This window comes from Pseudomonas sp. LB3P58, assembly GCF_054897895.1.
Map to the genome: position 1 here is coordinate 6,300,850 of NZ_JBUBVE010000001.1, position 230,686 is coordinate 6,531,535.

At 59.3% G+C, this 230,686-nt stretch carries 202 protein-coding genes, 2 tRNA genes and 4 pseudogenes (2 of these 208 running past the window's edge); 105 read left to right on the top strand and 103 right to left on the bottom strand.

Going from position 1 to position 230,686, the window contains the following annotated elements; translation table 11 throughout:
• Positions 1–134: the end of a 3-hydroxyacyl-CoA dehydrogenase gene (locus ACYZTZ_RS29355; RefSeq protein WP_462000452.1), read on the top strand. It extends 1,093 nt beyond the left edge of the window; 134 of the gene's 1,227 nt are visible here — the last part of the coding sequence; its start codon lies off the left edge, out of view; the stop codon is at positions 132–134.
• A 36-nt stretch (positions 135–170) separates the two neighbouring features.
• Positions 171–590 carry an acyl-CoA thioesterase gene (locus ACYZTZ_RS29360; RefSeq protein ID WP_403139267.1) on the top strand — a complete coding sequence of 140 codons (420 nt, stop codon included), beginning with the start codon at positions 171–173 and terminating at the stop codon, positions 588–590.
• Between the two features lie 69 nt (positions 591–659).
• On the opposite strand, the gene ACYZTZ_RS29365 is transcribed toward ACYZTZ_RS29360, so the two are convergent.
• The 4 genes from ACYZTZ_RS29365 to ACYZTZ_RS29380 form a co-directional block, all read right to left on the bottom strand.
• Positions 660–1,145, bottom strand: coding sequence for a glycine zipper domain-containing protein (locus ACYZTZ_RS29365; protein WP_462000453.1), 486 nt, complete (start codon positions 1,143–1,145; stop codon positions 660–662).
• Between the two features lie 248 nt (positions 1,146–1,393).
• Positions 1,394–3,742: an FdhF/YdeP family oxidoreductase gene (locus tag ACYZTZ_RS29370; RefSeq protein WP_462000454.1), complete on the bottom strand. Its 2,349-nt coding sequence runs from the start codon at positions 3,740–3,742 to the stop codon at positions 1,394–1,396.
• Positions 3,739–4,578 carry a formate dehydrogenase accessory sulfurtransferase FdhD gene (gene fdhD / locus ACYZTZ_RS29375; RefSeq protein WP_046045514.1) on the bottom strand — a complete coding sequence of 280 codons (840 nt, stop codon included), beginning with the start codon at positions 4,576–4,578 and terminating at the stop codon, positions 3,739–3,741. The genes ACYZTZ_RS29370 and fdhD overlap by 4 nt, the downstream gene beginning before the upstream one ends.
• A gap of 95 nt (positions 4,579–4,673) precedes the next feature.
• Positions 4,674–5,561 (bottom strand): LysR family transcriptional regulator, encoded by an 888-nt coding sequence (locus ACYZTZ_RS29380; RefSeq protein ID WP_462000455.1) that lies wholly within the window; start codon positions 5,559–5,561, stop codon positions 4,674–4,676.
• A gap of 136 nt (positions 5,562–5,697) precedes the next feature.
• Between ACYZTZ_RS29380 and lysM the strand changes: the two genes are divergently transcribed.
• The gene (lysM, locus tag ACYZTZ_RS29385) at positions 5,698–6,138 is read left to right on the top strand and encodes a peptidoglycan-binding protein LysM (protein ID WP_046045516.1); all 441 of its coding nucleotides are present in this window, start codon (positions 5,698–5,700) and stop codon (positions 6,136–6,138) included.
• A 120-nt stretch (positions 6,139–6,258) separates the two neighbouring features.
• Here lysM and yrfG read toward each other — a convergent pair whose 3' ends face one another.
• Positions 6,259–6,921 (bottom strand): GMP/IMP nucleotidase, encoded by a 663-nt coding sequence (gene yrfG, locus ACYZTZ_RS29390; protein ID WP_056745572.1) that lies wholly within the window; start codon positions 6,919–6,921, stop codon positions 6,259–6,261.
• Positions 6,922–7,010: 89 nt separating this feature from the next.
• Between yrfG and nudE the strand changes: the two genes are divergently transcribed.
• Both nudE and cysQ read left to right on the top strand, forming a co-directional pair.
• Entirely contained in the window at positions 7,011–7,577 is a 567-nt protein-coding gene (nudE, locus tag ACYZTZ_RS29395) for an ADP compounds hydrolase NudE (RefSeq protein WP_033058385.1), read from the top strand.
• Positions 7,574–8,401 (top strand): 3'(2'),5'-bisphosphate nucleotidase CysQ, encoded by an 828-nt coding sequence (gene cysQ, locus ACYZTZ_RS29400; protein WP_462000456.1) that lies wholly within the window; start codon positions 7,574–7,576, stop codon positions 8,399–8,401. The genes nudE and cysQ overlap by 4 nt, the downstream gene beginning before the upstream one ends.
• 208 nt (positions 8,402–8,609) lie before the next feature.
• Here cysQ and ACYZTZ_RS29405 read toward each other — a convergent pair whose 3' ends face one another.
• The 4 genes from ACYZTZ_RS29405 to rfbC form a co-directional block, all read right to left on the bottom strand.
• A complete protein-coding gene (locus ACYZTZ_RS29405) occupies positions 8,610–9,065 on the bottom strand; it encodes a YiiD C-terminal domain-containing protein (RefSeq protein ID WP_462000457.1) in 456 nt (151 codons plus the stop codon).
• 40 nt (positions 9,066–9,105) lie between these two features.
• Positions 9,106–10,497, bottom strand: coding sequence for a sigma-54-dependent transcriptional regulator (locus tag ACYZTZ_RS29410; RefSeq protein ID WP_462000458.1), 1,392 nt, complete (start codon positions 10,495–10,497; stop codon positions 9,106–9,108).
• A complete protein-coding gene (locus tag ACYZTZ_RS29415; RefSeq protein ID WP_462000459.1) occupies positions 10,494–12,302 on the bottom strand; it encodes a sensor histidine kinase in 1,809 nt (602 codons plus the stop codon). The genes ACYZTZ_RS29410 and ACYZTZ_RS29415 overlap by 4 nt, the downstream gene beginning before the upstream one ends.
• Positions 12,303–12,408: 106 nt before the next feature.
• On the bottom strand, positions 12,409–12,954 hold the full coding sequence (gene rfbC, locus ACYZTZ_RS29420; protein ID WP_462000460.1) for a dTDP-4-dehydrorhamnose 3,5-epimerase: 546 nt from the start codon (positions 12,952–12,954) through the stop codon (positions 12,409–12,411).
• 423 nt (positions 12,955–13,377) lie between these two features.
• On the opposite strand from rfbC, the gene ACYZTZ_RS29425 reads away from it, so the two are divergent.
• From ACYZTZ_RS29425 to ACYZTZ_RS29440, 4 genes are all read left to right on the top strand, one after another.
• Positions 13,378–16,290 carry an aminotransferase gene (locus ACYZTZ_RS29425; RefSeq protein ID WP_462000461.1) on the top strand — a complete coding sequence of 971 codons (2,913 nt, stop codon included), beginning with the start codon at positions 13,378–13,380 and terminating at the stop codon, positions 16,288–16,290.
• Positions 16,291–16,593: 303 nt separating this feature from the next.
• The gene (gene aguB / locus ACYZTZ_RS29430; RefSeq protein WP_046045523.1) at positions 16,594–17,472 is read left to right on the top strand and encodes an N-carbamoylputrescine amidase; all 879 of its coding nucleotides are present in this window, start codon (positions 16,594–16,596) and stop codon (positions 17,470–17,472) included.
• A 5-nt stretch (positions 17,473–17,477) separates the two neighbouring features.
• Complete coding sequence (aguA, locus tag ACYZTZ_RS29435; protein WP_462000462.1) at positions 17,478–18,584, top strand: agmatine deiminase; 1,107 nt, start codon at positions 17,478–17,480, stop codon at positions 18,582–18,584.
• Positions 18,585–18,829: 245 nt separating this feature from the next.
• Complete coding sequence (locus ACYZTZ_RS29440; RefSeq protein WP_462000463.1) at positions 18,830–19,042, top strand: hypothetical protein; 213 nt, start codon at positions 18,830–18,832, stop codon at positions 19,040–19,042.
• 130 nt (positions 19,043–19,172) lie between these two features.
• Here ACYZTZ_RS29440 and ACYZTZ_RS29445 read toward each other — a convergent pair whose 3' ends face one another.
• Positions 19,173–21,263 carry a TonB-dependent receptor gene (locus ACYZTZ_RS29445; RefSeq protein ID WP_462000464.1) on the bottom strand — a complete coding sequence of 697 codons (2,091 nt, stop codon included), beginning with the start codon at positions 21,261–21,263 and terminating at the stop codon, positions 19,173–19,175.
• Positions 21,264–21,517: 254 nt separating this feature from the next.
• Here ACYZTZ_RS29445 and ACYZTZ_RS29450 point away from each other — a divergent pair, with 254 nt between their 5' ends.
• Together ACYZTZ_RS29450 and ACYZTZ_RS29455 are read left to right on the top strand one after the other, a co-directional pair.
• Positions 21,518–22,189 (top strand): DsbA family protein, encoded by a 672-nt coding sequence (locus ACYZTZ_RS29450; RefSeq protein WP_462000465.1) that lies wholly within the window; start codon positions 21,518–21,520, stop codon positions 22,187–22,189.
• A 251-nt stretch (positions 22,190–22,440) separates the two neighbouring features.
• Positions 22,441–23,724 carry an OprD family porin gene (locus tag ACYZTZ_RS29455; protein WP_462000466.1) on the top strand — a complete coding sequence of 428 codons (1,284 nt, stop codon included), beginning with the start codon at positions 22,441–22,443 and terminating at the stop codon, positions 23,722–23,724.
• 296 nt (positions 23,725–24,020) lie between these two features.
• On the opposite strand, the gene ACYZTZ_RS29460 is transcribed toward ACYZTZ_RS29455, so the two are convergent.
• Positions 24,021–25,043 (bottom strand): IS110 family RNA-guided transposase, encoded by a 1,023-nt coding sequence (locus tag ACYZTZ_RS29460; RefSeq protein WP_462000707.1) that lies wholly within the window; start codon positions 25,041–25,043, stop codon positions 24,021–24,023.
• Positions 25,044–25,301: 258 nt separating this feature from the next.
• Between ACYZTZ_RS29460 and ACYZTZ_RS29465 the strand changes: the two genes are divergently transcribed.
• From ACYZTZ_RS29465 to ACYZTZ_RS29495, 7 genes are all read left to right on the top strand, one after another.
• Positions 25,302–25,595, top strand: coding sequence for a type II toxin-antitoxin system RelB/DinJ family antitoxin (locus ACYZTZ_RS29465; RefSeq protein ID WP_462000467.1), 294 nt, complete (start codon positions 25,302–25,304; stop codon positions 25,593–25,595).
• Between the two features lie 406 nt (positions 25,596–26,001).
• A complete protein-coding gene (locus ACYZTZ_RS29470; protein ID WP_056745540.1) occupies positions 26,002–27,015 on the top strand; it encodes a 2-keto-3-deoxygluconate permease in 1,014 nt (337 codons plus the stop codon).
• Entirely contained in the window at positions 27,012–28,292 is a 1,281-nt protein-coding gene (locus ACYZTZ_RS29475; protein WP_462000468.1) for a four-carbon acid sugar kinase family protein, read from the top strand. The genes ACYZTZ_RS29470 and ACYZTZ_RS29475 overlap by 4 nt, the downstream gene beginning before the upstream one ends.
• Before the next feature lie 5 nt (positions 28,293–28,297).
• Entirely contained in the window at positions 28,298–29,299 is a 1,002-nt protein-coding gene (pdxA, locus tag ACYZTZ_RS29480; RefSeq protein WP_462000726.1) for a 4-hydroxythreonine-4-phosphate dehydrogenase PdxA, read from the top strand.
• A 55-nt stretch (positions 29,300–29,354) separates the two neighbouring features.
• The gene (locus ACYZTZ_RS29485) at positions 29,355–30,134 is read left to right on the top strand and encodes a DeoR/GlpR family DNA-binding transcription regulator (protein ID WP_056745536.1); all 780 of its coding nucleotides are present in this window, start codon (positions 29,355–29,357) and stop codon (positions 30,132–30,134) included.
• An 87-nt stretch (positions 30,135–30,221) separates the two neighbouring features.
• Positions 30,222–30,632, top strand: coding sequence for an MbcA/ParS/Xre antitoxin family protein (locus ACYZTZ_RS29490; protein ID WP_462000469.1), 411 nt, complete (start codon positions 30,222–30,224; stop codon positions 30,630–30,632).
• Positions 30,632–31,309, top strand: a complete 678-nt coding sequence (locus ACYZTZ_RS29495) for an RES family NAD+ phosphorylase (protein WP_462000470.1) — start codon at positions 30,632–30,634, stop codon at positions 31,307–31,309. The genes ACYZTZ_RS29490 and ACYZTZ_RS29495 overlap by 1 nt, the downstream gene beginning before the upstream one ends.
• Before the next feature lie 55 nt (positions 31,310–31,364).
• Here ACYZTZ_RS29495 and ACYZTZ_RS29500 read toward each other — a convergent pair whose 3' ends face one another.
• The gene (locus tag ACYZTZ_RS29500; protein ID WP_223433239.1) at positions 31,365–31,658 is read right to left on the bottom strand and encodes a DUF3077 domain-containing protein; all 294 of its coding nucleotides are present in this window, start codon (positions 31,656–31,658) and stop codon (positions 31,365–31,367) included.
• A gap of 325 nt (positions 31,659–31,983) precedes the next feature.
• Between ACYZTZ_RS29500 and ACYZTZ_RS29505 the strand changes: the two genes are divergently transcribed.
• Positions 31,984–32,169: a hypothetical protein gene (locus tag ACYZTZ_RS29505; protein ID WP_462000471.1), complete on the top strand. Its 186-nt coding sequence runs from the start codon at positions 31,984–31,986 to the stop codon at positions 32,167–32,169.
• Between the two features lie 53 nt (positions 32,170–32,222).
• Here ACYZTZ_RS29505 and ACYZTZ_RS29510 read toward each other — a convergent pair whose 3' ends face one another.
• Positions 32,223–32,546, bottom strand: coding sequence for a helix-turn-helix domain-containing protein (locus ACYZTZ_RS29510; protein WP_462000472.1), 324 nt, complete (start codon positions 32,544–32,546; stop codon positions 32,223–32,225).
• 220 nt (positions 32,547–32,766) lie between these two features.
• Between ACYZTZ_RS29510 and ACYZTZ_RS29515 the strand changes: the two genes are divergently transcribed.
• The 5 genes from ACYZTZ_RS29515 to ACYZTZ_RS29535 all read left to right on the top strand — a co-directional run bounded on the left by ACYZTZ_RS29515 (position 32,767) and on the right by ACYZTZ_RS29535 (position 36,753).
• On the top strand, positions 32,767–32,988 hold the full coding sequence (locus tag ACYZTZ_RS29515; protein WP_150778859.1) for a tautomerase family protein: 222 nt from the start codon (positions 32,767–32,769) through the stop codon (positions 32,986–32,988).
• Positions 32,985–33,641, top strand: a complete 657-nt coding sequence (locus ACYZTZ_RS29520) for a DsbA family oxidoreductase (protein WP_462000473.1) — start codon at positions 32,985–32,987, stop codon at positions 33,639–33,641. The genes ACYZTZ_RS29515 and ACYZTZ_RS29520 overlap by 4 nt, the downstream gene beginning before the upstream one ends.
• Before the next feature lie 43 nt (positions 33,642–33,684).
• Positions 33,685–34,395, top strand: a complete 711-nt coding sequence (locus ACYZTZ_RS29525; protein ID WP_462000474.1) for an SDR family NAD(P)-dependent oxidoreductase — start codon at positions 33,685–33,687, stop codon at positions 34,393–34,395.
• Positions 34,396–34,457: 62 nt separating this feature from the next.
• Positions 34,458–35,300 (top strand): oxidoreductase, encoded by an 843-nt coding sequence (locus ACYZTZ_RS29530; protein WP_462000727.1) that lies wholly within the window; start codon positions 34,458–34,460, stop codon positions 35,298–35,300.
• Between the two features lie 799 nt (positions 35,301–36,099).
• A complete protein-coding gene (locus ACYZTZ_RS29535; protein WP_462000475.1) occupies positions 36,100–36,753 on the top strand; it encodes an MmcB family DNA repair protein in 654 nt (217 codons plus the stop codon).
• Positions 36,754–36,761: 8 nt separating this feature from the next.
• On the opposite strand, the gene ACYZTZ_RS29540 is transcribed toward ACYZTZ_RS29535, so the two are convergent.
• From ACYZTZ_RS29540 to ACYZTZ_RS29600, 13 genes are all read right to left on the bottom strand, one after another.
• Positions 36,762–37,889, bottom strand: coding sequence for a beta family protein (locus tag ACYZTZ_RS29540; protein WP_462000476.1), 1,128 nt, complete (start codon positions 37,887–37,889; stop codon positions 36,762–36,764).
• 3 nt (positions 37,890–37,892) lie between these two features.
• Positions 37,893–38,387 carry an ImmA/IrrE family metallo-endopeptidase gene (locus ACYZTZ_RS29545; protein ID WP_157225376.1) on the bottom strand — a complete coding sequence of 165 codons (495 nt, stop codon included), beginning with the start codon at positions 38,385–38,387 and terminating at the stop codon, positions 37,893–37,895.
• Positions 38,384–39,040 (bottom strand): hypothetical protein, encoded by a 657-nt coding sequence (locus ACYZTZ_RS29550; protein ID WP_462000477.1) that lies wholly within the window; start codon positions 39,038–39,040, stop codon positions 38,384–38,386. The genes ACYZTZ_RS29545 and ACYZTZ_RS29550 overlap by 4 nt, the downstream gene beginning before the upstream one ends.
• Positions 39,041–39,976: 936 nt before the next feature.
• Complete coding sequence (locus tag ACYZTZ_RS29555) at positions 39,977–40,300, bottom strand: hypothetical protein (protein WP_462000478.1); 324 nt, start codon at positions 40,298–40,300, stop codon at positions 39,977–39,979.
• Positions 40,297–41,274 (bottom strand): integrase domain-containing protein, encoded by a 978-nt coding sequence (locus ACYZTZ_RS29560; RefSeq protein ID WP_462000479.1) that lies wholly within the window; start codon positions 41,272–41,274, stop codon positions 40,297–40,299. The genes ACYZTZ_RS29555 and ACYZTZ_RS29560 overlap by 4 nt, the downstream gene beginning before the upstream one ends.
• 912 nt (positions 41,275–42,186) lie before the next feature.
• Positions 42,187–43,509, bottom strand: a complete 1,323-nt coding sequence (locus tag ACYZTZ_RS29565; protein ID WP_462000480.1) for a tyrosine-type recombinase/integrase — start codon at positions 43,507–43,509, stop codon at positions 42,187–42,189.
• A gap of 172 nt (positions 43,510–43,681) precedes the next feature.
• Positions 43,682–43,757, bottom strand: a tRNA-Thr gene (locus ACYZTZ_RS29570).
• Between the two features lie 130 nt (positions 43,758–43,887).
• A complete protein-coding gene (locus tag ACYZTZ_RS29575) occupies positions 43,888–45,129 on the bottom strand; it encodes a nucleoside deaminase (protein WP_462000481.1) in 1,242 nt (413 codons plus the stop codon).
• A 302-nt stretch (positions 45,130–45,431) separates the two neighbouring features.
• Complete coding sequence (locus ACYZTZ_RS29580; protein ID WP_462000482.1) at positions 45,432–46,661, bottom strand: methyltransferase; 1,230 nt, start codon at positions 46,659–46,661, stop codon at positions 45,432–45,434.
• The gene (locus ACYZTZ_RS29585) at positions 46,642–47,331 is read right to left on the bottom strand and encodes an ABC transporter permease (RefSeq protein WP_046045543.1); all 690 of its coding nucleotides are present in this window, start codon (positions 47,329–47,331) and stop codon (positions 46,642–46,644) included. Before ACYZTZ_RS29585 ends, ACYZTZ_RS29580 begins: the two co-directional genes overlap by 20 nt.
• Positions 47,328–48,023: an ABC transporter permease gene (locus ACYZTZ_RS29590; RefSeq protein ID WP_415772764.1), complete on the bottom strand. Its 696-nt coding sequence runs from the start codon at positions 48,021–48,023 to the stop codon at positions 47,328–47,330. The genes ACYZTZ_RS29585 and ACYZTZ_RS29590 overlap by 4 nt, the downstream gene beginning before the upstream one ends.
• 78 nt (positions 48,024–48,101) lie before the next feature.
• A complete protein-coding gene (locus ACYZTZ_RS29595; RefSeq protein ID WP_046045545.1) occupies positions 48,102–48,848 on the bottom strand; it encodes an ABC transporter substrate-binding protein in 747 nt (248 codons plus the stop codon).
• A gap of 13 nt (positions 48,849–48,861) precedes the next feature.
• On the bottom strand, positions 48,862–49,635 hold the full coding sequence (locus ACYZTZ_RS29600; protein WP_007897462.1) for an ABC transporter ATP-binding protein: 774 nt from the start codon (positions 49,633–49,635) through the stop codon (positions 48,862–48,864).
• A gap of 563 nt (positions 49,636–50,198) precedes the next feature.
• Between ACYZTZ_RS29600 and gabP the strand changes: the two genes are divergently transcribed.
• The gene (gene gabP, locus ACYZTZ_RS29605; protein ID WP_282481138.1) at positions 50,199–51,590 is read left to right on the top strand and encodes a GABA permease; all 1,392 of its coding nucleotides are present in this window, start codon (positions 50,199–50,201) and stop codon (positions 51,588–51,590) included.
• 72 nt (positions 51,591–51,662) lie between these two features.
• On the opposite strand, the gene ACYZTZ_RS29610 is transcribed toward gabP, so the two are convergent.
• From ACYZTZ_RS29610 to ACYZTZ_RS29625, 4 genes are all read right to left on the bottom strand, one after another.
• Positions 51,663–52,115, bottom strand: a complete 453-nt coding sequence (locus tag ACYZTZ_RS29610) for a hypothetical protein (RefSeq protein WP_462000483.1) — start codon at positions 52,113–52,115, stop codon at positions 51,663–51,665.
• A 5-nt stretch (positions 52,116–52,120) separates the two neighbouring features.
• Complete coding sequence (locus tag ACYZTZ_RS29615) at positions 52,121–52,537, bottom strand: hypothetical protein (protein ID WP_150656786.1); 417 nt, start codon at positions 52,535–52,537, stop codon at positions 52,121–52,123.
• Positions 52,538–52,573: 36 nt separating this feature from the next.
• Positions 52,574–53,548: an alpha/beta hydrolase family protein gene (locus ACYZTZ_RS29620; RefSeq protein ID WP_462000484.1), complete on the bottom strand. Its 975-nt coding sequence runs from the start codon at positions 53,546–53,548 to the stop codon at positions 52,574–52,576.
• 69 nt (positions 53,549–53,617) lie between these two features.
• Entirely contained in the window at positions 53,618–54,676 is a 1,059-nt protein-coding gene (locus ACYZTZ_RS29625) for a PDDEXK nuclease domain-containing protein (protein ID WP_462000728.1), read from the bottom strand.
• A 262-nt stretch (positions 54,677–54,938) separates the two neighbouring features.
• Here ACYZTZ_RS29625 and ACYZTZ_RS29630 point away from each other — a divergent pair, with 262 nt between their 5' ends.
• Positions 54,939–55,388: a carboxypeptidase regulatory-like domain-containing protein gene (locus tag ACYZTZ_RS29630; protein WP_462000485.1), complete on the top strand. Its 450-nt coding sequence runs from the start codon at positions 54,939–54,941 to the stop codon at positions 55,386–55,388.
• 78 nt (positions 55,389–55,466) lie between these two features.
• Here ACYZTZ_RS29630 and ACYZTZ_RS29635 read toward each other — a convergent pair.
• From ACYZTZ_RS29635 to ACYZTZ_RS29655, 5 genes are all read right to left on the bottom strand, one after another.
• Positions 55,467–55,542: transfer RNA gene (locus ACYZTZ_RS29635), tRNA-Phe, on the bottom strand.
• Between the two features lie 103 nt (positions 55,543–55,645).
• Entirely contained in the window at positions 55,646–55,918 is a 273-nt protein-coding gene (locus ACYZTZ_RS29640) for an oxidative damage protection protein (protein WP_008149405.1), read from the bottom strand.
• The gene (gene mutY, locus ACYZTZ_RS29645; RefSeq protein WP_046045553.1) at positions 55,915–56,982 is read right to left on the bottom strand and encodes an A/G-specific adenine glycosylase; all 1,068 of its coding nucleotides are present in this window, start codon (positions 56,980–56,982) and stop codon (positions 55,915–55,917) included. The genes ACYZTZ_RS29640 and mutY overlap by 4 nt, the downstream gene beginning before the upstream one ends.
• The gene (locus ACYZTZ_RS29650) at positions 56,979–59,204 is read right to left on the bottom strand and encodes an AsmA family protein (protein WP_462000486.1); all 2,226 of its coding nucleotides are present in this window, start codon (positions 59,202–59,204) and stop codon (positions 56,979–56,981) included. Before ACYZTZ_RS29650 ends, mutY begins: the two co-directional genes overlap by 4 nt.
• Before the next feature lie 78 nt (positions 59,205–59,282).
• Positions 59,283–59,687 (bottom strand): acetyl-CoA sensor PanZ family protein, encoded by a 405-nt coding sequence (locus ACYZTZ_RS29655; protein WP_462000487.1) that lies wholly within the window; start codon positions 59,685–59,687, stop codon positions 59,283–59,285.
• A gap of 220 nt (positions 59,688–59,907) precedes the next feature.
• Here ACYZTZ_RS29655 and ACYZTZ_RS29660 point away from each other — a divergent pair, with 220 nt between their 5' ends.
• The 7 genes from ACYZTZ_RS29660 to ACYZTZ_RS29690 all read left to right on the top strand — a co-directional run bounded on the left by ACYZTZ_RS29660 (position 59,908) and on the right by ACYZTZ_RS29690 (position 65,724).
• Entirely contained in the window at positions 59,908–61,572 is a 1,665-nt protein-coding gene (locus tag ACYZTZ_RS29660; protein ID WP_462000488.1) for an OFA family MFS transporter, read from the top strand.
• 268 nt (positions 61,573–61,840) lie between these two features.
• Entirely contained in the window at positions 61,841–62,434 is a 594-nt protein-coding gene (hisB, locus tag ACYZTZ_RS29665) for an imidazoleglycerol-phosphate dehydratase HisB (RefSeq protein ID WP_003218037.1), read from the top strand.
• Positions 62,434–63,072: an imidazole glycerol phosphate synthase subunit HisH gene (gene hisH, locus ACYZTZ_RS29670; protein ID WP_462000489.1), complete on the top strand. Its 639-nt coding sequence runs from the start codon at positions 62,434–62,436 to the stop codon at positions 63,070–63,072. The genes hisB and hisH overlap by 1 nt, the downstream gene beginning before the upstream one ends.
• Positions 63,073–63,330 (top strand): DUF2164 domain-containing protein, encoded by a 258-nt coding sequence (locus ACYZTZ_RS29675; RefSeq protein WP_008024930.1) that lies wholly within the window; start codon positions 63,073–63,075, stop codon positions 63,328–63,330.
• 42 nt (positions 63,331–63,372) lie between these two features.
• On the top strand, positions 63,373–64,110 hold the full coding sequence (hisA, locus tag ACYZTZ_RS29680) for a 1-(5-phosphoribosyl)-5-[(5-phosphoribosylamino)methylideneamino]imidazole-4-carboxamide isomerase (RefSeq protein WP_033058290.1): 738 nt from the start codon (positions 63,373–63,375) through the stop codon (positions 64,108–64,110).
• A 9-nt stretch (positions 64,111–64,119) separates the two neighbouring features.
• On the top strand, positions 64,120–64,890 hold the full coding sequence (gene hisF / locus ACYZTZ_RS29685; protein ID WP_007897430.1) for an imidazole glycerol phosphate synthase subunit HisF: 771 nt from the start codon (positions 64,120–64,122) through the stop codon (positions 64,888–64,890).
• 78 nt (positions 64,891–64,968) lie between these two features.
• On the top strand, positions 64,969–65,724 hold the full coding sequence (locus ACYZTZ_RS29690; RefSeq protein ID WP_462000490.1) for a substrate-binding periplasmic protein: 756 nt from the start codon (positions 64,969–64,971) through the stop codon (positions 65,722–65,724).
• A gap of 3 nt (positions 65,725–65,727) precedes the next feature.
• On the opposite strand, the gene ACYZTZ_RS29695 is transcribed toward ACYZTZ_RS29690, so the two are convergent.
• The 5 genes from ACYZTZ_RS29695 to gpmI form a co-directional block, all read right to left on the bottom strand.
• Entirely contained in the window at positions 65,728–66,966 is a 1,239-nt protein-coding gene (locus ACYZTZ_RS29695; protein WP_462000491.1) for a trypsin-like serine peptidase, read from the bottom strand.
• Between the two features lie 104 nt (positions 66,967–67,070).
• On the bottom strand, positions 67,071–67,853 hold the full coding sequence (locus tag ACYZTZ_RS29700; protein WP_462000492.1) for a divergent polysaccharide deacetylase family protein: 783 nt from the start codon (positions 67,851–67,853) through the stop codon (positions 67,071–67,073).
• Between the two features lies 1 nt (position 67,854).
• Complete coding sequence (locus ACYZTZ_RS29705) at positions 67,855–69,174, bottom strand: S41 family peptidase (protein WP_056745477.1); 1,320 nt, start codon at positions 69,172–69,174, stop codon at positions 67,855–67,857.
• A 31-nt stretch (positions 69,175–69,205) separates the two neighbouring features.
• Positions 69,206–70,504, bottom strand: coding sequence for a murein hydrolase activator EnvC family protein (locus ACYZTZ_RS29710; RefSeq protein WP_462000493.1), 1,299 nt, complete (start codon positions 70,502–70,504; stop codon positions 69,206–69,208).
• Positions 70,505–70,757: 253 nt separating this feature from the next.
• A complete protein-coding gene (gene gpmI / locus ACYZTZ_RS29715) occupies positions 70,758–72,287 on the bottom strand; it encodes a 2,3-bisphosphoglycerate-independent phosphoglycerate mutase (protein WP_462000494.1) in 1,530 nt (509 codons plus the stop codon).
• A 153-nt stretch (positions 72,288–72,440) separates the two neighbouring features.
• On the opposite strand from gpmI, the gene ACYZTZ_RS29720 reads away from it, so the two are divergent.
• From ACYZTZ_RS29720 to secB, 3 genes are read left to right on the top strand one after another with little or no spacing between them, the layout of a single operon-like run.
• The gene (locus ACYZTZ_RS29720) at positions 72,441–72,854 is read left to right on the top strand and encodes a rhodanese-like domain-containing protein (RefSeq protein WP_033058272.1); all 414 of its coding nucleotides are present in this window, start codon (positions 72,441–72,443) and stop codon (positions 72,852–72,854) included.
• Between the two features lies 1 nt (position 72,855).
• Positions 72,856–73,110, top strand: coding sequence for a glutaredoxin 3 (grxC, locus tag ACYZTZ_RS29725; protein ID WP_008149430.1), 255 nt, complete (start codon positions 72,856–72,858; stop codon positions 73,108–73,110).
• A 41-nt stretch (positions 73,111–73,151) separates the two neighbouring features.
• The gene (gene secB / locus ACYZTZ_RS29730; RefSeq protein WP_007949026.1) at positions 73,152–73,637 is read left to right on the top strand and encodes a protein-export chaperone SecB; all 486 of its coding nucleotides are present in this window, start codon (positions 73,152–73,154) and stop codon (positions 73,635–73,637) included.
• A 131-nt stretch (positions 73,638–73,768) separates the two neighbouring features.
• Here the strand turns inward: secB and ACYZTZ_RS29735 are convergent, their stop codons facing one another.
• Positions 73,769–74,224 (bottom strand): tRNA (cytidine(34)-2'-O)-methyltransferase, encoded by a 456-nt coding sequence (locus ACYZTZ_RS29735; RefSeq protein ID WP_007949025.1) that lies wholly within the window; start codon positions 74,222–74,224, stop codon positions 73,769–73,771.
• Here ACYZTZ_RS29735 and ACYZTZ_RS29740 point away from each other — a divergent pair.
• Positions 74,223–74,663: a hypothetical protein gene (locus tag ACYZTZ_RS29740; RefSeq protein ID WP_462000495.1), complete on the top strand. Its 441-nt coding sequence runs from the start codon at positions 74,223–74,225 to the stop codon at positions 74,661–74,663. The genes ACYZTZ_RS29735 and ACYZTZ_RS29740 overlap by 2 nt on opposite strands.
• 651 nt (positions 74,664–75,314) lie before the next feature.
• Here the strand turns inward: ACYZTZ_RS29740 and ntrC are convergent.
• The 5 genes from ntrC to glnA form a co-directional block, all read right to left on the bottom strand.
• Positions 75,315–76,751, bottom strand: a complete 1,437-nt coding sequence (ntrC, locus tag ACYZTZ_RS29745) for a nitrogen regulation protein NR(I) (RefSeq protein ID WP_008149434.1) — start codon at positions 76,749–76,751, stop codon at positions 75,315–75,317.
• A complete protein-coding gene (gene glnL, locus ACYZTZ_RS29750; protein ID WP_008149435.1) occupies positions 76,748–77,833 on the bottom strand; it encodes a nitrogen regulation protein NR(II) in 1,086 nt (361 codons plus the stop codon). Before glnL ends, ntrC begins: the two co-directional genes overlap by 4 nt.
• 230 nt (positions 77,834–78,063) lie before the next feature.
• Positions 78,064–78,684 carry a DUF4124 domain-containing protein gene (locus ACYZTZ_RS29755; RefSeq protein ID WP_462000496.1) on the bottom strand — a complete coding sequence of 207 codons (621 nt, stop codon included), beginning with the start codon at positions 78,682–78,684 and terminating at the stop codon, positions 78,064–78,066.
• On the bottom strand, positions 78,681–79,190 hold the full coding sequence (locus tag ACYZTZ_RS29760; protein WP_056741243.1) for a DUF4124 domain-containing protein: 510 nt from the start codon (positions 79,188–79,190) through the stop codon (positions 78,681–78,683). Before ACYZTZ_RS29760 ends, ACYZTZ_RS29755 begins: the two co-directional genes overlap by 4 nt.
• A 298-nt stretch (positions 79,191–79,488) precedes the next feature.
• Positions 79,489–80,895, bottom strand: coding sequence for a glutamate--ammonia ligase (gene glnA, locus ACYZTZ_RS29765; RefSeq protein ID WP_008149440.1), 1,407 nt, complete (start codon positions 80,893–80,895; stop codon positions 79,489–79,491).
• Between the two features lie 330 nt (positions 80,896–81,225).
• On the opposite strand from glnA, the gene thiI reads away from it, so the two are divergent.
• Positions 81,226–82,680: a tRNA uracil 4-sulfurtransferase ThiI gene (gene thiI / locus ACYZTZ_RS29770; protein WP_462000497.1), complete on the top strand. Its 1,455-nt coding sequence runs from the start codon at positions 81,226–81,228 to the stop codon at positions 82,678–82,680.
• Positions 82,681–82,819: 139 nt separating this feature from the next.
• The gene (gene typA / locus ACYZTZ_RS29775; RefSeq protein ID WP_046045570.1) at positions 82,820–84,640 is read left to right on the top strand and encodes a translational GTPase TypA; all 1,821 of its coding nucleotides are present in this window, start codon (positions 82,820–82,822) and stop codon (positions 84,638–84,640) included.
• Between the two features lie 132 nt (positions 84,641–84,772).
• On the opposite strand, the gene ACYZTZ_RS29780 is transcribed toward typA, so the two are convergent.
• Positions 84,773–85,216, bottom strand: a complete 444-nt coding sequence (locus tag ACYZTZ_RS29780; protein ID WP_462000498.1) for a YkgJ family cysteine cluster protein — start codon at positions 85,214–85,216, stop codon at positions 84,773–84,775.
• Between the two features lie 255 nt (positions 85,217–85,471).
• On the opposite strand from ACYZTZ_RS29780, the gene ACYZTZ_RS29785 reads away from it, so the two are divergent.
• The 5 genes from ACYZTZ_RS29785 to ACYZTZ_RS29805 all read left to right on the top strand — a co-directional run bounded on the left by ACYZTZ_RS29785 (position 85,472) and on the right by ACYZTZ_RS29805 (position 94,957).
• On the top strand, positions 85,472–87,922 hold the full coding sequence (locus tag ACYZTZ_RS29785; protein ID WP_462000499.1) for a glycogen/starch/alpha-glucan phosphorylase: 2,451 nt from the start codon (positions 85,472–85,474) through the stop codon (positions 87,920–87,922).
• A 288-nt stretch (positions 87,923–88,210) separates the two neighbouring features.
• Positions 88,211–91,810, top strand: a complete 3,600-nt coding sequence (locus ACYZTZ_RS29790; protein ID WP_462000500.1) for a DUF2339 domain-containing protein — start codon at positions 88,211–88,213, stop codon at positions 91,808–91,810.
• Complete coding sequence (locus ACYZTZ_RS29795) at positions 91,807–93,180, top strand: DUF3999 domain-containing protein (protein WP_462000501.1); 1,374 nt, start codon at positions 91,807–91,809, stop codon at positions 93,178–93,180. Before ACYZTZ_RS29790 ends, ACYZTZ_RS29795 begins: the two co-directional genes overlap by 4 nt.
• A 160-nt stretch (positions 93,181–93,340) precedes the next feature.
• Positions 93,341–94,351, top strand: a complete 1,011-nt coding sequence (locus ACYZTZ_RS29800; protein ID WP_056741101.1) for a class 1 fructose-bisphosphatase — start codon at positions 93,341–93,343, stop codon at positions 94,349–94,351.
• A 3-nt stretch (positions 94,352–94,354) separates the two neighbouring features.
• Positions 94,355–94,957 carry a DUF924 family protein gene (locus tag ACYZTZ_RS29805; RefSeq protein WP_462000502.1) on the top strand — a complete coding sequence of 201 codons (603 nt, stop codon included), beginning with the start codon at positions 94,355–94,357 and terminating at the stop codon, positions 94,955–94,957.
• 194 nt (positions 94,958–95,151) lie between these two features.
• Here the strand turns inward: ACYZTZ_RS29805 and ACYZTZ_RS29810 are convergent, their stop codons facing one another.
• Positions 95,152–97,044 (bottom strand): methyl-accepting chemotaxis protein, encoded by a 1,893-nt coding sequence (locus ACYZTZ_RS29810; RefSeq protein WP_462000503.1) that lies wholly within the window; start codon positions 97,042–97,044, stop codon positions 95,152–95,154.
• Between the two features lie 284 nt (positions 97,045–97,328).
• Between ACYZTZ_RS29810 and ACYZTZ_RS29815 the strand changes: the two genes are divergently transcribed.
• The 3 genes from ACYZTZ_RS29815 (at position 97,329) to ACYZTZ_RS29825 (ending at position 99,559) form a co-directional block, all read left to right on the top strand.
• Entirely contained in the window at positions 97,329–97,583 is a 255-nt protein-coding gene (locus ACYZTZ_RS29815) for a lipoprotein (RefSeq protein WP_033055306.1), read from the top strand.
• A 31-nt stretch (positions 97,584–97,614) separates the two neighbouring features.
• Positions 97,615–98,184, top strand: a complete 570-nt coding sequence (locus tag ACYZTZ_RS29820; RefSeq protein ID WP_462000504.1) for a lipocalin family protein — start codon at positions 97,615–97,617, stop codon at positions 98,182–98,184.
• Positions 98,185–98,389: 205 nt separating this feature from the next.
• Positions 98,390–99,559, top strand: coding sequence for an IS4 family transposase (locus tag ACYZTZ_RS29825; RefSeq protein ID WP_461998629.1), 1,170 nt, complete (start codon positions 98,390–98,392; stop codon positions 99,557–99,559).
• A gap of 55 nt (positions 99,560–99,614) precedes the next feature.
• Here ACYZTZ_RS29825 and ACYZTZ_RS29830 read toward each other — a convergent pair whose 3' ends face one another.
• Positions 99,615–100,979, bottom strand: a complete 1,365-nt coding sequence (locus tag ACYZTZ_RS29830) for a formimidoylglutamate deiminase (RefSeq protein WP_462000505.1) — start codon at positions 100,977–100,979, stop codon at positions 99,615–99,617.
• A 200-nt stretch (positions 100,980–101,179) separates the two neighbouring features.
• On the opposite strand from ACYZTZ_RS29830, the gene hutC reads away from it, so the two are divergent.
• From hutC to ACYZTZ_RS29935, 21 genes are all read left to right on the top strand, one after another.
• Positions 101,180–101,848 (top strand): histidine utilization repressor, encoded by a 669-nt coding sequence (hutC, locus tag ACYZTZ_RS29835; protein WP_236713266.1) that lies wholly within the window; start codon positions 101,180–101,182, stop codon positions 101,846–101,848.
• Positions 101,845–102,414, top strand: a complete 570-nt coding sequence (locus ACYZTZ_RS29840) for a HutD/Ves family protein (RefSeq protein WP_462000506.1) — start codon at positions 101,845–101,847, stop codon at positions 102,412–102,414. The genes hutC and ACYZTZ_RS29840 overlap by 4 nt, the downstream gene beginning before the upstream one ends.
• 469 nt (positions 102,415–102,883) lie before the next feature.
• Entirely contained in the window at positions 102,884–104,572 is a 1,689-nt protein-coding gene (gene hutU, locus ACYZTZ_RS29845; RefSeq protein WP_462000507.1) for a urocanate hydratase, read from the top strand.
• A gap of 161 nt (positions 104,573–104,733) precedes the next feature.
• Complete coding sequence (locus ACYZTZ_RS29850) at positions 104,734–106,206, top strand: purine-cytosine permease family protein (RefSeq protein WP_462000508.1); 1,473 nt, start codon at positions 104,734–104,736, stop codon at positions 106,204–106,206.
• Between the two features lie 69 nt (positions 106,207–106,275).
• Positions 106,276–107,244 carry an ABC transporter substrate-binding protein gene (locus ACYZTZ_RS29855; protein ID WP_046045583.1) on the top strand — a complete coding sequence of 323 codons (969 nt, stop codon included), beginning with the start codon at positions 106,276–106,278 and terminating at the stop codon, positions 107,242–107,244.
• 70 nt (positions 107,245–107,314) lie between these two features.
• On the top strand, positions 107,315–108,166 hold the full coding sequence (locus ACYZTZ_RS29860; protein ID WP_462000509.1) for an ABC transporter permease: 852 nt from the start codon (positions 107,315–107,317) through the stop codon (positions 108,164–108,166).
• The gene (locus ACYZTZ_RS29865) at positions 108,163–108,993 is read left to right on the top strand and encodes a quaternary amine ABC transporter ATP-binding protein (protein WP_462000510.1); all 831 of its coding nucleotides are present in this window, start codon (positions 108,163–108,165) and stop codon (positions 108,991–108,993) included. The genes ACYZTZ_RS29860 and ACYZTZ_RS29865 overlap by 4 nt, the downstream gene beginning before the upstream one ends.
• Positions 108,994–109,144: 151 nt before the next feature.
• The gene (gene hutH, locus ACYZTZ_RS29870) at positions 109,145–110,668 is read left to right on the top strand and encodes a histidine ammonia-lyase (RefSeq protein WP_056741119.1); all 1,524 of its coding nucleotides are present in this window, start codon (positions 109,145–109,147) and stop codon (positions 110,666–110,668) included.
• 130 nt (positions 110,669–110,798) lie between these two features.
• Positions 110,799–112,331 carry a histidine ammonia-lyase gene (gene hutH, locus ACYZTZ_RS29875; protein WP_462000511.1) on the top strand — a complete coding sequence of 511 codons (1,533 nt, stop codon included), beginning with the start codon at positions 110,799–110,801 and terminating at the stop codon, positions 112,329–112,331.
• A gap of 158 nt (positions 112,332–112,489) precedes the next feature.
• Positions 112,490–113,899 (top strand): amino acid permease, encoded by a 1,410-nt coding sequence (locus tag ACYZTZ_RS29880; RefSeq protein WP_462000512.1) that lies wholly within the window; start codon positions 112,490–112,492, stop codon positions 113,897–113,899.
• 17 nt (positions 113,900–113,916) lie between these two features.
• On the top strand, positions 113,917–115,122 hold the full coding sequence (gene hutI, locus ACYZTZ_RS29885; protein ID WP_462000513.1) for an imidazolonepropionase: 1,206 nt from the start codon (positions 113,917–113,919) through the stop codon (positions 115,120–115,122).
• A 10-nt stretch (positions 115,123–115,132) separates the two neighbouring features.
• Positions 115,133–115,936: an N-formylglutamate deformylase gene (gene hutG, locus ACYZTZ_RS29890; protein WP_462000514.1), complete on the top strand. Its 804-nt coding sequence runs from the start codon at positions 115,133–115,135 to the stop codon at positions 115,934–115,936.
• Positions 115,937–116,187: 251 nt separating this feature from the next.
• On the top strand, positions 116,188–117,138 hold the full coding sequence (locus ACYZTZ_RS29895) for a choline ABC transporter substrate-binding protein (RefSeq protein ID WP_462000515.1): 951 nt from the start codon (positions 116,188–116,190) through the stop codon (positions 117,136–117,138).
• Positions 117,135–118,055: an alpha/beta hydrolase gene (locus ACYZTZ_RS29900; RefSeq protein WP_462000516.1), complete on the top strand. Its 921-nt coding sequence runs from the start codon at positions 117,135–117,137 to the stop codon at positions 118,053–118,055. The genes ACYZTZ_RS29895 and ACYZTZ_RS29900 overlap by 4 nt, the downstream gene beginning before the upstream one ends.
• Positions 118,056–118,168: 113 nt before the next feature.
• Positions 118,169–119,140, top strand: coding sequence for a prolyl aminopeptidase (gene pip / locus ACYZTZ_RS29905; RefSeq protein ID WP_056741134.1), 972 nt, complete (start codon positions 118,169–118,171; stop codon positions 119,138–119,140).
• A complete protein-coding gene (gene dtd, locus ACYZTZ_RS29910; RefSeq protein ID WP_008149496.1) occupies positions 119,137–119,574 on the top strand; it encodes a D-aminoacyl-tRNA deacylase in 438 nt (145 codons plus the stop codon). The genes pip and dtd overlap by 4 nt, the downstream gene beginning before the upstream one ends.
• A 321-nt stretch (positions 119,575–119,895) precedes the next feature.
• Positions 119,896–121,740 carry a glucan biosynthesis protein G gene (locus ACYZTZ_RS29915; RefSeq protein WP_046045593.1) on the top strand — a complete coding sequence of 615 codons (1,845 nt, stop codon included), beginning with the start codon at positions 119,896–119,898 and terminating at the stop codon, positions 121,738–121,740.
• The gene (mdoH, locus tag ACYZTZ_RS29920; RefSeq protein WP_462000517.1) at positions 121,733–124,303 is read left to right on the top strand and encodes a glucans biosynthesis glucosyltransferase MdoH; all 2,571 of its coding nucleotides are present in this window, start codon (positions 121,733–121,735) and stop codon (positions 124,301–124,303) included. The genes ACYZTZ_RS29915 and mdoH overlap by 8 nt, the downstream gene beginning before the upstream one ends.
• A gap of 405 nt (positions 124,304–124,708) precedes the next feature.
• Positions 124,709–125,506: a transporter substrate-binding domain-containing protein gene (locus ACYZTZ_RS29925; protein ID WP_462000518.1), complete on the top strand. Its 798-nt coding sequence runs from the start codon at positions 124,709–124,711 to the stop codon at positions 125,504–125,506.
• Between the two features lie 162 nt (positions 125,507–125,668).
• Positions 125,669–126,628: an amino acid ABC transporter permease gene (locus ACYZTZ_RS29930; RefSeq protein WP_462000519.1), complete on the top strand. Its 960-nt coding sequence runs from the start codon at positions 125,669–125,671 to the stop codon at positions 126,626–126,628.
• Positions 126,621–127,355 carry an amino acid ABC transporter ATP-binding protein gene (locus ACYZTZ_RS29935; RefSeq protein ID WP_046045596.1) on the top strand — a complete coding sequence of 245 codons (735 nt, stop codon included), beginning with the start codon at positions 126,621–126,623 and terminating at the stop codon, positions 127,353–127,355. The genes ACYZTZ_RS29930 and ACYZTZ_RS29935 overlap by 8 nt, the downstream gene beginning before the upstream one ends.
• Positions 127,356–127,512: 157 nt before the next feature.
• Here the strand turns inward: ACYZTZ_RS29935 and ACYZTZ_RS29940 are convergent, their stop codons facing one another.
• The 11 genes and pseudogenes from ACYZTZ_RS29940 to ubiE all read right to left on the bottom strand — a co-directional run bounded on the left by ACYZTZ_RS29940 (position 127,513) and on the right by ubiE (position 135,552).
• Positions 127,513–128,385 carry a methyl-accepting chemotaxis protein gene (locus tag ACYZTZ_RS29940; RefSeq protein WP_375154712.1) on the bottom strand — a complete coding sequence of 291 codons (873 nt, stop codon included), beginning with the start codon at positions 128,383–128,385 and terminating at the stop codon, positions 127,513–127,515.
• Positions 128,371–129,450: pseudogene (locus ACYZTZ_RS29945) on the bottom strand (methyl-accepting chemotaxis protein); the annotation flags it as partial. The pseudogene ACYZTZ_RS29945 and the gene ACYZTZ_RS29940, both read right to left, overlap by 15 nt.
• A 51-nt stretch (positions 129,451–129,501) precedes the next feature.
• The gene (locus ACYZTZ_RS29950; protein WP_046045598.1) at positions 129,502–130,209 is read right to left on the bottom strand and encodes a 16S rRNA (uracil(1498)-N(3))-methyltransferase; all 708 of its coding nucleotides are present in this window, start codon (positions 130,207–130,209) and stop codon (positions 129,502–129,504) included.
• Positions 130,206–131,000: a twin-arginine translocase subunit TatC gene (gene tatC / locus ACYZTZ_RS29955; RefSeq protein WP_462000520.1), complete on the bottom strand. Its 795-nt coding sequence runs from the start codon at positions 130,998–131,000 to the stop codon at positions 130,206–130,208. The genes ACYZTZ_RS29950 and tatC overlap by 4 nt, the downstream gene beginning before the upstream one ends.
• On the bottom strand, positions 130,997–131,446 hold the full coding sequence (gene tatB / locus ACYZTZ_RS29960; RefSeq protein ID WP_056741145.1) for a Sec-independent protein translocase protein TatB: 450 nt from the start codon (positions 131,444–131,446) through the stop codon (positions 130,997–130,999). Before tatB ends, tatC begins: the two co-directional genes overlap by 4 nt.
• 10 nt (positions 131,447–131,456) lie before the next feature.
• Positions 131,457–131,726: a twin-arginine translocase TatA/TatE family subunit gene (locus ACYZTZ_RS29965; protein WP_046045601.1), complete on the bottom strand. Its 270-nt coding sequence runs from the start codon at positions 131,724–131,726 to the stop codon at positions 131,457–131,459.
• Positions 131,727–131,751: 25 nt separating this feature from the next.
• Positions 131,752–132,084 carry a phosphoribosyl-ATP diphosphatase gene (locus ACYZTZ_RS29970; protein WP_008047820.1) on the bottom strand — a complete coding sequence of 111 codons (333 nt, stop codon included), beginning with the start codon at positions 132,082–132,084 and terminating at the stop codon, positions 131,752–131,754.
• Positions 132,077–132,478: a phosphoribosyl-AMP cyclohydrolase gene (gene hisI / locus ACYZTZ_RS29975; protein ID WP_008149521.1), complete on the bottom strand. Its 402-nt coding sequence runs from the start codon at positions 132,476–132,478 to the stop codon at positions 132,077–132,079. Before hisI ends, ACYZTZ_RS29970 begins: the two co-directional genes overlap by 8 nt.
• A 79-nt stretch (positions 132,479–132,557) precedes the next feature.
• Positions 132,558–134,162, bottom strand: coding sequence for a ubiquinone biosynthesis regulatory protein kinase UbiB (gene ubiB / locus ACYZTZ_RS29980; protein ID WP_046045602.1), 1,605 nt, complete (start codon positions 134,160–134,162; stop codon positions 132,558–132,560).
• Positions 134,159–134,782, bottom strand: a complete 624-nt coding sequence (locus ACYZTZ_RS29985; RefSeq protein WP_111449382.1) for a ubiquinone biosynthesis accessory factor UbiJ — start codon at positions 134,780–134,782, stop codon at positions 134,159–134,161. Before ACYZTZ_RS29985 ends, ubiB begins: the two co-directional genes overlap by 4 nt.
• Positions 134,782–135,552 carry a bifunctional demethylmenaquinone methyltransferase/2-methoxy-6-polyprenyl-1,4-benzoquinol methylase UbiE gene (ubiE, locus tag ACYZTZ_RS29990; RefSeq protein WP_007948968.1) on the bottom strand — a complete coding sequence of 257 codons (771 nt, stop codon included), beginning with the start codon at positions 135,550–135,552 and terminating at the stop codon, positions 134,782–134,784. The genes ACYZTZ_RS29985 and ubiE overlap by 1 nt, the downstream gene beginning before the upstream one ends.
• Before the next feature lie 155 nt (positions 135,553–135,707).
• Between ubiE and ACYZTZ_RS29995 the strand changes: the two genes are divergently transcribed.
• From ACYZTZ_RS29995 to ACYZTZ_RS30005, 3 genes are all read left to right on the top strand, one after another.
• Complete coding sequence (locus ACYZTZ_RS29995; protein WP_056741153.1) at positions 135,708–135,983, top strand: polyhydroxyalkanoic acid system family protein; 276 nt, start codon at positions 135,708–135,710, stop codon at positions 135,981–135,983.
• A gap of 224 nt (positions 135,984–136,207) precedes the next feature.
• The gene (locus tag ACYZTZ_RS30000; protein WP_056741155.1) at positions 136,208–136,630 is read left to right on the top strand and encodes a phasin family protein; all 423 of its coding nucleotides are present in this window, start codon (positions 136,208–136,210) and stop codon (positions 136,628–136,630) included.
• 10 nt (positions 136,631–136,640) lie between these two features.
• Positions 136,641–137,462, top strand: coding sequence for a phasin family protein (locus ACYZTZ_RS30005; protein WP_462000521.1), 822 nt, complete (start codon positions 136,641–136,643; stop codon positions 137,460–137,462).
• Between the two features lie 267 nt (positions 137,463–137,729).
• Here the strand turns inward: ACYZTZ_RS30005 and ACYZTZ_RS30010 are convergent, their stop codons facing one another.
• The 10 genes from ACYZTZ_RS30010 to ACYZTZ_RS30055 form a co-directional block, all read right to left on the bottom strand.
• Entirely contained in the window at positions 137,730–138,350 is a 621-nt protein-coding gene (locus ACYZTZ_RS30010; RefSeq protein ID WP_033055348.1) for a TetR/AcrR family transcriptional regulator, read from the bottom strand.
• A 27-nt stretch (positions 138,351–138,377) separates the two neighbouring features.
• The gene (gene phaC / locus ACYZTZ_RS30015) at positions 138,378–140,060 is read right to left on the bottom strand and encodes a class II poly(R)-hydroxyalkanoic acid synthase (RefSeq protein WP_462000522.1); all 1,683 of its coding nucleotides are present in this window, start codon (positions 140,058–140,060) and stop codon (positions 138,378–138,380) included.
• Positions 140,061–140,189: 129 nt separating this feature from the next.
• Entirely contained in the window at positions 140,190–141,044 is an 855-nt protein-coding gene (gene phaZ / locus ACYZTZ_RS30020; protein WP_046052139.1) for a poly(3-hydroxyalkanoate) depolymerase, read from the bottom strand.
• Between the two features lie 138 nt (positions 141,045–141,182).
• Entirely contained in the window at positions 141,183–142,862 is a 1,680-nt protein-coding gene (gene phaC / locus ACYZTZ_RS30025; RefSeq protein ID WP_150656730.1) for a class II poly(R)-hydroxyalkanoic acid synthase, read from the bottom strand.
• 257 nt (positions 142,863–143,119) lie between these two features.
• Complete coding sequence (locus ACYZTZ_RS30030) at positions 143,120–143,497, bottom strand: gamma-butyrobetaine hydroxylase family protein (RefSeq protein WP_008149540.1); 378 nt, start codon at positions 143,495–143,497, stop codon at positions 143,120–143,122.
• Positions 143,498–143,625: 128 nt separating this feature from the next.
• Positions 143,626–144,966, bottom strand: a complete 1,341-nt coding sequence (hslU, locus tag ACYZTZ_RS30035; protein WP_462000523.1) for an ATP-dependent protease ATPase subunit HslU — start codon at positions 144,964–144,966, stop codon at positions 143,626–143,628.
• 55 nt (positions 144,967–145,021) lie between these two features.
• The gene (hslV, locus tag ACYZTZ_RS30040; RefSeq protein WP_007899242.1) at positions 145,022–145,552 is read right to left on the bottom strand and encodes an ATP-dependent protease subunit HslV; all 531 of its coding nucleotides are present in this window, start codon (positions 145,550–145,552) and stop codon (positions 145,022–145,024) included.
• 230 nt (positions 145,553–145,782) lie between these two features.
• Complete coding sequence (locus ACYZTZ_RS30045; protein ID WP_056741169.1) at positions 145,783–146,487, bottom strand: SPOR domain-containing protein; 705 nt, start codon at positions 146,485–146,487, stop codon at positions 145,783–145,785.
• 1 nt (position 146,488) lies between these two features.
• Positions 146,489–148,225 carry an arginine--tRNA ligase gene (gene argS, locus ACYZTZ_RS30050; RefSeq protein ID WP_462000524.1) on the bottom strand — a complete coding sequence of 579 codons (1,737 nt, stop codon included), beginning with the start codon at positions 148,223–148,225 and terminating at the stop codon, positions 146,489–146,491.
• A 238-nt stretch (positions 148,226–148,463) separates the two neighbouring features.
• On the bottom strand, positions 148,464–150,683 hold the full coding sequence (locus ACYZTZ_RS30055) for a primosomal protein N' (protein ID WP_462000525.1): 2,220 nt from the start codon (positions 150,681–150,683) through the stop codon (positions 148,464–148,466).
• 170 nt (positions 150,684–150,853) lie between these two features.
• Here ACYZTZ_RS30055 and rpmE point away from each other — a divergent pair, with 170 nt between their 5' ends.
• From rpmE to ACYZTZ_RS30070, 3 genes are all read left to right on the top strand, one after another.
• Positions 150,854–151,084, top strand: a complete 231-nt coding sequence (gene rpmE / locus ACYZTZ_RS30060) for a 50S ribosomal protein L31 (protein ID WP_008080648.1) — start codon at positions 150,854–150,856, stop codon at positions 151,082–151,084.
• A 14-nt stretch (positions 151,085–151,098) separates the two neighbouring features.
• Positions 151,099–151,899 carry a thermonuclease family protein gene (locus ACYZTZ_RS30065; RefSeq protein ID WP_462000526.1) on the top strand — a complete coding sequence of 267 codons (801 nt, stop codon included), beginning with the start codon at positions 151,099–151,101 and terminating at the stop codon, positions 151,897–151,899.
• A 183-nt stretch (positions 151,900–152,082) separates the two neighbouring features.
• The gene (locus ACYZTZ_RS30070; protein ID WP_046045614.1) at positions 152,083–153,351 is read left to right on the top strand and encodes a malic enzyme-like NAD(P)-binding protein; all 1,269 of its coding nucleotides are present in this window, start codon (positions 152,083–152,085) and stop codon (positions 153,349–153,351) included.
• Positions 153,352–153,616: 265 nt separating this feature from the next.
• Here the strand turns inward: ACYZTZ_RS30070 and ACYZTZ_RS30075 are convergent, their stop codons facing one another.
• The gene (locus tag ACYZTZ_RS30075) at positions 153,617–156,058 is read right to left on the bottom strand and encodes a penicillin-binding protein 1A (RefSeq protein ID WP_462000729.1); all 2,442 of its coding nucleotides are present in this window, start codon (positions 156,056–156,058) and stop codon (positions 153,617–153,619) included.
• A 218-nt stretch (positions 156,059–156,276) separates the two neighbouring features.
• Here ACYZTZ_RS30075 and ACYZTZ_RS30080 point away from each other — a divergent pair, with 218 nt between their 5' ends.
• The 11 genes from ACYZTZ_RS30080 (at position 156,277) to hemE (ending at position 172,100) form a co-directional block, all read left to right on the top strand.
• The gene (locus tag ACYZTZ_RS30080; protein ID WP_462000527.1) at positions 156,277–157,341 is read left to right on the top strand and encodes a pilus assembly protein PilM; all 1,065 of its coding nucleotides are present in this window, start codon (positions 156,277–156,279) and stop codon (positions 157,339–157,341) included.
• A complete protein-coding gene (locus tag ACYZTZ_RS30085) occupies positions 157,341–157,907 on the top strand; it encodes a PilN domain-containing protein (protein WP_462000528.1) in 567 nt (188 codons plus the stop codon). Before ACYZTZ_RS30080 ends, ACYZTZ_RS30085 begins: the two co-directional genes overlap by 1 nt.
• A complete protein-coding gene (pilO, locus tag ACYZTZ_RS30090; protein ID WP_462000529.1) occupies positions 157,904–158,527 on the top strand; it encodes a type 4a pilus biogenesis protein PilO in 624 nt (207 codons plus the stop codon). The genes ACYZTZ_RS30085 and pilO overlap by 4 nt, the downstream gene beginning before the upstream one ends.
• A complete protein-coding gene (locus tag ACYZTZ_RS30095; protein ID WP_462000530.1) occupies positions 158,524–159,051 on the top strand; it encodes a pilus assembly protein PilP in 528 nt (175 codons plus the stop codon). The genes pilO and ACYZTZ_RS30095 overlap by 4 nt, the downstream gene beginning before the upstream one ends.
• A gap of 13 nt (positions 159,052–159,064) precedes the next feature.
• Positions 159,065–161,152, top strand: a complete 2,088-nt coding sequence (pilQ, locus tag ACYZTZ_RS30100; RefSeq protein ID WP_462000531.1) for a type IV pilus secretin PilQ — start codon at positions 159,065–159,067, stop codon at positions 161,150–161,152.
• Between the two features lie 4 nt (positions 161,153–161,156).
• A complete protein-coding gene (aroK, locus tag ACYZTZ_RS30105; protein WP_010464421.1) occupies positions 161,157–161,675 on the top strand; it encodes a shikimate kinase AroK in 519 nt (172 codons plus the stop codon).
• 151 nt (positions 161,676–161,826) lie between these two features.
• A complete protein-coding gene (gene aroB, locus ACYZTZ_RS30110) occupies positions 161,827–162,927 on the top strand; it encodes a 3-dehydroquinate synthase (protein WP_462000532.1) in 1,101 nt (366 codons plus the stop codon).
• Positions 162,928–162,937: 10 nt separating this feature from the next.
• Positions 162,938–164,533, top strand: coding sequence for an AAA family ATPase (locus tag ACYZTZ_RS30115; protein ID WP_462000533.1), 1,596 nt, complete (start codon positions 162,938–162,940; stop codon positions 164,531–164,533).
• 350 nt (positions 164,534–164,883) lie between these two features.
• The gene (gltB, locus tag ACYZTZ_RS30120; RefSeq protein WP_462000534.1) at positions 164,884–169,329 is read left to right on the top strand and encodes a glutamate synthase large subunit; all 4,446 of its coding nucleotides are present in this window, start codon (positions 164,884–164,886) and stop codon (positions 169,327–169,329) included.
• A gap of 33 nt (positions 169,330–169,362) precedes the next feature.
• Positions 169,363–170,781 carry an FAD-dependent oxidoreductase gene (locus ACYZTZ_RS30125; RefSeq protein WP_008149580.1) on the top strand — a complete coding sequence of 473 codons (1,419 nt, stop codon included), beginning with the start codon at positions 169,363–169,365 and terminating at the stop codon, positions 170,779–170,781.
• Positions 170,782–171,032: 251 nt separating this feature from the next.
• A complete protein-coding gene (hemE, locus tag ACYZTZ_RS30130) occupies positions 171,033–172,100 on the top strand; it encodes a uroporphyrinogen decarboxylase (RefSeq protein WP_046045624.1) in 1,068 nt (355 codons plus the stop codon).
• Between the two features lie 147 nt (positions 172,101–172,247).
• Here the strand turns inward: hemE and ACYZTZ_RS30135 are convergent, their stop codons facing one another.
• Entirely contained in the window at positions 172,248–173,474 is a 1,227-nt protein-coding gene (locus ACYZTZ_RS30135) for an MFS transporter (protein WP_462000730.1), read from the bottom strand.
• Positions 173,475–173,640: 166 nt separating this feature from the next.
• Between ACYZTZ_RS30135 and ACYZTZ_RS30140 the strand changes: the two genes are divergently transcribed.
• From ACYZTZ_RS30140 to ACYZTZ_RS30155, 4 genes and pseudogenes are all read left to right on the top strand, one after another.
• Positions 173,641–174,543, top strand: a complete 903-nt coding sequence (locus ACYZTZ_RS30140) for a LysR family transcriptional regulator (RefSeq protein ID WP_462000535.1) — start codon at positions 173,641–173,643, stop codon at positions 174,541–174,543.
• 505 nt (positions 174,544–175,048) lie between these two features.
• The gene (locus ACYZTZ_RS30145) at positions 175,049–175,315 is read left to right on the top strand and encodes a DUF6124 family protein (RefSeq protein ID WP_415758246.1); all 267 of its coding nucleotides are present in this window, start codon (positions 175,049–175,051) and stop codon (positions 175,313–175,315) included.
• 30 nt (positions 175,316–175,345) lie between these two features.
• A pseudogene (locus tag ACYZTZ_RS30150) lies at positions 175,346–175,522 on the top strand (addiction module antidote protein); the annotation flags it as partial.
• Between the two features lie 219 nt (positions 175,523–175,741).
• Positions 175,742–176,185 carry a DUF2846 domain-containing protein gene (locus ACYZTZ_RS30155; RefSeq protein ID WP_415758245.1) on the top strand — a complete coding sequence of 148 codons (444 nt, stop codon included), beginning with the start codon at positions 175,742–175,744 and terminating at the stop codon, positions 176,183–176,185.
• A 42-nt stretch (positions 176,186–176,227) separates the two neighbouring features.
• On the opposite strand, the gene ACYZTZ_RS30160 is transcribed toward ACYZTZ_RS30155, so the two are convergent.
• The 21 genes from ACYZTZ_RS30160 to ACYZTZ_RS30260 all read right to left on the bottom strand — a co-directional run bounded on the left by ACYZTZ_RS30160 (position 176,228) and on the right by ACYZTZ_RS30260 (position 195,054).
• Complete coding sequence (locus tag ACYZTZ_RS30160) at positions 176,228–176,665, bottom strand: excinuclease (RefSeq protein WP_462000536.1); 438 nt, start codon at positions 176,663–176,665, stop codon at positions 176,228–176,230.
• 163 nt (positions 176,666–176,828) lie between these two features.
• Positions 176,829–178,055, bottom strand: a complete 1,227-nt coding sequence (locus ACYZTZ_RS30165) for a beta-ketoacyl-ACP synthase (protein ID WP_462000537.1) — start codon at positions 178,053–178,055, stop codon at positions 176,829–176,831.
• The gene (fabG, locus tag ACYZTZ_RS30170; RefSeq protein WP_046045628.1) at positions 178,055–178,783 is read right to left on the bottom strand and encodes a 3-oxoacyl-ACP reductase FabG; all 729 of its coding nucleotides are present in this window, start codon (positions 178,781–178,783) and stop codon (positions 178,055–178,057) included. The genes ACYZTZ_RS30165 and fabG overlap by 1 nt, the downstream gene beginning before the upstream one ends.
• Positions 178,780–179,241 carry a hotdog family protein gene (locus ACYZTZ_RS30175; RefSeq protein ID WP_008149597.1) on the bottom strand — a complete coding sequence of 154 codons (462 nt, stop codon included), beginning with the start codon at positions 179,239–179,241 and terminating at the stop codon, positions 178,780–178,782. Before ACYZTZ_RS30175 ends, fabG begins: the two co-directional genes overlap by 4 nt.
• Positions 179,238–180,434, bottom strand: a complete 1,197-nt coding sequence (locus ACYZTZ_RS30180) for a beta-ketoacyl-[acyl-carrier-protein] synthase family protein (protein ID WP_462000538.1) — start codon at positions 180,432–180,434, stop codon at positions 179,238–179,240. Before ACYZTZ_RS30180 ends, ACYZTZ_RS30175 begins: the two co-directional genes overlap by 4 nt.
• Complete coding sequence (locus tag ACYZTZ_RS30185; protein ID WP_056741245.1) at positions 180,431–180,913, bottom strand: hypothetical protein; 483 nt, start codon at positions 180,911–180,913, stop codon at positions 180,431–180,433. Before ACYZTZ_RS30185 ends, ACYZTZ_RS30180 begins: the two co-directional genes overlap by 4 nt.
• 122 nt (positions 180,914–181,035) lie before the next feature.
• Positions 181,036–181,761 carry a class I SAM-dependent methyltransferase gene (locus ACYZTZ_RS30190; RefSeq protein ID WP_056741210.1) on the bottom strand — a complete coding sequence of 242 codons (726 nt, stop codon included), beginning with the start codon at positions 181,759–181,761 and terminating at the stop codon, positions 181,036–181,038.
• The gene (locus ACYZTZ_RS30195) at positions 181,758–183,005 is read right to left on the bottom strand and encodes an NAD(P)/FAD-dependent oxidoreductase (RefSeq protein ID WP_462000539.1); all 1,248 of its coding nucleotides are present in this window, start codon (positions 183,003–183,005) and stop codon (positions 181,758–181,760) included. The genes ACYZTZ_RS30190 and ACYZTZ_RS30195 overlap by 4 nt, the downstream gene beginning before the upstream one ends.
• Complete coding sequence (locus ACYZTZ_RS30200) at positions 182,992–184,152, bottom strand: cation:proton antiporter (protein WP_462000540.1); 1,161 nt, start codon at positions 184,150–184,152, stop codon at positions 182,992–182,994. Before ACYZTZ_RS30200 ends, ACYZTZ_RS30195 begins: the two co-directional genes overlap by 14 nt.
• A complete protein-coding gene (locus tag ACYZTZ_RS30205) occupies positions 184,149–186,488 on the bottom strand; it encodes an MMPL family transporter (RefSeq protein WP_462000541.1) in 2,340 nt (779 codons plus the stop codon). Before ACYZTZ_RS30205 ends, ACYZTZ_RS30200 begins: the two co-directional genes overlap by 4 nt.
• The gene (locus ACYZTZ_RS30210; protein ID WP_462000542.1) at positions 186,472–187,074 is read right to left on the bottom strand and encodes an outer membrane lipoprotein carrier protein LolA; all 603 of its coding nucleotides are present in this window, start codon (positions 187,072–187,074) and stop codon (positions 186,472–186,474) included. The genes ACYZTZ_RS30205 and ACYZTZ_RS30210 overlap by 17 nt, the downstream gene beginning before the upstream one ends.
• The gene (locus tag ACYZTZ_RS30215) at positions 187,071–187,496 is read right to left on the bottom strand and encodes an acyl-CoA thioesterase (protein ID WP_033055401.1); all 426 of its coding nucleotides are present in this window, start codon (positions 187,494–187,496) and stop codon (positions 187,071–187,073) included. The genes ACYZTZ_RS30210 and ACYZTZ_RS30215 overlap by 4 nt, the downstream gene beginning before the upstream one ends.
• Positions 187,489–189,033 (bottom strand): HAL/PAL/TAL family ammonia-lyase, encoded by a 1,545-nt coding sequence (locus ACYZTZ_RS30220; RefSeq protein ID WP_283189705.1) that lies wholly within the window; start codon positions 189,031–189,033, stop codon positions 187,489–187,491. Before ACYZTZ_RS30220 ends, ACYZTZ_RS30215 begins: the two co-directional genes overlap by 8 nt.
• Positions 189,014–189,955, bottom strand: coding sequence for an LpxL/LpxP family acyltransferase (locus ACYZTZ_RS30225; RefSeq protein ID WP_462000543.1), 942 nt, complete (start codon positions 189,953–189,955; stop codon positions 189,014–189,016). The genes ACYZTZ_RS30220 and ACYZTZ_RS30225 overlap by 20 nt, the downstream gene beginning before the upstream one ends.
• The gene (locus ACYZTZ_RS30230) at positions 189,952–190,686 is read right to left on the bottom strand and encodes a glycosyltransferase family 2 protein (protein WP_462000544.1); all 735 of its coding nucleotides are present in this window, start codon (positions 190,684–190,686) and stop codon (positions 189,952–189,954) included. Before ACYZTZ_RS30230 ends, ACYZTZ_RS30225 begins: the two co-directional genes overlap by 4 nt.
• Positions 190,687–190,817: 131 nt before the next feature.
• The gene (locus ACYZTZ_RS30235; protein WP_462000545.1) at positions 190,818–192,500 is read right to left on the bottom strand and encodes an AMP-binding protein; all 1,683 of its coding nucleotides are present in this window, start codon (positions 192,498–192,500) and stop codon (positions 190,818–190,820) included.
• Positions 192,497–193,042, bottom strand: a complete 546-nt coding sequence (locus tag ACYZTZ_RS30240) for a COG4648 family protein (protein ID WP_056741225.1) — start codon at positions 193,040–193,042, stop codon at positions 192,497–192,499. The genes ACYZTZ_RS30235 and ACYZTZ_RS30240 overlap by 4 nt, the downstream gene beginning before the upstream one ends.
• Entirely contained in the window at positions 193,039–193,293 is a 255-nt protein-coding gene (locus ACYZTZ_RS30245) for an acyl carrier protein (RefSeq protein ID WP_007992314.1), read from the bottom strand. The genes ACYZTZ_RS30240 and ACYZTZ_RS30245 overlap by 4 nt, the downstream gene beginning before the upstream one ends.
• Before the next feature lie 9 nt (positions 193,294–193,302).
• Positions 193,303–193,563: a phosphopantetheine-binding protein gene (locus tag ACYZTZ_RS30250; protein ID WP_008149626.1), complete on the bottom strand. Its 261-nt coding sequence runs from the start codon at positions 193,561–193,563 to the stop codon at positions 193,303–193,305.
• Positions 193,544–194,353, bottom strand: coding sequence for a lysophospholipid acyltransferase family protein (locus tag ACYZTZ_RS30255; protein WP_056741227.1), 810 nt, complete (start codon positions 194,351–194,353; stop codon positions 193,544–193,546). Before ACYZTZ_RS30255 ends, ACYZTZ_RS30250 begins: the two co-directional genes overlap by 20 nt.
• The gene (locus ACYZTZ_RS30260) at positions 194,329–195,054 is read right to left on the bottom strand and encodes a beta-ketoacyl synthase chain length factor (RefSeq protein WP_462000546.1); all 726 of its coding nucleotides are present in this window, start codon (positions 195,052–195,054) and stop codon (positions 194,329–194,331) included. The genes ACYZTZ_RS30255 and ACYZTZ_RS30260 overlap by 25 nt, the downstream gene beginning before the upstream one ends.
• Before the next feature lie 332 nt (positions 195,055–195,386).
• Between ACYZTZ_RS30260 and ACYZTZ_RS30265 the strand changes: the two genes are divergently transcribed.
• The gene (locus ACYZTZ_RS30265) at positions 195,387–196,157 is read left to right on the top strand and encodes a ParA family protein (RefSeq protein WP_462000547.1); all 771 of its coding nucleotides are present in this window, start codon (positions 195,387–195,389) and stop codon (positions 196,155–196,157) included.
• Positions 196,158–196,191: 34 nt separating this feature from the next.
• Here the strand turns inward: ACYZTZ_RS30265 and trxC are convergent, their stop codons facing one another.
• Positions 196,192–196,626 carry a thioredoxin TrxC gene (gene trxC, locus ACYZTZ_RS30270; protein ID WP_462000548.1) on the bottom strand — a complete coding sequence of 145 codons (435 nt, stop codon included), beginning with the start codon at positions 196,624–196,626 and terminating at the stop codon, positions 196,192–196,194.
• A 270-nt stretch (positions 196,627–196,896) separates the two neighbouring features.
• Here trxC and mazE point away from each other — a divergent pair, with 270 nt between their 5' ends.
• Both mazE and mazF read left to right on the top strand, forming a co-directional pair.
• Entirely contained in the window at positions 196,897–197,166 is a 270-nt protein-coding gene (gene mazE / locus ACYZTZ_RS30275; protein ID WP_095127471.1) for a type II toxin-antitoxin system antitoxin MazE, read from the top strand.
• Positions 197,166–197,528, top strand: coding sequence for a type II toxin-antitoxin system toxin MazF (mazF, locus tag ACYZTZ_RS30280; protein WP_462000549.1), 363 nt, complete (start codon positions 197,166–197,168; stop codon positions 197,526–197,528). Before mazE ends, mazF begins: the two co-directional genes overlap by 1 nt.
• 6 nt (positions 197,529–197,534) lie before the next feature.
• Here the strand turns inward: mazF and selO are convergent, their stop codons facing one another.
• The 5 genes and pseudogenes from selO to ACYZTZ_RS30305 all read right to left on the bottom strand — a co-directional run.
• Positions 197,535–198,998, bottom strand: coding sequence for a protein adenylyltransferase SelO (selO, locus tag ACYZTZ_RS30285; protein WP_462000550.1), 1,464 nt, complete (start codon positions 198,996–198,998; stop codon positions 197,535–197,537).
• A 48-nt stretch (positions 198,999–199,046) separates the two neighbouring features.
• Complete coding sequence (gene mscK, locus ACYZTZ_RS30290; protein ID WP_462000551.1) at positions 199,047–202,397, bottom strand: mechanosensitive channel MscK; 3,351 nt, start codon at positions 202,395–202,397, stop codon at positions 199,047–199,049.
• Between the two features lie 34 nt (positions 202,398–202,431).
• Entirely contained in the window at positions 202,432–204,174 is a 1,743-nt protein-coding gene (locus ACYZTZ_RS30295; RefSeq protein WP_462000552.1) for a potassium/proton antiporter, read from the bottom strand.
• A 343-nt stretch (positions 204,175–204,517) separates the two neighbouring features.
• Complete coding sequence (locus ACYZTZ_RS30300; protein WP_371925560.1) at positions 204,518–205,390, bottom strand: methyl-accepting chemotaxis protein; 873 nt, start codon at positions 205,388–205,390, stop codon at positions 204,518–204,520.
• A pseudogene (locus tag ACYZTZ_RS30305) lies at positions 205,373–206,143 on the bottom strand (MCP four helix bundle domain-containing protein); the annotation flags it as partial. The pseudogene ACYZTZ_RS30305 and the gene ACYZTZ_RS30300, both read right to left, overlap by 18 nt.
• A 275-nt stretch (positions 206,144–206,418) precedes the next feature.
• Here ACYZTZ_RS30305 and ACYZTZ_RS30310 point away from each other — a divergent pair.
• The 4 genes and pseudogenes from ACYZTZ_RS30310 to ACYZTZ_RS30325 all read left to right on the top strand — a co-directional run bounded on the left by ACYZTZ_RS30310 (position 206,419) and on the right by ACYZTZ_RS30325 (position 208,983).
• Positions 206,419–206,649: a hypothetical protein gene (locus tag ACYZTZ_RS30310; RefSeq protein WP_008149645.1), complete on the top strand. Its 231-nt coding sequence runs from the start codon at positions 206,419–206,421 to the stop codon at positions 206,647–206,649.
• Positions 206,646–206,948 carry a cell division protein ZapA gene (locus ACYZTZ_RS30315; protein WP_008149648.1) on the top strand — a complete coding sequence of 101 codons (303 nt, stop codon included), beginning with the start codon at positions 206,646–206,648 and terminating at the stop codon, positions 206,946–206,948. The genes ACYZTZ_RS30310 and ACYZTZ_RS30315 overlap by 4 nt, the downstream gene beginning before the upstream one ends.
• 145 nt (positions 206,949–207,093) lie before the next feature.
• Positions 207,094–208,116 (top strand): annotated as a pseudogene (locus ACYZTZ_RS30320) (HAMP domain-containing protein); the annotation flags it as partial.
• A 135-nt stretch (positions 208,117–208,251) separates the two neighbouring features.
• Positions 208,252–208,983 carry a methyl-accepting chemotaxis protein gene (locus ACYZTZ_RS30325; protein ID WP_462000731.1) on the top strand — a complete coding sequence of 244 codons (732 nt, stop codon included), beginning with the start codon at positions 208,252–208,254 and terminating at the stop codon, positions 208,981–208,983.
• 114 nt (positions 208,984–209,097) lie between these two features.
• Here the strand turns inward: ACYZTZ_RS30325 and ACYZTZ_RS30330 are convergent, their stop codons facing one another.
• Positions 209,098–210,900, bottom strand: a complete 1,803-nt coding sequence (locus ACYZTZ_RS30330; protein ID WP_462000553.1) for an acyl-CoA dehydrogenase — start codon at positions 210,898–210,900, stop codon at positions 209,098–209,100.
• A gap of 261 nt (positions 210,901–211,161) precedes the next feature.
• Positions 211,162–215,115 (bottom strand): trifunctional transcriptional regulator/proline dehydrogenase/L-glutamate gamma-semialdehyde dehydrogenase, encoded by a 3,954-nt coding sequence (putA, locus tag ACYZTZ_RS30335; protein WP_462000554.1) that lies wholly within the window; start codon positions 215,113–215,115, stop codon positions 211,162–211,164.
• 464 nt (positions 215,116–215,579) lie between these two features.
• Between putA and putP the strand changes: the two genes are divergently transcribed.
• The 9 genes from putP (at position 215,580) to ACYZTZ_RS30380 (ending at position 228,546) form a co-directional block, all read left to right on the top strand.
• Positions 215,580–217,064 carry a sodium/proline symporter PutP gene (gene putP / locus ACYZTZ_RS30340; RefSeq protein WP_074873014.1) on the top strand — a complete coding sequence of 495 codons (1,485 nt, stop codon included), beginning with the start codon at positions 215,580–215,582 and terminating at the stop codon, positions 217,062–217,064.
• Positions 217,065–217,442: 378 nt separating this feature from the next.
• Positions 217,443–219,461, top strand: coding sequence for a type VI secretion system Vgr family protein (locus ACYZTZ_RS30345; protein ID WP_462000555.1), 2,019 nt, complete (start codon positions 217,443–217,445; stop codon positions 219,459–219,461).
• The gene (locus ACYZTZ_RS30350; protein ID WP_462000556.1) at positions 219,451–220,188 is read left to right on the top strand and encodes a DUF4123 domain-containing protein; all 738 of its coding nucleotides are present in this window, start codon (positions 219,451–219,453) and stop codon (positions 220,186–220,188) included. The genes ACYZTZ_RS30345 and ACYZTZ_RS30350 overlap by 11 nt, the downstream gene beginning before the upstream one ends.
• On the top strand, positions 220,188–224,849 hold the full coding sequence (locus ACYZTZ_RS30355; protein ID WP_462000557.1) for an RHS repeat-associated core domain-containing protein: 4,662 nt from the start codon (positions 220,188–220,190) through the stop codon (positions 224,847–224,849). The genes ACYZTZ_RS30350 and ACYZTZ_RS30355 overlap by 1 nt, the downstream gene beginning before the upstream one ends.
• The gene (locus tag ACYZTZ_RS30360) at positions 224,839–225,135 is read left to right on the top strand and encodes a contact-dependent growth inhibition system immunity protein (RefSeq protein WP_462000558.1); all 297 of its coding nucleotides are present in this window, start codon (positions 224,839–224,841) and stop codon (positions 225,133–225,135) included. The genes ACYZTZ_RS30355 and ACYZTZ_RS30360 overlap by 11 nt, the downstream gene beginning before the upstream one ends.
• Positions 225,136–225,583: 448 nt before the next feature.
• Complete coding sequence (locus ACYZTZ_RS30365) at positions 225,584–225,781, top strand: hypothetical protein (protein ID WP_462000559.1); 198 nt, start codon at positions 225,584–225,586, stop codon at positions 225,779–225,781.
• On the top strand, positions 225,781–226,197 hold the full coding sequence (locus ACYZTZ_RS30370) for a hypothetical protein (protein WP_462000560.1): 417 nt from the start codon (positions 225,781–225,783) through the stop codon (positions 226,195–226,197). The genes ACYZTZ_RS30365 and ACYZTZ_RS30370 overlap by 1 nt, the downstream gene beginning before the upstream one ends.
• An 895-nt stretch (positions 226,198–227,092) precedes the next feature.
• Positions 227,093–227,416, top strand: coding sequence for a hypothetical protein (locus tag ACYZTZ_RS30375; RefSeq protein ID WP_462000561.1), 324 nt, complete (start codon positions 227,093–227,095; stop codon positions 227,414–227,416).
• Positions 227,417–227,709: 293 nt separating this feature from the next.
• Positions 227,710–228,546: a 23S rRNA (adenine(2030)-N(6))-methyltransferase RlmJ gene (locus ACYZTZ_RS30380; RefSeq protein WP_462000562.1), complete on the top strand. Its 837-nt coding sequence runs from the start codon at positions 227,710–227,712 to the stop codon at positions 228,544–228,546.
• A 125-nt stretch (positions 228,547–228,671) separates the two neighbouring features.
• Here ACYZTZ_RS30380 and msrA read toward each other — a convergent pair whose 3' ends face one another.
• Both msrA and ACYZTZ_RS30390 read right to left on the bottom strand, forming a co-directional pair.
• On the bottom strand, positions 228,672–229,319 hold the full coding sequence (gene msrA / locus ACYZTZ_RS30385; protein WP_415758213.1) for a peptide-methionine (S)-S-oxide reductase MsrA: 648 nt from the start codon (positions 229,317–229,319) through the stop codon (positions 228,672–228,674).
• A gap of 182 nt (positions 229,320–229,501) precedes the next feature.
• Positions 229,502–230,686, bottom strand: partial view of a putative bifunctional diguanylate cyclase/phosphodiesterase gene (locus ACYZTZ_RS30390; protein ID WP_462000563.1) — the 3' portion only. It continues 1,509 nt past the right edge of the window; the window shows 1,185 of its 2,694 coding nt (coding positions 1,510–2,694); its start codon lies beyond the right edge, outside the window; its stop codon occupies positions 229,502–229,504.

Consider the following 230,686-nt stretch of genomic DNA (forward strand, 5'->3'; position numbering starts at 1 on the left):
GGGCGGACCTGCAAGGGCTGGCGGATATTCACCAGCGGTTGCTGGCGCTTGAGACGAAGCAGGGTGATCAGTGGAAGCCAGCGCGGTTAATTGGGGAGCTGGCGGCGGTGGGTAAAGGGTTTGCGGATCGGTAGACTTCACCTGTTCGAACGATCCTCAAGGCGAGACCCATGAATCAACGCACCGACTACCCCCACTTCCAACCCATCACCACCCGCTGGCACGACAACGACGCCTATGGTCACGTCAACAACGTCACCTACTACAGCTTCTTCGACACGGCAGTGAACACCTACCTGATCGAAGTCGGCGATCTGGATATCCATGATGGCGAAGTAGTTGGCTTTGTGGTGAGTTCGGCCTGCGATTACTTTGCTTCCATTGCCTTCCCTGACCGGATAGAAATCGGTTTGCGAGTGGGCAAGTTGGGCAACAGCTCGGTGCAATACGAGCTGGCAGTGTTCAAGGCCGGGGAAGACGAAGCCTGCGCGGCGGGGCGCTTCGTGCATGTGTTTGTGGATCGTGCGTCGAATCAGCCGGTGGCGATTCCTGCCGGGTTGCGCGGGGCGCTGGAGCGGTTGGTGGTGTGACGGGCAAAAAAAATCGCAGCCCTTGGGCTGCGATTTTTTGATGCATCGGCAAGCGAGGCGATTCAAGCCTCAGTCGCGATAGCGATGGTGATGCTTGCGATGCCCGTAATGGTGGCCGCGATCATGGCGGCCTCCACGGTAGTAGCGACGATCATCATCGCCACCACGATAGGAACGGCGATCATCGTCGTCGTTGCTCGAGTTGCCCATGTAGTTACCCAGCGCGCCACCGGCGCCGCCGCCTGCTGCGGAGCCGATCAGGCTGCCGGTGGTGCCGCCCATGCTGCGGCCGACCACGTTACCGCCTGCTGCGCCCAACGCACCGCCGATGGCGGCTTGGCCACGGCTGTGTTTGTCGGCGCCGACGGCGCTACCACCCGCGCCGCCCAGGGCCGCGCCAATGGTGGAACCTGTACTGCCGCCTAATGACTGACCGACGACCGAGCCCAGAACCCCGCCCAATGCGCCGCCCACACCAGCTTCGGTGGTGCCGCCAGCAGAAGCGAAGCCACTGACCAGGCCAAGGGACAACAAGAGAATCGAGGAGAACTTCATTTGAGAAACCTCAAGGGGATGACGGCGCGATCCTGAGGCTGTGTCATGGTTGTGACAATCGAAATCCGACGAGTAACACGACTTGAGCACATTTCTATAAGTTACTGTTTTTTAGCCGGAACTTAAGTGTTTTTCGCCGGTCTTTAGCTACTTCGGATAGGCTGTTTTCATGCAAAACGGCCTTTTTTGTGGACGTTTGGAAAGTGTTCGCAATGATCGCTCCACGCAGAGCGTGGGAACGATCAGGGTCAGGCCGACTTGGCCATGATGAGCTGGGTCTCACTCGCCGCTTCCAGCCGGATCGCCACAAACTTCGACGTCGGTGTATGGCTGCCATCCCCGGTGCTTTCCAGCGGCACCAGCGGATTCACTTCCGGGTAGTAAGCCGCCGCTTGCCCGGCAGGGATATCAAACGCCAGCAGCGTGAAGCCCTTCACCCGACGCTCACGGCCATCATCCCAGATCGAAACGATGTCAGCCTTCTGCCCCGGCTTGAACCCCAGGCGAATGATGTCGGCTTCGTTGACGAACAACACATCACGCTGACCTTTCACGCCGCGATAGCGGTCATCAAGCCCATAAATCGTGGTGTTGTACTGATCGTGAGAGCGCATCGACTGCATGATCAGGTCCGGCAACACACCGGTGGCGCGAGTGCGTTCGTGCACCAGATCTTTAGGCAGGATGTTCGCACGAAAATTGGCGCGACCCGACGCGGTATTCCAGCGGCGCGCACCGGCGCTGTTGCCGAGGTAGAACCCGCCCGGGTTCTGGATCTTCTCGTTGAAGTCCTTGAAACCCGCAATGGTGTCGGCGATCAGGTCGCGGATGCGCCGGTAATCGGCCACCAGCCAGTTCCAGTCCACCGGTGTGCTGCCCAGGGTCGCGGCGGCGATGCCGGCAATGATCGACGGCTCAGAGCGCATCTGGTTCGACAGCGGCTGCAACTGGCCGTTGGAGGCGTGAACCATGCTGAACGAGTCTTCGACGGTCACCGCTTGCGGGCCTTCGGTCTGGATGTCGATGTCGGTGCGGCCCAGGCACGGCAGGATCAACGCGTCTTTACCGTGCGCCAAATGGCTGCGGTTGAGCTTGGTGCTGATTTGCACGGTCAGGTCGCAGTTGCTCAGGGCCTGGAAGGTCCGTGAGCTGTCCGGGGTGGCTTGGGCAAAGTTGCCGCCCAGACCGATAAAGACTTTCGCGCGGCCGTCGGCCATGGCGTGGATCGCCTCGACCACGTTGTGACCGTTTTCACGCGGTACCTTGAACTTGAAGCGACGCTCCAGGGAATCGAGGAACGCCACCGGCGGACGCTCGTTGATGCCCATGGTCCGGTCACCCTGCACGTTACTGTGGCCGCGCACCGGGCACAGACCGGCACCGGGCCGGCCGATGTTGCCGCGCAGCAACATCAGGTTGGCGATTTCCTGGATGGTCGCCACCGAATGGCGGTGCTGTGTGATGCCCATCGCCCAGCACATGATCACGTTCTTGCCTTTGGCGTACATCCGCGCCGCTTGCTCGATTTCAACCAGCGTCAGTCCGGATTGTTCGACGATCTGCTCCCACGAGGTGTCGTCGACGATGCCTAGGTATTCCAGCACGTTGACACTGTGTTCATTGAGGAAGTCGTGGTCGAATACGGCAGGCTCACCCGCCTTCTGTGCGTCACGCTCCCACTGCAGCAGGAACTTGGCCATGCCGCGCATGATCGCCATGTCGCCGCCCAATGCCGGACGGAAATACGCGGTGTTGGTCGGCTTGTCGCCGTTGGTGAGCATTTCGATCGCGTGTTGCGGGTGCTGGAAGCGCTCCAGGCCGCGCTCCTTCAAAGGGTTGATGCATACCACCTGAGCGCCGCGTTTCACCGCTTCGCGCAGCGGTTCGAGCATCCGTGGGTGGTTGGTGCCAGGGTTCTGACCCCAGACAAAAATCGCGTCGGCATGTTCGAAGTCGTCGAAGGTGACGGTGCCTTTGCCGACGCCGACACTTTGCGCCATGGCCACACCGCTGGCCTCGTGGCACATGTTCGAGCAATCGGGGAAGTTATTGGTGCCATAGGCACGCACGAACAATTGATACAGGTACGCCGCTTCGTTGCTGGCGCGGCCCGAGGTGTAGAACTCGGCCTGATCCGGGCTCGACAGGCCCTGCAAATGTTTGGCGATCAAGGAGAACGCAGCTTCCCAGCTGATCGGCTTGTAGCGATCGGTTTCGGCGTCATAGCTTAATGGCTCGGTCAGACGGCCCTGATACTCCAGCCAATAGTCACTTTGTTCCAGCAATGAACTGACGCTGTGCTTGGCGAAAAACGCACCATCGACACGGCGTTTGGTCGCTTCCCAGTTCACTGCTTTGGCTCCGTTCTCGCAGAACGCCACCATGCCGGCCTCATTGGAATCGCCCCAGGCGCAGCCGGGGCAGTCGAACCCGCCGTTCTTGTTGGTCTTGAGCATCATGCGCAAGTTTTTCAGCGCGTTGTCGCTGGTCAGCCAGGCACGGGCAACGCTGGCCAGCGCGCCCCAGCCACCGGCCGGGCCTTTGTAGGGCTTGTAGCGGGGGACGGGTTTCTGATCGGCTTGACGATGTTGACTCACGCTTGGTTCTCCGTCGCAGGGCTGTAGACCCGCGGCGCACTTTTCTGCGGCAGGTGGATGAGATTGAGGTTGTGGCGTCGGGCCCATTGCACGGCAAGGCCCGTGGGCGACGACAGGCTGACCAGGGTCTGGATACCTGCGCGCAACACTTTCTGGATCAATTCGAGACTGCAACGGCTGGTGACAATCACCAGCCCGCCGGTGGTCGGGATCTTCTGACGGATCAGTCCGCCAATCAGCTTGTCGAGGGCGTTGTGTCGGCCGATGTCTTCGCGGCCCAGCAGCAATTGGCCCTGACTGTTCATGAACACGGCGGCGTGCACCGCGCCGGAGTACTGGCCAAGAGGTTGGAACGCACCGATGCGCTGACGCAAACCATCGAGCCATTCGGCGGGCGGCAAGGGTGCTCCGGGCAACACCTTGAGGTCTGGCAATGCCTGTTCCACCGCTTCCACACCGCAGAGCCCGCAACCGCTGGTGCCAGCCATTTGCCGACGCTGTTGCTTGAGGTTCCAGAAGGCGCGGTTGGCGATGGTCACTTGCGCGTATTGCGCTGAACCCGAGCCGCTGAGTTGCAGGTCATAGATATCGCAGGCGTCTTCGATGATGCCGCTGCCAAGGCTGAAACCGACGATGAAGTCTTCGAGGTCCGTTGGCGTCACGAGCATCACAGCCTGACTGATGCCGTTATAGGCGATCGCCAACGCGACTTCTTCGGCCAGCGCGGTGCTGGCTGATTCGGTGTCTTGAAGGTCGCAGTAACTGTAAGTCTGGCTTGCGGCGGGCGCTGGCGTTTCAAGGGCTGGCGCCGCGCAGGCAGGGCGCTTGGCGTTCATGGGGTTATCACCGACGGTTTAGGCTGCTTTAAGCCTAGGCGCGTCAACTTGTCGCGTCTAATCGCTAATACTGATCTGCCGATAGATGGCGTCGATCAAGAGCTCGGCAGCGATTGCTGAAGAATCGCGAAACAGGCTTCCGCGAGCGCCGAACGCGGGGCGCTACGACGCATGATCAGCCCCAGCCGGGCGAGGGTTTGAGCATTTTCGATGGGGTGCAGGCGCAAATGATCGGTGAGTTTTTCCAGGCCTCCGTCCAGCGGCATCACGGCGCAGCAGAATCCGCCGTGCACTGCTTGTAACAATTGGTGGACGGCATCGGTTTGCAGCAACGGCTGCGGGGTGAGGCCGCGACTGTGGAAGTTGTGGTCGATGGACTGCCGAAAATGCATACCGCTGGTGAGCATGCCCAGCGGCAGTTCGATCAGCGATTCCCAACTCAGCGGCGCCTCACCGAAACTGAAGAAGCGCTGATCGTAGAGCAGGCCCATGCGGGTTTCGCTGAACGCCAGGGAATCGAAGCGTTCGCCGTCCAGTCGCTCCAGGTACGACACACCGAGGTCCAGGCGATTGTTTGCCAGTTGTTCGAGGATCTGTTCAGAACTCAGGGCCGAGAGTTCAAAGCGCAGGTTCGGGTGTTCGGCGTGCAGGCGTTGCATCAATGGCAGTGGATCGAAGCTCGACAGCGGCACCACGCCCAGACGCAACGTACCGACCAGACTGCCGCGACAGGCAGCCGCCTCGGCCTGCAAGCCGTCGTAGGCCGCCAGCACGGTGCGCGCCCACGCCAGCACCCGTTCACCCGGTGCGGTGAAACCTTCGAAGCGCTGCCCGCGATTGACCAGCGGCAGCTCGAGTTCTTCTTCGAGGCTGCGTAGGCGCATGGACAGGGTCGGCTGGGTGATGTGACAACGCGCAGCGGCCTGGCCGAAATGCCGGGTCTCGTCGAGGGCGATGAGGAATTTCAGTTGCTTGATGTCCATCTTCGCTCCAGGGCGCGGGAAGGTTCGGATTCTAGCGCTTGGGGGGAAGCGGCGTCATTGGTCGGGTTGGAACCGCAAGTGACAGCCTTGGTCTAGGCTTTTGCGTCTGGAACCCAAAACCCAAGGAGAGCGCACCATGAGTATTTTTAGCTTTGTGAAAGAAGCAGGCGAAAAACTTATCGATCTGCTGACGCCAGGCAACGCCAATGCCAGCGAGCAGTTGAAGGAACATATCAGCAAGGTCGGCCTGGGTAACCCGAATGTGCAGGCGACGGTGGATGGCGACAAGGTCATCGTGACCGGCGAAGTCGGCAGTCAGGAAGAGAAGGAAAAAATCCTGCTGGCGGTGGGCAATATTGCCGGTGTCGGTAGTGTGGATGACCAGATCACCGTGACCGGGCCGGTGGTTGTGGCCGCGAAGTTTGTAACGGTCGTGAAGGGCGACACCCTCAGCGCGATTTCCTTGCGCGTGTATGGCGATGCCAACAAATATCAAAAAATCTTTGAGGCCAATAAACCGATGCTCAAGGACGTGAACAAGATCTATCCGGGGCAGTCGTTGCGGATTCCTGAGTAACCCTCACGACCGCTTTCGCGAGCAGGCTCGCTCCCACATTGATCTACAGTGAACACATCATTTGTGTACGACGCAGATCCGTGTGGGAGCGAGCCTGCTCGCGAAGCAGGCACCTCGGTCTCAAAGCCCGGCAATCAACTCCCGATAATCCCCCACCGCCGCAAACTCGGCCGTGTCCTTCGGTCCTTTACGGCTGTCCGGCTGACGCACGGCCAACAAATGCGCCACCCCAAAATTCCGCGCGCTACGCAGGATCGGCAAGGTGTCGTCGATAAACAGACTGCGCGCCGGATCGAACCCAATGTCCGCCTGCAAGGCATCCCAGAACTGCGGGTTTTCCTTGGCGAAACCGTAATCATGCGAGCTGATCAAGCGCTCGAAGTACGGCGCCAGTTCGATTCTTTCCAGTTTCAATGACAGCGAATCGCGGTGTGCATTGGTGATCAGCACCACGCGCTTGCCGGCCTGTTTGATGGCGGCCAGAAAGGTGTCCGCGTCCGGTCGCAAGGCGATCAGGTGTGCAGTTTCCAGTTTCAGTTCGCGCACCGGCAGTTTGAGCTCGGCGCTCCAGAAATCCAGGCAATACCACTGCAACTGGCCGGCGTTGCGTTCGAACAACGGCTGCAATTCCATCTCGGCCATGGCCCGACTCACCCCGTGCAACTCGGCGTAACGCTGGGGCAGGTGTTCCATCCAGAAATGGTTGTCGTAATGCAGGTCCAGCAGCGTGCCGTCCATATCCAGCAGAACGGTGTCGATGTCGCGCCAGGGCAGCAGGGACATAAAAACTTCTCCAGCGGTAAAAAAGATATCCGACGTAAACAATCAGGATAGGCCGGGTATAGTAACGCGTTCACGCCAAGGAGCTTTTCATGCGCCAGAAACCCACCATCCTCGCCCGCGAGATCGTCGCCACCAGCCGTTTGTTCTGCGTCGAAGAGCTGAAGTTGCGCTTTTCCAATGGCGTGGAGCGTACGTATGAGCGACTGGTCGGCAAGGGCGCCGGTTATGGCGCGGTGATGATCGTGGCGATGCTGGATGCGGACCACGCGGTGCTGGTTGAAGAGTATTGCGGCGGCACCGATGAATACGAGCTGTCCTTGCCCAAAGGCTTGATCGAGCCAGGCGAGGACGTGCTGGCGGCGGCCGAGCGGGAGCTCAAGGAAGAGGCCGGGTATGGCGCGCGGCAACTGGAGCATCTGACGGAGTTGTCGTTGTCGCCCGGTTACATGAGCCAGAAGATCCAGGTGGTGTTGGCCACCGATCTGTATGAAGAAAGCCTTGAAGGCGATGAGCCCGAGCCGATGGGCGTGGACAAAATCAACTTGCGTGAGTTGTCGGCCCTGGCCCAGAACCCGCGATTCACTGAGGGCCGTGCATTGGCAGCACTGTATTTGGCCCGTGATCTACTGACTCAGCGTGGAGTGTTCCAGCCATGATTTTCCCCCATCCGTTGATGGCGCCTGTTGTTGAACTGGCGCTGAAAGCCGGTGAAGCGATTTTGCCGTTCTGGCGTGCCAACGTCGCCGTGACTGCAAAATCCGATGATTCCCCGGTGACGGCCGCCGACATGGCCGCTCACCATGTGATCCTGGCCGGGCTGACGGCGCTGGACCCGAGTATCCCGGTGCTGTCCGAAGAAGACGCCAACATTCCCCAGAGCGTGCGCGCCGGGTGGCAGCGTTGGTGGCTGGTGGACCCGCTGGACGGAACCAAGGAATTCATTTCCGGTAGCGAAGAATTTACCGTCAACATTGCGCTGATCGAACAAGGCCGTGTGGTGTTTGGCGTGGTGTCGATGCCGACCAACGGGCGCTTCTACGTCGGTGGTGCGGGTCTGGGCGCGTGGCGTGGCGATAAAGACGCGAAGCCTTTGCCGATTCAGGTTCGCGACGTGCCAGCTGCAGGTGAGGCGTTTACCGTGGTTGCCAGTCGTCGGCATTCGAGTCCGGAGCAGGAGCGTTTACTGGCTGGGTTGAGTGACAGTTTGGGTGAACTGCAATTGGCCAATATCGGCAGTTCGCTGAAGTTCTGTTTGTTGGCGGAAGGGGCGGCGGATTGTTATCCGCGCCTGGCGCCGACTTCGCAGTGGGACACGGCGGCGGCGCAAGGCGTGCTGGAAGGGGCTGGTGGTGAGGTGCTGGATTTGAGCGGTGCGCCGTTCAGTTATCCGGCGCGGGAATCGTTGTTGAATGCGTTTTTCCTGGCGCTGCCGGCGAAGGCTGCGTGGCGCGAAAAACTGTTGGCGTTGGCTCGGAGCTGATCGTTCGGATTCAAGAACCACCCCTCACCCCAGCCCTCTCCCCAGTGGGGAGAGGGGGAAAGGGAGCCGATCGGGGGCCTTTCAAACCTGAGTTCGACTCGATATATCAGGTCGCTAAATTTCTAAAGAAAGCCACATTTAGTCCCCTCGCCCCTTTGGGGCGGTCCGACGTTTCGGGAGGGTTAGGGTGAGGGGTGGTTCTCAAGCCCTACCGATGCAGTACGTACTGCCCGGTAAACTTCACGGCATCGTCATCACTGTCGGCATTGACGATCCGAGAATGCAGTGTCAACCGCGCCCGTCCATACCGCACATACATCGCCAAAAACTTCTTCCACACCGCCGCACTCGGCGCATGGCAAATCGCTGTCGCGTCCATGGTCACCGGCAGCGGATAGTTGATCTGTCCTTCCTGAATCACGATGTGCCCGCCTTCAACCCCTTCTTCACGCAAACGCAAATGCAACCAGCCCCAACCGGCCAGCACCGCGCCGCAATACAGGCTGCCACCGAACATGGTGCTTTTGTGATTGACGTTGGCCTCCAGCGGCAAGTGCAGGCGCAGTTGCTGGTCATGCCAATCGAGCACTTTGAGGCCCATGTCCCGGGTAAGGGGAATGTCGCGATGGAGGACTGATTCCAGATGACGGCTGTCGCGGCTCATGCACGGATCTCTTTTTTGAAGATGATGATTTGACGGTAGCTCAATCGGGTTCGTCGGTGTGGCTGGTGCCACCGTCGGCGAAGTTCAGCCCGTGCTTGCGCAGTTTGTCGTGCAAGGTCTTGCGTGGGATGCCAAGGGCTTCGGCGAGGCTGCGCACCGAGCTGTGAGAACGCGCCAGTTCGGCGGCGATCAAGCTCTTCTCGAAGTTTTCCACTTGTTCGCTGAGGCCGCCGCTGACCACGTCGACCGTCATGCCGACAGCGCCATCCGCTGCGTTATTGTCCAATGCCAGTTCCAGGCCCAGGGCAAAGCGTTCGGCGGCGTTCTGCAACTCCCGCACGTTACCCGGCCAGGTGTGGCGCAGCAGCAGGGCGCGTTGTCCCGGTTGCAACTCGTGGGGTGGCAGACCGTGACGGGCGCTGGCTTCATCGGCGAAATGCTGGAACAGCATCAGCGCATCTTCGCCGCGCTCGCGCAGCGGTGGAATACGCAGCGGTGCGACGTTCAGGCGGTAATACAAGTCGGCACGGAAGCGGCCCTGATCGGCGGATTGACGCAGGTCTTCCTTGGTCGCGGCGATGATGCGGATGTCCAACGGGATCAGCTGATTGCCGCCCAAGCGCTCGACGACCCGCTCTTGCAGCAAACGCAGCAATTTCACCTGCACATCCAGGCTCATGCTTTCGATTTCATCAAGAAATAACGTGCCGCCATTGGCGAATTCGAACTTGCCGATGCGGCGCTTTTGCGCGCCGGTAAAGGCACCGGGCTCGTGACCGAACAGCTCGCTTTCTACCACCGACTCGGCCAGGGCGCCGGCATTGATCGCCACGAACGGGCCGTTACGACGGTTCGACAAATCGTGCAGCGCTCGGGCCACGACTTCTTTGCCGGCGCCGGTTTCGCCAAGGATCAGCACATCGGCCTTGGTCGCCGCCAATGCGCCGATCTGCTCGCGCAGGCGCAGCATCGGCGCCGATTGCCCGACCAGTCGAGTGCTCAGCTCATTGCGATCGCTCAGGGCCAGACGCAGGCTGCGGTTGTCCAGCACCAGCCGGCGCAGGGCCAGGGCGCGGCGAACACTGTCGAGCAGGGCGTCGCTGGCGAAGGGTTTTTCCAGAAAGTCATAAGCCCCGGCGCGCATGGCCTGCACCGCCAGCGGCACATCGCCGTGACCGGTGATCAGCAGCACTGGCAGTTCCGGGTCCTGGGCATGCAGTTCGGTCAGCAGTTCGAGACCGTCCATGCCCGGCATGCGGATGTCACTGACCACCACGCCGGGCCAGTCGCGCTCCAGTTGTGCGGCCAGGCCCTTGGCTTCAGCGAGCGGCAGGATTTTCAGGCCGGCGAGATCCAGGGTCTGGCTCAGGGCTTGACGCAGGTGCGGATCGTCGTCGATCAGCACGACCTGGATGCGGTTGTCGATGGTCATGCACTTCGGTCCTCGGACGGTTGCAGGCTCACACCCGGTGCGCCTGCACGCAGCTTCAGGGTAATCAGGGCGCCACCTTCCTTGTGGTTGGAGAACGACAGTTCACCACCGAAGGCGCGCATCAGGGTTTCGCAAATCGCCAGCCCTAACCCAAGCCCCTGAGTGCGGGTCTTGGTGGTGTAGAAGGGCTCGCTGGCGCGGCCAAGTGCCTCCAGGCAGAACCCGGGGCCATTGTCGCGAATGTACAGATTGACGCCATCGGCAGTGGATTGGGCACTCAACCAGAGCTTACGCGGCGGGCCTTTTTCCGTCAGGGCGTCCAAGGCGTTGGCCAGCAGATTGCCGAGCACCTGACGCAGACGGGTTTCCCCGGCCTCGACCCACAGGGTGGCGGCCGGCAAGTCGCGGATCAGCTCGACCTCCATGCTGCGTCGACGCTTGGCCAGCAGCGCCAGCGCATCGTCCAGCGCCGGTTGCAGGGCGACGCTTTCCGGGGCGTGGCGATCGCGCCGGGCGAAGGCGCGCAGGTGGGCGATGATCGAGGCCATTCGCCCGGTCAGTTCGCTGATCAGCTTGAGGTTGCCGCGCGCATCGTCGGTGCGCTGATGATCGAGCAGCACCTCAGCGTTTTCTGCGTAGCTTCGGATCGCCGCCAGCGGTTGATTCAATTCGTGGCTGATGCTCGCCGACATGGTGCCAAGGGCCGACAGTTTGCCGGCCTGCACCAGATCATCCTGAGCGCGAACCAGCTCTTGCTGGGCCTGTTCGCGTTCCAGCACTTCCTGTTTCAGTCGACGGTTGAGGCCCTCGAGGTCGCTGGTCCGCTCGGCTACGCGGCCTTCCAACTCACGACGGGCCTTGGCTTCAAAGGCGATTCGTTCAAGGTAATGGCGGCGGCGCTGCATCATCAGCCCCAGCAGCAACATCAACACCAACAATGTCGCGCCGCCGATGGCGACGACCGTGCGTACCGGGCGATCGATCAACGTGCGTGGGGCGAGGATGCTGACGTTCCAACCGGTTTCTGCGATGGGCTGGGTTTGTGTCAGCCAGGCGTTGGGGTTGAGCCGCAATGGCTTGGGATCGCGGGTCGGATAAGGTTGAATCGCAGTGATTGCCTTACTTTCCTCTTCGCCCAACGGGCGGGTCGAGCGGAATCGCCACTCGGGCCGCGACGTGAGAATGACCACACCGTTATGGTCGGTCAGCAGCAGTTGTTCTGGGGTTTTGCCCCAGAGGCTTTCGGTGTGGTCGAGGTCAACCTTGACCACCAGCACACCGATGATCTTTTCGCCGTTACGCACGGCGGCGGCGAAGAAATAGCCGCGCTTGGCTGATGTCGTGCCCAAACCGAAAAAGCGCCCAAGCCGCCCGGCCATGGCTTCGCTGAAATACGGCCGGAAGGAAAAATTACGCCCGACGAAACTGTCGTGTTTGTCCCAATTGGACGCGGCCAGGGTCTTGCCCGTGGTGTCCATCAAGTACATGACTTCGGCGCCGGTCTGAGCGCTGATGTTTTTCAACAAGCGATTGGCGTTGCCCTGGGTGACGCCATCGTCGGGCGCGCCGAGGACGGCTCGCAGGGCCGGCAGATCGCCGAGGATCTGCGGCAACACTTCATAACGGTGCAGAGTGCCCAGCAAGTTGGCGACGTAAAGGTCGAGGGTCTGACGGTTCTGCCCGGCCAGTTCGCTGCGGTAGTAACGCTCGGCCAGATGCTCCAGCGGCCACAGCAACGGCGCCAGGCACAGCGCGAGCAGGGCCAGGCTGCGCCAGCGGGGTCTGCGGGGGAGGGTCGGAGTCATGAGCATCGAGCGCCTGTGGGTACAGGCGCATTATGCCTAGGCTTGCGGGCGCAGTCTGCGCGCCGTGGGTCAGGCACGCTTGCGGGGTGAAGATTCAGACGGTGCTTCAGGAAAAGACTTCAGCGTCCTTGAAGAACGCGGCAGCCTGATCTTTGCCGGACAGTTGCGGTGCTTCATCCAGTTGCCAATCGATGGCCAGGTCCGGATCGTCCCAGCGAATGCTGCGCTCGGCGGACGGTGTGTAGTAGTCGGTGGTTTTGTAGAGGAATTCGGCGAACTCGCTCAGCACCACGAAACCGTGGGCGAAACCCTCCGGGACCCAGAGTTGGCGATGGTTCTCGGCGGACAGACGCACGGCCACCCATTTGCCGAAATGTGGCGAGCTGCGGCGAATGTCCACAGCCACGTCGAGTACTTCGCCCACTGTGACGCGAACCAGTTTGCCCTGAGTGTTTTCCAGTTGGTAATGCAGGCCGCGCAATACGCCTTTTTGCGAGCGGGAATGGTTGTCTTGAACGAAATTCGTTTCCAGGCCAGTCGCTTCATTGAAAGACTTGGCATTGAAACTTTCATAAAAGAAACCGCGCTCGTCACCAAATACCCTGGGTTCGATGATCAGAACACCGGGCAGGTCGGTGGTGACTACTTTCATGGTCTTTCTCCAGCAATAGACGTTGATGGACGACATTCTTGCGCAAAGTGGCGGCGGGCGCGAGTGGACCGTGATTCAGGCGCTGAAGGTTTTGTATCTCCAATGGTCTTAATCCGAGCCATCGTTCGCTACATTCACCTCGCCGAAGTACCAGTGCCTGGACTATAGGCACTGTCCGTTTTCATTGACGTGAACAAAATCTCATCATCCACGATGAAAAAAGGCCTTGTCAGGAAGGCTACGTTGATCATCTGCCGGGCGCATTCTTTTCGTACAGCCGATGTAGCTTGTTTCCCCCAGAGGAATGCAATCCGGGATGGGCGTAGGAAAGTTCAATAGAGAGGCCGCTGGCTTGAAGGGGGGTTGCGTATCGCCCCAAGCAGTGGCGATATAAGCGCCTAATAAAATTTCAGGGGTCGTTGTATGCCACTCGCCACGTTGATTCATCGCGCCAGTTTGCCCAGCCCGCAAGTGTCTGCGGAGCAAGCGCTTGAGCTGCTGAAGGGACATTACGGGCTGAGTGGAAGGTTGCAGGCCCTTGGTAGCCAGCAAGATCTTAACTTTCGGGTCGACAGCGACCAGGGGCGTTTTGTCCTGAAAATCTGCCGTGGCGATTACTCGGCGCAGGAGCTGCACGCCCAGCACGCCGGGCTCAAGCATTTGGGTGAACACCCCGATGTGCATGTGCCGCGAGTGATTCCCGCCAAAAACGGTGCAGACCTGCTTTCCCTGGAAGTCGGCGGCCAGCCGGTGCATGTGCGCCTGCTCGATTACATCGAAGGCCAGTCGCTCACACACCTGGATCATCTGCCCGGTTCAGTGGTGGCCGGCTTCGGTCGACTCTGCGGTGAAATGGACCTGGCCCTGGCCGGTTTCGACCATCCGGGCCTCGAGCGCACCCTTCAATGGGACGCCCGTCACGCCAACGCGCTGATCGCTCATTTGCTGCCGGTCATCAACGACGAGCAGCAACGCCGACTGATCGCCGATGCGGCTGAACAGGCCGAGCGTCATTTGCAGCCGCTTGTGGATAAGCTGCCGGTGCAGGCCATTCACATGGATATCACCGACGACAACGTGGTGTGGCAGCGAGATTCGCAACGCCAGTGGCAATTGCAGGGTGTGATCGATTTCGGCGACCTGGTTCGTACCTGGCGCATTACTGATCTGTCGGTGACGTGTGCGGCGCTGCTGCACCATGCCGATGGCGATCCTTTCTACATTTTGCCGGCGGTCCAGGCCTATCACGCTGTCAATCCGCTCACGCATGAAGAGCTACTGGCGCTCTGGCCGCTGATCATCGCCCGTGCGGCGGTGTTGGTGCTCAGTGGCGAACAGCAGGTCAACATTGATCCGGGCAACGAATACAGCCGCGACAACCTCACCCACGAGTGGGAGATTTTCCGCGTCGCCACATCGGTGCCGTTGGCGTTGATGGAAGCGGCGATCCTTACCGCGGTCGGCCAGAACGTGCCGAGCATCGGTAGCGAAGGCTTCGCGCCGCTGCTGCCGAGTCTGGTCGGGCGTGAGTTTGCGTTGATCGATTTGGGTGTGCTCAGTCCGCATTTTGAGGCCGGCAACTGGGAGCAGGAGGGGATCGATCAGCGTCTGCTGACCGAAGCCGCCGCGGCTCATGGTTTGGCGGCCAGTCGTTATGGGCAATATCGCTTGTCCCGCACCCGGTCGGACAGCGCCACTGAGCCGGACACTTGCCCATTGCACGTCGAATTGCGAGTGCCCCACGGCACGGCAGTCGAATCGCCGTTCGCCGGGGTGGTGCATCAGCCGGCGGCAGGCGTGCTGCAATTGGATGGCCCGCAACTGAGCGTGCGCCTGTGGGGTGTGACGCCGTCGCTGCACATCGGCGCAGCGCTGGTCAAAGGCCAGGTGCTGGGTTCCGTCAGCGGGCCGTTGATTGTGCAGTTGTGCCGGGGCGCTTCGTTCACGGCGCCCTTGTTTTGCACGCCGTCTCGCGCCGCGGCCTGGCAAGCATTGTGCCCGTCGCCAGCAACTCTGCTTGGATTGGCCTGTGACGCCGAAGAGGAGCTCGATTCGCAGACGTTGCTGGCGCGCCGTGACGCCAGTTTCGCCCGTACCCAGAAGCACTATTACGTCGACCCGCCGCGCATCGAACGTGGCTGGCGCAATCACTTGATCGACATGCAGGGCCGCTCCTACCTCGACATGCTCAACAACGTCGCGGTGCTGGGCCACGGTCATCCGCGCATGGCTGCTGTCGCCAGTCGTCAGTGGTCGCTGCTCAATACCAACTCGCGTTTTAACTATGCGGCGGTTGCCGAGTTTTCCGAGCGCTTGCTGAAGTTGTCGCCGGACTCCATGGACCGGGTGTTCCTGGTCAACAGTGGCAGCGAGGCCAATGACCTGGCAATCCGCCTGGCATGGGCCTACAGCGGCGGTCGCGACATGCTCAGCGTGCTGGAGGCCTATCACGGTTGGACTGTAGGCGCGGACGCGGTCTCGACTTCGATTGCCGATAACCCGAAGGCTTTGAGCAGCCGTCCGGACTGGGTGCATCCGGTCATCGCGCCGAACACCTATCGCGGGGAATTCCGTGGCCCGGGCAGCGCGCCGGATTACGTGCGCAGCGTTGAACACAACCTGGCGCAAATTGCCGAGCAGAAACGTCAGCTGGCCGGTTTCATCTGCGAACCGGTGTACGGCAATGCCGGCGGTATCTCGCTGCCGCCAGGGTATTTGAAGCAGGTTTATGCGCTGGTTCGAGCCCAGGGCGGTGTCTGCATCGCCGACGAAGTGCAGGTCGGTTACGGCCGCATGGGCAACTTTTTCTGGGGCTTCGAAGAGCAAGGCGTGGTGCCGGACATCATCACCATGGCTAAAGGCATGGGCAACGGCCAGCCGTTGGGTGCGGTGATCACCCGTCGGGAAATCGCCGAAGCGCTGGAGGCCGAGGGTTACTTCTTCTCGTCGGCCGGCGGCAGCCCGGTCAGTTGCCAGATCGGCATGGCAGTGCTGGATGTGATGGAGGAAGAAAAGCTCTGGGAAAACGCTCAGGTCGTGGGCGGGTATTTCAAGGAACGGCTTGAAGCGCTGATCGATATTCATCCGCTGGTGGGCGCGGTGCATGGTTCCGGCTTCTATCTGGGCGTCGAGTTGATCCGCAATCGCGAAACCCTGGAACCGGCAACCGAAGAAACCACGGCGCTGTGTGATCGGTTGCGCGAACTGGGGATCTTCATGCAGCCGACCGGCGATTACCTGAACATCCTCAAGATCAAACCGCCGATGGTGACCTCGCGTCAGAGCGTGGATTTCTTCGTGGACATGCTTTCGAAGGTTCTTGCAGAAGGTCTGTAAACACATAACCCCGTGGGAGTGAGCCTGCTCGCGATTGGGCAGGCTCAGTCGACATCCATGTTGAATGTTCGACCGCAATCGCGAGCAGGCTCACTCCCACATTGGTACGGTGTTAATTCGATAGATATCGGCTTTTTAGCAAAAAAATATGACAGAAGGTTTGCTGGTGGCTTCTAAAGCCGATTTTTATCGGTTATAAAGTCGCCACTGCCCCGGTGTGGACCCACCACGCCCGGTGCTTCCCTTTTCTGTCATTGGTCGGTGCCACACTCGACCCTAAAGCAATTGCCCCGGAGATGATTCATGAGCCGTATCGTTACCGTCGCCGCCACCCAGATGGCCTGTTCCTGGGACCTTGAAGCCAACATCGAGACCGCTGAGCGGCTGGTCCGTGAGGCCGCGGCGAAAGGCGCGCAGATCATCCTGATCCAGGAACTGTTCGAGGCTCCGTACTTCTGCCAGAAGCCGAACCCGGATTACCTGCAGCTGGCCACGACCGTTGAAGACAACGTCGCCATCAAGCACTTCCAGAAAGTTGCCAAAGAACTGCAAGTCGTTTTGCCGATCAGCTTTTACGAACTGGCGGGCCGCGCGCGTTTCAACAGCATCGCGATTATCGATGCCGACGGCAGCAACCTCGGGATTTATCGTAAAAGCCACATCCCGGACGGCCCTGGCTACCACGAAAAGTACTACTTCAACCCGGGCGATACCGGCTTCAAAGTCTGGAACACCCGTTACGCGAAAATCGGCGTAGGCATCTGCTGGGACCAGTGGTTCCCGGAATGCGCTCGCAGCATGGCGTTGCTGGGCGCAGAAATCCTGTTCTACCCGACTGCGATCGGCAGCGAGCCACACGACAAGACCATTTCGTCCCGTGATCACTGGCAGCGCGTGCAACAAGGCCATGCCGGCGCCAACCTGATGCCACTGATCGCCAGCAACCGCATCGGTAACGAAGAGCAGGACGGCTACGACATCACCTTTTATGGCTCATCGTTCATCGCCAACCAGTTCGGCGAGAAGGTTCAAGAGCTCAATGAAACCGAAGAAGGTGTGTTGGTTCAGAGCTTCGACCTGGATGAACTGGAGCACATCCGCAGCGCGTGGGGTTCGTTCCGTGATCGTCGCCCGAACCTGTATGGCACACTAAAGACCCTCGACGGATCCCTGGAGTCCTGATCGCTATGACCACTTTGCACAGCACGCCGCGCGCCGACGGCTTTTACATGCCGGCCGAATGGGCGCCGCAAACCCAGACCTGGATGATCTGGCCCGAGCGCCCGGACAACTGGCGCCTGGGTGGCAAACCGGCGCAAGCCGCGCACGTCGCGGTGGCTAAAGCCATTGCACGTTTCGAACCGGTGACCGTGGCGGTTTCCGCCGGCCAATACGAAAACGCCCGTGCCCGTCTGGACGTGCCGAATATTCGTGTGGTGGAAATGTCCAGCGACGACGCCTGGGTTCGTGACACTGGCCCGACGTTTGTCATCAATAACAGTGGCGAAGTCCGTGGTGTGAATTGGGACTTCAACTCGTGGGGCGGTTTCGACGGGGGGCTGTATTCGCCGTGGAATCGCGATTCCCAGGTGGGCGGCAAGATCCTCGAGATCGAGCGCAGCCAGCGCTACCGCACCGAGGGCTTTGTGCTCGAAGGCGGTTCGATCCACGTTGATGGCGAAGGCACGCTGATCACCACCGAAGAATGCCTGCTTAACCGCAATCGCAATCCGCACATGAACCGTGCAGAAATCGAAGCGGTGCTCAGCGCGAATCTGGCTGTGGATAAAATCATCTGGCTGCCGGACGGTTTGTTCAACGACGAAACCGACGGTCATGTGGATAACTTCTGCTGCTACGTGCGTCCGGGCGAAGTGTTGCTGGCCTGGACCGATGACCCGCAGGACCCGAACTACCCACGCTGCCAGGCGGCAATGAAAGTGCTGGAAAGCAGCACCGACGCCAAGGGTCGCCCATTCACGGTGCACAAGATGCCGATTCCGGGGCCGCTATATGCGACCGAAGAAGAGTGCGCGGGTGTTGATCCGGTGGACGGGACTCAGGAACGTAATCCGACCGTGCGTCTGGCTGGTTCCTACGTGAACTTTCTGATCGTTAACGGCGGCATCATCGCGCCAAGCTTCGACGATCCGTTGGATGGTCCGGCAAAAGAGATTTTGCAGGCACTGTTCCCGCGGCACAAAGTGGTGATGGTGCCCGGCCGCGAACTGTTACTGGGAGGCGGTAACATCCACTGCCTTACCCAACAACAGCCAGCACCGCACAAGGAGTGAGTGGGGTTGTAACAGCTTGAGTTGATTGCAGAATCGATTCGGCAAGCGTTTTCCCTTCCCGCTTGGTAGCGAGCCCGCAGTCCTTCAGGACTGCGGGCTTTTTTGTATCCACTTGTCGACAGTTACGAAACCTTGGCACAGCTCTTGTATCTCTCATGGTGCAAAACAGGGAGGGGGAGAACTGCGATGTTCTGTCATAAACCTTGGATAAGTTAGCCGCTCACAAACCAGGAGAGAGCGCGGAAATGAACGCCGAAATGAATGTGGTGAGCGAGCAGGCGTTGCATCCCCTGGCAGTAAACAGCGAATCGCTCCAGGTCCTGGCGCACTGGTTGAAGTCCAATGGAACGCGTCAGATCAGAGAACCTGATCCGCGCCGGATGATGATCGAACGCTACCCCGCTGGTTTATTCAGCGAAGCGGAGCTGGAAGCGTTGTGGGATGTGATGGAAGGATAAGAAGAAAAAACAACGGATTGGTAAAAGCGCTGCCGGGATGGCGGCGCTTTTTTATGGGCGAAGGTTTTGTGAGTTACACAGAACCACTGTGGGAACACATTATTTGTGATCCACACCGGTAAAACGATGTTTAGAAGCTATAGGTGCCAGTTACGACCACGCTACGCGGTTCACCCGGCTGAATCTGCGCCGCACTGGTGGCCGACGAGTAGTAGGTCTTGTCGCTGATGTTGTTCAGCGCCGCGCGCAAATCCCAATCCTTCTGCCGGAACCCGGCCAATGCATCCCAACGGCCATAACCCGGCAGCACGGTGGTGTTGAGGTTGTCGGCATAACGCTGGCCCACCAGGGTCAGACCGGTTTCGGCGTACCAGCCCATTTCCGGCTTCCAGGTCAGGAACAGGCTGCCGTTGTGCTTGGCCACGTTGCTGATGCGTTTGCCTTCAAAGCCGTTGTTGTCCTTTTCGACCGTCGCGTCCTGCACACCCACGCCACCGCGCACGTACCAGTTGCCAGCGATCTTGCCGGTCCCGGTCAACTCGATTCCGCGGGAACGTTGCACGCCGGTGAGCAAGGTCACGCTCGGATCATTCGGATCGCTGGTACGGCGGTTGTAGAGTTCCAGTTCGTAGATCGCCAACGTGGTGCTCAGGCGGTCATCGAGCCAGTCGCTCTTCACGCCGATTTCTTTTTGCTTGGTCAGTTCGGGACTCAGGTCGTTGCTGTTGCCGGCGGCACCCGGGGTGATACCTATCAAACCACCGCCGACCGGGGAAAAGGTCTTGGTCCAGGAGGCGTAGAAGGAATGATTCTGCAGCGGCGTCCACACCAGTCCTACACGCGGGCTGGTGCTATGGCTGTCGCGATCTTCGGAAATGTCCCGCAGCTTGTTGGTCGACTCGATGTCGAAGGTGTCGTAACGCAAGCCGGCCAGCAATTGCCATTGATCGTTCAGACGCAGTTGATCCTGCACGTACACCGCACGGCTTTCGACTTCGGTGTGAGAGCTACTGGAAACCTGCATCCGCCCGGTATGGCGCAAATTGCGGTCGGGGTTGTACAGGTCCAGTGCCGGTACAGGCTGAGTCCCGCGTCCGGTGGCTGCGTTGTACAACGTAGGGTCGCGCCGCTGGCTGCCGATTTCGATGCCGGTCAGCAAACGATGCTCAAGGCCGAACGTGTCGAAACCGCCTTCCAGCTCGACGTTGTTGTAGACGTTGCGGGTGGTCAGGTCCTGTTGCCAGTGCTGGCGCGTGACCTTGTTGGTCGCCGGGGTGTAACCCGTCAGGTAGGTGTTGTCGAAATCGCTGTTGAGCTTGAACACGCCCAATGTGTGGCGCAGCTGCCAGTTGTCGCTGAGCTCATAACTGAGTTTCGAGCGCAGGGATTGCGACTTGTCGTCGATGAAATCGTGTTCGCTGCCGTAGGTCGTATCCCGTCCTACGTCCGCCGGGCGTCCGTTTACACCGGGGATACCGCGATCCGGCGTACGGTTGTAGCGGCTGTATTCGTACTGCACCAGCCAGTTCAGGTCCGGCGTCAGTTGCCAGCTCATCGACGGAGCGAACAGTTGGCGATTGCCGCTCACGCCGTCGCGGAAGCTGTTTTGATCCATGTTGCCCATGTTCAGGCGCAGGCTGATGTTCTCGCTCGGGTCGGTGCTGAGGTCGGCGTAGAGGCTGCGCAAATCATCGCTGCCGCCCTGGGCCTCGAGGGTCGAGCGGCGACCGAATTCAGGCAGCTTGCTGACCCGATTGACGATCCCGCCCTGACTGCCACGGCCATATAAAACCGCGGCCGGGCCTTTGAGGACTTCGATGCGCTCGATGTTGTGCAAATCGCGCACGTATTGGCTGTCGTCACGGATGCCGTCGAGGTAGAAGTCGTTGCTGGCGTCGAAACCGCGGATGCGCAGGCTGTCGAAGCGCGTGTCGGCGCCGCTGCTGACGTTGGGGATGCCGCTCAGCGCGGTGCCCAGATCGTTGGTGCCGTAATCCACGACGTTCGAAGTTTTGATCGAGTCGATGGCCTGTGGAACGTAGCGCACCGGCGTGGCGGTGCGGGTCGCGGTGCTGGTTTCCTTCACACGCGGGTCATCGGCTTCAGCTTCGGCGCTGATCGACGTTTCGGGTAAAACGGTGGGGGCGGCGCAGGCAAAACCGGCAGAGAGAAATGCAGAAAGCCCAAGGGTAACGGGCGTGAGGCGAAAGGGGGCAGGCATCTGAAGCGCATCCGAAAGGGTGGAGTAATTCGAGGGTGCGAATGGTAATGCTTGTTATTTGCTTCCGTTAATTATTCTTGAAAGGTTCCGCTGTTTGATTATTTCGAATTGTGTCGAGATGGCGACAGTGGGGCCGTGAGGTCATTCGACCGATTCATGAAACAGACTGAAAGCCATTCCAGCGTTTTTCAGAAACGGGCGGAGGACTAATCTGCCGGCATCTCGTTTTCCTACGCTTTTGCCGGAGTCTTCCCATGATCCTTCATTACATTTACGACCCGTTGTGCGGCTGGTGCTACGGCGCAAAACCGCTGGTGCAAGCCGCCCAGGCTGTGTTGCCAGTGATCGCCCACGGCGGCGGCATGATGACCGGCGCCAACCGCCAGACCGTCTCGCCACAACTGCGCAACTACGTGATGCCCCATGACCGGCGCATTGCCGAGTACACCGGCCAGCCGTTCGGCGAGGCGTATTTCGAAGGTTTGCTGCGCGATGAGACGGCGGTGTTCGATTCCGCCCCGCCGATTGCCGCGGTGCTGGCAGCCGAGCAGATCGCCGGTCGCGGACTGGAGTTACTGGGGCGTTTGCAGAGTGCTCACTACGAGGAGGGGCGACGCATTGCCGATGAAGCTGTGTTGTTAGAACTCGCGACAGACATCGGTCTGGAACCTCAAGCGTTCCAGGCTGCTTTCAAAGAAGCTGAAACCGATCACCACATCAAGGACAGTCGAGCGTTGCTGGCCGAAGTCGGCGGTCAGGGTTTCCCGACCTTCGCCCTGGAACACAACGGCCAATTCACCCTGATCGATATCAGCCCGTGGCTCGGCAAGCAGCAAGCCTTCGCGGCATGGCTGAGTCAGTCGCTTCCCGCACAAGCGTCATCATCGGAGCTTCAAGCCTGTGGCCTGAACGGCTGCGCCGATTGACGTCGACAAGTGATTTCTTAGACGTTTTTCGCCTGTTTACAGACGATTCATGAAATTGACACATCCTTAAGGGCGCGGCTAGGATTCGCCCCACGCCTGTGGCTAACCGCCATGACTCATAAAATAACAAAAAGGCCCGCCACGATTTTTCGTGTGCGGGCCTTTTTGTTTGGGGTGAAAAAAGAGTGCGATAGCGCCGTTTCAGCCGTTCGACACAGCGCGTATCAACCGATCATAAGGAAAAGAACAAAATGTTGAACAAGCGAATCAGCCTGATCGCTCTGGGGATGTTGAGTGCTACACAGGTCATGGCTAACGACCAGGCCGAATCCAAGGGTTTTGTTGAAGACAGCAGCCTCAAAGTGCTGCTGCGCAATGCCTACATCAATCGCGACAAAAAAGACGGCAACGACGACCAGCGTGAATGGGGTCAGGCTGCCATCGGCACCTACACCTCGGGCTTCACCCAAGGCACCGTCGGCGTGGGCGTTGATGCCTTCGGTCTGTACGGCTTGCGTCTGGACCGTGGTAGCCACAGCGGCGGCCAAGGCATCGACTTCTTCAAGGAAGGCGACAGCGGTAACCCGGCCGGCGATCTGGCCAAAGCCGGTGGCGCGGTAAAATTCCGCCTATCCAGCACCGTTCTGACCTACGGCGACCAGATGCCGGTCCTGCCGGTGTTGAGCTACGACAATGGGCGTCTGCTGCCGGAAAGCTACACCGGCACCCTGATCACCTCCAGGGAGATCAAAGGCCTGGAGCTGAACGCCGGTCGCTTCACCGCCGAATCGCGCAAAAGCGCTGAAGGCCATGACAGCGGCGGCCTGAAGTCGATCAACGTGTTGGGCGGTAGTTACCAGTTCACCGAACAGTTCAAGGCTGCGCTGTACGCCTCCGACGTCGAAGACGTGTTGAAGAAGCAATACGTGAACGCCAACTACATGTTCCCGATCGACAAGGATCAGTCCCTGACCCTGGACTTCAACGGCTACCGCACCAAGCTGGACGATTCCTACGTCCGCGAAAGCGGTGCGACCGGCGACGACAACAAGATCTGGAGCCTGGCCGCCACATTCGCCACCGGCGCGCACTCGTTCACGCTCGCCCACCAGCGCAGCACCGGCGACAGCAACCTGGGCTACGCCTACGGCGGCTACCAGAAAGATCAAGGTCGCGTCGGCGACGGCGGCAATACTATCTACCTGGCGAACTCCTACTGGTCCGACTTCAACGCCGAAGACGAACGCAGCTGGCAGCTGGGCTACGGCCTCGACTTCAGCACCTTCGGCGTTCCAGGCTTGAGCTACAACTTTGCCTACGTGCGCGGCGACAACATCACCACCTCCACCAGCGAAGGCGGTACCGAGCGCGAAATCTTCAACCAGTTCAAGTACGTCGTGCAAAGCGGCCCGGCCAAAGACCTGAGCGTGAAACTGCGCAGCTCGATCCTGCGTGTTTCGCAGAAATCGAGTGAGTACAACGCCAGCGGTAACGAAGTGCGTGTGTTCGTGGATTACCCGATCAACATTTTCTGATGATCGGTTGCACCATCGAGGCCTGATGCAAGGCTGAGAAAGGAAATGTATGGTCAGCCCATCTCCTGCAACCTCATTGGCTGTTTTCGGTAAAGCTGGCTTGCGCTAATGTATCCGGGCTCATTGTGAGCGTTGCGGTAACAACGCTCGGCCCTCGATGAGTAGCCGCTCCCGACTGTCCTAAAAAAGCCCTCAGCCTTCAAAGCTGATTTCCATGCCAGGTTCTCAGTCGGGCCATTTGCCGTTTACTGTCATCAGTCAGTGATATCGCAAAAGCCGGTGATAAAGCTGTAGCTTCAAGTGTTCGGATGTGGGTTGTACTGGCCACCCTTGGCCAGTACCGCCCACACGATTCGCGCCAGTTTGTTTGCCAACGCACACGCGACGACATTGGAGTGCCGACGCGTCAGCAACTCACGGACCCAAGACCCTAGCGCATCCTCTCGTTTGTCGATACGCAGCATGATCGATCGCGCGCCCTGTACCAGCAATCGACGTATGTGCTTGTCGCCGCGCTTGCTGATCCCCAGCAGCACCGTCTTTCCACCCGTTGAATACTGCTTCGGCACCAACCCTAACGAAGCGGAAAAATCGCGCCCATTGCGATAGTTCGACGCATCACCCACGTCCGCCAGTAACGCGCTGGCGGTGATGGGGCCGATGCCCGGAATGCTCTGCAAACGACCGCCGGTATCATCTTCTTTCAACTGCTGTTTCAGGCTGGACTCGATGTCCTTGATTTCATCATTGAACTGTTGAATTTGATGATGCAGGCGCATTACCAAGCCCTTGAGACGCAATGGAACCGGGTGCTGCGGGTCATCCAACAGCGCCGGCACGCGGTGCAACGCAGCGATGCCAATGGGTAGGCTGATCCCGAACTCCAGCAGAAAGCCATGAATCTGGTTGGTCGCGACGATGCGATGGCCAATCAATGAATCGCGGACCCGATGTAGGGCTGAAAGTGTTTGTTGCTCTGCGGTTTTGATCGAGCAGAAGCGCATCGCGGGGCGGCTTGCCGCCTCGCAAATCGCTTCGGCATCAATGAAGTCGTTTTTATTGCCTTTGACGAACGGTTTGACGTACTGCGGAGCAATCAGCTTCACCTCGTGACCCAAGGCCCTGATCTGTCGAGCCAGCCAGTGGGCGCCGCCGCAAGACTCCATCACCACCGTGCAGGCCGGTAGCTGGGCCAATGTGTTGAGCAATTGTCCGCGGTTGGTTTTCTTGCGCAATACCTGATGACCTTTGGCGTCCTGGCCATGCAGGTGGAAGCTGTGTTTGCCAATGTCGATACCGAGAAGCGTCATCGTGTTCATGAGAGATCCTCCGCCGAAAAACGAGAAAAGCCCTGCAAGCGTAAACCTGCAGGGCTTCTCGGTCAGGCTGACCATCTCATTAAGCCCCGACTGGTTCGGGGCTTTTTTGTGGGCGCGATTTAGAGCTCAACGCTCTCAGCTATTTCCTGCGTTGAACCAGGACGGTTCTCGAGTAGGAAAGGGATCAGGCTGATATTCATCGCGAGCTCAAACAGTTGAAATACTGGGCGAGGAATCCAGCTGATTTTGGTTACTACCATGGGCATATTGCTGAAAACTACAGTGCGTTGCCGCATTGATGAGGATTTGAAGGCGCAGGCTACTGAGGTCTTGAGTGCTTGCGGCCTGAGCATCAGTGATGCCATGCGTCTTTTTCTTCGTCAGGTTGTAGCAACTCAGGGCCTCCCGTTTGAGGTGCGCGTCCCTTCGGAGAAGACGGCCCGCGCCATGACGGAAGCACGAGGCATTCGCCAGCGGTTCGACTCGATAGACGACATGCTGAGGGACGCTGATGGCGGAACCGGAGAAAAAGCAAAAGCAAAAGCGCGCTGAGCTGCCCAACAGTGCGCACAAACATCGGTCCGGACGCTGTGACATGAATGAAGTCCTTCAGATTCTTGATGATTTATGAGCACACGCGCTCCGATCTGATCACATTTGTTGATCTCGGAAGTCATTCCGAACTGTTCAAGTAACGCCTCTCAACACAAGCCCCGACTGGTTCGGGGCTTTTTTGTGGGCGCTGCAGTGCTCTGGCTTGCGCCACCTGGCGATTCGAGCTGCCCGTCACAGCCTAGATTTTCCATCCGAATGATCGAAACGATCATTTGAATGATTGATTTGCGCAAATTAAACCGAAGGCCTAAGATAAATTTGACTGAAGCAATCAGTAAATGATCGGTTCAGTCAGTTTCGAGGTGATGCACGTCTTACCCAACAATTATAAAAGGAGACCCTCGTGGCCCAATTTCCTATTAAACGCACCATTGAGCGCATACCGGGCGGCATGATGATCGTGCCCCTGCTGATTGGCTCGCTGGTGGCAACCTTCCTGCCCGACACGCCCAAGTTTTTCGGCTCATTCACCAATGCACTGTTCACCGGGGCGCTGCCGATCCTCGCGGTGTTCTACGTCTGCATGGGCGCGAGCATCAACATCAAGGCCACGCCTTACTTGCTCAAGAAGGGCGGTACGTTGCTCGCGACGAAAGTCGGCATCGCCGTCCTCATTGGTATTGTGCTCGGGCACTTCCTGGGCGAGCAGCCGATTTCCTCGGGACTCTTCGCCGGCATTTCAACGCTGGCGGTGGTCGCTGCGATGAACGACACCAACGGCGGCTTATATATGGCGCTGATGGGGCAGTACGGTCGCTCCGAAGACGTCGGCGCCTACTCGGTCATGTCGTTGGAGTCCGGTCCTTTTCTGACGATGGTCACTTTGGGTATCGCTGGGCTGTCGGCATTCCCCTGGCCGACGCTGGTGGGCAGCATCCTGCCGCTGGCGCTCGGTATGTTGTTGGGCAATCTCGACCGTGACATGCGCGATTTTCTGGCCAAAGCCGTTCCCGTCATGATCCCGTTCTTCGCCCTGGCTCTCGGCGCCAGCCTGGATTTGCATAACGTCTGGCAGGCCGGTTTGCTGGGTCTCGGCATGGGTGTTGCGGTTGTCGTGCTGACCGGTATCCCGCTGTTCTTCGCTGACCGTTTGACCGGCGGCACTGGCGTCGCCGGTGTTGCAGCCGCCACCACCGCCGGGAATGCCGCCGCCGTCCCTGCGCTGATCGCGGCAGCCAATCCGGTGTACGCCGAAGCAGCCAAGAGCGCGACAATCCTGGTGGCTTCCTGCGTCGTAGTGACCGCGATCCTCGCGCCGCTGCTCACCGCCGCCGTCGCCAAGCGCGTGCAGCAGCGCAACCCCATCGCCATTCCTGAGCCAGAAATTGAACCTCAAAAGCAGGAGGCCTTGCGATGAGGATGCTGATCATCGCTGACGATCTGTCGGGCGCGGCGGATTGCGCCATCGGCTTTGCGAGCGCGGGAATGCAAACGGTCGTCACGCTCGACCCCTTGAATGACAAGGCTGACGCTCAAGTGATTGCCGCCGACACGGACACCCGGCGCCTCTCACCGGCGCGGGCCGCCGAGCGTACCGTCGCCGCCTTCAAGGCACTGCATCAACCCGGGCAGCGGCTGTACAAGAAAATCGATTCGACCTTGCGCGGCAACTGGGCGGCGGAAGTCGCCGCCCTGCAACCGTTGGCGGGTCTGGCCATTGTTGCCCCGGCATTTCCTGCTACAGGCCGTACGTTGCGCGGCGGTCGGGTGTTCGTGAACGACCAGCCGCTGGAAACCACCGATACCTGGAAACTGGAAAATGCCGACCGCCCGGCCGATGTCGAAGCGATGCTTGTCACCGCAGGTCTGACCACCGCGAAACTTGACCTCGACACCTTGCGCGGCAACGAAGGCGCGCTCGCCCGGCACATTGCCGAAGTCGCCCGCAGCGGCACGCAGGCTTTGATCGTCGATGCGCAGACCGAAGACGACTTGCTAACCCTCGCTCGCCTGACCGCGTCGATGGACCAGCCACTGTTCTGGATCGGTTCGGGTGGCCTTGCGCGGGAAATAGCCAGCCTTCCCGATTTCTCCGAAGTACGCGACGCAGTCATCGACCCCGCTGCGCTCGAAAAAAGTCAGGCACCTATTTTGATACTCGTCGGCAGTCTGTCCGGCGTCTGCGAGCGGCAGTGCGCGCTGCTCAACGAGCTCGGTGGGGTTAGCGAACTGGTCGTCCCGCCTGAGGTCCTTCGCCAAGGCACAACCCATGACGATTGGGCACTCTGGCAGGCGCGCATCGGTGAGCAACTGGACGGCTGGAGCGACCTGTTGCTGCGCATCGGCCGCGATGAAGCGTTCGATCCCCAAGAGGGCGCGCAACTCTCGGCCATGCTGGCCGTGCTGGTAGAACCGCATTTCGCCAAGGTCGGCGGCCTGATCGCCACGGGCGGCGAGACGGCGCGGGCCATATTGACCACCGTCGGGATCGACAGCCTGCAATTGCTGACGGAAATCGAAGCTGGCGTCGCCTTCGCGCGACCGACCGTTTCCCGGCAAGGCCATCGTCCCGCAATTGTTACCAAGGCGGGCGCGTTCGGCAGCGATCACGCGTTGTACGCGGCATGGCAACACCTGAGCGATAGCGCCGATCGCTCCCCGCCCAAACGCACACGAATCCAAGGACTCGAATGAACACTATGAACAACTACCTCCCGATCATCGGCATCACCATGGGCGACGCCACGGGCGTCGGTCCGGAAATCATCGTCAAGAGCCTGACTCATGACGTCGTCTACCAACAATGCCGGCCGCTGGTCATCGGCGATGCCCGTCGTCTTGAGCAGGCCAATGTCATCGTCGGCGGCAGCGCCAAAGTGCGCCGTATCGAGGACGCCTCCCAGGCGTTGTACGAGGCCGGCACCATTGACTGCATCGACCTCGACCTGATCCCCGACGATCTGCCGTTCGGCGAGCTGTCGCCTATCGCCGGTGACGCTGCTTATCAATACATCGCCCGTGCCGTCGAGCTGGCACAAGCCAAACAGATCGATGCGATTTGCACCGCGCCGCTGAACAAGGAAGCGCTGCACGCCGGCGGCCACAAGTACCCGGGCCATACTGAAATGCTCGCGCACCTGACCAACGTCGACGAAGTGTCGATGATGCTGGTGGCGCCGCAGCTGCGGGTGATTCACGTCACGACCCACATCGGCATCATCGACGCGATCCGCAAGATCGAGCCGGGCCTGGTCCAGCGCACGATCGAGCGCGGCAACGCGACGCTGATCAAGGCCGGCATCGCCAAGCCGCGTATCGGCGTGTGCGGGATCAATCCCCATGCCGGCGAAAACGGTTTGTTCGGCTATGGCGAAGAGGAAGAAAAAATCATCCCGGCGGTGAAGCTGTTGCAGGAACGCGGCCTCGACGTGACGGGCCCACTGCCCGCCGACACGCTGTTCTTCCGTGCCGGACGCGGCGACTTCGATCTGGTGGTGGCGATGTATCACGACCAGGGCCACGGCCCGGTCAAAGTGCTGGGACTTGAAGCGGGCGTGAATGTGACCGTCGGCCTGGACGTGATCCGTACGTCGGTCGACCACGGCACCGCTTTCGATATCGCGGGCAAGGGCATAGCCGATGAACGCAGCCTGCTCGAAGCGCTGCGCCAGGGTGCGGAGCTTGCCACGCGACGGGGATGAGTCGCAGGGACGCGGTCGTGTAAGATCGACCACCGTCCATACAACGAGACCCGCCATGAAAGCATCCGAACGCCACCGCGCCATCCTCGATCTCGTGCGTATTGGCGATGCCAACGTCGAGCAATTGAGCGCGGCGCTCGGGGTCTCGGAGGCGACGGTGCGGCGCGACCTGACCATGCTCGCCAAACAGCGGCATCTGGTGCGCACCTACGGTGGCGCGACTGCGGTGGTGGGCGTTCATGAGCCGGAAGCTTCGCTGGAAGAGCGCAAGACCAGCCAGTGGGAGCAGAAAGACGCCATCGCCCAGGCGGCAGCGGCTCACGTCCAGGATGGCGATACCGTCTTGCTCGACGGCGGCACCACCTGCGCCGCACTGGCCCATCATCTGTGCTCGCGACAAGACGTGCACGTGGTCACCAACAACCTGCTGGCCGTGATGACCCTGGCCAATGCGCCGGGCGTGCGACTGACCTTGATCGGCGGCGATCTGCGCGGTTCGAGCATGAGCACGTTGGGGCCGTTGGCCGAGCTGACGTTGAGCCGGTTGAGTGTCGACAAAGCCTTCCTTGGTGCTGACGGCGTGGTTGCCGAGTTTGGTTTGTGCGAAGCGAGCGCGCAGCAGGCGTATCTGAAGGAATGCATCATCAAGCGTGCGGCGCAGATTGTTGTCCTCGCCGACACCGACAAACTCGGTCGTGCGCGGCAACAGCATTGGACGCCGATTGAGCGGGAATGGCGGTTGATTACCGGTGCTACGGCCGATGAAGCGGCACTGGCGCCGTTTCGGGCGATTCAGCAAATCACTGTGGAAACCGTGATCGTCGAAAAGCCTTAGAAAATCCGCAAACGAACAAAAACTTAAAAGATGTTCAGATCTGTACTACTCTGAAGGCACATCCCTTTGCCCGAAGGAGTCCTTCCAATGGCCACTTCATCCCCCGTCCGCACGGCTCCCCAAGAGCTCGACACCCCGGAAGCCGGCCGTGTGGCGCTCAAGTTCTTCTTCAACCTGATGGAGCGTTGGGGCTGCACCGCCGAAGAACAGCGCACGCTGTTGGGCAAAGTCGGCAACACCACCTTCTATAAATACAAACACCTGCCGCCCAATGTGCGTCTCCCGCACGACACCCTGGAGCGCATCTCCTACCTGATGGGCATCCACAAAGCGCTCAGCATCATCTTCAGCAACAACCGCGACCGCGCCTACAAATGGGTCAGCAGTCCGAACACTGCCGCGCCATTCAATGGTCAATCCGCGTTGAGCTATATGCTGGTCGGCCGGGTAGTGGACATCGCTGACGTGCGTCGCTACCTCGATGGCGTCCGCGGCTGATGGCCCCGGAAGTAGCGCTCCCCGAGTGGAACCGTGCTTACCGGATGATCAACAGCGCGTTCCCCCCGATCACCCTGTTTGAAGACGTGCTCGACCCCGAAGACCTGCAAACCGCCTACGCCCTGGAAGCCCTGACCAACGACCGGTTGGCGCAAGAAGCCGGCGTGCTCTCCCGCGTGCTGCCCGAAGACCGAATCTCCGGCCCCGGCTCATCACCGGTCATGGCCGCGTTCACCCACATCGGTAAAACCAGCCGCTTCACCGACGGCACCTACGGCGTCTACTACGCCGCCAGCAGCCAGGCCGCCGCCATCGCCGAAACGAGCTATCACCAGGAACGCTTCCTCGCCGCGACCAACGAGCCGGACATCGAGTTGACCTTACGCACCTACGTCAACAAAGTCGTTAAACCGATGCACGACGTTCGCCAACACTACCCCGAGCTGCACAACCCGGATCCTGACGCTTACGGGCCGTCACAGGCGTTTGCCCGGCAACTGCGTGAAACCTTGTCGTGGGGGCTGCTTTACAACAGTGTTCGGCTGCCTGGGCATGAGTGTGTCGCTGCGTTTCGGCCGCCGGCCGTGTCTATTCCGAAGCAAGGCAAGCACATTCGTTATGTGTGGAGTGCGAGCAGTCGGAAGATTTCGTTTGTGTTTGAGGTCAGCGAGGTGTGAGCCGGAAACTGAAAAACCCCGATTGATTCGGGGCTTTTTCTTGTGTGCGATTTGTTTATGGCGCGACGTTACTGGCTCGGTTGTTACCCGGTGCATCGAGCACCTTCGCTACGTCATCGATGATCGCCTTACTCATATCCTGCAAAAAATGCGACGCCCAGGCATGCCGGTCGGTGTCACGAACCATGGCGGCGTCAGATGCGAGAAGTTTGGCGATGTGGAGCAGGTCGGAGGCGTGGGAGAGGGCCTGGATGACCGGGACGCCGGCGTTGATGCGGAACAGCGGTTGGTTGTCGTGGTAGGAGAAAGGGGTGAGGCCGATGGTTTTCAGGTCTTGGGGGTTGGTCATTGGGCACCTCCGGTTTTTGGGCGGTGGTGGGCGTGACCCGGTGTAGCAGTAGCGAAAATTTTGAATGGATTGCGGGCATGCATAAGGAGAACTCCGATTGGTTTCTGCATCGAATTCGAGTTCTCAGGCCCGGTCGCTGAATTGGCAGCGACGGGTTGAAGGTAGCTGGAGAGGGGAGGATGCGCAATCGTGGCTAGGTGGTGGCGTGGGGTGAAGGTTTTAGTGATTTTTATGGCTGGGCAATAATTATTGGTCAGCCATAATTTTCATAATTTGAAGAAGGCGTGCTGATGGCCTTGCCGACTTGCTGAAGGAGATATCAGGAATGGACATTGAATTGGATAAGTTTCAAAAGGATTTGCTGGAATCTGTACGCGAAATGAATGAGAGCCAAACGCTTCCAATCGCTGAGGGGAGGCCGTTAACGAAGGAACGCATCGACTCGCGTATGTCGTCTCCAGCGACACGTTCTAATAACGTGTCGCTGAAAGTGAAAAAAAGCGACACGTAACAAGACGGACTACATCAGAAGGGGCTGAGTCCTACTGCAAAATCGCACAACGTCTAGCAGGCGTTAGCTTGTGAAATTACGATCAGAGGCAAAGCCCCGCCATCGTTGGACGGCAAGGTAAAAGTCGTTCGAAAGCCGAGTTTATCCAGCATGTCCATCATTGCATCGATCGTAAATTTCTCGATCTTGCCAGTGGTGAGTTCTGAGACGCGTGATTGGGTCACGTTCAACCTGGCTGCAGCCTCACTTTGTTTGAGGCCCAGGGTTTTGATGTAGTCAGTGATGAATATCGATAGCTCCATCTTCAACGCTTTTTTGCTAGCGACTTCGCTGTGATGCGTGGCATGGAATGGGCTGTCGAAAAATTGAATTGCCATGAACGTCTCCCTCCTTTGATTTATCTAAAATTTACGATAAATGCAGGCTAGTCGATTGATCGTTTTTGATGCAAACGTATTGTGTCTGCGAGGCATAACTCATTACACCAAGTAACTAATGATGTTCCCGCCCCCACCTTTATCCCCTCCAGCCAACCCCCTACATTGAGCTCCAACGCCTACCCATTCATTCCGAAGGGAAGGTCACTGGAGATTCCTCATGCCTTTCGTAAGCGTACGCATCACCCGCGATGGCGTTACCTCTGAGCAGAAAGCTCAGGTGATCGCCGAAATCACTGAAACCCTGGAACGCGTCCTCAACAAGGATCCGCACCTGACCCACATCGTGATCGAAGAAGTCGACACCGATAACTGGGGCTACGCCGGCATCACTACCACCCAGTACCGCAAGCAGCTGGCTGAGGCGGAGGGCAAGTCGTGACCGCGTCCGTCTCCATCGATTTCATCTCCGACGTGGTGTGCCCGTGGTGCGCGTTGGGCGCGACGGCGCTGGAGCAGGCCATCGAAAACGTGGCCGGTGAAGTGTCGGTCGAGCTGACCTACAAGCCCTTCGAGTTGAACCCGGACATGCCGGCAGTCGGTGAAAAAGCGGTCGAGCACTTGATGCGCAAATATGGACGAACCGCCGAAGACGTCGCCGCCGGCAAGGCGATGCAGATCGCTCGCGGTGAGGCCATTGGCTTCAAGTTCGATCTGGAGAAGCGCAGCCACTTCTACAACACCTTTGATGCTCACCGGTTGTTGATGTGGGCGTTGCAGGAAGGGCGGCAGGTCGCACTCAAGAAGATCCTGCTGCGCGCTTACTTCACCGACGGCCAGAACCCGAGCGATCGCGAGACGCTGGTTGGTCTGGCTGCTGAAGCGGGAATGGATGCGGGGGCTGCTCAAGAAGTGTTGGCGTCCGGAGCGTTCGCTAAAGAAGTGCGTGAGCATGAAGAGTTTTACCGCCAGCGCGGCATCAATTCGGTTCCGGCCATGGTGCTAAACGGTCGTCACCTGGTGTCCGGTTCGCAGTCGGTCGAGTACTACGAACAGATGTTGAGACAAATGGCGAAGGCCCCCGCCGAAGCCTGATTACTTACTTTTTCAAACCATCATTTATTAGTTGAGGTTCATCATGAGCAATTCGAAGAAAGTCATCGTTATTACTGGCGCCTCCCAAGGTCTCGGCGCAGGCATGGTCAAGGCGTTCCGTGATCTGGATTACAAGGTTGTCGCCACTTCACGTTCGATCAAACCGTCCACCGACCCCGACATCCTCACCGTGGCGGGCAATATCGGCAACCCGGAAGTCGCCCAGCAAGTCATCCGTGAAGCCATCGCACGTTTTGGCCGCATCGACACCCTGGTCAACAACGCCGGGATCTTCGTTGCCAAGCCGTTCACCGCTTACACCCCGGAAGACTACGCCGCCGTGTTGTCGGTAAACCTGAATGGCTTTTTCTACATCACCCAACTCGCGATCACCGAGATGGAAAAACAAGGCAGCGGCCACGTCGTCAACATCACCACCAGCCTGGTGGACCACGCCATCGACGGTGTGCCATCGGTACTCGCGTCGTTGACCAAAGGTGGCCTGAACGCGGCGACCAAATCCCTGGCCATCGAATACGCCAAGCGTGGGATTCGTGTGAACGCGGTCAGCCCCGGCATCATCAAGACGCCAATGCACGGCGAAGAAACCCATGAAGCGCTGGGCAATCTGCACCCGGTCGGGCGCATGGGCGAGATCAGCGACATTGCGCAGGCCGTCGTGTATCTGGACAGCGCCAACTTTGTCACCGGCGAGATCCTGCACGTTGATGGTGGTCAGAGCGCGGGTCACTAAGACCTGACTTGTCCGAAGCGCCGTCGATCAATGTCGACGGCGTTTTCATTGGAGAGCGCACCATGACCATCCATGTTCACAAGGTTTTCCTGATCACCGGGGTCAGTTCAGGCTTCGGTCTGGCTTTTTCGCAAGCAGCGCTGGCGGCTGGGCACACGGTGGTGGGGACGGTGCGGCGCGAATCCGAGCGTGCTGCGTTTGAAGCGCTGGACGCCCATCGCGCCAAAGCGTTCGTGCTCGATGTCACCGATTTTCCGGCGATCGAGCCGCTGGTGGCCGATATTCTGCGCGAGGTAGGCCAGATCGACGTGTTGGTGAACAACGCCGGTTATGGTCATGAGGGCATTCTAGAGGAGTCACCTCTGACTGAGCTGCAGCGCCAGTTCGACGTTAATGTGTTTGGCGCGGTGGCAATGATCAAGGCGGTTCTGCCCGGTATGCGTGAGCGGCGCAGCGGGCATATCGTCAACATCACCTCCATGGCCGGCTTCATCACGTTGCCGGGCATCGCCTACTACAGCGGCAGCAAATTCGCCCTCGAAGGCGTGAGTGAAGCGCTGGCCAAAGAAGTGGAAAGTCTGGGCATCCACGTGACCGCCATGGCGCCGGGCTCGTTTCGTACCGAATGGGCAGGCCGCTCGATGATCCGTTCGGGTCGCACATTGGGTGAGTACGACGCGGTGTTCGATCCGGTCCGCAAGGCGCGTGAAGAAAAGAGTGGCAAGCAGGCCGGCGATCCGCACAAGGCGGCGCAGGCATTGTTGACCCTGGTGGCTGCTGAAAAGCCGCCGGTTCATCTGTTACTGGGTAAGGATGCTGTGAGGCTGGTGCGCGAAAAGATTGCGCACCTTCAGGCGGAAATCGACGCTTGGGAGCACCTTTCGGAGTCGACGGAGTTCGACTGATCGAAACCCTCGGGGCATAGAAACTCAAACCCCGGAAACAACAAAGCCCTCGTATTTCTACGAGGGCTTTGTTTTGTATGGTGCGGCACCAGGAGTCGAACTATACAAAAAATGGTAATTATCTCAGTAGCTTGTGTTCGTGCTGAGCTCCTATTTACCCCTATTTCTATCCTTAAGCGGCTGGTCCTCACTGAATTGCCTTGGATTTTCTACGCACCTTGCAAGCTCATTTGGACTGCTCCCCGTATCCTAGATATCTTCAACCCATGCAGACCACGATTTTACTAACTGATAAAACGGCCCATCCCATAATCGTGGCATGTCCCCGCTTTCTGATTGATCTTATTATTTGATTTTCGTTTTAATCGGATTGCGCCCAGTAATAGGGAGTACTTCGTTTATGCAGCGGTAATGCATGGCATGCTAGATAAAGGCATCAATAGAAAATGCGCGCTGTTTGGAGTTGGATAGTTGTAATATTGCTGGCTTGAGTTGAATTAGAATTGTATTTTTGGAATAACCTAGAAACGCCATAAATATTATGCGTGCTAGTGAAAGAGTAGTGATGACGTCCGGTTGCCGACTTATCTGGAGCGGTGCAGAATTCTAGCTTTATATTGATTTCAATGCAGGTTATACTTAAGTTTCGATACTGTGGATAATTAATATTTTCCAGAAAGTTCGGGGAGTGCTGAAAATGTCAGGAGGGCTGAAAATATTTTGTTTTCGTGTCTGCTGCAGAGATGCTTTGTTATTGGGCTGTGTGCGTTGGTTAAATGTATGAAAGCGGTGTTTAAATATGGGTGAGAAAGAGATTAAAACGACGGTTTTAGACAAGCTTTTGAAAACAGGGCAGATTGATTTTTCGTCCATTGTTTTTAGTGAGATGAACTTGGCAAGAAAAGCTCGCAGGGTAGATCTTGGTTATATTCGGAATCAAGAGATGGTCGCAATTGAAATTAAGAGCGAAAAAGATTCGTTATTTCGATTGGCGGGACAGCTCGAAGAGTATAGAAAATACTTCGATCGCGTCATTGTTGCCGTTGCTGGGAAGTACGTTGAAGGGGTCCTCGCTATCGCTGATGATGATGTGGCGGTTTGGGAGGTGACCTCGGACGGGTTAAAGGTTATTCGCAAGGGGCGTCTGATTAAAAATATATCTAAGCAAAATTACCTTGAGCTTATGACGAAGAGAGAAGTCTCCCTTCTAGCTAGGCGGATCGGCATAATTCCTTCCGACCTTGCAATGTATGAGTTGAAAATCGAAGTCTCAAGTAGGTTGAATAAGATTTCTAAATCTGATGTGAAAGACATACTTCTAGACGGGATTTCTAAGAGATTTAGCATGCCGTCAAATAGGTTCCTGGCCAAGGTCTGTGCTTTTGGTAGTGTCAGACCATCCGATGTGATTTTGTTAAGCCCATATTTGAAGCGCGTAGTCGAGGTAGCATGAGAGAGTGGTCAATCCACCCACTCTTCATCGGTGTTAATTATATCCCCAATAGCATTGTAATGAAGCTGGTTGAAAAGATGGATGTTGATGCGAACTGCGGTGGATTTTTGAGCGCTGTAAATTCCGAACTCATTATTTTCAGAGGTTATTTCAATCTGTTGGGTGCCCCAAAGGCGTAGCTCTGGAATCCAATATTCATCACTGATTATTTCCTTTGCAATATCTATATAGGCAGTCGTGCGTTTGGCTTTGGAGTCTGGCGCGTTATCGTCAACTTCTCGTCTGACGAATTTCCAATCTTTTTTTAATGGGTAATCAATTCTAGGAGGAGGAACTCCCGAACCACCATCTTGTTTCTCTGCACGTGCGCTTCCTCTGTCGGAATAAACGACAGGATTGAAGATTCCTTTTTCTGCTATTGTATTAAACAGAATTCTCTCGTATATAGAGTTCGTTCCTCGATGTTGCCCTGCAAAACCTGAAGGGAAAGAGGACGCGCTTATTGATATCGTAACATTTGCAATCTGGCGTTTTGCTTCTAGCATCAGCCTTTCTAAAAGCGGAATCCTCTCGTGGAAATTTACGTCGATCCCACCTAGATCGTAAATAATAAGAACATTTTCCGCTTTAGTAACATTGAGAGCGGTAACCAAGCGTTGATGCTTCTCAATATTTAGCTCGTTTGGACAGATCCTCAAGACTAACCCTCTATCAAGGGATGACAGCTTGTTAATCTGGCCCTCAATACCTTGTAGGCTTTCATGTCGAAGGCAAGGGATCGCATTTTTTTGGCTTTTTATGAAACTATACCAATTGTCATAACTGTTACTAGGGTCTAAAAGCTGCACTAATTCTTGATACACGGGTTTTTCTGGATATTCTCCTGTGAACAGGAATACTTTATTTTCGGAAAGAAATTTTTCGTCGATATCTGAGATCCAAGGACGGTTTCCTATGGACTCCTCAATTTTCTTGAGTGAGTTTTCCAGGCGATGAGCACTAACCCATCCTCTCAGGGAAAAGAGCGGAAGTAGTTCATCTTTGTCTTTGTCGGGGAGTTGTGCAATCGCCGTCATTTCAGCAAGACTTATTGCTAAGATCGGTATGTATTCCCAATTTGGAAATGTATCTTGCATAAACTATTTTTTCCCCGTCCTGATTTTTATTGCGGCGAGCGATACTTGGGCGAGCTCAGCGATTTTTTTATATCGATCATCTGGTTTTAGCGCACCATGCATAATTAGCGCTTCTTGGATAAGCGATGCAGGCATTATTATATCTGCCGCTAATCTATTGGCTTCTCTTTCCAGGTCATCCGAGAGTCTCGAGCGATAAAGTACATCATCTGTGATGCCGCCAGCGAGACGTTCACGATGTAGCAAAAAATGCGCGATTTCATGCGCAATAGTAAATCGTTGCCTTTCTTTAACATCGTGGCGATTAACCTTGATCGTAATAACTCCCTCCGTCTCCCTTATTTCTCCTGAAATTGAACCTGGCATAGTAGATTTAAGAATGGTTAATCCGAGATCCTTGGCGATTGCTCCGACCGCCACTGGCAGATTAGTTTGATGCGAAGATATGACGGTTCTTTGATGATCGCTCAAAGAGTTCCATTCTGGCGAAGTTCTCAATTTGACCGCTCCTCATCTGCAACTTCATCCGGCATTGAAGTATCTCGATATACAATATTTTCCACAGCGTTTTGAATTAGCCTGTCGAATCTATTTTCTTCGATTAGCTTAATTATATTCTCTTCTGTTGCTCTCGGAATTTCTTCTTTGGCGACTATTTCTACAGTTTCTTTTGCGGTTTTTCGAGCGTCTTTAATAGCTTCGTTCTTGATGTTGCGATACCCAAGTATTGCTAGTATCGCAATAAGTACTCCAAGTACAGTGATGATTACTGATACAGCGGATAATAAAAGCGTGGCCACGCTGTTATCGTCAGGTTTTCTTAATTCTGAGACTTCTTTCTCTAGATTTTTTATTTTTTCAGCTTGGAGTTTTACTTCCAGTGCGAGATCTCGTGTGCTGGAATCCGCTTTGGGAGTCATCGACTGGACGATCTCCTGAATAAGAAGATAGTCTTTCAGGTTGTTGTGATTTGTCAGACTTGACTCTTCTTGATTTTGTTCTTTTGTTTCGGTGTTGGATGTTTCTGCAAGAGTCTTGATGGCGTAGAGACTAATAATTAAAGCCAGAATCAATGTGGCTAACGTTGTTGTTAAGCGCATATGTCTTATATTTAGAATAGGAGTACTATTTTTTTGCGCTGTGTTGGGCATGCTGTTGTTCATCATGTTGTCGACGCTGCAATGCGCCGGTTTGTTGTTCCCAAACCTTTAATTACTGTATAGACTGGTGATAAAAGATGGAGTATGCCAGCAGGGGGCACGAAGAAAAGACAAAGCATAAATGAAAGTGTTTGTTGCATGCGCGTTAAATCGTGTCGATGTTGAGAGTACGACGGCGTGGATTTCTCCATACGCTTTCGTTCTCGGATATCTGATAAAGTCTCTTTCCAAGATTTTATATATTCCATCACTGCACTTTCTCCTTCTACTACCTTGAAGCTTGAAGTAAGTAGCCCTACTATCTGCCTATACTTTTATGATGATTGGATGTCTAACTTTAATATATACTTTCATCTGCTCATTAGTGTCAGTGTGCCATTAGACGGGGCCAATATTCAACCTCCGATGCTGTTTAGGGTTGCTCCTTCAAATTATTCAAGGGCTTGAGTCTAAACCGATTATCGACTCGGTCATTGATCCGACCACGAATGCTGTGTGTTATCAAGCCTTTAGAGCTCCCAGCGTGGATATACTGACTTGATGCTAGCCACGTCGCCCAGAAAGCTAAATTAGCCTAAAAACGGGAGACGTCGAGAAGCACCTCGCGATGACCTGCAAATTCAAGTGAGCGTTTGCCGGTTTAAAATGCCCAACAACCGTCCTCCATCGAGGCGGCCAGGATCGGGATATCCCTGAACCTATCGGAAGACCTTTCACGCTATCTCGCCGATCTGGCCAAGACGAGTGGCCAAGTGCGAGTTGCTTGGTGTTGGACGTTTTTCACGATGACATCGAGCATGAGAGGACTCAGAACGAATGGGTCGAACTGCGGTGGAGCAGACCGATTAAGGTAAATTCATCCACTGATGAACAACTAGCAGGGATGCGTGCCCCGCGCGGGATGCGGGTTGAGCGGCTGGAAAACTCTCAAGAACCTGGAAGACGAAGATAATTATGGCGATTAGGGTCCTTCGCCTTATGGCTGAACTGCCATGACTTTTCTAAGCGCTTCGTGAGCAACCGTATCGTCAGCACAAAGTAATAGCGTGATGATTCCGCATGCCCATTCACGTGGTGATTTAAAAACCATACGAGGTGCTTCTGCTGCCACGTCCACGGATTGTCTCGATGCCAGCGGTCTGCAATTGCATTTTGGATAGCCTTAGCCTGCCGAATATGGCGCTGGCGCGTGGAATGCGACCCGCTCAGGACTCCCGCCAGAAACAGCTCCATTTCGAATGCTTTGCTCATGCTCGGCCTCCGATGTACGCCGACACTATGTCGATACGCCCGTGACCAAGTTCATAGCTGATTTGCACCCGAGCTTCACGATCCAAACGCTGTTCCAGTTGATAGCAATGGCCGCCATTGATGGGCGCGGGATGCTGGGTGATCTGCTCATAGCGTTCACACGCATAGGCCGCCCGCAATTCGTGGAAGCCTTTGAGGTGATAGGTCTGCAGGATGCCCCGTGCGAGTCGGACGACTTCCCGCAGAAAGTCTCGATAGCTTTCATTTGGTGCCAGCAGGTTCCGACTACCAGTGGGCGACACATGCTCGGCGTAGTTCAATGCTTCGCGAATATGATCATTTGCGAATATCCAGCGAGGTGCTGACGTTCCCGAGCGACCTCCTTTGGTGCCATCCTGAATGTTGATCTTGTCGTAGTGTTCGACCTCCCGTTGAAGACGCGGTAGGTCGGCTAAGATGGCTTCGCGCAGGCGCATCCCTGTGGCGCGTGCCAACTGTGCGATGGCGGCGGCACGAGGATGCTGTTTGCGGAGCGCATCTAGGATGAGCATCACGTGTTCGCGATCCTGGCCTTGTGGAACTGTCGTGCGGATTGTGGTGCGCTGCATTTCCAGCGCCTTGCTCGGACTCGGCACTTTCACGCGCTGATCACCGCGAAGCGCTGCCATGGTCCGGTTCACGCTGGATAATCGATTTTGTGCGGTGGCGATAGTGAAGTCGCCGCGCTCGACTAAGTGACGCAGATGCGCCGCGTAATCCGACAATATCTGGCGATCTATCTGCCGTGCATCGTTGAGTCCTGGTCCATCGTCTGAGCGGCACCAGCGCACGAATGCCTGCCAACGATCACTGTGCGCTTTGACGGTCCCGTAATGCCCTCCGCGGAACATGTCTTTTAACGCCTGCGGCCCGGCATAACTCATTTGCCGACCATAGCCAAAATTGCGCCCGTCACGTTTACCTACCAGTGCCATGATCGAACTCCGCTCAAAGCCAAAACTTTTAAAACCTTCCCCACGTCATCCCGCCAAGAATGTTGAGTGTTATCAGGGATCAAGGCCCCTGCGACCTGTGAGGGTTGTCCACTAACGCGGGACTGGCGGCTCCTTACGACCGGGAGCTTGGGCATCTCATGATCTGGCCTCCTGAGCACTTCCGCAGAAGTGGGCGGGTGGAGGCTACATTGGCTGACGAGACCAACGCCGCGAGATCCTGAGTCGGGTGAAGGCAGTGAAGCGATGACCGGGGCATGCCTGACTGTCAGTCAGGTGCAGTCCATTCCTTGGGCTGCGGCACCATCATCTGCATCGCTGTTGCTGGTGATTTCGGTGTTTGTCACGCCGATTGTCACGAGGGGGAATGCCGCAAAGCCTTGTACGAGTTGTGCTGCAGCAGCGGTAGGAGCGCCCGTCTCTTTCCGGGAGAAAGAGACGGGCGCAGGTTGGCGCAAGGAAATGGCCACGCGGATAGCTTGCTGCAGGGCAGCTATGAAAGGGGATGAGTTGCCGCAGTGGGCACACTGGTAAAAGTAGGCATCCATCACATCGCTGTGACCGTGCGAGCCGCCGGACGCTAATCGCACTTTGGGAGAACCACCACGGTGTGGCGTAGCCTCAAAGGTTCTGGCTGCCTGGGGTTGCTGTCGACGACAGCGCTTTGCCCGATCTTTTCTACGCCTGTGGATAATTCGGGTCAAGGCTCGAATTTTCGGGGATTCTCCGGCTGTGGATGAAATTATCCACCAGTGGAAATCAGTAGTTTTCCACAGACAGTTGCGTGGGCTTTAGATTTTTTAAGTGAGGTCCATCCAAGCAGGGCGGCTTTGCAGCCCTGTTTGGATGGACCCGCGTGGACAAGCGGATCACTGAAATATGAAGACCGAGCGCTTACTCAGTTGCGCCACGTTTTGCTTTTAGGCGAGTGACGTTCGCTCCTGTCTGGTTCGCGAATTCGTGTGGAGTGACGTGCTCCTGCCGGTTGGCCTCCAGGTACCGGCTCCACCAGTTCATGATCAGTCTGCGCTCCTCGAGGAATTCAGCCTTGTGGATATAGGCTGCTCGGACGTTGTTGCGCTCCTTGTGGCTCATCTGCCGTTCAATGGCTGTCTCCGACCATAATCCTGACTCGATCAGTGCGCTGCAGGCCATCGAACGAAACCCATGCCCGCAGATATCGGTTTTGGTGTCGTATCCCATCGTCCGAAGCGCGTTGTTCACGGTATTTTCGGACATGGGCTTCCAGGGTTTGGCATCCCCTGCAAATACCAGGTCGAATTTGCCGGTGAGGGCGTGGATCTGTTCAAGCAGGGCCACGGCCTGTGGCGATAAGGGTACTAAATGGATATCTCCTGCCATCTTCGTACCCCTTGTGGAAAAGGGTACTCCCTCCAACGCTGGTCGAGTGTCAGGTATCTCCCAGGTGCCGCGCTTAAGGTCGAACTCGCTCCAGCGGGCGAAACGCAGTTCGCTGGAGCGTACAAACACATGCAGCGATAGCATCACCGTTAGACGGGTAAGTGCGCGGCCTTTATAGGTGTCGATCCGCTCCTGTAGTTCCGGCAGTCGCGACAAGGGTAGAGCGGGGCGATGTGCCACCCGCGGGGCTTTGATCAAGCCTTCGAGGTCGTAAGCAGGGTTTGCGGTGATAAGCCGGAGGCGTTTTGCCTCGCGCATGATGCTCTGCAGGTAGTTTTGTACCCTTAAAGCTACGTCTATCGTTCCGCGCTTCTTGATCGCTTCCAAGGGCTGCATGAGGTCATGGGTGTCGAGGTCGACAATGGCACTGGCGCCGATCAGCGGGAACACGTGGGTTTTGAGGCGGCTCATCACAGTCTTGGAATGGCCTGGTGCCCACTTGGCCGACATTTCCGTATGCCAGTCGAGCGCAACGCTTTCAAAGGTTCTGCCTTTGATCACGGCTTCCGCCTTGGCTTGGTGCTTGGTCTCTATAGGATCAATGCCATCCGCCAGCATTCGCTTGATCTCCAAGCGCTTGCGGCGCGCATCGGCGAGGCCAATGACGGGGTAATTGCCGAACGAGGTCAGTCCTTCCCGTCCGTCAGGTTTGACGTAACGGAGCCGCCAGCCTTTGCGGCCATTGGGTTGGACTAGGAGGTAGAGGCCGTCGCCGTCGAAAAGCTTGTAGGCGCGGTCGGTGGGCTTGGCTGAGCGGCAAGCCGAATCAGAGAGTGGAGCAGTGGTGCGCGACATAAGGGTACTCCCTTTTATCGAAGTGACCTTTACCCCAAACTCTACCCTTAAACGGGTTGGAATCCACCAGTTTCTGACGGAAACCGATGGAACCCCAAAACGAAAAAACCCGCCAGAAGGCGGGTTTTTCGGGGGTTCCAGAGATTTTGAAAGCCTTCTCTGGAACCTTGTATGGTGCCGGCACCAGGAGTCGAACCCGGGACCTACTGATTACAAGTCAGTTGCTCTACCAACTGAGCTATACCGGCGTGTTGGGCGACGATTATAGCGATTGGGTTGGTTCTGTAAACCCCTGAATTCAGACTATTTTTGCGCAGGCGTCAGGCTGGCCCCGCGGATGCTTCTGCGGGGCCGACCGGTGCAATTGCTTTCGCCCCCTTACACGCCGTTTTTAACCGCGTTGATCAGGTCCTGACTCAGCACCTGCGCGGGCGCCACTTGCACGCTTTGCGTGTAGAACGGCGGCAGGTTCTGGGCCAGTGTCGATAACGCTTGGGCGGTGGTGTTGCCGGGCAGCAGCACGTATTGGAGGTTGGACGGATAGCTCTGTGGAACCGGGCCTTCCATGGTCGAGCCGTAGGCGCCGAAGGTCATCACGGCCTGCGGTGTGGTGGGATCGGGTGCATAGAGGAAGACGAAGGTGCCGTACTTCGGATGCGTCAGGTACTGCTCGGCCTGGGCGCGAACCGCCGGGTCGGGGTCGTTCATCAGGGTCCAGCGCATGACCGCGTAGTTGCGGGTGGTTTCCATGAACGCTGTACGAATCGGCGACTGGTTCTCTACGCCGCCCAGGCACACCAGCAGGTTGCCGAACGGATCGATGAGGGCTACCGAGTTGAACACCGTGCTTTGTTGCGCGGTTTGTAACAGTGGCGGGGCGAGTTCTGCGCCGGGGTCGCGTGGGTTCGCCGATTGCACGGTCAGCGCAAACGGGCTGAGCGCAGTCAGTGCCTGGCGCACTTTGCTGTTGGCCGGCAGGTTGGCCGGGTTTTGCAGTTGATCCGGCGGCAGACCGCTGTTGTTGCTGGCCTCGCGTACGGTGTTGACGCTGGCGGAGAAGATCGAGCTGGTGAGGAAGTAAGCCGCCGAGTCGATGGTCTGGCCGCCGAATACCGGGCTGGTCGAACCTTGATAAGCCCGGCTGACAGGCGCCGCAATCGCGTAATAACCCCAGGTGTCCTGCGCCTGTTGGCGGATCTGCGGCGGCAGCGACGGAAAGGTGAACTGGCTGTTGTAGTTGATGCCTGCGTAGTCATCGATCGCACTGACGGCGACGTTAAATCCTGCAGTCAGCAGCGAACCGGCGCACATGGCGCACGGGTCCAGCGTGGTGACGACAGTCAACTGATTGGGCGGTGGCAGGTTCAATGGCGCGACGTTTTCGTAGTACCAGTCCACCAACTGTCGCTCGCCGTGGGCGGTCGGGTCATGGGGTAGAAAGTAAGTGGTGCCATTGCCGGGGAAAGGCATCAGAACGTTGTTGTGCAGCGCGGCGATGACCTCGCCCGTTGCGTTGTTGATGATGGCGCCGCCCACCGCGAAGGTTTGCTGCAGCGCAGCATCAATGGCTTGGTTGGCGACGGTATCGACGGCTTCCTGTGCACTGTTCAATGTGCTCATGATTTTCCCAGCTCCTTGCTGTCCCTGATGCCAGAGAATTCTGGCGCTTTGCAAAGATAGTTGAGGATTTCCAGGTCGTTTATGTTCTTTTGGCTTAACGCTTATGCACAACGCAGACCTGTGGCACCTACAGTCAAGAGCGCAATTGTGGATCGGTTCTCAATTTGCTCGCAAATGTCTGTTTTTCCGGTTTTTTATTCATGTGTACGAAAAATGAACAGTGGTGTTTCAACCCCGAAACAGGCGTGTTTATTGGATCCATGATAATTCCATCAACAGAGTTATCCACAGGCTGGGCGTATTTAAGGGCGTTCGGCCAAGAGTAGAAAGTTACGCGGTGTGAGCGGGGTTTCGCAGAAGGTGCCGAGGCGAATGGCATAACCCTGCTCGAAGAGGAAAAGTGCCCGATCGAGTACCAGCCAAAGCTCCAACGGGCGTCGGAAAAGACCGCGCAACAGCTCCAGATTGCGCACTTCGGCCAATCGCTGCCAACCGGCGGCTTCGAGTGCTGACCAATCCTGCGGGCCGATTGTGGATAACTCCTTGAGCGCGGCCAAATGATGGCAGTAATCGGCGAACGGTTTATCCAGCCAGGCACTGGGCAGCGAAGGGGTGGGCAGGTATTCGTCAACGCCGCGCAGTTGTCGTTGCAGCAGGTCGAAACCCAGGCGTCGGGCCATGGAGGTGTCACGCTGACGTCGGACGCGAGCGCCAGCGGTGACGGTTTCGCTCATCGGTAGCGAAAGATCTTCGAGGGATAGCTGTAGGTCGGAGCGCTTGGCCGACGAGGAAAGCGGCTGATACTCGCTCAGACTGATCCGGTTGTAGCAGCAAGGCGCGATGGCCAGTTGCTTGCAACCAGACGCACTGACGAGCTGGATCAGCCGCACATGCAGATCACCGCAGGCATGCAGCGCTACCGGCGTGTGGTCAGCATTCAGGAAAAACGCGGTATCCGCAGCGAGTACATCTTGCTCGACATGCAGCGCATGCAATTGATGACGCTGGCTGAGTGCCTGACCGCTGGCGACCAGCGCGGGATCGTATTCAAGGCAAGTGAGCTGCTGACCGGTTTGCAGCAGCCGTCGCCCCAAGTGGCCCTTGCCAGAACACCAGTCCAGCCAATGCTTCGGTGGTGCAGCAAACGACAAGCAGCTGGCAAACGCCTCAATCTGCTGCCACTTGCGCCCCGGCACATCGACATTCAATCGATGCCCGGCCGCTTCCAGTGCATGCGCCGGCAGTTCACCCACTGCGCTCAGCTCAAGCGACAGCGCCGCCAGCGAAGCAAAAGGTTCCGGCGCATCCAGCAAACAAGGTTGGTTATGACTGTTTTCTGCATCTTCCAGCGACTGACCCCGTAGCCAGCGCGCCAATTCCGGGTAGGACGCTTCCCAGGGAAGCTGCAGATGAGTAAACGGCCGAGGCTTCCACAGCGCCTGGTGCTCAATCAGAAAAGCATCCAGCGCCGCGAAACGGGCGAGTAACGCCTCGCCCGTCAGCACGCAGGCATCAACGCCCTTGGCAGGCATCGACGCGCAGCCAGCGCTCCAGCAGCTTGAAGCCGCGAACCAGCACGTAAGCCATCAACAGATAGAACATGCCCGCGGCGAAGAAGATCTCCACCGGCAGGTAGGTCCGGGCAATGATGGTGCGGGCCATGCCGGTCAGTTCCAGCAGGGTCACGGTGCTGGCCAGGGCGCTGGCCTTGAGCATCAGGATCACTTCGTTGCTGTAGGCCGGCAGACCGATGCGCGCCGCTCGGGGCAGGATGATGTAGACCAGCGCTTTGGCCCGGGACATGCCCAGGGCGCGCGCCGCTTCGATTTCGCCGGGCGGAATCGCCTGGATCGCGCCGCGCAGGATCTCGGCGATGTAGGCCGCCGTGTGCAACGTCATGGTCGCGGTGGCGCACCAGAACGGATCGCGCAGGTACGGCCACATCGAGCTGTTACGGACCGCGTCGAACTGCGCCAGGCCGTAGTAGACCAGGAACAGCTGAACCAGCAACGGCGTGCCACGGAAAAAGAAGATGTAGCCGTAGGGGAATGCCCGCACGTACCAGAGTCGTGACGAGCGAGCGATGCCCAGCGGAATCGCCAATAGCAACCCAGCAATCACGGCGATGGCCACCAGTTCCAGGGTCAGCGTCGCACCTTGAGCCAGTTTCGGCAGCCACTTGATGATGACTTCCCAGTTCATTGGGTGCTCCTCGCGAAGCCGCGAGCGGCGCGTTTTTCCATGAAGTGCATGCCGGTCATGGCGAGAACCGTCAGGCCCAGGTACATGAACGCGGCCACCATATAAAAGGTGAACGGTTGCTTGGATATGGTCACGCCGATTTGCGCGTGACGCATGATTTCTTCCAGGCCGATGACCGATACCAGCGCAGTGTCTTTCATCAGGATCATGAACAGGTTGCCCAGGCCGGGCAGGGCGATTCGCCACATCTGCGGCATGATCAGTTTGGTGAAGATACGGAATTTCGACAGGCCCAACGCCACACCCGCTTCGCGGTGACCCTTTGGAATCGCCAGAATCGCACCACGAAACACTTCCGTGGCGTAGGCGCCGAAGCACAGCCCCAGCGCAATCACGCCGGCGGCGAAGGCATTGAGTTCGAGGTCGGGGTTGCCGAAGAACTCGCCCAAGGCACGCATCAAGTTGACCGTGCCGAAGTAGATCAACAGCACCCAGAGCAATTCAGGGATGCCGCGAACCAGTGTTGAATAAGTGCCGCCAAGCCATTGCAGTGGCTTGTACGGGGAAGTCTTGGCCAAGGCGCCGAGCAGACCGAGCACCAGCCCCAGGCACAAGGCCGAGAGTGCCAGTTTCACAGTCATCAGCGCGCCAGCGGCGAGCGCCGGGCCGAATCCGTAGAGATCGATAGTCATGGATTTCTTTTCAAATCGCGGCAGGCAATGCCAGGGACTGGCGCCGTCAAATAACGGCGCCGGCCCGGCAGGTCAGAATCAATAGATGCTGAACGGGAAGTACTTGTCGTTGATCTTTTTGTAGGTGCCATCAGCGACGATTTCTTTCAGTGCGGTGTTCAGCTTCGTACGAATCTCATCGCCTTTACGTACAGCGATACCGATCTTGTCGCTTTCTTCCACCGGGTCGCCTTTGAACTCATAAGAACGGCCGGCGTCGCTTTTCAGCCACTCGTAGTTGACGTATTTGTCCGCGAGGATGCCGTCCAGACGACCGGAGGTCAGGTCGAGGTAGGCGTTTTCCTGGGTGTCGTAGAGTTTGACTTCAACGCCTTCCATGTTGTCTTCCAGCCAGGTGCCAGCGAGGGTCGCACGTTGTGCACCGATCACTTTGCCTTGCAGGGAAGCCTTGTCGGTTTTGAAGTCGACGTTTTTCGGCGCGATGAATTGCAGCTTGTTGGAGTAGTACGGGTCGGTGAAGTCCACCGCTTGCTTGCGCTCGTCGGTGATCGACATCGAGGAGATCAGGAAGTCGAATTTCTTGGCGTTCAGGGCCGGAATGATGCCGTCCCAGTCGGACGTAACCACGGTGCATTCGACTTTCATCTTGGCGCACAGGGCGTCGCCGATTTCTTTGTCGAAGCCGACGACATTGCCACTGGCATCTTTGTTGTTGAACGGCGGGTAGGCCGCTTCGATGCCCATCTTCAAGGTCTCGGCGGCGGCACCGGCGCTGAAGGCCAGGGTGACGGCAGCAGCCAGGAAGATTTTTTTGTAGTTCTGCATGCGGGTAGCTCCGTTAGCGGTTGCTGGACATGAATTGTTTGCAGCGCGCCGAAAGCGGGTTTTCGAACACCTGCTGTGGCGATCCTTGCTCTTCTACCAGGCCCTGGTGGAGGAACACCACCTCGCTGGAGACCTGACGGGCGAAGCCCATTTCATGGGTGACCAGCAGCATGGTGCGGCCTTCTTCGGCCAATGCGCGGATGACATTAAGTACTTCCTGGACCATTTCCGGGTCAAGGGCGGAGGTCGGCTCGTCGAACAGGATCACCTTGGGCTGCATTGCCAGCGTGCGGGCAATGGCCGCGCGTTGTTGCTGGCCGCCGGAGAGTTGCGCTGGGTAGGCATGGCGTTTGTCAGCGATGCCGACCTTGGCCAGCAAGGCTTCGGCGACTTCGATGGCTTCGGCTTTGCTCTGGCCGAGCACCCGACGCGGGGCTTCGATGATGTTGTCGAGCACGCTCATGTGCGGCCAGAGATTAAAGTTTTGAAATACAAAACCGATCTCGCTGCGCAGGCGATTGATCTGCTTTCCATCGGCTGCGACCAGTTCGCCGTTCTTGGCAGCTTTGAGCTTGAGTTCTTCGCCGGCCACCAGGATCTGGCCCTGATGCGGGTTTTCCAACAGGTTGATGCAACGAAGGAAGGTGGACTTGCCGGAACCGGAAGAACCCAGGATCGAGATCACGTCGCCGTCGCGGGCGGTCAGCGAGATGCCTTTGAGCACCTCAAGCTGTCCGTAGCGTTTGTGCAAGTTGCGGATTTCAAGCGCGGGCGTGGCCTCAGCCATGTGCGTTCCTCATAAGTATTTCGCTCCTGCTGTTGGCGGCCTTCCTGGCGAGGCGGCCAAGCTAGCATAGCGTCTGAATGGCAGCCAACAGCGCTACGGGCGGTAAACGGGTGGCCTGTGGCAGGTTGTCGCATCGGTACAGCAGACTGTCGCGCTGCTATCAACCGAACAGCCGTTTGAACCTGCTTTTAAATACAAAACAGCCGCGGGTCCCGTAAAAAAGGGCGCGATGTTGCCAGCTTTGGCGGGGTGTTGGAAGCGCTAACCGGCCAAACGTTCCTGATCCGCACTTTTATTGTGCGTCGCTATATTTTTGGGGGTGTTTCTGGTGCGCCGCTTCGTTCTTAAAGTGGGTCGCAGGGTAACGTTCTGGCGAATTGCCATTAATCTCAATGACTTGCGATGACTGCCCGGTCCGGCGGAGAGCCCCATGCTTGGGCGTTCTGTAACATTTTGGCGCAATTATTGCGTGCAGAATACGGAACGCCCCGTTGGTTTCTTTTTACGAGAAGGAACGCCACACCGGGTGGACGTAATCGCTTTTCCTTACAAAGGTAGTTTCAATGAGCAGTACCCCAAGCTCCAATGGCCTCGAACAGGGGCTCAAACCGCGTCATGTGACCATGCTGTCGATTGCCGGGGTAATCGGCGCCGGCTTGTTCGTCGGCTCGGGTCACGCCATCGCCGCCGCAGGCCCAGCCGTGCTGTTGGCCTACGCCGCCGCCGGTATGCTGGTGGTACTGGTGATGCGCATGCTCGGCGAAATGGCCGTAGCTTCGCCGGACACAGGCTCCTTCTCGACGTATGCCGATCGTGCGATCGGTCACTGGGCCGGTTTTACCATCGGCTGGTTGTACTGGTGGTTCTGGGTGCTGGTCATCCCGCTGGAAGCCAACGCCGCCGCGACAATCCTGCATGCCTGGTTCCCCAACGTGGCCATCTGGGCCTTCACGTTGATCATCACCTTGCTGCTGACGGTCACCAACCTGTTCAGTGTGAAGAACTACGGTGAATTCGAATTCTGGTTCGCCCTGGTCAAAGTCGTGGCGATCATCGGTTTCATCGGTCTTGGCATTCTGGCGATCTTCGGCTTCCTGCCGAACAGCCAAGTCAGCGGCGTTTCGCATCTGTTCGACACTCAAGGCTTCCTGCCAAACGGCATGGGCGCAGTGTTGGGCGCGATCCTGACCACCATGTTTTCCTTCATGGGCACCGAGATCGTGACCATTGCGGCCGCGGAATCGAAGAACCCTGGCCAGCAAATCTCGAAGGCCACCAACTCGGTGATCTGGCGGATTGGCTTGTTCTACCTCGTATCGATCTTCATCGTTGTGGCCCTGGTGCCTTGGAATGACCCGATCCTGGCCAGCGTTGGTTCTTACCAGACTGTGCTTGAGCGCATGGGCATCCCGAATGCCAAGCTGATCGTCGACATCGTGGTGCTGGTTGCTGTGACCAGCTGCCTGAACTCGGCGCTGTACACCGCCTCACGCATGATGTTCTCCCTGGGCAAGCGCGGTGATGCACCGGCCGTTTCCCAGCGCACCAACAAGAGCGGCACGCCGTACTGGGCCGTTATGTTGTCCACCGGCGCTGCGTTCGTCGCGGTTTTCGCCAACTACGTGGCCCCGGCCGCCGTGTTCGAATTCCTGCTGGCCAGCTCCGGCGCTATCGCGCTGTTGGTGTATCTGGTGATCGCCATCTCGCAATTGCGTATGCGCAAGCAGCGCATGGCACGTGGCGAGAAAATCGCTTTCAGCATGTGGCTGTTCCCGGCCCTGACCTACGCGGTGATCATATTCATCGTTGCGGCCCTGACGATCATGCTGTTCCAGGAAGCGCATCGCGTGGAGATCCTCGCGACCGGTCTGCTGAGTTTGCTGGTGGTGGCTGCCGGTTTGTTTGTGGCTCGTCGTCGCAAGCTGCAGAAGATGGGTGCGGTGGTGCTGAACTGATTCGTACCGCATAACGCAAAACGGCCGCTGTCAGTGATGACAAGCGGCCGTTTTTGTTTCTGAGGCGAGTGTTTACTCAGCCTTTTCTTCCTGCGCGTCCAGCGACTCGCGATAGCTGTCGAGCGCCGTGCCGAAGTCAGTGATGAACTGCGGATCTGTCAGCCAGGCCTGGGCGGTGTCGCGGTCCATACCGTCGGCCCACATGCGGTAATCGATCAGCATGTCGGCGGCCAGGTGAGTGGCGGCCATGGCTTCGTTGTCGGCGTTTTCCATGTCCAGCAGTTCTGGATGGTCGCTGATGATTCCGGCGAGGTTCGACAGTAGGGTCAGCAGCATGTCGTTGCGGCTGGTGCTTTCCGCGTCACGCATTTTGCTGAACATTGCCAGGGTGTATTCCGGGATCGGCTCGCCGATTTCCCCCATATCATCGTCCAGTGCGGCGGGTTTTCTGCCGTGGATGTTGATTTGCTTGGCTTTGATCTTGGCGCGTTTGGCGCGTTTCTGTTGCTTGTTCAGGGAGGCCATTAAATTCAGTTCGCTTTCGGTTGTGTTTGGGCCGCGATGGCGTCGGACGCCGCCACGTAGTCAGCCTGGAAGGCCGGGGATTCGATCCACGCCAATGCGCCGGCTTCGTCGACTTCGGTGGACCATTGGCGATACTCGATCAACGCCGCGAGGATGAAGTCTGTCGCGCCTTCTTCGCCTTCCTGCTCGTACACCAGCTCCAGCAGCGGGTCTTCGAGGAAGGCTGCGCACATGGCTTGCTGACTGGTTTTTTCAGCGTCGATCATTTTCTTGAACAGCTCGGTCAGGTCCACCGATTCGAAGTCGATACGGTCATCGTTCGGGTCCAGCTCGACCGGCGCGGCAGCCCGTTGGGTGCGGTTCTGCTTGGCCTTGGCTTTGGCGCGTGTGGCGCGTTTGTTCTGCTTGTTGGCGGATGCCATGGGCGTCGTTCCGTATTTCGTTGAGTGGGCAGTCAATCAGCTGCGTGGCACTAGCCGCCCGGGTGTGTCGGGGGCCAGTTTGCCGGTCTGCAGCCAGGACAGTGCAATGGGCCATAGTGTGGCTTGGTATGCGCTACGAAAAAAGGCGAAATGTCCGACTTCTTGTTCGCCGATGTCTTCGGGAGCGATTCGCAGGTGGCTGTTCGTTGCTCCGGTGAAGTAACTGAGCAGGCGTTCGATAGCTGGAATCGTGCCGTAAGGATCGTCGCTGATGCTGATGGCCAGGTTTTGTGCGGTGACGGATGAGAAGGGCAGTCGCCCGGATTTTGCGTGAAGGACGCGACCGCTGGGGCGTTTCTCGTAGTGCGCGGTGGGCATGCTCCAGTCGCGAACCACGCCGGCGGGGGTGTCCTCTAGCCAGCCGAGACGTTTGCCGGGGAAGTAGCCGCACAGCAATGTCATCAACGGCATCACCAGATGCCACTTGCCGAACATCCGCCAGCGATGGGCGGGCGCGTAATCGCGCCAGTAAGCGAATTGCGCACCAACGGTCACCAGACGTCGAATCATATGCCCGGAGGCTCCCAGACCCGCTGCACAGCCTCCAAAGCTGTGGCCTACAACATCGATGGGGTGCCCGGGGAATTCACGCTGAGCGCGCTTGAGCATCGCCTCAAAATCCAGCGCGCCCCAATCTGACCATGAAGCCCGAAGCCCTTTCAGCGACGCGGGTCGCGATTCACCGATGCCACGGTAGTCGTAAGTGATCACGTCGAAGCCGTTGGCGTACAGGTAATCGGCAAAGCGTGAGTAGTGGCGACAGCGGACTGAGGTGGCGGCGTTGATGATCACCACGGGACGGGTCGAGTCTTGATTCGCATGCCGCCAGGTGAAGCCACCAAGGATGAAACCGTCGGCGGCGGGTTCCTTGAACGGTTCGCCTGCCGTAGATGTTCGCGGTGGCAACTCGGTTTGAGTGGGTGCCAGTGAGGGCATGTCCTGCAAATTCATCGGCGTCGGACCTTTGCGGGTAGCTGCCAACGATAGTCTTCGCGCAACGTATGAACAATCCATCGGTGTTTATCCGGGCAACTGGTCGAGCAGTCTCTCTTCAATTGCCGCCCGCTCCCGATCCAGTTCCGCACGAAGCTCCTCCTCGCTCGGCAGCACTAGCTTGTACTTGCTGGCGAAAAGTTGTTCGTTGCCCTGCAACATCGAGTAGCGCACCACTGACTCGTTTTTTTGCGCGCAAAGGATGATGCCGACGGTCGGCCCGTCCTCATCGTTGCGCTTGAGGTCGTCATACATGCGTACATACATGTCCATCTGCCCGACATCCTGATGAGTTAATTCGCCTCGCTTGAGATCGAAGATGACGAAGCATTTGAGAAGGTAGTTGTAGAACACCAGATCGATGTAGAAGTCTCTACCTTCGGTATTTATGCGTTGTTGGCGGGCGACGAAAGCGAAACCTTTGCCCAGCTCAAGCAGGAAGCCTTGAAGTTGCTCGATGAGTGCTTGTTCAAGTTCGGTTTCCAGGATAACTCCTGCGTTGGGCAGGCCGAGAAATTCCAGCATCACGGGATCCCGGATGAATTCTCGAGGGCTGTCGTTCATTGCATGGATGTTAGTAGTGGCTTCTTTCATGGCGGTAAGCTTGTCTCGACTCATCAGCAGGCGCTCGTAATAGAGCGTGCTGATCTGGCGTTCCAGGGCGCGGCTTGACCAGTTTTGATTGGCAGATTCGTCCATATACCATTTGCGTGCCGCGTCACTATCGACTCTCAGCAGTCTGCGGTAGTGGGTCCAGCTCAATTCGAGACGCAGTGCGTCTCGAATTGGAAACGTCTGATAAAACAATCTCATTTTTCGCAAGTTAGTCTCATCAAAACCCTTCCCGAACTCCGCAGTCAGCACCTTCGCCAGCGATGCCAGCAACTGCTTGCCATAAACCGCCCGCCGAGCGCCTTCCTGCTCGAACTCCACGATATGCCGTCCGATCTGCCAGCAGGTTTGCACCTGAACGGTATCGACCGCTCGCAGCACCTTCTGACGCGCTTCGCGGATCAATTCGCCAAGATTGCCGAGCAGTGAAGTGATCTGTGGATCTTGAGTGTTACCGGGTTTGAGGGAGGTCATGACATTTTCCGCAGCTGAAGGAAACAGGCGGAAGAGGATGGCAAGAGAGTGATAGCCCGCGATGCCGGGCGCGGCTGGTAAACCGGAAGGAAAGTCCGACTGGTTTTGCGGGATCACGCCGACGGCAATCCGCGCTTGAGGAATACAACGTGTAGTCCTATTCGCAGTAAACCCAAGTACTAATCAATCTAAAACTTGAGCATTCAGCAAGAAATCTAAAAGGAGTAACGAAAGGGTTCTGTGGAGCCCGGGAGTCGCCATCATGAAGTACGTCCATTCACTCATGTTGCCCATCGCCGCAGTCGGCGTGTTGATGTTTCCAGCCATTTCACCGGCCGCCAGCCTGGAGCCCATCGACAGCTCAGGTGTGCAAGTCCAGAGGCAAGAGCAAAACGGGATCGCTTACGTGTCCGGCGGTGTTGGCGAGGATGAGTCAAAGGCCATCCAGCAAACCACTGGGTACAACCTGCACATGACCTTCTCCACCGGGCCTGCGAGCGAATATGTTCCCGACGTGGATGTAATCATCCAGAAAGCCCAAGGGCAGCCCGTGCTGACGCTGAGTGAGGCGGGTCCGCTGGTCTACGTTCAGCTGCCTGCCGGCAAGTACACAGTTGTCGCCACGCATAAAGGTGAAGTGCGGCGTGATACGGCGGAGATAGGCAGCGGCGCCGCTCGTAACCTGGTCTTCCACTGGGGGACTGAGAACTAGCGACGACCGCGTAACGTCATAAACTAAATCGCAGACATAAAAAAACCCTGAATCTTGCGATTCAGGGTTTTCGGTATTTGGTGCCCAGAGACGGAATCGAACCGCCGACACGGGGATTTTCAATCCCCTGCTCTACCGACTGAGCTATCTGGGCAACGGGGCGCATTAAACTGGTTTTTCAGGGGGTCGTCAAGAAAGTTTTCAAAAAAATTTTAATTATTACCGTCGCTTACGTTCCGACCCTCGAAAAAGCGGGATTATTCAGCCGGCGGAACGTAGCCGTCAGCCTTGGCGTATTCCTCGCCGGAAAAGAACTTGTCCATCTCGCCCTGAAGATATTTGCGGTCTTCGGCGTTCATCATGTTCAGGCGTTTTTCGTTGATCAGCAGGGTCTGGTGCTTTTGCCAGTCTGCCCAGGCTTTGGCCGAGACGTGGTCAAAAATGTCCTGACCTTTTGCGCCTGGAAATGGAGCGCGCTCCAGGGCGGGCAATTCTTCTTTGTACTTGCGGCACATGATGGTGCGGGTCATGACGACTCTCCTGCGTTCAATACGGCGGCCGCGCGTTCGAGCAAGGTTTTGACCGGGGCGGCAAGGCCCAGGCGCGGCGGGGTGGCGAGGTTATACCAGAGCCAGTCGGCCTCGGCCACGTGATGGCCGGCCTCCTGGACCTGAACCAGCCAGGGTTCGATGGACAACTGAAAATGACTGAAGGTGTGTACCAGGCTCGGCAGCGCCTGTTGGCTGCCAAGCTCCAGCGAATGCTGCGAAGCCAGATGTTGCAGGTCGTCGAGGTCGTCGAGTTCCGGCAGGCTCCATAGACCGCCCCACAAGCCCGTGGAAGGGCGACGGTAAAGCAGAATCGCGCCGTCACCGTTGGCGAGCATCGGCATCAGCGTGCGCTTCTGTGGCACGGCTTTACGCGGTTTGGGGATCGGGTAGCGCGTCTCCAGGCCGAGCATGTGCGCTTCGCAGCCCTTTTCGAGCGGGCAGAGCAGGCAACTCGGCTTGCTACGGGTGCAAAGCGTGGCGCCCAGATCCATCATCGCCTGGGTGTAGGCGTTGACCCGATCATGCGGCGTGAAGCGCTCAGCGTTCGCCCACAGCTGTTTGGCGACCTTTGGCTCGCCCGGATAGCCCTCCTGCGCGGTAAAGCGCGCCAGCACCCGTTTGACGTTGCCGTCGAGGATCGGCGCCCGCAGGCCCATGCTCAGACTGGCGATAGCGCCTGCCGTGGACAGGCCGATACCCGGCAGATCAACCAGCTTTTCCACATCGCGGGGAAACTCGCCACCGTACTGCTCGACGACGATCTTCGCGGTCTTCTGCAAATTGCGCGCACGGGTGTAGTAACCCAGGCCCGTCCACAGGTGCAGCACTTCGTCTTCCGGCGCGGCGGCCAGAGCTTCGACCGTTGGCAACGAGGCCATGAAGCGGTCGAAGTAGTTCAGCACGGTGCTGACCTGGGTTTGCTGCAGCATGATTTCCGAAACCCACACCCGATACGGGGTGATGCCTTGTTGCCAGGGCAAATCGTGGCGGCCGTGGCGGTCGTACCAGTCCAGCACCGCCGATGAAAACTGCTCGGCTCTCATCGCTTGAACAGCCCCTTCAACGCGTTTTTCAGCTCAGGGCTGACCTTGTCGCCAAGCTTCTCGTCGATTTTTTCGCTGATCCGTTCGCCGGCCAGTTTGCTCGCGACCTGGCCCATGCGTTCGTTATCGAGGCGGCAAGCCTTGGCGCCCAGTTCCAGCGGGCCACGGCAGCGCAGGGGCCACTCGATGCCGACGAACTTCTCGCCGACCTGGCAAGCCGGGTCCGGCATGTCGCTCTTGTCGCCTTCGACGATAACGCCCACGCGGTAATCCATGCCCAACACCCGCAGATCGACATCGCCGTCGCCGTTGACGGTCATGCCCGGGATGCGCACTTTCAGGTCCGGGTTGCTGGCCACTCCGTTACGGAAGGTCAGGTTGCCCTTGAGTTCCTGGAACGGTGTGTCCTTGCCCCGTGGCTCGCCGCTGAGGGATTTACGGTTCAGGGTGGCGATGCCTTTGCACAGCTGTTGTTCGAGGTTGGCATTGAGCAGCACACCGTTGTTGATGACGAAACTGGCGTTGCCGTTGAGGGTTTCGATCAGCGCTTTCTGGCTGTTGCCGCTGCCGGTCAGGTTGCTGTTGAGCGTCACCAGACCTTTGACCGGTGGATTTTTACCCTGGCTTTCGAGGATTTTTTCCACCGGTACTTTGCTGATGCTCGACTGCATGTTCAGCGCTGGCACTTGTTGGCGCACGTCGAGCGTACCTTTGGCGTCGAAGTTACCGTCGTACAGGTCGCCGCGAAGGCTTTCCAGTGTCAGCAGACCGCCCTGGCCTGTGGCTTTGAGCGCAGCGTTCTGGATCGGCAATTTATCGAGGGTCAACTGACCGAAGGTGAGGTCGGCGTCTACGTCGAGTTTGGCCAGGCGTTCCACCGGCAGCAGGCGCTCGTTGCTCCACGCGTCTTTGGTCGGTGCTTGCGGCAGCGGGGTGTTGCCCGGGCCAGCCATGGCGTCGGCTTCGGTGCTGGCCACTTCGGCCTGACGCACCTGCGTGGCGCTGTTGGCTTCGGCAGATTTTGGTGGCAGATAACGGTCGACGTTGAAGGTGTCGGCCTTGAGGGTCGCCCGCAGCGATTGTTTGGCGAAGTCCTCGACGGCGATGCGGCCACTGAAGGTGCTGTCGTCGACTTTCAGGTTGATGTTGTCGAGCACCACGCTGGTTGGCGTGCCAGCCAGGCGGCTGACTAACTCGACTTTGCTCAGGCTACCGTCAGCCATCGCCGGAAGCTTCTGGCCGATGCTGTCGACGAATTTCGCCAGGTCGAACTGGGCAATCGACAGGCCGCCGCTGATTTGCGGCGTTTTGTCGAGGTCGTTGACCTTCAGTTCGCCCAATGCGCGCAGTTGGTTGGCAGAGATCTTGATGCCAGTCCATTCGGCGACGTTCGCCGCTTTATCCAGCAGCAACTGACCCTGGGCGGCGAAGGTTATGGTTTTGCCTTGCAGCGGATCGCCAGCCACTTCGCCAGAGAGTTTCATGTCTTCGAACTTGTAGCGCTGCAGTGCGCGCTCGAAACGCAGCTCGCCATTGAGCTCGGTACGGACACGCAAGACCGGCTGGTTGGTGCCCAGGAACGCGGTGAGTTTGACCGGGATGTTCGTGGAGTCATGCACCGGCCCGGTACTCAGCTGGATGCTTTCGGCGCTGAATTGCTTGCCGGTTTGTTCGTCGCTGTATTCAACGCGGGCGTTGTTGACGGTCAGGCTGTCGATGTCCAGGCGGATCGGCTGGGCCGGTTTTTCCGCTTGGGCGGTGGTCTCGGTCGCTGGTTCGCCAGTGGTTGCGGGCGGTGTGGCCGGTGTGGCCGGCGCCGGTACCTTGCCGATGTCTTGCCAGTTGCCGTGGCCGTCCTTGTCGCGGGTCAGGCGCAGGTTCAGGCCCTCGACGCGTACATCGCTCATCTGCACTTCACGGCGCAGCAGCGGCAGCACGCGAACCGACAGGCCGAGCATCTGCAAATCAGCGAACGGTTCGGTGGGCTTGGCCAGGGTCGCGACGCTGGCTTCGTGCAATTCCAGGCCCAGCCACGGGAACAGGCTCCAACCGATATCGCCATTGAGCGTCAGCTCGATGTGGGCCTTGTCGCGGGCTATCTGGCGAATCTCGTCTTTATAGTCGTTGGGATCAAAGAGGTGGGTCAGGGCAAAGCCCAGCGCCACAATGATCAGCAACAGCCCGAGAAGTACCAGACCCAGGATTTTGCCGAACGCTTTCATGGGCGAGTCCTTGTAGTTAGTCGAATTCGAAATTTAGCCGGGGAGTATAGCGCTCCGCAGCGGACGACCGGTCAGCGATCACGTCGGCAACACATCCAGCGGTATTTTCAGTTTGGCCGCCAGCGCTTGCGCCTCCAGATGCCCGGCAGGCGCCAGCAAGCGCAATGTCGTACCCGCTTGCGACGCCATTTTCTGCGCTTCATTCACCAGGCGCTCGGCCACGCCACGACGACGGGTGATTTTTCGTACGCATAGTTGGGACAGATGCCAGACATCCGAGTGCCGTTGCAGACGTGCCGCGCCCAAAAGCCGATCGTTGAAGCGGCCAGCGATCAGCGAGCCGTCCAGCAGGCAGGCTTCGATCAGCTGCAAATCTCCGGCAAACGGGGCAAACAGCCAGTCCGGAGCATCGCGGTAGATTTTCTGTAGATCTTGCTGATCCTGATATGTGGCTTCGTTCAACGGCTCGACAATGATCGGCATGAGGGCTCCTTCAGTGGTACGAGAACTGATGACATACAAAAGGTGATATCACTTTGATTTTTCTGTCACGTACAGATGGTAACCTCTGCCGGTTCGTCCGTCCTTCTGCGACGTGATGTCGCACCAAAATGGAGCTTCACCTCAAAAACAGTCATGCGTGCGCATAAAGGCTGGGGGTGAGGAGCGCTGACGAACCATTCTAATAATTGGGGGATACACAATGACCACGAGCATCACGGCGGACGGCCTCAAAGCCGACCAGCCCGCGTTCCTGTCCAAGGAACGCATCATCGCCAAGCCCGGTTTCAACCGTTGGCTGGTACCACCGGCCGCCCTGGCCATCCACCTGTGCATCGGCATGGCCTACGGCTTTTCGGTGTTCTGGTTGCCACTGTCCAAAGCCCTGGGCGTGACCAAGGCAGTGGCCTGCGCGCCGGACATGAGCTTCATCTCGCAAGTCTTCTCGTCCCAATGTGACTGGCCGATCTCGATGCTCGGCTGGATCTACACCCTGTTCTTCATCTTCCTCGGTTGCTCGGCCGCCATTTGGGGCGGCTGGCTGGAACACGCCGGGCCACGCAAGGCTGGCGTTGTATCGGCGCTGTGCTGGTGTGGCGGTCTGCTGATTTCAGCTCTGGGGGTCTATACCCACCAGATATGGCTGATGTGGATCGGCTCCGGGGTCATTGGCGGTATCGGCCTGGGCCTGGGTTACATCTCGCCGGTATCGACCCTGATCAAGTGGTTCCCGGACAAGCGCGGCATGGCGACCGGCATGGCGATCATGGGTTTCGGTGGTGGCGCGATGGTCGGTGCTCCGCTGGCCGCAGCCTTGATGGGCCACTTCGCTTCGCCAACCAGCGTCGGCGTATGGCAGAGCTTCCTGGTGATGGCCGCGATCTACTTCGTGTTCATGATCGGTGGCGCACTGTCCTACCGCGTTCCGCCAACCGGCTGGAAGCCTGAAGGCTGGACCGCTCCGGCGAAGAAAGCTTCCAACGCGATGATCACCCACCGTCACGTCCACGTGAACGTGGCGTGGAAAACCCCGCAATTCCGTCTGGTGTGGCTGGTGCTGTGCCTGAACGTTTCGGCGGGTATCGGCATCCTCGGCATGGCTTCGCCGCTGTTGCAGGAAGTATTCGGCGGCAAATTGATCGGTGTGGACCTGCCATTCGGTCAACTGGACGCTGGGCAACTGGCCTCGATCGCTGCGATTGCTGCCGGTTTCACCGGTTTGCTGAGTCTGTTCAACATCGGTGGCCGGTTCTTCTGGGCCTCGTTCTCGGACTACCTGGGCCGCAAAAACACTTATTTCGTGTTCTTCGCGCTCGGTTTTGCGCTGTACGCGTTGATCCCGAACCTCGGTCACCTGGGCAACGTTGCGCTGTTCGTAGCGGCCTTCTGCATCATCCTGTCGATGTACGGCGGTGGTTTTGCGACGGTGCCGGCTTACCTGGCGGATCTGTTTGGTACACAAATGGTCGGCGCGATCCACGGTCGTCTGCTGACGGCGTGGGCGGCGGCGGGCGTGTTGGGTCCGGTGTTGGTGAACTACCTGCGTGAGTATCAGCTGAGCATCGGCGTTGAACGCGCCGCGGCTTACGACATCACCCTGTACATCCTCGCGGGCCTGCTGGTGCTGGGTTTCATCTGCAACCTGCTGGTGCGTCCGGTGGCTGACAAGTACTTCATGACCGATGCTGAACTGGCTGCCGAACAGGCGCTGGGCCACGACAAGGGTGCTGACAGCAGCACCGTATTGGAGTGGAAAGCGGATGCGGGCACCAAGCCTTTGGCAGTGGCTGCGTGGCTGGTGGTGGGTATTCCGTTGGCGTGGGGTGTTTGGGTGACCCTGCAGAAGACGGCTGTCCTGTTCCACTAAGTTAAGTAAACGCATCACCCCTGTGGGAGCGAGCCTGCTCGCGATAGCGGTCTGACAGTCGACAGAGATGTTGAATGTGATGGCCTCATCGCGAGCAAGCTCGCTCCCACATTTGTTTTGTGGTGTGTACAAATGGCTTGTATGGACATGTCTATCCCCGACAACACGGGATTCACTCCGTCAGTGATATCACCTCCCGTGTTTCTGTTTGGCGCCCGCGCCCCTATAATGGTTGCCTTTTTCGCCCAATGATTTTGCGGAGCTGGTGATGGCCGAACGTAAGGCGTCAGTCGAGCGCGACACTCTGGAAACCCAGATCAAAGCCTCGATCAACCTGGATGGCACCGGAAAGGCCCGATTTGATATCGGTGTTCCTTTTCTTGAGCACATGCTGGACCAGATCGCCCGTCACGGGCTGATCGACCTGGATATTGTCAGCAAGGGCGACCTGCATATCGACGACCACCACACGGTGGAAGACGTCGGTATCACCCTGGGTCAGGCCTTCGCCAAAGCCATCGGCGACAAGAAAGGCATCCGTCGCTACGGCCACGCCTACGTGCCGCTCGATGAAGCGCTGTCGCGCGTGGTGATCGACTTCTCCGGCCGCCCTGGCCTGCAGATGCACGTTCCCTACACCCGTGCCACCGTTGGCGGCTTCGACGTTGACCTGTTCCAGGAATTCTTCCAGGGCTTCGTCAACCACGCGCTCGTCAGCCTGCACATCGACAACCTGCGCGGCACCAACACTCACCACCAGATCGAAACCGTATTCAAGGCTTTCGGCCGCGCGCTGCGCATGGCGGTAGAGCTGGATGACCGCATGGCCGGTCAGATGCCATCGACCAAAGGCGTTCTGTAATGCAGACGGTCGCGGTTATCGATTACGGCATGGGCAACCTGCACTCGGTGGCCAAGGCCCTCGAGCACGTCGGTGCCGGCAAGGTCTTGATCACCAGCGATGCCGATGTGATTCGCGAAGCCGACCGGGTGGTTTTCCCCGGCGTCGGCGCGATTCGCGACTGCATGGCGGAGATCCGTCGCCTGGGCTTCGATTCGCTGGTGCGCGAAGTCAGCCAGGACCGCCCGTTCCTCGGCATTTGCGTCGGCATGCAAGCCTTGCTCGACACCAGCGAAGAGAACGACGGCGTTGACTGCATCGGCCTGTTCCCGGGCGCGGTGAAGTTCTTCGGCAAAGACCTGCACGAAGACGGCGAACACTTGAAAGTCCCGCACATGGGCTGGAACGAAGTGCAGCAGAAGGTGAGTCACCCGCTGTGGCACGACATTCCGGACCTGGCGCGTTTCTACTTCGTGCACAGCTACTACATCGCTGCCGGTAACCCGCGGCAAGTGGTGGGTGGCGGTCACTACGGTGTCGATTTCGCTGCGGCGCTGGCCGATGGCTCGCGTTTCGCCGTGCAGTTCCACCCGGAGAAGAGCCATACCCATGGCCTGCAATTGCTGCAGAACTTCGCCGCGTGGGATGGTCGCTGGTAAATGGCCGTCAAGAAGAAGCCGCCGATCCTGACCCTCACTCCCGAACAGGAGAACGAGGCCAATCACAAGATCAAACGCTTTATGGAAGATCGCTTCGAACTGGACCTGGGTTCGTTCGAAGCGGCTGAAATCCTTGAGCTGTTTACCCGTGAAATTGCGCCGCACTATTACAACAGGGCGATTTTCGATGTGCAGACGCACCTCAAAGAGAGGTTCGAAAGCATCGAAAGCGACTTGTGGGCGCTCGAGAAAAACTGATTTTCGAGCGAAGCTGAACAATCGAATTTGAAGGTTTGCCAGATGCTGATTATTCCCGCTATCGATCTTAAAGACGGTGCCTGTGTTCGTCTGCGCCAGGGCCGCATGGAAGATTCCACGGTGTTCTCCGATGACCCGGTGAGCATGGCTGCCAAGTGGGTGGAGGGCGGTTGCCGTCGTCTGCATCTGGTCGACCTGAACGGCGCCTTCGAAGGCCAGCCGGTCAACGGCGAAGTGGTCACCGCCATCGCCAAGCGCTACCCGAACCTGCCGATCCAGATCGGCGGCGGTATCCGTTCCCTGGAAACCATCGAACACTACGTGAAGGCCGGCGTGAGCTACGTGATCATCGGCACCAAAGCCGTGAAAGATCCGGCCTTCGTTGCTGAAGCCTGCCGCGCGTTTCCGGGCAAAGTGATCGTGGGTCTGGATGCCAAAGACGGTTTTGTCGCCACTGACGGCTGGGCTGAAATCAGCACCATTCAGGTGATCGACCTGGCCAAGCAGTTCGAAGCCGACGGCGTGTCTGCGATCGTTTATACCGACATCGCCAAAGACGGCATGATGCAGGGCTGCAACGTTCCGTTCACCGCTGCGCTGGCCGCCGCGACGAAGATCCCGGTCATTGCTTCCGGTGGCATCCACAACCTCGGTGACATCAAGTCGCTGCTCGACGCGAAAGCGCCAGGCATCATCGGCGCGATCACCGGTCGGGCGATCTACGAAGGCACTCTCGATGTCGCTGAAGCGCAAGCTTTCTGCGATTCGTACAAAGGCTGAGGACTGACCATGGCGCTGGCCAAACGCATCATCCCTTGCCTGGACGTGGATAACGGCCGGGTGGTCAAGGGCGTCAAGTTCGAGAACATCCGTGATGCCGGCGACCCGGTGGAAATCGCCCGTCGTTACGACGAGCAGGGTGCCGACGAAATTACCTTCCTCGACATCACCGCCAGCGTCGATGGCCGCGACACCACGCTGCATACCGTCGAGCGCATGGCCAGCCAGGTGTTCATCCCGCTGACCGTGGGTGGCGGTGTGCGAACCGTGCAGGACATTCGCAACTTGCTCAATGCCGGCGCGGACAAGGTTTCGATCAACACGGCTGCGGTGTTCAACCCGGAATTCGTTGGTGAAGCGGCTCAGCATTTCGGTTCTCAGTGCATCGTCGTTGCCATCGACGCCAAGAAGGTCTCCGGCCCGGGCGAAACCCCGCGCTGGGAAATCTTCACCCACGGTGGTCGCAAGCCAACCGGTCTCGACGCCGTTGAATGGGCGAAGAAAATGGAAGGCCTGGGTGCCGGTGAAATCCTGCTGACCAGCATGGACCAGGACGGCATGAAAAACGGCTTCGACCTGGGCGTTACCCGCGCGATCAGCGATGCATTGGGTATTCCGGTGATTGCTTCGGGCGGCGTTGGCAACCTGCAGCACTTGGCCGACGGCATTCTAGAAGGCCACGCCAGTGCGGTGTTGGCGGCGAGTATTTTCCACTTTGGCGAATACACCGTGCAGGAAGCCAAGGCCTACATGGCTCATCGCGGCATCGTGATGCGCTAAACAAACCGATACAGGCCAGTGGACATCATGGCGGGCTCAGGGCACTCTTGGGTACGCCATGGATTTCGGTAGCCAGACATGCTTAGACGCCTTCTTCTTGCCCTCGCCAGCGCTTCTCTATTGCTCGTCAATGGAGCGCATGCCGCAGAAAATCCCGACACCGGTCTGGTGTTGCTGACTGAAAATTTCCCCCCCTACAACATGGCGAAGAACGGCAAGAACTTCGCTCAGGACGAGAACATCAATGGCATCGCGGTGGACATCGTCCGCGAGATGTTTAAACGCGCCGAAGTCACCTACAGCCTGACGTTGCGTTTTCCTTGGGAGCGAATCTACAAGCTCGCCCTGGAGAAGCCCGGTTACGGCGTATTTGTGATGGCGCGGTTGCCGGATCGCGAGAACCTGTTCAAGTGGGTTGGCCCGATCGGGCCGGATGACTGGATCATGCTGGCCAAGGCCGATAGCAAGATCAGCCTTGAGTCGCTGGAGCAGGCGCGCAAATACAAGATCGGCGCCTACAAGGGCGATGCGATTGCCGAGACATTGGCCAAGCAAGGATTGAAGCCGATAGTCGTGCTGCGGGATCAGGACAACGCGAAGAAGCTGGTCAATGGCCAGATTGATCTGTGGGCCACGGGTGATCCGGCCGGGCGCTATCTGGCGCGCCAGGACGGTGTGACCGGGCTCAAGACCGTGCTGCGATTTAACAGCGCCGAGTTGTATCTGGCATTGAACAAGGACGTGCCGGATGACGTCGTCGCCAAGCTGCAAGCCGCGCTGGATCAGCTACGCAAGGAAGGCGTGGTGGACGACATCATGGCGAAGTATCTGTAACCATCACTTCGATGCAACCTGAGGCGGAGCGGCCGGCGTCGCGCTCAAGTACACGGCACTTGTAAACACGTTATTCAACATCGCCCTTGTCAGCTGCAGTTCCCCTGAGGCGACGCCGATAATGCACAGTGCATGTGCGCCGCTTTGTGGCCCGATTTCAGTATTGATGTAAGCATCTTCAGCGCTGATGGCGGCGCTGTAATTGTCGGAAGCTTTGCAGTCCCTGGCGTTATGGACCGTTTTGTAGCGATAGAAGGGCGCCTCGAGGGAGAACCTGAAGTCCCACGTAGGCAATACGATCTGCTCATCCACGTTTTGCGTTCTATGAACGTATGACTTGAGCTTCCAGGGCTCCGTGACAGTCAGTTCGACCGGCTCCAACGAACAGTTCGCCCCATCGCTGGTGAAGACACCGTCAATAAAGCAGTTGTGTAGAAAGTTGGCAGAGTAGCTGTAGTTGAAACGGCCAGCCGTGCAGGACGTCGAGTGCTCACAGCCAGGCGGCGCTGGTGTATTGCGCGAGCTCACGACTTTACTGACGATGCCGGTGATTTCATTGGTGCGGCGGTTCAGCATCGGGCTACCGGAGCTGCCAGGGCGAAGGTCGCAGCTGTTTTTCATGGCCAAAGGGAACACCCCGGGGTGGTCGATGAACGTTCCGGCGGTTTGTTCAGTGCAGGCACTCAATCGAAGCCCTTGTTCGGTAAAGCCGCTCGGCGCGCCAATGTTAAGCGCATCATGACTCTCGTTGGTTTGATGGGACGCCAGCTTGAGCGGGTTGACCCCGGCGTGTATCAGCGACGCCAATGTTGCGTCGACCTCCAGTACTGCAAGATCGGTCCCGACCAGACTGCTCCATCGGGCAGTCCGGATGGCGTATTGGCGCTTACGCTGTGGCATGTCATGAAAGTAGTGGAAGGTGACGCTGGCTTTCAAAGGCAGATGGGTCCGCGCCGAACCGTACTGAAACAACACGCAATGACCGCTGGTGAGCAGGTAGGCAGGGCCGGTGGCTCGGCCTTGGCTGTTTCGCGTATCCAGTAGAACGGCGCCGCAGGTCAAGCCCGATTGGAGATTGAGTCGTCCCACGCCGCTCCAGATTTCATAAAGATGTTCGCTGTTTTGCAGTGCCCTTGACGGTGAGTCGTTGACGGCGCCTTCGCCCAGATCGCGGGCCTGCACTGCGGAAATAGCCAGCAAGCCAATCAGCCCCGCGAAGTAAAAGAAGCTACGGTATTTCATGTCCATTCCTTGGTGATGAAATTCAGGGTGAGCGCTATCGTGGCACGCGGCGGTGTACCGGCAGGTATAAATAGTTATCGCGAAATGGAGTGGGCTGCGAGGAATTATCGGGCGGTCGGGAGGCGGTACTGGCCATCCTTGCCGTGCGCTGCCGTTGCACGATTGCCGCGCACGCTGATCATCTGTTTGATGTCGATCCAGTCAATGCCCTGAGCCTTGAACTTGGGCAATTCACGTTCAAGCACCGCTAATGTCTGCGGATACGGATGCCCGATCATCACTGCAGAACCCTGCTTGCGCGCCAGGCTGATAGCCGTCTGTAGCTGAGTAAAAATCGCGGCTTCAGTGGGCTCATTATCGAGAAATACATCTCGCGAGACGCTGGCCAGACCAATCTTCTGCGCCTCGGCGGCGGCGACTGTCTGAGCACTGGTACGGCTGTCGACAAAGAACTTGTGCCGGCCCTGCAGCTCGGCCATCAGCCAGGCCATCGCCGGTTGCTGGGCGGTCATGCGGCTGCCCATGTGGTTGTTGATGCCGCTGGTGTAAGGCACGGCTTTGAACGCCGCATCAAGACGCTTTTGCAGTTCTTCGATGGGAATCTCGGGATGCCAGGCAAACGGACCGGTGGCCGGGTCCATGGGCATGTGCAGGATGACGATCTTTCCGGCGCGATGGGCCTCGCGTGCGAATTCGGTGGCGTGGGGTGTGTCAGGCATGATCGCCGTGGTGACCGGACCGGGCAGGGCGAGCACGCGGCGATCCCGGGGCAGGTTCTGCCCCAGGTCATCGATGATCAGAGTGATGTAGGCCTTTTGAGGGGCGGGTGCTGCGTGAGCAACACCCGCCAGACAACACAGCAGACCGAGGAATAACCGCAGGCGCATCTCAGCGGCCGGAGGTGATGCTCAACCCTTTGAGCAGGCTCAGGGCCTGGGCCAATTGATAGTCATCATCCTGCGGCATGGCCTTGGCTTTGCCGCTGGAGCTGGTCGGTTTGTCGGCGCCGCCGTTGCCATTGCCCAGGTGACCTTGCAGATCGGCTTCCTTGAAGTACTCGCCGTCCTGCTCGTTGGTGATCTTGGCCTTGCGCACTTCGATGTCCGGAACGATGCCCTGAGCCTGGATCGAGCGACCGTTCGGCGTGTAATACAGCGCCGTGGTGATCTTCAGTGCGCGTTCGTTGTTCAGCGGCAGGACGGTTTGTACCGAGCCTTTGCCGAAACTGGTGGTGCCCATGACCACCGCGCGTTTCTGATCCTGCAAGGCACCGGCGACAATTTCCGACGCCGAGGCGCTGCCGCCGTTGATCAGCGCGACCATTGGCACGGCTTCGCTTTCGTCCTTGCCGGTGGCGGAGAAGCGCAGTTCGGAGTTGGCGATACGGCCCTTGGTGTAAACGATCAGGCCTTTGGTGATGAAGTGGTCGACCACTTCAACCGCCGCTTGCAGCACGCCGCCCGGGTTGTTACGCAGGTCGAGGATGATGCCTTTGAGCTTCTTGCCGTTGTCCTTGCGCAGCTTGGCCAGGGCCTTGGAGACTTCGTCGCCGGTCTTGACCTGGAACTGGGTGATGCGGATGTAGCCGTAGCCGGACTCCAGCAACTGACTCTTCACGCTCTTCACTTGAATGATGGCGCGGGCCAGGGTCACGTCGAACGGCGTACCGCCGTCGCGCACCAGGGTCAGGGTGATTTTCTGGCCGATCTTGCCGCGCATCTTGTCCACGGCTTCGGTCATGCTCTGGCCGCGGGTCGGCTGGCCGTTGATCTTGACGATGAAGTCGCCGGCCTGGATGCCAGCCTTGGAAGCCGGGGTGTCATCGATTGGCGAAACCACCTTGATGAAACCGTCTTCGGCGCCAACTTCGATGCCCAGGCCGCCGAATTCGCCGCTGGTGCTTTCCTGCAATTCAGCGAAGTCTTCCGGGCCCAGGTAGGCGGAGTGCGGGTCGAGGTTGCTGAGCATGCCCTTGATGGCGTTTTCCAGCAGGGTCTTGTCGTCCACCGGTTCGACATAGGCAGCCTTGATCCGATCCATGACCTCGGCAAAGGTGCGCAACTCTTCCAGAGGCAACGGCGCCTTGGTGGTCGCAGCAGTGCCCGCAGGCGCGACAGCCGGAGCAGGTTGAGCGGCGAACGCCAGAGGCGCGCCGATCACCAGGGCGATCGTCAGGGCCAGCGAGGTAAGGCGGGACAAATGCAGCATGTCGAACGAACTCCTGAAGTAGATGGCGTACTTATCCTTGCGCACGACACCATTGCGCCGGATCACTCGGGTGACCCTGCTGACGAATAGCGAAATACAGCGCTGGTGTGTCCTGCCCGCCACTGCTACCGACAGTGGAGATGGACTCTCCGGCTTTTACCACGTCACCCGCAGACTTGAGCAGCGTCTGGTTGTGACCATAAAGACTCAAAAAACCGTTGCCGTGGTCGAGAATCACCAGCAGCCCGGCGCCTCGCAACCAGTCGGCAAACACCACGCGACCGCCATGCACGGCGTGCACCTGGCTGCCGGCAGAGGCGCTGATCATCACGCCATCCCACTTGGTGCGGGCGTCGTCGCCACGGGTTTCGCCAAAGCGTGCCAGCAGTCGACCATCAACGGGCCACGGAAGTTTTCCCCGGCTTGAAGCAAAGGGGCCGCCAAAGGTCTCGCCTGAACTTGAAACCAGTGCGCCGGGTGTCGATTTAACGGGTTTGCGTGGGGCATCAGTGGTGTCTGCATCTGCTGCAGCCTGAGCCTCACGTAAACGCTTTTTTTCGGCTTCCTGCTGGGCGATCAGCGCTTTTTGCCGCGCTTCTTCTGCCTCTCGGGCCTGACGGGCCAAGGTTTCTTCAATGGTTTTAAGGACTTTAGACAGGTCTGCCTGATCCTGCTCGCGGGCTGCCAGCTTCTGATCGCGGGCCTTCACGTCGTCGCTAAGCTTGGCCAGGACTTGCTGGCGCTCCTTGCGGACTTTGTCGAGTTCGTCACGCTGGCTGTCGAGGCTGCTTTTCTGCACCAGCAATTGCGCCTGCTGCATGGCGATGTCTTTTTCGACATTGGCCAGTTGGCGCAGGGTTTCGTTGAAATTCTTCAGCTGCTCCAGGCGGGCCTGGCTCAGGTAGTCGTAATAGGTGAGGGTGCGGGCGAATTTTTCCGGGTTCTGCTGGTTGAGCAGCAGCTTCAAGTACTCCTGACGGCCGTTCTGATAGGCCGCGCGGGCCTGAATGGCGATCAGTCGCTGCTGTTCAATTCGCGCGCTCTGGAGTTTTTTTTTCTCGGCATCGAGTCGCTGCAGCTCGGATTCGCTTTTCTTCAGCTCTTTTTGCAGGGCATCGACCTGCTTCTCGAGCTTGCCCATCTCGGTTTCGGTGCCTTTGAGGTCTTTTTGCACACCGGATTTTTCTTCCTGGAGCTTGCCCAGCAGCTTTTTCAGCTCGGCAATGTCCTGACGCGTGGCGTCCAACTGTTGTTGGGTTTGCGCGCGCTCGTCAGCAAAAGCCGGTTGGAGCAGGCAAGTCAGAGCAAGGGCTATCAGGACGCGAAGCATAGAGGCGGGCGACACCAGGGAAAGGGACAGCCTAGTATGCCCGCCAAGCGCTGCAAAAAAAACGCCCAATTGGGGCTGTGTGATAACTGGACCGGGTAGCGGAGAAAATTGCTCTATCAAACCACCCAAAACCAATGTGGGAGCGAGCCTGCTCGCGATGGCGTCCTAATATTCAACATCGATGTTGGCTATCAGATTGCTATCGCGAGCAGGCTCGCTCCCACAGGGTTTTGGCGGTGTTTGATGGGGCGGGTTACACCAGAATCGAGGTCCCGGTCATTTCCGCCGGTTTTTCCAGACCCATCAGCATCAGCATGGTCGGTGCCACATCCGCCAGCACGCCGCCGTCGCGAACCTTGAAGTCACGCTTGCCGACATAGATGAACGGCACCGGTTCGGTGGTGTGCGCGGTATGCGCCTGGCCGGTGGATGCGTCGGACATCTGCTCGACATTGCCGTGGTCGGCAGTGATCAGCGCTTCGCCACCGACTTTTTCCAGGGCATCGACGATGCGGCCAACACACAGGTCGAGGCATTCAACGGCTTTGACGGCCGCGTCGAACACACCGCTGTGGCCGACCATGTCGCCGTTGGCGTAGTTGACCACGATCACGTCGTAACGCTGGTTTTCGATGGCATCGACGATGCGGTCGGTGACTTCCGGGGCGCTCATCTCGGGCTGCAAGTCATAAGTGGCGACTTTTGGCGACGGAATCAGGATGCGTTCTTCGCCCGGGAACGGTTCTTCACGGCCGCCGGAGAAGAAGAAGGTCACGTGGGCATACTTCTCGGTTTCGGCGATGCGCAGCTGGGTCTTGCCGTTTTTCGCCAGGTAGTCGCCCAGCACGTTGTCCAGGCTGCCCGCGGCGAAGGCCGATGGCGCAGGAATGCTGGCGGCGTACTGGGTCAGCATGACGAAGCCGGCCAGTTTTGGCTGGCGGGCACGTTCGAATTCCTTGAAATCGTCTTCGACGAATACGCGGGTCAGTTCACGGGCGCGGTCGGCGCGGAAGTTCATGAACACCACGGCATCGCCGTCTTCGACTTTCACCGGTTCGCCGATCGAGGTGGCTTTGACGAATTCGTCGCTCTCGCCACGTTCATACGCGGCTTGCAGGCCTTCCTGAGCGGTGGCGGCGTTGAATTCGCCGTTGCCATCGACAATCAGGTTGTAAGCCTGGGACACGCGATCCCAACGGTTGTCGCGGTCCATGGCGAAGTAGCGGCCGACAATGCTGGCGATCCGGCCTTTGCCGAGGGCCTGGAAGGCCGCATCCAGCAGTTCGATGGACGATTGAGCGCTTTTCGGCGGTGTGTCTCGGCCGTCGAGGAAGGCGTGCAGATAGATTTTTTCAGCGCCACGTTTGTAGGCCAGTTCGGCCATGGCAACCAGGTGATCCTGGTGGCTGTGAACGCCGCCATCGGACAGCAGGCCCATGAAGTGCACGGCTTTGCCGGCAGCAACGGCTTTATCGACAGCGGCGCAGATGGTCGGGTTCTCGAAGAACTCGCCGTCGCGGATCGATTTGGTCACGCGCGTGAAGTCCTGATACACCACGCGGCCGGCGCCGAGGTTCATGTGGCCGACTTCGGAGTTGCCCATCTGGCCATCCGGCAGGCCGACGTCCATGCCGCTGCCCGAGATCAGGCCGTTCGGCACGGTGGCCCACAGACGGTCCAGCACGGGCTTCTTCGCCGCAAAGATGGCGTTGGATTCAGGGCTCTCACTGTGACCGAAGCCGTCGAGAATAATCAGGACCAAAGGTTTAGGCGTGGTAGTCATGGATTCCACTCGTGGCTGAGTTAAAAGAGGGCGATGGAAAAGGGAGTGGCAGTTTAAAGCTAAGTTCCGACGGCGTCACCGCCGGACGGGGTTTGGCCCACCATAGTGGCTGTGTATACTGGCCGACATTTTAACGCCCTGGAACCTCCTTCGATGGTTGAACATCTGATTCAATTCGCCACCAACCACTACATTCTCGTGGGTATCTTCGTCGTACTGGCGGCCTTGCTGTTGGCCTATCAGATGCAAGGCGGCGGCCGCAGCCTGAGCACCGGTGAACTGACCGGGCTGGTCAACAAGGACGCGGGCGTTGTGATCGACATTCGTTCGACCAAGGACTTCGCCGCCGGTCACATTGTTGGCGCGGTGAACATTCCTCACGACAAACTGACCGCTCGCGTCGGCGAACTGGAAAAGCACAAGGCCAAGACCATCATCCTGGTCGACGCCATGGGCCAGACCGCCGGCACCCACGCCCGCGAACTGATGAAGTCCGGCTTCACCGCCGCCAAACTCTCCGGCGGTATTTCCAGCTGGAAAGGCGACAACCTGCCGCTGGTGAAGTGATATGAGCAACGTCGTCGTCTATTCCAGCGATTACTGCCCTTACTGTTCTCGAGCCAAGTACCTGCTCGAGAACAAAGGCGTGGCCTTCGAAGAGATCAAGGTCGATGGCAAGCCGCAGGTGCGTGCCGCCATGGCTCAGAAGGCCGGACGTACGTCCGTGCCGCAGATCTGGATCGGCAGCACCCACGTGGGTGGTTGTGATGATTTGTTCGCCCTTGAGCGCGCCGGCAAGCTCGACGCGATGCTCAAGGCCTGAATGCCTTCCCTATAAGACCCCAAGATCAGAAAGGATCTGAGATGACTGACCAACAGAACACTGCAGCTAGCGAAGAAGAAACCGCACCGCAATTCTCCTTGCAGCGCATCTACGTACGTGACTTGTCCTTCGAAGCCCCGAAAAGCCCGGCCATCTTCCGCCAGCAGTGGGAACCGAGCGTCGGTCTGGATCTGAACACCCGTCAAAAGGCCCTGGAAGGCGACTTCCACGAAGTCGTACTGACCCTGTCCGTCACCGTGAAGAACGGCGACGAAGTGGCGTTCATTGCTGAAGTGCAACAGGCCGGGATCTTCCTGATCAAGAACCTCGACGACGCTTCGATGAGCCACACCCTCGGCGCGTTCTGCCCGAACATCCTGTTCCCGTACGCTCGCGAAACCCTGGACAGCCTGGTCACCCGTGGTTCGTTCCCGGCGCTGATGCTGGCCCCGGTGAACTTCGACGCGCTGTACGCACAAGAGCTGCAACGCATGCAGGCGGCTGGCGAGACTCCAACCGTTCAATAAGCGGTCTGTGCGTCAAAGCAAGTCCAATGTGGGAGCGGGCTTGCTCGCGAAAGCGGTGTAACAGTCAACGAAGATGTTGAATGTTATGGCCCCTTCGCGAGCAAGCCCGCTCCCACATTTGTTATGCGGGGTTACTTGAAGCCCAGCTGGCGCCAGCCTTCGTACACGGCGACCGCTACGGTGTTCGACAGGTTCAGGCTGCGGCAGCCTTCACGCATGGGCAGGCGCAAGCGCTGTTCGCCGGGCAGGGCATCGAGTACTTCTGCCGGCAAACCACGGCTTTCCGGGCCGAACAGGAACGCATCGCCCTCGGCGAAGCTGGCATCGTGGAACGGCCGCGAGCCCTTGGTGGTGAAGGCGAACAGCCGAGGATGACCGAGGCTTTCCAGACAGCTGGCGAGGTCTGCGTGGCGTTGCAGGGTGGCATACTCGTGGTAATCGAGGCCGGCCCGGCGCAGACGCTTGTCGTCCATCTCGAAGCCTAGCGGTTCGATCAAATGCAGGTGGCAGCCACTGTTGGCGCACAGCCTGATAACGTTGCCGGTATTCGGCGGAATTTCTGGTTGGAAAAGGATGACGTGAAACATGCACGGCTCCGAAGGTAAAGATGAGCGGCATTCTACGCCTGAAGCAGACCCGCGTTCGAAGCTATTCCCGCGAGTGATGGCTTCGCTGGCGATTGTCGGGGTGATGGTGGGGCTGATGATCGGTCGCCTGACCACCCCCGACCCCAGCGAATTGCAGCAGGTCGAGGTCACGAACGACGGGTTGGTGGTGTGGTTCAACAACGAACCCAAGGCTCACGGCGAGTTCGTCGACGGTAGCCTCGCGTTGCTGTTCGAGGCTGAAGGCAAGGCGCAGAAAGGTCAGCTCAAGCTCAACGACAAGAACGTGAACTGGCGGGTGCGTTTGAGTGATGGTGGGTTGTTGCTGACGGTGGTGGCGGCCCGGCCGCTGCAGGGTGAGTGGTCCGGTAGCGAGGTCGATGACCGCTGGCGGCTGGAGATCCATCTCCGAGAGCAATAAAAGAGGGAATCCCCGGCCTGCCTGTACCAAGGTTCCCAAAACGGCAGGGCTCGCGCATTGCGTCGTGAGCCCGGTGTAAAGAAGGAACCCCTGACCTGCCTGTATCAAGGGCCCCAAAACTGCTTGGGCTCGTCGCTTGTGCGGTGTGAGCCCGATGTAAAGAGGGGAATCCCCGGCCTGCCTGTACCAAGGTCCCCGAAACCGGGTAGTGAACTGAATCACTGAATGGACTATTGCAGGGGGCGTGCCAGGTTTTAACAAGTTGAAACAGAAAGCCGCTGAGCAGCGCTGAAAGCCCCGTAATTCGGGGCTTTCGTGTTTTTTCGATAGGGGTTCGATTGCGAACGCAGGCGGGGTTTTGGATCTGTTGCCGTGCGCGATTGCGGTTCACGGTGCATTGCGGCGGTGCACGGAGGGTGTTGCGGTGCATCGTGGAAATGGGGCTGATCCTGAATCGACCCCTCACCCTAACCCTCTCCCGGGGGGAGAGGGGACTGACCGAGGTGTTCTTGGAGTTACATCGACCTGAACAATCAAGTCGAACTCAGGATATGAAAGATCCCCCGATCTGCTCCCTTTCCCCCTCTCCCCTATGGGGCGGTCCGACGTTTCGGGAGGGCTGGGGTGAGGGGTGGTTCTCAAGGCAAACGATTAACCCTCATCCCCTTCATCATCATCCCCACCATCAACCTTCATCCCCAATTCCTTGATCTTGCGCGTCAGGGTATTACGCCCCCAGCCCAGCAAAACCGCAGCATCGCGGCGGCGGCCGGCGGTGTGTTTGAGGGCGGTTTCGATCATGATCCGTTCGAAGGCCGGCACGGCGCTGTCGAGCAGGCTCGACTGACCGCGAGCCAACGCCTGATCAGCCCACTGGCGCAGCGCTTGCTCCCAGTTGGTCACCGGCGCCGAATCCTGCGGCAGGTTCAATAGCTCCGGCGGCAGGTCGCTGATGTGCACTTCGCGACCCGAAGCCATCACCGTGATCCAGCGGCAGGTGTTCTCCAGCTGACGCACGTTGCCGCCCCACGGCAGGTTCTTCAGGTATTCCTCGGTTTCGCTTTTCAGCAGCTTCGGCTCCACCGCCAGTTCTTGCGCGGCGCGGCTGAGGAAGTGCTTGGCCAGGGTCGGGATGTCTTCGCGACGGTCCGACAGCCGTGGAATGTGGATGCGGATCACGTTGAGGCGGTGGAACAAGTCCTCACGGAATTTCCCGGCGTGCACCAGGGTTTCCAGATTCTGGTGAGTCGCGGCGATGATTCGCACATCGACCTTCACCGGCACATGACCGCCGACGCGATAGAACTCGCCGTCCGCCAACACCCGCAGCAAACGAGTCTGGGTGTCTGCCGGCATGTCGCCGATTTCATCGAGGAACAGCGTGCCGCCGTCAGCCTGCTCAAAGCGCCCGCGACGCAGGTTGGCCGCGCCGGTGAACGCGCCTTTTTCATGGCCGAACAGCTCGGATTCCATCAGGTCTTTCGGGATCGCCGCCATGTTCAGCGCAATGAACGGCGAAGCCGCGCGAGGGCTGTGACGGTGTAGCGCGTGCGCCACCAGCTCTTTACCGGTACCGGATTCACCGTTGATCAGCACAGTGATGTTGGAGTGGCTCAAGCGCCCGATGGCGCGAAACACTTCCTGCATCGCCGGTGCTTCACCGATGATTTCCGGGGTGCGGGTCAAGGCGACCGGGACTTCCAGGCCTTGCTGTTCCTGGGCGTGTTGGTTCGCGCGTTTGACCAGCGACACCGCTTCGTCAACGTCGAACGGTTTTGGCAGGTATTCAAACGCGCCGCCCTGATAGGACGCGACAGCGCTGTCCAGATCGGAATGAGCGGTCATGATGATGACCGGCAGCCGTGGGTGTTGTTCGCGAATCCGCGCCAGAAGGTCCAGACCGCTGGCACCCGGCATGCGAATGTCGGAGATGATCACGTCCGGCTGCTGGCGCGCCAGGCGGCTCATCACGCCATCGGCGCTGTCGAAGCTTTGCGTGGTCATGCCTTCTTGCTGCAAGGCTTTTTCCAGGACCCAACGGATAGAACGGTCGTCATCGACGATCCACACGGTTTCACTACGGCTCATGTCGATGTGGCTCCTTGTTCCAGTGGCAGAAAGATCGAGAAGGTGGTGTGGCCTGGATGGCTGTCACATTCGATCAGGCCCTGGTGCTGGCTGATGATGTTCTGGGTTATGGCCAGGCCCAGCCCGGTACCGTCCGGGCGGCCGCTGACCATGGGAAAGAAGATGGTTTCCTGCAACTCCGCGGGAATGCCCGGGCCGTTGTCGATGATTTCGATCTTGGTCACCAGGCGATGGCGCACGTGGCCGATGGTGAACTGGCGCATGGCGCGGGTGCGCAGGCTGATGCGGCCAAGGCGCAGCTCGTTCTGGCTGCTGATGGCCTGCATCGCATTGCGCACGATGTTCAGCACGGCCTGAATCATTTGTTCGCGGTCGATCAATACGTCGGGAATGCTCGGGTCGTAGTCGCGCACCAAAGTGATGCAACCCTGGCTTTCGGCCTCCACCAGATGACAAACGCGTTCCAGAACTTCGTGGACGTTGCACATCGCCAGTGACGGCAGCTTATTGGAACCGAGCATGCGATCGACTAGATTGCGCAGGCGATCGGCCTCTTCAATGATCACGTTGGTGTAGTCGCGCAGGCTTTCTTCCGGCAGTTCGCGGGCAAGCAATTGCGCCGCGCCGCGTATCCCGCCGAGAGGATTCTTGATTTCGTGAGCGAGGCCGCGCACCAGCATCTTGCTGGTTTCCTGCTTCGACAGCTGCGCCTCTTCCTTGGTGATCCGCAGCAAGCGGTCACGGGGGTGGACTTCCAGCAGCAGCATCGTGGCGCCGTTGGCGAGGATGGGGGTTACCGCGTAGTCGACGGTCAGGGTCTGGCCGGTGAGGGCGGTGAGCATCGCTTCGCGCTTGGTGAACGGGTGGGCCTGCTGGACCGCCTGGCGCAGGGAGTTCAGCGCCTCGGTGGATTCGGTGAACAACTCGCTGATGAACTGCCCATGGCTACGCTGACCACTGATGGCCAGGAGCATCTCCGCCGCCGGGTTCATGTACTCGAGGCGCAGTTCGGCGTCGAGCAGAATGGTGGCGGTGGTCAGGTTGTCGAGTAGCAATCGATGCAGTGCGTCGCTAATGGTCATCAGGACCTCTTTTGGAGCAGGGCGCGCGCATGAATAAAGCGCTGATACGAGGAAAATGCAAAAACCAAACCAAGGCTCCGAAAAGAAGCGTTTAAGGCCTGAAACGGGCGTTTGACGCTCGTTTGCGTGGCGTTCTGCCAGCTTTGACGGGTACTTTCGAACCAAAATGGGTTGGAATGTGAGTACGGTGCAACCAATTGCACCAATATAGTGCGCAAACCTGAACGGCGTTAGAAGAAGCGCAGGAAGGGATTTTTTTCTTCTACGGGTTTGTCTTTGAGCGGGCACTCCGGCCGTTGGCCGTAGTCGGCAGGGGCGCAGGGTTTGACCTGACGCTTCTGCGCGAGGGAGATGCGCAGCATGTGGAACGGCTGGTTGGCGGTGCGCTCGACCGTGCGGCCCTGCTCGTCGAGGATTTCCACGGAGAGATTATGGCTGCCGCGATCGATGTTGCTCAGGGCGAATACCGGGCTCAGGCCGGGCGCTGCGGTGGGTTGGCCGTCGAGCAGCAGTTGGTAGCGATGGCCTCGCTGCAGGCCGGGTTCACTGGTGACGCTGACGATAATCTCGCCAGCACTGCTGCGCACCGTGGCGTCTGGCTCCGGCACCAGGACTCTAAGCATGTCGTAGTGGAACAGTGGTTTTGTTTCGGTCTTCTTTCCAGCATTCACCGGTGCTGCGCCGCCAGGGTTGGCGGACATGCGATTGCTCGTCGCCAGCGGCACGCGCTTGGCGTTGCCGGAGCCTGGCTGGTCGGTGTAGACCCGATTGCCCTGGGCGTCGACGTAGGTGAACACCTCGGCGGCCACCGGCAAGGCGATCAAGCATGCGATCAGCAACCACAGCTTCACGGCTTATGCACCCGTTGGACGGTGAACGTCACGGTGGGGCTTTGCTGGACGATGTTCTCTCCATCGATCACCTGCACCGCGAGGCTGTGTTCGCCGCGATCGACGTTCACCAGTTGCAGGATCGGCACGTTGCTCGGCTGGCCGTAAGGTTGATCGTCCAGCAACAGCCTGAGCAGATGAGGGCCTTGCAGGCGGGGTTTGATCAACACGTTGACGGTGAAGGTGCCGTTGTTGGCACGCAGCGCTTCGGTAGTGGGTAAGTTGGTCAACTCCAGCACCTCGTAAGCGCTGCGCGGCTGTTCGCGGCTGGTGGCTTCGACAGGTGGTGCAGAAGGGGCTTGAGGCTCAACCCTGTTAAGCGGTGGCAACTCGACCGGCTGAGCCTTCACGCCATCGGGTGGTTGATTGCTGTAGGCGGTGTTGCCGTCGGCGTCGGTGTACTTATAGATCTGCGCGGCGGCGGGCAGGGCGATCAGCAGCAACATCAGTAGAAAACCACGACCCATAAAATTGACCGGAAGCGAAGGCGTTGAGGTGCAGCATAGGTCAGGGCTGGCAATAGACCCAAGTCGTTAACATTTGGGCATGATTTGACAAGGCCTGTCAGGCGACGCGAAACCCTGTGGGAGCGGGCTTGCTCGCGAAGGCGGAGTGTCAGTCACCATCAATGCCAGCTGACAGACTGCCTTCGCGAGCAAGCCCGCTCCCACAGAGGGCATTGTCAGCCGTTGAATAGCGCCCACAAAAAAGGCCTCCCGAAGGAGGCCTCTTTTTTGTCACGCCGCTTGCGCAGGCGCTACTGGATTAGCAGCTGTAGTACAGCTCGTATTCCAGTGGGTGTACGAAGGTACGTACTTTGATTTCTTCTTCGCTTTTCAGAGCGATGTAAGCGTCGATGAAGTCGTCGCTGAAAACGCCGCCTTTGGTCAGGAACGCACGACCTTTGTCCAGCTCTTCCAGGGCTTCTTTCAGGCTGCCGCAAACTTGTGGAATCTCTTTCGCCTCTTCAGGCGGCAGGTCATACAGGTTTTTGTCAGCAGCGTCGCCAGGGTGGATCTTGTTCTGGATACCGTCCAGGCCGGCCATTACCAGGGCAGCGAAGGCCAGGTACGGGTTGGCTGCCGGATCCGGGAAGCGAGCTTCGATACGGCGAGCGCGAGGGCTGGACACGTAAGGAATACGGATCGAAGCGGAACGGTTACGAGCCGAGTAGGCCAGCATTACTGGAGCTTCGAAACCTGGGACCAGACGCTTGTAGGAGTTGGTCGACGGGTTGGTGAAGCCGTTCAGCGCTTTACCGTGCTTGATGATGCCGCCGATGAAGTACAGAGCGGTGTCGGACAGGCCGGCATAGCCTTCGCCAGCGAAGGTGTTCTTGCCATCTTTGGCGATGGACAGGTGAACGTGCATACCCGAACCGTTGTCGCCGTACAGCGGCTTAGGCATGAAGGTCGCGGTGCGGCCGTATGCATCAGCAACGTTGTGTACGCAGTACTTCAGGGTTTGAACTTCGTCAGCCTTGGCAACCAGGGTGTTGAACTTCACGCCGATTTCGTTCTGGCCAGCAGTTGCCACTTCGTGGTGGTGAACTTCGATGACCAGGCCCATTTCTTCCATGGCGTTGCACATGGAGGTACGGATTTCGTGGTCGTGGTCGAACGGCGGAACCGGGAAGTAGCCGCCTTTGACGCCTGGACGGTGGCCTTTGTTGCCGCCTTCCACGTCCTGGTCGGACATCCACGAACCTTGTTCGGAGTAGATCTTGAACATCGAGCCGGAGATATCGGACTTGAACTTCACTTGGTCGAAGATGAAGAATTCAGGCTCTGGACCAACAAATACGGTATCGCCGATACCGGTCGACTTCAGGTATTCCTCGGCACGCTTGGCGATCGCACGTGGGTCACGGTCGTAGCCTTGCATGGTCGAAGGCTCGATCACGTCGCAAACCAGGATCAGGGTTGGCTCTTCGGTGAACGGGTCGAGAACGGCAGTGCTGTCGTCCGGCATCAGGATCATGTCGGAGGCTTCGATGCCTTTCCAGCCAGCGATGGAGGAACCGTCGAACATTTTGCCTTCTTCGAAGAAAGCTTCATCCAGCGCGTCGCGAGCCGGCATGGTCACGTGGTGCTGAGTGCCTTTGGTGTCAGTGAAGCGCAGATCAATCCACTTGACGTCATGATCTTTGATGAGTTGAACCGACTTCGACATAGTGTCCTCCGGGTGGCTTCGGGCTTAGTAGTGGATGCCCTTAGAATGTGGGTGATGCCGGCGCGAATACTCTGCCAAGGCAACCTGCCTCACAAGGGAGCAAATTGCATGCCAGTGCCCCACCATGGGTTTTTTGCCCCAATTTCACGCTTATAAAGGTGCAAAGCGGAGCAAAGCAGGAAATAGCGCCCTGTAATGTGGCGTCAAATTCAACAAATGACCTGTTTTGGTGCGCGCAAAACCTTCTGCACATTAACTGGTTAAACCTTGAGCAATTTCCGCTATAATCCGCGCCCCCCTTTTTCGGCTGGCCCAGCGCGCGCTGTTTTCATGAAACTAATCGTAAAAGTCTTTCCCGAGATCACCATCAAGAGCCGCCCGGTACGGATGCGTTTCATCCGCCAGTTGGCCAAAAACATCCGTACCGTGCTCCGCGACCTGGACCCGGCTGTGGTGGTGAACGGTGTGTGGGACAATCTCGAGCTGGAAACCCGCGTCAGCGAGCCCAAAGCCCTGAAGGAGATGACCGAGCGCCTGAGCTGCATGCCGGGCATCGCGCATTTCCTGCAGGTCGATGAATACCCGTTGGGCGACTTCGACGACATCGTCGCCAAGTGCAAGCAGCACTTCGGTGATGCGTTGGCCGGGAAGATCTTTTCGGTGCGCTGCAAGCGTGCCGGCAAGCATGAATTCACCTCGATGGACGTCGAGAAATACGTCGGCAGCCAACTGCGTCGTCAGTGCGGCGCCGCCGGAATTTCGCTGAAAGAGCCGGAAATCGAAGTACGCCTCGAAATTCGCGACAAACGGTTGTTCGTGATCCACAACCAGCACAACAGCATCGGCGGTTATCCGCTGGGTGCCCTGGAACAGACGCTTGTGCTGATGTCCGGCGGCTTCGATTCCACTGTTGCTGCTTACCAGATCATGCGCCGCGGGCTGATGAGCCATTTCTGCTTCTTCAATCTGGGCGGACGAGCCCATGAACTGGGCGTTATGGAAGTCGCGCATTTCATCTGGAAGAAGTACGGCAGCTCCCAACGCGTGTTATTTGTCAGTGTGCCGTTCGAGGAAGTACTGGGAGAAATTCTCGGGAAAGTCGATAACAGTCATATGGGCGTAGTTTTGAAGCGTATGATGTTGCGCGCTGCTTCCCGTATTGCCGATCGGCTGGAGATCGATGCGCTGGTCACCGGTGAAGCGATTTCCCAGGTGTCGAGCCAGACGTTGCCGAACCTGTCCGTGATCGACTGCGTGACCGACAAGCTGGTCTTGCGTCCGCTGATCGCCAGTCACAAGCAGGACATCATCGACCTGGCCAACGAAATCGGTACTGCCGACTTCGCCAAGCACATGCCGGAATACTGCGGGGTCATCTCGGTGAACCCCAAGACCCACGCCAAGCGTCCACGCGTGGAGTACGAAGAACAACAGTTCGACATGGCAGTACTTGAGCGTGCGCTCGAGAACGCCAAACTGGTGCCGATCGATCGCGTGATCGACGAATTGGGCCAGGACTTGCAGATCGAAGAAGTCAGCGAAGCGCTGGCTGGTCAGATCGTCATCGACATCCGTCATCCGGATGCCGCTGAAGATGACCCGCTGGGACTCGTTGGCATTGAGGTACAAACGATGCCGTTTTATGCATTGAACGCTCGTTTCAAGGAACTGGACCCTACTCGCCAGTACCTGCTGTATTGCGACAAAGGCGTGATGAGTCGCCTGCATGCCCACCATTTGCTCAGTGAGGGGCATGCCAATGTGCGCGTTTATCGACCGAGCTAAGAGCCCGGGGCTGTATGCCTGTGGCCTGCGTCACCGGCCCCCCGACTCTGCCGTCAAGCTGTAACGGCAAGGCCTGACTCTACTGTAAATCGCTGCCAAGACTTGTCAGCACACCGAATCCTCTGATCGAGATACACAAGTGATCGAAAATCTACGCAACATCGCCATCATTGCTCACGTTGACCATGGTAAGACCACCCTGGTAGACAAACTCTTGCGTCAATCCGGCACCCTGGAGCGCAACGAGCTCAACGACGAGCGCGTGATGGACTCCAACGACCAGGAGAAAGAACGCGGTATTACCATTCTGGCGAAAAACACCGCCATCAACTGGAACGGCCACCACATCAACATCGTGGACACCCCGGGCCACGCCGACTTCGGCGGCGAAGTTGAACGCGTAATGTCGATGGTTGACTCCGTTCTGCTGCTGGTTGACGCTCAAGACGGCCCTATGCCGCAAACCCGTTTCGTGACCAAGAAGGCTTTCGAAGCCGGCCTGCGTCCAATCGTGGTCATCAACAAGGTTGACCGTCCAGGCGCGCGTCCGGACTGGGTTCTGGATCAGATCTTCGACCTGTTCGACAACCTGGGTGCGACCGAAGAACAGCTGGACTTCAAAGTCGTCTACGCCTCGGCCCTGAACGGCATTGCCGGTCTGGAACACACCGATATGGCTGAAGACATGACTCCGCTGTACCAGGCGATCATTGACCACGTGCCGGCTCCAAAAGTTGACCGTGACGGTCCGTTCCAGATGCAAATCTCGGCACTGGACTACAACAGCTTCCTGGGTGTTATCGGCGTTGGCCGTATCGCCCGTGGTCGTGTCAAGCCGAACACTCAAGTTGTGGCTATCGACGCTGACGGCAAGCGCCGTAACGGTCGTATCCTGAAGCTGATGGGTCACCACGGTCTGCACCGTATCGACGTTGACGAAGCAGCTGCCGGCGACATCGTCTGCATCAGCGGCTTCGACCAGCTGTTCATCTCCGACACTCTGTGCGACCCACTGAACGTCGAAGCGATGAAGCCGCTGACCGTTGACGAACCAACCGTTTCCATGACCTTCCAGGTTAACGACTCGCCGTTCTGCGGTCGTGAAGGCAAGTTCGTCACCAGCCGTAACATCAAGGAACGTCTGGACAAAGAACTGCTCTACAACGTTGCTCTGCGCGTTGAAGAAGGCGACACCGCCGACAAGTTCAAAGTCTCCGGCCGTGGTGAGCTGCACCTCTCGGTACTGATCGAAACCATGCGTCGCGAAGGCTTCGAAATGGGTGTTGGTCGTCCGGAAGTGATCATCCGCCTGGTTGACGGCGTCAAGCACGAACCGTACGAAAACGTGACCATCGACCTGCCAGAAGAATCGCAAGGTTCGATCATGGAACAGATCGGTATCCGTAAGGGCGACCTGACCAACATGGTTCCGGATGGCAAGGGCCGTGTGCGCCTTGAGTACAACATCCCGGCTCGTGGCTTGATCGGTTTCCGTAACGAGTTCCTGACCCTGACCTCCGGTGCAGGCATCCTGACCTCGATCTTCGACCGTTACGACGTGATGAAGTCCGGCGACATGTCCGGCCGTCAGAACGGCGTGCTGGTTTCGGTTGCTACCGGTAAGGCTCTGACTTACTCGCTGGAAACCCTGCAAGCTCGCGGCAAACTGTTCCTGGGTCACGGTGAAGACGTGTACGAAGGTCAAATCGTCGGCATCAACAGCCGCGACAACGACCTGGGCGTTAACCCAACCAAAGGCAAGAAGCTCGACAACATGCGTGCTTCGGGTAAAGACGAAACCATCGCTCTGGTTCCGCCTATCCGTTTCACCCTGGAACAAGCTCTTGAGTTCGTGCAAGAAGACGAACTGTGCGAAGTCACTCCTAAGTCCATCCGTCTTCGTAAGAAGATCCTGGGCGAAAGCGAGCGTACCCGCGCTGCCAAGAAAGCCGGTAACTGAGTTTCGACTTAGTTAGCTGCTAAAAAAACGCCCCCGACCGCAAGGTCGGGGGCGTTTTTGTTTGTCTGGGGTTTGGTGTTGTCTGGGCTGACGCCATCGCGAGCAGGCCCGGTCAGGCGGTGAGATTCCGGATCAGAATTTCTCGAGGGTCCGACGGCTCTCGCTGCTCTCGCGTGCCACTTCTTTTGGCTTATACGCGCAATACCCCGGGCGCGGCCCGATTTTCGGGTGGTTGCGGCAAGTATCCGGGCGCTTTTCATAAATAGTGCACAGACGGCTCTTACGATCCAGGTACAGGCAATCGTTGTTGCTCATGCGCTGAAGGGTGAAGATCTCGGACTTCTGGTTGTAACGCTCGACGATCCCGTCCTTCTGCAAACGCTTGGCGATGTTCTTTGGCGGCTCGCCGCGCTCGAATTCATCGACGATGCCGATACGGATCAGATCCTTGATCTTGACCTCGACCGGCAGGGTGCAGCAGCTGGAAACGCACGAACCACACATCGGGGCGGAGTACTTGGCCCAGGTATCGAGGCGATCGATCTCCGCGGCGGCGATCAGGTTGGACTTCATCATCGGTTGTTACCAGCGTGCATCAGGGCGCGCGATCATACCGGGACTGGTGGATTTTTGAACAACCTTTCGCCAGATTTTTTCGTATTCCGCCCAATAACACCTGTATTCCGGCACGGGCCCTGCATTCTTTCCGGCACATGACGTTGTAATGTCGACCTATCTTGCACTATCAGGAAAAACTGCCGAACCAGAGTTCCAACGGCCTGTCAGACCGTCTAGGCTCAGACAATTCCAAGCTCGCTCGAGGTCCTATCGATGACTCAAGAACCACTTGTTCGCGAAGCAGAGGTGGCCGCATTCCGCGACGCCGTCTTGACCAAACTCACCTACGCGGTGGGCAAAGACCCAGATCACGCCTTCGACCACGACTGGTTCGAAGCCATTGCCCTGGCGGCGCGCGATCACATGGTCGAGCACTGGATGGATCACACCCGGCAGATCTACCGCAAAGGTCAAAAGCGGGTTTATTACCTCTCCCTCGAATTTCTGATCGGCCGTCTGCTCTACGACAGCCTGAGCAACCTAGGCCTGCTGGACGTCGCCCGCGAAGCCATGACAGAACTCGGCGTCGATATTGAACGCATCCGTCTGCTGGAGCCCGACGCAGCGCTGGGCAATGGCGGCCTCGGTCGTCTGGCCGCGTGCTTCATGGAAAGCATGTCGACCCTCGGCATCGCCGGCCACGGTTACGGCATTCGTTACGAACACGGCTTGTTCCGCCAGGCCATCGTCGACGGCTGGCAGCAGGAACAGACCGAACACTGGCTGGATTTCGGTAACCCTTGGGAGTTTGAACGACCAGAGGTCGTTTACCCGATCGGCTTCGGCGGCAGCGTCGAAACCGTCACCGACGAAACTGGCAAGTCCAAGCAAGTCTGGACGCCAGCGGAAACCGTTCGCGCGATTGCTTACGACACGCCGGTCGTCGGCTGGCGCGGGGCGAGTGTCAACACGCTGCGCCTGTGGCGCGCCCGGGCCATGGAAGATTTGCACCTGGAACGCTTCAATGCCGGCGACCACTTGGGCGCCGTGGCAGAAGTCGCCCGGGCCGAAAGTATTTCCCGGGTGCTCTACCCGGCGGACAGTACCGAAGCCGGCCAGGAACTGCGCTTGCGTCAGGAGTATTTCTTCGTCGCCGCGTCCTTGCAGGACTTGCTGCGCCGCCATCGCAACATGCACACCTCGGTCCTGACCCTGGGCGATCATGCCGCGATCCAGCTCAACGACACCCACCCCTCGATTGCCGTGGCCGAACTGATGCGGCAACTGGTCGACGTTTACGACGTCGCGTGGGATGCGGCATGGCAAGTCACCGTCGACACGCTGTCCTACACCAACCACACGTTGCTGCCGGAAGCGCTGGAAACCTGGCCGGTCGGTTTGATGGAGCGGATGTTGCCGCGGCACATGCAGATCATTTACCTGATCAACGCCCAGCACATCGATTCGCTGCGGGCCAAGGGTATCCATGACTTCGAGGTGCTGCGTGCGGTGTCGCTGATCGAGGAAGACAACGGCCGCCGCGTGCGCATGGGCAACCTGGCGTTCCTTGGCTCCCACAGCGTCAACGGCGTGTCCGGGCTGCACACGCAGCTGATGCGCAAAACGGTGTTCTCCGAACTGCACAAACTCTACCCGGACCGGATCAACAACAAGACCAACGGCATCACCTTCCGCCGCTGGCTCTACCAAGCCAACCCGGAGCTGACCTCGATGATGGTCGACGCGCTCGGCCCGGATCTGCTGGACAACGCCGAAGAGCGTTTGCTCGGCCTGGAACCGTTCGCCGAGAAAGCCGCGTTCCGCAAGGCGTTTGCCGAGCAGCGGCTGCATAGCAAGAAAGCCCTGGCGTACATCATTCACGAGCGACTTGGCGTTGCGGTCAACCCGGCGGCGATGTTCGACGTGCAGGTCAAACGGATCCACGAATACAAACGTCAGTTGCTGAACCTGTTGCACACCGTTGCGCTGTATCAGGCGATTCGTGCCGAGCCGGAAATCGATTGGGTACCGCGGGTGAAGATCTTCGCCGGCAAGGCAGCGGCCAGTTATCACCAGGCCAAGCTGATCATCAAACTGACCAACGACATCGCCCGGGTGGTGAACAACGACCCGACGGTGCGCGGTTTGCTGAAAGTGGTGTTCTTGCCCAACTACAACGTCAGTCTGGCGGAAAGCATCATCCCGGCAGCGGATTTGTCGGAGCAGATTTCCACCGCAGGCTTCGAAGCCTCGGGCACCAGCAACATGAAGTTCGGCCTCAACGGTGCGCTGACCATCGGCACCCTCGATGGCGCCAACGTCGAAATGTGCGAACGCATCGGTGCCGAACACATGTTCATCTTCGGCCTCAGCGCTCAGCAGGTTGAAGCGCGCAAGCAGAACCATGAATTCAACGCGACGCCGGATATTGCGGCATCCCACCGGCTGAATGACGTGCTGCAAGCGATTCGCGGCGGAGTGTTCTCGCCGGATGATCCTTCCCGTTACACAGGATTGATCGATTCACTGATCGACTACGATCGCTTCCTGGTCTGCGCCGATTTCGACTCTTACTGGGACGCGCAGATGCGCGTTGAAGCCCATTGGCACGATTCGAAGGAATGGTGGCGTTCGGCTGTGTTGAACACTTCCCGGATGGGCTGGTTCTCGTCCGACCGGACCATTCGCGAGTACGCCACGGATATCTGGAAAGCTTTGGAGTAACTTTTAGCAATAATTGCGAGCAAGGCCCGACGGTTGTTGGGCCTGATCGATATACTAAGCGCCGGTTACACCGGGCCAAAGTATGGCTAGGCTCAGTCAAAGGCAATCCAATGTGGGAGCGAGCTTGCTCGCGATAGCGGACGTACATTCAACTTCAATGGTGAATGTACGGGCCCCATCGCGAGCAAGCTCGCTCCCACAAGGTTTGTGTTGTTTCAAACTAGACTGAAGCCCAGATGCTGTATTGCCCGGATTTGCCCATCGCGGGGCCACTTAGGGATATCGACCATGCAATGGATGTTCATGCTGATTGGGCTGGTGCTGGGCTGGATACTCGACGAGTCGTTCAGTGATGCGCTGCTGGGCGGGCTGCTCGGGTTGGGTATTGGCCAGGCCATTCGCATTGGCCGCTTGGGTACACAAGCTGACCAGCAGCGCCAGTTGCTTCAACAGGCGCAGGTGGCGCTGAATGCGGTCGAGCAACGTTTGGCATTGCTGGAGGTGTCAGGCGTCAAGGCGCCGCTAACCAGTGAGCCAGTTGCCAGCGAAGCCGCTGCACCTCCTGAATTCACACTCGACGAAATCCCTGTCGAAGCCCCGGAGCTGATCTGGGAACTCCCTCCCGAACTGGAACCGATGACCGCGGCCGCGGCCGCGGCCGCCGCCGAAGCGAGCCGTCCAGTGCCCGTCGATGCCTGGAAACCCGAACCGGTCGCCCGCGAACCACAACAACCCGCCATCCCGCGTGGCCCGAACTTCATCGACCGCGCCATCAGCGGCGCACGCAACTGGCTGTTCGGTGGCAACACCGTGCTGCGGGTCGGTGTGGTGCTGTTGTTTCTCGGTCTGGCCTTCCTGCTGCGTTATGCCACCGAAGGCATGGTGGTACCGATCGAGTTGCGTTACGCCGGTGTTGCGGCGGCGGCATTGGGTCTTCTGGGGCTGGGTTGGTGGCTTAGAACACGCAACAGCCATTACGCGTTGATGTTGCAGGGCACCGGGATCGCGGTGTTGTACCTGACCGTGTTTGCTGCGATGCGCCTGCATCCGCTGCTCGATCCTACGGCGGCGTTAGGTCTGCTGGTCGCGGTGACGGTGTTCTCGGCGATCCTCGCTATCACCCAGGATGCCTTGGGCCTGGCTGCCGCTGCGGCGTTGGGCGGTTTTGCCGCGCCGATCCTGACCTCCACCGGTGCTGGCAACCATGTCGCGCTGTTCAGCTACTTCGCCTTGCTCAACGCCGGCATCCTCGGCATCGCCTGGTTCAAGGCCTGGCGGCTGCTCAACCTGATCGGTTTCGTCGGCACCTTCGGCATCGGTTTCGCCTGGGGCCTGCGTTCCTATACCCCGGAACTGCTGTGGAGCACCGAGCCGTTCCTGATTGTGTTCTTCCTGATGTACCTGGCCATCGGTCTGCTGTTCGCCCGGCGCAAGTTGCTGGAAATGAGCGACGCACCCGAGGACGACAGTCGCGACGCGTTGCTTCGCTGGTCGACGCGCAAGGGCGATTACGTCGACGGCTCGATGCTGTTTGGTCCTCCGTTGGTGGGCTTCGGCTTGCAGTTCGCGTTAGTCCAGCACCTGGAATTCGCCGCAGCCTTCAGCGCGTTGGCGTTGGGCATGATTTACATGGGGCTGGCACGGCTGCTGATGGGGGGACGAGCGCTGCTGCTGGCGGAAACCTGTCTGGCGCTGGGGGTGATCTTCGCCAGCCTGGCGATTCCGTTGGGGCTCGATGCGCGCTGGACTGCTGCTGCCTGGGCCGTCGAAGGCGCTGGCATCTTCTGGCTGGGCCTGCGACAGCAACGACCGCTGGCCCGAGCCTTTGCCTTGATGCTGCAGCTGGGCTCGGCGCTGGCCTTCCTCAGTGAACTGCGAATTGGCGAAAGCAGCCTGCTGGAAGGGGCACCGTTGGGCGCGCTGATGCTTGGCGTGGCATTGCTGTTCAGTTTCTACCAATTGCGCAAAGCCTTGCCCGAGCAGACGTCGGAATGGGAGCGCAAAGGGCTGCCGGTGTTGGCCTGCCTCGGTCTGACCTTCCTCTATTTGCTGGCACCGTTGTTCTTCTTCACTCACGGCACGACTATCAGTTGGGCGCTGGCGGGGCTGGCGACCTTGTTTGTTGGCTTGCGTCTGCAATCGCGCACCTTCCTGTTCACCGCGTTCGCCGTGCAATTGCTCGGCGGTGCATTGTTCCTGCTGCGGCTGCAAGGTTCGAGCGGTGAGTCCGGCGCTGTGTTCAACGCGGGTTGGAGCGGTTTGCTGAGCGCGTCGTTGATCGGCCTGGCGCTGATCGCCGGCATGTTGCTGGCGGCGCGCGATGAGATGGTCCGAAGCGACGTGAGATTGCTGCGCGGTTTGTCAGTGGTGCTGCTGGCCGGTCTGGTGTTGATCAATCTGGCGGTGCTGTTCGTCCTGCCTTGGCAAACGGCGAGTGCGGTATGGGCGGCCAGCGGTTTGTTCATCATCTGGCTGAGTCTGTACCTCAAGCAGCGCGTGAGTTTTGTCTTCGGTCTGCTGTTGCAGGTCATCGGCGGCGCGGCGTTCCTGATGGCCGGGCCTGATTTGCTCGGACCGCTTGCGAGCGAAGGATTGAAGCCTCTGGCTCATAGCGGTTTCTGGACGCCGCTGGTGTTGGGTCTGGCCGCGATGGTTGGCGCCTGGCGCTTGCAGCTCGGCAACCATGCTTCGGCCTTCGATGTGCTGAGCTTGCAGCGTTTGTCCGAAGTTTTGCTGGTGTGGGGGGCGGGATGGTGGGCGCTGGCGTGGATCAGTGAAGTGCTGCGCTTCGCACCGTTGAATCTACAAGCGACGTTGTTGCTGGCGGTCGCGGCAGTGAGCGTGGCGCTGTGGACAGTCTTGGCGCTCCGCCTGAAATGGTCGGCGCTGGGCTTGCTCTGCACCTTGCTGATACCTGCTGCCGGTTTGGTGTTGCTGGCTGCGTGGCACTCGCGTTATCACCCAGCGGCCAAATTCGGTTGGCTGGTATGGGCGGCCGTGTTCGTCGTGCATTTCCTCTCTCTGCGGCGTCTGGCGTCGATGTTGCCGGCGCGCGCCCTCAGTACCGCCCATGTGCTCGGCTGCTGGCTATTGATCGGTGTGTTGGCCCTGGAGCTGCGTTACGGCCTGTTGCTGTTGTCCGAGCAGTACAACGCCTGGCGCTGGTTGGGTTGGGCGATTCTGCCGAGCCTGTATCTGGTGCTGATGGCGGCACCCCGTGCCTGGCCATGGCCGGTGTCGGGGTATTCGCGCGAATACCGCGTGTACGCGGCAGCACCGCTGGCGTTGCTGATGCTCGGCTGGTTCTGGCTGGCGAACGTCGTCAGCGACGGCACCGCCGAGCCGTTGCCTTACGTGCCGCTGATCAACCCGCTGGAGTTGGGTCTGCTGTTTGCGCTGTTCGGCGTCTACGTGTGGTCCCGCAGCGCTGTGGCGCAACTGGCGATTCGCAAGGACTATGCCGAACACGCCACGCAACTGATCGCTGGCGCCTCGCTGTTTGTGTTCTTCACGGCGCTGGTGATGCGCACTGCCCATCATTGGGGCGGTGTGCCGTTCGAGCTGGAGGCGTTGCTCGAATCCATGCTGGTGCAGGCCGGTCTGTCCATCGTCTGGACCTTGATGGCCCTGAGTCTGATGATCGGCGGCCATCTGCGTCATCGCCGCGAAGTCTGGCTGATCGGTGCGGCGCTGATCGGTGTGGTGGTGGCCAAACTGTTCTTTGTCGAATTGAGCAACCGCGGCGGACTCGCCCGGATCGTCTCGTTTATCGGCGTTGGTGTGTTGCTGTTGGTGGTGGGCTATTTCGCCCCGTTGCCGCCCAAGCGCGCCGAGGCTGTGCCGGAGGCTGAAAAACCGGCTCCGCAAACCGAAGGAGTGTCGTCTTGAGTCAGAAGCTGAACCGTGTCTGGTTGGGCGCTGTTGCGCTGGGTGTGGCGCTGTCGGCCAGTGCTCAGGAAAAATTGGCGGACTTCGCCACGCAGGTGCCATTGTCGGTCAGCGGCGAAGGTCCGTGGTATCGCCTCGAATTGCCGTTGAGCGTGCAACTGAATGCGCGGCAAACCGATCTCAGCGATGTGCGCGTGTTCAACGCCGCCGGTGAGGCTCAGGCGTATGCCTTGGCACGTGCGCCGGCGCAGACCAGCGACAACCGCACCCTGACCGACGTGAAATGGTTCCCGCTGTACAACTCGGCGGATTCCACTGAGCACGCGCCGAGCGTGCGGGTGCAATCGAGTGCCAACGGCACGCTGGTCGAAGTGCAACCGTCCAGTCAGCTGGAGGCGGGCGAAGAAATGCTGCGCGGCTGGTTGCTCGACGCCAGCAGCATCAAAGCACCCTTGCAGCAGTTGATCCTCGACTGGACTAGCGAACGCGACGGTTTCCAGCGTTTCACCATCGAAGCCAGCGATGACCTGCAGCATTGGCAGTCGTGGGGCGAAGGGCAGGTGGCGCGTCTGACGTTCGCCGACGAGCGGGTCGAGCAACATGAAGTCGCCTTGCCGGGTCAGTCGGCCCGGTATCTGCGATTGCTATGGAGCACGCCGCAATCGGCACCGACATTGACCTCGGCGCAACTGCAAAGCGCCAAGACCCGCAGCCTGCCGCTACCGCTTGTCTGGTCGCAACCGCTGGCCGGCAGCAGCGTGAAGGCCGGTGAATACACCTGGCAATTACCCATGGGGCTGAATGTCGAGCGTTTGCAGGTCGAGTTGAGTCAGCCCAACAGTTTGGCGCCCGTGACCTTGTCCGGTCGTCGGGAAAGCAGCCTGCCGTGGCAGCCGCTGAGCAGCGGTTTGCTCTATCGCCTGACTCAAAGTGGCCAGGACGTGGTGCAGAACGAATTGCAGCTGTCAGGGCAAACCGTTCAGCAGTTGAAGCTGACGGTGGACGAGCGTGGCGGCGGTCTGGGGGCCGAGGCACCGACTGTGCGATTCGCCGTGCGCTCCATTCAATTGGTGTTCCTGGCGCGCGGAGCAGGGCCTTATACGCTAGGGCTGGGAAGTGCCACGGTGAAGGCGGCGAGCCTGCCGCTGTCGACGTTGATTCCGGATTACAACGCTGCAAAATTGGCGACATTGAGCAAGGCTACGGTCGAAGGCGGTGCGGTGGCCACGCCAGCGTCGACTGTGACAACGGCTGCGACGATCGACACAAATTGGAAGAAGATCGGGTTGTGGGCGGTGTTGCTGCTCAGTGTTTTGTTTCTGGCCGCGATGGCCTTCAGTCTGTTGCGCAAGCCGCCGGTCAAGCCCTGAAACTGGCAGCAACGCCCGGTGCACATCCGGGCGGTTTCGAACTACGCTCAACCGGGCGCATGAACTCTATTGGGTGTAACACGTCTGATAGGAGGAAATGCGCCCCGACTCGCGTTAAACTGCGCGGGTTTTTAGCCCCCCCATTCCACCGGAGCCTTCCATGTCCCGCGTTACCCTGAGTCGCTATTTGATTGAGCAGACCCGTAGCAATAACACCCCTGCCGATCTGCGTTTCCTGATCGAAGTGGTGGCGCGTGCTTGCAAAGAGATCAACCACGCCGTGTCCAAAGGCGCCCTCGGTGGTGTTCTGGGCAGCATGGGCACTGAAAACGTCCAAGGTGAAGTGCAGAAGAAACTCGACGTGATCTCCAACGAGATCCTGCTCGAAGCCAACGAATGGGGCGGTCACCTGGCCGGCATGGCGTCCGAAGAAATGGACAACGCCTACCAGATCCCGGGCAAATACCCGAAAGGCGCGTACCTGCTGGTTTTCGACCCACTGGACGGCTCGTCGAACATCGATATCAACGCGCCGGTCGGTACGATCTTCTCGGTGCTGCGTTGCCCGAACGAATACCTGAGCCAAAACGAGCCCTTGAACGAAAAGGCTTTCCTGCAGCCAGGCACCGAGCAAGTGGCTGCCGGTTACGCGATCTACGGTCCACAGACCATGTTGATCCTGACCTTGGGCGACGGCGTAAAAGGCTTCACCCTGGACCGCGAAATGGGCAGCTTCGTGCTGACCCATGAAGACATCAAGATCCCGGAGTCCACTCAGGAATTCGCGATCAACGCGTCCAACCAGCGTCACTGGGAAGCTCCGGTACAACGCTACGTCGGCGAATTGCTGGCGGGCGAAGAAGGCCCGCTGAAAAAGAACTACAACATGCGCTGGGTCGCCGCGATGGTCGCGGACGTGCACCGCATCCTGACCCGTGGTGGTCTGTTCATGTACCCACGCGACAGCCGCGAGCCGTCCAAGCCGGGCAAGCTGCGCCTGATGTACGAAGCCAACCCGATGTCGTTCCTGGTTGAACAGGCCGGCGGCGCTTCCACCGATGGCCATCAGCGCATCCTCGACATCAAGCCTGACGGCTTGCACCAGCGCGTAGCGGTGTTCCTCGGCTCGAAAGAAGAAGTCGAACGCGTCACGGCTTACCACAAGGAATAAACCATGACCGCGCCCTGGCAGCCGTTGCTCGAATGGTGGTTCGGAACGCTCGAATCCCCCAACGAAATATCGGCTGACAAGGGCAAGTTGTGGTTCGGCAAGCGCGACAGCCAGGACCTCGAAGCGCGCACGCGTTTCGGGGACTGGGTCGAGCAGGCACTGGCCGGCGGATTGACCGAGTGGGCGCAACGCCCCGAAGGTTGGCTGGCTCTGGTGCTGTTACTCGACCAACTCCCGCGAATGATCTATCGCGACACTCCCAAATCCTTTTCAGGCGATCTCAGGGCTCAGGCACTGGTGGCGCAAGGCATTGCTGCGGATTTCGATCGGCAGTTGCGGCCGATCCAGCGGGTGTTCATCTACCTGGTGTTTGAGCATTGCGAGAATCTGGCGGTGCAGAACGAAGCGGTTTCGCGATTTATCGATCTGGTGGCGCAGCAGCCTGAGGCTGATCGGGCGGTGTTTGCCGATAACCTGGATTATGCCGAACGGCATCAGAAAGTGATTGCGCGGTTTGGACGGTTTCCGCATCGCAATGCGGTGTTGGGAAGGGAGTCTACGGCTGAGGAGATGGCGTTTCTTTCAGGGCCGGGGTCTAGATTCTAGAGCCGCCCCTCACCCTAACCCTCTCCCCAGGGGGTAGAGGGGACTGACCGAGTTGTTCTTTCGAGTGACATCGACCTGAAATATCGAGTCGACCTCAGGTTTCGAAAACCATGAAGATCTGCTCCCTTTCCCCCTCTCCCCCGTGGGGAGAGGGATGGGCGGGCGGCGTTCCGATGAGGGGTGGATCGTGAAGTTTAAATCCGGAAGCTGCCAACCAACTGCTTCAGCCGCGCTGCCTGCTGCTCAAGGTCCGCACACGCACGCAACGTCGCCTGCAAGTTCTCCACACCTTCCTGATTCAGCGTGTTGATCTCGGTAATGTCGACGTTGATCGACTCCACCACCGCCGTTTGCTCTTCCGTCGCAGTGGCTACCGACTGGTTCATCCCGTCGATCTCACCGATACGCTGGGTCACGCTCCCCAGGCGTTCGCCCGCCTGGTTGGCGATGCCGACGCTGCTTTCGCTCTGGCGCTGGCTGTCGGTCATGGTGATCACGGCTTCCCGGGCGCCGACTTGCAGTTCCTCGATCATCTTCTGCACTTGCTGCGCCGAATCCTGAGTACGGTGCGCGAGGTTACGCACTTCGTCCGCTACCACGGCAAAACCACGACCGGCTTCACCGGCACGGGCCGCTTCGATGGCGGCGTTGAGTGCCAGCAGGTTGGTCTGCTGGGAGATGCTGGTGATCACTTCCAGAATCTGCCCGATGTTCACGGTGTTGCTGTTGAGTGTTTCGATATTGCCGCACGAATCGCTGATCTTCGCCGAGAGCTGCTGCATCGCCGCGATGGTTTTATCCACGACTTGCTGACCGTCTTCGGCCAATGCGCGAGCATCGCTCGAATGCTGAGAGGCGAGGGCGGCGTTCTGAGCAATTTCCTGGGCGGCGGCGCCCAGCTCGTTGATGGCGGCGGCGACGCTGCTGGTGCGCGAGGCTTGCTGGTCGGAGTTGAACATCGACGAGTTCGACGCGGCAACCACACGCAAGGCGACTTCGTTGACCTGGCCGGTGGCCGAGGACACTTCGCGAATCGAGGTGTGAATACGCTCCACAAAACGGTTGAACGAGGTGCCCAGCGCACCAAATTCGTCCTGGCCGTGAATGGTCAGGCGTTTGGTCAAGTCACCTTCGCCTTCGGCGATGTCATGCATGGCGCGGCCCATGGTCAACAGCGGCTGCATCAGGAAGCTGATCAGCATGCCCAACAGCGCGATGATGATCACCACGGCAATGACCATGGCGATGATCGCCGAGGTGCGGAATTCGCTGAGCATCGAGAACGCGGTGTCCTGATCCAGCACCAGCGCCACGTACCAGTCTGCCGAGGGCACACCGTTGACGTGGGTAAAGGAGATGAATTGAGCCTTGCCGTCGATCTCGACTTCTTTCATGCCCGGGCTGACTTTCGGCGCGCCGTTCGGGTAGGCGTCGGTCAGGCTCTTGAGCACCAGCTTGCTGTCCGGGTGGATCAGGATCTTGCCGTCGGCACTGACGATAAACGCATGGCCGTGGCCGCCGAAGTTCAGCGAGTTGATGATCGCGCTGACGCTGGACAGGTCGATGTCTGCGCCGGCGACTCCGATCATTTGATTCTGATGTTTCACCGGAGTGGCAACGGTGATCACCAGTTTGCCCGACGATGCGGCGATGTACGGTTCGGTGACGATGGTCTGTTGCGCACCGTTGGCCGCCTTGTACCAGCCACGGGCGCGGGGGTCGTAATCTGCCGCACGATTGCCGGCCGGGACCGAGAACATCACGCCGTCGGTGCCACCGAAGTAGCTCAACTGAAAATTGCTGGTGTAGGCGGGCAGGTCGATGGCGCGCTTGAGGTTGGCCGGGGCGCTGCCGTCCACGGCGATCTGCTGGGACAGCGATTGCAGCAACTGGATGCGGCTTTCCAGCCAGGTCTGGATGTTGCTGGTGGTCAGGCTGCCGAGTTCCTGCATCGAGGATTCGGTACTGCTGCGCAGGGTTTGCCGCTGGCGGTAGTCGTTGAAGAGGATGAAGCAAGCGAATGCAACGGCCACCACGAGGGCGGCAGCCAACAAGATCTTGTGGCTGAACTTCATGTTTCTGGTCATTAAATGAGCTACCGCGAAGAGGCTGGTCAACAAAGGGGCGTCAATTTGCCACAGTCGTGGGCTTTGCGCTGCTTTTATGTCGACTGACCGGCGCCAAAGATTAGGCGGCTTTTTGCGAAAACCGACGAAATACTCAATAGCGAAAGAAAGTTGCTGATTTTTCGAAAAAAGGTAGACGAGCGGCCTGATAAATAGCCGGCCGACCAGGGAACCAGACAGGGGTTTTCTCTTCTAAGCTTCAGCTTGGCAGCCATGCCATTCCCCTTCGCCCCAGGAGCTACACCATGTCGCTGCGTTCTATCGCCCTGCTTTCGTTCTGCGTGTTGTTGGCCGCTTGCAGCAAGATCAATCAGGAAAACTACTCGAAGCTGTCGTCAGGCATGCCCAAGGCCGAGGTAGAAACCTTGCTGGGCAAACCCGCTGATTGCTCGGGCGCGCTCGGCATGTCCAGTTGCACTTGGGGCGACAAGAACAGCTTTATCAGCGTGCAGTACGCCGGTGACAAAGTGCTGATGTTTTCCGGCCAAGGCCTGAAGTAATCCGGGGCTATGCGCCCACGGGAGAAAAACAATGAAACGGTTACTGATAGTCCTTTTAGCCGGCCTGGTATTGGCCGGCTGCGCCACTTCCGGCGTAGATCCGTTGGCACCGAAAACCGTCAACAGCGTCAATCTCAAGAAGTACCAAGGGACCTGGTACGAGTTGGCTCGTCTGCCGATGTATTTCCAGCGCAACTGCGCGCAATCCGAAGCCCATTACACGCTCAAGCCTGACGGCAAGGTGTTGGTGCTCAATCGCTGCCTGACGGCAGACTGGCAATGGGAAGAGGCCAAAGGCGTGGCCTGGCCACAGGAGCCGGGCAAAACCGACAAGCTGTGGGTCGAGTTCGATACCTGGTTTTCGCGGCTGATTCCGGGTGCGGCGAAGGGAGAGTACTGGGTGTTGTACGTCAGCGATGACTACAAGACCGCCATTGTTGGCGACCCGAGCCGCAAGTATCTGTGGCTGCTGTCACGGACCCCGACGGTCAATGGTGTAGTGCGTGAGGAACTGCTGAGCAAGGCGCGTCAGCAGGGTTACGACACTACGCGGCTGATCTGGCGCGCGACCGATACGCAGATGGCCAAGACTTCGAACTGATTACTCCGCTACTGATCGTTCCCACGCTCCGCGTGGGAATGCAGCCCGGGACGCTCCGCGTCCCAAAGCGGACGCAGAGCGTCCATTGAGGCATTCCCACGCAGAGCGTCACTAGTGTCCGGTAAAAACCCAAGGGGGAGCTTGCTCCCCCTTGCTGTGCCTGCTTCGTAAGCAATAATCAGGTTTTCAGACTCGATTTTCGCCCATGTTCAGCAGCACTCGATTTGCGCAAATGCTCCAGGCCCTTCCTCATCAGCTCTTCAAAGCCGCCGTCAAACGCTGTGGCGCTGATCGTTACGCCAAACAATTCACGTCCTGGGATCTGCTCGTCACGTTGATTTTTGGCCAGCTGACACAAGCCAAAAGCTTGCGCACGTTGGCGACAGCTTCACAGTCGCTGCAACCCCATCGTCACCACCTCAACGCCAAGAACATGGTGCGTTCAACCCTTTGTGATGCGTTGAACAAGCGCAGCTCAGAGCCGTTTCGGCTGGCCTGCGAGCACCTGCTTCAGGGCATTGGCCGCAAGCAGCGCAAGTCGCTCGAAGCCATGATCACCCTGATCGATTCGACCTCGATCAGCCTGCGCGGACCCGGTTTTGACGAATGGACCACCGCGACGAAAACCCGCATAACCCAAGGCTTGAAGGTGCATGTGGCCATCGATCCACAGCAAACAGCCCCGACTTACGTAAACATCACCGCCGCCAACGTCAACGATCTGAGCGATGCCCTGACCATGCCGCTTGAAGCGGGTATGACGTACGTTTTCGACAAGGGTTACTGCGACTACAACTGGTGGCACCAGATTGATCAGATGGGTTCTTTCTTCGTCACACGACTGAAGAAAAACGCCAATCTAAAGCCGGTAGAAAACTTGAGGGAACAGGATGCACCGGAATTCATTGAGGCGGATGAATCGGTCTTGTTCGGTAAGAAATACCTGAACGCTCGACGTCCGAATCACTACCAAAATCAGGCTGTGCGTCGGGTTCAGATCCGCCGAGAGGACCACGAAACGCCATTGATTCTGGTCACCAACGACTTCTCTCGCTCAGCGGAGGAGATCGCCGATCTGTACAAGCAACGTTGGCAAATCGAGCTGTTTTTCAAGTGGATCAAGCAAAACCTCAAGCTCAAACGGTATTTCGGCTTCTCTGAAAATGCCGTTCGTTTGCAGATCTACAGCGCCTTGATTACCTATCTTTTGCTGCATCTTTATCAGCGCCGTTCAGGTTGCTCCGGGTCTATTTCAGACTTTGCCATTCGGCTAACCCACAGCTTGTTCGAACGCCCATTAAGCATCGAACACCTGGAACACCGAAGGCAAAAGCGAACAAAGCTGAAGGCTGCCCAAGGCAGCCTTCAGCTTTGAAAAGGTTTTACCGGACACTAGTGACGCAGAGCGTGGGAATGATCAGTGGGGGGGGTTAGCCCAGAAGATCGCGCAGGACTTGGGTGAACGCCCGATTGCTCTCTTCTTCGCCCGCATGACGCCCGTCGCGCACAACCCACTGGCCATTGACCAGCACATCCCGCACCTGACGATCACCGCCGGCAAACAACCAACGATTGAGAATCCCGTCGCCGCTGGCTGTCGCCAGGTACGGATCGTTGCCATCCAGCACCAGCCAATCCGCACGTTTGCCAACTTCCAGCGCACCAATCGACTGACCCAGCGCTTGAGCGCCGCCATCCAGCGCCGCGTCGTACAGCGTGCGGCCAACCATCGGCTGATCCGCGCCATACAAACGATTACGCCGTTGGTCGCGCAGACGCTGGCCGTATTCCAGCCAACGCAATTCTTCCACCACGCTCAAAGACACATGGCTGTCGGAACCGATGCCCATGCGCCCGCCCTGAGCGAGGAACTCCACCGCCGGGAAGATACCGTCGCCGAGGTTGGCTTCGGTCGTCAGGCACAGGCCGGCGATGGCGCGACTCTTGGCCATCAGCGTGACTTCTTCCGGGTTGGCGTGGGTCGCGTGAACCAGGCACCAGCGCTGATCGACTTCAGTATTTTCGTACAGCCATTGCAGCGGACGGCGGCCACTCCAGCTCAGGCAGTCGTCGACTTCCTTCTGCTGTTCAGCAATGTGAATATGCACCGGGCACTGCTTGTCGCTGGCCGCCAGCACTTCGCTGATTTGCTGCGGTGTTACCGCGCGCAACGAGTGGAAACACAAACCCAGCGACTGCGCCGGTTGCTGCGCCAGGATCGGCTGCAAGCGCGATTGAAGCTTGAGGTAGTTTTCGGTGCTGTTGATAAAGCGGCGCTGGCCTTCGTTCGGGGCCTGGCCGCCGAAACCGGAATGACTGTAGAGCACCGGCAGCAGGGTCAGGCCGATCCCGGCGGAGCTGGCGGCCTGACTGATGCGTAGCGCCAGTTCGGCCGGGTCCGCGTAAGGCTGGCCGTTGGTGTCGTGGTGTACGTAATGAAATTCCGCGACCGAGGTGTAGCCGGCCTTGAGCATTTCGATGTACAGCTGACGGGCGATGACGCCGAGTTGATCCGGGCTGATTTTTCCGACGAGGCGATACATCAAATCGCGCCAGGTCCAGAAACTGTCATTCGGATTACCCGCCACTTCCGCCAGCCCGGCCATGGCCCGCTGGAAGGCGTGGGAGTGTAAATTCGGCATACCCGGCAGCAGCGGACCGCTTAGCCGTTCAGCGCCATCTGCATTGGAATCGGCCTGGATATGGGTCAACACGCCATCGGCGCTGACCTCAAGACGTACATTGTTGGCCCATCCACTAGGCAGCAGCGCGCGTTCGGCAAAGAAGGCGGACATGGTTCAGCACCCCATCGTGTGTTATTTGTATATACATATACAGACGTTTGCCTGCTCGGTAAACTCCGGCAAGCTAGCAACCTTTACTAAACGAACAAGGATTAACCGTGCCGACTCCCTCTGCCACATTGCCGCCGAATGCCAATCTGAGCGCCAATCTGGGCGACAGTCCGGCGCCCTTGTACGCCCGCGTCAAACAGATGATCACCCAGCAAATCGACAGTGGGAACTGGCCGCCGCACTACCGCGTTCCGTCGGAAAGCGAGCTGGTCAACCAGCTGGGTTTCAGCCGCATGACCATCAACCGCGCCCTGCGCGAGATGACCGCCGACGGTCTGCTGGTGCGCATGCAGGGTGTCGGCACGTTCGTCGCCGAGCCGAAAAGTCAGTCCGCGCTGTTTGAAGTGCACAACATCGCCGATGAAATCGCCTCCCGTGGCCATCGCCATACGTGCAAGGTCATCACCCTCGAAGAAGAGGCCGCCGGTTCCGAGCGGGCACTGGCACTGGACATGCGCGAAGGCCAGAAAGTCTTTCACTCGCTGATCGTGCATTTTGAAAATGATATCCCGGTGCAAATCGAAGACCGTTTCGTCAACGCGCTGGTGGCTCCGGACTACCTCAAGCAGGACTTCACCCTGCAAACGCCATACGCCTATCTGAACCAGGTCGCGCCGCTGACTGAAGGCGAACATGTGGTCGAGGCGATTCTGGCTGAGGCCAGCGAGTGCAAGTTACTGCAGATTGAAAAGGGCGAGCCGTGCCTGCTGATTCGTCGCCGCACCTGGTCCGGCCGTCAGCCAGTGACTGCCGCCCGTTTGATCCATCCCGGTTCCCGTCATCGTCTGGAAGGACGCTTTCATAAATGAGTCAGTTCAAGGTTTTACGTGCAATAGATTACCCACGCATGCCATGGAAAAACGGCGGCGGCAGCACTGAAGAAATCACCCGTGATGGAGGTGCCGGCCTTGAGGGTTTCGGCTGGCGCCTGTCGATTGCCGATATCGGCGAGTCGGGCGGTTTCTCGACATTCGCCGGCTATGAGCGAGTGATCACTGTGTTGCAAGGCGAGGGCATGACCTTGCGGGTTGATGGCCAGGACACGCAGCCATTGTTACCGCTGGACCCGTTTGCCTTCAGCGGCGAGAGCCAGGTTTCCTGCACATTGCTCGGTGGGCCGATCCGCGACTTCAACCTGATTTATGCGCCGCAGCGTTATAGCGCGCGATTGCAGTGGCTGGATGGCGAGCAGCGGTTTTTCAGCTCGGCAGGCACTGTGCTCGTGTTCAGTGTCACCGACGAGCTTGAAGTGAAGGTTGGTAACAGTGCCTCACAACTCGGTCGCCATGATTGCCTGCAACTCGACGGTAACGCCGGCCTGCTGGAAGTCTCCAGCAATGGCCCGTGCTGTGTGATCGAACTGATCGCACGCTGATTCAAAACTCCCAAAAGATCCCAGCCTTCGGCCGCGCCTACAGTTCGATGTCCATCCGCAAAATTTGTGGTGTACACGATCAATGTGGAGCTGCCGGAGGCTGCGATCTTTTTGCTTTTCAATGTTCCCGAATGCGCACCAACTTGTTACCGAACGCCCCAGCGTGGCGCAAAACCCCACTCAAGTAACAGCTGTAACCCTCCTCGCAAAATCCCCCCGAAAAATTTCATCTTTGCCAGAACCCTTGATCCAGGCGCTTTCCAGCCCTTTCAAAACTTTTCTTGAACACTCATCCAGCAAGTTGGCCGCTTGATTGCATATGCTTGTATGTACAAGTAAAGACGTATGCGTATGAGTCGATCGAGACTCCTCGCAACGTCCACTGATTCGCTTGTGTCGCTTTGACGCGCACAGGCTGGCTTACCCACCGCCAGGGTTGGTTTGGATTGATCGCTGAGGAGTCTTTTTCGTGACTGACAATACCCAGAAACCTACTAAGTTTCGTGACGTTGAAATTCGTGCCGCTCGCGGTAACACGCTGACCGCCAAGAGCTGGCTGACTGAAGCGCCGCTGCGCATGCTGATGAACAACCTCGACCCGGAAGTCGCCGAGAACCCTAAAGAACTGGTGGTTTACGGTGGTATCGGTCGTGCGGCGCGTAACTGGGAATGCTACGACAAGATCGTCGAAAGCCTGACCAACCTGAACGACGACGAGACTCTGCTGGTGCAATCCGGCAAGCCGGTCGGCGTGTTCAAGACCCATAGCAACGCCCCGCGCGTACTGATCGCCAACTCCAACCTGGTGCCACACTGGGCGAGCTGGGAACACTTCAACGAGCTCGACGCCAAAGGCCTGGCCATGTACGGCCAGATGACCGCCGGCAGCTGGATCTACATCGGCAGCCAGGGCATCGTTCAGGGCACCTACGAAACCTTCGTCGAAGCCGGTCGCCAACACTACAACGATGACCTGAAAGGTCGTTGGGTCCTGACCGCAGGCCTCGGCGGCATGGGCGGCGCTCAACCTCTGGCCGCTACCCTGGCCGGCGCTTGCTCGCTGAACATCGAATGCCAGCAGGTCAGTATCGATTTCCGTTTGAACAGCCGTTACGTCGATGAGCAAGCCACCGACCTCGACGACGCGCTGGCCCGCATCGCCAAATACACCAAAGAAGGCAAAGCGATTTCCATCGCCCTGCTGGGTAACGCGGCTGAAATCCTGCCGGAACTGGTCAAGCGCGGCGTGCGCCCGGACATGGTCACCGACCAGACCAGCGCCCACGACCCGCTGAACGGTTACCTGCCAGCCGGCTGGACCTGGGAAGAGTACCGCGCTCGCGCCAAGACCGAGCCAGCCGCTGTCGTCAAAGCCGCCAAGCAATCCATGGCCGTGCACGTTAAAGCGATGTTGGACTTCCAGAAAATGGGCATTCCGACCTTCGACTACGGCAACAACATCCGTCAGATGGCCCAAGAAGAAGGCGTCGAGAACGCATTCGACTTCCCAGGCTTCGTACCCGCTTACATCCGTCCGCTGTTCTGCCGTGGTATCGGTCCGTTCCGTTGGGCTGCACTGTCGGGCAACGCCGAAGACATCTACAAAACCGACGCCAAAGTAAAAGAACTGATCCCGGACGACGCCCACCTGCACAACTGGCTGGACATGGCGCGCGAGCGCATCAGCTTCCAGGGTCTGCCGGCACGTATCTGCTGGGTTGGCCTGGGCCTGCGCGCCAAGCTCGGTCTGGCGTTCAACGAAATGGTTCGCAGCGGTGAATTGTCCGCGCCAATCGTGATCGGTCGCGACCACCTGGACTCCGGTTCGGTCGCCAGCCCGAACCGCGAAACCGAATCCATGCAAGACGGTTCCGATGCCGTGTCCGACTGGCCACTGCTCAACGCTCTGCTCAACACCGCGAGCGGCGCGACCTGGGTTTCCCTGCACCACGGCGGCGGCGTCGGCATGGGCTTCTCCCAGCACTCGGGCATGGTGATTGTCTGCGACGGTACTGACGAAGCGGCCGAGCGTATCGCTCGCGTCCTGCACAACGACCCGGCGACTGGTGTCATGCGTCACGCCGATGCGGGTTATCAGATCGCGATCGACTGCGCCAAGGAACAGGGCCTGAACCTGCCGATGATTACCGGCAAGTAATGCTTGCCCTGTAGGAGCTGCCGAAGGCTGCGATCTTTTGGCGTCGTCACTGACGCCGGAGATCAAGATCAAAAGATCGCAGCCTCGTTTCACTCGACAGCTCCTACACAGCTCTGACAGAGAAACAACAACACCGAATAACAATCCACAGAGGTTGAATCATGGCTGTTAACAGCGATCGTGCAGGCAGTAAACCGTTGATCGAGAAACGTTCGATCGACTACATCCCGGAAGCGGAAAGACACGGTCGTCTGTTGAGCCAGTTCACCCTGTGGATGGGTGCCAATCTGCAAATCACCGCGATTGTCACCGGGGCCCTGGCCGTGGTGCTGGGCGGTGACGTGTTCTGGTCGTTGATCGGTCTGTTGATCGGTCAACTGCTGGGCGGTGGCGTAATGGCACTGCATGCGGCGCAAGGGCCAAAACTTGGCCTGCCGCAGATGATTTCCAGCCGGGTACAGTTCGGCGTGTATGGCGCGGCCATCCCGATCGTGCTGGTCTGTCTGATGTACCTCGGTTTCACCGCAACGGGAACCGTGCTTTCCGGCCAGGCGCTGGGCCAGTTGTTTGGTGTCAGCGACAGCGTCGGCATCCTGATCTTCGCCAGTGTCATTGTGCTGGTGACGGTGCTCGGTTATCGGGTGATCCATTGGATAGGCCGTGTCGCTAGCGTCATTGGCGTGATTGCCTTTGTTTATCTGTTCAGCCGTCTGATGAGCCAAGTTGATGTTGGCGCACTGTTGCAAATCCGCCACTTCAGCTGGAGCAGCTTCTTGCTCGCGGTATCGCTCGCGGCGTCCTGGCAGATCGCCTTCGGTCCTTACGTGGCTGACTATTCACGCTACCTGCCGAGCAAGACGTCTTCGGTGAAAACCTTTTTCGCCGCTGGCGCGGGTTCGGTGATTGGCGCACAAGTGGCGATGGTCCTCGGCGTGTTTGCCGCCGCCTCGGCCAACGGCCAATTCGCCGGCCATGAAGTGGCCTACATCGTTGGTTTGGGCGGTACCGGTGCCACCGCTGCGCTGCTGTATTTCAGCATCGCATTCGGCAAGGTCACCATCTCCACCCTGAACTCCTACGGCAGCTTCATGTGCATTGCGACCGTCATCAGCGGTTTCCGAGGTGATCTGAAAGTAACGCGCTTGCAGCGTCTGGTCTTCGTGCTGGTCATCGTCGGTGCTGCGACCCTGATGGCGTTGCTCGGTCAGCACTCGTTCCTCGGTGCGTTCAAGTCCTTCATCCTGTTCCTGCTGGCGTTCTTTACGCCATGGAGCGCGATCAACCTGGTGGACTACTACTGCATCACCCGCGAGCGCTATGACGTGCCGGCGCTGGCCGATCCGAATGGTCGCTACGGCCGTTGGAACGCCCTCGGTATCAGCGTTTATGTCTTCGGTGTGCTGGTGCAGTTGCCGTTCATCTCCACCAAGTTCTATACCGGTCCGCTGGTGGCGGCCCTGGGTGATGTGGATATTTCCTGGATCATCGGTCTGGTGCTTCCCGCAGCCCTGTATTACGTGTGCGCGAAAAAATGGCACAGCGCAGTACCCGATCACCTGATTCTGCCGGTCGAGCAGGACAGCAATGCAGCACCTATAACAAGCGGGGCCGGTCGCGCTGCGGCGCAGGCCTGATTGGACGTGGACAGGGCTGGATGCCTCTTGACTGCCGTAAGCCAACTCATGATTAGGAGCGTCACTACAATGAAATCGAACAAGACCCTGCTGACCACATTGCTTTCCATGGGCCTGCTGGCCAGCGCCGGCGCCACTCAGGCGGCGGGTTGGTGCGAGTCGGGCAAGCCGGTGAAATTTGCCGGCCTGAACTGGGAAAGCGCCATGCTGCTGACCGACGTGCTGCAAGTCGTGTTGGAGAAAGGCTACGACTGCAAGACCGACAGCCTGCCGGGCAACTCCATCACCATGGAAAACGCCCTGAGCAGCAACGATATTCAAATCTTCGCCGAAGAGTGGGTTGGCCGTAGCGAAGTCTGGAACAAGGCCGAGAAGGCCGGCAAGGTCGTCGGTGTCGGCGCCCCGGTCGTGGGTGCTGTCGAAGGTTGGTACGTGCCGCGTTACGTGATCGAAGGCGACGCCAAGCGCAAGCTGGAAGCCAAGGCACCGGACCTGAAAAACATTGCTGACCTGGGCAAGTATTCCGCTGTGTTCAAAGACGCCGAAGAGCCATCCAAGGGCCGTTTCTATAACTGCCCGGCCGGCTGGACCTGTGAGCTCGACAACAGCGAAATGCTGAAAAGCTACGGCCTGGAAAGCACCTACACCAACTTCCGTCCGGGCACCGGCCCGGCGCTGGATGCCGCGGTGCTGTCGAGCTACAAACGTGGCGAGCCGATCCTGTTCTACTACTGGTCGCCAACCCCGCTGATGGGCCAGGTGGACCTGGTCAAACTCGATGAGAAACCAGGCGTGAACAAGCAAGTGACCATCAAGGTCGGCCTGTCCAAGACTTTCCACGAGCAAGCCCCGGAACTGGTGGCGGTGCTGGAGAAGGTCAACCTGCCAATCGACCTGCTCAACCAGAATCTCGGACGCATGGCCAAAGAGCGGATCGAGTCACCAAAACTGGCGAAAATCTTCCTCAAGGAACATCCTGAAGTCTGGCACGCATGGGTGAGCGAAGACGCAGCCAAAAAGATCGACGCGGCCTTGTAGGTTGAGCCTCTCCGGCTGCCCTGAGCGGCAGTCGGATGCTTGATCGCAACCCCTTGATTGAGAGTCTCTTATGTTTCCCGAAAGCTTTACCTTTTCCATCGCCGACTGGGTCAACAGTTGGGTCGATTCGCTGGTCACCAACTACGGCGATGTGTTCCGGCAGATCTCTGACACGCTGCTGTGGGCCATCGTCAACCTTGAAGGCCTGCTGCGTGCGGCACCCTGGTGGTTGATGCTCGCCATCGTCGCGGGCGTTGCCTGGCACGCGACCCGCAAAGTCGTGACCACGGCCGTGATTGTCGGTTTGTTGTTCCTGGTGGGTGCGGTCGGCCTCTGGGACAAGCTGATGCAAACCCTGGCGCTGATGATGGTGGCGACGATCATTTCGGTGCTGATCGGCATTCCACTGGGCATTCTTTCGGCGCGCAGCAATCGCCTGCGTTCGATCTTGATGCCGTTGCTGGACATCATGCAGACCATGCCGAGTTTCGTGTACCTGATCCCGGTGCTGATGCTGTTCGGCCTGGGCAAGGTCCCGGCGATTTTCGCCACTGTGATCTACGCCGCACCACCGCTGATCCGTCTGACTGATCTGGGCATTCGCCAGGTCGACGGCGAAGTGATGGAAGCGATCAACGCCTTCGGTGCCAACCGTTGGCAGCAACTGTTTGGCGTGCAACTTCCGCTGGCCCTGCCGAGCATCATGGCCGGGATCAACCAGACCACCATGATGGCTCTGTCGATGGTAGTGATTGCCTCGATGATCGGTGCCCGTGGTCTGGGTGAAGACGTGTTGGTGGGGATTCAGACCCTCAACGTCGGACGTGGCCTTGAAGCCGGTCTGGCGATCGTGATTCTGGCAGTGGTTATCGACCGCATTACTCAAGCGTACGGTCGGCCACGGCATGAGGTGAGCAAATGAACGACGCAACCGTGAGCAAAATCGAAGTCAAAAACGTCTTCAAGATTTTCGGTAACCGATCCAAGGAAGCGCTGGGCATGATTGGCCAGGGCAAGACCAAGGATCAGGTGCTGGCCGAAACCGGCTGCGTGGTCGGCGTGAATGATTTGTCCCTGAGCATCGGCACCGGTGAGATCTTCGTGATCATGGGCCTGTCGGGTTCCGGCAAGTCGACGCTGGTGCGCCACTTCAACCGCCTGATCGACCCGACCAGCGGCGCGATCCTGGTGGACGGCGTGGACATCCTGCAATACGACATGGAAGCCCTGCGCGAATTTCGCCGGCACAAGATCAGCATGGTGTTCCAGAGCTTCGGCCTGCTGCCGCACAAGACCGTGGTGGATAACGTCGCCTACGGCCTGAAAGTGCGTGGCGAGACCAAGCAAATGTGCTCCGAACGTGCGCTGCACTGGATCAACACCGTGGGCCTCAAGGGCTACGAAAACAAATACCCGCATCAGCTCTCGGGCGGCATGCGTCAGCGTGTGGGCCTGGCCCGCGCGTTGGCGGCAGACACTGACATCATCCTGATGGACGAGGCGTTCAGCGCCCTCGACCCGTTGATTCGTGCCGAGATGCAGGACCAGCTGCTGGAACTGCAAAAGACCCTGCACAAGACCATCGTCTTCATCACCCACGACCTCGACGAGGCCGTGCGCATCGGCAACCGCATTGCGATTCTCAAGGATGGCCGCCTGATTCAGGTGGGTACGCCGAGGGAGATCCTGCATTCGCCGGCGGATGAGTATGTCGACCGGTTCGTTCAGCGTCGGGCTGCGGTGGTTTAAAGGTTTGCGGTGTTTGTGCCGGCCCCATCGCGAGCAAGCTCGCTCCCACAGGGATTTTGTGAACGCTGGAGATCCACTGTGGGAGCGAGCTTGCTCGCGATGAGGCCGGTGAAGCTGCATCAATATTCAAGTTGTACGCACGAGGTTGAAGATGTCCCAGGCTGAAAAAATCGTTATCGCCGACGCCCCGTTGCGTTGGCAGGATGTGGTCGCCGTAGCCCGTCATGGCGCACAGCTTGAGCTGTCACCACAGGTCTGGGCGCGGATCGAGAATGCCCAGGCAATCGTCCAGCGCATCGTCGTCAGCGGCGAACGTGCGTATGGCGTCAACACCGGCCTCGGCGCGCTGTGCAATGTCTCGCTCAAAGACGAGCAACTCAGCCAACTGTCGCGCAACACTCTGCTCAGTCACGCCTGTGGCGTCGGCGCACCATTGGCCGACGAACAGACCCGCGCAATCATCTGCGCCGCTATTCGCAACTACAGCCATGGCAAATCCGGTATTCACCGCCGGGTGGTCGAAGCGCTGTTGGCGCTGCTCAATCGCGGCATCACCCCGCAAGTGCCGTCCCAGGGTTCGGTGGGTTACCTGACCCACATGGCCCACATCAGCATTGCACTGCTGGGTGTCGGCAATGTCAGCTATCGCGGGCAGATCGTTTCCGCACAGCAAGCTTTGGCCGAAGAAGGTCTGCAACCGGTTCAGCTGGGCGCCAAAGATGGCCTGTGCCTGGTCAACGGCACGCCGTGCATGTCCGGCCTCAGCTGCCTGGCAATCGCCGACGCGACGCGTTTAGTGCAATGGGCTGATGTGATTGGTGCCATGAGCTTCGAAGCCCAGCGCGGTCAGATTGCTGCGTTCGATGCCGAGATCATCGCGCTCAAACCGCATCCGGGCATGCAGCAAGTCGGCATCAACCTGCGGGCGTTGCTCGATGGCAGTGAAGTGATTGCCAGCAGCAAAGGCATTCGCACTCAGGATGCGCTGAGCATTCGCTCGATCCCGCAAGTCCACGGCGCCGCTCGCGATCAGCTTGAGCACGCGAAAAAGCAGATCGAAACCGAACTCAACTCGGTCACCGACAACCCGATGCTGCTGGGTACGCCGGACGACTTCCGGGTGGTGTCCCAGGCCAACCCGCACGGTCAATCCGTGGCCTTGGCGGCGGACTTGCTGGCCATCGCCATGGCGGAAATCGGCTCCATCGCCGAACGTCGCCTCGACCGCTTGATCAACCCTCACGTCAGTGGTCTGCCGGCATTCCTGGTGGCCAATCCGGGGGTGAACTCCGGAATGATGATCGTCCAGTACGTCGCCGCTTCGCTGTGTGCGGAAAACCGTCAGTTGGCGCAACCGGCGGTGCTCGACAACTACGTCACCTCGGGCCTGCAGGAAGACCACCTGAGCCTGGGCACCAACGCCGCGTTGAAGCTGCATCGCGCCCTGGAAAACTGCACGCAGATCCTCGCCATCGAGTACCTGCTGGCGTCTCAGGCGTTTGAATTCTTGAAAGAGCAACGCTTCGGCGCCGGTACCGATGCCGCCTGGCGTCTGCTGCGCGAGCGAGTTCCGGCCTACGACCAGGACCGCTGGCTGGCACCGGACATCGCCAGTGCCGCCGCCGTTTTGAAAGACCCGATTTTGCTGCACAAAGTGTTACCGAACCTGAACTGACTTCCACCACACCAGCGTGCCAAGGCGCGGCTCCCCAGAAGGCGAGACGCGACGGACAACGGACATCTCCGGAGCGTCTGGTGAGTACTCTTCATTTATGAAGAATAAAACTCTCAAAAGGAGCATAGAAATGACTGCGTTAAACCTGATTCCCGGCCAACTGAGCCTTGCCCAACTGCGTGATGTTTATCAGCAGACGGTCAAAATCACCCTCGATGAAAGCGCTGCGGCCCAGATTGAAGCCAGCGTTGCCTGCGTGGAACAGATCCTCGCCGAGAACCGCACCGCATATGGCATCAACACCGGTTTCGGCCTGCTGGCGTCGACCCGTATCGCCAGCGAAGACCTGGAAAACCTGCAGCGCTCGCTGGTGCTGTCCCACGCCGCCGGTGTCGGCGAGCCGATCAGCGACGCGCTGGTTCGCTTGGTCATGGTGCTCAAGGTCAACAGCCTGAGCCGTGGTTTCTCCGGCATTCGTCGTAAGGTCATCGACGCGCTGATCGCCCTGATCAATGCCGAGGTTTACCCGCACATTCCATTGAAAGGTTCGGTCGGCGCGTCCGGCGACCTGGCGCCTTTGGCCCACATGTCGCTGGTGCTGCTGGGCGAAGGCAAGGCTCGCTACAAAGGCGAATGGCTGGAAGCGACCGAAGCGCTGAAAGTGGCCGGTCTGACTCCATTGACCCTGGCCGCGAAAGAAGGTCTGGCGCTGCTCAACGGTACTCAGGTGTCTACCGCTTACGCGCTGCGTGGTCTGTTCGAAGGTGAGGATCTGTTCGCTGGCGCTGTGGCGCTGGGCGCACTGACCGTTGAAGCGGTATTGGGCTCACGCTCGCCGTTTGATGCTCGCATTCACGCCGCTCGTGGCCAGAAAGGCCAGATCGACGCCGCTGCCGCTTACCGCGATCTGCTGGGCGAGCGCAGTGAAGTCTCCGACTCGCACCAGAACTGCGAAAAGGTCCAGGACCCGTACTCCCTGCGCTGCCAGCCGCAAGTCATGGGCGCCTGCCTGACCCAGTTCCGTCAGGCCGCCGAAGTGCTCGCCATCGAAGCCAACGCCGTTTCGGACAACCCGCTGGTATTCGCCGCTGAAGGCGACGTGATCTCCGGCGGTAACTTCCACGCCGAACCGGTCGCCATGGCTGCCGACAACATGGCGCTGGCCATCGCGGAAATCGGTTCCCTGAGCGAACGTCGTATCTCGCTGATGATGGACAAGCACATGTCGCAACTGCCGCCGTTCCTGGTGGCCAATGGCGGCGTGAACTCCGGCTTCATGATCGCCCAGGTGACTGCTGCGGCATTGGCCAGCGAGAACAAGGCGCTGTCCCATCCGCACTCGGTGGACAGCCTGCCGACGTCGGCGAACCAGGAAGACCACGTCTCCATGGCGCCGGCTGCCGGCAAGCGCCTGTGGGAAATGGCCGAAAACACGCGCGGCGTTCTCGCGGTGGAATGGTTGGCTGCGGTCCAAGGTCTGGATCTGCGCGATGGTCTGAAGACTTCTTCGAAGCTGGAAGAGGCTCGCGGGATTCTGCGTGCGCAAGTGCCTTTCTACGAGAAGGATCGTTTCTTTGCGCCGGACATCAACGCGGCAAGCGAGCTGTTGGCGTCCCGTTGCCTGAACGCGCTGGTACCGGCGAAGTTGCTGCCTAGCCTGTGATGGCCTCTTCGCGAGCAAGCTCGCTCCCACATTGGATTGCGCTGAACCTGTGGGAGCGACGGTGCGACGATTCGACTTGCTCGCGATTCGATTCTGATCGTTCCCACGCTCTGCGTGGGAACGATCATTTCCGCCAATAAAAATAATAGGGACGAGCAATGCAGCAGTCAGAAAAAGGTTTGAAACGCGGGCTCTCCGCCCGACATATTCGCTTCATGGCGCTGGGGTCGGCAATCGGCACCGGGCTGTTTTACGGTTCTGCCTCGGCCATTCAAATGGCCGGGCCTGCGGTCCTGCTCGCTTACCTGATCGGTGGCGCGGCGGTGTTCATGGTCATGCGCGCCCTCGGCGAGATGGCGGTGCACAACCCGGTGGCCGGCTCTTTCGGCCACTACGCCAGCACTTATCTTGGGCCGATGGCGGGCTTCATCCTCGGTTGGACCTACGCGTTTGAAATGGTCATCGTCGGCATGGCCGACGTCACCGCGTTCGGTATTTACATGGGCTTCTGGTTTCCGGAAGTCGCCCGCTGGATCTGGGTGCTGGGCATCGTTTCGGTGGTCGGCGGCTTGAACCTGTGCAACGTCAAAGTCTTCGGTGAAATGGAGTTCTGGCTGTCGCTGCTCAAGGTCGCGGCCATCGTCGCGATGATCCTCGGTGGCTTCGGCATCATGCTGTTCGGCATCAGCACGGCGCCCGGCGCCCAGGCGACTGACATCAGCAATCTCTGGAGCCATGGCGGCTTCATGCCCAATGGCGTGGGCGGCCTGATCGCTTCGTTTGCGGTGGTGATGTTTGCGTTTGGCGGCATTGAGATCATCGGCGTGACCGCCGGTGAAGCCAAAGACCCGCAGCGCGTACTGCCCAGGGCGATCAATGCCGTACCGTTGCGTATCCTGCTGTTCTACGTGCTGACGATGTTCGTACTGATGTCGATCTTTCCATGGCAGCAGATCGGCAGCCAAGGCAGCCCATTCGTGCAGATTTTCGACAACCTGGGGATCAGCTCGGCGGCGACCATTCTCAATATCGTGGTGATCTCGGCGGCAGTGTCGGCGATCAACAGTGACATCTTCGGCGCTGGCCGCATGATGTACGGTCTGGCCCAGCAAGGGCATGCGCCCAAGGGCTTCGCCCGCTTGTCGCACAATGGCGTGCCATGGATGACCGTGGTGGTAATGAGTGCCGCGCTGCTGCTGGGCGTGCTGCTGAACTACCTGATTCCGGAAAACGTATTTCTGTTGATCGCCTCTATCGCGACCTTCGCCACTGTATGGGTCTGGTTGATGATTTTGTTCACCCAAGTGGCCATGCGTCGCTCCATGAGTGCCGAGCAAGTCGCCCAACTGAAATTCCCGGTGCCGTTCTGGCCCTATGCGCCAATGGCGGCGATTGCCTTCATGCTGTTCATCTTTGGCGTGCTGGGCTATTTCCCGGACACCCAGGCGGCTCTGATCGTCGGCGTGGTGTGGATTGTATTGCTGGTGCTGGCCTACCTGACGTGGGTGAAACCGGCGGCAGGCAAGGCAGTACCGGTGGAGCGGGAACCCTCTTTTTCTCATCGATAACCTAACGGAGGCCACGGATGAAAACTCTCTGGCAACACTGCCACGTCGCAACCATGGCGCAAGGCGCCTACTCGATCATCGAGGATGCGGCCATCGTGACGTCAGGAGCGCACATTGAGTGGATCGGCCCACGCGCTGAACTGCCGTCGGGCGAGTACCCGGCAGTCAATGATCTTAAAGGGGCCTGGGTGACGCCGGGCCTGATCGACTGCCACACCCACACGGTGTTCGGCGGTAACCGCAGCGGTGAATTCGAACAGCGTCTGCAAGGCGTCAGCTATGCAGAAATCGCAGCGGCCGGGGGTGGCATCGCCAGCACCGTGCGCGCCACTCGCGCGGCCACTGAAGACGAGCTGTTCGCCAGCGCCGTCAAGCGTCTGAAGAGCCTGATGCGCGACGGCGTGACCACGGTCGAAATGAAATCCGGCTACGGCCTGGACCTGGCCAGCGAACGCAAGATCCTGCGGGTCATCCGCCGTCTCGGCGCTGAATTGCCGGTCGGCGTGCGCAGCACCTGCCTGGCCGCTCACGCGTTGCCGCCCGAATACGCGGACCGTGCCGACGACTACATCGATCACATCTGCGCCGAGATGCTCCCGGCCCTGGCCGCCGAAGGGCTGGTGGATGCGGTGGACGCGTTCTGCGAATACCTGGCGTTTTCGCCGGCGCAGGTCGAGCGGGTGTTCATCACCGCGCAGAAACTCGGCTTGCCGGTGAAGCTGCACGCCGAACAGTTGTCGTCGTTGCATGGTTCGAGTCTGGCGGCGCGTTACCACGCACTGTCGGCGGATCACCTGGAATTCATGACCGAAGACGACGCCATCGCCATGGCCAAGTCCGGCACCGTCGCGGTGTTACTGCCCGGCGCCTTCTACTTCCTGCGGGAAACCCAATTGCCGCCGATGGAGGCTTTGCGAAAGCACGGCGTGAAAATCGCCATCGCCAGCGACCTCAACCCAGGCACCTCACCGGCGCTGTCGTTGCGTTTGATGCTGAACATGGCGTGCACCTGTTTCCGCATGACCCCGGAAGAAGCCTTGGCGGGTGCAACGATTCATGCCGCCACCGCGCTGGGCATGGCTGAAACCCACGGTTCGCTGGAAGTCGGCAAGTGTGCAGATTTCGTCGCCTGGCAAATCGATCGTCCGGCTGATCTGTCGTACTGGCTGGGCGGTGACCTGGAAAAACGCGTCGTGCGTCACGGCGTTGAAGTGAGCATTTAGGAGAACAGTTGTGGATAAGGTTCTGAACTTCAAACAAGGTCGCGTACCGCTGCTGATCAGCATGCCCCACGCCGGCCTGCGCCTGACCCCGACGGTCGAAGCCGGGTTGATCCCCGACGCGAAAAGCCTGCCGGACACTGACTGGCACATTCCGCAGCTTTACGAATTTGCTGCCGAGCTGGGCGCCAGCACCTTGGCCGCCGAGTACTCGCGTTTTGTCATCGACCTGAATCGACCGTCTGACGACAAGCCTTTGTATGTCGGCGCCACCACCGGCCTGTACCCGGCGACGCTGTTCGACGGCATTCCGTTGTTCCGCGAAGGGCATGAGCCATCGGCCGCAGAACGCGCGACTTACCTGGAGCAGATCTGGACGCCGTACCACAGCACGTTGCAAAACGAGCTGGCGCGACTGAAAGCCGAGTTTGGCTACGCATTGCTGTTCGATGCGCACTCGATCCGTTCGATCATCCCGCACCTGTTCGACGGCAAACTGCCGGACTTCAACCTCGGCACCTTCAACGGCGCCAGTTGCGATCCACAGTTGGCCACTCAGCTGGAAGCCATCTGCGCGCGCCACGGCGATTACAGCCATGTGCTGAACGGTCGTTTCAAAGGCGGCCACATCACCCGGCATTACGGCAATCCGGCCGAGAACATCCATGCCGTGCAACTGGAGTTGGGCCAGTGCACGTACATGGAAGAGTTCGAGCCGTTCCGTTATCGCCCGGACCTGGCGGCGCCGACTCAGGTGGTGCTCAAGGAATTGCTGCAAGGGCTGCTGACCTGGGGCGAGAAAAACTACAAACGTTAAAGCCTGACGCATAACCCTGTGGGAGCGAGCTTGCTCGCGATGGCGGACTGACATGCAACATCAATGTTGAATGTTATGGCCTCATCGCGAGCAAGCTCGCTCCCACAGGTAAAGCATCTCTGACGGTCGCCACCGTGCAAAACACGGTCGCTACAGTTCGCTTTTGGCCTCGCGTGGCTGCGTAATGTTCTGGGCACGGTGCATGAAGACACCGGGCCCACAATAATCCGCTGCCGCACGAGATCATCCCGATGAAAAGACTGTTCACCCGCTGTCTCTCAATCCTCTGCGGCACTGCTCTGCTGAGCACCAGCGTCCTGGCCAGTGACGACGCTTCCTGCAAGGCCGTGCGCATGGGCGTGGTCAACTGGACCGACGTGATCGCCACCAGTGGCATGGCTGACGTACTGCTCAACGGCCTCGGTTACGAAAGCAAGCAAACCAGCGCCGTGCAGCAAATCATCTTCGCCGGCATCCGCGACAAGCGCCTCGACATCTTCCTTGGTTACTGGAAACCGGCGATGGACAAAAACATCGCGCCATTTGTGGCCGCCAATCAGGTGAAGGTCATGGAAAAACCGAGCCTGGCCGATGCTCAGGCAACGCTCGCCGTACCTGAGTATGTCGCCGAAGCGGGCCTGAAAACCTTCGCCGACATCGCCAAATTCAAGGATCAACTCGGCGGCAAGATCTACGGCATCGAGCCGGGCAGCGGCGCCAACACCACCATCAAAACCATGATCGAGACCAATCAATTTGGCTTGAAGGATTTCAAGCTGATCGAATCGGGTGAGGCCGGCATGCTTGCCGCCGTTCAGCGGGCGGTGAATCGCAAGGAATTCGTGGTGTTCGTCGGCTGGACCCCGCACCCGATGAACATCAACATGAAAATCGCCTACCTGACCGGCAGCGAAGACGTTTACGGCCCGAACGAGGGCGCCGCCACAGTCTCCACCGTGACCGCCCCGGACTACGCCCAGCGCTGCCCGAACGTAAACCGTCTGCTGGAAAACCTGACCTTCACCGCCGCCCAGGAAAGCCAGTTGATGGTGCCGATCATGGAGCGTAAAACGCCGCAGGACGTTGCCAAACAATGGCTGCGTGATCATCCCGAGGATCTGCAGCGCTGGCTCGCCGGTGTCAGCAGTTTTGATGGCAAGGATGGCGTGGCGACCGTTCAGGCCAGTTTGAAGCCTTTATGAGTTCCTATCCGTTATCCGAGCAAATGACGGCTTTCGTCGAGAAAACCGTCAGCTTCAACAGCACCGACAGCAGCCTCGGTGGTTTGCGCCAGGCTTACAGCGACATGTGCCGGGCGTTCACCCCGTCGCGTCCCGCCGGGCTTTACGTGGTCGACTTTGAATTGGCCGGCGTACCAGTGCGGTCTTATCAACCGCCGGTTTCGCCGCCGACCAGCGGTTGCCCGTGCATCGTGTATCTGCACGGCGGCGGGTGGGTAGTGGGGGACTTGGACTCCCACGACTTCATCTGCGCCGAACTGGCGTCGACACTCGGCGTGCTGGTGATCGCGGTCGATTATCGATTGGCGCCGGAATATCCGTTTCCGGAGGCGTTTGAGGATTGCCTGGGTGTCTGGCGCGCGCTACGGACCGGGCCATTCCGGCTCGACCCTGAACGAACGCTGGTGGCCGGGGACAGCGCCGGTGGCAACCTTGCGGCTGCGTTGTGTCTGGCCTTGCGCGATGCGGGCGAGCCATTGCCGGCGGCTCAGGTGCTGATTTATCCGGGGCTGGGCGGTGATCACCGATTGCCGTCGCGCAGTGAATGCGTCGATGCTCCCTTGCTCAGCAGCAGCGATCTGGACTGTTATCACGCCCTGTACTTGCGCGGCACTGGACAGCCAAGTGCCTACGCGATGCCGTTGCTCGCCGAGGATTTCAGTGGGTTGCCGCCGGCCTTGATCGCCGTGGCGCAATTCGACCCGCTGCGCGATGACGGCGTGCTGTACGCCGAGCGATTGAACGCAGCAGGCGTGGCTGCGACGCTTTATTACGGGGAGGGGTTGGTTCACGGCTGTTTGCGGGCTCGGGGGCAGGTCGCCGAGGTCGACGCACTCTATGAAACGCTGCTCGGCTATTTGTCTGAAAAAACCGGCTGAAAAACTCTGACTCTGCAAGGCATGCTCATTGGCGTAATTCGGGTTTATGATGCCGGACGGCAGAATAATAGAAGTCCCCCCAGGGATGACCTCGACCCCTTACGGAGCGCGCAATGCAGACTTTGTACCCGCAGATCAAACCCCACGCCCGGCACGATCTGGCCGTCGATGAAACCCACACGCTGTATGTCGACGAAAGCGGTTCGCCGGAAGGTTTGCCGGTTGTATTCATCCACGGCGGCCCCGGCGCCGGGTGTGATGCCCAGAGCCGTCGGTTTTTCGATCCAAACCTGTATCGCATTGTGACCTTCGACCAGCGCGGTTGTGGTCGTTCCACGCCCCACGCCAGCCTGGAAAACAACACCACCTGGGATCTGGTCGCCGACCTTGAGCGGATTCGCCAGCACCTTGGCATCGATAAGTGGGTGTTGTTCGGCGGTTCGTGGGGTTCGACCCTGGCATTGGCCTACGCGCAAACCCACCCGGAGCGTGTACACGGTCTGATTCTGCGCGGGATTTTTCTTTGCCGTCCGCAGGAAATCGAGTGGTTCTACCAGTGTGGCGCCAGTCGTCTGTTCCCCGATTACTGGCAGGACTACATCGCGCCAATCCCGCTGGACGAGCGCGAAGACTTGCTCTCGGCTTTCCACAAGCGCCTGATCGGCAACGATCAGATTGCCCAGATGCACGCGGCCAAGGCCTGGTCCACCTGGGAAGGCCGGACTGCCACCCTGCGCCCGAACCCGATGGTGGTCGATCGTTTCTCCGAGCCACAGCGCGCGTTGTCCATCGCCCGCATCGAATGTCACTACTTCACCAACAATGCGTTCCTTGAGCCCAACCAGCTGATCCGCGACATGGGCAAGATCGCCCATTTGCCTGGCGTGATCGTCCATGGCCGCTACGACGTGATCTGCCCGCTGGATAACGCCTGGGAACTTCATCAGAACTGGCCGAACAGTGAATTGCAGGTGATCCGTGACGCCGGCCACGCCGCCTCCGAACCTGGCATTACTGACGCACTGGTTCGCGCCGCCGATCAGATGGCCCATCGTCTGCTCGACCTGGCCCCTGAAGAAGCATGAAGGGCCTGCTGCAACGCGTGCGTGGCGCGCGAGTCGAGGTAGCGGGGGAGGTGGTTGGCGCCGTCGATCAGGGATTGCTGGTGCTGGTGGCGGTCGAGCCCGAGGATACTCGGGCCAGCGCCGACAAACTTCTGCAGAAACTGCTTAACTATCGTGTGTTCAGTGACGCTGAGGGCAAGATGAATCTGTCCCTGGCGGATGTAGGCGGTGGGTTGCTGCTGGTCTCACAGTTCACCCTGGCCGCCGATACCAAGAGCGGGTTGCGCCCGAGTTTTTCGACCGCTGCCCCTCCGGCCCTGGGCGAGGAACTTTTCGACTATCTATTAGGCAAAGCGAAACAGGTGCATGGCACTGTGGCATCAGGTAGATTCGGCGCGGATATGCAGGTGCACCTGGTCAACGACGGCCCGGTAACCTTCCTGTTACAGACCTGAAAGCCCTTGAAACATGTTTTTAAGGGCTTTTCGACTGAAAACAGGGGTTTTTCGCGATAAATACTTTGCTGCCCCTGATGCGTTGTAACGCGGCCTACTAGATAATCGCGCGCTACGGGGATCAGCGTTCGTTGGTCCATTTTGACTTAGGTAGAGACTTGTCCTGGACCTCTTGGGGAATCATTTAGCCCCATAGGAGTCGGAACAATGCTCGCCAACTTGGCAAGAGTGGTCTGTAGGGTCGGTTTTTTCATGCCGAACACCCCACAGGCACTTTAACTGGCCGTTGGTTTTTTGATCTGTTTTCGGCGAGGGTTGCTCGTGATTGTTAGTCCCTGTAATGCAAAATTGTCTGCCAAACGGTTACGAAGCGCTCTGGTAGCGGGCTCTGCACTGCTCTGCCTGCTCAGCGCCGGTCAGCTTTGGGCATTCAATCTGGATGATGTATCGGTCAAGGCAAAAGAGCTGGCCGGGCAGAAATACGAAGCTCCGCGCAGTAACCTGCCGAACGAGTTCCGCGAGATGAAATTCGCGGACTATCAAAAAATTCGTTTCCTGACCGAAAAAGCCGAGTGGGCCGATCAGAAAACCCCGTTCAAGCTGTCGTTCTATCACCAGGGTATGCATTTCGATACGCCGGTGAAAATCAACGAAATCACAGCTAACACCGTCGAAGAGATCAAATACGACCCAAGTCGTTTCGATTTCGGCGACGTGAAGTTCGATCCGAAAGCCACCGAACAACTGGGTTATGCCGGTTTCCGTGTGCTGTACCCGATCAACAAGGCTGACAAGCAAGACGAAATCATGACCATGCTCGGCGCGAGTTACTTCCGCGTTGTTGGCAAGGGTCACACCTATGGCTTGTCCGCTCGCGGCATGGCCATCGATACCGCGTTGCCGTCCGGCGAAGAATTCCCGCGTTTCACCGAGTTCTGGATTCAACAGCCAAAACCGGGTGACAAGCACCTGGTGATCTTCGCCCTGCTGGATTCGCCACGCGCTACCGGTGCCTATCGCCTGACCCTGCGTCCGGGCAGCGACACCGTTGTCGACGTCAAGGCCCAGATGTTCCTGCGTGACAAGGTCACCAAGCTTGGCGTTGCGCCGCTGACGAGCATGTTCCTGTTCGGCGCCAATCAGCCGTCGAAAGTGCTGAACTATCGTCGCGAACTGCACGATTCCAGCGGTCTGTCGATCCATGCCGGCAACGGCGAGTGGATCTGGCGCCCACTGAACAACCCGAAACACCTGGCGGTGAGCAACTTCTCGATCGAGAACCCGCGCGGTTTCGGCCTGCTGCAACGTGGCCGCGACTTCAGCCACTACGAAGACCTCGACGACCGCTACGACAAGCGCCCAAGTGCCTGGATCGAACCAAGGGGCGATTGGGGCAAGGGCTCCGTCGATCTGGTAGAGATTCCGACTGCCGACGAAACCAACGACAATATCGTTGCGTTCTGGAGTCCGGAAAAACTGCCTGAGCCTGGCCAACCGCTGGACGTCGCTTATCGCATGCACTGGACCATCGACGAAGCCGCGCTTCACGCACCGGACAGCGCCTGGGTTCAACAGACCCTGCGTTCTACGGGTGACGTGAAACAGTCCAACCTGATCCGTCAGCCGGACGGTAGCGTTGCTTATCTGGTGGACTTCGAAGGCCCGTCCCTTGCGGCATTGCCGGATGATACGGACGTTCGTAGCCAGGTCAGCGTTGGCGAGAATGCCGAGCTGGTCGAGAACAGCGTGCGTTACAACCCTGAAACCAAGGGCTGGCGCCTGACGCTGCGGATGAAAATCAAGGATCCGGGCAAGCCTACCGAGATGCGTGCTGCACTGGTCAAGAACATCGTGACTGCCGACCTGGCCAAAACATCGTATCCGGCATCCAATTCTTCCGTCGCCAAGGCTGACAAGATTGCCGCTCGGCAGCAGGAGAAGCTGGACAAGGAAGCCAAGGAAGCCAAGGAAACCAAGCAAGCTGAGGCCAAGCAGGTTGAAGCCAAGAAGGTCGAAGCCAAGCCAGCCGCAGATTCCAAGGACAAGGACAACAAAGACGCCAAGCAGCCAGTCGCTGCCGAAGCGGCCCCAGCCACACCGGAATCGGCACCGACTGAAGAAGTCCTGACCGAGACCTGGAGCTACCAGTTGCCTGCCGATGAGTAATTCTCAAGTACAGCCAGAGACTCTTGCCGAGTATCTGGCGCATCTGCCGATGACCGACGAGCAGCGCGCGGAACTCGCGGGCTGCCAGTCTTTCAGCGAATTGCATGAGCGCCTTTCGTCCTCGACGTTCGACGCGCCGACCGAGGCTGCTCAAGCTTCGGTGGGGCGTCGTTTGACGCTGAACACCGCCGAAGAATTGGCCGACGCTGAAATGCTGGTGCTCGACGCCAGCGGCCGTGTTTGCCTGCGGGCAACCCCGCCGATTCGTCGGACCAAAGTCGTGCCGGAGCCGTGGCGCACCAACATTCTGGTGCGTGGCTGGCGTCGTCTGACCGGTCGCACCAATCCGCCGGCCCCGCCGAAGGATGAGCGTGTGTTGCCGGCTGCTCGCTGGCGCACCGTCGGTTCGATCCGCCGCTACATTCTGCTGGTGCTGATGCTCGGCCAGACCATCGTCGCCGGCTGGTACATGAAAGGCATCATGCCGTACCAGGGCTGGTCGTTCGTCGACTTGAACGAAGTGCTGCATCAACCGCTGTCGCAGACCGCCACGCAAGTGCTGCCGTATGCACTGCAAACCAGCATCCTGATCTTGTTCGGGATTCTGTTCTGCTGGGTGTCGGCCGGTTTCTGGACCGCGTTGATGGGCTTCCTCGAGTTGCTCACCGGTCACGACAAGTACCGCATTTCCGGTAAAAGCGCAGGTAACGAGCCGATTCCTACGGACGCGCGCACCGCACTGGTGATGCCGATCTGCAACGAAGACGTGCCACGGGTGTTTGCCGGTTTGCGGGCGACCTTCGAGTCGGTTGCGGCCACGGGCAACCTGGATCGCTTCGACTTCTTTGTCCTCAGCGACAGTAACGACGCCGATATCTGCGTCGCCGAGCAACAGGCCTGGCTGGACGTCTGCCGTGAAGCCAAGGGCTTCGGCAAGATCTTCTATCGCCGCCGTCGCCGTCGCGTCAAGCGTAAAAGCGGCAACCTCGACGACTTCTGCCGTCGTTGGGGCGGTGATTACAAGTACATGGTCGTGCTCGACGCGGACTCCGTGATGAGCGGCGATTGCCTGACCAGTCTGGTGCGCTTGATGGAAGCCACCCCGGACGCCGGGATCATCCAGACCGCGCCGCGCGCGTCTGGCATGGACACGCTGTATGCACGCATGCAGCAGTTCGCCACCCGCGTGTACGGTCCACTGTTTACCGCCGGTCTGCACTTCTGGCAGTTGGGCGAATCCCACTACTGGGGCCACAACGCGATCATCCGCATGAAGCCGTTCATCGAGCACTGCGCCCTGGCGCCGTTGCCCGGTAAAGGCGCATTCGCCGGTGCAATTCTGTCCCACGACTTCGTTGAAGCGGCGCTGATGCGCCGTGCCGGCTGGGGCGTGTGGATTGCCTACGACTTGCCGGGCAGCTACGAAGAATTGCCGCCGAACCTGCTGGACGAACTCAAGCGTGACCGTCGCTGGTGTCACGGCAACCTGATGAACTTCCGGTTGTTCCTGGTTAAAGGCATGCACCCGGTGCACCGTGCGGTGTTCCTGACGGGCGTGATGTCTTACCTGTCGGCGCCGTTGTGGTTCTTCTTCCTCGTGCTGTCGACGGCGCTGCTGGCGGTCAACACGCTGATGGAGCCGCAGTACTTCCTTGAGCCACGTCAGCTGTATCCGTTGTGGCCACAATGGCACCCGGACAAGGCGATCGCGCTGTTCTCGACCACCGTCGTGCTGCTGTTCCTGCCGAAGTTGTTGAGCATCATCCTGATCTGGGCCAAGGGCGCGAAAGAGTTCGGTGGCAAGTTCAAGGTGACGTTGTCGATGCTGCTGGAGATGCTGTTCTCCATGCTGCTGGCGCCGGTACGGATGATTTTCCACACCCGCTTCGTGCTCGCCGCGTTCCTCGGCTGGGCCGCGACCTGGAACTCGCCGCAACGTGACGACGACTCCACGCCATGGAGCGAAGCGGTCAAGCGCCACGGTCCGCAAACCTTGCTGGGCTTCTTCTGGGCCCTGTTGGTGATCTGGCTGAACCCGAGCTTCCTCTGGTGGCTGGTGCCGATCGTCGGTTCGTTGATGCTGTCGATTCCGGTGTCGGTGATCTCCAGTCGAGTTGGCCTGGGCCTCAAGTCCCGTGACGAAAGCCTGTTCCTGATCCCTGAGGAATACAATCCGCCACAGGCGTTGCTGGCGACCGACCAGTACACCCACGAAAACCGTTGGCATGCGCTGAACGACGGGTTCGTCCGGGCAGTGGTCGATCCACAGCAGAACGCCTTGGCGTGCTCGCTGGCGACGTCCCGTCACCGTGAGGCCGAGCCGATTGAGTGGCTGCGGGTCGAACGGGTGCGTCATGCGCTGAAAGCCGGGCCTGAGGGGCTGAACAACAATGAGCGCGTGCAACTGCTCAGTGACCCGGTAGCACTGGGTCGTCTGCATGAGCAGATCTGGAACGAAGCTCACCCCGAGTGGCTGGAGGCGTGGCGTAAATCGGTGAAAGCCGATCCCCATGCGCCGCTGTTGCCGCTCAAGCCGCTGAGTGTGCAGCCTCAGTTGGCCTGACAAAAAACCCCGCTAAATTAGCGGGGTTTTTTGTTTGTGGTGGGGCATGAATTTGGATCAACCCTCAGATCCACCCCTCACCCTAGCCCTCTCCCGAGGGGAGAGGGGACTGACCGAGTTGTTCTTAGAGTTACAACGACCTGAAATATCGAGTCGAACTCAGGTTTTGAAACGTCCCCGATCGGCTCCCTTTCCCCCTCTCCCCCGTGGGGAGAGGGCTGGGGTGAGGGGTGGCTCTTGAATTCACAACAAATCCCAACCAAACCCTTGTGCAAACGAACGAGTGCGTTAGCATCCGTCCCCGAATTGGTGCGCCCGGACAACTTTCTGTTCGTATCTGCCGGTTTTCCAAGGGAAATCCGCAGTTTGCGCGCCTCACAACGCGATAGTTTTGGGGACTTGATGATGAAGAAGTATCTCTCGATGCTGCTGGTCGGCGTCACGGCATTGGTTGCAGTCAACACGGCGCAGGCCGGTGCCATCGATGACGCGGTCAAGCGCGGCACGCTGAAAGTCGGCATGGACCCGACCTACATGCCGTTCGAAATGACCAATAAGCGCGGCGAGATCATCGGCTTCGAAGTCGACATCCTCAAAGCCATGACCAAGGCCATGGGCGTCAAGCTGGAGATAGTTTCCACCGGCTACGACGGCATCATCCCGGCCTTGCTCACCGACAAGTTCGACATGATCGGCAGCGGCATGACCCTGACCCAGGAACGCAACCTGCGCCTGAACTTCAGCGAACCGTTCATCGTGGTGGGCCAGACCCTGCTGATCCGTAAGGAGCTGGAAGGCACCATCAAGTCCTATAAAGACCTGAACACCGCCGACTACCGCATCACTTCCAAGCTCGGCACCACCGGCGAGATGGTGGCCAAAAAGCTCATCTCCAAAGCCAACTACCATGGCTACGACAACGAGCAGGAAGCCGTGCTCGACGTGGTCAACGGCAAGGCCGACGCCTTCATCTACGACGCGCCTTACAACGTCGTGGCCGTGAACAAGGTCGGTGCCGGCAAACTGGTGTTCCTCGACAAGCCGTTCACCTACGAACCGCTGGCCTTCGGTCTGAAGAAGGGTGACTACGACAGCATCAACTTCATCAATAACTTCCTGCGCCAGATCCACGAAGACGGCACCTACGACCGCATCCATGACAAGTGGTTCAAAGACACCGCTTGGCTCAAGGACATGGAATAAGGCTCGGTCAGACAGACCGCGTCGCCCCAATCGCGAGCAGGCTCGCTCCCACAGTTGATCAGTGTGAACACAATCATTGTGTCCGGCACAGACCCTGTGGGAGCGAGCTTGCTCGCGATGGCGCCGTCCTTGGCGACACAGAATTCGGAACTTTAAGACTCAATGAAACAGAAAAAAGCCCAATGGCCGTGGCACGTGTTAACCGTGCTGCTGCTGATCGGCCTGGCCGGCGCGTTGTATTACGCCACCTCGCTGATGTCCTACGAATGGCGCTGGAACCGTGTGCCGCAATACTTCGCCTACCACGCCGAAGAATCCCAGCGTGCCGCCGATATCTCCACCGTCAGCGAACTGGTGCGCAAGGGCGACAAGGCTGAAGTCACCCTTCGCAATGATGCCGGCGTCGAGCAGCACCTGACCGTCGACGACAACAGCCTGCAAGTCGCCCAAGGTGATGACGTGGCCGAAGGCGACGTGATCGGCGTGACCCGCCATTGGGCCGCCGGACCGCTGATGTGGGGGCTCTGGACCACCTTGTGGTTGTCCGTGGTTTCAGGAGTGCTCGGTCTGCTGATCGGCCTCGCCACGGGCCTGTGCCGACTGTCGAACAACCCGACCCTGCGCGATCTCTCGACGGTCTACGTCGAACTGGTCCGCGGTACGCCGCTGCTGGTGCAGATCTTCATCTTCTACTTCTTCATCGGCACCGTGATGAACCTCTCCCGGGAGTTCGCCGGTATCGCCGCGCTGTCGCTGTTCACCGGCGCTTATGTGGCGGAAATCATCCGTTCCGGCGTGCAATCCATCGCCCGTGGCCAGAACGAAGCCGCGCGCTCCCTGGGTCTGAGCGCCGGTCAGTCGATGCGCCACGTGGTGCTGCCGCAAGCGTTCAAACGAGTGCTGCCACCGCTGGCCGGTCAGTTCATCAGTCTGGTCAAGGACACCTCGCTGGTGTCGGTGATCGCCATTACCGAGCTGCTCAAAAGCGGTCGCGAAGTCATCACCACCTCGTTCTCGCCGTTCGAAATCCTGTTCTGCGTGGCCGGTCTGTACCTGTTGATCAACCTGCCGCTGTCGAAAATCGCCAGCCGGCTTGAGCGGAGGCTCGCGCAAAGTGATTGAAGTCCGCGATCTGGTAAAAGTTTTCGACACCCGCGGCCACGTGGTTCGCGCGGTGGATAACGTCTCGACGCACGTGGCCAAGGGCGAAGTGCTGGTGGTGATCGGTCCGTCCGGTTCCGGCAAGTCGACTTTCCTGCGCTGCCTCAACGGCCTGGAAGAGTTCGACTCGGGCTCGGTGAGCATCGACGGCTTGCAACTCGCCGACCCGAAAACCGATGTGAATGCCTATCGCCGTGAAGTCGGCATGGTGTTCCAGCATTTCAACCTGTTCCCGCACATGACCGTGCTGGAAAACCTCTGCCTGGCCCAGAAAGTCGTGCGCAAGCGCGGCAAGAAGGAGCGCGAGGCCAAGGCCTTGGCGTTGCTGGAGAAGGTTGGTATTGCACAGAAGGCCAACGAGTTTCCGTCGCGTCTTTCCGGCGGTCAGCAACAGCGAGTGGCCATCGCCCGGGCATTGGCCATGGAGCCGAAGGTCATGCTGTTCGATGAGCCGACCTCGGCGCTCGACCCGGAAATGGTCGGCGAAGTGCTGGACGTGATGAAAACCCTGGCGGTGGAAGGCATGACCATGGTTTGTGTCACCCACGAAATGGGCTTCGCCCGGGAAGTGGCGGATCGGGTGCTGTTCTTCGATCACGGCAAATTGCTGGAAGACGCTTCACCGGCCGAATTCTTCGATGCGCCGAAGGATCCGCGAGCGCAGGCCTTCTTGCGGCAGGTTCTCTAACTTCAGCGTTTGTCAGACCGCTTTCGCGAGCAAGCCCGCTCCCACAGTGGATCTGGTTGGGCACAAGAAATGTGTTCACCGAAAATCTACTGTGGGAGCGGGCTTGCTCGCGAATGCATCCCCCCGGTTCCAAGCGAATCGAGGCACTCGCATCACCTTAAACCTTGAACCGCCCCACCAGCATCTGCAGATGCGTCCCCAACCGTGCCAGCTCAACGCTGGACGCCGCGGTTTCTTCACTGGCAGCCGAGGTCTGCTCGGACACATCGCGCACGTTCAGCACGCTACGGTTGATCTCTTCAGCCACCGCGCTCTGCTGCTCGGCCGCTGCAGCAATCTGCTGGTTCATTGACTGAATCGCCGAGACGGTGCGGGTAATGCTTTCCAGCGAGCCGCCGGCGCGGCGGGTCAGTTCGACGCTGCTGTCGGTCAGGCTGCGGCTGTTGTCCATGATGGTCGCCACTTGCTGGGTGCCGGTTTGCAGGCCGACGATCAGCTCTTCGATTTCTTCGGTGGACTTCTGGGTGCGCTGGGCCAGGCTGCGGACTTCGTCGGCGACCACCGCAAAACCACGTCCGGCCTCACCGGCACGCGCGGCTTCGATGGCGGCGTTGAGGGCCAGCAGGTTGGTTTGCTGGGCTACGGATTTGATCACGTCGAGCACGCTGCCAATCTTGTCGCTTTCGCGTTTGAGATGACCCATGGCCTCGGTGGAATTGCCGACTTCTTTGGCCAGTCGCTCGATCTGGGCGATGGCTTCGCCAACTACTTTGTCACCTTCGCGGGCCTGCTGGTCGGCAGCGACGGCGGCTTCGGAGGCTTCTTCGGCGTTACGCGCGACTTCCTGCACGGTGGCGGTCATTTCGTTCATGGCGGTGGCCACCTGGTCGGTCTCGACCTTCTGGCTGTTGACCCCGGCGCTGGTCTGCTCAGTGACTGCCGACAGCTCTTCGGCAGCGCTGGCGATTTGCGTGACGCCGTCACTGATGCCGCCGATCAACTCGCGCAGGCCCAGGGTCATGCTCTGCATGGCGCGCTGTAGCTGACCGAGTTCGTCCTGACGCTCAGAGATAAGGTTTTGGGTCAGGTCGCCGGCAGCAACACGCTCCGCCACTTTGAGGGTCTGGCTCAGGGGGATCACGATCTGGCGAGTGATCGCCCACGCGGCAAGCAGGCCGAAGGCCAGCGCCAGGACGGTGGCCAGCAGCAGGAGGTTTTTGGCGTGCGCGGCGTCGGTGTCTCGGACGATGGTTTGCGACACGGTGAGTTTTTTGCTGACGTCGAGCAGGATGTCGCCTTGTACGGCCATGCGTTGGAGGGCCGCGGCGCTGGCAACCTGAGAGTCGCGGAACTGGCTGACGGCGGCGCGATAGGCCTTGAGCGAGTCAGTCGCCTGCTGCAGGTTGGCAATGTGCTGTTCCGGCAGTTTGGAGGGCAGGCTTTCGAGGTTTTTCAACGCGTTGTCGATGGCGTCCAGCGCTGGTTGCTCGGCCTCGGTTTTGCCGCTGTAGGTATAACCGCGAACCTGGAAGCGCGCTTGCTGGATCAGTTTGCTCAGGTCGATGACGCTGTTGAAATCGGCGACGCTGTCACCTTGCAGCATGGATTTTTCGACTTCGGCGACACGGGCCACGGCGTTGTCGGCGGTGGCGCCGAGTTTGCCGCGGGCGTCTTCGCGGTTGGCGCCGGCCTGGGTCATGGCGGTGAAGGCTTGTTTGTACTCACTGACGGCGGCCAGTTGCTGGTCGATCATGGCCACGTCGGCCGGTTGTTCGATCAACGTGCGCGCGGTTTTCAGGCCGGTATCGAGTTGGCCGAGCAGGTCGTTGACCGCACCGGGGCCTTGTTCGCCACGACGCATTTCGTAATCCAGACGGGCCAGGCGCAGGTCTTTGGTCAGGTCATTGAGGCTGGCAATAAACCCCAGCTTATCGCCACGACTCATCACACCGCTCAGGCCGGTCCAGCCGGTGAAAGTGATCAACAAGGTAAGCAGCAGCACCAGACCGAAGCCGACACCCAGTTTGCGATTGACGCTGACGTTCCCCAATTTCTCGGCTAGCCATCGGTACATGCTGCAACTCCCTCGAACCATTCGTTGGTTTTATGGGGACTGTATCGGCAGGCAGCCGGGAATCTATAGGGATTAGAAGAGGCGGGCGAGCAGTGCAGTGACGGCGGTTTCGACCCGCAGGATGCGGTCGCCGAGCTGCACCGGTTGCAGGCCGGCCTTGCCCAGCAGGTCGATTTCGTAGGGAATCCAGCCGCCTTCGGGGCCGATGGCCAGGGTCACCGGTTCGTCCAGGCCGCGAGGGCAGGGCGGGTAATGGCCAGGGTGGCCGACCAGGCCGAGGGTGCCGTCGGTAATCGCCGGCAGACGGTCCTCGACGAATGGCTTGAAGCGTTTCTCGATGACGATTTCCGGCAGCACGCTGTCTCGGGCCTGTTCGAGGCCGAGGATCAGTTGCTCGCGAATCGCCTCGGGCTCCAGGAACGGCGTTTGCCAGAAGCTCTTCTCGACGCGATAGCTGTTCACCAGAATGATTCGTGGCACACCCATGGCCGCCACGGTCTGAAACACCCTACGGAGCATTTTCGGCCGCGGCAGGGCCAGCACCAGGGTCAGCGGCAGCTTGGCCGGAGGTGGCTGGTCGAGCGTGACGCGCAGTTCGGCTTCATCGGCGTCCAGGCGCAGCAGTTCGGCCGAGCCCATCAGTCCGCCGATGCGCCCGACCCGCAGGCTGTCGCCGACAACGGAGCGGTGGACTTCCTGCATGTGCGTCAACCGGCGATCGCGCAGGATCGCCCGGTCGGCCGCAATGAAATCGGCCTCTTCGAGCAGCAGCAGGTTCACGGTTGAGTCGCTGGCGGCTGGTCGTTGTGATCGTCGGCCGGTTGGTCGTCAGGGTGCTCGCCGCGCTTGCTGACCAGGCTGCCGAACAGGATGCCAATTTCAAACAGCAGCCACATCGGTACGGCCAACAGTGTCTGCGAGAAGATGTCCGGTGGCGTCAGGATCATGCCGACCACGAAGCAACCGATGACCACGTACGGGCGGATCTTCTTCAGGTATTTGACGTCGACCACGCCGATCCACACCAGCAGCACCACGGCCACCGGAATTTCAAACGCCACGCCGAAGGCGAAGAACAGCGTCATGACGAAATCGAGGTAGCTGGTGATGTCGGTCATCATTTCCACGCCGGCCGGGGTGGCGGCGGCGAAGAATTTGAAGATCAATGGGAACACCAGGTAATAGGCGAACGCCATGCCGGTATAGAACAGGAGGATGCTGGACACCAGCAGCGGCACCGCAATGCGTTTCTCATGCTTGTACAGGCCCGGTGCGATGAAGCCCCAGATCTGATGCAGGATCACCGGGATCGCCAGGAACAGCGAGACCATCATGGTCAACTTCAGTGGCGTCAGGAACGGCGACGACACGTCGGTGGCGATCATCGTCGCGCCGGCCGGCAGGTACGCGCGCAGCGGCGTGGAGACGAAGGTGTAGATCTGCTGGGTGAAGGCAAACAACCCGGCGAAGATGATGAAGATCGCCGCTACGCAACGCAGCAGACGGGTACGCAACTCGGTGAGGTGCGAAACCAGCGGCATGTGCTGGTCATTTTCGGGAAGATCGCTCATGGGGCTCGCGGCGGCAATGTTGGGTCATGAGGGGCCGGCGCAACAGGCGCAGCCGCAGGCGTAACGGGTTCAACCGGGGGCGCTGCAACAACGGGCGCGGATTCGACAGCCGCTACCACAGGTGTTGGCTCGGCGACTGGAGCATGAATCGTCTGCTCCGCCACAGGCTCAACCGGCTGAACCGGCGTAGCCTCCTGCTGAGTCGGCGTGAAAATCTTCCGCGCCTCCTGCTCCAGCGACAGAATGTGCTCGTTGTGCAGCTGCCGACGAATCTCGTCGGCACCGATTTCACGTTCAACTTCCTGTTTGATCGCGTTGAAGCTGCGCTTCAGACGGCCGACCCACAGGCCGGCGGTGCGCGCAGCACCCGGCAAACGCTCGGGACCCAGCACCAGCAGGGCCACGAGGCCGACGAGCAGCAGTTCAGAGAAGCTGATACCAAACATTAGTCAGTGCTCACACGTCTTTGCGGATCGGCTCTTCGACTTTTTGCGCCTGCACGTCGATGGTGTGCGGCTGGTTCACGGACTGCGTGGTCTGTGGCTGAACAGGCGGAACCGGGGTCGCTGCCGGGTCGGCCGGCTTTTCGTCGTCGTTCATGGCTTTCTTGAAGCCCTTGATCGACTCACCCACGTCAGTGCCGAGGTTTTTCAGTTTCTTGGTGCCGAACACCAGCACGACAACAACCAGGATGACGATCCAGTGTTTCCAGTCAAAAATGCCCATGTCGCTGCTCCTCTCTAATAGTTGTTCAGGCGGACGGACGCGAGGCTTTCTCGGCGTGTCCGGACAGACCGAAACGACGGTCCAGTTCATCGAGTACAGCCTGTGGATGCTGCCCCAGTTGGGCGAGCATGACCATGCTGTGGAACCACAAATCGGCGGTTTCGTAGATCACATCGCTGCAGTCACCGCTGATGGCGGCATCCTTGGCGGCAATGATGGTTTCGACCGACTCTTCGCCGACTTTTTCCAGAATCTTGTTCAAGCCCTTGTGGTACAGGCTGGCGACATACGAACTGTCGGCGGCGGCGCCTTTGCGCTCTTCCAGCACTTCGGCCAGACGGGTCAGAGTGTCACTCATGGCTGTGTCCTGCGGAATAGATAGCGTGCGGGTCTTTCAGAACCGGGTCGACGGTTTTCCAGTCGCCGTTCTCGAAGACGCGGTAGAAGCAGCTCTGACGGCCGGTATGGCAAGCGATGTCGCCGATCTGCTCGACCATCAGGATGATCACGTCGGCGTCACAGTCCAGGCGCATCTCATGCAGGGTTTGCACGTGGCCGGACTCTTCGCCCTTGCGCCACAGCTTGCCACGGGAACGTGACCAGTAAATGGCGCGGTTCTCGGCAGCGGTCAGTTCCAGCGCTTCACGGTTCATCCAGGCCATCATCAGGACGCGCCCGGTCTTGTGATCCTGGGCAATCGCCGGCACCAGGCCATCAGCGTCCCACTTGATCTCGTCCAGCCAGTTTTTCATCTTCGACTCCGACAGCGGGCCCGACACTTCATTAGTCGGGCAGGCGTTGAAACAGTGTGCCAGCGCGCGGGAGCTCTGGCTATCGGCGAACGACCAGATACAAGCCGACGGCCACCATGATCCCGGCCGGCCAATGACCCAGTTCGTTCAGCGGCCCACCGGCAGCGAGTATGGTGCCGCCGGCCAGGTGCGCACAGCCGAGCAGTCGCAGCAGCCAATCGTCCTTGCGGCGGTGCCACGGTGGCGGCGGGTCGTAGGCGTGGGGCTGGGACATGCGCTCGAGCAGGTCGCGGGCCATGTTGGCCAGGTGCGGCAGCTGTTCGAACTGGCTCTGCACGTTGCCGATCAAGGCTTTGGGGCTGACGCGCTCACGCATCCAGCGTTCGAGGAACGGCTGGGCGGTGTTCCACAAATCGAGGTCCGGGTACAACTGACGGCCCAGGCCTTCGATGTTCAGCAGGGTTTTTTGCAGCAAAACGAGCTGCGGCTGCACTTCCATGTTGAAGCGTCGGGCGGTCTGGAACAGGCGCATCAGCACCTGACCGAAGGAAATATCTTTTAACGGTTTTTCGAAGATCGGCTCGCACACGGTGCGGATCGCCGCCTCGAATTCGTTGAGTTTGGTTTCCGCCGGTACCCAGCCCGAATCGATGTGCAGCTGCGCGACGCGACGGTAATCACGCTTGAAGAACGCGAACAGGTTGCGCGCCAGGTAGTCCTGGTCTTCCGGGGTCAGGCTGCCGACGATGCCGCAGTCGATCGCAATGTACTGCGGGCTCCACGGGTTCACGGTGCTGACGAAAATGTTGCCGGGGTGCATGTCGGCATGGAAGAAGCTGTCGCGGAACACCTGGGTGAAGAAGATCTCGACACCGCGCTCAGCGAGCATTTTCATGTCGGTGCGCTGGTCGGCCAGGGTCGTCAGGTCGGTGACCTGAATGCCGTAGATGCGCTCCATCACCAGCACTTTCGGCCGGCACCAGTCCCAATAGACTTGCGGCACGTAGAGCAGCTCCGAGCCGTCGAAGTTACGCCGCAACTGGCTGGCGTTGGCCGCTTCGCGCAGCAGGTCGAGTTCGTCGTAGATGGTTTTTTCGTAGTCCTGGACCACGTCCACCGGGTGCAGCAGGCGCGCGTCGGCCGAGAGTTTTTCGGCGGCGCGGGCGAGGATGAACAGCCACGCCAGATCCTGCGCGATGATCGGTTTCAGTCCCGGGCGGATGACCTTGACCACCACTTCTTCGCCGGTTTTCAGCTGCGCGGCATGCACTTGCGCCACCGAGGCCGAGGCCAGCGGCTCGACGTCGAAGCGGCTGAAGACTTCACTGATCTTTTTGCCGAGCTGTTCTTCGATCAGATTGACCGACACTTGCGAGTCGAACGGCGGCACGCGGTCCTGCAGCTTCATCAGCTCATCGGCGATGTCTTCCGGCAGCAAGTCGCGGCGGGTGGACAGGATTTGCCCGAACTTGATGAAAATCGGTCCCAGGTCCTGCAATGCCAGACGCAATCGCGCGCCACGGCTCAGGTCCAGCGTCTTGCGCGGGAACCAGCGCCACGGCAAGGCGTAGCGCAGCGCCAGCAGAAACCATGGCAGTGGCAGGGCGAACAGCAGGTCATCGAGGCGGTAGCGAATCACAACGCGCTGGATGCGCAACAAACGGCGGACGGCAAGCAGCTTCATGCGTTATCGCTTGGGTCGAGGGATCGGGAAAGGCGCTCGAATCGCGCCTCGAGACGTTCCAGATCGAGTTTGATCTGGTCCAGTTCACTGAAACGGGCTTCGGCTTCGCGCTGACCGACGAGGGTGCGCGATTCTTCGGCCAGGTACTCGCCAAGGTTCTGATTGAGGCTGGCGAACCCTTGCTGATACCAGCGTGCGCGACTGCGCAGGTGACCGCCAAGCAGTTGCGTGGCGACTGGTCCCAGCCAGCGCGAGAGTTCGTACTCCCAGTCCAGCTCAAGGTCCTGAAGGATCGCCGCCAGTTCCAGCAGCACGCCGCTGTCGCCGTCGAGTTCGACTTCAGGAGCATGCAGGACCGAAGTCTTGTCCTTGCTCATGGCCAGTTTCAGCAGGCTGGAGGCCGGTGCGCGCAAGGTACAGTCGGCGCCGGTTTCCCAGTGGGAAGCCAGCATCAGGCCTTCGTCGCTGGGCAGGATGAACACTTGCAGCGCCGGGCTGCGGCAGTCGACGGCAATCACCTTGCCACTCAAATGCGCCAGCCGCGGCAACGCCGTGCTGTCGAGACGCAGCACCCGGTTCAGACCGAGTTCAACGCTGGCGAGCAGGCCGGCCAGCAACATCAGGGTTTGATGCCACGGTGCAGGGCGACGATGCCTGCGGTCATGTTGTGGTAGGTCACGCGGTCGAAACCGGCCTCGACCATCATCGACTTCAGGGTTTCCTGATTCGGGTGCATGCGGATTGATTCGGCCAGGTAGCGATAGCTTTCCGAGTCGTTGGTGATCAGCTTGCCCATCAGCGGCATGAAGGCGAACGAGTAGGCGTCGTAGGCTTTGGACATCAGCGCGTTGGTTGGCTTGGAGAACTCCAGCACCAGCAAACGGCCGCCCGGTTTCAGCACGCGCAGCATCGAGCGCAGGGCGTCTTCTTTATGCGTAACGTTGCGCAGGCCGAATGCGATGGTCACGCAGTCGAAATGGTTGTCCGGGAACGGCAGCTTTTCAGCGTCGGCCTGGACGAATTCGACGTTGCCGGCCACACCCAGATCCAGCAGGCGGTCACGACCGACCTTGAGCATGGATTCGTTGATGTCGGCCAACACGACCTGGCCGGTCGGACCAACGAGGTGCGAGAACTTCTTGGTCAGATCGCCCGTGCCGCCGGCGATGTCCAGCACGCGGTTACCGGTGCGAACGCCTGACAGTTCGATCGCGAAACGCTTCCACAGACGGTGCATGCCGCCCGACAGGAGGTCGTTCATCAAGTCGTACTTGGCGGCTACCGAGTGGAAAACTTCAGCGACTTTTTCCGCTTTCTGGCTTTCCGGAACGTTTTTGAAGCCGAAGTGAGTGGTGGGTTCGGCATCGCTGCCTTTGCGCTGATCAGTCATATCGCTGTCACCAAAAGAGAATGCGGGACATTCTAATCCCGGTGGCCTGCTTTGTCTTGGCAAGGCTGCAGGTAAGATAGGTAACCGCCGGGACGTTTTGCCGCAGTAGCGGTCAAGATGCTTCAGGAAAGTATTCATAAAGCAGGAGTCATTTGATGGCCCGTATTAGTGTTGAGCGTTCCCACGGCCTGGGTAAGGAAGCGGCCCGCGAGAAGGCCGACCAGTTGGCGCAGAAACTGTCCGATCAATATGGCCTGGAGCCGCAATGGTCCGGCGACACCCTGAACCTCAAACGTTCCGGTGTGAAAGGCGCGGTGTATGTGGGCGAGGATTCGATCAAGGTCGATGTCGAACTTGGCTTGTTGATGTCGGCCATGAGCGGCACGATCAAATCGGAAATCGAAAAGGCGCTGGATAAAGCGTTGGTGTGAGACCGAAAAGATCGCAGCCTCGTTTCACTCGACAGCTCCTACAGGTGTACACCGCCGTCTTTTGTAGGAGCTGTCGAGTGAAACGAGGCTGCGATCTCTTCCATCAGGCATCACCGATTTGTGTCAGTTGTTAGGGTGCCGTTTCTAATTATTCTCACTACTTTGTGCCTGAGCCCGATTCTTTCGCGGGCAGTTCCTCAAACCTTCTGCGCGTGAGGTGCACCATGGCCAAAGTTATTTTGAAGAAAAAAATCGACGCTTCGACAACTGCTCTGAGCGACGTTAAATCTTATGCCCGCAAGATCTGGCTGGCAGGCCTGGGTGCCTACGCCAAGGTCGGCCAAGAGGGCAGCGAGTACTTTCAAGAGCTGATCAAGGCTGGTCAAACTGTTGAAAAGAAAGGCAAAAAAGTAGTTGCCGAGAAGCTTGAAGCGGCCAATGCCGAGATCGATGAAGCCAAGAGTGAAGTGAGTACTTTCAAAGGTAAGGTCGAACTTCAACTCGACAAGGTCGAGAAGGCTTTTGACTCGCGTGTCGCAAGTACCTTGAATCGTATCGGCATTCCGTCTAAACATGACGTTGAGACACTCTCTGCCAAGCTCGATGAGCTGACGGCATTGCTCGAACGCGTCGCGCGTAAATCTTAAGGAGAACGGGATGGCTGGTAAAAAGAACACCGAAAAAGAAGGCAGCTCGTGGATCGGGAAAGTCGAAGACTACTCCCGCAAAATCTGGCTGGCTGGTTTAGGCGTGTACTCGAAGATCGACACTGACGGCAGCAAACTCTTCGATACATTGGTTAAAGACGGCGAGAAAGCCGAGAAGCTCACCAAGAGCGCTGTCGGCAAGAAAGTCGATGCTGCCAAGGACTCTGCTTCGTCGGCCAAGTCGCGCATCAGCGGCGTGAAAGATCGCGCACTGGGCAAGTGGGATGAGCTGGAAGGGGCTTTCGACAAGCGTCTGAACAGCGCCATTTCGCGCCTGGGTGTACCGAGCCGCAATGAAGTCAAAGCACTGCACAGCAAGGTCGATACCCTGACCAAGCAAATCGAAAAACTCACCGGTGCCAAGGTCGCGCCTGTTGCGGCGAAAACCGCGGCGGCCAAACCTGCAGTGAAGTCCGCTGCCAAACCGCTGGCTAAAGCTGCCGCTAAACCGGCTGCCAAAACTGCCGCAGCGAAACCTGCAGCAGCCAAGCCAGCGGCCAAACCGGTCGCCGCCAAACCAGCTGCTAAACCGGTTGCCAAAACTGCAGCGGCCAAACCCGCTACCAAGTCAGCGGCAAAACCTGCCGCAGCGAAGAAGCCAGCGGTGAAAAAGCCGGCAGCTCCGAAAGCGGCTGCACCAAAACCAGCAGTGGCTGCCGCCAAACCGGCAACCCCGGCGCCGGTCAGCACATCGAACTCCGCTACTGCACCGACCCCTGCTGTAACCCCGACTGTTGCGCCAGCTCCTTCGACGCCAACCAGTCAGTCCTGATTTTCAGGGCTCAAGAAAACGCCCGGCCTGCAAAGGTCGGGCGTTTTTGTTTTTGGGGGGCGGCAGGGGAGTGCGGTGAATTCCAGAGCCACCCCTCACCCCAGCCCTCTCCCCAGTGGGGAGAGGGGGAAAGGGAGCCGATCTCCATGCTTTTCAAATCCGGAGATCGACTCGGTAGTTCAGGTCGATGGAGTTCGGATGAACTACTCGGTCAGTCCCCTCTACCCCCTGGGGAGAGGGTTAGGGTGAGGGGTGGTTCCAACTGATTCACTCGTGTTCTTCGAGGTATTGAAGCGCCAACTGCTCGGTCGCGACCTTGATCGGCGGCAGCAGATGCGGCGCCACCAGCATCATGATCTGGTAAACCACCAATCTCACCTCACCCTCCCGATCAAGAATCCGCTGATAGTCCAGCGAGAACAGCAGCGTCATGGTGATCTGTTCCACCAGTTGCCCCAACGCTTGGGTATCGCTGACCAATTGCCCCTGAGCCTTCAATCGAGCGAGCAACGAAGCCAGCGTGCGCTTCAATGCGTTGAGCAGGTTGCGTATGCCCTTGGCCAATTTCGGCAAGCGCCCGGCGAGGTTCGACAGGTCCTGGAACAGAAACCGGTAATGGGCCAGGCGTTCGACGATCAGGTGCAGAAACAGCCAGTAATCTTCCGGTGCAAGTTCCACATCGGCCGGTGGATCGAGCAGGGGCGCCAGTTCGGCCTGGAAGCGCTCGAACAGTCCGAGAATCAACGGTTCCTTGCCGTGGAAGTGGTAGTAGAGGTTGCCCGGGCTGATGCCCATTTCGTTGGCAACTTCCATGGTGGAGACGTTCGGCTCGCCCTTCTGATTGAACAACTGCAAAGCACATTCGAGAATCCGGTCGCGGGTTTTCATCCAGTCTTCTTAATGGTTCGTTGAACGTCAGCGCACACGCACGTAAGTACCGGGTGCTGCCTCCATCGGTGGATAGTTCGGGTTGCCAAGCGCCATGTGGGTTTCTTTTAGCGCGCCTGAACGTTCTTGAATCCAGCCCAGCCACTGAGTCCACCAACTGCCGCTGACTTGCTTGGCGTCGTAGTACCAGGCCCGTGGGTCAGTGCTCAGCTTCGTGCTCTCGACGAAGTTGGCTTTCGGGTTTGAGGGTGGGTTGAGAATGCTCTGTATATGACCGCTGTTGGACAACACGAAGCGTCGCTCGCCACCCAGCAGCAAGGTCGAGCGATACACCGCATCCCACGGGGTGATGTGGTCATTGATGCCCGCGACGCTGAAGCTGTCGACGTTGACTTTCTGCAAGTCGATTGGCGTGCCACACACTTCCAGACCACCCGGATGACTCAGCGGGTTGTGTTTGAAGAAGTCCAGCAAGTCGCCATGGAGGGCTGCCGGCAAACGTGTGTTGTCGTTGTTCCAGTAAAGGATGTCGAATGCCGGCGGCTCCTTGCCCAACAGGTAGTTGTTAACGAAATAGCTCCAGATTAAATCGTTGGGGCGCATCCAGGCGAAGATCTTGGCCATGTCGCGACCGTCCAGCACGCCTTTCTGATAGGAGCGACGCTTGGCCGCCTCAAGCGTCTGTTCGTCGGCGAAGAGGGTCGCCGGCGAGTCCATCTGACTGTCGAGCAGGCTCACGAGATAGGTCGCGCTGGACACCCGCCGAAGTTGTCGCTTGGCCTGCAAATGGCCTTGCAGCGCGGCAATGGTCAGCCCGCCAGCGCAGGCGCCCATCAGGTTGACCTCACGAGCGCCGGTGATCGCCCGGCACACATTCATCGCTTCTTCCACGGCTTCGACGTACGTCGAAAGCCCCCATTCGCGATGACGTACATCCGGATTACGCCAACTGATCATGAAGGTTTGCAGGCCGTTCTTCAGGGCGAACTGGACGAAACTGTTGTGCGGGCTCAGGTCGAAAATGTAGTACTTGTTGATCTGTGGCGGCACCACCAGCAGCGGTTTGGAATACTGCTTTTCGCTCATGGGCTTGTACTGGATCAACTCCAGCAGCTCATTGCGAAACACCACGGAGCCCGTAGTGGTGGCGACCGTTTTGCCGACCTCGAAAGCTTGCTTGGTGACTTGTCTGGGCAGACCGTCGTTGTGCAGGAAGTCGTCGACCAGGTGGCCGAGACCTCGCACCAGGCTGTTGCCGCCAGAGTTGAAGATCTCTTTGATCGCCAGCGGATTAAGCAGGCTGTTGGACGGCGCCATGGCGTCGTTGAGCAGGGCGAACGCAAAGTGCGCGCGGGCGCGATCGTCCGGGGTCATGTTGCTGTCGTCGATCCAGTGTTTGACTTGCTTCTGCCAGCTCAGGTAGGCCTGCAAGCTGCGGCGATAAAAAGGGTTGAGGCTCCACGCCGGATCGGCAAAGCGATTGTCCTGCGGATTGGTCGGGTGCAGGGTTTCGCCCAGCAGCACGCGGCCCAGTTGACCGCCCAGCTTCAAGGCGTGTCGGGCGGTATGCACCGGATTACGCAATCCATGGGCGGCAACGCTGCGCAGGGTGGAAAACAGATCCCGGCCACGCAGGCCGGTAATCGCACTCTGTGCGTTGATGAACGCGGCGGGAGTGGGCAAAAATTCCCTCGCTGGTTTTTCGCGCATGAATAAACACTCCTTCGTCTTCAGGCCAAATACAGATACACCGAACCAGAACACCATAGACGCTGTTGCGGAATGTTGCGCGGCGCTGCGTCTTTCCGACCCCTTTTTTGTAACAAAAGCCAGGGCCGATTAACCACCCAATGGCGCGGGATGCGGATGCATCACGGCACGCTGACGTTCTTCCTCGAGAAACTTCATGATGATCGGTGCCACTGCTTCGGCCCGGGTAATCAAAAACAGATGCCCGTCATCGATGATGTGCAACTGGGCGTTGGGAATCCGCCAGGCCAGTAACCGCATGTTGACCAGCGGAATCAGTGGATCGTCGTCACCGGCCAGCACCAGGGTTGGCTGGTGGATCTTGTGCAACCAGTGAATGCTGGTCCAGCCGAGGCCGGCGAACAGCTGCCAGTAGTAACCGAGTTTGCCTGCCGAGCGGACCTTGGCGGCATGGCTGGCGGCGAGGGTTGGATCGCGACGGAACGCACCGCCATAGATCATCGGCGCAATGCGAATCACGTGAGACGGCTGGATGTAGCGTCGTGGGCTGGCCATCATCCACAGGACTTTCGGCTTGCCCGGCACCATCACCGTGCCCGCCGCCGTGGCCGCCAGAACGAGTTTCTTGCAGCGCTCGGGATAGTCGTAAGCGAACTGCTGGGCGAGGGCGCCACCCCAGGAAACGCCGATTACGTTGACTTGCCCATAGTCGAGATAGTCGAGCATCCGCGCCGTGAGTTTCGCCAGGCCCGGAAAGCGATACGGTCGCCTTGGCGTCGACGAACCGCCGACACCAGGGACGTCGAAGGCGATGACTTCCAGGTCCGGGTCCAGCGCCGCGACGAACGGAAACACCAGCTCCAGGTTGGCGCCGATGCCGTTGAAAATCAGCAAGGGCGTCAAGTGAGGCTTGCCGGGGCGTACTGCCGTGCGGAGGGTCTGGCCATCCAGGTCGACGGTACGAAATATGAACGGTTGCGGCATGCTTCAAGCCCTGTGGGGTTGGGTCTTTATCTCTTCTTTACTGTGGGAGCGAGCTTGCTCGCGATGAGGCCATCACATTCAACATTGATGTTGATTGTTAGACCGCTATCGCGAGCAGGCTCGCTCCCACAGGGTCAATTACCGCTCATGCACATAGGTGCCCGGTGCAGCTTCACCTGCTGGATAAGCCTTGTTGCCCAAACTGCCCGGAGACTTCTTCAGCTTGCCCGAACGCTCGGCTTGCCATGCCTGCCAGTGCAGCCACCAGGAATCGGTGTGCTTGGTGGAGTTTTCTTGCCACTCCTCAGCCTTGAGCGGCATCTCGGTGCTGGTCATGTAGCGCGATTTCGGATTGCCCGGCGGGTTCAGAATGCTCTGGATATGCCCGCTGCTGGACAGTACGAATTCAACCTTGCCACCGAACAGTTGCGCCGACTTGTAGCAGGACTTCCACGGGGTGATGTGGTCGTTGGTTCCAGCCAGGGAGAAGATGTCGGCAGTGACCTGCTTCAGATTGATCGGTGTGCCGCACACTTCCAGTGCGTCAGGACGGATCAGTGGGTTGGTTTTGAACATCTCGATCAGGTCGCCATGGAACGCCGCGGGCAACCGTGTGGTGTCGTTGTTCCAGAACAGGATGTCGAACACCGGCGGCTCGTTGCCCAGCAGGTAGTTGTTGACCCAGTAGTTCCAGATCAGGTCGTTGGGGCGCATCCAGGCGAAAACTTTCGCCATGTCGCGGCCTTCCAGTACGCCGGCCTGATAGGAGTGGCGCTTGGCGGATTCGAGGGTCTGCTCGTCGACGAACAGTGCCACGTCGCTGTCCAGGGTGGTGTCCAGCACGCTGACCAGCAGCGTCAGGGCGTTGACCTTGTTCTCGCCGATCGCGGCGTAGTGGCCCAGCAGGGCGGTGCAGGTGATGCCGCCGGAGCAGGCGCCGAGCATGTTGATGTCTTTGCTGCCGGTGATCGCGGTGACCACGTCGACCGCTTCCTTGAGCGCTTCGATGTAGGTCGACAGACCCCACTCGCGCTGCTCCTTGGTCGGGTTGCGCCAGCTGACGATGAACGTCTGCATGTTGTTGCGCAGGCAGAAGCGCGCCAGGCTCTTGTCCGGGCTCAGGTCGAAAACATAGAACTTGTTGATCTGCGGTGGCACCACCAACAGTGGGCGCTCGTGCACCTGCTCGGTGGTCGGCCGGTACTGGATCAGCTCCAGCACATCATTGCGAAACACCACCGCGCCTTCGGTGACGCCCAGGCTCTTGCCGACCTCGAACGCGCCCATGTTGACCTGGCTCGGCATGCCGCCGTTGTGCACCAGATCCTTGGCCAGATGGGAAAGGCCGTCGAGCAGGCTTTTGCCACCGGTTTCGAAGAAGCGTTTGACCGCCGCCGGGTTGGCCGCACTGTTGGTCGGGGCCATGGCTTCGGTCATGAGGTTGATCACGAAATGCCCGCGTGCGACGTCCTTGGGCGAGAGGTTGCTTTCGCCGATCCAGTCGTGGAGCTCCTTGCGCCACGCCAGGTAAGTTTGCAAATAACGTTTGTAGAGCGGGTTCTGACTCCAGGCCGGGTCGTGGAAGCGACGGTCATCGCTTGTCGGTTGCAGCGCGGATTTGCCAAACAGCACGTTCTTCAGTTCGATACCGAAATGAGCAACATGCTTTGCACTGTGAATCGGTTGTTTGATGGCCTGGGTCAGCACCATGCGGGCAGAGCCCAACAGATCTTTTCTACGCAGTCCAACGACCGGATTCAGCCCCAAGGTATTTTCCGAGGCCTGTACTTTCAGGTCATCGTTATTCTTGTTACTCATCTACGACGCTCCATTGTCCTGAGACGAGTACCTGGGTCCAGCTGTGCAGTCCACAGCCAATGCCAGGTACTACTGCTCGGGTGACCGTTAATTCTGCATCGCTGCTTTTTAGTTCAGAGAGCACTGCAGGTACCTTGCCAGCTCCATTGGTTACCCGAGTTTAATTTTTTTCGCAAGCAGGCCAATCGTCGGCCAGGAAGCGGAGCATTCAAACAGATGGAATTAGAAAATGCCTTCTAATGAGCGAAAGTCCTGATTTAGAGCATCAGCTTGACGATGGATTCGTTCGGATCGCGGGTCTTTCCGGCGGCTTTAAGCTCGGCAAGATAATCGTTCCAGAGATCCTCTTGGCGTACGCCCAACTGGTACAGATATTCCCAGGTGAACAGGCCGCTGTCGTGGCCGTCGTCGAAGGTCAATTTCAGTGCGTACTGACCGGCCGGTTCTACCTTGGTCAGGCCTACGCCGATCTTGCCAAATTGCAGGATAGGTTTGCCGTGGCCCTGGACCTCGGCGGAAGGAGAGTGCACGCGCAGGAACTCGGCGGGCAGGTGATGTTCCTCACCGGACGCGTATTTCAGCGACAGGGTTTTCGAGGCTTTGTGCAGTTTGATGTCAGTGGGGAGTTGGGTCATGACCGGTCATCCGTCTGGTGAAGCGCCCTGTAGGAGCTGCCGAAGGCTGCGATCTTTTGATCTTGATTTTAAGGGTCAAAAATCAAAAGATCGCAGCCTGCGGCAGCTCCTACGGGAGAGTAGGTGACCTACAGGATATAACGGGACAGGTCTTCGTTCTGCGCCAATTCGCCCAAGTGGCTGTTGACGTAATCGGCGTCGATCAGGATCGCCTTGTCGTCGTGGGCGCTGGCCAGATCAGCGGCGCTGAACGACACCTCTTCAAGCAGGCGCTCAAGCAGCGTGTGCAGGCGACGGGCGCCGATATTCTCGGTCTTCTCGTTGACCTGCCAGGCGATCTCGGCAATACGCTTGATGCCGTCCGGCTGGAACTCGATCACCAGGCCTTCGGTTTTCAGCAGGGCACAATACTGCTCGGTGAGCGATGCGTGCGGCTCGCTGAGAATGCGTTCGAAATCTTCAGGCGTCAGCGCCTTCAGTTCGACACGAATCGGCAGGCGACCTTGCAGCTCGGGCACCAGATCGCTCGGCTTGCTCAGGTGGAACGCACCGGACGCGATGAACAGGATGTGGTCGGTCTTGACCATGCCCAGTTTGGTGTTGACGGTGCAGCCTTCGATCAGCGGCAGCAGGTCACGCTGTACGCCTTCACGGGAGACGTCGACGCCACCGGTGTTGCCTCGCTTGGCGACCTTGTCGATTTCGTCGATGAACACGATGCCGTGCTGCTCAACGGCTTCCAGCGCCTTGGCCTTCAACTCTTCTTCGTTGACCAGGCGACCGGCTTCTTCGTCACGCACCAGTTTCAGCGCTTCCTTAACCTTGATCTTGCGGCTCTTGCGTTTGCCCTTGCCCATGTTGGCGAACAGGCTCTGCAACTGGTTGGTCATCTCTTCCATGCCCGGTGGCGCGGAGATATCGACACCGGCCATTTCGGCGACTTCGATTTCGATCTCTTTGTCATCCAGCTGACCTTCGCGCAGGCGCTTGCGGAACAGCTGACGGGTGTTGGAGTCGGCCGATGGTGCGGCGTCGTCGTTGCTGAAGCCCATGCGTGCCGGTGGCAGCAGGGCGTCGAGGATGCGCTCTTCGGCGGCGTCTTCGGCGCGGTGGCGAACCTTGGTCATTTCCTGTTCGCGCAGCAGCTTGATCGCCGCGTCGGCCAGGTCACGAATGATCGATTCAACGTCGCGACCGACATAGCCGACTTCGGTGAACTTGGTCGCTTCGACTTTGATGAACGGTGCATTGGCCAGTTTCGCCAGGCGACGAGCAATCTCGGTTTTACCGACACCGGTCGGGCCGATCATCAGGATGTTTTTTGGTGTGACTTCAACGCGCAGCTCTTCAGGCAGCTGCATCCGGCGCCAGCGGTTACGCAGCGCGATGGCGACGGCGCGCTTGGCATCGTCCTGGCCGATGATATGGCGATTGAGTTCGTGGACGATTTCACGGGGAGTCATGGACATAGTAATTGGCGGTCCTCAGGTAAAAGTGAGCCGTGGCGTGGTGGCCAAAACAGGCTTACTCAGCGAGGTCCTGCTCCTCAATGGTGAAGGTGTGGTTGGTGAATACACAGATGTCGCCGGCGATGCCGAGGGCGGTTTCGACGATTTCCCGGGCCGACAGATCGGTTTTCTTCAGCAGCGCGCTGGCGGCGGCCTGGGCGTAACCGCCGCCGGAACCCATGGCGATCAGACCTTCTTCAGGTTCGACCACGTCGCCGTTGCCGGTGATGATCAGAGAGGCGTCTTTGTTCGCGACCGCGAGCATGGCCTCGAGGCGGCTGAGGGAGCGGTCAGTGCGCCATTCTTTGGCGAGTTCGACAGCGGCGCGAACCAGGTGGCCCTGATGTTTCTCAAGCTGACCTTCGAAACGCTCGAAGAGGGTGAAGGCGTCAGCGGTGGCCCCGGCAAAGCCGGCGATCACCTGGCCGTGGTACAGGCGGCGAACTTTCTTCGCGTTGCCTTTCATCACGGTATTGCCGAGAGAAACCTGGCCGTCGCCGCCCATGACGACTTTGCCGTGGCGGCGAACTGAAACGATGGTGGTCAAGGGAGAGTCTCCACGCAGCGGGGCGAAAATGCCTTATGCCAACTCATATGGGGGTGGTGGAGCGTATTTCAACTGCGGAGAGGGAGAGGGGACGAGCGGTGCGAGGCGAATGAGATGTGTGGTGCTGTTAAGGACGCCATCGCGAGCAGGCTCGCTCCCACAGGGTTAGTGCATATCCTGTGGGAGCGAGCCTGCTCGCGATGAACGATGACGCGGTGATACTGACGAAATCAGCGGCTTTGGCGTTGTTGTAACAACAGGTTGCTGAACCCGCTACCGGCCAGTTGTTTCTGGGCGGTAGTCAGTTGTTCGCGGTTGCTGAACGGTCCGACCAATACCCGATACCAGGTTTCATCCTTCACGGTGCCGGATTCAACCGCCACAGCCTGACCGAGCAAAATGATCTGCGCCCGAACCTTGTCCGCATCAGCCTCCTTGCGGAACGAACCGGCCTGCAGGAAGAACTTGGTCACTGGCGCCGCTTTGGACACTGGTGGCGCAGGCGGCGGAGTAATCCCGGCCAGTGCGGCCTGAGCCCGCGCGGTATCGATCTTCGCCGCTTGCTCTGGTGTGACCGGCGTCGTCGGAATGGCCGGCACTTGTGGCGTCGGCAAGGTTTTCTCCGGCACGGCATCCGGCGGCACGATGACTTCCGATTCCGGCAGCAACGTGTAGAAGTCGTACTTCGGCTTCACCGGTTGCGTCGGGCTCGGCGGGGTCTTGTTGGCCTCGACGATCTTGGCTTTCTGCTGCTCGATCTTCTCGCGCTTGACGCTCTCGCTGCCCTTGCCCGGTTCCAGCTTCATCAGGAACACAACAAACGCGCCGACTGTCAGGCCGATGGCCATCCACAGCCAGCCCGGGATCGGTTGCTTTGCAGGAGCTTGGTAACGGCTGGCGCCACGCTTGGGTGCAGGTTTTTTCTTGGCAGCCAACTTACATACGCTCCAGAGTTTCCAGACCCAAGAGTTCCAGGCCTTGCTTGAGAGTGCGGCCGGTCAGCGCAGCGAGGCGCAGACGGCTCTGCATTTGCGCCGGGGTGTCGGCGCTGAGGATCGGGCAGTTCTCGTAGAAGCTGGAGAACAGGCCGGCAACATCGTACAGGTAGGTGCACAGGATGTGCGGCGTGCCTTTGTCGGAAACGTTGTTCAACACTTCGCCGAACTGCGCGAGCTTCGCCGCCAATTCGTGTTCGTGCGCTGCTTCGAGGACGATCTGACCTTCGACTTCGCTGAAGTCCTTGCCGAGTTTGCGGAACACGCCGGCCACGCGGGTGTAGGCGTACAGCAGGTACGGCGCGGTGTTGCCTTCGAAGTTCAGCATCAGGTCGAAGTTGAAGCTGTAGTCGCTGGTGCGATGCTTGGACAGGTCGGCGTATTTCACCGCGCCAATGCCCACGACCTTGGCGATGTTGCGCAGCTCGTCATCGGCCAGCTCCGGGTTCTTGTCCTTCACCAGGGTGTAGGCGCGTTCCTGGGCTTCGGTCAGCAGATCGATCAGCTTCACGGTGCCGCCATCACGGGTCTTGAACGGACGGCCATCTTTACCGTTCATGGTGCCGAAGCCCATGTGTTCCATTTCCATCGGGTGCGTCACGAAGCCGGCCAGGCGCGCGACCTGGAATACTTGCTGAAAGTGCAAGGCCTGACGCTGGTCGACGAAGTACAGCGCGCGATCAGCCTTCAACTTGCCACTGCGGTAACGCACGGCCGCCAGGTCGGTGGTGGCGTAGAGGTAACCGCCGTCAGCCTTGACGATGATCACTGGCAGCGGGTCGCCGTCGGCGTTTTTGAATTCGTCGAGGAACACGCACTGGGCGCCGTTGCTCTCGACCAGCAGGCCGGCGGCCTTGAGGTCGTTGACGACGTTGATCAGGTCGTCGTTGTAGGCGCTTTCGCCCATCACGTCGGCCATGGTCAGTTTGACGTTCAGCAGTTCGTAGATTTTCTGGCAGTGGGACAGCGAGATGTCTTTGAACTTGGTCCACAGCGCCAGGCAGTCCGGGTCGCCGGCTTGCAGCTTGACCACCAGACCACGGGCGCGATCTGCGAACTCTTCGGATTCGTCGAAGCGTTGCTTGGCCGCACGGTAAAAGTTTTCCAGGTCCGACAGCTCGTCGCTGGTGATCGGGTTTTCCTGAAGGTAAGCCATCAGCATGCCGAACTGGGTGCCCCAATCGCCGACGTGGTTCTGACGGATCACTTCGTCGCCGAGGAATTCCAGCACCCGGGCCACGCCGTCACCGATGATGGTCGAGCGCAAGTGGCCGACGTGCATCTCTTTGGCCAGGTTCGGCGCCGACAGATCAACCACGGTGCGCTGCACCGGGCCGGCTTTGCGCACGCCGATGTGGGCGTCGGCCAGGGCGGCGTCCAGGCGAGTGGCCAGGGCTTGGGTGTTCTGGAAGAAGTTCAGGAAGCCGGGGCCGGCGATTTCGGTCTTGGTGACGTTTTCATCAGCCGGCAGCGCGGCGATGATTTTCTCGGCCAGGTCACGCGGCTTCATGCCGGCCGGTTTGGCCAGCATCATGGCGATGTTGCTGGCGAAATCGCCGTGAGTCTTGTCACGGGAGTTTTCCACCTGGATCGCCGGCGACAGGCCTTCAGGCAACACACCTTCGTTGACGAGTTGGGTGATGGCTTGTTGGATCAGCTGGCGAATGGTGTCTTTCATGGTGTTCTCTTTCGACCGCAAGCGCGGCGGCGCCTGGATGCGCTAGTGGAAAAACTGGGCATTATCCGTTGCGAAGACGGGCTTGCCAACTATAGCGGGCAGGTTATGGATATGTGGTGACAAATCGGCCGCCATCGCGAGCAAGCTCGCTCCCACAGTGGATCGGTGGTGTACAACAATTTTGGACCTGGCTCAAAACCCTGTGGGAGCGGGCTTGCTCGCGAAGGCGATCTCGAAATCAATACAAATCGACCGGATCGACATCAAGGGACCAACGCACCGCCCGCCCGCTCGGCATCTGCTCCAACACCAGCAGCCAGCTGCTTAATAGTCGATGCAGCGGCGCGCGAGCCGTCGCTTGCAGCAACAACTGCGCACGATAACGCCCGGCCCGGCGCTCCATCGGCGCCGGCACCGGCCCGAGCAGTTCAATCCCGGTCAGGTTCTGTTCGGCCAGCAAACGCTCGGCCTCGCTGCACGCCTCATCAAGAAAACCTTCAGCTTGCCCCGGTTTGTGCGCTTCGGCCCGCAGCAGCGCCAAGTGCGCAAATGGCGGTAGACCTGCCGAGCGGCGTTCGCTCAAAGCCTGTTCGGCAAAGGCGAAATAGCCCTGTTCAGTCAATTGCACCAGCAGCGGATGGTCGGCCAGGTGTGTCTGGATGATCACTTTGCCCGGCTCTTCAGCCCGGCCCGCGCGCCCGGCAACCTGAACGATCAGCTGCGCCATGCGCTCGCTGGCGCGGAAGTCGCCGGAAAACAGCCCGCCGTCGGCATCGAGAATCGACACCAGCGTCACCCGTGGAAAGTGGTGCCCTTTTGCAAGCATTTGCGTGCCCACCAGAATGCACGGTTGGCCCTTCTGGATGGTCGCGAACAGCTGATTCATCGCGTCTTTTCGCGAAGTGCTATCGCGGTCGACCCGCAGCACCGGGACGTCTGGGAATAGAATCCCCAGCCGTTCCTCGGCGCGCTCGGTGCCTGCGCCGACTGGCCGCAAATCGACTTTGCCGCATTTCGGGCAATGCCGAGGGACGCGTTCGACGTAGCCGCAATGGTGGCAGCGCAGTTCGCCGGAGCGCTGGTGCACGGTCATGCGCGCATCGCAGCGCTGGCACTCGGACATCCAGCCGCAGTCGTGGCACAGCAAGGTCGGGGCAAAACCGCGACGGTTGAGGAACACCAACACTTGTTGGCCAGCGGCCAGCGTCTGACCGATGGCCTGCTGCATCGGCCCGGAAATGCCGCTGTCCAGCGGACGACTTTTCACGTCCAGGCGCAGGAAGCGCGGTTGCTTGGCGCCACCGGCGCGTTCGTTTAATCGCAGGAGGCCATAACGACCGGTGTAGGCGTTGTGCAGGCTTTCCAGCGAAGGCGTGGCGGAGCCGAGGACAATCGGGATGTTTTCCTGGCGTGCGCGCACCAATGCCAGGTCGCGGGCGTGGTAGCGCAGGCCTTCCTGCTGTTTATAGGAGCCGTCGTGCTCTTCATCGATGATGATCAGGCCCGGGTTCTTCATCGGCGTGAACAGCGCCGAACGGGTGCCGATAATGATGTCGGCGTCACCGTCCCGGGCGGCAAGCCAGGCTTCGAGGCGCTCGCGGTCGTTGACCGCCGAGTGGATCAGCGCGATGCGTGCATTGAAGCGCTGCTCGAAGCGCGCCAGGGTCTGCGGGCCGAGGTTGATCTCCGGGATCAGTACCAGTGCCTGCTTGCCGGCCTCAAGGGTTTCGCGGATCAGTTGCAAATAGACTTCGGTCTTGCCGCTGCCGGTGACGCCGGCCAGCAGGAACGCATGATAACTGTCGAAGCCGGCGCGAATCGCTTCATAAGCGGCGCGTTGCTCCGGGTTGAGCGGCAGTTCCGGCTGCGCCAGCCAGTGTTCGTGGCGGGCGTCGGGGGCGTGCTTGCGGATTTCGACTTGCACCAGATCCTTGGCCAGCAGCAAATCCAGGCTGTCCTTGCTCAGCATCAGTTTGCTCAACAACTGATGGGCGACGCCGTGGGGATGCTGGGCCAGGGTCGCCAGGGCCTCCTGTTGACGCGGGGCGCGAGCGATGCGCGGGTCATCAAGACTGGCGCCGGGCGCGGCGGACCAGAAGCGTTCCTGCCGTGCTTCGGCCAGTTCGCCTTGTCGCAACAGTACCGGCAGCGCCCAGCTCAACGTGTCGCCGAGGCTGTGCTGGTAATACTGGGAGGTCCACAGGCACAGTTTGAACAGCGCTGGCGGCAGCGGCGGCGTGGCATCGAGCAGGGCCAGGGCCGGCTTGAGCTTTTCTACCGGCACTTCGCTGTGATCGGTCACCTCCACCAGAATCCCGATCATCTCCCGTCGGCCGAACGGCACCCGCAGGCGCATGCCCGGCTGCAACTGGGCACGCAGGACCCCGGCCGGGGCACGGTAATCGAATAGACGGCGCAGGGGCGAAGGCAGGGCGAGGCGCAAAATGGCGTCGGGCACGCGGTTGTTTTCTCGATGATGGGGCGGTGAAGAAGGCCGGGAGCCTAGCAGACGGTCGGTCTCAGTGACAGCTTGCGTGATCAGGATTGTCTGGTAGAATCCGCGGCCTAATTATGTGCGGTATTCAACAATAGTGTTGAGTGGCGGCACACTAGCCTGAGGAATACACCATGAAAGCCGATATCCATCCAGCGTACGAAACCATCGAAGTAACTTGCAGCTGCGGCAACAAGTTCGAAACTCGTTCGAACCTGTGCAAGCCACTGGGTACTGACGTATGCAACGAGTGCCACCCGTTCTACACCGGTAAGCAGAAGACTCTGGATACTGGCGGCCGTGTACAGCGCTTCGCAGACCGTTTCGGTGCTTTCGGCAAGAAAGCTCCTGCTGCTGCAGAGTAAGGTTGCAAAGCCCCATGGGCTTTACCTTGCTGATGAAAAAGGCGTCCCTCGCGGGCGCCTTTTTTGTGTCTGCGATTTGGCTTTCCGGTGCCCAGGCCTTCTGCCCGGCGCCGAGCGGACTGACATCGGTCGCGGTGCAGCGGGTGGTGGATGGTGACACGCTGCGCCTGAGCGATGGCCGCAGCGTGCGCATGATCGGTTTGAATACGCCGGAGCTGGGCAAGAAAGGCCGCTCCGACGAGCCGTTCGCGGTGGCGGCACGTCAACGCCTGGAGGCTTTGGTGGCAGCCAGCGATGGGCGGGTCGGTTTATTGCCCGGCAAAGAAAGCAAAGACCATTACGGTCGCACCTTGGCCCATGTCTACAGCGCCGATGGCACCAACCTTGAAGCGCAGATGCTCGCTGAAGGACTCGGTTTCCAGGTAGCGGTCGCGCCGAATGTCGATCTGGTCGACTGCCAGCAAGCGGCGGAACACAGCGCCCGTCAGGCCGGGCTGGGCTTGTGGCGCCAATCCCCTGTACTGAAAGCGGAGCAGATCAACACTTCCGGTTTCGCTGTGCTCAGCGGACGTGTTAGCAAGGTTCAGCGCAATCGCGGTGGGGTTTGGATCGAGTTGCAGGATTCGGTTGTACTGCGCGTTGCACCCAATTTGCTGGGGCAGTTCGATGTGGCGGATCTCGAGCGGCTGAAGGGCAGGCAGATCGAGGCTCGTGGCTGGGTGCTGGACCGTTCGCGGCGCGGCGGACTGAAAGAAGGGCAGGCGCGCTGGCTTCTGCCATTGACCGACCCGGCGATGCTTCAGATGGCGCAGTGATAAGAAATTGTAGACATTTTCAATGTCGATTGTGAACAGTCAATCCCTTGTGTTCCGTGGCTCTTGGTCCAAAGTCGTAGGGCCGGGTGCTTGACAGGGGTGACCGGTCAGTCTTGTAGGGACTTTGCGACACGAGTATCCTCGGCGGTCCGTCTGTCCCACAGTAAAAAGCGGAATGCCCATATGTCTGATTTGAAAACTGCCGCTCTCGAATATCATGCCCATCCTCGTCCAGGGAAGCTGAGCGTCGAGCTCACCAAAGCCACCGCTACCGCCCGCGACCTGTCGCTGGCTTACAGCCCCGGTGTAGCCGAACCAGTCCGCGAAATCGCCCGCGACCCTGAACTCGCCTACAAGTACACCGGCAAGGGCAATCTGGTTGCAGTCATTTCCGATGGCACCGCAATTCTCGGCCTGGGTAACCTCGGCCCATTGGCTTCCAAGCCAGTGATGGAAGGTAAAGGCGTGCTGTTCAAGCGCTTCGCCGGCATCGACGTTTTCGACATCGAAGTCGACTCCGAAAGCCCACAAGCCTTCATCGACACCGTCAAGCGTATCTCCATCACCTTCGGTGGCATCAACCTGGAAGACATCAAGGCGCCTGAGTGCTTTGAGATCGAACGTGCTCTGATCGAGCAGTGCGACATTCCGGTATTCCACGATGACCAGCACGGCACCGCGATCGTTACTGCGGCCGGCATGATCAACGCCCTGGAAATCGCTGGCAAAACCCTCGCTGACGCCAAGATCGTCTGCCTGGGCGCCGGTGCTGCCGCCATCTCCTGCATGAAATTGCTGGTGAGCATGGGTGCCAACATCGAAAACATCTTCATGGTTGACCGTACCGGTGTGATCCACTCCGGCCGTGACGACCTGAACCAGTACAAGGCTGTTTTCGCTCACGCGACTGAAAAACGCACGCTGGCCGACGCCCTGAAAGGCGCGGACGTGTTCGTTGGCCTGTCCGGCCCGAACCTGCTGAGCGCTGAAGGCCTGAAGTCCATGGCGGCCAACCCGATCGTGTTCGCGTGCTCCAACCCTGATCCAGAGATCGCCCCGGAACTGGCTCATGCCACCCGTGACGACGTGATCATGGCGACCGGCCGTTCGGACTACCCGAACCAGGTCAACAACGTGCTGGGCTTCCCGTTCATCTTCCGCGGTGCCCTGGACGTTCGCGCCAAGCGCATCAACGAAGAAATGAAAGTGGCTGCGGCCAACGCCCTGCGTGAACTGGCCAAGCTGCCGGTTCCTCAGGAAGTGTGCGACGCCTACGGCGGCATCAAACTGGAATTCGGTCGTGAGTACATCATTCCGAAACCAATGGATGCCCGTCTGATCACCGTGATCTCCGATGCCGTGGCCAAGGCTGCGATCGAGACCGGCGTAGCGACCCTGCCGTATCCGAAGAACTACCCGCTGAAAAGCGTGGATGACGTGTTCAACGGCTAAGTCGTTGTAGCGCTTCAACACAAAGCCCCGGCTCTTGCGAGTCGGGGCTTTTTTTGCCTGAGAGTTTTGCAGCGGTTGTGATGGCCTCTTCGCGAGCAAGTCGGATCGCCGCACCGCCACTCCCACATTGGAACGCGTACCCCTGTGGGAGCGGGCTTGCTCGCGAAAGCGGTCTGGCAGGCGACACATCTATGTGGGGAATATACAAATCAAAAAAAGCCCCGCTCTTCTTTCGAAGGCGGGGCTTTTGCGTTGCGTTACGCGATCAGAACAAATCGATCGGTGCCGCTTCGTCCGCAGGCAGTGGGCTGCCCGGCGCAGTGCCGTTGCCCAGCTCGTTCGCCGACGGTGGCGTGTCTTCGGCCTTGAACAGCTCGAAGTAGGCGCCTGGCGTGCCAGGGGTGGCCGCACGGCCGCTGACCGGGTCGACTCGCAGACTGAGAATGCCTTCCGGCTCTGGCTGCGTATGAGGCGGCAGGCCTTTGAGTGCGGCGCCCATGTAACTCATCCAGATCGGCAGGGCGACGGTACCGCCGAACTCCTTGCGACCCAGGCTTTCAGGCTGGTCGAAACCGGTCCAGACAGTGGTTACATAATCGGCGTTGTACCCAGAGAACCAGGCGTCCTTGGACTCGTTGGTGGTACCGGTCTTGCCCGCAATGTCGCTGCGGCCCAAGGCCAGGGCACGGCGGCCGGTGCCGAGTTTGATCACGTCCTCGAGCATGCTGTTGAGGATGTAAGTGGTGCGGCCATCGACGATGCGCTCGGCCACGGCCGGCGTTTGTGGCGCTGGCTGGGCGGTCAGAGCTTCGCCCGGGGTTGCGTTGACGGTGAAGGCGTTGGCCGCGACAGGGGCGGCGATGCCGTCGGTGGCGACGTTGCCTTTCGGGACGCTCGGCGGGTTGGCGACGAACAGCGTGTCGCCATTGCGGCTTTCGATCTTGTCGATGATGTAAGGGCTGATCTTGTAGCCGCCGTTGGCGAAGGTGCTCCAGCCGGTGGCGATTTCCATTGGCGTCAGCGTCGCGGTGCCCAGCGCCAGCGACAGGTTGGGCGGCAGGTCCTGCTTGTTGAAGCCAAAGCGCGTGATGTAATCGATGGTCTTGCCAACGCCGATGGCTTGCACCAACCGGATCGAAACCAGGTTACGCGACTTGTACAGGCCTTCACGCAGGCGGATCGGGCCGAGGAAGGTGTTGGTGTCGTTCTTCGGGCGCCAGACCTTGTCCAGGTACTCGTCGACGAACACGATCGGTGCGTCGTTCACCAGGCTGGAGGCGGTGTAGCCGTTATCCAGCGCGGCACTGTAGACGAACGGCTTGAAGCTCGAACCCGGCTGACGCTTGGCCTGCATGGCACGGTTGTAGTTGCTCTGTTCGAAGGCGAAGCCGCCGACCAGGGAGCGAATGGCACCATTCTGCGGATCGAGGGAAACCAGCGCGCCCTGAGCCTGCGGGATCTGGCTGAATTTCAGCGAGTTGTCCGGCTGGCGTTGCACACGAATCAGGTCGCCGACTTGGGCGACGTCCGAAGGCTGCTTCGGATTGGCGCCCATGCTGTTGGTGTTCAGGAATGGGCGTGCCCATTTCATGCTGTCCCAGCCGACGTGTTCGTCACCGGTACGGGTCATCACTTGCAGGCCGGTCTTGTCGACCTGGGTGACGATGGCGGGCTCAAGGCTGCTGATGGTGCGCTGCTTGGTCAGCTCGGTTGTCCAGGCCTCGCGAGTCTTGCCCGGCAGGCGCGACTCCGGTCCGCGATAACCATGACGCTGGTCGTAGGTCATCAAACCTTCGTGGACCGCGGTGTTGGCCATTTCCTGCAGGTTGCTCGGCACCGTGGTGGTGACGCGGAAACCCTCGGTATAAGCGTCGCTGCCATAACGGCCGACCATTTCGGCGCGGGCCATTTCAGCGATGTACGGCGCATTCACTTCCGGGGTCGGCACGTGATAACTGGCGTTCAGCGGCTCGTTGATCGCGGTGGTGTAATCGGCTTCGGTGATTTTGCCGAGCTTGTACATGCGCCCAAGGATCCAGTCGCGACGTTCTTTGCTGCGGGCCGGGTTGGCCAGCGGGTTGAAGCGCGAAGGGGCTTTTGGCAGGCCGGCGATCATCGCCATCTGCGCCAGGCTGACGTCACGTATCGACTTGCCGTAGTAAACCTGTGCAGCGGCTTCGATACCGTAGGCGCGGTTACCCAGATAGATCTTATTGACGTAGAGCTCGAGGATCTCGTCCTTGGTCAGCTGCCGTTCAATCTGCAGGGCCAGGAGAATTTCGGTGGTTTTGCGCGAAAAGCTGCGTTCGCTGGTCAGGAAGAAGTTCTTCGCCACCTGCATGGTGATGGTGCTGCCGCCGGACTGAATGTGTCCGCTTTTTACCAACTGGCTGGCCGCGCGCATCAGGCTGCTGGGGTCGACGCCGTAGTGGTTGGCGAAGTTGTCGTCTTCAGCACTTAGTAACGCATTAATGAAATTGGGGGGAATGTCGGCGAACCGGATCGGTGTGCGGCGCATTTCGCCAAATTCTGCGATCAGCTTGTTGTCGCTGCTGTAGACCCGCAAAGGAATCTGCAACTGGATGCTTCTCAGCGCCTCCACGGATGGCAAACCCGGACTAAGGTAGAGAAAGGCGCCGCTAAGACCGAGGAGCAGTCCGCAGAAAACGGCGACGATGGACCAACCGAAAAATTTCAGCAGACGAATCAAGGCTTTTGGACATCCAGGGCAAAGAATGAATTTGGCATCAGGGTTCAGATAAACAGGGAACGACCCGCGCTTGAAGTAAAAACCGGAAAAAAACGCTGGGCATTATAAGCATTTTTCCGTCGAGGGCGTCATTTGCGCTGCTGTCAAGACGGGTGGTTTGAACGCAACGGATATTACAGAGTCCGTAAGACACGGATAGTCATAGGGAATTGGTAGTGCTAGGACTCTTCAATAAAAAGGCCAATACGCTTCTGGGGATCGACATCAGCTCCACGTCGGTCAAGCTTCTGGAGCTAAGCCGCCAAGGCGACCGCTATCGGGTCGAGGCCTATGCGGTGGAACCTTTGCCCACCAACGCGGTGGTCGAGAAAAATATCGCCGAGCTCGAAGGCGTAGGGCAGGCACTCGCGCGCGTGCTGCTCAAGGCCAGAACCAACCTCAAAAACGTCGCCGTGGCCGTGGCCGGTTCGGCGGTGATCACCAAGACCATCGAGATGGACGCCGGTCTTTCCGACGACGAAATGGAAAACCAGCTGAAGATCGAGGCCGATCAATACATCCCTTATCCATTGGACGAAGTGGCCATCGACTTTGAGGTCCAGGGCGTTTCTGCGCGCAACCCCGAGCGAGTCAATGTGCTGCTGGCGGCCTGTCGCAAGGAAAACGTCGAGGTCCGGGAAGCGGCCCTGGCCCTGGCCGGCCTGACAGCCCGTGTGGTCGACGTCGAGGCTTATGCGCTGGAGCGTTCCTACGGATTGCTGGCGAGCCAACTGGCGGCTTCTCAGGAGCGTCTGACGGTAGCGGTGGTCGATATCGGCGCCACCATGACCACCCTGAGCGTGCTGCACCAGGGGCGGATCATCTACACCCGCGAGCAATTGTTCGGCGGTCGTCAACTGACGGAGGAAATCCAGCGACGTTATGGCCTGACCCTTGAGCAGGCGGGGCTGGCGAAGAAGCAGGGTGGTTTGCCGGACGATTACGTCAGTGAGGTGTTACAGCCGTTTCGCGATGCGCTGGTGCAGCAGGTGTCGCGTTCGTTGCAGTTTTTCTTCGCCTCCGGTCAGCACAACTCGGTTGATCACATTCTGTTGGCCGGCGGTACCGCATCGGTCCCGGGGCTGGACCGGTTGATCGAGCAACGATTGGGTACGCCGACGCAAGTGGCCAACCCCTTCTCCGACATGGCCCTGAGCAGCAAGGTCAACGCCGGTGCCCTGGCCAGCGATGCGCCGGCACTGATGATCGCCTGCGGGCTGGCCCTCAGGAGTTTCGACTGATGGCACGGATCAATCTTTTACCCTGGCGCGAAGAGCGGCGTGAAGCGCGCCGCAAACGCTTTTTGCTGGCGCTGGTCGGTGTGATGGTGGGGGCTGTGGGCGCGGTGCTGATCGCGAACCAGGTCATCAGTGGCGCTATTGATCGGCAAGTGGCTCGTAACGATTACATCGGCAAACAGATTGCCGTGGTCGACGAGCGGATTAAACAGATCAGCGATTTGAAGGCCCGTCGCCAGCAACTGGTCGAGCGCATGCGCATCATCCAGGACCTGCAAGGTAACCGTCCGATCAGCGGGCGGATCTTCGATCAGTTAGCGCGTACCTTGCCGGACGGGGTGTACTTCACCAAGGTGAAAATGGCCGGCAAAACCCTGTCCATTACGGGCGCGGCAGAATCCAACAATCGTGTTTCGGACCTGATGCGCAATCTGGATGCGTCCGATTGGTTTGATGCGCCCAGCCTCACGGAAGTCAAAGCGACGACCGCCGGTCAGCTGGATCAGGCCAACGTCTTTCAGCTGACCGTTCGTCAGACTCAGCCCGCCGCTGCGGAGGGCGGCAAATGAGGCTGTCTGACTGGTTCGAAGGCCTGCGCAAGATCGACATCAATGACCTGGACACCAATAACATGGGTTCCTGGCCGCCAGCCATCAAGGCACTGGCGGGTATTTTGCTCATTATCCTGGTGCTTTCACTGGGTTACAGTTTTTCCATCAGCGACCTCCAGAGCCACCTCGAACTCAAGCGCGAGGAAGAGTCGACCCTCAAGGAGCAATTCGCCAACAAAGCCCACATGGCGGCGAATCTGGATCTGTATACGCAGCAGATGAAGGAAATGGAGAACTCCTTTGGTGTGTTGCTGCGGCAATTGCCCAGCGACACTGAAGTGCCCGGCCTGCTGGAGGACATCACTCGCACCGGCCTGGGCAGTGGCCTGGAGTTCGAAGAGATCAAACTGCTGCCGGAGAACACGCAGCAGTTCTACATCGAGCTGCCGATCCAGATCACCGTCACCGGTGCCTATCACGACCTTGCCACCTTCGTCAGCGGCGTGGCCGGGCTGCCACGGATTGTCACCCTGCATGACTTCGACCTTGCGCCGGCCAACCCGGATGGTGGCCCGAAGTTGCGCATGAGCATCCTTGCCAAGACCTACCGCTACAACGACAAGGGGCTGCAAAAATGAGCCCGATTCGTTGCTTTTCGATGGTGGTGTTGGTCGCCAGCCTGACTGGTTGCGGCAGTGGTAATGACTTCAGCGACCTGGATGCGTACATGAACGAAATGCGTTTACGTGCGCCCGGCAAGATTGAACCAACGCCGACATTTCGGTCTTACCCAACATTCACCTACAGCGCCGCCAACCTGCGAAGCCCGTTTTCCCGACAGATCAGAGTCGATCTGGCCGGCCAGAAACACGGCTCGCGCAACGTCAAGCCCGACCCGAATCGGGTCAAGCAGTACCTCGAAGGTTTCAACATCGAGCAGTTTGAAATGGTCGGAACGATCGCCAATGCGACCGGCTCCTTTGCGCTGCTGCGCGGAGCGGGCGGGGTGCATCGGTTGAAAGTCGGCGATTACCTGGGGCGTAACGATGGGCGGATCGTCGCCATCAGTGGCTCGCAGGTCGATGTGGTCGAAATCGTTCCCGACGGCGAAGGCGCCTGGCTGGAGCGGCCGCGGACCATCCCTTTGAAAGAGCACTCATAGTGGAACTCGAATAATGAACAGGATTTTCTTAACCTTCGGTATTTCGCTATGGATAGCGTTGCTGTCGCCGATGGTACTAGCGGCCAACCTCAAAGCGCTGGATGTCGCCGCGCTGCCGGGGGACCGCGTCGAGTTGAAGTTGTCGTTCGATGGGCCGCCACCGCCGCCCCACGGTTACACCACGGAATCGCCTGCGCGGATTGCGCTGGATCTGCCCGGCGTCGTCAGTCAGCTAAAAAGCAAAAATCGTGACCTGGGCGGCGGAAATGCCCGCAGCGCCACGGTGGTGCAAGCCAAGGACCGTACGCGTCTGATCATCAATCTGACCCAGTTGACGCCGTATAACGCACGGGTCGAAGGCAATACTCTGTTCGTGGTGGTCGGGCAAGGCGCCAACAAAACGGCCTCCAGCCCGGCGCCCAAAACGCCGCGCGCCGCGACTGCAACGCCAGCCCCGGCAAAAGCCTATGCGCCGGTAGGCAAGGCCATTCGGGGTGTGGATTTCCAGCGCGGCACCCAGGGCGAAGGCAATGTGGTCATCGATCTGTCGGATCCTTCCATCGCCCCGGACATTCAGGAGCGCGACGGCAAGATCATCCTCAGTTTCGCCAAGACCCAATTGCCTGAACCGTTGCGTGTACGTCTGGACGTCAAGGATTTCGCCACGCCAGTGCAGTACGTCAACGCCAGCGCCACGGGCGATCGGGCCACGATCAGCATTGAGCCCGGCGGCGCCTTCGATTATTCGACTTACCAGACCGACAACAAGCTGACCGTCAGCATTCGACCGATGACCGTCGATGACTTACAGAAACGCAACACCGAGCGTTTCGCCTACACCGGTGAAAAGCTCTCGCTGAATTTCCAGGACATCGATGTGCGTTCGGTGCTGCAACTGATCGCCGACTTCACCAACCTCAATCTGGTGGCCAGCGACACAGTGCAGGGCGGCATCACGCTGCGTTTGCAGAACGTACCGTGGGATCAGGCGCTGGATCTGGTGTTGAAAACCAAGGGCCTGGATAAACGCAAGATCGGTAACGTTTTGCTGGTCGCTCCGGCCGATGAAATCTCCGCCCGCGAGCGTCAGGAACTGGAGTCGCAAAAGCAAATCGCCGACCTGGCCCCCCTGCGTCGCGAGCTGTTGCAGGTCAACTACGCCAAAGCTGCCGATATTGCCAAGCTGTTCCAGTCGGTGACCAGTGCCGAGGCAAAAGCCGACGAGCGGGGCTCGATCACGGTGGATGAGCGGACCAATAACATCATTGCCTACCAGACCCAGGATCGCCTCGACGAACTGCGCCGTATCGTCGCGCAACTGGATATCCCGGTGCGTCAGGTGATGATCGAGGCGCGCATCGTCGAAGCCAACGTCGACTATGACAAAAGCCTCGGCGTGCGCTGGGGCGGTTCGTTGCAGAACAAGGGCAACTGGAACACGTCCGGGGTCAGCAATGGCGCTGACGCTTCATCGACCATCGGTACGCCTGGCAGCACCAGCACCAACTCGCCGTTCGTCGACCTGGGCACCGCCGCCAACACCTCGGGGCTCGGCATCGCCTTCATCACCGACAATGTGCTGCTGGATCTTGAGCTGACGGCCATGGAGAAAACCGGCAACGGCGAAATCGTCTCGCAGCCCAAGGTGGTCACGTCGGACAAGGAAACCGCGAAAATCCTCAAGGGCACGGAGATTCCCTATCAGGAAGCCAGCTCCAGCGGCGCTACCTCGGTGTCGTTCAAGGAGGCCTCGCTGTCGCTGGAAGTGACGCCCCAGATCACTCCGGACAACCGGATCATCATGGAGGTCAAGGTCACCAAGGACGAACCGGACTACCTGAACAAGGTGCAGGACGTACCACCGATCAAGAAAAACGAAGTCAATGCCAAGGTCCTGGTCAACGACGGCGAGACCATCGTGATTGGTGGGGTTTTCTCAAATACTCAGAGCAAGGTTGTAGATAAGGTGCCATTTCTCGGTGATGTGCCGTATCTTGGCCGCCTTTTCCGGCGTGACGTGGTTTCGGAGAAAAAATCCGAGCTGCTGGTATTCCTCACTCCGCGTATCATGAATAACCAGGCGATTGCTGTGAGTCATTGATTCTGTGCGAAATTTGATTCTTGTTGGACCGATGGGGGCTGGAAAAAGCACCATCGGCCGGTTGCTGGCCAAAGAGCTGCGCCTGCCATTCAAAGATTCCGATAAGGAAATTGAATTGCGCACGGGCGCCAATATCCCGTGGATTTTCGATAAGGAAGGCGAACCGGGCTTTCGTGACCGCGAGCAGGCGATGATCGCCGAGCTGTGCGGGTGCGACGGCGTGGTGCTGGCGACCGGTGGCGGCGCGGTGATGCGTGAGGCCAATCGTCGGGCGCTGCACGCCGGCGGGCGGGTGGTCTATCTGCATGCGTCTGTCGAGCAGCAGGTCGGCCGCACGTCCCGCGATCGCAATCGACCCCTGTTGCGCACTGCCGATCCGGCCAAGACCCTTCGAGATCTGCTGGCGATCCGCGATCCGCTTTATCGGGAAATCGCCGATCTGGTGGTGGAAACCGATGAGCGGCCGCCGCGAATGGTGGTGCTCGATATTCTCGAACGCTTGCAGCAGCTACCTCCCCGTTAAAGCGCAGCGCGAAATGCGCTATCCTCGGCGTCCTGTCATGGCCGCTCAAGGTTGTGGCGGATGGCTACCGAACGGCGTCACACCAGCAGACGCCGTGGACATTCGTTAACTCAAGGCAGGACGCCTGATTCCATCTTCACTGTGGGGACACATGCAGACACTCAAGGTCGATCTAGGCGAGCGCAGCTACCCGATTCATATTGGCGAAGGTTTGTTGGATCAGCCTGAGCTGCTGGCCCCGCATATCCGCGGACGGCAAGTAGCGATCATCTCCAACGAGACCGTTGCGCCGCTCTATCTCGAGCGTCTGACCCGCAGCCTCGCACAATTCTCGGTGGTTTCCCTGGTACTGCCCGACGGCGAAGCGTTCAAGACCTGGGAAACCCTGCAACTGATTTTCGACGGTCTGCTGACCGCGCGGCACGACCGCCGTACCACGGTCATCGCCCTCGGTGGCGGTGTGATTGGTGACATGGCCGGTTTTGCGGCCGCCTGCTACCAGCGTGGTGTCGATTTCATCCAGATCCCGACCACGCTGCTGTCGCAAGTCGACTCTTCGGTGGGCGGCAAGACCGGGATCAACCATCCGCTGGGCAAGAACATGGTCGGCGCTTTCTATCAGCCGAACGTGGTGCTGATTGATACCGCTACCCTCAATACCCTGCCGGCCCGCGAACTGTCCGCCGGGCTTGCTGAAGTCATCAAATACGGGCTGATCTGCGACGAGCCGTTCCTGACCTGGCTTGAAGAAAACGTCGATCGCCTGCGTGCCCTGGACCAGGTCGCCCTGACTTACGCCATCGAGCGCTCTTGCGCGGCCAAGGCTGCGGTGGTCGGTGCCGACGAACGGGAGACCGGTGTTCGCGCCACGCTCAACCTGGGTCACACCTTCGGCCACGCCATCGAAACCCACATGGGCTATGGTGTCTGGCTACATGGTGAGGCGGTCGCTGCTGGCACCGTAATGGCCTTGGAAATGTCCACACGCCTGGGCTGGATCAGCGAGCAAGAGCGTGATCGCGGCATTCGTCTGTTCCAGCGTGCCGGCCTGCCGGTTATCCCGCCTGAAGAGATGACTGAAGCCGATTTTCTCGAACACATGGCAATTGACAAGAAAGTGATCGACGGTCGTTTGCGCCTGGTGCTGCTGCGCCACATGGGCGAAGCGGTGGTGACCGACGATTATCCGAAAGAGGTTTTACAGGCCACGCTGGGAGCGGATTACCGCGCTCTGGCTCAGCTTAAAGGTTAATAAGATCCCGATGACTAGTTTGCACGCCGACGAGGCTTTCCTCGGCCATTACCAGTTGAGTCATGACCCTTTTTCTCCACGGGTGCCTGGCTTCAAATTCTTCCCGGCCCAGCGCAAACCGGTGCTGGGGCAACTGCATCACCTGGCACGCTACAGTCAGTTGTTGCTGGTCGTCACCGGCCCGCAAGGCAGTGGCAAGACGCTGTTGCGTCAGGCCCTGGTGGCCAGCACCAACAAGCAATCGGTGCAGAGCGTGGTGGTTTCCGCCCGTGGCGCCGGCGATGCGGCCGGCGTGCTGCGTCAGGTGGCTCAGGCGCTGAACGTCGCCCAGGCCGAGATCGGTGCGATTCTGGCTCAAGTGGTGCAGCTTGCGCTGACGGGGCAGGAAGTCTATTTGCTGGTGGATGACGCCGAGCAACTCGACGAGTCCGCGCTGGAAGCCTTGCTGGCCCTGGCCGCCGGTGCACCGGAAGGTCGCCCGCATGTGTTCCTGTTCGGTGAGTCGTCGCTGATTGCTCAATTGGAGGCTCTGACCCTCGAGGAAGAGCGTTTCCACGTCATCGAGTTGCAGCCTTACACCGAAGAAGAAACCCGCGAATATCTGGAGCAGCGGCTCGAAGGCGCTGGCCGGGGTATCGAACTTTTCACCGCAGATCAGATCTCTGATATTCACGAAAGCTCCGACGGTTGGCCTGGCACCATCAACCAGGTTGCCCGCGATGCGATGATCGAAGCCATGATTGCCAGCCGCTCAGCGGTGAAGCGTCCAAGTATGGGGTTCAACATGCCGAAGAAACACGTATTGGCGATTTCCGCCGTTGTCGTGGTCGCGGTAGCCGCCGCCTGGTTGATGCCGGGTCGCAGCAAAGCACCGACCACTGGCGCACCTGCCAACGAACAGGCGCAACTGCCGCTCGGCCAGGGCACGCCAAAACCAAACAGCGGCGGCGCGCCTGCCGTCGAATTCGCCGGTAACTCGCAACCGATGCCATTGCCGCTGGTCGGCAACTCGCAGCCGGTCATGCGCGGTCCGCTGGCTGAAGCCGCCGGTGGCATCACCGAAGGCGACGACGGTGTGCCGGTCGAAGGTTCGAGCGCTACACCGCCGACTGTGACCACCACCGCGCCGCCTGCGGGCATCCAGCCTGGCCCGGCACCGACACCTGCCGCCAAGCCTGTGCCTGCTCCGACTCAGGTCGCGACGGCCAAGCCAGCCCCGGTGGCGCCTGCCGTGAAGCCAGCTCCAGTGCCAGCCAAACCAGCTGCCGCTGCTGCCGCCAAGCCTGCCGAGAAGCCAGCCCCCGTAGCCAAGGCCGCTGGCGGTACGTGGTACGCCGGTCAACCGACGAGCAACTACGTGGTGCAGATCCTCGGCACCAGCTCTGAAGCGGCCGCGCAATCCTTCGTCAAGGAGCAGGGCGGCGAGTACCGTTATTTCAAGAAAGTCCTCAACGGCAAGCCGCTTTACGTCATCACTTACGGTAACTTCGCCAACCGCGATGCAGCCGTTACCGCTATCAAGGCCTTGCCAGCGAAGGTTCAGGCTGGTAAACCTTGGCCTCGCACTGTCGCCAGCGTCCAACAGGAACTGGCAACAACTCGCTGAAGATTCGGCGGCCTTACCCAGGCCGCCTCTCCCGGCACCTCAAAATTTCTACAAGCGCATGCCGCCTCTACAGGCCGCGTGCCTTGTGGTGTCTGCGTCACAGTAGTCTTTGAGTCGTTGCGGTCAAAATTAAAAAAGTTTTGACTAGCACAGCATATCGCTTTAAACCTTTCACAAATGCGACATAGATTTGCGACATTTCGTCGTCAAATTTGTGAGCCTCTGTGTCGGTGTGTACAATGACCTCCCTTTTGCCCCCGCAAAGCTGGCGTACGTTCGGCGCGGATGGTAAGTGGTTGAATTGAAAAGAAATTTGCCTCGACAAGAGGCAGCCTGGTGAGAAAGTGTCTATGAAAGCAGGTCTGTACCAACCAGATGAATTCAAGGATAACTGCGGTTTCGGCCTGATAGCCCATATGCAGGGCGAGCCCAGTCATACCCTTTTGCAAACGGCCATCGAGGCCCTGACCTGCATGACCCACCGCGGTGGGATCAACGCCGACGGCAAGACCGGTGACGGTTGCGGTCTGCTGATTCAAAAGCCGGATGTGTTCCTGCGAGCCATCGCCCAGGAAACCTTCGGCGTCGAACTGCCCAAGCAATATGCGGTGGGCATGGTCTTCTTCAACCAGGACCCGGTCAAAGCCGAAGCTGCTCGCGAAAACATGAACCGCGAGATCCTCGCTGCTGGCCTTACCCTCGTCGGCTGGCGCAAAGTGCCGATCGACACCAGCGTCCTCGGTCGCCTGGCGCTTGAGCGCCTGCCGCAGATCGAACAAGTGTTCATCGCCGGTGATGGCCTGAGCGATCAGGACATGGCCGTCAAGCTGTTCACCTCCCGTCGTCGCTCGTCCGTGGCCAACGCCGCCGACGCCGATCACTACGTCTGCAGCTTTTCGCACAAGACCATCATTTATAAAGGCCTGATGATGCCGGCGGATTTGACCGCCTTCTATCCAGACCTCAGCGACCAGCGCCTGCAAACTTCGATTTGTGTGTTCCACCAGCGCTTCTCGACCAACACCCTGCCGAAATGGCCGCTGGCTCAGCCGTTCCGCTTCCTCGCCCACAACGGCGAGATCAACACCATCACCGGCAACCGCAACTGGGCAGTGGCCCGTCGCACCAAGTTCACCAATGATCTGATGGACCTGGAAGAACTCGGCCCGCTGGTCAACCGTGTCGGTTCCGACTCCTCCAGCATGGACAACATGCTTGAGCTGATGGTCACCGGTGGTATCGACCTGTTCCGTGGTGTGCGGATGATCATTCCGCCTGCGTGGCAGAACGTCGAAACCATGGACCCGGATCTGCGTGCGTTCTACGAATACAACTCGATGCACATGGAACCGTGGGACGGCCCGGCCGGCGTGGTAATGACCGACGGTCGTTACGCGGTGTGCCTGCTCGACCGTAACGGTCTGCGTCCGGCGCGTTGGGTCACCACCAAGAATGGTTTCATCACCCTGGCCTCGGAAATCGGTGTCTGGAACTACCAGCCTGAAGACGTGATCGCCAAGGGCCGCGTTGGCCCGGGTCAGATCTTCGCCGTGGACACCGAAACCGGCCAGATCCTCGACACCGACGCCATCGACAACCGCTTGAAGTCGCGTCATCCGTACAAGCAATGGCTGCGCAAGAATGCCCTGCGCATTCAGGCGACCATGGAAGACAACGACCACGGTTCGGCGTTCTACGACGTCGACCAGCTCAAGCAGTACATGAAGATGTACCAGATCACTTTCGAAGAACGTGATCAGGTGCTGCGTCCGCTCGGCGAGCAAGGCTACGAAGCCGTGGGTTCGATGGGCGACGATACGCCGATGGCCGTGCTGTCCCAGCGCGTGCGCACGCCGTACGACTATTTCCGCCAGCAGTTCGCGCAGGTCACCAACCCGCCGATCGACCCGCTGCGTGAAGCCATCGTCATGTCGCTGGAGATCTGCCTCGGTGCCGAGCGCAACATCTTCCAGGAGTCGCCGGAACACGCCTCGCGCGTGATCCTCAGCTCGCCGGTCATTTCCCCGGCCAAGTGGCGCTCGCTGATGAACCTCGATCGTCCGGGCTTCGAGCGCGCGATCATCGACCTCAACTACGACGAAAGCGTCGGTCTCGAAGCGGCGATCCGCAACGTCGCCGATCAGGCTGAAGAAGCTGTGCGCTCCGGTCGTACCCAGGTCGTGCTGAGTGACCGTCACATTGCTCCGGGCAAGTTGCCGATCCACGCTTCCCTGGCCACCGGCGCGGTGCACCACCGCTTGACCGAAAAAGGCCTGCGTTGCGACTCCAACATCCTCGTGGAAACAGCGACGGCTCGCGATCCGCACCACTTCGCGGTGTTGATCGGTTTCGGCGCCTCGGCGGTCTATCCGTTCCTGGCTTACGAAGTGCTGGGCGACCTGATCCGCACCGGTGAAGTACTGGGCGACCTCTACGAGGTGTTCAAGAACTACCGCAAAGGCATCACCAAAGGCCTGCTGAAGATCCTGTCGAAGATGGGCATCTCGACCATCACGTCGTACCGCGGTGCGCAGCTGTTCGAAGCCATCGGCCTGTCTGAAGAAGTCTGCGACCTGAGCTTCCGTGGCGTGCCAAGCCGCATCAAGGGCGCGCGTTTCGTCGACATCGAAGCCGAGCAGAAAGCCCTGGCCGCCGAAGCCTGGAGCCCGCGCAAGCCAATCCAGCAGGGCGGTTTGCTGAAGTTCGTCCACGGTGGCGAATATCACGCGTACAACCCGGACGTGGTCAACACTCTGCAAGCCGCTGTGCAGCAGGGCGACTACAGCAAGTTCAAGGAATACACGGCGCTGGTGGACAACCGTCCGGTGTCGATGATCCGCGACATGTTCAAGGTCAAAACCCTGGACACGCCGCTGGACATCAGCGAGATCGAACCGCTGGAATCGGTGCTCAAGCGCTTTGACTCCGCGGGCATCTCCCTCGGCGCCTTGTCGCCGGAAGCTCACGAAGCCCTGGCCGAAGCCATGAACCGCCTCGGTGCGCGTTCCAACTCCGGCGAAGGCGGCGAAGACCCGGCGCGTTACGGCACCATCAAGAGCTCGAAAATCAAACAGGTTGCGACTGGCCGTTTCGGTGTGACCCCGGAATACCTGGTCAACGCTGAAGTGCTGCAGATCAAAGTCGCTCAGGGCGCCAAGCCCGGCGAAGGTGGTCAGTTGCCAGGCGGCAAGGTCAACGGTCTGATCGCCAAGCTGCGTTACGCAGTGCCGGGCGTGACCCTGATCTCGCCTCCGCCGCACCACGACATCTATTCGATCGAAGACTTGTCGCAGCTGATTTTCGACCTGAAACAAGTCAACCCGAAGGCCCTGGTCTCGGTGAAGCTGGTAGCAGAAGCAGGCGTCGGCACCATCGCCGCCGGTGTGGCCAAGGCCTACGCGGACTTGATCACCATCTCCGGCTACGACGGCGGCACCGGTGCATCGCCGCTGACCTCGATCAAATACGCGGGCGCTCCGTGGGAACTCGGCCTGGCCGAAACTCACCAGACCCTGCGCGGCAATGACCTGCGCGGCAAAGTGCGGGTACAAACCGACGGCGGCCTGAAAACCGGCCTCGACGTGATCAAGGCTGCCATTCTCGGCGCTGAAAGCTTCGGCTTCGGCACCGCGCCAATGATCGCCCTGGGCTGCAAATACCTGCGTATTTGCCACCTGAACAACTGCGCCACCGGCGTCGCGACTCAGAACGAGAAGCTGCGCAAGGATCACTACATCGGCACCGTCGACATGGTGGTGAATTTCTTCACCTACGTCGCCGAAGAAACCCGTGAGTGGCTGGCCAAGCTGGGCGTGCGCTCCCTCGAAGAGCTGATCGGCCGTACCGATCTGCTGGACATCCTCGAAGGCCAGACCGCCAAGCAGCAACACCTGGACCTGACGCCATTGCTGGGCAGCGATCACATCCCGGCGGACAAGCCTCAGTTCTGCCAGGTGGAGCGCAACCCGCCGTTCGACAAAGGTCTGCTGGCCGAGAAAATGGTCGACCTGGCCACTTCGGCGATCAACGACATGAGCGGCGCCGATTTCGCCCTGGATATCTGCAACTGCGACCGTTCGATCGGCGCGCGGATTTCCGGTGAAATCGCTCGCAAGCACGGCAACCAAGGCATGGCGAATGCGCCGATCACCTTCCGCTTCAAAGGGACGGCCGGTCAGAGCTTCGGTGTGTGGAACGCTGGCGGCCTGAACATGTACCTGGAAGGCGACGCCAACGACTACGTCGGCAAAGGCATGACCGGTGGCAAGCTGGTCATCGTTCCGCCGAAGGGCAGCGTCTACAAGACTCAGGACAGTGCCATCATCGGCAACACCTGCCTGTACGGTGCCACTGGCGGCAAGCTGTTCGCCGCCGGTACCGCGGGCGAGCGTTTTGCCGTGCGTAACTCCGGTGCTCACACGGTTGTGGAAGGCACGGGCGATCACTGCTGCGAGTACATGACCGGTGGTTTCGTCTGCGTATTGGGCAAGACCGGTTACAACTTCGGCTCAGGCATGACCGGCGGTTTCGCCTACGTGCTCGACCAGGACAACACCTTCGTTGACCGGGTCAACCACGAACTGGTGGAAATCCAGCGGATCAGCGGTGAGGCGATGGAAGCCTATCGCAGCCACCTGCAACGCGTGCTGAACGAATACGTTGAGGAAACCGACAGCGAGTGGGGTCGTAACCTCGCTGAAAACCTCGATGACTATCTGCGTCGTTTCTGGCTGGTCAAGCCCAAGGCTGCCAACCTGAAATCGTTGCTTTCCAGCACCCGTGCCAACCCGCAGTGATATGCGCCTGAAGAGTTTGATGAGGTTTTAACAATGGCTGAACGTCTGAATAACGACTTCCAGTTCATCGATGTCGGGCGCAAGGATCCGAAGAAGAAACTGTTGCGTCAACGCAAGAAAGAGTTCGTGGAGATCTACGAACCCTTCAAACCCCAGCACTCGGCCGATCAGGCCCACCGCTGCCTGGGTTGCGGTAACCCGTATTGCGAATGGAAGTGCCCGGTGCACAACTTCATTCCGAACTGGCTGAAGCTGGTGGCCGAGGGCAACATCCTCCAGGCTGCCGAGCTGTCGCACCAGACCAACACCCTGCCGGAAGTGTGCGGCCGGGTGTGCCCGCAGGATCGTCTGTGCGAGGGTGCCTGCACCCTCAACGACGGCTTCGGCGCGGTGACCATCGGTTCGGTCGAGAAGTACATCACCGACACCGCGTTCGCCATGGGCTGGCGCCCGGACATGTCCAAGGTCATACCGACCGGCAAGCGTGTTGCGGTGATCGGCGCAGGCCCGGCGGGCCTGGGCTGTGCCGACGTGCTGGTACGCGGCGGCGTGACCCCGGTGGTGTTCGACAAGAACCCGGAAATCGGCGGTCTGCTGACCTTCGGCATCCCTGAGTTCAAGCTGGAAAAGACCGTGCTGAGCAATCGCCGCGAAGTCTTCACCGGCATGGGCATCGAGTTCCGTCTGAACACCGAAGTGGGCAAGGACGTGACCGTCGAGCAACTGCTCGAAGAATACGATGCCGTGTTCATGGGCATGGGCACCTACACCTACATGAAGGGCGGCTTTGCCGGTGAGGATTTGCCGGGCGTGCATGACGCGCTGGACTTCCTGATCGCTAACGTCAACCGCAACCTGGGCTTTGAAAAGTCGCCGGAAGATTTCGTCGACATGAAAGGCAAGAAGGTCGTGGTATTGGGTGGCGGCGACACGGCGATGGACTGCAACCGTACGTCGATTCGCCAGGGCGCCAAGTCGGTGACCTGTGCTTATCGTCGTGACGAAGCGAACATGCCGGGTTCGCGCAAAGAGGTGAAGAACGCCAAGGAAGAAGGCGTGAAATTCCTCTACAACCGCCAGCCAATCGCTATCGTCGGTGAAGACCGCGTCGAAGGCGTGAAGGTGGTCGAGACCCGTCTCGGCGAACCGGACGCCCGCGGCCGTCGCAGCCCTGAGCCGATTCCGGGTTCCGAAGAGATCATCCCGGCTGATGCCGTGGTCATCGCGTTCGGTTTCCGTCCGAGCCCGGCGTCGTGGTTCGAACAGCACAGCATCCAGACCGACAGCCAGGGCCGCGTTGTGGCCCCGGAGCAAGGTCAATACAAGCACCAGACCAGCAACCCGAAAATCTTCGCCGGTGGCGACATGGTTCGTGGTTCTGACCTGGTGGTAACGGCGATCTTCGAAGGCCGCAATGCCGCCGAAGGGATCCTGGATTACCTGGGCGTCTGATCACTTTCTATAACTGAAATGCGATCAAAATGTGGGAGCGGGCTTGCTCGCGAAAGCGGTTTGTCAGTCAACATCTCTGTTGAATGTGACGGCCTCTTCGCGAGCAAGCCCGCTCCCACATTGGTTTCTGGGTGTCAGGACGACCGCATTCACCGCGACAAATTGACCCGATAGACAAAAGGCTGACCTGCAACCGTGCCTTTTGCGTCGCGCTCTGAGAAAATGCCCGCACTTTTTTTCCGGATGCCGACATGACTGCCCTGAAGAACGACCGTTTCCTTCGCGCCCTGCTCAAGCAACCCGTAGACGTCACGCCTGTCTGGATGATGCGTCAGGCCGGTCGCTACCTGCCGGAATACCGCGCCAGCCGTGCCAAGGCCGGCGACTTCATGAGCCTGTGCATGAACCCGGAGTTCGCTTGCGAAGTCACGATGCAGCCGCTCGACCGCTATCCGCAACTGGACGCGGCGATCCTGTTCTCCGACATCCTGACCATCCCCGATGCCATGGGCCAAGGCCTGTACTTCGAAACCGGTGAAGGTCCGCGCTTCAAGAAAGTCATCAGTACCCTGGCTGACATCGAAGCCCTGCCAATCCCTGATCCGCACAAAGACCTCGGCTACGTCATGGACGCGGTCAGCACCATCCGCCGCGAACTGAACGGCCGCGTGCCGCTGATCGGCTTCGCCGGCAGCCCATGGACCCTGGCCACCTACATGGTCGAAGGCGGCTCGTCGAAAGACTACCGCAAGACCAAAACCATGCTCTACGACAACCCGCAAGCCTTGCACCTGCTGCTGGACAAGCTCGCGCAGACGGTCACCAGCTACCTCAACGGCCAGATCATGGCCGGGGCGCAAGCGGTACAGATCTTCGATAGTTGGGGCGGCAGCCTCTCGGCGGCGGCGTACCAGGAGTTCTCCCTGGCTTACATGCGCAAAATCGTCAGCGGCCTGATCCGAGAACACGAAGGTCGCAAAGTGCCGGTCATCCTGTTCACCAAGAACGGCGGCCTGTGGCTCGAAAGCATTGCCGACGCTGGCGCTGATGCGCTCGGCCTGGACTGGACCTGCGACATTGGCAGCGCCCGTGATCGCGTCGGCAGCAAAGTCGCCCTGCAAGGCAACATGGACCCGACCGTGCTGTACGCCAAGCCAGAAGCCATCCGCACCGAAGTCGGCCGCATCCTCGCCAGCTACGGCAAGGGCAGCGGCCACGTGTTCAACCTCGGCCATGGCATCACGCCTGAAGTCGACCCGGAACACGCCGGCGCCTTCCTGCGCGCGGTGCATGAACTGTCGGCGCAGTATCACGAGTGATGTGAACTGATAAAGCGCTAGGCTTTTCTGTGGGAGCGAGCTTGCTCGCGATGGCGGTATAACAGCCAACTTAGATGTTGAATGTTATGGCCTCATCGCGAGCAAGCTCGCTCCCACAGTTGTTTATGGATGACTGGATATTTGTGTTTAAGCCTTTACCCCACCCAGCGGTGGTAACTTCGCCAGTTTCAACGCCACCAGCAGGGCAATTACCAGCAACCCGCCAATGAACAGCCCGATCCCGTTCCATCCACCCATGTGCCAGAAAACCCCGCCCGCCGTCCCGGCGATGCTCGACCCGGCGTAATAGCTGAACAGATAGAGCGAAGACGCTTGCCCCTTGGCCTTGATCGCCCGGCGGCCGATCCAACTGCTGGCCACCGAATGGGCGCCGAAGAAGCCGAAGGTAAAGATCAGCATCCCGATGATCACCACCGGCAGCGGCGTAAGCATGGTCAGGGCGAGGCCGGCGATCATCAGCACTATGGTCGCCCAGAGCACTTTGCGACGGCCGAGTTTGTCGGCCAACGAGCCGATTTTCGCTGAACTGTAGATGCCCGACAGATACACCACCGACAGCAGCCCGACGAAGGCCTGATCCATGTGATACGGCTCGGCCAGCAGGCGATAGCCGATGTAGTTGAAGAGGGTGACGAACGCGCCCATCAGCACAAAAGCTTCGAGGAACAGCAGCGGCAGGCCGGCGTCACGAAAGTGCATGGTGAAGCCGTCAATCAAGCTGCGCGGGTGTAATGAACGGGCGCGGAAGTTGCGCGACTCGGGAAGGATTTTCCAGAACACCGCCGCTGCGATCAGCGCCAGGCCGCCGATCACCAGCATCGCCGTGTGCCAGCTGACGAAGTCGATCAACACGCCAGTGATCAAGCGTCCGCACATCCCGCCAATCGCGTTGCCGCCGATGTACAAACCCATGGCCAGACCGATGTGCTGCGGGTGGATCTCTTCACTCAAGTACGTCATGGCAACCGCTGCCAGACCGCTCAATGACAACCCGATCAGCGCCCGCATCGCCAGCACGCCGTGCCAGCTCGGCATCATTGAGCTGGCGATTGTGCAGAGCGCGGCGGCGAACAGCGCGGCGACCATCACCGGTTTGCGCCCGATGCGATCAGAGATCGGGCCGGTGATCAGCAGACCAATGGCGAGCATCCCGGTGGCGACCGACAGGATCAGGCTGCTCTGGGCGGCGTTGATGGAGTACTCATGGGACAGCAGCGGCATCATCGGCTGCACGCAATAGAGCAGGGCGAAGGTCGCGAAGCCGCCGGAGAACAGCGCCAGTACCGTGCGCATGAACATCGGCGTGCCTTTTTCGATGTAGATCTCCTTTAATTCGGCGACAACATCGTCCACCGCTGCGGGCGGAACTTCATGGGCAAGTGGAGCGACAGCAGTTTTCACTTCGGACCTCGGAGGACGCAGCCGGTCAGGCAATGAAAAAAGCATATAGCTGCCTAATGATTCAATCCAATATATTGTTCGACCTGTTTGATAGGTTTAACGACCTAATGGAGTTTTCATGGAATTGCGTCACCTGCGCTACTTCATTGCTGTTGCCGAAGAACTGCACTTCGGCCGCGCCGCCCAGGTGCTGGGCATCTCGCAACCGCCGCTGAGTCAGCAGATTCAGGCGCTGGAGCAGGAGGTGGGTGCGCGATTGTTCGAGCGCACCAATCGTCGGGTCGAACTCAGTGAAGCCGGCCGGCTGTTTCTGGAAGAGGCGCGGTTGGTGTTGGCGCAGGTCGACAAGGCGGCGGATGTTGCACGGCGGGCGCAGTTGGGTGAGCTGGGTGAACTGAAGATTGGCTTCACCTCGTCAGCGCCGTTCAACTCGACCATTCCCCAGGCGATTTTTTCATTTCGTCAGCGATCCCCGGCGGTGCACCTGAACCTGCGGGAGATGAGCAGCACCCAGGTTGCCGATGCGTTGGTGGATGAGTCGATTGAAGTCGGGATCATGCGGCCACTTGGGTTGCCGGACTCGCTCAGCGTGGTGGAGTTGATGCGTGAGCCGCTGGTGGCGGTGCTCAGTTCCAAGCATCCATTAGTGACCGATAGTGAGGAAGGCTTGTTTCTGTCGGCCCTGGCCCTCGAGCCCTTCGTATTTTTCCCACGCAGTTATGGCAGTGGCCTGTACGCACAATTGCTCAGCCTGGCGCGGGATGCCGGGTTCAGTCCGCACTTTGCCCAGGAGGCGGGCGAGGCGATGACGATTATCGGGTTAGTGGCGGCGGGGTTGGGTGTATCCGTGCTGCCGGCGTCTTATCAGCGGATGCGCATCGAGGGGGTGGTCTATCGGCCTCTGCTCGATCCTGAGGCTGTATCGGCGGTGTGGCTGGTGCAGCGCAAGGATCAGAAGTCGCCGATGGCCAAGGCGTTTGTGGAGTTGTTGACGCGTAAGGTCGAGCCGTTGAAGACGTGACTGCTTCGCAGTCATTCGCGAGCAGGCTCGCTCCCACAGTGGATGGGTGGTGGAACACAAATCGGTTCACACCGTAAATCCCTGTGGGAGCGAGCCTGCTCGCGAAAGCGTCCGCAAGTTCACCAAAAAAGGTGCAGTTGCCTATGCCAAAGCGGACGCTTCGCTGAAGGGCGTAGGACATTTCCGAACTGCCTTGAACAGGCTACAGCGCCTTGCGGCATTGCCTACAACTACTCCAGAATCCGCCGGCTTGTGCGCTTTGGGGGCCATCGGTAACTTCGTTCGCATCACTGATTTCCAGTGATCGGGTTTAGTAGCCCGTGGATTAACGAGGCGCTTTTGTGCTCCTGACAGTCAGGTATTTCAACCTGCACTTGATGGCAGCAGTGCGCAGGGCGCCTTCGGGCGCGCCGGTTTCTCGTGTCCCCGGTCTACTAACCTGCGCACAGCTGCCACCCTTTTGTGTAGTAGCGACTCGGTGACGGCTCCACTTTTGGACCGAATTATGACTAATACAACAGCAAACCCACCGGGCACCGATCTGGACGCCCCACGCCAACCAAGCAAAATCTTCCTCATCGCCCCCGATATCGACAACCACACCCTGCTGGAATACGCCTGTGAATCCCTGGCATCAGCGAACGTCATGGCGAGCGATTTCGCGAGGTATCTGGAAGGATCGCAAAGCAACACACTGCTGGGGATTCAACAGTCGATCATGCTGGGAGAATTGGCGGTGAATCGTGTGCTGGATAACCTCGATCCATCCTGAACGATCAAAAATCCTGGCAGGAGTAGACCCATGACCGAACAATTCACTTGCTGGGACTCTGCCGAGTACCTCAAGACTGAGGAGGACATGGCCAATTATCTTGACGCTTGTATGGAAGAAGCAGGAGATGATCCAGCATTCATCGCCAAGGCTCTCGGGACAATTGCACGTGCTCGCGGCGTGATTCAGGTGGCGCTGGATGAGGGGCGGCGATGACAAGCCGACCTGTTTGTGAAGGGGCGCCGAAAGGCGCCCTTTGTCGTTTCTGACGTTACGGAAATCGTTGAATGACTCGATTGATGACCCGCGCAGGAAGACCAGCGGGGCGGTTACGTTGATTGAATGGCTGACGCCATAGAGCTTCAAAGTTTTGTTGGGGACGGCCGATAACCATCGTTGGACTCATCAAAACAATGGAGATACAGGATGTTCAAGCAGATAACCTTCACCGCTTTGCTGGCATTGACCGCTTTGACCGGTGGTTGTGCTTCGGTAAAAATGGCTGATGAAACCCAGGACGCTCAAGCGAAAACGTTCCAGGTCACCCCGGACAAAGCCAACATCTACGTTTATCGCAACGAGAGTATGGGTGCAGGCGTGAAAATGCCGGTGGCACTCAATGGCAAGCCGGTAGGGCAAACCGTCGCCAAGTCTTACCTGATGTTATCCGTCCCGGCCGGTCAACAGACCCTGGTGTCTTCGGCGGAAAACGATTCTGAACTGAAACTCACCGCAGAAGCCGGCAAGAACTACTTTGTCTGGCAGGAAGTGAAAGTGGGCTTCATCAAGGCGCGCAACAACCTGCAAGTCGTCGACGACAAGACAGGTCGCGCTGGCGTCGCTGAAAGCAAATTGATTCAAGCTCAGTAAGCGACTGGGCGACCCCTGCGTAAATCGCGGGGGTGGTCCCGTTCACTGCATCCGTACCAAATCCCCGCGCAACGCGACTCGCGCCACAAACACTCCGGCCCGGCACTCATAGCTGTTCAGGTCCTTGCGCACATGCTGATCGTAATAACTCACGATGTTGGTCACCGCATTCGCCCCGACCCGCTTTGCTTCTGCTTGCAACTCGATCAACGTCGATTGCACTGCCCACTCGCAGGCATCGAAATCGCTCTTGTTGGAGGCATTGGTGGGCCAGTCGCTGACGACATTCGTGCGCAACACTTGAAGGTGCTCCGTCGGTCCGTTGCCGGCCAGGTAGAACCTCACGCTGCCATCGAGCCGCCCGGCGCGGATCGCATTGGACAGGACTGTCTCAAAAGGCAAGTACATCAGATTGGTCGCCTGGCTGGCGCTGGGCAGCAGGCCGAACAGTAACGCGGCGATCAGGGCTTTCACTTGCATGGTCATCTCCTTGACGGTGAAAGAGAGCGGCGAGTCATGCGACGTATCAGCGTTATCGATTCGAGCAGGCTGGGTGCATGCGGTCTGATTCAGCGAGTGTAGATGGGATTGACTGATCCTTCCCCCGCTCCTGCGTGGGAAGGATCAATCACCTACTTCCCTGTTACGACCAGCGCCGAAAGATCAGCGAAGTATTAACGCCACCAAACGCAAAATTATTGTTCATCACGTACTGGTTGCTCATCTGCCGGAACTCACCGCGCAGGTAATCGAGCTTGCCGCAGTTTGGGTCGACGTCGTCGAGGTTGAGGGTGTGGACGTACAGGTCGCGGTTCATCATTTCGATGCTGAACCAGGATTCCAGCGCGCCGCAGGCTCCGAGGGTGTGACCGAGGAAACTCTTCTGCGAGCTGATCGGCATGTGCTCGCCGAACAACGCGCTCGTTGCCAGTGTTTCGGCAATGTCGCCCTGTTCAGTCGCGGTGCCATGACCATTCACGTAGCCGATGTCCGAAGGCTGTAACCCGGCGTCTTCCAGCGCCAGCTCCATGGCCCGGCGCATGGTGACCTGCTCTGGGCGGGTGGCGTGCTGGCCGTCGGCGTTGCTGCCGAAACCGACGAGTTCGGCATGGATGTGCGCACCGCGAGCCAATGCGTGTTCGAGTTCTTCGAGCACCAGCATGCCGCTGCCTTCACCGATCACCAGGCCATCGCGGCCGCTGTCGTACGGGCGCGGGGAAGTCTGCGGCGCATCGTTTTTCAGGCTGGTGGCGTAGAGCGCATCGAAGACCATCGCTTCGGTCGGGCACAGTTCTTCGGCGCCGCCGGCGAGCATCAGTGGCAGGCGACCAAACTTGACCGACTCGTAGGCATAACCGATGCCCTGACTGCCGCTGGTGCAAGCGCTGGAGGTCGGGATCAGCCGGCCGGTGAGGCCGAAGAAGATGCTGATATTCGCCGCCGTGGTGTGCGGCATCATGCGCACATAAGAGTTGGCGTTCAGGCCCTCGGCCACCGAGTTGAGCAGCATGTTGCCGAACGCCTTGATCTCGTCGGTGCTGCCGGTGGATGAGCCGCAGGAAACGCCCATGCGCCCGTCCTTGATCGACGGGTCACCCAACAGCCCGGCATCGGCCAATGCCTGTTCTGCCGCGCCGACCGCCAGGCGCGAGACGCGGCCCATGCTGCGCAATTGCTTGCGGGTCCAGTGGCTCGGCACTTTGAAGTCGTCGATCGGCCCTGCCAGGCGTGTGTTGAGTTCGGTGAAGCGGTCCCACTCGTCCATCCGGCGGATACCGCTGCGGTTGGCCGCGAAGTTGCCGACGATGGTGTCCCAATCGCTGCCCAGTGAGGTGATGCCGGCCATGCCGGTGACGACGACGCGCTTCATCAGCACAGGCCTCCGTTAACGGCCAGAACCTGCCGGGTGATGTAGGACGCTTCCGCCGACATCAGGAAATTCACCGCGCTGGCCACCTCTTCCGGGGTGCCCATGCGTTGTGCGGGGATCATTTTCATCATTTCTTCCACCGGCACGTTTTCATCGAGCATCGCGGTGTCGATCAAGCCGGGTGCGACACAGTTAACGGTAATTTTGCGCTTGCCCAACTCGATCGCCAACGCCTTCGCCGCGCCGATCAAACCGGCCTTGGAGGCGCTGTAGTTGACCTGGCCACGGTTGCCGATCAACCCGGAAACCGAGGTGATGCAAACAATCCGTCCGGCGGCGCGACGACGAATCATCGGCATCATCACCGGGTGCAGCACGTTGTAGAAACCGTCGAGGTTGGTGCGCATCACCACATCCCAATCATCCTCGCTCAAGGCCGGAAAAGCACCGTCGCGCGTCAGGCCGGCGTTCAGCACCACACCGTAATAGGCGCCGTGGGTTTCCACGTCGGCTTCGAGAATGGCTTTGCAGTTGGCGCGATCGGACACGTCGAATTGCAGAATGCGCACGTTGCGCCCCAAGGCTTCGATTTCGGCCTTCACGGCTTCAGCGTCCGCCAGGCCACTGCGGCAATGCAGCACGATGTCATGCCCGGCCTGGGCCAGACGCAAAGCGATAGCACGGCCGATGCCACGGCTGGAACCGGTGATCAGTACGGATTCAGTCATGGCTGGGTTCCTTGGGTTTCATGAAGGTATTGAGCGGCCTGAGGCGGACGGAACACGTTCAGACGAGCAGTGGCGTGAATGCCGGGGGCGGTGATGTGGCATTCGAACACGCCCATGCCGTTGTCGTCTTCCAGCGAGCGGATGCCATGGATGGTCAGCTCGGTGCCGGCGGGGAAGTGCTCGACGTTGCATTCGAATTTGCGGGTGCCGAGCAGAAACCCCAGCTCCACCGCATCGCCACGCTGGCGTGCATGACAACCGGCGTAGGCGGCGACGCTCTGGGCCATCAGTTCGATGCCGACCCAGGCCGGCAGGCTGCCGTCCGGGCGGTTGAACAGGCCATCGGGTTTGACCGTGAGGCGGGTGTAAATCTGCTCGTCATCGAACGACAGGATCTGCTCGATGAAGATCATGTCGCCAGCGTGCGGCAGCAGTTCGGCGATCGGCCAGTCAATCATGGGGCGTCTCCGATAATCAGGCTGACGTTGTTGCCACCGAAGGCAAAGGAGTTGCTCATCAGATAGCGAGGTGCAATGGACGTCAGGCGATTGGCCGGGGTCACCCAATTCAGGGCTGGCAATTGGGGATCCGGTTGGCCGTCCCAGACGTGAGGCGGCAGGGCGTGCTCGCGATTGCCTGCACTCAGGCTCAACCAGCAGAACGCCGCTTCCAGAGCGCCGGCCGCCCCGAGGGTGTGGCCGGTCATGGGTTTGGTCGACGAACAAGGCACCCCCGCCGGGAACAACGTCGCCACCGCCAGGCTTTCCATGGCGTCGTTGTGTTGAGTGGCGGTGCCGTGCAGGTTCAGGTAATCGATCTGTTGCGGCTGCAATTCTGCTCGGTTCAAGGCTTTGCGCATCGCTTGCAGGGCGCCGCGGCCGCTGGGTTCCGGTGCGGAAATGTGATGTGCATCGGAGCTGGCGCCACTGCCGAGCAGGGCAATCGGCTGGCTGTCGCCGACATTTTTGCTCATCAAAAACAGCACCGCTGCTTCACCAATGTTGATGCCGTTACGGTTCACCGAAAACGGGTTGCAGCGTTGCCCGGACACCGCTTCCAGCGCCGAGAACCCATTGAGGGTCAACTTGCACAGGCTGTCGACACCGCCGCACAGCACCGCGTCGCAAATGCCCAGGTCCAACAGTCGCTGAGCACTCATCAACGCCCGGGCGCTGGAGGTGCAGGCCGTGGAAATCACATACGCCGGTCCGCTCAGTTGCAGCCAGTCGGCGAGGAAGTTCGCCGGCGCGCCGAGTTCCTGTTGCTGGTAGTCGTAATCGGCCGGGAACTGATGCTCACGGATGTAATGGGCCAGGCCGCGACTGGCTTCGTCGATGCCCGAGGTGCTGGTGCCCAGAACGATACCGATGCGGTCGCGGCCGTAGGTCTGGATCGCCTGGTCGATGTCTTCGCGAATTTGCAGCGCGGCTTCCAGCAGCAATTGATTATTACGGGTGTCTTGCGGCGCAAGCTCAGCCGGGATCGGCGCCAGTTCGCCGCGGACCGCGGCCACGGGCAATGACCGTTCCGCCACCCAGCCGGCCTCATTGCGCATGCCCGAACAGTCACCGGCAAACAGGTTGCGGGTGACTTCGGACTTGTCACGGCCCAGGGCGCAGATCACCCCGAGGGCATTCAGGTAGGCCGTCATGGCGTGTCCCCGCTGAGTGGCGTGACTTGATATTTCGGGCCTTTGGGCAGGTTCAATTCAAAGCTCATGGGTTGTGAGTAGCGGACTTCCCAGTGCGCTGGCAAGGACCGTTGCGAGCCATGCTGCCACGCGGCGGGGTAGTTGCCCGACAGTTCATCTTTGGGGGTCAGCGCAAACAGCAGCGCGGCGAACAGTTCTCGCGCTTCCGGATTAGGCGGCAGCAGACCATCAGCCTGCCACTCGCCATCGACCAGTTTCTGGCGTGCCTGGGGAATGCCCAGCAAGTCCATCATCGACCAGCGAATGCCAGGGCCTTCACGCTGGATCACCAGCACCCAGTCCTGACGTTGGTCGGCCACCAGGCGCTGGATGTGCAATTGCAGTGGCAACGACAGGTTCGGGGTTTGCTCGGGCAGCGGCGCCCGGCTGGCGCAGGCGCTCAGCAACAGAACTGCGCCAAGTAGCAGAAATCGCAGAATGTTTGCAGTCCCTGTGGGAGCGGGCTTGCTCGCGAATGCGTCGGCACATCCAACACTATTGTTGACTGACACACCGCTTTCGCGAGCAAGCCCGCTCCCACAGGGTTTAGCGTGAGTAAACATCAAACAGCACCTTCAAGGGGTTTGCGCGCGACCACATTGACCAGGGTTTCTTCCCGTTGGCCGAAGGGCTTCGGCCGGCGCAGACCCAAGCGTTCAAACAGGCCGAAATCCTTGGCGCGGCTCCACCACAAGTATGGATAAGACACGTTTTGCGGGCCGAGTTCGAAACCCTGCTGGCGAATCATGTCCAGATACCCGGCGGCGCTCTTTTGCACGTGCATCGGATGACGGAACAACCAGCGGATCACCCAGGTATCAATGTAAGCCTCGGTGGATTCGGCGAACAGCAGATAGCCACCGGGCTTGAGCACGCGGTAGAACTCGGCCAGTGCCTGTTCCTGCTGCACCAGATGGTGGAAAGTCTGGTGACAGAACAGCAGATCGACGCTGGCGTCCGGGACGTTGATACTCGCGCAGTCGCTGCCGGTCAACTCAACGGCCATGCCCTGACGGACGGCTTCTTCGCCGGCCAGCTTCAGGCTGTGAGGGTCAGCGTCCAGACCGATCAGGCGCTGGGGGGCAAAGGTCTGACGCAGGTATTGGAACGACTTGCCCTGACCACAACCGGCATCCAGCAGCACTGGGTTGCTCGGCGGTGTTTCGCTGAACAGGCTACGCAAATCGCTGATTGCCACTCGCAGAACATGGTGCTGCCAGGTGTGGCTGCGCAGGAACCAGAGACCAAAGCGGGTTTCTTCGACGTAAGTGTCGCTCAAGTAGCTCATGTGGCGTCCTTTGCACAGAGCTCCGAGAGCATCCGCAGCCGGCGTTTGGGTTCGGCAACGAACGGATTGCGCTCGTCCCAGGCATACCCGGCCAGAATCGAGCTGATCATGCGGCGAATATCGGGCGAGCCGCCCACGTGATAAATCACGTCCTGGAACGTCCCGGCGTACCAGCCTTCGACGTAGCAACGGAACGTGTCGACGCCGCGCTTGAGCGGGATGGCGAACTCAGTCTGCCAATCGACACTTTCGCCTTGCAGTTGGCGATGCAGAACCCCGGCGGCCATGCTCGCCGAGCGCATGGCGATGGTCACGCCGGAGGAGAACACCGGGTCGAGAAATTCCGCCGCGTTGCCGAGCAGGGCAAAGCCTGGTCCGTGGAGGGTTTTGACGTTGGCCGAGTAGCCGCCAATGGTTCGAGCAGGCGTATCCCACACGGCGTTGTTCAACACACCGGCCAGGCTTGGGGTTTCAGCGATAAACCCACGCAGGCACTCGTCCAGGTTCTCCATGCGGCCTTCGAAGTGTTCGGCTGCCGCGACCACGCCCACCGAGCAACGGCCGTTGCTGAACGGGATGGTCCAGAACCAGATATCGCGGTGGATCGGATGGGTGGTGATGAGGATTTTTTCCCGCTCGAAGGTCGGGCTGTCGATGTGGTCTTCGACGTGGGTGAACACGGCCTGGCGCACCGGGAAATCCGACGGTGCTTCAAGGTCGAGCAAGCGCGGCAGCACACGGCCGTAGCCGCTGGCATCCAGCACGAAATCGGCTTCGACGCGGTACTGGCTGCCGTCTTCGCGAAGCACATCGAGCTGCGGTTTTGGCAGGCTGAAATCGACGCTGACGATGGCTTCGCCGTAACGAACGTCGACGCCTTGCAGCGCGGCCTGATCGGCCAGCAGCTTGTCGAAATCGGCACGCTGGACCTGGAAGGTGGTCGGCTTGCCGTTGCTGAACGTCTCGCCGAAATCAAAGGCGCTGTATTGCTCGCCCCAAGCGAATGCCGCACCGTTTTTCATCTGGAATCCGGCGGCGTTCACCGCCTCGAGCATCCCGGCTTCTTCGACGAAATCCAGGCAGTGGGACAGCAGGCTTTCACCGATGGAAAACCTTGGGAAATGCTGGCGTTCGATCATCAATACGTCATGACCTTTGCGCTTGAGCAGCGCGGCGGCGATGGCGCCCGACGGACCTGCACCGATAACCACGACCTGGCGATGTTCCATTTCAACTGTTGGCACGGGGGCTCCTTGCCGGGACGGCGATGTTCAGAGGGGTTCGGTGCATACCGGCGAGTGCCGGCAGCAGTGTCGCGAGCAGGCCCATCACCATCAGCGCGAAGTACAGCGCCGGGCTGATGAGTTGTTGTTGCAGCAGCAGGTTGAGAAAGACGATCTCGCTCAAGCCACGAATATTCAGCAAGACACTTTCCCGCCAGCGACTGGCGCCTTCAAACGAGGCGCCGGCCCAGCCGAGTCCCAGCCAGTTGCCCAGCAGTTTGCTGGCAATCGGGAACAGCAGCAGTGCCGCCAGTTGCACCCAGCCGAGGCTGGCCATGGCCGCGTGGACGTTGATTTGCACGATGCCGAACGTGAGGATCAGCGGGATCGCGATATACGTCTGCAAGTGACTCATCCAGATCACCGGCAACGGCAGCACCAGCGGCACTTTGAGCGCGGCCATCCACAGCAGGTAACCGATGCCGAAAATCAGCGCATTGAGCTTGAAGTGTTCCGCCACGACCAGCAGTGCGAAGAAGCAACCGCTGTGCAGCAACGGTTGGCGCAAGCGGAGCAGACGCAGCAGCAACGGCAGGCAGGCGCCGGCCAGCGGCAGCAAGAGGCTGCTCAGGTGCAGGCTGCCTTGGGCGATAGCGAACAGGGTCCAGCAGGTGAGGTCGATGAGGATGGCGGTCTGCACCAGTCGCCGGGTGGCGGCAGGCGGGTATTTGATGTGCCGCAGGTACAGATACAACACCGGAATCGCCGTGATAGCGAACAGCAGGCCGACCGCCAGCGAACTGATCCAGGGTTGCGGCGGTAACAGCCACACTGCAGTCGCGAGGCCGCAGGCAAACGGAATACAGAAACTCGGCAGGGCGATTTTCAGGCTCTGACGGTCGAGTCGCAGGTCGATCACGTCACTGAGAATGTGCCCCAGCAACAAGGCAAAGCCCAGGCTGTAGAGGTTTTTCAGCCAGGCCGGGGCGACCATTGCGGCGCCGCTCAATTGCCACTGGGGTTCGATCCAGAAGTACATCAGCAGCGGCAGGCCGAAGGTGGCCAGCAGCAACTGGCTGACGATCGGGATCACGCCGAAGTGACGACCGACACGGGTGGCCACGGCGAATAGCGCCAGGGCCATGACCCAGAACACGGCGATCATCATGTTGCCGACTCTGTGACCGGGGCGGCGTGAACCTGGCGTCCGGCCCACGGCGCAAGGATGAAGCTGAACGCCAGGCCCAGGCTCACCGACAGACCAAAGTTGCTCACCGCCGGCGTGCTGGACACCGCCAGCAAACCGAACGACAGCCAGGTGGTCAGCGCCGCCAGCAAGGTGCCCAGCAGGCTCACGGCAGCGCCGCCGACCTGCTCGCGCATGAGGATCGCGTAATCGACGCTGATGGCCGTCACCAGCAGCAGGCCGAACAGGCTGAACAGCGTCAGTGGTTGCCCCAGCCAGCCGAGACTGGCCAGGCTGCACAGCGCGGCCAGCAGCGGCAGGGCGACGATCCGCAGCGCGCCGCCGAAGCCGAACGGCAGGATCAGCACCAGCACGATCAGCGCACAGGAAGCGAGTTTCAGCTCTGCGGCACTGATCTGGGTGTCGGCGAACACCTTGTTCAATTCACCGAGGCGATCCACCAGTTCTACGCCCGGCAAATCCAATGCCTGGACTCGCAGCAGAGAGGGGTTGTTCAACCCTTGCAGACTGACCATCGCCGCTACGCCGTCATCGGTCGGTCCCAGCCACAGCGTGCGATAGGGTTCCGCCAACGGACCGAGCAGCGCTGCGTCGATGTCTTCGGTGGGCAGTGCCTGCAACTTCGTTAGCTCTGCTTGCAGCGCCTCGGCCGGTACACCGACATCGAGCAGCGGTTGCCAGAACTGCGGCAACTTGTTCAGCGCCTCGCGAACTTTCTGCTGTTCGGTGGGTTGGCTGACCAGTTGATTGAGCGACAGATAACCCTGGAGTTTTTCCAGGTTGACCAACTGATCCAGCCGCTCGTTCAGCGCGGTTTGGCGTTCCAGCAGTTGCTGCTGATTGGCGGCGCGCACCAGGAAGAACTGGCTGGTGGGTTGATAGCCGGTGATGCGTGCAATGGTTTGTGCTTCGTCAGTCAGTTGCTGCGGTGCGCCGACCCACTGGCGAATGTCGTTTTTGGTGTCGAGCTGCAACAGGCCGCCCACACAAAAGGCAATCAGCAGCGCCAGCAGCACCGGCGTGCTCGCGAGTTTGAGCAACGCTTCACGGCGCCCCAGCAAAAACTCGGACACCCGCAGCGGCCACTGCGCTGGACGCAGGTCTGTGCCCTTGAGCAGTGCCGGCAGCAGGCACACGGCGGACAAATAAGCGCCGAGCAGACCGGCGGCAGAGAACACGGCAATCTGGGTCAGCGCCGGGAACGGTGTCCAGGCCAGGGCCAGGTAACCGATGCAACTGGTGATCAGGCTCAGCGTTAGGCCTGGCAACGTCAGGCGCAGGGCCGGCCAACTGTGCCAGGGTTTCAGGCTCCAGCTCTTGGACAGGTAATGCAGCGGGTAATCGACCGCCACGCCGATCAGGCTCGAACCGAGCACCAGCGTCATCACATGCATATGGCCGAACAGCGCCACGCAGGCCACCGCGCCGAAGAGCATGCCGACCAGCACCGGGACGAAGGCCAGCAACACCCGCCAGCGCCGGAAGGCCAGCAGCAACAGCAATAGAATGCCCACCGTGGCGCCACCACCGACCCAGGTCATCTCCCGGGTGGCTTGCTTTTGCCCACTGGCCGCATAGAGCAAGCCGCTGGCGGCAAGCAATTGAACGTTTGCCTGGGCGGCTTCTTCACGGCTGTGCTGGAGCAGGTCGGCCACTTGCAGCGGCAAGTTCATGTCGAAGGCATTGCCCGTGGTGCGCGAGCGCAGCAGCACCCAACTCTTGCCGTCGGCATCGGCGACCAGCGCACCGCTGCCGATGTCCAGTTGCACCGAACCGTGCTGCGGCTGGCTGTTCTGGATGCGCCCGGTCAGGCCCAGCCAGTCATCCTGGCTCGGCACCAGACTGAAACCGGTGAAAGGGTCGAACAGCGCTTGTACTCGCTGCTGGATAAAGGCGTCGGGGTGCTCGATCAGTTGCTGCCGGTCAGCCGCTGAGAGCATCGCCAGTCGGCCATTGAGCAATTGCGTGCGCAGCGCCGGCAAGTCGGCTTGCAGGTTCCACTGGACCTTTTCGAACAAGCCGCTGGCCTGCCACTGCTCGCCCAGTTTCTGCGCCATCGCGACCGCTTGCTGGCGATCGGTGTGGCCGACCAGCACCAGCATTTCGCGGTTCAGCGGTTCTTGCATGCGTTGTTCTGCGCGCAGTTCCAGCGCGTCTGGCGCCGTGCCCGGCACCAGTTCCATCAGGTTGGCCGACAGCGGGGCGCCGTCACGCCATTGCCAACCGGCGAGCGCGAGCACCGCCAGCAGCAGGATCAGAAATAGCCGCGGAAGACTCCGTTCACTCGGCAAAGTCATGTTGCTCCGCATCGCTCAACGGTTGGGCGCTGGTGCTGTCCTGCATGCGCAAGAGGGTGCTGTCACCCTGAGTTTCGAGCAGCTCGATGCTGTGCACCAGTTCGCCGCCGGTGATGTTGATCTGAGTGAACACCTGCTTGAGCAGCATGGAGCGCGGGGTCAGCGTCAGTTTCCAGTTCTGCGCATCGCCGTTCAGTGAAAGCTCGAAATCCCGTTGCAGCCCGCTGCTGTCGCCTTGCAGTACGGCGAGGAACAAACGGTTCTGCTCGGCGCCGGCACTCTTGCTCGGCAGCATTTGCCAACCGTTGGCGTCTCGCCGGGCAATGCCTTTGTCGCTGATGCGGTAATCCTGTTGCAGCGGGGTTTTCAGCAGCCAGAGCAAACCGTGGTTTTTAGCGAGGACGAAAGTGCCCTTGCTGGTCAGCGGCTGGGGCAGGGCGCGCAGGTGTTTTTCCTGGATGAAGTTGCCGTGGATCACATCAGGTTTTGCCAGTTGATCGCTGAGCTGTTGCAGATCGAATGCCTGAGCGATCGATGACAACCCAAGCAGCGCCAATGCGCCGAGGCATTTGAAGAACGGGGTCATGCGAGCATCCTTTCAACAGCGTCGGTGAAGACCTTGGGTGAGGCCAGCTGCATTTCGCGGCTGCTCATGTCGACGGCGACCTGCACGGAACTGGCGCGGGTCAAGCGTTCGCCGGTTTCCAGATCGCTGATCAGGTAGCTGATCTTCAGACGGTTCTCCCATTCCACCAGATTGGCGCGCACGTTGAGCTTTTGGCCGAACACGGCGCCGCGCACATAACGCAGTTGCAGATCGATCACCGGCCACGCGTAGCCCGACTCGACCATGGCCGTGTAGTTGTGGCCGATCTTGTCCAGCAGCGCGCAGCGGGCGACTTCCAGGTATTTGATGTAATGGCCGTGCCAGACGACGTTCATGGTATCGACATCAAAGAACGGCACGAGGATTTCCGTATCGGTGTGAAGCACTCCCTTGCTACGCATGCAGCCTCCAGTGTTGCTCGGCAATTCGCTTCAGGCACAGGCGCAGTTCACCTTCCAGCGCGCGGTCTTCGATGACCGGCGGGAAGTCCTTGGCCAACTCTTCGTGCATGGCGGCCAGGGCCGGCGGTAATGGGCGTGCATCCTCGGCCTTGCTGCGCAGCCAGACGCCTTGGTTGGCGGCCAACAGGGTGGCAGCGGCGACCTGTTCGGTCAGCTCCAGCACGCGGATCGCATCGCGGGCGGCGATGGTGCCCATGCTCACTTTGTCCTGGTTGTGGCACTCGGTGGAGCGCGAGAACACGCTCGCTGGCATGGTGTTTTTCAGCGCTTCGGCGGTCCAGGCACTGGTGCCGATCTGCACGGCTTTGAAGCCGTGGTTGAGCATCGCGCGATCCGCGGTGGCGCCGGACAGGTTGCTCGGCAAACCGTGGTTGTAACGCTCGTCCACCAGCAAGGCGAGTTGACGGTCGAGCAGGTCGGCGACGTTGGCCACCAGGTTCTTCAGGCTGTCCATGGCGAACGCAATGTGGCCACCATAGAAGTGCCCGCCGTGCAGCACGCGTTCGGCTTCGGCGTCGATGATCGGGTTGTCGTTGGCGCTGTTGAGCTCGATCTCGATGAACGAGCGCAGCCAGTTCAGGCTGTCGGCCAGCACGCCGAGGACGTGGGGTGCACAACGCAGGGAATAACGGTCTTGCAGGCGATGCAGCGGTGCGGTCGGCGCGTCGATCGCCAGATCCTTGCGCAGCCACGCGGCAACTTGCATTTGCCCCGGATGCGGTTTGGTGGCGAACAGGCGCTCGTCGAAGTGCTCGGGGTTGCCTTGCAGGGCGACCACGTTCAGCGCGGTGATGCGAGTCGCCAGTTGCAGCAGGTAATCGGCGCGGGCGTAGGCCAGGCACGCAAGACCGGTCATGACGGCGGTGCCGTTCATCAGCGCGAGCGCTTCTTTCGGGCGCAGAACCAGCGGCTCCCAACCCAGTTCGCGGTGCACGTCGGCGGCTTGTCGGCGTTCGCCACGGAACATCACTTCACGCTCGCCGGACAAGGTCGCGGCGACGTAAGACAACGGCGTCAAATCACCGCTGGCGCCCACTGAACCTTCTTCCGGAATCAGCGGCAGAATGTCGTGTTCGAGGAAGGCTTGCAGGCGCTCCAACAGTTCCACGCGCACCCCGGACACGCCGTGGCACAGCGACTGCAAACGTGCCGCCAGCACCGCGCGAGTGGCCTGTGCGTCGAGCAGTTTGCCCAGGCCGCAGCCGTGGAACGTGTACAGATGACGGGGCAATGCCTCGACGTGATGCAGCGGCACCGCGACTACGCAGGAATCACCGTAGCCGGTGGTCACGCCATAAATCACGCCTTCCTTGTCCAGCAGGGAGTCGAGGAATCGCGCACCCTTGGCGATACGCTCGCGGTACGCAGGGTCGCTTTGCAACTGCGTCGGCACCTGACGGTTGGCCAGGGCCAGCACGTCTTCGATGCGCAAAGGGAGTTCGCCGAAGGTTACCGGCTCAAGCGTTGGCGTCGTCATCGGTCTTCCAGAAAGGGTAAAAGTTGAACCATTGTTGGGGCGCTTCAAGGCAATAGTGACCCAAGCGTTCGGCATAGCGGGAGGCCCACTGATGAATGACCTGCTCGCGGTCGCTGCGCTTCCACACCACGGCCTCGGCGAACGGTTCGAGGGTCAGTCGATAGTCGCCCTCCGGCTTCTTCAGGCACAGCATCAAGTTAATCGGGCATTTCAGCAGACCGGCCAGCAACCATGGCCCCTGAGGGAACGCGGCTTGATGGCCGAGGAAGTCCACGGTCACGCTGCGCCCGCCGTGCAGCGGCACGCGATCGCCGGCAATCGCCAGCCACTCGCCGCGCTCCAGACGTTCATGGAGTTGCAGCATGATCAGCGGGTCCAGCTCGCTGACCTGAATCAGCCGCAAATTGGTCGCGCCGGCTTCGCCGAGCAAGCGATTGAATTGCTCAGCGTGTTTGGTGTGCACCAGCACGTTCATCGTGACTTTTTCGCCGATCTCGGCCAGCGCGCGGCAGACCTCGAGGTTGCCCAGATGCGCACCCACCAGCATCTGCCCGCGGGTGCCGCGCAGTTGATTGCGCAGCAAGGCCGGGTCGATGATTTCGATCTGCTCGATGCTCAGCTTGCCGTTCCATACATCGAGCTTGTCGAGCATGGAATCGGCGAAGGCCATGAACTGTCTGAAGACTCGCCAATGGGTCGGGCGCAATTCATTGCGACCACTCCAGTCGGCGAGCCTCTGCTGGTATTGCCAGGCGCTGTGACGGGCACTGCGACCGAACAGGAAAAAGTACAGAACGATGCCGTATAGCAACGGGCTCAACACCCTGCGCCCGAGTACTTTGGCGCAGAACGCGGTGAACTTCATCAGCCAGAAGCTGCCGCGCTCCTGGCGGTCAGCCCAGTGTTCCGTGTCTGTGCTCATGCTCGCCACCGTCGCCAGAGGATCACTGGCGCCCGCAGCAACATGCCGAAGAACAACCGGGTGTGCATGCTCGTAATCAGCACGTTGTCGTGGAACAGGCGGAAATGCGAGACGCCATCCAGTGGGTAATGGACGTTGGTTTGCAGCCATTGCATGGGGAGATTGCGCCAGGCCAGTCGCACGAGAATGTCCGAGTCGAAGTCCATGCGCTTGCCGATCTTCGCCGAATCGATCAGCGCCAGGGTCGGTGGTAACGGATAGACGCGAAAGCCGCACATGGAATCGCGAATCTGCAACGACAGGGTGTTGATCCAGACCATGACGTGAGTCAGGTAACGGGCGTACAAGCGACCTTTCGGCACGCTGGCGTCGTATCGCGGATAGCCGCAGATCACCGCCTCGGGATGGGCGCGTGACAGTTCGATGAAGGTCCGGACGTCTTGCAGATCGTGCTGGCCGTCGGCGTCCACCTGCAAGGCATGGCTGAAGCCCAGGCGCGAGGCTTCGCGAAACCCGGTCATGACCGCGCCACCCTTGCCCTGGTTGGCGCCGAGTCGGATCAGGAACACCTTGTCGCGCAGGGCCAGTTGATCGAGCACCTTTGCGCAGGCCGGGCTGCTGGCATCGTCCACCAGAATGCACGGCAGGCCGCTGGCGAGTACCGCATCGACCACCGTGGTGATGGCGGTTTCGTGGTTGTAGACCGGGATGATTGCGCAGGGGTTATGCATGTTGGCTCACACCTGAAAGACCGAGGTGCCTGCTTCGCGAGCAAGCCCGCTCCCACATTGGATCTCTGTTAAACACGAATCCCCTGTGGGAGCGGGCTTGCTCGCGAATGAGTGCGCAGCACTCACCAAAGTTATGCATCGCCTGCCGCCTCCAGCAAGATCCGCCCACTGGAGCAGGTTGCGGTCTCGTTGCGATAGGTGAAATACAACTTGCTGCGCGTCGGATCGAAGCGCAGGTGCAACTGCACTACATCGCCAGGGCGCACCAGCTGTTGGAATTTCAGCACTTCCATGCCGGCGAATTTTGCCGGCAGGTCCATCAATTGCTGACCCAGGGTTAGCGCCCACTCTACTTGCACCACCCCGGGCAATACCGGCGCCCGAGGGAAGTGGCCGCTGAAGTAGGCGAGGTCGGGTGGTACCGTCAGTTGCAGGCTCCATTCGCCATCGACTTCGACTTGATCCAGCACTTCCGGCGCCCTTGGACGCGGCGCCAGCAGCAGGGCTTCAACGGTGGCCTGGGGCAGTTTGCCCTGAGCGTTCAGCGGCAGTTGCCGCAGCAAGCGCCAGCGTCGTGGCAACGCCAGGGCTTCGCAATGCTGGCTCAAATGCTGACGCAGTTCTTGCGTGAGGGTGCGTCGACCCTGATTGCGCAAGGCATGCAGGCCTGACTCGGTCAGCACCAGCAGCGCACCCAACGAAGCGCGGTTTTCCTGAACCACACCAAGACGCGCTTCGGCGACCCAGTCGTGGGCCATTAGGGCCTGTTCCAGCATTGGTAGAGAGATACGTTTTTCTTCCAGTTTGACGATCCGGTCCAGCCGTCCGAGCAGTTCGAATCGGCCGTCGGCAGCGATTCGCGCGGCATCCGTGGTGTGTTCGATATGGCCGGGCGGCAAGTATGGCGAAGCAATGAGCAGTGCACCGTCGCTGTCCTGACTCAACTCGATGTCAGCAAAGGGCTGCCAGAGCGCGTGGCCCTGACGCCAGGCGATACCGCCGGTTTCCGAGCTGCCGAGGATTTCTGTCGGCCATTGCTGCAGGCGTTGCTGAAGGCTTTGCGCGGCCTCGGCCGGCAGGGCGCCACCGGAGGAAAATACCCGGCGAACAGCACTTAAAGCGGGCCAGTCGAGGTTGTCGCCCATGCGCTTGAGCAGCGCCGGGCTGGCGACCCAGGCGAACACCGGGTGTTCGCGGCTGGCGCGCTGCAGGTCTTCAGGGAATGCCAGCTGCTTGCGCACAAACGAGCGCCCGGCGCACAGCGGCCACAGCACTCGAAACAACAATCCGTAAATATGCTGAGTGGCGACGCTGCCGATGATGCAAGCCGCGCCAAGATCGGCGCCCCAGAGCAGTTCCAGCGCTTCGACCTCATTGCCCAGTTGGCGCAGGGTTTTGTCGATGCGTTTGGGCTCGCCACTGGATCCGGACGTGCACAGGCTCAGCGAACAGCGATCCAGATCCAGTGCGGCCGCCATTAACGGCGGACGCCGGTAATCGCTCAGGTGTGCGTCATCGGCCTGATCGGTCAGCCACAGATCGACTTCGGTCGACCAGCGTTGGCGAGTCTGGGCTTGCAGGTCTGCGGGCAGCAGCACGCTGACCCCTGCACGCCAGGCACCCAGCAGGGCAATCGCCAGGTCGGCGGCGTCCTCAAGGTGCACGGCAATGCGCCGCACACCCTGGGCTTGCAGGCCCGCGGCGAGGCTCAACGCCTGTTCGCACAGCTGTGCGTGACTCAGTGTCGGTTCGGCCGTCACGGCACGTTCCGGTTGCGCCTTGAGCAACAGGTGCTCAAGTTTTATCCAATTCATGGGTGGCCTCGTACCCGTTGTCGTATCAGCCATTCAATGGCAAACAGCAGGCCCATCAATCCGTAGGAAATCAGGCCGGTGTACAACATCCACCAACTCAGCGGCGCCCAGAGGGTCAGGGCGGCGGCGAGCAAACCGTTAAAGAAGAAAAACACGCACCAGACGATCGTCACCTGGCGGGTATAAACAATCGCCTTGGCCGGCAATTGCGGTTCACGCAATCGCGCCAGGCGTTCGATGATCGGCGGGCCAACGATCAAGCTCAGGCCAAACAGCCCGAGCATGAACGCGCTGATCAGCACCGGGTACCAGCGCAGCAACAGCGGGCTGTCGAACAGTGCCAGCAACAGGCAAAAAGTGATCGCAGTGATCGCCATCCACAAACTGCCGGGCTTGCGCGTACCGAGCAGTGCCCGGGCCAGCCACAGGCTGCCCAGCAGCAGACCAAACTGCCACGGCGCGAAATGTTCCATGCCGAAATACACCGCGAAGGGGTACAGCAGGCCCGCCAGCAGCAGGCCGAGGCCGATCAGTCGGCTCATGCGGCCGGCTGAACCAGGCGGTAGACCGCCTCGACCACATCGCTGACGGTACGCACCGATTTGAACTCTTCGGCAGCGATTTTCTTGCCGGTCTGGCGTTTGATGTGATCGATCAGGTCGACCGCGTCAATGCTGTCGATTTCCAGGTCCTGATACAGGTTGGATTCGAGGCTTACGCGCTCGGGGTCCAGCTCGAAGAGTTCGACCAGAGCATCGCGCAGGGTGTTGAAGATGTCGTCACGAGTTTGCATGGTCCGGTCTCAAGCTGCCTGTTTTGCAGTGACGAACGCCGCAAGGCTCGCCACGTTGCTGAAGTGATTGCGGGTGTCTTTGGCGTCGGCGTCGATTTTGATGCCGTATTTTTTCTGGATGGCCAGGCCGAGTTCCAGGGCGTCTACCGAATCCAGGCCCAGACCTTCGCCGAACAGCGTCTGGTCGTCGCCGATGTCTTGTGCGCTGATGTCTTCAAGGCCCAGGGCGTCGATGATCAGTTCTTTGATTTCACGGTGTAGATCGCTCATCTTCGGCGAGCTCCTTAATATAGTAATGATGCAAATAGTCATTGAGCTTGCGCGAGGCCTGAGGAGCAGGGCCCAGCGATGCGAAGGCTTGTGGGTCTATATCGGCCCCGACACGGAAACTGAAGTGCACACGGCGTTTTGGGATCCGATACCAGGGCTCGGCCTTGGTCAACGTGGTCGGGCTGACCTTGATGATCACCGGGGTGAGGATTTTCGCACCCCGCAGAGCGATTGCCGCAGCACCCCGATGGAAGGCTGGCGCCTGACCGGGCTGAGTGCGGGTGCCTTCGGGAAAGATGATCAGGGTCTGGCCGCTTTTCAGTGCGTCGGCAGCGGCATCGAGCATGTCCATGCTGCCGTCATTGCTGATGTATTCGATGCAGCGCAGCGGGCCGCGGGTAAAAGGGTTCTCCCAGAGACTTTTCTTGACCACGCAGTTGGCGTGGCGCACCAGACCGATCAGGAACACCACATCAATCAGCGACGGGTGATTGGCAATGATCATTTGCCCCGGTCGACCGAGTTTTTCGGCGCCCTGGATGTCGTAAGTCAGCACGCCGGAGCGAGCCATGAATCGCACAAAAAACCAGAACAGACGGGCGACGGTGTGCCGCGCTCGCCGCCGATGTGTCAGGGCATCGCCGGGCAGGCAGTTCAGTAGCGGGAAAACCACAAGCCGCAGGCACAGCCCGCCCAACCCGAACAGGGTGAAGCTTGCGGCGGTAGCCAGCAGGCGCCAGTAATAGGCGTCGCGGTTTTTTTCGGTTACAGGTTGCGTTGCCAGGTCCATACACGATTTTTCCAGGCATGTTGGCAGGTTGTCTGCTGGCCGAGCAGGGTACTCAATAGGTTCAGGGCATGGGGCCAGTGGGCTTTGGACAACTCATCCGAGCCGCTGTTCAGGGACAGCTGCCAGTCGTTGCCGGGAGTGATCAGCAGGCCGACCGCGTAAGGGAACGGCACGTCGTCGATCCAGGTCGAGTAGGCTTCGGGCGGTTGCTCTTCGGTGACGATCAGCAGTACCGCGGGAGCACCCTCGGAAAGTAAAGCCGCGGCCTCTAGCATGCCGTGTTCAAGGCCGTCGCCGGCTGCAGCGAGGGCCGTCATTTCGCTGGTTTCGCCGCGCATGATCGACCACAGGCCGATGATCGCGTTGTGCACGGACAGGCTGAATTGAGTCGGCGACAGCGGTTGATCGGCAGCCAGATCGCTGAGGATATCGAAAGTGCGCGGGGTTTCGCCGTGGCGAGAAATAAAGACCAACGGTAGGTCCTGGCGGCCATCAGCCAAAGGCCAGCCGACACTGAACGCCATCCGCGCCAGACGACTGAGTCGCCGGCGCTGCATGGCCGGCAGAAACGAGACGTCGGGGGCGGCATCGCTGCTCGCAAGCACGACCGGTTGTCGGCTCCAGGCCTGCCAATCGTCCACGCTTTCGAGCCCAGGGGCCCACGCGCGCCATTGGGCGATGTTGAAATTGATCACAGGCATTCATCCCGCCCTTGCGGGCTTCTTTGATGCGTCGAGTCGCAAAGACCGCAGCTGTGCTTACGTTGCGCATTGCGCCGAGTGGCGCGCATTATCCCGGTGCTGCGGACGTGTAGCAAATGCTGGTTACATTTTGCTCAGCGAAATGTACTGGTTGGTCCGCGAAAAACTGTCGTATGGCCATTATCCACGTCGTGGTGGGTATGTCTGTCGGCACGGGTTGTTTTTTTATTGAGAGATTGCCGCTGACTGTGTAGTCCCGCTGCCGGCGAGGTAGCTAAGCGGCGCCGTGGACTACTACACTCGGTCATTCTTTGATACACGGAGGTTTTGACATGCGGCGCGTGGTGTTCAATCAGAAAGGTGGCGTAGGCAAATCCAGCATTGCCTGCAATCTGGCAGCGGTCAGTGCCAGCGAGGGTTATCGCACGCTGTTGGTGGATCTCGATGCCCAGGCCAACTCCACTCAGTACCTGACGGGGCTCACCGGTAATGACATTCCTATGGGCATTGCCGACTTTTTCAAACAGACCCTGTCTTCCGGACCGTTCTCGAAGAAAAACCAGGTCGATATCTACGAAACCCCGTTCGACAACCTCCACGTCATCACCGCCACTGCCGAGCTGGCTGACTTGCAGCCCAAGCTTGAGGCCAAACACAAGATCAACAAGCTGCGCAAATTGCTCGAGGAGCTGGACGGCGATTACGACCGGATCTATCTCGATACCCCGCCAGCGTTGAATTTCTATGCGGTATCTGCGTTGATTGCCGCTGATCGTGTGTTGATTCCCTTCGATTGCGACAGCTTCTCGCGTCAGGCGCTGTACGGTCTATTGGCGGAAATCGAAGAATTGAAGGATGACCATAACGAGGGGCTGGAAGTCGAAGGTATTGTCGTTAACCAGTTCCAGGCTCGCGCCAGTCTGCCCCAGCAAATCCTCGACGAACTGATCGCCGAAGGCCTGCCGGTATTACCGGTGTACCTCGCCAGCTCGGTGCGCATGCGCGAATCCCACCAGGCCAACACACCGCTGATCCACCTCGACCCGCGTCATAAGCTGACGCAGCAATTCGTCGATCTGCACAACTTGCTGGAAAACACCTGATTCCTGCAAACAACACCGAACTATTGTGGTGGTTCTAAATCCCTTGGCTACGCAACCAGCTCATCAACTGCGGTAACGGGAAGGCGCCGCTCTGACGCGCCACTTCCCGGCCGTTTTTGAACAGGATAAGACTCGGAATCGAGCGAATCCCCAACTGCGCCGACAGCTGCTGGTTTGCCTCGCTGTCCAGCTTGGCCAGTCGACACTTGCCGGCCAATTGCCCCGCCGCCTGCTCGAACACCGGCGCAAACGACTTGCACGGCCCACACCAATCCGCCCAAACGTCCACCAGCAACGGCAGATCGCCTTTGATCTGGCTGGCGTAATCGCTTTGCTTCAGTTCGAAGGGTTTATTCAGCAGGACTTCGGCTTTGCAGCGACCGCATCTTGGATGGTCGTTGAGGCGTTCGGCGGGGATGCGGTTGAGGCCGTTGCAGTGGGGGCAGGGGATGAGGAGTGGGTCGGGCATAGTCGTGCTCTGAATGAGTGGGCAATCTAGAACTGATCTGGTGTCGCAAACTGCTTTTATCAAGCCGTGAAAGGCCAGCAGGCGCGACGCGCTTGTCGCAAATCCTCACATTTCCAAGCGTTCCGTTTGGGATCGGTGGCTACGCTGAAAGCAACGCCACCATCTTCAAATCACCTTAGTGAGGAGTTCGCTTTGCCTTCATTCGCGTGCTACTTTTGTTGCACTTATCGAGAAATCGATGCCTTTCAATTATCGGATAGGAGTTATCCCATGTCCGTGACTTCCAAAATTCGCCGTCAAGGTGGGGCTGCGGTGATTACCCTCCCGCCAACTTTACTGAAGCTCCTGCACCTTGAAGTAGGGGCACAGTTGGAACTGAATGTGGTCGATGGCGAGTTGATTGCCCGTCCGGTTGTACAGCCTCCTCGCAAGCGCTACAGCCTTGCCGAGTTGCTTGAAGGTTCCGAAGAAGTCGCTGAGCTGAACGCTCAGACAGCGTTTGCACGTGAAGGCGATTCAGTTGGCCGGGAGCTAGGTTGATGGTTAGGCGGCAAGCCCCGCAGCGGGGCGATGTCTACTGGATTGACCCGAACCCGGTCGCGGGACGAGAGATGATGAACCGGCATCGGTTCGTGGTGATTACGCCAAGGGAAATCAACTCACTGGGTGTCAGCATGACTGTGCCCGTGACCAGTGGCGGGAGCTTCAGTCGAAACTCCGGTTTGGCAGTCATCGTCTCCGGCCATGAAACAAACGGTGTCGCGGTTTGTAATCAGGTACGCAGTTTTGATATTGAGCAGCGTGTCCGGGACGGTTCAGCCAAATTCATTGAGCGACTTGATGACATCACGATGGCAGACATCATTGCTCGAGTCGTCAGTGCCATCGATCCCATGGATTGATCCGTCTCACGACGAACAACTGATCTCCAAATGCTTGCCCCACTCCGGCGGCCGCTCGGCATAGCTCTCCATCCCCGGCTGCTCCTCGAACGGTTTACTCAGCACCGCGTGCAGACGACGAACTTCTGAATAGTCGCCACTCTCCGCCGCATCGATGGCTTTCTGTGCCAGGTAGTTACGCAGGATGTACAGCGGATTGACCGCATGCATGCGTTTGCGGCGTTGTTCCTGATCAACCTCGCCTTCACGCGTCACCCGGGCGACGTAGAGCTCGCCCCAGGCATCGAAGCCTTTGATGTCGACGAAGTCATCGCGCAAACGGGCGACGGCCAGTTCAGGTGATTCTTCCCCCAAACGGCGGAAGAACAGGCTGTAGTCGACGCCACTGTTCTGCATCAGTTGGAGCAAGTGCTCCAGTAGTTTCTGGTCATCGTCTTCGGCCGTGGTGAACCCGAGGCGGCGGCGCATCAGGTCCAGGTAATGGGCCTGGTACAACGGGAAGTACAGGCCGAGCGTTTCACGCAGGGCTTCGACGCTGATAAACGGCGTCAGGGCCTGGGCCAGGGCGCTGAGGTTCCACTGGCCGATCGGCACCTGGTTGCTGAAGGAGTAACGGCCCTGGTCATCGGAGTGGTTGCAGATGAAGTGGGCGTCGAAGTCGTCGAGGAAGGCGAACGGGCCGTAGTCGAAGGTAATGCCGAGGATCGACATGTTGTCGGTGTTCATCACGCCGTGGCAGAAGCCATAGGCCTGCCATTTGGCGATCAGTTCGGCATTGCGCTCGACGATTTCGCGAAACATCGCCAGGTACGGCTCCGGCTGTTCCAGGCATTCCGGGAAATGCATGGCCAGCACGTGGTCGCCGAGTTCTTTCTGCTTCTCGGGGCGTTTGGTGTAGTAGAAGTATTCGAAATGCCCGAAACGCACATGGCTCGGCGCCATGCGCAGGACCATGGCCGCGCGTTCCTGCTTCTCGCGCCACACCGGCGTGTCGGAGCCGATTACGCATAGGGCGCGGGTGGTCGGGATGCTCAGGGCATACAGCGCTTCGGAGGCGAGAAATTCGCGGATCGAGGACCGCAGGACCGCCCGCCCATCACCCATGCGCGAAAAGGGCGTCTGGCCGGCACCCTTGAGGTGCAGGTCCCAATGCTCGCCGGCCTCGTTGTAGACCTCGCCCAGCAATAGACCGCGACCATCGCCCAGTTGTGGGTTGTAGGAACCGAACTGATGACCTGAATAGACCATCGCCCTCGGGATCGCGTCAGCCCAGAGCTTATGGCCGCTGAACAGTTCGGCGAACTCCGGGGTTTCGGCCTCGGTAGGGTCGAGATCGAGCAATGCCATGGCGGCGGGGCTGGCCACCACCAGACGCGGATTGTCGATGGGCTCGGGCAGCACGTGGGTGGAAAACGTATCGCCCAGGCGGGCGAAACGATTATCGAAGGTCAGTTCGTCGAGGGCTTTCAAGGGCCATCTCCAGCAGAATGTCCGAGCATTCTGCTAGGGATAGGACTGTTAGTCGAGTTTGGCGGCTGGCGGCTCTTGAGGCGCTTGACCATCCACCTTGGGCGCAATGGTTTTCACTTCCGGATCGACGGGCACCATTCTGTATTCCTGGCCCTGGATGTTCTTGAGGTAAACCTCCATCTGCCGGAACGAGATGTTGATGTGCTGTTTCTTGAACTCGCGATTGATGAAGCGGTTGACCTCATCGAGCACCGGGTTACGGTCGCCGAGGTCGCGCACATGCATGCGCAGCTCGTGGTCGAGGGTGCTTTCTCCGAAATTCAGGAAGTACACGTGGGGTTCCGGGTCTTTCAACACTCGCGGGTTATCGCGCGCGGCCTTGAGCAGCAATTCCTTGACCAGGTCCAGGTCGGAGCCGTAATCGACACCGAGCTTGAGGGTCACTCGGGTGATGGTGTCGGTCAGGGACCAGTTGATCAGTTGTCCTGTAATGAACGTTTTGTTCGGGACGATGATGTCCTTGCGGTCGAAGTCGGTGATGGTCGTGGCGCGGATGCGGATCTTGCTCACCGTACCGGACAGGTTACCAATGGTGATGGTGTCGCCGATCCGCACCGGACGTTCGAACAGGATCATGATCCCGGAGATGAAGTTGGCGAAGATTTCCTGCATCCCGAAGCCGAGACCCACCGACAGTGCTGCCACCAGCCATTGCAACTTGTCCCAACTCACGCCGAGAGTCGACAGGGTCGAGACGAAACCGATGCCAGCGATCACGTAGGACAGCAGGGTGGTGGTGGCGTACGCACTGCCTTGAGCCAGGTTCAGCTTCGACAGCACCAACACTTCCAGCAGCCCCGGCAAGTTGCGCGCGAGGGCGAAGGTGATGCCGATGATGATCAGCGCGCCGAGCATATCGCCAATGCTGATCGGCACCATGCTCATGTTGGCGCCGGTGCCGCTGGTGTATTCGTAGAGGGTGACGTTATCCAGGTACGAGAACACAGAGATCAGGTCCGACCAGACCCAGTACAACGCCGCGATGAAACCGCCAAGCAATGCCAGGCGGATCAGGCGCAGGGACTGTTCGTTGACCTTCTCGATGTCCAGGGTTGGCTCTTCGATCACCGCTTCACCGTCGCCGGCCTCTTTCGCGGCCTGGCGTTTGGCCAAGGCGCGCTGGTAGGCCAGACGGCGTGCCGCAACGCTGAGGCCGCGCACGAAGGTGGCCTCGATCACCAGCCAGAACATCAGCAGGTAAAGGGTATTGATCAACCGGTCACTGAGCTTCAGTGCGGTGTAGTAATAGCCAAAGCACACCGCCACGAACAACGCGACAGGCAGGACGGTGAACATGATCCCCACGGCCTTGCGGAACAGCGAAGCGTTCTGGTGAGTCGGGCTGCTGATCAGCAGGCGGCTGAGCAGCCAAGCCATCAACGCGTAGCAGGTCAGCACCACCGGCATGCCGAGTACATCATCGGCCAGGGTCGCGGGTTGCAACTCGGCGACCGCCACCACCGCGACCAAGGCCATTACCACCAGCCCGAGTCGACGGACCCAGCCCTGGAGGAATTCGACCTGAGGTTTTTCCCAGCGGAAATGCAGTTCGGCCACGCCGCCCGGCGCGAGGATCCGGTAAGCGGTGTAGAACACTAGCCAGGCCTGGGCCATTTGCAGCAGCGCTGCGCCCATGTTCGCGTTCTGTCCGCGGGCGTCGATTTGCAAGGCCAGGCCACACAAGGCCAAGCCCAGGGAGACCGGCATCGCCAGCAGAATGTTGATCAGGATTGCCTGCGGCGTGTGCCACTGACTGTCGCGTTTGAAGTGGCCGATGTCCTGGTGAACCTTGCTCAGTCGGGCATACAGGCTTTTGCGCCGCCACAGCAGGGCACCGATCAGCAGTGCCAGGGGCAGGAACAGCAGCGGCCGTTGGGTCAGGCCGTCACTTAATTCGCTCAGGCTGGAAGCCCATGGCAGCGTGGTGACCTGACGTTCCAGGCGCTCCGGCACGGCGCGCATCCACTCCGGGTCCAGCGGTTTGTTGCTGGGAATCCAGAACATCTGCTCATCGAGAGTCGCCCGCAGGCTTTGCGCGGTGCTGAGCAGTTGCTTCTGATTGAGTTGCAACGTGATGGATTCGTTGAGCACCGCGCTGAGTTCGCGGTTCAGCCGCTCCAGCAGGTCGGCGCGGGTCGTGGCCAGCTCCAGCAGGCTCTTGCGCAGTTGCGGGGTGACTTGCTCGGGAGGCTGAGTCGACAGCAGGTTGTCGACGTAGGTCGCCGGGTTGCTGAGCAGTTCCCGTTGCTGGCTGACTTCGAATTGATACAGACGAATGTCGGCGATCTGGTCGGCCAGGTCACGGTCGAGCCTGAGGCGTGGCAGGGCCTGTTTCTGTTTGTAGAGAATCTTGGAGAGCAGCAGGCTGCCCTTGAGCACGTTGATTTGCTCGTCCAGCGCCGAGTCGCTCTGGGTCACGTTGTCCAGTTGCTGCTTGGTCTGCAGGTTCTGCTGGGTGACTTCGTTGAGGCGGTCAGTACTTTTAAGCAGGTAGTCCGAAAGCTTAAGGTTGGCCGCGCTTTCGGTAGCCAGCAGGCTGCTGCCGCCGGACTTCTGCGCTTCGATGGACTGCTGCGTCACCGTCTCCTGGGACTGGGCCAGGCGCTTCTGGTTGATCAGGTTTTGCAGCTCCTGGATTTCCTGATCCAGACGATCGGATTTTTCCGAGAGCAAGTCATGTTGGCTTTTGCCCAAGTCCTGCAACTGGCTGTTGCCGGCCAGTTCCTGGCGACGCAACGGGATCAGGGCGTTCAGTGCCGCGAGTTCGGCGTTGAGCAGATCGCGTTGCTCAGGGGTCAAGGTCTTGCCGGCATCCTTGCCGGCCTTGAGGATGTTGTTGATCTGCTGGATGCGTGTCTGGCTGGTGGAAATTTCGGCCTGTGCGCGCTCGGGGCGGGTCTGGGCAGTAATCACCAGACTATTGGCGTCGGCCAGGGATTTCTGCAGATCGCTTTGCTGGGTGGAGCGCTCGGTGAGCATCTGCTCCAGTTGTTGAATAGGCTCTTTGGCATAGCGCTGCGGTACTGGCGGCACTTTGGAGGCTTTGAGCTTGGTCAGTTCTCGCTGGTTCTCGATGTTCTGCTTCGGGGCGTTGGCCAGTTGCTGTTTGAGATCGGCCAGTTTCTGCTCGTAATCACGCTGGTTGTTGAGCTGTGTCAGCGTGCTTTGCAGGATGCTCTGCAGGGCTTTCTGATCGGCTTCCGGCAGTTTGCGGTCGGCGATCTTGTCCAGGTTCGCCTGCACGGCTTCGCTGGACGGCGGTTCGGCCGCTTGCAATGTACCGACTGAAAGACTCAAGCCCAGCAGGGCCGTGATGATAAGCGTGCGCAGGGTTGACATAGAGACCGATCGAAAACGAGACGAAGTGTGGAGTTTAGAGGAACAAGCCCGGACCGGGGCGACTTCCTTCGGGGAATCTGACGCCCACTTTACCGATCTTGTTCCCTTCCATGACCGCGACGGTCCAAATGGTGTTGTTCCACTCCACCTGGTCACCGACGACTGGCGCACCGCCCACTTTCTGGGCAATGAAGTGGCCGAGCGACATGTCTGGATCGATGTCTTCCACTTTCAACCCGTAAAGCGCCGCAACCGCAGCCAGCTGGGCGTCTCCTTCGAGTACGAAGTCGCCGAAGAAGCGCAGATCGAGGCCCCGTTGCGGTGCCTGGCTGAAGAGTTTTCCGAGGGCCGGAAGGTTGTGTTCATGACCGATTACGCACAGCAAATCGTCGACTTCGAGCACCGTACTACCCGACGGATGGAGCAGTTGCTGGCGACGAAACAGGGCTGCGATGCGAGTGCCTTCGGGCATTTTCAGCTCGCGAAGGGGCGAGCCGATGCACCATTTCTCGGCACCGAGGCGATAAACGAACAGCTCCCACTCACTGGTGACGTGCACTTCCAGGGCTGCGCGGGAGATCGGCGCCGGCTCCGGCGGAACGGTCACTTTCAAAAGCTTCGCCACCCACGGCAGGCTCGTACCCTGCACCAGCAGCGACACCAACACGATAAAGAAGGCGAGGTTGAAATAGAGCTGGGCGTTGGGCAGGCCGGCCATCAGCGGGAACACCGCCAGAATGATCGGGACCGCGCCGCGTAACCCGACCCAGGAAATGAACGCCTTCTCGCGCCCATGGAACGCCTTGAACGGCAGCAGACCGACGATCACCGACAGCGGCCGGGCAAACAGAATCATCCACAGCGCCAGACCCAGAGCGGGCAGGGCAATCGGCAACAAGTCGTGAGGTGTCACTAGCAGCCCCAGTACCAGGAACATGCCGATTTGCGCCAGCCAGGCCATGCCATCGAGCATGTGCAAAATGCCGTGGCGGCTGCGCACCGGGCGGTTGCCGATGACCAGGCCGCACAGATAAACCGCCAAAAATCCGCTGCCGTGCAAGGCGTTGGTCAGGGCAAACACGACCAGTCCGCCAGCAATGACCAGAATCGGATAAAGGCCGGTGGCCAAGTGGATGCGGTTGACCAGTTGCAGCATGAACCAGCCGCCGCCCAGGCCGATGACAGCACCGATACCGAACTCACGCATCAAGTGCCCGAGCAGGCTCCAGTGCAGGCCGGTCTGGCCGCTGGCGAGCATGTCGATCAGGGTCACGGTGAGGAACACCGCCATCGGGTCGTTGCTGCCGGACTCGATCTCGAGGCTGGCGGTCACCCGTTCGTTCAGGCCTTTGCCACCGAGCAGCGAGAACACCGCCGCGGCGTCGGTGGAGCCGACGATAGCGCCGATCAGCAGGCCCTGAATCAGGTTCAGGTTGAACAGCCACGCGGCTGCCATGCCGGTCAACCCGGTGGTGATCAACACCCCGACCGTCGCCAGCGAAAGCGCCGGCCATAACGCTACGCGGAAGCTGGAAACCCGGGTGCGCAAGCCGCCGTCGAGCAGGATGACTGCCAGCGCGAGGTTGCCGACCAGATAAGCCGTTGGGTAGTTATCGAAAATAATGCCGGCGCCATCGACGCCGGCCGACATGCCCACCGCGAGGATGATCACCAGAATCGGGATACCGAGGCGCGATGAAAGTGAGCTCACCAGAATGCTTGCACCTACCAGCAACGCGCCGATCAAGAACAGGCTGTTGATGGTCGTCGCATTCAAAGGCAGTACTCCAGAAAGCTGAAAGGCGGGCGCAAACTGACCATGCAGTCTGCGTGCCAGCGATTCTAACCTGTTGAAATGTGATGCTGTCAAAAAGCTTTTGACGGTGTGGTGTTCAGGTTTTTTGTTCGGCTTGCGACCAGCCCCTCACCCTAACCCTCCCGAAACGTCGGACCGCCCCAAAGGGGCGAGGGGACTGACCGAAGTGTTTGTGCGAAATATTGCGACCTGAGGTATCGAGTCGAACTCAGGTTCTGAACAGCATGAAGATCTGCTCCCTTTCCCCCTCTCCCCCGTGGGGAGAGGGCTGGGGTGAGGGGTGGCTCTTGAGACCATTGCAAATCTACAGGCTAAACCGCCCAACCATGTTGTTCAGGTCCAGCGCCAACCGTGACAGTTCATTGCTCGCGGCACTCGTCTGATTCGCCCCGGTCGCCGACTGCACCGACAGATCACGGATGTTCACCAGGTTGCGATCCACTTCACGGGCCACCTGTGCCTGCTCTTCGGCAGCGCTGGCGATTACCAGGTTGCGTTCGTTGATTTCGACGATGGCGCTATTAATAGTGTCCAGCGACATGCCAGCACCACGAGCGATGTTCAACGTCGACTCAGCGCGCTCGGTGCTGTTGCGCATCGAATCCACCGCGTGTTCGGTTCCGCTCTGGATGCTGCCGATCATGCGTTCGATTTCGCTGGTCGACTGCTGGGTGCGATGCGCGAGGGCACGGACCTCATCCGCTACTACGGCAAAACCACGACCGGCCTCACCGGCACGGGCCGCTTCGATGGCCGCGTTCAATGCCAGCAAGTTGGTCTGGTCAGCCAGGCCGCGAATCACGTCCAGCACTTTGCCAATGTCACGGGACTCGTTGGCCAGGTCGCCGATCAGGGTCGCGGTGCTCTGCACATCGGCGCTCATGCGTTCGATGGCGCTGACGGTTTCCTGCACCAGGTCACGGCCATCACCGGCGGAGGTGGTGGCGTTTTTCGAGGCTTCGGACGTGCTGACGGCATTGCGCGCGACTTCTTCCACGGCGCTGGTCATTTCGTTGACCGCGGTGGCGGCCTGTTCGATTTCGTTGTTTTGCTGGGTCAGGCCGCGGGCGCTTTCGTCGGTGACACTGTTGAGCTCTTCAGCGGCGGACGCCAGTTGCGTGGCGGACCCGGAAATCCGTTGCAGAGTGTCGCGCAGCTTGTCCTGCATTTTCGACATGGCCAGCAGCAAGCGGCCGGCTTCGTCCTCACCGTCAACTTTGATCGGGCGAGTCAGGTTGCCTTCAGCTATTTCTTCGGCGGCGCTCAGGGCATTGGCGATCGGCTTGGTGATGCTGTTGGTCAGCAACCAGGCGAACAACAACGTCAGGCCGGTGGCGATCACCAGCAGCGTTACCACCAGATTGAACGCCGAGGCGTACTGGTCGGCAGCTTGCTGATTGGTGTCGACGGTTTGCTGCGTGTTGATCTCCAGCAAACGGTTCAACACGGTGTTCACCGCTTCGGAGTTGGTCAGCAGTTCGGTATTGAGCAAGGTGCGCAGTTCATCGACCTGATTGTTGCGCGACAAAGTCTTCATGCGGTCTTCGATCTGACGGTACTGGCCGAGTAACTGCACGTACTGGTCGTAGGCCGAACGTTCCTGCGGGTTGGTGATCAGTTTTTCGTAAGTCGCCTGAGCGGCACGAATCTGCTGATTGCGGGTTTCCAGCAGTTCCATGGTCTTTTGCTGGACGTCCGGCTCGCGGTTCACCAGCAAACGGTAGGACAGCACCCGTAGGCGCAGGGTGAGTTGCGTGAACTCGTCGAGGCTTTTGATGCTCGGCACGCTGCTCAAGGTGATGTCCTCGGCGGCACCGCGAATCTTGCTCATCTGGTTCAAGGCAAACACACCCAGAATCAGCATCAGGCCGCCAATCAGGGCAAAACCGAGGAACGCCCGTGGCGCGATATTCATATTACGAAGGGACATGGTGTTTACCGAAATGAGCGCATCCGTGCGGCGCTGAGACTGACGTATGGGTGACTTATCGGTCGTACGACTAAAGTCTTGAGGCCCTGCGCGTTTTTGTCGCACAAAGGCTCCGGCGACGAAGTGCAGGAACCAGATCCGCCAATCACAGTCTTTAAAGTTCGCGAGGAAGGTCGCCCGCCAGGAAAATCAAGGCCTTGCGCCCCAATAACCCTGGCATCCGTGGTGACTTTTCTTTATCGTACGCGCCCTTTGAAAATGCTTGGAAAATCAAAATGTTGGAAGCATCCCTAAGCCAATTGGAACAGCTGGTCAGCGACCTGGTGCAACAGAACCAGACCCTGCTCGGCACCAACCAAACCCTGAGCGCAGAACTGGCTCAGGCCAAGGATGAAAACGAGAGCCTGCAACTGAGCCTGATGGAACAGGAAGAGAAACAAGGTGCCACCGCCGCACGTATCCAGGCCCTGGTTGAGCGCGTCAGCGCCGGCCCAGTCAGCGCATGAATCACGGCGCCGCAGGGGTAAAAGTCGTCTCGATCCTGGGGGAGGACTATTCGATCAAGGCGCCGGCCGGGGAAGAGCAAACCCTGCTGGACGCCGCGTTAATGCTGAAGGCTGCCCTGGCCGACACCAAACGGAAGTACCCGACGCTGATCGGTGACCGCTTGCTGGTGCTGGCCGCGATGAATCTGTGCTCGCAGCAGATCGAAATGCAGAAACAGCACAAGCAGGAACTCGACCGTTACCAAGAGCAAGTCAGCGCCACGGTTGAAGTGATCTCCAAGACGATCAATCAGGCCTGATCGGCTTTGCGCACAACCAAAGAATAAATTGTCGTTTGCGTTGTATACAATCGGCACGGCTGTTGCAGCGTTTCAGCCTCTTATTCTTTGGGGGTGCTCCATGCAGTTCTGGCGACGCAGTATTCAATGGCAGTTGATCCTGAGCATGGGCACCGCCCTGCTGGTCAGTATTCTGATCGTGGTTGGCATTTATACCCTCGTGGTCAACCGTCTCGCCGAGCGCTATCTGGTCGAACAAGCGCTACCGTCGAGCATCGAAGCGATGCGCAACGACATCGAGCGAATCCTCGTACAACCCCTCACCGCCGCCAAGGACATCGCCAGCAATAGCATGGTGCGCGACTGGCTGGTCGGGGGTGAAAACAGCGCCCAGACCAACGCCTTCGTCACCTATCTGGAAGGCATCCGCGCCGAGCACAAAGCCTTTACCGCGATTATTGTCGGCACCGCGTCCAACCATTACTTCACTGAAAAAGGCCTGGACCGGACCCTCAGTCGCTCCAATCCAAAGGACGCCTGGTTCTATGCTTTCCTCGACAGCAACCAGCCGCGCACCCTCAATATCGACAATGACACCGCCACCGGCGAATTGGCCCTGTTCATCGACTTCAAGGTCGAGCAGGCCGGCAAAGTCGTGGGCGTTGCCGGGCTTGGCCTGAGCATGAAAGAGTTGTCGGAGCTGATCCACAACTTCAACTTTGGTGAGCGCGGCAAGGTCTATCTCGTGCGTTCCGACGGTTTGATCCAGGTTCACCCCGAAGCGCAGTTCAGTGGCAAACGCACGCTGGTCGAACAGATCGGCGCTTCGGCGGCGCAAGCGGTCATGGGGCAAAAAGGTGCTACCAGCAGCTTTGTGCGAGAAGGCGAAGATTTCCTGGCATTGAGCCTGCCGTTGCGGGATTTGGGCTGGACCTTGGTGGCCGAAGTGCCACAGTCGCAGATCTACGCCGAAGCCCGCCGCGCGATGTGGATGAGCAGCGGCATTGGCCTGGCGGTGGCGCTGGTTTGCCTGATGCTGGTGGTGTTGTTGGCCCGTGGGTTGGTGCGGCCGATCCGTCAGGTAACAGCGGCGCTGGTAGCCATCGGTAGCGGTGGTGGAGATTTGACCCACAGGTTAGATTCCAGTCGCGCCGATGAACTGGGCGACCTGGCGCGTGGTTTCAATCGATTCCTTGAAAGTCAGCGCGACATGATCGGCGAAGTGCTGACCACCAGCGAGCGTTTACGCACGGCAGTCGGCCAGGTGGCGCGGGTGGTGGACAACACCGCAGAGCGTTCCGGCCGGCAGCAGGAAATGACCGACATGGTCGCCACCGCCGTCCACGAAATGGGTTTGACCGTGCAGGAAATCGCCCAGAACGCCGGTAACGCTGCGGTGGCTTCACAAACTGCCCGGGATGAAGCGATGCAGGCGCGGGAAGTGGTGGGCGGGTCGATCCGGCATATTGAAAGCATGTCCGATGAGATTGGCCTCGCTGCCAGTGCGGTGGGCGAGTTGGCCCATCAGGTGGCGTCCATCGATCAAGTGCTGGCAGTGATTCGCGGGATTTCCGAGCAGACCAATTTGCTCGCGCTCAACGCGGCCATCGAAGCGGCGCGGGCCGGGGACATGGGGCGTGGGTTTGCGGTCGTGGCGGATGAGGTGCGGACGTTGGCGCGGCGGACGCAGTCGTCGACTGATGAAATTCAGCAGATGATCGGCAGCCTCAAGCAAGGCGCGGAGAACGCGGTGTCGTCGATGCACACTGGGCAAGCGGCGACGGGGACTGGTGTTGAGTCGAGCCAGCGGACCGGGGCGTCATTGACGGCGATTACCGGGCAGGTGGAGCGCATCAGCGACATGAACCATCAGGTGGCGGCGGCGACGGAAGAGCAGTCGGCGGTGACGGAAGAGATTAACCGGAACGTGCAGGGGATTTCTGATCTGGCGCGGGCGACGGCAGGGGAAGTCAGGGCTTGCCGTGAGGATTGTCAGACGTTGCAGCGGTTGGCCGATGATTTGGCGCGGCAGATGGGTAGCTTCAAGCTGAGTTGATGTGTTGTCTGCGCTGACGCCATCGCGAGCAGGCTCGCTCCCACATTGGAATGCAATCACCTGTGGGAGCGAGCCTGCTCGCGAAAGGATTTCAGCAGTTCAGCAACTCTTCAGTTAAAACCACTCATCCCGCATCCCAAGACATACATCATCCCGCGCCTCAAGAATCGCCAGTTCATGGTGGCAACCCGGCACTTCCCATGTCAGAAAATACCGCGCCGCCTGCAGCTTGCCTCTATAGAAGCTCACATCCGCCGCATTCCCTTTGGTCAGCCCTTCCTCCGCGCGAATCGCCTGCTCCAGCCAGCGCCAGCCAATCACCGTGTGCCCGAACACTTTCAGGTACAGCGCCGAGTTCGCCAGGCTGCTATTAACCTTGCCTTGCCCCAAATCCGTCAGCAAACCAATGGTCACGGTTTGCAGGCGCGCCACCAATTTCTCCAACGGCTCACGCAGCGCGGTCAACGATTCATACGCTTGAGCGCGCTCGGCGGTATCGGCAATCAGACGGATCAATTGCTTGAGCCCCGCGCCGCCGTTCTGCGCCAGTTTGCGGCCCAGCAAATCCAGTGACTGAATGCCGTGAGTCCCTTCATGAATCGGGTTCAAACGGTTGTCGCGGTAATACTGCTCCACCGGGTATTCGCGGGTGTAGCCATGGCCGCCGAGAATCTGGATCGCCAGTTCGTTGGCCTTCAGGCAAAACTCCGACGGCCAGGATTTGACGATCGGCGTGAGCAAATCCAGCAGTTCGTGGGCCTGTTTGCGCTCGGCTTCGGTCTCAAGCGTCGTGGTGTCGTCAAACAGTCTCGCCGCGTACAACCCAAGGTCGAACGAGCCTTCGACGTAGGCTTTCTGGGTCAGCAACATGCGTTTGACGTCGGCGTGCTGAATGATCGCCACCGGCGCGGTATTCGGGTCCTTGCTGTCCGGCACGCGACCTTGCGGACGCTCGCGGGCGTATTCCAGGGAATACAGATAGCCGGCGTAACCGAGCATCACCGCGCCCATGCCGACGCCGATCCGCGCCTCGTTCATCATCTGGAACATGTAGCTCAAGCCATGATGAGGCTTGCCCACGAGGTAGCCGACACACTCGCCGTTGTCGCCGAAGTTCAGCGCGGTGGACGTAGTACCGCGCCAGCCCATCTTGTGGAACAGCCCGGCCAGCAACACGTCGTTGCGTTTGCCCAGACTGCCGTCATCGTTGACCAGAAACTTGGGCACTATGAACAGCGAAATTCCTTTCACGCCAGCCGGTGCATCCGGCAACTTGGCCAGCACCATGTGCACGATGTTTTCCGACAACGGGTGATCGCCGCCGGAGATGAAAATCTTGTTGCCCTTGAGCCGATAGCTGCCGTCAGGCGCAGGCTCTGCGCGGGTACGAATATCCGACAGCGATGAGCCGGCATGCGGCTCGGTCAGCGCCATGGTGCCGAAGAAGCGACCGTCGATCATCGGTTGCAGGAAGCGCTGTTTCTGCTCCTCGGTGCCGAAACTTTCGATCAGGTTCGCCGCGCCCATGGTCAGGAACGGATAAGAGGTCGACGCCGCGTTGGCCGACTGAAAATGCGCAAAGCAGGCCTGGGACAACAGCGTAGGAAGTTGCATCCCACCCGCGTCGAAACTGCGTGCGGCGTTGAGGAAACCGGCCTCAAGGAAGGCATCCACCGCCGGTTTCACTTCCGGAATCAGAATCGCCTGACCGTCCTCATAGCGCGGCTCATTCTCGTCGCCCTTGCGATTGTGCGGGGCGAAGTACTTCTCGGCGATGTTGCGAGCGGTGCCGATGGCCGCGTCGAAGGTCTCGCGGTTGTGCTCGGCGAAACGCTCACGCTGGGTCAGGCCCTCGGCATCAAGGACTTCATACAGCTCGAAAGCCAGATTGCGGGAACTGAGCAACGTCTCGGACATGGCGGCCTACCTTTTTTTGGAATGGACCGAGTCTAGGCGTGGGAAGGGCGGGGTGAACAGGATGATTGATGAGCGTGATGGTGGAGCAGCGCAGCGACTTACCAGACACCCCAAAACAACTGTGGGAGCGAGCCTGCTCGCGATAGCGGTGTGTCATCCGACACATGTATTGGATGACACACCGCTATCGCGAGCAGGCTCGCTCCCACAGGGGATATTGCATACCGGGCGTCCATTGCGGGCGCCCGGTCTTGTTGCGGTTTAGCCGATCGTCATCAGGCTGGCATTACCACCCGCCGCAGCAGTGTTAACGCTCAACGCCCGCTCGATCACCAGGCGTTCCAGCGCAATGTTGGTCTCGCCTTGCGACAAGCCATGAACCCCAACGATCGCACCGGCACGCTTGGCCACTTGCTGGCACACCGCACGCAGCTGATCGGAATGGCCGTGATGCAGAACCGCATCAAACAGCACTTCGTCCTTGCTCCAGTCGGAAACCAGCTTGATCTTCGCCTGAATTTCCTTCGGCAAACGTGCGAACAACGCCTTGGTCAATTCAGCTTCCGGCCATACCGCCGAACCGCCGACGGCCAATACCGCCGCCAGTTGCGTCAGCAGATCGCCTTCGACTTCCGCCAGGCACAGCACGTGTTCGCGCGGCAGGATGGCGTAGCTGTTGCGCTCGCCGGTCGGGCCCGCCAGAACACGGGTGATCCCGCTTTGCGATTGCGCCGCGAACTGCACGCACAGGGTGCTCAGGTCGGCAAACTTGTTGCTGTCAGCCCAGGCTTGCAGGGCCTTCAGCGGTTTGCTCATGGCATCACGCAGACGAACGTCCGGTGCAGCGATGGCGTCGCCGCGAGCGAAAGATTGTTCGATTGCATCGGTAGGACGCGTCGACAACAGACGGTACAGGTACAGCGGACCACCGGCTTTCGGGCCAGTACCCGACAGGCCTTCACCGCCGAACGGCTGCACGCCGACTACAGCACCCACAATGTTGCGGTTCACGTAGACGTTGCCGGCATTGACGTTGTCGATCACCTTGGCGATGGTCTCGTCGATGCGAGTGTGCACGCCCAAGGTCAGGCCGTAGCCGGACGCGTTGATCTGACCGATCAATTGATCGATGTCTTTGCGCTTGTAGCGAACCACGTGCAGCACCGGGCCGAAGATCTCCCGTTGCAGCTCGTCGAAGCTTTCCAGTTCGATCAGCGTCGGCATCACGAAGGTGCCGCGTTTGACTTCTTCGGTGTTGGCGATTGCCACCTGGTACACGCTGCGACCTTTGTCACGCATGCCCTGGATGTGCTTCTCGATGCCGGCCTTGGCTTCGGCGTCGATCACCGGGCCGATGTCTACGGACAGGCGTTCTGGATTGCCGAGACGGCATTCAGCCATGGCACCTTTAAGCATTTCGATGACACGGTCCGCGGAATCTTCCTGCAGGCACAACACTCGCAGTGCCGAGCAACGTTGACCAGCACTGTCGAAGGCCGACGATACGACGTCGATCACGACTTGTTCAGTCAATGCGGAGGAGTCGACGATCATCGCGTTCTGGCCGCCAGTTTCAGCGATCAGCGGAATCGGGCGACCTTGAGCATCCAGACGACCCGCAACATTGCGTTGCAGCAAACGAGCGACTTCAGTGGAACCGGTGAACATCACGCCTTTGACCCGATCGTCACCGACCAGACGAGCGCCAACGGTTTCGCCACGGCCCGGCAGCAATTGCAGCACGCCTTCCGGAATCCCGGCTTCGAGCAGCAAGCGCACGGCTTGAGCCGCCACCAGCGGGGTTTGTTCCGCAGGCTTGGCCAGTACCGGGTTACCGGCGGCCAGTGCAGCAGCGACTTGACCACTGAAAATGGCCAGCGGGAAGTTCCACGGGCTGATGCAGACCACCGGACCCAATGGGCGGTGGGCGTCGTTGGTGAAATCGTTGCGCGCCTGCACCGCGTAATAACGCAGGAAGTCCACGGCTTCGCGTACTTCGGCGATGGCGTTGGCGAAGGTCTTGCCGGCTTCGCGAGCCAGCAGGCCCATCAGCGGCTGGATCTCGCCTTCCATCAAATCAGCGGCACGTTCCAGAATCGCGGCACGTTCGGCGGGCGGGGTGGCCTGCCAGATCGGCGCAGCGTTCAGGGCGCACTGGATCGCGTTGTCGACGTCTTCGACGGTCGCTTCCTGTACGTGGCCGACCACGTCACGCAGATCGGACGGGTTCAGAACCGGTGCAGGGGTTTCAGTGCTGGAGGCGCAACCGAGCATCGGCGCGGCTTTCCAGTTGTTATGAGCGGTTGCCAGCAAAGCACAGGACAGCGAAGCCAGACGATGTTCGTTGGCCATGTCGATGCCGCTGGAGTTGGCGCGCTCGGCACCATAAAGATCACGCGGCAGCGGAATACGCGGGTGCGGCAGGCCGAAGCCGCCTTCCAGCGTCGCCATCCGCTCGATGCTGGCCACTGGATCGGCCACCAGTGCCTGAATCGAGATGGACTGATCGGCGATCTGATTGACGAAGGAGGTGTTCGCACCGTTTTCCAGCAGACGACGCACCAGGTACGCCAGCAGTGTTTCGTGTGTACCGACCGGTGCGTACACGCGGCACGGACGGTTCAGTTTGCCTTCGGAAACTTTGCCTACAACCTGTTCGTACAGCGGTTCGCCCATGCCGTGCAGGCACTGGAACTCGTACTGGCCGGGGTAATAGTTCTGACCGGCGATGTGGTAGATGGCCGACAAGGTGTGGGCGTTGTGCGTGGCGAACTGCGGGTAGATGACTTCTGGTACCGACAGCAGTTTGCGGGCGCAGGCGATGTAGGAAACGTCGGTGTACACCTTGCGGGTGTAGACCGGATAGCCTTCCAGACCTTCGACCTGGGCGCGCTTGATTTCGCTGTCCCAGTACGCGCCTTTCACTAGACGAATCATCAGGCGATGACGGCTGCGGCGAGCCAGGTCAATCACGTAGTCGATCACATACGGGCAACGCTTTTGATAAGCCTGGATCACGAAACCGATGCCGTTCCAGCCGGTCAGTTGCGGCTCGAAGCACAGGCGCTCCAGCAGATCCAGCGACAGCTCGAGGCGGTCGGCTTCTTCGGCGTCGATGTTCAGGCCGATGTCGTATTGCTTGGCCAGCAAGGTCAGCGACAGCAGGCGCGGGTACAGCTCGTCCATCACGCGCTCGTACTGTGCACGGCTGTAACGCGGGTGCAGTGCCGACAGCTTGATGGAAATGCCCGGGCCTTCATAAATCCCACGACCGTGGGACGCTTTGCCGATCGAGTGGATGGCTTGTTCGTACGAGGCCAGGTACTTCTGGGCGTCGTGCTCGGTGAGTGCGGCTTCACCCAGCATGTCGTAGGAATAGCGGAAGCCTTTGGCTTCGAACTTGCTGGCGTTGGCCAGGGCCTCGGCGATGGTTTCGCCGGTCACGAACTGCTCGCCCATCAGGCGCATAGCCATGTCGACGCCCTTGCGGATCATCGGCTCGCCGCTCTTGCCAATGATGCGGCTCAAGGACGACGTCAGGCCGGCTTCGTTGTGGGTGGCGACCAGTTTGCCGGTCAGCAGCAAGCCCCACGTGGCGGCGTTGACGAACAACGACGGGCTGTTGCCCAGGTGCGGGTGCCAGTTGCCGGTGCTGATTTTGTCGCGAATCAGTGCGTCACGCGTGCCTTTGTCCGGTATGCGCAGCAGCGCTTCGGCCAGGCACATCAGCGCCACGCCTTCCTGGGACGACAGGGAAAATTCCTGCAACAGGCCCTGAACAATCCCGGCACGGCCGCCGGCGCTCTTCTGATTGCGCAGTTTTTCGGCAATCGAAGAGGCGAGCTTGTTGGTGGCTTCAGCCATCGCAGCGGGCAGGCGAGCCTGCTCGATCAACATCGGCACCACTTCCGGCTCAGGGCGACGGTAAGCGGCGGTGATCGACGCGCGCAGCACCGATTGCGGCAGGATGCTTTCTGCGAACTCCAGGAAGCACTGGTGCGCGTGGTCACCGTGGACCTCGCCGGCGTCGTCAGCGTCTTTGCTGATCAAACCGCTCAGCTCGGTCAGGGTTGCACCACCCTCGAGTTTTTCCAGGTAATTGAAAATTGCCTGCTTGATCAGCCAGTGCGGCGTGCGATCAATCGAGGTCGCGGCAGCCTTGAGGCGCTCGCGGGTCGGGTCGTCAAGTTTGACCCCAAGGGTGGTGGTCGCCATATTTTTATCCTCATGTTTGCCACGACCGCGTGGCATCAGCTGGCGGCAAGATTAGCCGTGCAACCGTCGAGGTGCAACCGGGTGCAACCCTTTTTTTATCGGAATAATACGCAGCTCGTCAGGAAATAAATTCCGGTACGAACGTACCGCCCCTGCTTGGTGCTTTTGCTTCTAGTAAACCGAGAGGACTGCGCTAAAAGGGAGCAAAAACGGGGCTTTTTCAGGTAAATCCGCCTAGGTGCAACTTATTCTCGCGAAACTGGTTGCACCTTATTTGCTTTGTTGAATAGCATTCGCGCCCAAGGTGCAACCGGTCAAAAAAGACAGGTGCACCGGCTGATGGCTTTCCTGGGGAAACATCAGTCATAAATGCGCGGGCCCCGAAATCGTCTGAACAAACGTTGTCGTTTGTCGGTGGTTTCACACTCTGCCGCTACATAAAAACAAAGCCAGGGCATCACTTAATGAGCGTAAGCAATCCAACACTGATCACGTTCGTGATCTACATCGCAGCAATGGTGCTGATCGGCTTCATGGCCTATCGCTCCACCAACAACCTTTCTGACTACATTCTGGGCGGTCGCAGCCTGGGCAGCGTCGTGACTGCATTGTCCGCCGGCGCCTCCGACATGAGCGGCTGGTTGTTGATGGGCCTGCCGGGCGCTATCTACATGTCCGGTCTTTCCGAAAGCTGGATCGCCATCGGTCTGATCATCGGTGCTTACCTCAACTGGCTGTTCGTCGCCGGCCGTCTGCGCGTGCAGACCGAGCACAACGGCGATGCGCTGACCCTGCCGGATTACTTCTCCAGCCGTTTTGAAGATAAAAGCGGCCTGCTGCGGATCATCTCCGCGGTCGTGATCCTGGTGTTCTTCACCATCTACTGCGCTTCCGGCATCGTGGCCGGCGCCCGTCTGTTTGAAAGCACCTTCGGCATGTCCTACGAGACTGCACTGTGGGCTGGCGCTGCGGCGACGATTGCCTACACCTTCGTCGGTGGTTTCCTGGCCGTGAGCTGGACTGACACCGTACAAGCCACCCTGATGATCTTCGCCCTGTTGCTGACGCCGATCATCGTGCTGCTGGCCACTGGCGGCATCGACACCACGTTCCTGGCCATCGAAGCACAAGATCCAAGCAACTTCGACATGCTGAAAAACACCACCTTCATCGGCATCATCTCGTTGATGGGCTGGGGCCTGGGCTACTTCGGCCAGCCGCACATCCTGGCGCGCTTCATGGCGGCGGATTCGGTCAAGTCGATCGCTAACGCTCGCCGTATCTCCATGACCTGGATGATCCTGTGCCTGGGCGGCACCGTCGCTGTCGGTTTCTTCGGTATTGCCTACTTCTCGGCAAACCCTGCTGTAGCAATGCCAGTGAGCGAAAACCACGAACGTGTGTTCATCGAACTGGCCAAGATCCTGTTCAACCCGTGGGTTGCCGGTGTACTGCTGTCGGCCATTCTGGCTGCTGTCATGAGCACCCTGAGCTGCCAATTGCTGGTGTGCTCGAGCGCCCTGACCGAAGACTTCTACAAAACCTTCCTGCGTAAAACCGCCTCCCAGGTAGAGTTGGTCTGGGTCGGCCGTGCCATGGTTTTGCTGGTTGCCCTGATTGCTATCGCATTGGCCGCTAACCCGGAAAACCGCGTATTGGGTCTGGTCAGCTACGCCTGGGCCGGTTTCGGCGCTGCGTTCGGTCCGGTTGTCCTGATCTCCGTGATATGGAAAGACATGACCCGCAACGGCGCACTGGCCGGCATCCTGGTCGGCGCGATCACCGTGATCGTCTGGAAACACTTCGAACTGCTGGGCCTGTACGAAATCATCCCTGGTTTCATCTTCGCCAGCCTGGCGATCTACATTGTCAGCAAGCTGGGCGAGCCTACTAAAGGCATGCTTCAGCGCTTCGCCGCTGCCGAGGCAGATTTCCGCCTGAACAAGTGATCGGGATGAGCTGATGCTCTGACCTTTCGGCTACAACAAAACGGCCCGCTTCCTACTGGATGCGGGCCGTTTTTTTGTCCGCGCAAATTTTGAATCCCTGTACATACCCCTGTGGGAGTGAGCCTGCTCGCGATAGCGTCGGGTCAGTCGACATTAATGTTGAATGATTAACCGCTATCGTCGGAACGCCGCCCGGAGCCGGCTCACTCCTACAGGGGAGGGTGGTGGTCTTGAAGGGAATGTCTGTAGCCAAACACACCGATTGTTGAAGGAGAAATCTCTAAAAAAGCAGGACAAATCTGATTTCCCTGTCCCTCCATCAACACCCCTTGTCGCTCATGCAGAATCGCCCGCCTTCATTCTGCAGAGACACATCGGATGTTCGCTCCTGCCAATCAACCGCGTTTCACGTTGACGATCGACGGTGTCCAGAATGAGCTCAAGGTGCTTGAGTTCACGGGCACGGAAGCCATCAGCCAACCCTACCGTTTTGACCTGGAACTGGTCAGCGAACGGCCCGACATAGAGCTTGAAAGCCTGCTGCATCGTCATGCATTTCTGAGTTTTGATGCGCAAGGGGCCGGCATTCATGGTCAGATATTTCGCGTCGGCCAAAGCGATTCCGGACAACGTCTGACGGGCTACCAAATCAGCCTCGTACCGCGACTGGCCTACCTCGGTCGGCGCATCAATCAGCGGATTTTCCAGCACAAAAACGTACCGGCGATCATCACGCAGGTCCTCAAGGACCACGGCATCCAGCGCGATGCCTTCGAGTTTCGTCTCGGCAGCGACTACGCCGATCGCGAGTACTGCGTGCAATACGCCGAAAGCGATCTGGCGTTCATCCAACGCCTGTGTGCCGAAATCGGCATTCACTACCACTTTCAGCACAGCCTCGACGGGCACCTGTTGGTGTTTGGTGATGACCAGACGGTTTTCCCTCGTCTGCCCGAGCCGACGCTCTACCTGCCGGGCAGCGGAATGGCGGCGGATGCGCCGGCCATCAAGCGTTTCAACGTGCGACTGGAAACCCGGACGACAGCGGTAACACGTCGCGACTACGACTTCCAGAAACCTCGCCTGCAACTTGAAAGCCGCCTCGACAGCGAGCTGCGACCGGTACTCGAGGATTACCACTTCCCCGGCCAATTCACCGACCGCGAACACGGCAAACATCTGGCCCAACGAGCACTCGAACGCCACAACGCCGACTTCCGTCAGGCCGAAGGTCGTGGCGACGAATCGGCGTTGGTCAGCGGGCACTTCCTACACCTGGCCGAACACCCGCGTCAGGCATGGAATGACCTGTGGTTGATCACCGAAATTGAACACCGTGGCCGCCAGCCGCAAGTGCTGGAAGAGTCGGTTACCAGCGACGGCCCGGATGATTTTCAGGGCTATCGCAATACCTTTCTGGCGACACCGTGGGACGTTTCGTTTCGCCCTCCACTCGGGCCGGAAAAACCACGCATGCTCGGCTATCAACCCGCCGTGGTCACCGGCCCCACCGACAGTGAAATCCATTGCGACGAGTTCGGTCGGGTCAAGGTTCAGCTGGCTTGGGACCGCGACGGTCAACTCGATGAACACTCCAGCTGCTGGCTGCGCGTCGCCACCGGCTGGGCCCACGACCGTTATGGCAGTGTGATGATCCCGCGAGTCGGCATGGAAGTGCTGGTGGGATTCGTCGACGCCGATGCCGACAAACCGCTGGTGATGGGTTGCCTGCCAAACGCCGCAACTCCGATGCCGCTCGATCTACCCGCCGACAAAACCCGCAGCATTTTCCGCAGCCAGAGCAGTCCCGGTGGCGGCGGTTACAACGAATTGCGCATTGAGGATCGCAAAGGCGCCGAGGAAATCTACCTGCGTGCCCAGCGAAACTGGACCCAGCACGTGCTGAACGATCAACAGGTGCAGGTCGATAACCAACGCAGCATCGTCGTCACGGGCACCGCTCGCCATGAGCTGAAGGCCGACGAGCAACGCATCACCCATGGCCAGCGCCAGACCGAAGTGAAACTGGATGATCACCTGGTGGTGATCGGTGATCGATACATTCGCGTGACCAGTCAGGCGCTGAATGCCAGTCAGCAATTCCATGTCAGCGCCGGTCAGCAAGTGGTGATCGACGGCGGGGCCAGCGCGACGATTCAGGCGGGCGGGCAGTGGATCAACATCGGTCCCGGCGGGATCTTCAGCAGCGTGCCAATCCAGGTCGGTGGTGCGTTGATGCCGGCCATGGCTGCATCGCCAGCCTTGCCGGATACGCCGTTGCAACTCGTCGCCGTCCCGGCAGCGCTGCTGAGTGCCGCACAGATTCTGAGCCTGAAAAGCGACGCGCCGTTCTGTGAGGAATGTGAGCGCTGCAAGGACGGTGTCTGTGCAGCCTGATCGCATGTCACCTCGTGACTGGCTGGAGCGCCAGCCGCTTAAACCCTCGGAACAGTTGTTCGCCATTTTCAGCAATGCGAGTGCCGCTGAACCGTTCAAAGCCTGGCAGCAGTCGGTCACTGCTCAAGCACCCAGTTCGATCTGGGCCGACACCGTTTACGCCGAGTGGGAGCCGGTGATGCCTTATGTGGGAATCATCGCTGCGGACGGTGAGTTTTTGGAGTGGGTTGCCACAACCGAGTCTCGTGATTGGGGTTGGTTGGCGGTTTCTACTGCTTCTCAAGAGGTGCTGGTCGAGCATCTTCGCAGCCTCACTCAAGTCCTTTTGCCCAACGGCAACGCAGTGTTTTTTCGCTTTTGGGATGGGCGCTATTTGCTGTCGATCCTTCAGTCTGCCGAGGTTAACGCTACGCAGCTAATGCCCGTGATCGGGCGCTGTTTGATCAATGGCCAATCACTCGAAATCGGTGGTCAAGCGCTGAACAGTTCCCGGGTTTTTCCGTGGTGGGAAGTTTCCGAACCACTGCTCAAACACCTCGGTACCGAGTTCGCAACAACTCGAATAAGCAACTTGCTGAAGTGGTTGAGCGAGGAACGCCCTGACCTTTACGAGGCGTTTTCCGAAAGCGTTTTGCGCCACAAGGTCGCGATCTTTCTTGAGGCACCGGACCTGCCACAAGCACCCAAAACAGCCTTGGCGAACTACCTGATGGCGGAGCTGAACTGATGGATCAGATCGTACTCATCGAGCAGGAGCTCGACAGTTTCCCGAACACCCTTTCCCTCTACCGTGAACAGCTTAAGCATTGGTTGAGCCGGGCGGCAGACAAGGCCAGTCACGCGACTGATATGCCTTCGCTAATGGGGATGGAACGGATCATTCGGTTCGGCAATGCCAGCACCACTGTGAGCAGTGGCGATGACGATTTTCTCTCTACCGTCGTGCAGTGCCCGAAGGGTGGGATGCTGGAAATCGAGAGCAAGTTCGAATCGGTTTATGACGTTCCCGTTGGGAATATCCAGGTTGATGTGATTGCCATCGACGGCGGTAAAACAACGTCTGTCACGCTTGATGAAAATGGCAAAGGGACGTTCAAGGGAGACGAGGGCAAGTTCTACCGCATTCACGTCCAAAGCGAAGTCACACCGCAGCAAGTTGATGATCTTTTCTCTTCCTACGATGGCCTGACCCAAGAGTTGGAAGGGTGGCTGCGCAAAGAATGGGAAGGCTTTAAACCGCAATGGTCACAGTCGACTTTTGCGGCCGCCGGCAACGGAATGCAGGCGGGAAGTTGGGCAGCAGTCATGGGTGTTTGGGATGGCCTGAACCTAGTCTTTGAAATCCTTAAAAATCCTGGTGCCCACCTTGAGCGGCTCGGCAGCAGTGCGCAGCAACTTATCGATCTGGCGGAGCAATCACCCGCCGCGATGGAAAAAGCCATGTTGCTGGCCAGCGATGAAGCGGCGCTTTGCCTGCTGTTTCGTGCCGCGACTCTTTGGTTTTCGGCGTTACCGTCTAGCGAAATTGCGGGTACCACAGCAGAGGCGGCCAGCCATGCCATTGTCGCGGTACTGATCGATATTCTGATTGCTTCGGCGCTGGCTCTCACGGGTGTCGGCATGCCCGCCGCCGTAGCCTATTTGAAGCTTCGTGGAATCAAGTACGGAAAGGTGCTCGCCGGTCTGGCTACGCGCTTCGTCGAGGCTGTTTTCAATATCCTCAACACCTTCATGAAGTACGTCGACCAATACAAATCGGTCGCCGCGCGCGGTGTGGCTGCGGGTCTAAAAAAAGGTCGGATGCAACTACGTTGGGACGCCAAGCGCAATACCACGCTCAAGCAAAACGAACACCACGACAACGTCCCGGATCAGGCGAAAAACCCCAACGGCGATAGCGCCGATTCCGTTGATAAAACCGCCACCAACAAATGCCCGGTATCGATGGTCACTGGCGAAGAACTGCTGACCCTCACCGACGGTTCGCTGGATGGCATCCTGCCGTTCGACTTCACCCGGCTCTATCGCACCAGCGCCGCCGAGATCGATATCGGCCTCGGTTTCGGCTGGAGTCACAGCCTCGCCCATCGACTGGAAATCGATGGCGAGACCGTCATCTGGATCGACCACGAAAACCGTCGTACGACCTTTCCGCTGCCAAACAGTGAACGCCCGGCGATCCACAACAGCCTCTCGCGGGCAGCGATTTATCTGGGCGGTGAACCCGAAGAACTGATCCTCGCCCAGGCTGGCGAGGACGCACGGTTCTATCACTTTCATAACGGTCGGTTGGCGACCATCAGCGACGGTTACGACAACCGCCTGCGCATCACCCGCGACCGACAAGACCGCATCAAACGCCTCGACAATGGCGCTGGTCGTGCCTTGCGATTGCGCTATGACCGCAGCCATTTGGTCGCCGTCGACTATCAGGTTTTTGTCCCGGCCCAGACCCTCGACGAGGCCTGGCACACCGAGCTGACACTGGTCAGTTACAGCTACGACGAACGCGATCAGCTGATCGAAGCGACCAATGCCGCCGGCGAAAGCGAGCGTTACGACTACGACGATCAGCACGTCATCCTGCAGCGGCAGTTGGCCGGTGGGGCGAGTTTCTTCTGGGAGTGGGAAAGGTCCGGCAAGGCGGCCCGCTGCATCCGCCACTGGGCGTCGTTTTCACAGATGGACGCGCGTTACGTCTGGGATGACGAGGGCGGTGTCACCGTCCAGAACATCGATGGCAGCGAAGAAGTTTACGTCCATGACGACCGGGCGCGGCTGGTGCGCAAGGTCGAGCTGGACGGCGGCGAACACCTCAAGGCTTACGACGACAACGGTCGGCTGATGGCCGAGCAGGATCCGCTCGGCGCCGTCACCGAATACCGTTACGACGAGGTCGGACGGCTGATTGCGCTGATTCCGTCGGAAGACGAACCGACGGCCTACGAGTATCGCCACGGTTTCCTGCATGCGCGTTCTCGCGGCAAAGCGGTGTGGAAATATCTGCGCAATGCTCAGGGCGACATCACCGAAGCGACCGACCCTGACGGTCATGTCACTCATTATCACTACGACGAAAAAGGTCAGCTGCTGTCGATCCGTTACCCGGACACCAGCCGGCATGTCTTCGTCTGGAATGGCTTGGGGCAGTTGGTTGAGGAAACGCTGCCGGATGGTGGTATGCGGCGGTTTTCCTACGATGCGTTGGGGCGGCAGATTACCCGTCAGGACGAACACGGTGCCGTCACGAAGTACCAATGGGATGCCATCGGCCGACTGATCCGGACGACGCTTCCCACAGGCGCCAGCCGTGCGTTCAGCTACAACGCCTACGGCAAGATCACCGCCGAACGCGATGAATTGGGCCGCGTCACCCGCTACGAATACATCGACGACCTGCACCTGGTCAGCCGCCGCATCAATGCCGACGGCACCCAGCTGAAGTACCGCTACGACAACGCCCAGCTGTTGCTGACGGAAATCGAAAACGAATCCGGCGAAAAATATCAGCTGGACTACACGCCCAATGGCTTGATCCGACAGGAAACCGGGTTCGACGGCCAGCGCACGGCGTACGCCTACGACCTCAATGGCCAGCTGCTGGAGAAAACCGAGTTCGGTGAGGACGGTTCGCAGCTGGTGACGGCGTATGAGCGGGATTCGGCCGGACGTCTACTGGTCAAAACCCTGCCCGACGGCATCAAGGTTGAATACCGCTACGACAGCCTCGGCCGACTGGTCTGCGTCGACGACGGCCACGATCACCCGCTGGAGTTCGAATACGATCAGCAAGACCGCCTGATCACCGAACACCAAGGCTGGGGCACGCTGCGTTATGGCTATGACGCCAGCGGTCAACTTAATCGCCTGCGCCTGCCGGACGGCAGCAAACTCGATTACCACCACGCCAAGGGCGGCGCGCTGGCGGCCATCGACCTCAACGGCGCGCGACTCACCAGCCACCAATTCGCCTTCGGCCGCGAACAGCAACGCCAGCAGGGGCAACTGCTCAGCGAATATGCCTACGACGATCAGGGCCGATTGAAGGCCCACGCTGTCAGTCAACAGCGCCAAACGCTGTATCGCCGCGACTATGCCTACGGCACCAACGGCAACCTCGACAGCATCGCCGACACCCGTCACGGCCAACGCAATTACCAATACGACCCGCTCAACCGCCTGACCCGCGTCCGCCACACCCGCGACGACCCACCGGAAAGCTTTGCCCACGACCCGGCCGGCAACCTGCTGATGCAGGACCGCCCCGGCGCCGCGAAGGTGCTGGGTAATCGCCTGCTCATGCAAGGCGACCGCCACTACGACTACGACGCCTTCGGCAACCTCATCCGCGAACGCCGCGGCACCGCGCAAAAACTCGTCACCGAATACCGCTACGACTGCCAACACCGCTTGGTCGGCATCACGACCCCGGACGGCCGCAGCGCCAACTACCGCTACGACGCCTTCGGCCGCCGAATCAGCAAAACCGTCGACGGCAACACCACCGAGTTCTTCTGGCAAGGCAACCACCTCATCGCCGAAAGCAGCCGCGAGCATTACCGCAGCTACGTCTACGAACCGGGCAGCTTCCGCCCACTCGCCATGCTCGACGGCAAAGGCCCGCGCAAGGCCTGCCCGTTTTACTACCAACTCGACCACCTGGGTACGCCGCAGGAACTGACCGATTTTGGTGGCGAGATTGTCTGGTCGGCGAAGTACAACGTCTACGGCAAAGTCACTCGCCTCGCGTTCGGTGGGGGAGAGCAGCTCGAACAACCGTTGAGGTTTCAGGGGCAGTACTTCGACGCCGAGAGCGGCCTGCATTACAACCGCCATCGGTACTATGATCCGGAGGTTGGTCGGTACCTGACACCGGATCCGGTCAAGCTAGCGGGCGGGCTGAACCAGTACCAGTACACGCCGAATCCGACGGGGTGGGTTGATCCGTTGGGGTTGGCGTGTCTACCTTGCCCCGGTGATCCTGAAGGACCGTTTAGCGTAATTGTTCCGGGCGGTGGTTTGGCTGCACACGAAGCTCAGGGAGGCCATCTCATTGAGAAACATATTGGTCGGACCGAAGCCCAGTTGCGAGAAAGGCTCGAGGCAGAGCCACATATACCAATCGCATCGACATTTCCTAATCAAACTGTCGCAGAGGCCACAGTTTCAAGCGTCATGGATAGAAATAAAGAACTAATAGATGATTTTATAAGAGGTAATGCGCGCAGACTCGTTATTACACAACCAATGTCGGCGCCGGTAGGTGTTGGAGTTGTTCGACGCAGTGGAGAACTTGAGTCTTTATCTGTTGTAAAGTTAATACTTCAGAGAACTAACGAATCGCCGTCCGGCTACATTATATTTACGGGGTATGCAAGTGATCGATAATTCGTTTTCGCAGCTTTACCAGTTCTTTGGAGCCTATTTTCATGAGGACTGGATGTGTGAATTTCACACGGCGGATGATGTTGTTAGATCTTTCCTGTCTGACTCAACAGCCGAAACAATTTCGGTTTTGAAAAATGAAATTGCTGCTCTGCTCGAGAGGCATATGACCGAGATAGAGTTGCGAGAGTTTCTGCTCAAAAAGATGAGCTGCTGCTACTGCTACTGGCACGAATGGGATTCGGGAGCGGTATGGTTGAGTCACCTAGTTGATATTTTTGATGAGTAAAAAATATCCCAAGGCGCGCGATTTTTTACTGTGTACTTTCATGGAGCAAAGGGGGTGGGCTTATATTTTCCAATTTTCGAGGTTTGTGGCTGTTTGAAGGGGGCTTGAGTAACAAATAAACTCCGTCAATTTATGCTTTGTTATCATCGGTGGTGAACGACAATGGAGTAAGTGAGTTCGTTATTTTGTTGCAACTTTATTGTGTTTCGTTATGGTCGGTTTTTGAAGAATGACGTTATTAATAGCTATTAGAAAGTGTATCGCTATAGTGCGAGTTGCGTATAAGAATCGGGCCGAGAATTCGGGTTTTGCTGTTCAGCAACAAACCACTAGCTGCGAACTTCATGGTGGAAGCAAGAGGTGGAGAGCCGTTCCAAGCTCTAAGTTTATAAGTCATAGAGCGCAGCTGAATGCTTATAATGAAGCGATGACAAGGGAGACTAGAAAAATGTCTCGTTTTACTGGGGAGGATAGTAAAGGAAATTTGGTAGTAAGAATGGAGGCTGAAAATGTGGGTCAGGGATATGAGCCTAATCCTTTAGATCCACAAAATCCGCGTTTCATTCCGCAGATGAATGCTTTTGAGATGAAATTCGACTTCGAGACATTACAGCCCTTGGCGCTTTATCCGATAGAGAAAATTTAATGCTGATGCATCCGTATCTGAATGTTCCAGATAATCCAAGTTTAGGGCACTTTCTCGGTGGGTTTGATATATATGATCGCGAGGAGAGTCTTGGGGTTGAATTGTCGACGTACGATCCTGATTGTCCTTCAGATAGAGCATTTTTAATATCTCGGTTTATTGTCAAGCGTTTCGCTGCGTTGAGTTATCGGCACAAGTTTGTTTTGTTTTTTGTGTTGGGAGAGGCTCTTGATGGGGACTCGAGTGTTTTTTCTGAGGTTTTAGAACATGATCCGATATCTCCCTCCTTGCTCCCTCCTGGGTGGAACGAAATGAGAAATCCGCGGGCGTTTTTTGAAGATGTGTACCTTAAGTTGTCCGAGGCGTGGGTTGATGATCTTTATAAAGCGAGTCAGGAGGACTTTTCAACTTGGTGAGGCTAGTGCTTAAGCTAGTCATGAATTTCTGAAAACTTAGAAAAATAAATAAGTCTGTCTCCTTTCTTGTGTCCACTTCCTTGGTTTATGAGTGATATTTAACGGGCTGCTACTTTGAAGATAGTGAAATCTACTCGCTTTGATGATGTCGACCACGATTTTGGATATGAGTACCGTGGTTATAATTACGAGATACAGAGCGAAGAGGATGTGTTTCTGATCAGGATTTACGATGACGAACCCGGACAGGCAACGGTAGTACGTCCGACTACGATGTCTAAAAACGGTAACCTTAGAAAGCTTGTTGAGTTCTTACAAACCGAGCTAGAAGTGTCCAAGATCTATCTCTACAAGGGCGATTTGGGGATCTACGCCGAGATCGATCTTGATAGCTTGGCATTCTGCTTCGTCTGAAGTCGGCGGCAAGAGAGTGGCGGGCATTTTTTACACACTCTTGGCCGAATTCTGTCGTTGCTGAGCGGCAGCTATAGGTGGTGGATTCAACAGGTGGCGAAATCAAGCCAAGCTTTAGTGAAGCCTTTCGCCACGTTTGCTTTTTGAGCGAAATTTCTGGGCAAGTTCTTCGGAAGTTTCCTTCAATCCGCGGCGGTTTCCATGAACTGGTGTGAAATGTTCTCCATCGATAGTCTCTGGTGGTCACTGAAAATTCAGTGGCAGGGTGTAGGAACCCTTCAAGACTAGAGAGGACGCTCCGGCGTCGACACCTGAATTGCGGCCGTCAACATGCGTCCGTAAGATCAGTTGCGGCGGCTGTGCGCGGGCACGCTTCGGTGTGGTCGAGTTCTCTGGTCTCGATATTCCTACCCCGCGTATAGCTGCCACCCAAGCCTGTAGGAAGGCCGATGGTAGCTCCACTTCTACCAGAGGTTCAAAAATGAAAAGTATTCATCCCGACCCACCCTACGAAAAACCAACCCCCCATCCCCAAAGCCGTTTCATGGCGCTCACCAGCAATTGCGATGACATGCCAACCCTGTTCGTCGACACCCAAGCGCCGCTGGATGTTTTGTATGACGCTGCCAACTACCGAATTCGCGCCGTCACCCAAGTGATGGAGAACCTGTCCATGCGCGGTTCGATCGAGTGTCAGTCCTTCATTCTTAGTGATTTTGCTTTGCTCTGTGCCATTCCGTTGCGGGATGGGTGTGATGTGCTGGATGTGTTAGGGCGGCGGTTGCGGGCGCGCTCTTCGGAGTAGGTGTAAGGCTTGAGATCCATGCCCCTCACCCTAGCCCTCTCCCCACGGGGCGAGGGGACTGACCGAGGTGTTTGGGGGATTTTCTGCGACCTGCGACTGCAAGGTGACCTTGGCTTGGCCAAGCTTGAGTTCACTTTGATCGTTCAGGTCGATGGAGGGCGAGAGATCGCCAAAATCAATCCCCTCGCCCCTTGGGGAGAGGGTTAGGGTGAGGGGGGATTGTCCGCTCGGCTGTGAGGCCCTGACGTTCGCCTCGGTACAAGGTAAACTTCCCGCCCTTCGCAGGAGCAGCCATGAATTATCGTCACGCCTTCCATGCCGGCAATCACGCCGATGTGTTCAAACACCTGACTTTGACCCGCATCATCGCTTTGATGTCGCGCAAGGAGCAGCCGTTTGCCTATCTCGACACTCACGCCGGCATTGGTCTGTATGACCTGCGGGGTGATCAGGCGAGCCGTACCGGTGAGTACCTGGAAGGTATTGCGCGTTTGTGGGATCAGCCGGATCTGCCGGAGTTGACCGCGGATTACATGAAGGTGCTGCACGACATGAACCCGGATGGTCAGTTGCGCTATTACCCGGGGTCGCCGGAGTTGGCGCGGCGTCTGACGCGGCCGCAGGATCGGGTGATGCTCAACGAGAAGCACCCGGAAGACGGCTTGCTGCTCAAGGACAACATGGCCGGTGATCGTCGGGTGAAGGTGCATCTGGGCGAAGGCTGGCATGTGCCGCGTGCGATGTTGCCGGTGCAGGAGAAGCGGGCGGTGATGTTGATTGATCCGCCGTTCGAGCAGCTGGATGAGATGCAGCGCTGTGCGGCGTCGCTGAAAGAGGCGATTGGCCGGATGCGGCAGACCGTGGCAGCGATCTGGTACCCGGTGAAGGACCAGCGCCTGTTGCGTCGTTTTTATCAGGACCTGGCGGGTACGGGCGCGCCGAAGTTGTTGCGGGTCGAGCTGCTGGTGCATCCGCTGGATACGCCGAACAGTCTGAATGGCTCGGGGCTGGCGATTGCGAATCCGCCATGGGGCTTGGAAGAAGAATTGCGTGAGCTGTTGCCGTGGTTGTCCAAGAAGTTGGGGCAGACCCAGGGTGGGTGGCAGATGGATTGGTTGATCGCCGAATAGGGTCAATCGACGAGCAAGATCAAAAGATCGCAGCCTCGTTTCACTCGACAGCTCCTACAAGGGAATGCGTAACCCGGTAGGAGCTGTCGAGTGAAACGAGGCTGCGATCTTTTGCTTTTTGGGGTTTATATCGGGCAAGTCACGCCTGTACCGCCAATGCCGCAATACCCTTCAGGGTTTTTGGCCAGGTACTGCTGGTGATAAGCCTCGGCAAAGTAGACCGTCGGGGCTTCGTCGATTTCAGTGGTGATCGTGCCTTTGCCAGCCTTGGTCAACTCAGCCTGGAACACTTGCTCGCTGTGCTTGGCGGCTGCCAACTGAGTCGGGTTGGTGGCGTAGATTACCGAGCGGTACTGGGTGCCGATGTCATTGCCCTGGCGCATGCCCTGAGTCGGGTTGTGCAATTCCCAGAACATTTTCAGCAGCTCGTCGTAGCTGACTTTTGCCGGCTCGTAGACCACCAGTACCACTTCGCTGTGGCCGGTCAGGCCCGAGCAGACTTCTTCATACGTCGGGTTCGGCGTAAAGCCGCCGGCGTAACCCACCGCCGTACTGACCACGCCTTCGCGCTGCCAGAACTTGCGCTCTGCGCCCCAGAAGCAGCCGAGGCCGAAGATCGCGAAATCCACGTCCATCGCGAACGGGCCCAGCAGCGGGGCGTCGTGGACGAAGTGTTTTTCCGGCACGGTCATTGGGGTTTCACGGCCAGGCAGAGCTTGTTCTTTAGTCGGGAGCACGTTTTTGTTCACCAGAATTTCCGAGCGCAGAACCATGATCAGTCCTCTCAGTCAGGTTTGGATGTAGAAAGTCAGACCGCCAGTTTGCCCAATTATCCCTGTGGGAGCGAGCCTGCTCGCGATAGCGGTGTGTCAGTGACGTAGATGCTGCCTGATACAACGCTATCGCGAGCAGGCTCACTCCCACAGGGATTGGGGTGTCCCACAAGTAATTGCTGTCAGGCGATCGGGCCACGCGGATAGCGCTTGAGCTTTTCGATCAGCTCGGTGCCCGGAATCGGTCGGTCGAACAGGTAACCCTGGCCGACGTCGCAGCGGTGACGGCGCAGGAACGCCAACTGCTCGGCGGTTTCGATGCCTTCAGCCACGACCTTGAGTTTCAGGTTGTGGGCCATGGCGATCACCGCGGAGGTGATTTCCATGTCGTCCTGGTTGTCGGGGATTTCGTGGATGAAGCTTCGATCAATCTTAATGATGTCGATCGGGAATTTTTTCAAGTAACTGAGCGACGAGTAACCGGTGCCGAAGTCATCCATGGCCAGGGTCAGGCCCAGGCGCTTGAGCTGATCGAGCTGCAAGTGGGTGTCTTCGGTGGCTTCCAGCAGCAGGCCTTCGGTGAGTTCGAGTTCCAGCAGGTTGGCCGGCAGCGCTTCTTCCTTGAGGATGTTAGCGATGGACGACACCAGGTCCGGATCGGAGAACTGCTTGGGCGACAGGTTGATTGCCACCTGAAGATTGCCCAGGCCCGCGGCGGTCAGGTCTTTGCTCATGCGGCAGGCCTGGCGGGCGATCCATTTGCCAATCGGAATGATCAGCCCGGTTTCTTCGGCGACGCTGATGAACTGGTCCGGGCGGATCATGCCTTTTTCCGGATGGTTCCAGCGCAGCAGCGCTTCCATCCCCAGCAGGCGACCACTGCGCAGGCAGAGCTTGGGCTGGTAGAACACGTCCAGCTCGTTCTGGGTCAGGGCGCGGCGCAGGTTGTTTTCGACGAACAGTTTGTAGCTGGCTTCGGCGTTCAGCGCTTCGGTGAACACCTGAACCTGGTGTTTGCCGTTGGCCTTGGCCTTATGCAGCGCGAGACCTGCGTTGCGCATCAGGGTTTGCGGATCGCGACCGTGCAACGGCGCGCAGGCCAGGCCCACGGAGCCGGTGACGCTGATCAGCTGGTTGTCGACGAACATCGGCTTGTCGAGGGTCGCCAGCAATTGATTGGCGATCTGTTGGCCCGCACGCAGGTCGGTGTCGTCCAGCAACACGGCGAATTCGTTACTGGCGAACCGCGCCAGGCTGCCACTCGGGCTCAGGCTGTTGCGCAGGCGTCGGGCCAGGCTGATCAGCAGTTTGTCACCGGTCTGGTGGCCGAGGCTGTCGTTGATCCGCTTGAAGTTGTCGATGTCCAC

Coding starts and splice junctions, on each gene's coding strand:
- ACYZTZ_RS29360 (WP_403139267.1), top strand. CDS start 171: ATGAATCAACGCACCGACTACCCCCACTTCCAACCCATCACCACCCGC.
- ACYZTZ_RS29365 (WP_462000453.1), bottom strand. CDS start 1,145: ATGAAGTTCTCCTCGATTCTCTTGTTGTCCCTTGGCCTGGTCAGTGGC.
- fdhD (WP_046045514.1), bottom strand. CDS start 4,578: ATGAACGCCAAGCGCCCTGCCTGCGCGGCGCCAGCCCTTGAAACGCCA.
- ACYZTZ_RS29380 (WP_462000455.1), bottom strand. CDS start 5,561: ATGGACATCAAGCAACTGAAATTCCTCATCGCCCTCGACGAGACCCGG.
- lysM (WP_046045516.1), top strand. CDS start 5,698: ATGAGTATTTTTAGCTTTGTGAAAGAAGCAGGCGAAAAACTTATCGAT.
- yrfG (WP_056745572.1), bottom strand. CDS start 6,921: ATGTCCCTGCTGCCCTGGCGCGACATCGACACCGTTCTGCTGGATATG.
- nudE (WP_033058385.1), top strand. CDS start 7,011: ATGCGCCAGAAACCCACCATCCTCGCCCGCGAGATCGTCGCCACCAGC.
- cysQ (WP_462000456.1), top strand. CDS start 7,574: ATGATTTTCCCCCATCCGTTGATGGCGCCTGTTGTTGAACTGGCGCTG.
- ACYZTZ_RS29405 (WP_462000457.1), bottom strand. CDS start 9,065: ATGAGCCGCGACAGCCGTCATCTGGAATCAGTCCTCCATCGCGACATT.
- ACYZTZ_RS29410 (WP_462000458.1), bottom strand. CDS start 10,497: ATGACCATCGACAACCGCATCCAGGTCGTGCTGATCGACGACGATCCG.
- ACYZTZ_RS29415 (WP_462000459.1), bottom strand. CDS start 12,302: ATGACTCCGACCCTCCCCCGCAGACCCCGCTGGCGCAGCCTGGCCCTG.
- rfbC (WP_462000460.1), bottom strand. CDS start 12,954: ATGAAAGTAGTCACCACCGACCTGCCCGGTGTTCTGATCATCGAACCC.
- ACYZTZ_RS29425 (WP_462000461.1), top strand. CDS start 13,378: ATGCCACTCGCCACGTTGATTCATCGCGCCAGTTTGCCCAGCCCGCAA.
- aguB (WP_046045523.1), top strand. CDS start 16,594: ATGAGCCGTATCGTTACCGTCGCCGCCACCCAGATGGCCTGTTCCTGG.
- aguA (WP_462000462.1), top strand. CDS start 17,478: ATGACCACTTTGCACAGCACGCCGCGCGCCGACGGCTTTTACATGCCG.
- ACYZTZ_RS29440 (WP_462000463.1), top strand. CDS start 18,830: ATGAACGCCGAAATGAATGTGGTGAGCGAGCAGGCGTTGCATCCCCTG.
- ACYZTZ_RS29445 (WP_462000464.1), bottom strand. CDS start 21,263: ATGCCTGCCCCCTTTCGCCTCACGCCCGTTACCCTTGGGCTTTCTGCA.
- ACYZTZ_RS29450 (WP_462000465.1), top strand. CDS start 21,518: ATGATCCTTCATTACATTTACGACCCGTTGTGCGGCTGGTGCTACGGC.
- ACYZTZ_RS29455 (WP_462000466.1), top strand. CDS start 22,441: ATGTTGAACAAGCGAATCAGCCTGATCGCTCTGGGGATGTTGAGTGCT.
- ACYZTZ_RS29460 (WP_462000707.1), bottom strand. CDS start 25,043: ATGAACACGATGACGCTTCTCGGTATCGACATTGGCAAACACAGCTTC.
- ACYZTZ_RS29465 (WP_462000467.1), top strand. CDS start 25,302: ATGGGCATATTGCTGAAAACTACAGTGCGTTGCCGCATTGATGAGGAT.
- ACYZTZ_RS29475 (WP_462000468.1), top strand. CDS start 27,012: ATGAGGATGCTGATCATCGCTGACGATCTGTCGGGCGCGGCGGATTGC.
- pdxA (WP_462000726.1), top strand. CDS start 28,298: ATGAACAACTACCTCCCGATCATCGGCATCACCATGGGCGACGCCACG.
- ACYZTZ_RS29485 (WP_056745536.1), top strand. CDS start 29,355: ATGAAAGCATCCGAACGCCACCGCGCCATCCTCGATCTCGTGCGTATT.
- ACYZTZ_RS29490 (WP_462000469.1), top strand. CDS start 30,222: ATGGCCACTTCATCCCCCGTCCGCACGGCTCCCCAAGAGCTCGACACC.
- ACYZTZ_RS29495 (WP_462000470.1), top strand. CDS start 30,632: ATGGCCCCGGAAGTAGCGCTCCCCGAGTGGAACCGTGCTTACCGGATG.
- ACYZTZ_RS29500 (WP_223433239.1), bottom strand. CDS start 31,658: ATGACCAACCCCCAAGACCTGAAAACCATCGGCCTCACCCCTTTCTCC.
- ACYZTZ_RS29505 (WP_462000471.1), top strand. CDS start 31,984: ATGGACATTGAATTGGATAAGTTTCAAAAGGATTTGCTGGAATCTGTA.
- ACYZTZ_RS29510 (WP_462000472.1), bottom strand. CDS start 32,546: ATGGCAATTCAATTTTTCGACAGCCCATTCCATGCCACGCATCACAGC.
- ACYZTZ_RS29515 (WP_150778859.1), top strand. CDS start 32,767: ATGCCTTTCGTAAGCGTACGCATCACCCGCGATGGCGTTACCTCTGAG.
- ACYZTZ_RS29525 (WP_462000474.1), top strand. CDS start 33,685: ATGAGCAATTCGAAGAAAGTCATCGTTATTACTGGCGCCTCCCAAGGT.
- ACYZTZ_RS29530 (WP_462000727.1), top strand. CDS start 34,458: ATGACCATCCATGTTCACAAGGTTTTCCTGATCACCGGGGTCAGTTCA.
- ACYZTZ_RS29535 (WP_462000475.1), top strand. CDS start 36,100: ATGGGTGAGAAAGAGATTAAAACGACGGTTTTAGACAAGCTTTTGAAA.
- ACYZTZ_RS29540 (WP_462000476.1), bottom strand. CDS start 37,889: ATGCAAGATACATTTCCAAATTGGGAATACATACCGATCTTAGCAATA.
- ACYZTZ_RS29550 (WP_462000477.1), bottom strand. CDS start 39,040: ATGCCCAACACAGCGCAAAAAAATAGTACTCCTATTCTAAATATAAGA.
- ACYZTZ_RS29555 (WP_462000478.1), bottom strand. CDS start 40,300: ATGAGCAAAGCATTCGAAATGGAGCTGTTTCTGGCGGGAGTCCTGAGC.
- ACYZTZ_RS29560 (WP_462000479.1), bottom strand. CDS start 41,274: ATGGCACTGGTAGGTAAACGTGACGGGCGCAATTTTGGCTATGGTCGG.
- ACYZTZ_RS29565 (WP_462000480.1), bottom strand. CDS start 43,509: ATGTCGCGCACCACTGCTCCACTCTCTGATTCGGCTTGCCGCTCAGCC.
- ACYZTZ_RS29575 (WP_462000481.1), bottom strand. CDS start 45,129: ATGAGCACATTGAACAGTGCACAGGAAGCCGTCGATACCGTCGCCAAC.
- ACYZTZ_RS29580 (WP_462000482.1), bottom strand. CDS start 46,661: ATGCCTGCCAAGGGCGTTGATGCCTGCGTGCTGACGGGCGAGGCGTTA.
- ACYZTZ_RS29585 (WP_046045543.1), bottom strand. CDS start 47,331: ATGAACTGGGAAGTCATCATCAAGTGGCTGCCGAAACTGGCTCAAGGT.
- ACYZTZ_RS29590 (WP_415772764.1), bottom strand. CDS start 48,023: ATGACTATCGATCTCTACGGATTCGGCCCGGCGCTCGCCGCTGGCGCG.
- ACYZTZ_RS29595 (WP_046045545.1), bottom strand. CDS start 48,848: ATGCAGAACTACAAAAAAATCTTCCTGGCTGCTGCCGTCACCCTGGCC.
- ACYZTZ_RS29600 (WP_007897462.1), bottom strand. CDS start 49,635: ATGGCTGAGGCCACGCCCGCGCTTGAAATCCGCAACTTGCACAAACGC.
- gabP (WP_282481138.1), top strand. CDS start 50,199: ATGAGCAGTACCCCAAGCTCCAATGGCCTCGAACAGGGGCTCAAACCG.
- ACYZTZ_RS29610 (WP_462000483.1), bottom strand. CDS start 52,115: ATGGCCTCCCTGAACAAGCAACAGAAACGCGCCAAACGCGCCAAGATC.
- ACYZTZ_RS29615 (WP_150656786.1), bottom strand. CDS start 52,537: ATGGCATCCGCCAACAAGCAGAACAAACGCGCCACACGCGCCAAAGCC.
- ACYZTZ_RS29620 (WP_462000484.1), bottom strand. CDS start 53,548: ATGAATTTGCAGGACATGCCCTCACTGGCACCCACTCAAACCGAGTTG.
- ACYZTZ_RS29625 (WP_462000728.1), bottom strand. CDS start 54,676: ATGACCTCCCTCAAACCCGGTAACACTCAAGATCCACAGATCACTTCA.
- ACYZTZ_RS29630 (WP_462000485.1), top strand. CDS start 54,939: ATGAAGTACGTCCATTCACTCATGTTGCCCATCGCCGCAGTCGGCGTG.
- ACYZTZ_RS29640 (WP_008149405.1), bottom strand. CDS start 55,918: ATGACCCGCACCATCATGTGCCGCAAGTACAAAGAAGAATTGCCCGCC.
- mutY (WP_046045553.1), bottom strand. CDS start 56,982: ATGAGAGCCGAGCAGTTTTCATCGGCGGTGCTGGACTGGTACGACCGC.
- ACYZTZ_RS29650 (WP_462000486.1), bottom strand. CDS start 59,204: ATGAAAGCGTTCGGCAAAATCCTGGGTCTGGTACTTCTCGGGCTGTTG.
- ACYZTZ_RS29655 (WP_462000487.1), bottom strand. CDS start 59,687: ATGCCGATCATTGTCGAGCCGTTGAACGAAGCCACATATCAGGATCAG.
- ACYZTZ_RS29660 (WP_462000488.1), top strand. CDS start 59,908: ATGACCACGAGCATCACGGCGGACGGCCTCAAAGCCGACCAGCCCGCG.
- hisB (WP_003218037.1), top strand. CDS start 61,841: ATGGCCGAACGTAAGGCGTCAGTCGAGCGCGACACTCTGGAAACCCAG.
- hisH (WP_462000489.1), top strand. CDS start 62,434: ATGCAGACGGTCGCGGTTATCGATTACGGCATGGGCAACCTGCACTCG.
- ACYZTZ_RS29675 (WP_008024930.1), top strand. CDS start 63,073: ATGGCCGTCAAGAAGAAGCCGCCGATCCTGACCCTCACTCCCGAACAG.
- hisA (WP_033058290.1), top strand. CDS start 63,373: ATGCTGATTATTCCCGCTATCGATCTTAAAGACGGTGCCTGTGTTCGT.
- hisF (WP_007897430.1), top strand. CDS start 64,120: ATGGCGCTGGCCAAACGCATCATCCCTTGCCTGGACGTGGATAACGGC.
- ACYZTZ_RS29690 (WP_462000490.1), top strand. CDS start 64,969: ATGCTTAGACGCCTTCTTCTTGCCCTCGCCAGCGCTTCTCTATTGCTC.
- ACYZTZ_RS29695 (WP_462000491.1), bottom strand. CDS start 66,966: ATGAAATACCGTAGCTTCTTTTACTTCGCGGGGCTGATTGGCTTGCTG.
- ACYZTZ_RS29700 (WP_462000492.1), bottom strand. CDS start 67,853: ATGCGCCTGCGGTTATTCCTCGGTCTGCTGTGTTGTCTGGCGGGTGTT.
- ACYZTZ_RS29705 (WP_056745477.1), bottom strand. CDS start 69,174: ATGCTGCATTTGTCCCGCCTTACCTCGCTGGCCCTGACGATCGCCCTG.
- ACYZTZ_RS29710 (WP_462000493.1), bottom strand. CDS start 70,504: ATGCTTCGCGTCCTGATAGCCCTTGCTCTGACTTGCCTGCTCCAACCG.
- gpmI (WP_462000494.1), bottom strand. CDS start 72,287: ATGACTACCACGCCTAAACCTTTGGTCCTGATTATTCTCGACGGCTTC.
- ACYZTZ_RS29720 (WP_033058272.1), top strand. CDS start 72,441: ATGGTTGAACATCTGATTCAATTCGCCACCAACCACTACATTCTCGTG.
- grxC (WP_008149430.1), top strand. CDS start 72,856: ATGAGCAACGTCGTCGTCTATTCCAGCGATTACTGCCCTTACTGTTCT.
- secB (WP_007949026.1), top strand. CDS start 73,152: ATGACTGACCAACAGAACACTGCAGCTAGCGAAGAAGAAACCGCACCG.
- ACYZTZ_RS29740 (WP_462000495.1), top strand. CDS start 74,223: ATGCACGGCTCCGAAGGTAAAGATGAGCGGCATTCTACGCCTGAAGCA.
- ACYZTZ_RS29735 (WP_007949025.1), bottom strand. CDS start 74,224: ATGTTTCACGTCATCCTTTTCCAACCAGAAATTCCGCCGAATACCGGC.
- ntrC (WP_008149434.1), bottom strand. CDS start 76,751: ATGAGCCGTAGTGAAACCGTGTGGATCGTCGATGACGACCGTTCTATC.
- glnL (WP_008149435.1), bottom strand. CDS start 77,833: ATGACCATTAGCGACGCACTGCATCGATTGCTACTCGACAACCTGACC.
- ACYZTZ_RS29760 (WP_056741243.1), bottom strand. CDS start 79,190: ATGGGTCGTGGTTTTCTACTGATGTTGCTGCTGATCGCCCTGCCCGCC.
- glnA (WP_008149440.1), bottom strand. CDS start 80,895: ATGTCGAAGTCGGTTCAACTCATCAAAGATCATGACGTCAAGTGGATT.
- thiI (WP_462000497.1), top strand. CDS start 81,226: ATGAAACTAATCGTAAAAGTCTTTCCCGAGATCACCATCAAGAGCCGC.
- ACYZTZ_RS29780 (WP_462000498.1), bottom strand. CDS start 85,216: ATGATGAAGTCCAACCTGATCGCCGCCGCGGAGATCGATCGCCTCGAT.
- ACYZTZ_RS29785 (WP_462000499.1), top strand. CDS start 85,472: ATGACTCAAGAACCACTTGTTCGCGAAGCAGAGGTGGCCGCATTCCGC.
- ACYZTZ_RS29790 (WP_462000500.1), top strand. CDS start 88,211: ATGCAATGGATGTTCATGCTGATTGGGCTGGTGCTGGGCTGGATACTC.
- ACYZTZ_RS29800 (WP_056741101.1), top strand. CDS start 93,341: ATGTCCCGCGTTACCCTGAGTCGCTATTTGATTGAGCAGACCCGTAGC.
- ACYZTZ_RS29805 (WP_462000502.1), top strand. CDS start 94,355: ATGACCGCGCCCTGGCAGCCGTTGCTCGAATGGTGGTTCGGAACGCTC.
- ACYZTZ_RS29810 (WP_462000503.1), bottom strand. CDS start 97,044: ATGACCAGAAACATGAAGTTCAGCCACAAGATCTTGTTGGCTGCCGCC.
- ACYZTZ_RS29815 (WP_033055306.1), top strand. CDS start 97,329: ATGTCGCTGCGTTCTATCGCCCTGCTTTCGTTCTGCGTGTTGTTGGCC.
- ACYZTZ_RS29820 (WP_462000504.1), top strand. CDS start 97,615: ATGAAACGGTTACTGATAGTCCTTTTAGCCGGCCTGGTATTGGCCGGC.
- ACYZTZ_RS29825 (WP_461998629.1), top strand. CDS start 98,390: ATGTTCAGCAGCACTCGATTTGCGCAAATGCTCCAGGCCCTTCCTCAT.
- ACYZTZ_RS29830 (WP_462000505.1), bottom strand. CDS start 100,979: ATGTCCGCCTTCTTTGCCGAACGCGCGCTGCTGCCTAGTGGATGGGCC.
- hutC (WP_236713266.1), top strand. CDS start 101,180: ATGATCACCCAGCAAATCGACAGTGGGAACTGGCCGCCGCACTACCGC.
- ACYZTZ_RS29840 (WP_462000506.1), top strand. CDS start 101,845: ATGAGTCAGTTCAAGGTTTTACGTGCAATAGATTACCCACGCATGCCA.
- ACYZTZ_RS29850 (WP_462000508.1), top strand. CDS start 104,734: ATGGCTGTTAACAGCGATCGTGCAGGCAGTAAACCGTTGATCGAGAAA.
- ACYZTZ_RS29855 (WP_046045583.1), top strand. CDS start 106,276: ATGAAATCGAACAAGACCCTGCTGACCACATTGCTTTCCATGGGCCTG.
- ACYZTZ_RS29860 (WP_462000509.1), top strand. CDS start 107,315: ATGTTTCCCGAAAGCTTTACCTTTTCCATCGCCGACTGGGTCAACAGT.
- ACYZTZ_RS29865 (WP_462000510.1), top strand. CDS start 108,163: ATGAACGACGCAACCGTGAGCAAAATCGAAGTCAAAAACGTCTTCAAG.
- hutH (WP_056741119.1), top strand. CDS start 109,145: ATGTCCCAGGCTGAAAAAATCGTTATCGCCGACGCCCCGTTGCGTTGG.
- hutH (WP_462000511.1), top strand. CDS start 110,799: ATGACTGCGTTAAACCTGATTCCCGGCCAACTGAGCCTTGCCCAACTG.
- ACYZTZ_RS29880 (WP_462000512.1), top strand. CDS start 112,490: ATGCAGCAGTCAGAAAAAGGTTTGAAACGCGGGCTCTCCGCCCGACAT.
- hutI (WP_462000513.1), top strand. CDS start 113,917: ATGAAAACTCTCTGGCAACACTGCCACGTCGCAACCATGGCGCAAGGC.
- ACYZTZ_RS29895 (WP_462000515.1), top strand. CDS start 116,188: ATGAAAAGACTGTTCACCCGCTGTCTCTCAATCCTCTGCGGCACTGCT.
- ACYZTZ_RS29900 (WP_462000516.1), top strand. CDS start 117,135: ATGAGTTCCTATCCGTTATCCGAGCAAATGACGGCTTTCGTCGAGAAA.
- pip (WP_056741134.1), top strand. CDS start 118,169: ATGCAGACTTTGTACCCGCAGATCAAACCCCACGCCCGGCACGATCTG.
- dtd (WP_008149496.1), top strand. CDS start 119,137: ATGAAGGGCCTGCTGCAACGCGTGCGTGGCGCGCGAGTCGAGGTAGCG.
- mdoH (WP_462000517.1), top strand. CDS start 121,733: ATGAGTAATTCTCAAGTACAGCCAGAGACTCTTGCCGAGTATCTGGCG.
- ACYZTZ_RS29925 (WP_462000518.1), top strand. CDS start 124,709: ATGAAGAAGTATCTCTCGATGCTGCTGGTCGGCGTCACGGCATTGGTT.
- ACYZTZ_RS29930 (WP_462000519.1), top strand. CDS start 125,669: ATGAAACAGAAAAAAGCCCAATGGCCGTGGCACGTGTTAACCGTGCTG.
- ACYZTZ_RS29940 (WP_375154712.1), bottom strand. CDS start 128,385: ATGCAGAGCATGACCCTGGGCCTGCGCGAGTTGATCGGCGGCATCAGT.
- tatC (WP_462000520.1), bottom strand. CDS start 131,000: ATGAGCGATCTTCCCGAAAATGACCAGCACATGCCGCTGGTTTCGCAC.
- tatB (WP_056741145.1), bottom strand. CDS start 131,446: ATGTTTGGTATCAGCTTCTCTGAACTGCTGCTCGTCGGCCTCGTGGCC.
- ACYZTZ_RS29965 (WP_046045601.1), bottom strand. CDS start 131,726: ATGGGCATTTTTGACTGGAAACACTGGATCGTCATCCTGGTTGTTGTC.
- ACYZTZ_RS29970 (WP_008047820.1), bottom strand. CDS start 132,084: ATGAGTGACACTCTGACCCGTCTGGCCGAAGTGCTGGAAGAGCGCAAA.
- hisI (WP_008149521.1), bottom strand. CDS start 132,478: ATGAAAAACTGGCTGGACGAGATCAAGTGGGACGCTGATGGCCTGGTG.
- ubiB (WP_046045602.1), bottom strand. CDS start 134,162: ATGAAGCTGCTTGCCGTCCGCCGTTTGTTGCGCATCCAGCGCGTTGTG.
- ACYZTZ_RS29985 (WP_111449382.1), bottom strand. CDS start 134,782: ATGTTGCTGGCCGGCCTGCTCGCCAGCGTTGAACTCGGTCTGAACCGG.
- ubiE (WP_007948968.1), bottom strand. CDS start 135,552: ATGACTGATCAGCGCAAAGGCAGCGATGCCGAACCCACCACTCACTTC.
- ACYZTZ_RS29995 (WP_056741153.1), top strand. CDS start 135,708: ATGGCCCGTATTAGTGTTGAGCGTTCCCACGGCCTGGGTAAGGAAGCG.
- ACYZTZ_RS30000 (WP_056741155.1), top strand. CDS start 136,208: ATGGCCAAAGTTATTTTGAAGAAAAAAATCGACGCTTCGACAACTGCT.
- ACYZTZ_RS30005 (WP_462000521.1), top strand. CDS start 136,641: ATGGCTGGTAAAAAGAACACCGAAAAAGAAGGCAGCTCGTGGATCGGG.
- ACYZTZ_RS30010 (WP_033055348.1), bottom strand. CDS start 138,350: ATGAAAACCCGCGACCGGATTCTCGAATGTGCTTTGCAGTTGTTCAAT.
- phaC (WP_462000522.1), bottom strand. CDS start 140,060: ATGCGCGAAAAACCAGCGAGGGAATTTTTGCCCACTCCCGCCGCGTTC.
- phaZ (WP_046052139.1), bottom strand. CDS start 141,044: ATGCCGCAACCGTTCATATTTCGTACCGTCGACCTGGATGGCCAGACC.
- phaC (WP_150656730.1), bottom strand. CDS start 142,862: ATGAGTAACAAGAATAACGATGACCTGAAAGTACAGGCCTCGGAAAAT.
- ACYZTZ_RS30030 (WP_008149540.1), bottom strand. CDS start 143,497: ATGACCCAACTCCCCACTGACATCAAACTGCACAAAGCCTCGAAAACC.
- hslU (WP_462000523.1), bottom strand. CDS start 144,966: ATGTCCATGACTCCCCGTGAAATCGTCCACGAACTCAATCGCCATATC.
- argS (WP_462000524.1), bottom strand. CDS start 148,225: ATGAAAGACACCATTCGCCAGCTGATCCAACAAGCCATCACCCAACTC.
- rpmE (WP_008080648.1), top strand. CDS start 150,854: ATGAAAGCCGATATCCATCCAGCGTACGAAACCATCGAAGTAACTTGC.
- ACYZTZ_RS30065 (WP_462000526.1), top strand. CDS start 151,099: ATGGGCTTTACCTTGCTGATGAAAAAGGCGTCCCTCGCGGGCGCCTTT.
- ACYZTZ_RS30070 (WP_046045614.1), top strand. CDS start 152,083: ATGTCTGATTTGAAAACTGCCGCTCTCGAATATCATGCCCATCCTCGT.
- ACYZTZ_RS30085 (WP_462000528.1), top strand. CDS start 157,341: ATGGCACGGATCAATCTTTTACCCTGGCGCGAAGAGCGGCGTGAAGCG.
- pilO (WP_462000529.1), top strand. CDS start 157,904: ATGAGGCTGTCTGACTGGTTCGAAGGCCTGCGCAAGATCGACATCAAT.
- ACYZTZ_RS30095 (WP_462000530.1), top strand. CDS start 158,524: ATGAGCCCGATTCGTTGCTTTTCGATGGTGGTGTTGGTCGCCAGCCTG.
- pilQ (WP_462000531.1), top strand. CDS start 159,065: ATGAACAGGATTTTCTTAACCTTCGGTATTTCGCTATGGATAGCGTTG.
- aroB (WP_462000532.1), top strand. CDS start 161,827: ATGCAGACACTCAAGGTCGATCTAGGCGAGCGCAGCTACCCGATTCAT.
- ACYZTZ_RS30115 (WP_462000533.1), top strand. CDS start 162,938: ATGACTAGTTTGCACGCCGACGAGGCTTTCCTCGGCCATTACCAGTTG.
- gltB (WP_462000534.1), top strand. CDS start 164,884: ATGAAAGCAGGTCTGTACCAACCAGATGAATTCAAGGATAACTGCGGT.
- ACYZTZ_RS30125 (WP_008149580.1), top strand. CDS start 169,363: ATGGCTGAACGTCTGAATAACGACTTCCAGTTCATCGATGTCGGGCGC.
- hemE (WP_046045624.1), top strand. CDS start 171,033: ATGACTGCCCTGAAGAACGACCGTTTCCTTCGCGCCCTGCTCAAGCAA.
- ACYZTZ_RS30140 (WP_462000535.1), top strand. CDS start 173,641: ATGGAATTGCGTCACCTGCGCTACTTCATTGCTGTTGCCGAAGAACTG.
- ACYZTZ_RS30145 (WP_415758246.1), top strand. CDS start 175,049: ATGACTAATACAACAGCAAACCCACCGGGCACCGATCTGGACGCCCCA.
- ACYZTZ_RS30155 (WP_415758245.1), top strand. CDS start 175,742: ATGTTCAAGCAGATAACCTTCACCGCTTTGCTGGCATTGACCGCTTTG.
- ACYZTZ_RS30160 (WP_462000536.1), bottom strand. CDS start 176,665: ATGCAAGTGAAAGCCCTGATCGCCGCGTTACTGTTCGGCCTGCTGCCC.
- ACYZTZ_RS30165 (WP_462000537.1), bottom strand. CDS start 178,055: ATGAAGCGCGTCGTCGTCACCGGCATGGCCGGCATCACCTCACTGGGC.
- fabG (WP_046045628.1), bottom strand. CDS start 178,783: ATGACTGAATCCGTACTGATCACCGGTTCCAGCCGTGGCATCGGCCGT.
- ACYZTZ_RS30175 (WP_008149597.1), bottom strand. CDS start 179,241: ATGATTGACTGGCCGATCGCCGAACTGCTGCCGCACGCTGGCGACATG.
- ACYZTZ_RS30180 (WP_462000538.1), bottom strand. CDS start 180,434: ATGACGGCCTACCTGAATGCCCTCGGGGTGATCTGCGCCCTGGGCCGT.
- ACYZTZ_RS30190 (WP_056741210.1), bottom strand. CDS start 181,761: ATGAGCTACTTGAGCGACACTTACGTCGAAGAAACCCGCTTTGGTCTC.
- ACYZTZ_RS30200 (WP_462000540.1), bottom strand. CDS start 184,152: ATGATGATCGCCGTGTTCTGGGTCATGGCCCTGGCGCTATTCGCCGTG.
- ACYZTZ_RS30205 (WP_462000541.1), bottom strand. CDS start 186,488: ATGACTTTGCCGAGTGAACGGAGTCTTCCGCGGCTATTTCTGATCCTG.
- ACYZTZ_RS30210 (WP_462000542.1), bottom strand. CDS start 187,074: ATGACCCCGTTCTTCAAATGCCTCGGCGCATTGGCGCTGCTTGGGTTG.
- ACYZTZ_RS30215 (WP_033055401.1), bottom strand. CDS start 187,496: ATGCGTAGCAAGGGAGTGCTTCACACCGATACGGAAATCCTCGTGCCG.
- ACYZTZ_RS30220 (WP_283189705.1), bottom strand. CDS start 189,033: ATGACGACGCCAACGCTTGAGCCGGTAACCTTCGGCGAACTCCCTTTG.
- ACYZTZ_RS30225 (WP_462000543.1), bottom strand. CDS start 189,955: ATGAGCACAGACACGGAACACTGGGCTGACCGCCAGGAGCGCGGCAGC.
- ACYZTZ_RS30230 (WP_462000544.1), bottom strand. CDS start 190,686: ATGCATAACCCCTGCGCAATCATCCCGGTCTACAACCACGAAACCGCC.
- ACYZTZ_RS30235 (WP_462000545.1), bottom strand. CDS start 192,500: ATGAATTGGATAAAACTTGAGCACCTGTTGCTCAAGGCGCAACCGGAA.
- ACYZTZ_RS30240 (WP_056741225.1), bottom strand. CDS start 193,042: ATGAGCCGACTGATCGGCCTCGGCCTGCTGCTGGCGGGCCTGCTGTAC.
- ACYZTZ_RS30245 (WP_007992314.1), bottom strand. CDS start 193,293: ATGCAAACTCGTGACGACATCTTCAACACCCTGCGCGATGCTCTGGTC.
- ACYZTZ_RS30250 (WP_008149626.1), bottom strand. CDS start 193,563: ATGAGCGATCTACACCGTGAAATCAAAGAACTGATCATCGACGCCCTG.
- ACYZTZ_RS30255 (WP_056741227.1), bottom strand. CDS start 194,353: ATGGACCTGGCAACGCAACCTGTAACCGAAAAAAACCGCGACGCCTAT.
- ACYZTZ_RS30260 (WP_462000546.1), bottom strand. CDS start 195,054: ATGCCTGTGATCAATTTCAACATCGCCCAATGGCGCGCGTGGGCCCCT.
- ACYZTZ_RS30265 (WP_462000547.1), top strand. CDS start 195,387: ATGCGGCGCGTGGTGTTCAATCAGAAAGGTGGCGTAGGCAAATCCAGC.
- trxC (WP_462000548.1), bottom strand. CDS start 196,626: ATGCCCGACCCACTCCTCATCCCCTGCCCCCACTGCAACGGCCTCAAC.
- mazE (WP_095127471.1), top strand. CDS start 196,897: ATGTCCGTGACTTCCAAAATTCGCCGTCAAGGTGGGGCTGCGGTGATT.
- mazF (WP_462000549.1), top strand. CDS start 197,166: ATGGTTAGGCGGCAAGCCCCGCAGCGGGGCGATGTCTACTGGATTGAC.
- mscK (WP_462000551.1), bottom strand. CDS start 202,397: ATGTCAACCCTGCGCACGCTTATCATCACGGCCCTGCTGGGCTTGAGT.
- ACYZTZ_RS30300 (WP_371925560.1), bottom strand. CDS start 205,390: ATGTCGAAAATGCAGGACAAGCTGCGCGACACTCTGCAACGGATTTCC.
- ACYZTZ_RS30310 (WP_008149645.1), top strand. CDS start 206,419: ATGTTGGAAGCATCCCTAAGCCAATTGGAACAGCTGGTCAGCGACCTG.
- ACYZTZ_RS30315 (WP_008149648.1), top strand. CDS start 206,646: ATGAATCACGGCGCCGCAGGGGTAAAAGTCGTCTCGATCCTGGGGGAG.
- ACYZTZ_RS30325 (WP_462000731.1), top strand. CDS start 208,252: ATGGTCGCCACCGCCGTCCACGAAATGGGTTTGACCGTGCAGGAAATC.
- ACYZTZ_RS30330 (WP_462000553.1), bottom strand. CDS start 210,900: ATGTCCGAGACGTTGCTCAGTTCCCGCAATCTGGCTTTCGAGCTGTAT.
- putA (WP_462000554.1), bottom strand. CDS start 215,115: ATGGCGACCACCACCCTTGGGGTCAAACTTGACGACCCGACCCGCGAG.
- putP (WP_074873014.1), top strand. CDS start 215,580: ATGAGCGTAAGCAATCCAACACTGATCACGTTCGTGATCTACATCGCA.
- ACYZTZ_RS30345 (WP_462000555.1), top strand. CDS start 217,443: ATGTTCGCTCCTGCCAATCAACCGCGTTTCACGTTGACGATCGACGGT.
- ACYZTZ_RS30355 (WP_462000557.1), top strand. CDS start 220,188: ATGGATCAGATCGTACTCATCGAGCAGGAGCTCGACAGTTTCCCGAAC.
- ACYZTZ_RS30365 (WP_462000559.1), top strand. CDS start 225,584: ATGTCTCGTTTTACTGGGGAGGATAGTAAAGGAAATTTGGTAGTAAGA.
- ACYZTZ_RS30370 (WP_462000560.1), top strand. CDS start 225,781: ATGCTGATGCATCCGTATCTGAATGTTCCAGATAATCCAAGTTTAGGG.
- ACYZTZ_RS30375 (WP_462000561.1), top strand. CDS start 227,093: ATGAAAAGTATTCATCCCGACCCACCCTACGAAAAACCAACCCCCCAT.
- ACYZTZ_RS30380 (WP_462000562.1), top strand. CDS start 227,710: ATGAATTATCGTCACGCCTTCCATGCCGGCAATCACGCCGATGTGTTC.
- msrA (WP_415758213.1), bottom strand. CDS start 229,319: ATGGTTCTGCGCTCGGAAATTCTGGTGAACAAAAACGTGCTCCCGACT.